Annotated in this window: 161 protein-coding genes and 3 pseudogenes (1 of these 164 only partly in view); 94 read left to right on the top strand and 70 right to left on the bottom strand. The window is 70.1% G+C overall.

Annotation, left to right across the window (positions count from 1 at the left end; translation table 11 throughout):
• A pseudogene (locus AB0B45_RS28100) lies at positions 1–241 on the top strand (hypothetical protein); the annotation flags it as partial.
• 279 nt (positions 242–520) lie between these two features.
• Here the strand turns inward: AB0B45_RS28100 and AB0B45_RS28095 are convergent.
• From AB0B45_RS28095 to hppD, 3 genes are read right to left on the bottom strand one after another with little or no spacing between them, the layout of a single operon-like run.
• On the bottom strand, positions 521–1,918 hold the full coding sequence (locus AB0B45_RS28095; RefSeq protein ID WP_358136269.1) for a M1 family metallopeptidase: 1,398 nt from the start codon (positions 1,916–1,918) through the stop codon (positions 521–523).
• A gap of 45 nt (positions 1,919–1,963) precedes the next feature.
• Complete coding sequence (locus AB0B45_RS28090) at positions 1,964–2,392, bottom strand: RDD family protein (RefSeq protein WP_358136267.1); 429 nt, start codon at positions 2,390–2,392, stop codon at positions 1,964–1,966.
• 37 nt (positions 2,393–2,429) lie between these two features.
• Positions 2,430–3,578 (bottom strand): 4-hydroxyphenylpyruvate dioxygenase, encoded by a 1,149-nt coding sequence (gene hppD / locus AB0B45_RS28085; protein WP_358136264.1) that lies wholly within the window; start codon positions 3,576–3,578, stop codon positions 2,430–2,432.
• 67 nt (positions 3,579–3,645) lie between these two features.
• Here hppD and AB0B45_RS28080 point away from each other — a divergent pair, with 67 nt between their 5' ends.
• Positions 3,646–4,131: an Lrp/AsnC family transcriptional regulator gene (locus AB0B45_RS28080; protein WP_358136262.1), complete on the top strand. Its 486-nt coding sequence runs from the start codon at positions 3,646–3,648 to the stop codon at positions 4,129–4,131.
• An 88-nt stretch (positions 4,132–4,219) separates the two neighbouring features.
• Positions 4,220–6,337 (top strand): transglycosylase domain-containing protein, encoded by a 2,118-nt coding sequence (locus AB0B45_RS28075; RefSeq protein ID WP_358136260.1) that lies wholly within the window; start codon positions 4,220–4,222, stop codon positions 6,335–6,337.
• Here the strand turns inward: AB0B45_RS28075 and AB0B45_RS28070 are convergent.
• Both AB0B45_RS28070 and AB0B45_RS28065 read right to left on the bottom strand, forming a co-directional pair.
• Positions 6,314–8,344 carry a thioredoxin domain-containing protein gene (locus tag AB0B45_RS28070; RefSeq protein ID WP_358136258.1) on the bottom strand — a complete coding sequence of 677 codons (2,031 nt, stop codon included), beginning with the start codon at positions 8,342–8,344 and terminating at the stop codon, positions 6,314–6,316. The two genes, AB0B45_RS28075 and AB0B45_RS28070, sit on opposite strands and share 24 nt — an antisense overlap.
• 196 nt (positions 8,345–8,540) lie before the next feature.
• Positions 8,541–9,227, bottom strand: a complete 687-nt coding sequence (locus AB0B45_RS28065) for a TetR/AcrR family transcriptional regulator (protein ID WP_358136256.1) — start codon at positions 9,225–9,227, stop codon at positions 8,541–8,543.
• Positions 9,228–9,306: 79 nt separating this feature from the next.
• Between AB0B45_RS28065 and AB0B45_RS28060 the strand changes: the two genes are divergently transcribed.
• Together AB0B45_RS28060 and AB0B45_RS28055 are read left to right on the top strand one after the other, a co-directional pair.
• Positions 9,307–10,707 carry an MFS transporter gene (locus tag AB0B45_RS28060; protein WP_358136254.1) on the top strand — a complete coding sequence of 467 codons (1,401 nt, stop codon included), beginning with the start codon at positions 9,307–9,309 and terminating at the stop codon, positions 10,705–10,707.
• A gap of 369 nt (positions 10,708–11,076) precedes the next feature.
• Positions 11,077–12,210, top strand: coding sequence for a hypothetical protein (locus tag AB0B45_RS28055; RefSeq protein WP_358136252.1), 1,134 nt, complete (start codon positions 11,077–11,079; stop codon positions 12,208–12,210).
• Between the two features lie 116 nt (positions 12,211–12,326).
• On the opposite strand, the gene AB0B45_RS28050 is transcribed toward AB0B45_RS28055, so the two are convergent.
• Genes AB0B45_RS28050 through mca form a run of 3 tightly spaced genes read right to left on the bottom strand, consistent with a single transcriptional unit; the run spans position 12,327 to position 13,663 of the window.
• On the bottom strand, positions 12,327–12,617 hold the full coding sequence (locus AB0B45_RS28050) for a GNAT family N-acetyltransferase (RefSeq protein ID WP_358136249.1): 291 nt from the start codon (positions 12,615–12,617) through the stop codon (positions 12,327–12,329).
• Positions 12,614–12,769, bottom strand: coding sequence for a hypothetical protein (locus tag AB0B45_RS28045; protein WP_358136247.1), 156 nt, complete (start codon positions 12,767–12,769; stop codon positions 12,614–12,616). Before AB0B45_RS28045 ends, AB0B45_RS28050 begins: the two co-directional genes overlap by 4 nt.
• 9 nt (positions 12,770–12,778) lie before the next feature.
• On the bottom strand, positions 12,779–13,663 hold the full coding sequence (gene mca, locus AB0B45_RS28040; RefSeq protein WP_358136244.1) for a mycothiol conjugate amidase Mca: 885 nt from the start codon (positions 13,661–13,663) through the stop codon (positions 12,779–12,781).
• A gap of 136 nt (positions 13,664–13,799) precedes the next feature.
• Here mca and AB0B45_RS28035 point away from each other — a divergent pair, with 136 nt between their 5' ends.
• From AB0B45_RS28035 to AB0B45_RS27980, 12 genes are all read left to right on the top strand, one after another.
• Positions 13,800–14,216 (top strand): DUF4307 domain-containing protein, encoded by a 417-nt coding sequence (locus tag AB0B45_RS28035; RefSeq protein WP_358136241.1) that lies wholly within the window; start codon positions 13,800–13,802, stop codon positions 14,214–14,216.
• 101 nt (positions 14,217–14,317) lie between these two features.
• Positions 14,318–14,818, top strand: a complete 501-nt coding sequence (gene greA, locus AB0B45_RS28030; RefSeq protein ID WP_358136238.1) for a transcription elongation factor GreA — start codon at positions 14,318–14,320, stop codon at positions 14,816–14,818.
• A gap of 11 nt (positions 14,819–14,829) precedes the next feature.
• The gene (locus AB0B45_RS28025; RefSeq protein ID WP_358136235.1) at positions 14,830–16,110 is read left to right on the top strand and encodes a C40 family peptidase; all 1,281 of its coding nucleotides are present in this window, start codon (positions 14,830–14,832) and stop codon (positions 16,108–16,110) included.
• Between the two features lie 64 nt (positions 16,111–16,174).
• Positions 16,175–16,693, top strand: coding sequence for a hypothetical protein (locus AB0B45_RS28020; protein ID WP_358136232.1), 519 nt, complete (start codon positions 16,175–16,177; stop codon positions 16,691–16,693).
• Between the two features lie 191 nt (positions 16,694–16,884).
• Positions 16,885–18,675: a phosphoenolpyruvate carboxykinase (GTP) gene (locus AB0B45_RS28015; protein ID WP_358136229.1), complete on the top strand. Its 1,791-nt coding sequence runs from the start codon at positions 16,885–16,887 to the stop codon at positions 18,673–18,675.
• A gap of 179 nt (positions 18,676–18,854) precedes the next feature.
• Positions 18,855–19,838 carry a TIGR04222 domain-containing membrane protein gene (locus tag AB0B45_RS28010; RefSeq protein WP_358136227.1) on the top strand — a complete coding sequence of 328 codons (984 nt, stop codon included), beginning with the start codon at positions 18,855–18,857 and terminating at the stop codon, positions 19,836–19,838.
• Complete coding sequence (locus tag AB0B45_RS28005; RefSeq protein ID WP_358136224.1) at positions 19,777–20,679, top strand: DUF692 domain-containing protein; 903 nt, start codon at positions 19,777–19,779, stop codon at positions 20,677–20,679. The genes AB0B45_RS28010 and AB0B45_RS28005 overlap by 62 nt, the downstream gene beginning before the upstream one ends.
• 46 nt (positions 20,680–20,725) lie before the next feature.
• Positions 20,726–21,121 (top strand): hypothetical protein, encoded by a 396-nt coding sequence (locus AB0B45_RS28000; protein WP_358136221.1) that lies wholly within the window; start codon positions 20,726–20,728, stop codon positions 21,119–21,121.
• A gap of 65 nt (positions 21,122–21,186) precedes the next feature.
• Positions 21,187–22,029 (top strand): amidohydrolase family protein, encoded by an 843-nt coding sequence (locus AB0B45_RS27995; protein WP_358136219.1) that lies wholly within the window; start codon positions 21,187–21,189, stop codon positions 22,027–22,029.
• A 10-nt stretch (positions 22,030–22,039) separates the two neighbouring features.
• On the top strand, positions 22,040–22,597 hold the full coding sequence (locus tag AB0B45_RS27990) for a hypothetical protein (RefSeq protein ID WP_358136217.1): 558 nt from the start codon (positions 22,040–22,042) through the stop codon (positions 22,595–22,597).
• A 60-nt stretch (positions 22,598–22,657) separates the two neighbouring features.
• Positions 22,658–23,425 (top strand): isoprenyl transferase, encoded by a 768-nt coding sequence (locus tag AB0B45_RS27985; RefSeq protein WP_358136215.1) that lies wholly within the window; start codon positions 22,658–22,660, stop codon positions 23,423–23,425.
• 233 nt (positions 23,426–23,658) lie between these two features.
• Positions 23,659–24,972, top strand: a complete 1,314-nt coding sequence (locus AB0B45_RS27980; protein WP_358136212.1) for a PhoH family protein — start codon at positions 23,659–23,661, stop codon at positions 24,970–24,972.
• A gap of 5 nt (positions 24,973–24,977) precedes the next feature.
• Here AB0B45_RS27980 and AB0B45_RS27975 read toward each other — a convergent pair whose 3' ends face one another.
• From AB0B45_RS27975 to AB0B45_RS27965, 3 genes are read right to left on the bottom strand one after another with little or no spacing between them, the layout of a single operon-like run.
• Positions 24,978–25,511: a hypothetical protein gene (locus tag AB0B45_RS27975; RefSeq protein WP_358136209.1), complete on the bottom strand. Its 534-nt coding sequence runs from the start codon at positions 25,509–25,511 to the stop codon at positions 24,978–24,980.
• Entirely contained in the window at positions 25,508–26,929 is a 1,422-nt protein-coding gene (locus tag AB0B45_RS27970; protein WP_358136206.1) for a HAMP domain-containing sensor histidine kinase, read from the bottom strand. Before AB0B45_RS27970 ends, AB0B45_RS27975 begins: the two co-directional genes overlap by 4 nt.
• Complete coding sequence (locus AB0B45_RS27965) at positions 26,926–27,600, bottom strand: response regulator transcription factor (RefSeq protein ID WP_358136203.1); 675 nt, start codon at positions 27,598–27,600, stop codon at positions 26,926–26,928. Before AB0B45_RS27965 ends, AB0B45_RS27970 begins: the two co-directional genes overlap by 4 nt.
• Before the next feature lie 274 nt (positions 27,601–27,874).
• Here AB0B45_RS27965 and AB0B45_RS27960 point away from each other — a divergent pair, with 274 nt between their 5' ends.
• Both AB0B45_RS27960 and AB0B45_RS27955 read left to right on the top strand, forming a co-directional pair.
• A complete protein-coding gene (locus tag AB0B45_RS27960) occupies positions 27,875–28,576 on the top strand; it encodes a lytic transglycosylase domain-containing protein (protein ID WP_358136200.1) in 702 nt (233 codons plus the stop codon).
• Between the two features lie 60 nt (positions 28,577–28,636).
• Positions 28,637–30,619 (top strand): glycosyltransferase family 2 protein, encoded by a 1,983-nt coding sequence (locus AB0B45_RS27955; protein WP_358136198.1) that lies wholly within the window; start codon positions 28,637–28,639, stop codon positions 30,617–30,619.
• Here AB0B45_RS27955 and AB0B45_RS27950 read toward each other — a convergent pair.
• From AB0B45_RS27950 to AB0B45_RS27910, 9 genes are all read right to left on the bottom strand, one after another.
• Positions 30,604–31,602: an alpha/beta hydrolase gene (locus AB0B45_RS27950; RefSeq protein WP_358136195.1), complete on the bottom strand. Its 999-nt coding sequence runs from the start codon at positions 31,600–31,602 to the stop codon at positions 30,604–30,606. The two genes, AB0B45_RS27955 and AB0B45_RS27950, sit on opposite strands and share 16 nt — an antisense overlap.
• A gap of 325 nt (positions 31,603–31,927) precedes the next feature.
• Positions 31,928–33,202, bottom strand: a complete 1,275-nt coding sequence (locus AB0B45_RS27945) for an MFS transporter (RefSeq protein WP_358136193.1) — start codon at positions 33,200–33,202, stop codon at positions 31,928–31,930.
• Between the two features lie 105 nt (positions 33,203–33,307).
• Positions 33,308–35,137 carry a helix-turn-helix domain-containing protein gene (locus AB0B45_RS27940; RefSeq protein WP_358136191.1) on the bottom strand — a complete coding sequence of 610 codons (1,830 nt, stop codon included), beginning with the start codon at positions 35,135–35,137 and terminating at the stop codon, positions 33,308–33,310.
• Positions 35,122–35,874 (bottom strand): 3-hydroxybutyrate dehydrogenase, encoded by a 753-nt coding sequence (locus AB0B45_RS27935; RefSeq protein ID WP_358136189.1) that lies wholly within the window; start codon positions 35,872–35,874, stop codon positions 35,122–35,124. Before AB0B45_RS27935 ends, AB0B45_RS27940 begins: the two co-directional genes overlap by 16 nt.
• A 66-nt stretch (positions 35,875–35,940) precedes the next feature.
• Positions 35,941–36,342, bottom strand: a complete 402-nt coding sequence (locus tag AB0B45_RS27930; RefSeq protein ID WP_358136186.1) for a hypothetical protein — start codon at positions 36,340–36,342, stop codon at positions 35,941–35,943.
• A gap of 422 nt (positions 36,343–36,764) precedes the next feature.
• Entirely contained in the window at positions 36,765–38,156 is a 1,392-nt protein-coding gene (locus AB0B45_RS27925) for a class II fumarate hydratase (RefSeq protein WP_358136183.1), read from the bottom strand.
• Positions 38,157–38,200: 44 nt separating this feature from the next.
• The gene (locus AB0B45_RS27920) at positions 38,201–39,685 is read right to left on the bottom strand and encodes a serine/threonine-protein kinase (RefSeq protein ID WP_358136180.1); all 1,485 of its coding nucleotides are present in this window, start codon (positions 39,683–39,685) and stop codon (positions 38,201–38,203) included.
• Positions 39,686–39,720: 35 nt separating this feature from the next.
• The gene (locus tag AB0B45_RS27915; RefSeq protein ID WP_358136177.1) at positions 39,721–40,815 is read right to left on the bottom strand and encodes a serine/threonine-protein kinase; all 1,095 of its coding nucleotides are present in this window, start codon (positions 40,813–40,815) and stop codon (positions 39,721–39,723) included.
• 70 nt (positions 40,816–40,885) lie between these two features.
• Positions 40,886–41,494 (bottom strand): superoxide dismutase, encoded by a 609-nt coding sequence (locus AB0B45_RS27910; protein WP_358136174.1) that lies wholly within the window; start codon positions 41,492–41,494, stop codon positions 40,886–40,888.
• Between the two features lie 450 nt (positions 41,495–41,944).
• Here AB0B45_RS27910 and AB0B45_RS27905 point away from each other — a divergent pair, with 450 nt between their 5' ends.
• Positions 41,945–42,133 (top strand): DUF5999 family protein, encoded by a 189-nt coding sequence (locus tag AB0B45_RS27905; RefSeq protein ID WP_358136171.1) that lies wholly within the window; start codon positions 41,945–41,947, stop codon positions 42,131–42,133.
• Positions 42,134–42,189: 56 nt separating this feature from the next.
• Here AB0B45_RS27905 and AB0B45_RS27900 read toward each other — a convergent pair whose 3' ends face one another.
• Positions 42,190–42,582: a hypothetical protein gene (locus tag AB0B45_RS27900; RefSeq protein WP_358136169.1), complete on the bottom strand. Its 393-nt coding sequence runs from the start codon at positions 42,580–42,582 to the stop codon at positions 42,190–42,192.
• Between the two features lie 132 nt (positions 42,583–42,714).
• Entirely contained in the window at positions 42,715–43,659 is a 945-nt protein-coding gene (gene sigJ, locus AB0B45_RS27895) for an RNA polymerase sigma factor SigJ (RefSeq protein ID WP_358136166.1), read from the bottom strand.
• A gap of 167 nt (positions 43,660–43,826) precedes the next feature.
• On the opposite strand from sigJ, the gene AB0B45_RS27890 reads away from it, so the two are divergent.
• On the top strand, positions 43,827–44,183 hold the full coding sequence (locus tag AB0B45_RS27890) for a hypothetical protein (RefSeq protein WP_358136165.1): 357 nt from the start codon (positions 43,827–43,829) through the stop codon (positions 44,181–44,183).
• A gap of 100 nt (positions 44,184–44,283) precedes the next feature.
• Here the strand turns inward: AB0B45_RS27890 and AB0B45_RS27885 are convergent, their stop codons facing one another.
• The gene (locus tag AB0B45_RS27885; RefSeq protein ID WP_358136162.1) at positions 44,284–45,957 is read right to left on the bottom strand and encodes a fumarate hydratase; all 1,674 of its coding nucleotides are present in this window, start codon (positions 45,955–45,957) and stop codon (positions 44,284–44,286) included.
• Positions 45,958–45,994: 37 nt separating this feature from the next.
• Here AB0B45_RS27885 and AB0B45_RS27880 point away from each other — a divergent pair, with 37 nt between their 5' ends.
• A complete protein-coding gene (locus tag AB0B45_RS27880; RefSeq protein WP_358136159.1) occupies positions 45,995–46,261 on the top strand; it encodes a hypothetical protein in 267 nt (88 codons plus the stop codon).
• Here AB0B45_RS27880 and AB0B45_RS27875 read toward each other — a convergent pair.
• Positions 46,200–47,084 carry a DMT family transporter gene (locus AB0B45_RS27875; RefSeq protein ID WP_358136158.1) on the bottom strand — a complete coding sequence of 295 codons (885 nt, stop codon included), beginning with the start codon at positions 47,082–47,084 and terminating at the stop codon, positions 46,200–46,202. The genes AB0B45_RS27880 and AB0B45_RS27875 overlap by 62 nt on opposite strands.
• 67 nt (positions 47,085–47,151) lie before the next feature.
• Here AB0B45_RS27875 and AB0B45_RS27870 point away from each other — a divergent pair, with 67 nt between their 5' ends.
• Genes AB0B45_RS27870 through iolD form a run of 7 tightly spaced genes read left to right on the top strand, consistent with a single transcriptional unit; the run spans position 47,152 to position 54,721 of the window.
• Positions 47,152–48,498 carry a PLP-dependent aminotransferase family protein gene (locus tag AB0B45_RS27870; protein WP_358136155.1) on the top strand — a complete coding sequence of 449 codons (1,347 nt, stop codon included), beginning with the start codon at positions 47,152–47,154 and terminating at the stop codon, positions 48,496–48,498.
• A 37-nt stretch (positions 48,499–48,535) separates the two neighbouring features.
• Complete coding sequence (locus AB0B45_RS27865; RefSeq protein WP_358136152.1) at positions 48,536–49,474, top strand: Gfo/Idh/MocA family oxidoreductase; 939 nt, start codon at positions 48,536–48,538, stop codon at positions 49,472–49,474.
• Entirely contained in the window at positions 49,471–50,322 is an 852-nt protein-coding gene (locus AB0B45_RS27860; RefSeq protein WP_358136150.1) for a TIM barrel protein, read from the top strand. The genes AB0B45_RS27865 and AB0B45_RS27860 overlap by 4 nt, the downstream gene beginning before the upstream one ends.
• Positions 50,319–51,245 carry a 5-dehydro-2-deoxygluconokinase gene (iolC, locus tag AB0B45_RS27855; protein ID WP_358136147.1) on the top strand — a complete coding sequence of 309 codons (927 nt, stop codon included), beginning with the start codon at positions 50,319–50,321 and terminating at the stop codon, positions 51,243–51,245. Before AB0B45_RS27860 ends, iolC begins: the two co-directional genes overlap by 4 nt.
• The gene (locus AB0B45_RS27850; RefSeq protein ID WP_358136145.1) at positions 51,238–52,101 is read left to right on the top strand and encodes a deoxyribose-phosphate aldolase; all 864 of its coding nucleotides are present in this window, start codon (positions 51,238–51,240) and stop codon (positions 52,099–52,101) included. The genes iolC and AB0B45_RS27850 overlap by 8 nt, the downstream gene beginning before the upstream one ends.
• Positions 52,098–52,916, top strand: coding sequence for a 5-deoxy-glucuronate isomerase (iolB, locus tag AB0B45_RS27845; protein ID WP_358136142.1), 819 nt, complete (start codon positions 52,098–52,100; stop codon positions 52,914–52,916). The genes AB0B45_RS27850 and iolB overlap by 4 nt, the downstream gene beginning before the upstream one ends.
• The gene (gene iolD / locus AB0B45_RS27840) at positions 52,913–54,721 is read left to right on the top strand and encodes a 3D-(3,5/4)-trihydroxycyclohexane-1,2-dione acylhydrolase (decyclizing) (RefSeq protein ID WP_358136139.1); all 1,809 of its coding nucleotides are present in this window, start codon (positions 52,913–52,915) and stop codon (positions 54,719–54,721) included. Before iolB ends, iolD begins: the two co-directional genes overlap by 4 nt.
• Positions 54,722–54,873: 152 nt before the next feature.
• Here the strand turns inward: iolD and AB0B45_RS27835 are convergent, their stop codons facing one another.
• Entirely contained in the window at positions 54,874–56,034 is a 1,161-nt protein-coding gene (locus AB0B45_RS27835) for an MFS transporter (protein ID WP_358136137.1), read from the bottom strand.
• A gap of 105 nt (positions 56,035–56,139) precedes the next feature.
• On the opposite strand from AB0B45_RS27835, the gene AB0B45_RS27830 reads away from it, so the two are divergent.
• The gene (locus AB0B45_RS27830) at positions 56,140–56,736 is read left to right on the top strand and encodes a TetR/AcrR family transcriptional regulator (protein WP_358136134.1); all 597 of its coding nucleotides are present in this window, start codon (positions 56,140–56,142) and stop codon (positions 56,734–56,736) included.
• 3 nt (positions 56,737–56,739) lie between these two features.
• Here the strand turns inward: AB0B45_RS27830 and AB0B45_RS27825 are convergent, their stop codons facing one another.
• Complete coding sequence (locus tag AB0B45_RS27825) at positions 56,740–57,414, bottom strand: DUF998 domain-containing protein (protein ID WP_358136131.1); 675 nt, start codon at positions 57,412–57,414, stop codon at positions 56,740–56,742.
• 123 nt (positions 57,415–57,537) lie between these two features.
• Here AB0B45_RS27825 and AB0B45_RS27820 point away from each other — a divergent pair.
• Both AB0B45_RS27820 and AB0B45_RS27815 read left to right on the top strand, forming a co-directional pair.
• Positions 57,538–57,891: pseudogene (locus AB0B45_RS27820) on the top strand (aldo/keto reductase); the annotation flags it as partial.
• A gap of 131 nt (positions 57,892–58,022) precedes the next feature.
• Positions 58,023–58,661, top strand: a complete 639-nt coding sequence (locus AB0B45_RS27815) for a DUF1707 domain-containing protein (RefSeq protein ID WP_358136129.1) — start codon at positions 58,023–58,025, stop codon at positions 58,659–58,661.
• A 59-nt stretch (positions 58,662–58,720) separates the two neighbouring features.
• Here the strand turns inward: AB0B45_RS27815 and glpX are convergent, their stop codons facing one another.
• Positions 58,721–59,752 carry a class II fructose-bisphosphatase gene (gene glpX / locus AB0B45_RS27810; protein WP_358136126.1) on the bottom strand — a complete coding sequence of 344 codons (1,032 nt, stop codon included), beginning with the start codon at positions 59,750–59,752 and terminating at the stop codon, positions 58,721–58,723.
• An 82-nt stretch (positions 59,753–59,834) separates the two neighbouring features.
• On the opposite strand from glpX, the gene AB0B45_RS27805 reads away from it, so the two are divergent.
• The 4 genes from AB0B45_RS27805 to AB0B45_RS27790 are packed head-to-tail and all read left to right on the top strand — an operon-like array spanning position 59,835 to position 61,874.
• A complete protein-coding gene (locus AB0B45_RS27805; RefSeq protein ID WP_358136124.1) occupies positions 59,835–60,446 on the top strand; it encodes a TetR/AcrR family transcriptional regulator in 612 nt (203 codons plus the stop codon).
• An 11-nt stretch (positions 60,447–60,457) separates the two neighbouring features.
• A complete protein-coding gene (locus AB0B45_RS27800; protein WP_358136121.1) occupies positions 60,458–61,012 on the top strand; it encodes a DUF4245 domain-containing protein in 555 nt (184 codons plus the stop codon).
• A complete protein-coding gene (locus AB0B45_RS27795) occupies positions 60,952–61,290 on the top strand; it encodes a VOC family protein (RefSeq protein WP_358136280.1) in 339 nt (112 codons plus the stop codon). Before AB0B45_RS27800 ends, AB0B45_RS27795 begins: the two co-directional genes overlap by 61 nt.
• Positions 61,287–61,874: an MBL fold metallo-hydrolase gene (locus AB0B45_RS27790; protein ID WP_358136118.1), complete on the top strand. Its 588-nt coding sequence runs from the start codon at positions 61,287–61,289 to the stop codon at positions 61,872–61,874. The genes AB0B45_RS27795 and AB0B45_RS27790 overlap by 4 nt, the downstream gene beginning before the upstream one ends.
• Before the next feature lie 197 nt (positions 61,875–62,071).
• On the opposite strand, the gene AB0B45_RS27785 is transcribed toward AB0B45_RS27790, so the two are convergent.
• A complete protein-coding gene (locus AB0B45_RS27785) occupies positions 62,072–62,659 on the bottom strand; it encodes a helix-turn-helix domain-containing protein (protein ID WP_358136115.1) in 588 nt (195 codons plus the stop codon).
• A gap of 85 nt (positions 62,660–62,744) precedes the next feature.
• On the opposite strand from AB0B45_RS27785, the gene AB0B45_RS27780 reads away from it, so the two are divergent.
• Positions 62,745–63,155 (top strand): nitroreductase family deazaflavin-dependent oxidoreductase, encoded by a 411-nt coding sequence (locus AB0B45_RS27780; protein WP_358136113.1) that lies wholly within the window; start codon positions 62,745–62,747, stop codon positions 63,153–63,155.
• 104 nt (positions 63,156–63,259) lie between these two features.
• Here the strand turns inward: AB0B45_RS27780 and AB0B45_RS27775 are convergent, their stop codons facing one another.
• The 3 genes from AB0B45_RS27775 to AB0B45_RS27765 all read right to left on the bottom strand — a co-directional run bounded on the left by AB0B45_RS27775 (position 63,260) and on the right by AB0B45_RS27765 (position 66,017).
• Positions 63,260–63,493, bottom strand: coding sequence for an exodeoxyribonuclease VII small subunit (locus tag AB0B45_RS27775; protein ID WP_358136111.1), 234 nt, complete (start codon positions 63,491–63,493; stop codon positions 63,260–63,262).
• Positions 63,494–63,697: 204 nt separating this feature from the next.
• Positions 63,698–64,975 (bottom strand): exodeoxyribonuclease VII large subunit, encoded by a 1,278-nt coding sequence (gene xseA, locus AB0B45_RS27770; RefSeq protein ID WP_358136108.1) that lies wholly within the window; start codon positions 64,973–64,975, stop codon positions 63,698–63,700.
• 28 nt (positions 64,976–65,003) lie between these two features.
• The gene (locus AB0B45_RS27765; protein ID WP_358136107.1) at positions 65,004–66,017 is read right to left on the bottom strand and encodes a hypothetical protein; all 1,014 of its coding nucleotides are present in this window, start codon (positions 66,015–66,017) and stop codon (positions 65,004–65,006) included.
• A gap of 101 nt (positions 66,018–66,118) precedes the next feature.
• On the opposite strand from AB0B45_RS27765, the gene AB0B45_RS27760 reads away from it, so the two are divergent.
• Complete coding sequence (locus tag AB0B45_RS27760) at positions 66,119–67,078, top strand: 4-hydroxy-3-methylbut-2-enyl diphosphate reductase (protein ID WP_358136104.1); 960 nt, start codon at positions 66,119–66,121, stop codon at positions 67,076–67,078.
• 315 nt (positions 67,079–67,393) lie between these two features.
• Here the strand turns inward: AB0B45_RS27760 and AB0B45_RS27755 are convergent, their stop codons facing one another.
• Both AB0B45_RS27755 and AB0B45_RS27750 read right to left on the bottom strand, forming a co-directional pair.
• Complete coding sequence (locus AB0B45_RS27755) at positions 67,394–67,918, bottom strand: DUF6542 domain-containing protein (RefSeq protein WP_358136102.1); 525 nt, start codon at positions 67,916–67,918, stop codon at positions 67,394–67,396.
• A gap of 40 nt (positions 67,919–67,958) precedes the next feature.
• Positions 67,959–69,215, bottom strand: coding sequence for a DNA recombination protein RmuC (locus AB0B45_RS27750; protein ID WP_358136277.1), 1,257 nt, complete (start codon positions 69,213–69,215; stop codon positions 67,959–67,961).
• A gap of 96 nt (positions 69,216–69,311) precedes the next feature.
• On the opposite strand from AB0B45_RS27750, the gene AB0B45_RS27745 reads away from it, so the two are divergent.
• From AB0B45_RS27745 to AB0B45_RS27685, 13 genes are all read left to right on the top strand, one after another.
• The gene (locus AB0B45_RS27745; RefSeq protein WP_358136099.1) at positions 69,312–70,037 is read left to right on the top strand and encodes a hypothetical protein; all 726 of its coding nucleotides are present in this window, start codon (positions 69,312–69,314) and stop codon (positions 70,035–70,037) included.
• Between the two features lie 11 nt (positions 70,038–70,048).
• Positions 70,049–71,125 carry a redox-regulated ATPase YchF gene (gene ychF, locus AB0B45_RS27740; protein WP_358136097.1) on the top strand — a complete coding sequence of 359 codons (1,077 nt, stop codon included), beginning with the start codon at positions 70,049–70,051 and terminating at the stop codon, positions 71,123–71,125.
• 259 nt (positions 71,126–71,384) lie between these two features.
• Positions 71,385–71,687, top strand: a complete 303-nt coding sequence (locus AB0B45_RS27735) for a hypothetical protein (protein WP_358136094.1) — start codon at positions 71,385–71,387, stop codon at positions 71,685–71,687.
• A gap of 334 nt (positions 71,688–72,021) precedes the next feature.
• Complete coding sequence (locus tag AB0B45_RS27730; protein WP_358136091.1) at positions 72,022–73,026, top strand: conjugal transfer protein; 1,005 nt, start codon at positions 72,022–72,024, stop codon at positions 73,024–73,026.
• A 45-nt stretch (positions 73,027–73,071) separates the two neighbouring features.
• Positions 73,072–73,350, top strand: coding sequence for a hypothetical protein (locus AB0B45_RS27725; RefSeq protein ID WP_358136088.1), 279 nt, complete (start codon positions 73,072–73,074; stop codon positions 73,348–73,350).
• Positions 73,351–73,451: 101 nt separating this feature from the next.
• A complete protein-coding gene (locus AB0B45_RS27720) occupies positions 73,452–75,944 on the top strand; it encodes a TcpE family conjugal transfer membrane protein (RefSeq protein ID WP_358136085.1) in 2,493 nt (830 codons plus the stop codon).
• A 106-nt stretch (positions 75,945–76,050) separates the two neighbouring features.
• Complete coding sequence (locus tag AB0B45_RS27715; protein ID WP_358136082.1) at positions 76,051–78,525, top strand: ATP-binding protein; 2,475 nt, start codon at positions 76,051–76,053, stop codon at positions 78,523–78,525.
• Positions 78,522–80,789 (top strand): type IV secretion system protein, encoded by a 2,268-nt coding sequence (locus AB0B45_RS27710; RefSeq protein ID WP_358136080.1) that lies wholly within the window; start codon positions 78,522–78,524, stop codon positions 80,787–80,789. The genes AB0B45_RS27715 and AB0B45_RS27710 overlap by 4 nt, the downstream gene beginning before the upstream one ends.
• Before the next feature lie 2 nt (positions 80,790–80,791).
• Positions 80,792–81,433, top strand: a complete 642-nt coding sequence (locus tag AB0B45_RS27705; protein ID WP_358136077.1) for a hypothetical protein — start codon at positions 80,792–80,794, stop codon at positions 81,431–81,433.
• Positions 81,430–82,521, top strand: coding sequence for a bifunctional lytic transglycosylase/C40 family peptidase (locus AB0B45_RS27700; protein WP_358136074.1), 1,092 nt, complete (start codon positions 81,430–81,432; stop codon positions 82,519–82,521). The genes AB0B45_RS27705 and AB0B45_RS27700 overlap by 4 nt, the downstream gene beginning before the upstream one ends.
• Before the next feature lie 183 nt (positions 82,522–82,704).
• A complete protein-coding gene (locus AB0B45_RS27695; protein ID WP_358136072.1) occupies positions 82,705–83,094 on the top strand; it encodes a (deoxy)nucleoside triphosphate pyrophosphohydrolase in 390 nt (129 codons plus the stop codon).
• Positions 83,095–84,496: 1,402 nt separating this feature from the next.
• Positions 84,497–84,814: a hypothetical protein gene (locus AB0B45_RS27690; protein ID WP_358136069.1), complete on the top strand. Its 318-nt coding sequence runs from the start codon at positions 84,497–84,499 to the stop codon at positions 84,812–84,814.
• Positions 84,815–84,912: 98 nt separating this feature from the next.
• Positions 84,913–86,298 carry a hypothetical protein gene (locus AB0B45_RS27685; protein WP_358136067.1) on the top strand — a complete coding sequence of 462 codons (1,386 nt, stop codon included), beginning with the start codon at positions 84,913–84,915 and terminating at the stop codon, positions 86,296–86,298.
• A 258-nt stretch (positions 86,299–86,556) separates the two neighbouring features.
• Here AB0B45_RS27685 and AB0B45_RS27680 read toward each other — a convergent pair whose 3' ends face one another.
• The 7 genes from AB0B45_RS27680 to AB0B45_RS27650 all read right to left on the bottom strand — a co-directional run bounded on the left by AB0B45_RS27680 (position 86,557) and on the right by AB0B45_RS27650 (position 94,173).
• Positions 86,557–87,309: a succinate dehydrogenase/fumarate reductase iron-sulfur subunit gene (locus tag AB0B45_RS27680; RefSeq protein WP_358136065.1), complete on the bottom strand. Its 753-nt coding sequence runs from the start codon at positions 87,307–87,309 to the stop codon at positions 86,557–86,559.
• Positions 87,306–89,183 (bottom strand): fumarate reductase/succinate dehydrogenase flavoprotein subunit, encoded by a 1,878-nt coding sequence (locus tag AB0B45_RS27675; protein ID WP_358136063.1) that lies wholly within the window; start codon positions 89,181–89,183, stop codon positions 87,306–87,308. Before AB0B45_RS27675 ends, AB0B45_RS27680 begins: the two co-directional genes overlap by 4 nt.
• Before the next feature lie 26 nt (positions 89,184–89,209).
• Entirely contained in the window at positions 89,210–89,995 is a 786-nt protein-coding gene (locus tag AB0B45_RS27670; RefSeq protein WP_358136061.1) for a hypothetical protein, read from the bottom strand.
• 150 nt (positions 89,996–90,145) lie between these two features.
• A complete protein-coding gene (locus tag AB0B45_RS27665; protein ID WP_358136059.1) occupies positions 90,146–90,574 on the bottom strand; it encodes a response regulator in 429 nt (142 codons plus the stop codon).
• Positions 90,571–92,085, bottom strand: a complete 1,515-nt coding sequence (locus tag AB0B45_RS27660) for an ATP-binding protein (protein ID WP_358136056.1) — start codon at positions 92,083–92,085, stop codon at positions 90,571–90,573. Before AB0B45_RS27660 ends, AB0B45_RS27665 begins: the two co-directional genes overlap by 4 nt.
• A 5-nt stretch (positions 92,086–92,090) precedes the next feature.
• Complete coding sequence (locus AB0B45_RS27655; protein ID WP_358136053.1) at positions 92,091–93,242, bottom strand: SpoIIE family protein phosphatase; 1,152 nt, start codon at positions 93,240–93,242, stop codon at positions 92,091–92,093.
• Positions 93,220–94,173 carry a LysR family transcriptional regulator gene (locus AB0B45_RS27650; protein ID WP_358136052.1) on the bottom strand — a complete coding sequence of 318 codons (954 nt, stop codon included), beginning with the start codon at positions 94,171–94,173 and terminating at the stop codon, positions 93,220–93,222. Before AB0B45_RS27650 ends, AB0B45_RS27655 begins: the two co-directional genes overlap by 23 nt.
• Before the next feature lie 143 nt (positions 94,174–94,316).
• Between AB0B45_RS27650 and AB0B45_RS27645 the strand changes: the two genes are divergently transcribed.
• The 4 genes from AB0B45_RS27645 (at position 94,317) to AB0B45_RS27630 (ending at position 98,475) form a co-directional block, all read left to right on the top strand.
• Positions 94,317–95,087 (top strand): succinate dehydrogenase cytochrome b subunit, encoded by a 771-nt coding sequence (locus AB0B45_RS27645; RefSeq protein ID WP_358136049.1) that lies wholly within the window; start codon positions 94,317–94,319, stop codon positions 95,085–95,087.
• The gene (locus AB0B45_RS27640) at positions 95,084–97,006 is read left to right on the top strand and encodes a fumarate reductase/succinate dehydrogenase flavoprotein subunit (protein WP_358136047.1); all 1,923 of its coding nucleotides are present in this window, start codon (positions 95,084–95,086) and stop codon (positions 97,004–97,006) included. The genes AB0B45_RS27645 and AB0B45_RS27640 overlap by 4 nt, the downstream gene beginning before the upstream one ends.
• Positions 97,003–97,743, top strand: coding sequence for a succinate dehydrogenase/fumarate reductase iron-sulfur subunit (locus AB0B45_RS27635; protein ID WP_358136045.1), 741 nt, complete (start codon positions 97,003–97,005; stop codon positions 97,741–97,743). Before AB0B45_RS27640 ends, AB0B45_RS27635 begins: the two co-directional genes overlap by 4 nt.
• A 126-nt stretch (positions 97,744–97,869) precedes the next feature.
• A complete protein-coding gene (locus AB0B45_RS27630; protein ID WP_358136042.1) occupies positions 97,870–98,475 on the top strand; it encodes a response regulator transcription factor in 606 nt (201 codons plus the stop codon).
• 2 nt (positions 98,476–98,477) lie between these two features.
• On the opposite strand, the gene AB0B45_RS27625 is transcribed toward AB0B45_RS27630, so the two are convergent.
• Positions 98,478–100,196 carry a histidine kinase gene (locus tag AB0B45_RS27625; RefSeq protein WP_358136041.1) on the bottom strand — a complete coding sequence of 573 codons (1,719 nt, stop codon included), beginning with the start codon at positions 100,194–100,196 and terminating at the stop codon, positions 98,478–98,480.
• Positions 100,197–100,314: 118 nt separating this feature from the next.
• On the opposite strand from AB0B45_RS27625, the gene AB0B45_RS27620 reads away from it, so the two are divergent.
• The 7 genes and pseudogenes from AB0B45_RS27620 (at position 100,315) to AB0B45_RS27590 (ending at position 107,274) form a co-directional block, all read left to right on the top strand.
• The gene (locus tag AB0B45_RS27620; protein WP_358136038.1) at positions 100,315–100,683 is read left to right on the top strand and encodes a nuclear transport factor 2 family protein; all 369 of its coding nucleotides are present in this window, start codon (positions 100,315–100,317) and stop codon (positions 100,681–100,683) included.
• 93 nt (positions 100,684–100,776) lie between these two features.
• Positions 100,777–101,847, top strand: a complete 1,071-nt coding sequence (locus AB0B45_RS27615) for an amidohydrolase family protein (RefSeq protein ID WP_358136036.1) — start codon at positions 100,777–100,779, stop codon at positions 101,845–101,847.
• A gap of 120 nt (positions 101,848–101,967) precedes the next feature.
• Positions 101,968–103,605 carry an ABC transporter ATP-binding protein gene (locus AB0B45_RS27610; protein ID WP_358136033.1) on the top strand — a complete coding sequence of 546 codons (1,638 nt, stop codon included), beginning with the start codon at positions 101,968–101,970 and terminating at the stop codon, positions 103,603–103,605.
• A gap of 1 nt (position 103,606) precedes the next feature.
• On the top strand, positions 103,607–105,364 hold the full coding sequence (locus tag AB0B45_RS27605) for an ABC transporter ATP-binding protein (RefSeq protein ID WP_358136030.1): 1,758 nt from the start codon (positions 103,607–103,609) through the stop codon (positions 105,362–105,364).
• Between the two features lie 226 nt (positions 105,365–105,590).
• Positions 105,591–105,710, top strand: a pseudogene (locus tag AB0B45_RS27600) (LuxR C-terminal-related transcriptional regulator); the annotation flags it as partial.
• A 34-nt stretch (positions 105,711–105,744) separates the two neighbouring features.
• Entirely contained in the window at positions 105,745–106,674 is a 930-nt protein-coding gene (locus AB0B45_RS27595; protein ID WP_358136027.1) for a hypothetical protein, read from the top strand.
• A gap of 57 nt (positions 106,675–106,731) precedes the next feature.
• Complete coding sequence (locus tag AB0B45_RS27590) at positions 106,732–107,274, top strand: DUF6461 domain-containing protein (RefSeq protein WP_358136024.1); 543 nt, start codon at positions 106,732–106,734, stop codon at positions 107,272–107,274.
• Positions 107,275–107,353: 79 nt separating this feature from the next.
• On the opposite strand, the gene AB0B45_RS27585 is transcribed toward AB0B45_RS27590, so the two are convergent.
• Positions 107,354–109,423, bottom strand: coding sequence for a prolyl oligopeptidase family serine peptidase (locus tag AB0B45_RS27585; protein ID WP_358136022.1), 2,070 nt, complete (start codon positions 109,421–109,423; stop codon positions 107,354–107,356).
• Between the two features lie 118 nt (positions 109,424–109,541).
• Here AB0B45_RS27585 and mshB point away from each other — a divergent pair, with 118 nt between their 5' ends.
• Together mshB and AB0B45_RS27575 are read left to right on the top strand one after the other, a co-directional pair.
• A complete protein-coding gene (gene mshB, locus AB0B45_RS27580; protein WP_358136019.1) occupies positions 109,542–110,507 on the top strand; it encodes an N-acetyl-1-D-myo-inositol-2-amino-2-deoxy-alpha-D-glucopyranoside deacetylase in 966 nt (321 codons plus the stop codon).
• Positions 110,508–110,518: 11 nt separating this feature from the next.
• On the top strand, positions 110,519–110,968 hold the full coding sequence (locus AB0B45_RS27575) for a DUF6113 family protein (protein ID WP_358136017.1): 450 nt from the start codon (positions 110,519–110,521) through the stop codon (positions 110,966–110,968).
• 11 nt (positions 110,969–110,979) lie between these two features.
• On the opposite strand, the gene AB0B45_RS27570 is transcribed toward AB0B45_RS27575, so the two are convergent.
• Positions 110,980–111,948: a hypothetical protein gene (locus AB0B45_RS27570; protein WP_358136014.1), complete on the bottom strand. Its 969-nt coding sequence runs from the start codon at positions 111,946–111,948 to the stop codon at positions 110,980–110,982.
• A 75-nt stretch (positions 111,949–112,023) separates the two neighbouring features.
• Between AB0B45_RS27570 and AB0B45_RS27565 the strand changes: the two genes are divergently transcribed.
• The gene (locus AB0B45_RS27565; RefSeq protein ID WP_358136011.1) at positions 112,024–112,476 is read left to right on the top strand and encodes a hypothetical protein; all 453 of its coding nucleotides are present in this window, start codon (positions 112,024–112,026) and stop codon (positions 112,474–112,476) included.
• Between the two features lie 22 nt (positions 112,477–112,498).
• Positions 112,499–113,434: an MBL fold metallo-hydrolase gene (locus AB0B45_RS27560; protein ID WP_358136008.1), complete on the top strand. Its 936-nt coding sequence runs from the start codon at positions 112,499–112,501 to the stop codon at positions 113,432–113,434.
• Here the strand turns inward: AB0B45_RS27560 and AB0B45_RS27555 are convergent.
• The 7 genes from AB0B45_RS27555 to AB0B45_RS27525 all read right to left on the bottom strand — a co-directional run bounded on the left by AB0B45_RS27555 (position 113,424) and on the right by AB0B45_RS27525 (position 122,835).
• Entirely contained in the window at positions 113,424–115,934 is a 2,511-nt protein-coding gene (locus tag AB0B45_RS27555; protein ID WP_358136005.1) for a penicillin acylase family protein, read from the bottom strand. The two genes, AB0B45_RS27560 and AB0B45_RS27555, sit on opposite strands and share 11 nt — an antisense overlap.
• A gap of 181 nt (positions 115,935–116,115) precedes the next feature.
• Positions 116,116–117,483 (bottom strand): cysteine--tRNA ligase, encoded by a 1,368-nt coding sequence (gene cysS / locus AB0B45_RS27550; protein WP_358136002.1) that lies wholly within the window; start codon positions 117,481–117,483, stop codon positions 116,116–116,118.
• A gap of 78 nt (positions 117,484–117,561) precedes the next feature.
• Positions 117,562–118,473 carry a polysaccharide deacetylase family protein gene (locus AB0B45_RS27545; RefSeq protein ID WP_358135999.1) on the bottom strand — a complete coding sequence of 304 codons (912 nt, stop codon included), beginning with the start codon at positions 118,471–118,473 and terminating at the stop codon, positions 117,562–117,564.
• Complete coding sequence (locus AB0B45_RS27540; protein ID WP_358135997.1) at positions 118,460–119,173, bottom strand: fumarylacetoacetate hydrolase family protein; 714 nt, start codon at positions 119,171–119,173, stop codon at positions 118,460–118,462. Before AB0B45_RS27540 ends, AB0B45_RS27545 begins: the two co-directional genes overlap by 14 nt.
• Positions 119,174–119,178: 5 nt before the next feature.
• Positions 119,179–120,423, bottom strand: coding sequence for an MFS transporter (locus tag AB0B45_RS27535; RefSeq protein ID WP_358135994.1), 1,245 nt, complete (start codon positions 120,421–120,423; stop codon positions 119,179–119,181).
• A gap of 259 nt (positions 120,424–120,682) precedes the next feature.
• Positions 120,683–122,083: an amidohydrolase family protein gene (locus AB0B45_RS27530; protein WP_358135992.1), complete on the bottom strand. Its 1,401-nt coding sequence runs from the start codon at positions 122,081–122,083 to the stop codon at positions 120,683–120,685.
• 2 nt (positions 122,084–122,085) lie between these two features.
• A complete protein-coding gene (locus tag AB0B45_RS27525; RefSeq protein ID WP_358135990.1) occupies positions 122,086–122,835 on the bottom strand; it encodes a sulfite exporter TauE/SafE family protein in 750 nt (249 codons plus the stop codon).
• A gap of 101 nt (positions 122,836–122,936) precedes the next feature.
• Between AB0B45_RS27525 and AB0B45_RS27520 the strand changes: the two genes are divergently transcribed.
• Positions 122,937–123,599: a GntR family transcriptional regulator gene (locus tag AB0B45_RS27520; protein WP_358135988.1), complete on the top strand. Its 663-nt coding sequence runs from the start codon at positions 122,937–122,939 to the stop codon at positions 123,597–123,599.
• A 46-nt stretch (positions 123,600–123,645) separates the two neighbouring features.
• On the opposite strand, the gene AB0B45_RS27515 is transcribed toward AB0B45_RS27520, so the two are convergent.
• The 5 genes from AB0B45_RS27515 to AB0B45_RS27495 all read right to left on the bottom strand — a co-directional run bounded on the left by AB0B45_RS27515 (position 123,646) and on the right by AB0B45_RS27495 (position 132,253).
• Positions 123,646–125,460, bottom strand: coding sequence for a sigma factor-like helix-turn-helix DNA-binding protein (locus tag AB0B45_RS27515; protein WP_358135985.1), 1,815 nt, complete (start codon positions 125,458–125,460; stop codon positions 123,646–123,648).
• Between the two features lie 50 nt (positions 125,461–125,510).
• Positions 125,511–127,316 (bottom strand): UvrD-helicase domain-containing protein, encoded by a 1,806-nt coding sequence (locus tag AB0B45_RS27510; protein WP_358135983.1) that lies wholly within the window; start codon positions 127,314–127,316, stop codon positions 125,511–125,513.
• 4 nt (positions 127,317–127,320) lie between these two features.
• Positions 127,321–130,119, bottom strand: a complete 2,799-nt coding sequence (locus AB0B45_RS27505) for a hypothetical protein (protein ID WP_358135981.1) — start codon at positions 130,117–130,119, stop codon at positions 127,321–127,323.
• A 225-nt stretch (positions 130,120–130,344) separates the two neighbouring features.
• Positions 130,345–131,100, bottom strand: coding sequence for a class I SAM-dependent methyltransferase (locus AB0B45_RS27500; protein WP_358135980.1), 756 nt, complete (start codon positions 131,098–131,100; stop codon positions 130,345–130,347).
• A gap of 106 nt (positions 131,101–131,206) precedes the next feature.
• Positions 131,207–132,253 carry an ABC transporter substrate-binding protein gene (locus AB0B45_RS27495; RefSeq protein ID WP_358135977.1) on the bottom strand — a complete coding sequence of 349 codons (1,047 nt, stop codon included), beginning with the start codon at positions 132,251–132,253 and terminating at the stop codon, positions 131,207–131,209.
• 323 nt (positions 132,254–132,576) lie between these two features.
• Between AB0B45_RS27495 and fdxA the strand changes: the two genes are divergently transcribed.
• Genes fdxA through AB0B45_RS27480 form a run of 3 tightly spaced genes read left to right on the top strand, consistent with a single transcriptional unit; the run spans position 132,577 to position 134,618 of the window.
• Positions 132,577–132,903, top strand: a complete 327-nt coding sequence (gene fdxA, locus AB0B45_RS27490; protein ID WP_354905819.1) for a ferredoxin — start codon at positions 132,577–132,579, stop codon at positions 132,901–132,903.
• A gap of 3 nt (positions 132,904–132,906) precedes the next feature.
• Positions 132,907–133,977, top strand: coding sequence for a succinyldiaminopimelate transaminase (dapC, locus tag AB0B45_RS27485; RefSeq protein ID WP_358135973.1), 1,071 nt, complete (start codon positions 132,907–132,909; stop codon positions 133,975–133,977).
• An 11-nt stretch (positions 133,978–133,988) separates the two neighbouring features.
• Positions 133,989–134,618: a DUF4178 domain-containing protein gene (locus AB0B45_RS27480; RefSeq protein ID WP_358135971.1), complete on the top strand. Its 630-nt coding sequence runs from the start codon at positions 133,989–133,991 to the stop codon at positions 134,616–134,618.
• Between the two features lies 1 nt (position 134,619).
• Here AB0B45_RS27480 and AB0B45_RS27475 read toward each other — a convergent pair whose 3' ends face one another.
• Positions 134,620–135,420, bottom strand: coding sequence for a hypothetical protein (locus AB0B45_RS27475; RefSeq protein WP_358135968.1), 801 nt, complete (start codon positions 135,418–135,420; stop codon positions 134,620–134,622).
• Between the two features lie 37 nt (positions 135,421–135,457).
• Here AB0B45_RS27475 and AB0B45_RS27470 point away from each other — a divergent pair, with 37 nt between their 5' ends.
• The 4 genes from AB0B45_RS27470 (at position 135,458) to AB0B45_RS27455 (ending at position 138,963) form a co-directional block, all read left to right on the top strand.
• Positions 135,458–136,291: a 2,3,4,5-tetrahydropyridine-2,6-dicarboxylate N-succinyltransferase gene (locus tag AB0B45_RS27470; RefSeq protein WP_358135965.1), complete on the top strand. Its 834-nt coding sequence runs from the start codon at positions 135,458–135,460 to the stop codon at positions 136,289–136,291.
• Positions 136,292–136,347: 56 nt separating this feature from the next.
• Positions 136,348–137,409: a succinyl-diaminopimelate desuccinylase gene (dapE, locus tag AB0B45_RS27465; protein ID WP_358135962.1), complete on the top strand. Its 1,062-nt coding sequence runs from the start codon at positions 136,348–136,350 to the stop codon at positions 137,407–137,409.
• A 160-nt stretch (positions 137,410–137,569) separates the two neighbouring features.
• Complete coding sequence (locus AB0B45_RS27460) at positions 137,570–138,364, top strand: TIGR00730 family Rossman fold protein (protein ID WP_358135960.1); 795 nt, start codon at positions 137,570–137,572, stop codon at positions 138,362–138,364.
• An 11-nt stretch (positions 138,365–138,375) separates the two neighbouring features.
• The gene (locus AB0B45_RS27455; RefSeq protein ID WP_358135957.1) at positions 138,376–138,963 is read left to right on the top strand and encodes a TIGR00730 family Rossman fold protein; all 588 of its coding nucleotides are present in this window, start codon (positions 138,376–138,378) and stop codon (positions 138,961–138,963) included.
• A gap of 318 nt (positions 138,964–139,281) precedes the next feature.
• Here AB0B45_RS27455 and AB0B45_RS27450 read toward each other — a convergent pair whose 3' ends face one another.
• Positions 139,282–139,563 carry a hypothetical protein gene (locus tag AB0B45_RS27450; RefSeq protein ID WP_358135954.1) on the bottom strand — a complete coding sequence of 94 codons (282 nt, stop codon included), beginning with the start codon at positions 139,561–139,563 and terminating at the stop codon, positions 139,282–139,284.
• Between the two features lie 28 nt (positions 139,564–139,591).
• Here AB0B45_RS27450 and AB0B45_RS27445 point away from each other — a divergent pair, with 28 nt between their 5' ends.
• On the top strand, positions 139,592–141,007 hold the full coding sequence (locus AB0B45_RS27445) for a hypothetical protein (protein WP_358135951.1): 1,416 nt from the start codon (positions 139,592–139,594) through the stop codon (positions 141,005–141,007).
• Positions 141,004–141,561, top strand: a complete 558-nt coding sequence (locus AB0B45_RS27440; RefSeq protein WP_358135948.1) for a DNA-3-methyladenine glycosylase I — start codon at positions 141,004–141,006, stop codon at positions 141,559–141,561. Before AB0B45_RS27445 ends, AB0B45_RS27440 begins: the two co-directional genes overlap by 4 nt.
• A gap of 272 nt (positions 141,562–141,833) precedes the next feature.
• Here the strand turns inward: AB0B45_RS27440 and AB0B45_RS27435 are convergent, their stop codons facing one another.
• Positions 141,834–142,547, bottom strand: coding sequence for a hypothetical protein (locus AB0B45_RS27435; RefSeq protein ID WP_358135946.1), 714 nt, complete (start codon positions 142,545–142,547; stop codon positions 141,834–141,836).
• Between the two features lie 520 nt (positions 142,548–143,067).
• Positions 143,068–143,373, bottom strand: a complete 306-nt coding sequence (locus AB0B45_RS27430; RefSeq protein ID WP_358135944.1) for a hypothetical protein — start codon at positions 143,371–143,373, stop codon at positions 143,068–143,070.
• Positions 143,374–143,554: 181 nt separating this feature from the next.
• Here AB0B45_RS27430 and AB0B45_RS27425 point away from each other — a divergent pair, with 181 nt between their 5' ends.
• Together AB0B45_RS27425 and AB0B45_RS27420 are read left to right on the top strand one after the other, a co-directional pair.
• A complete protein-coding gene (locus AB0B45_RS27425) occupies positions 143,555–144,754 on the top strand; it encodes a hypothetical protein (RefSeq protein WP_358135942.1) in 1,200 nt (399 codons plus the stop codon).
• A 345-nt stretch (positions 144,755–145,099) separates the two neighbouring features.
• Positions 145,100–146,365, top strand: coding sequence for an alpha-L-fucosidase (locus tag AB0B45_RS27420; RefSeq protein ID WP_358135939.1), 1,266 nt, complete (start codon positions 145,100–145,102; stop codon positions 146,363–146,365).
• Here AB0B45_RS27420 and AB0B45_RS27415 read toward each other — a convergent pair.
• A complete protein-coding gene (locus AB0B45_RS27415; protein ID WP_358135936.1) occupies positions 146,362–147,138 on the bottom strand; it encodes an enoyl-CoA hydratase-related protein in 777 nt (258 codons plus the stop codon). The genes AB0B45_RS27420 and AB0B45_RS27415 overlap by 4 nt on opposite strands.
• Positions 147,135–147,911, bottom strand: a complete 777-nt coding sequence (locus AB0B45_RS27410; protein ID WP_358135933.1) for a PaaX family transcriptional regulator C-terminal domain-containing protein — start codon at positions 147,909–147,911, stop codon at positions 147,135–147,137. The genes AB0B45_RS27415 and AB0B45_RS27410 overlap by 4 nt, the downstream gene beginning before the upstream one ends.
• A 178-nt stretch (positions 147,912–148,089) precedes the next feature.
• On the opposite strand from AB0B45_RS27410, the gene AB0B45_RS27405 reads away from it, so the two are divergent.
• Both AB0B45_RS27405 and AB0B45_RS27400 read left to right on the top strand, forming a co-directional pair.
• Positions 148,090–148,257, top strand: coding sequence for a DUF3117 domain-containing protein (locus AB0B45_RS27405; RefSeq protein ID WP_020545024.1), 168 nt, complete (start codon positions 148,090–148,092; stop codon positions 148,255–148,257).
• 74 nt (positions 148,258–148,331) lie between these two features.
• Positions 148,332–149,732 carry a leucyl aminopeptidase gene (locus AB0B45_RS27400; protein WP_358135931.1) on the top strand — a complete coding sequence of 467 codons (1,401 nt, stop codon included), beginning with the start codon at positions 148,332–148,334 and terminating at the stop codon, positions 149,730–149,732.
• 58 nt (positions 149,733–149,790) lie between these two features.
• Here the strand turns inward: AB0B45_RS27400 and AB0B45_RS27395 are convergent, their stop codons facing one another.
• The gene (locus AB0B45_RS27395; RefSeq protein ID WP_358135929.1) at positions 149,791–150,429 is read right to left on the bottom strand and encodes an O-methyltransferase; all 639 of its coding nucleotides are present in this window, start codon (positions 150,427–150,429) and stop codon (positions 149,791–149,793) included.
• Positions 150,430–150,590: 161 nt separating this feature from the next.
• On the opposite strand from AB0B45_RS27395, the gene sigE reads away from it, so the two are divergent.
• The 5 genes from sigE (at position 150,591) to AB0B45_RS27370 (ending at position 154,692) form a co-directional block, all read left to right on the top strand.
• Positions 150,591–151,232: an RNA polymerase sigma factor SigE gene (gene sigE / locus AB0B45_RS27390; protein ID WP_358135927.1), complete on the top strand. Its 642-nt coding sequence runs from the start codon at positions 150,591–150,593 to the stop codon at positions 151,230–151,232.
• Between the two features lies 1 nt (position 151,233).
• Complete coding sequence (locus AB0B45_RS27385) at positions 151,234–151,755, top strand: zf-HC2 domain-containing protein (protein WP_358135925.1); 522 nt, start codon at positions 151,234–151,236, stop codon at positions 151,753–151,755.
• Positions 151,752–152,717, top strand: coding sequence for a sigma-E factor regulatory protein RseB domain-containing protein (locus tag AB0B45_RS27380; protein ID WP_358135923.1), 966 nt, complete (start codon positions 151,752–151,754; stop codon positions 152,715–152,717). Before AB0B45_RS27385 ends, AB0B45_RS27380 begins: the two co-directional genes overlap by 4 nt.
• A 72-nt stretch (positions 152,718–152,789) precedes the next feature.
• Positions 152,790–154,229 (top strand): trypsin-like peptidase domain-containing protein, encoded by a 1,440-nt coding sequence (locus tag AB0B45_RS27375; RefSeq protein WP_358135921.1) that lies wholly within the window; start codon positions 152,790–152,792, stop codon positions 154,227–154,229.
• 106 nt (positions 154,230–154,335) lie between these two features.
• A complete protein-coding gene (locus AB0B45_RS27370) occupies positions 154,336–154,692 on the top strand; it encodes a sec-independent translocase (protein ID WP_358135919.1) in 357 nt (118 codons plus the stop codon).
• A 127-nt stretch (positions 154,693–154,819) separates the two neighbouring features.
• Here the strand turns inward: AB0B45_RS27370 and AB0B45_RS27365 are convergent, their stop codons facing one another.
• The gene (locus AB0B45_RS27365; RefSeq protein WP_358135916.1) at positions 154,820–155,959 is read right to left on the bottom strand and encodes a P-loop NTPase; all 1,140 of its coding nucleotides are present in this window, start codon (positions 155,957–155,959) and stop codon (positions 154,820–154,822) included.
• A 92-nt stretch (positions 155,960–156,051) separates the two neighbouring features.
• Here AB0B45_RS27365 and AB0B45_RS27360 point away from each other — a divergent pair, with 92 nt between their 5' ends.
• Positions 156,052–156,495: a MarR family transcriptional regulator gene (locus AB0B45_RS27360; protein WP_358135913.1), complete on the top strand. Its 444-nt coding sequence runs from the start codon at positions 156,052–156,054 to the stop codon at positions 156,493–156,495.
• Here AB0B45_RS27360 and AB0B45_RS27355 read toward each other — a convergent pair.
• Both AB0B45_RS27355 and AB0B45_RS27350 read right to left on the bottom strand, forming a co-directional pair.
• On the bottom strand, positions 156,467–156,934 hold the full coding sequence (locus AB0B45_RS27355; RefSeq protein ID WP_358135911.1) for a DUF1003 domain-containing protein: 468 nt from the start codon (positions 156,932–156,934) through the stop codon (positions 156,467–156,469). The genes AB0B45_RS27360 and AB0B45_RS27355 overlap by 29 nt on opposite strands.
• The gene (locus AB0B45_RS27350) at positions 156,924–158,138 is read right to left on the bottom strand and encodes a CBS domain-containing protein (protein WP_358135908.1); all 1,215 of its coding nucleotides are present in this window, start codon (positions 158,136–158,138) and stop codon (positions 156,924–156,926) included. The genes AB0B45_RS27355 and AB0B45_RS27350 overlap by 11 nt, the downstream gene beginning before the upstream one ends.
• 82 nt (positions 158,139–158,220) lie before the next feature.
• Between AB0B45_RS27350 and AB0B45_RS27345 the strand changes: the two genes are divergently transcribed.
• A complete protein-coding gene (locus AB0B45_RS27345; RefSeq protein WP_358135905.1) occupies positions 158,221–159,153 on the top strand; it encodes an EamA family transporter in 933 nt (310 codons plus the stop codon).
• A 13-nt stretch (positions 159,154–159,166) separates the two neighbouring features.
• On the opposite strand, the gene AB0B45_RS27340 is transcribed toward AB0B45_RS27345, so the two are convergent.
• Together AB0B45_RS27340 and AB0B45_RS27335 are read right to left on the bottom strand one after the other, a co-directional pair.
• Positions 159,167–161,167 carry a protein kinase gene (locus AB0B45_RS27340; RefSeq protein ID WP_358135902.1) on the bottom strand — a complete coding sequence of 667 codons (2,001 nt, stop codon included), beginning with the start codon at positions 161,165–161,167 and terminating at the stop codon, positions 159,167–159,169.
• 10 nt (positions 161,168–161,177) lie between these two features.
• A complete protein-coding gene (locus tag AB0B45_RS27335) occupies positions 161,178–161,528 on the bottom strand; it encodes a hypothetical protein (protein ID WP_358135900.1) in 351 nt (116 codons plus the stop codon).
• A 148-nt stretch (positions 161,529–161,676) separates the two neighbouring features.
• On the opposite strand from AB0B45_RS27335, the gene uppS reads away from it, so the two are divergent.
• Together uppS and AB0B45_RS27325 are read left to right on the top strand one after the other, a co-directional pair.
• A complete protein-coding gene (gene uppS, locus AB0B45_RS27330; protein WP_358135898.1) occupies positions 161,677–162,438 on the top strand; it encodes a polyprenyl diphosphate synthase in 762 nt (253 codons plus the stop codon).
• Positions 162,439–162,501: 63 nt separating this feature from the next.
• Complete coding sequence (locus tag AB0B45_RS27325; protein ID WP_358135897.1) at positions 162,502–163,440, top strand: CoA ester lyase; 939 nt, start codon at positions 162,502–162,504, stop codon at positions 163,438–163,440.
• Between the two features lie 90 nt (positions 163,441–163,530).
• Here AB0B45_RS27325 and AB0B45_RS27320 read toward each other — a convergent pair whose 3' ends face one another.
• Positions 163,531–164,070: a DUF6529 family protein gene (locus AB0B45_RS27320; protein ID WP_358135895.1), complete on the bottom strand. Its 540-nt coding sequence runs from the start codon at positions 164,068–164,070 to the stop codon at positions 163,531–163,533.
• On the bottom strand, positions 164,067–164,747 hold the full coding sequence (locus AB0B45_RS27315) for a hypothetical protein (RefSeq protein WP_358135892.1): 681 nt from the start codon (positions 164,745–164,747) through the stop codon (positions 164,067–164,069). Before AB0B45_RS27315 ends, AB0B45_RS27320 begins: the two co-directional genes overlap by 4 nt.
• Positions 164,748–164,843: 96 nt before the next feature.
• Here AB0B45_RS27315 and AB0B45_RS27310 point away from each other — a divergent pair, with 96 nt between their 5' ends.
• Both AB0B45_RS27310 and AB0B45_RS27305 read left to right on the top strand, forming a co-directional pair.
• Entirely contained in the window at positions 164,844–165,896 is a 1,053-nt protein-coding gene (locus tag AB0B45_RS27310; protein ID WP_358135890.1) for a type II CAAX endopeptidase family protein, read from the top strand.
• Positions 165,897–166,283: 387 nt separating this feature from the next.
• Positions 166,284–169,499: a hypothetical protein gene (locus AB0B45_RS27305; RefSeq protein ID WP_358135888.1), complete on the top strand. Its 3,216-nt coding sequence runs from the start codon at positions 166,284–166,286 to the stop codon at positions 169,497–169,499.
• A gap of 9 nt (positions 169,500–169,508) precedes the next feature.
• Here AB0B45_RS27305 and AB0B45_RS27300 read toward each other — a convergent pair whose 3' ends face one another.
• Positions 169,509–169,904 (bottom strand): NUDIX domain-containing protein, encoded by a 396-nt coding sequence (locus AB0B45_RS27300; protein WP_358135885.1) that lies wholly within the window; start codon positions 169,902–169,904, stop codon positions 169,509–169,511.
• A gap of 74 nt (positions 169,905–169,978) precedes the next feature.
• Here AB0B45_RS27300 and AB0B45_RS27295 point away from each other — a divergent pair, with 74 nt between their 5' ends.
• The 3 genes from AB0B45_RS27295 to AB0B45_RS27285 form a co-directional block, all read left to right on the top strand.
• Positions 169,979–170,608: a DUF6758 family protein gene (locus AB0B45_RS27295; protein WP_358135882.1), complete on the top strand. Its 630-nt coding sequence runs from the start codon at positions 169,979–169,981 to the stop codon at positions 170,606–170,608.
• Between the two features lie 38 nt (positions 170,609–170,646).
• On the top strand, positions 170,647–171,255 hold the full coding sequence (locus tag AB0B45_RS27290; RefSeq protein WP_358135879.1) for a MarC family protein: 609 nt from the start codon (positions 170,647–170,649) through the stop codon (positions 171,253–171,255).
• A gap of 117 nt (positions 171,256–171,372) precedes the next feature.
• Positions 171,373–171,813, top strand: the 5' portion of a protein-coding gene (locus AB0B45_RS27285) for an MBL fold metallo-hydrolase (protein ID WP_358135876.1). 267 nt of this gene lie beyond the right edge of the window; the window shows 441 of its 708 coding nt (coding positions 1–441); it begins with the start codon at positions 171,373–171,375; its stop codon lies beyond the right edge, outside the window.

Below are 171,813 nucleotides of genomic sequence, written 5' to 3'. Positions count from 1 at the left end.
CGTGTGGAACGGCGGTAATGGCACGTGGGTCGTCGCCTGGGATTGCTATCACCAGTTCAACAACCTCAACCAGCTCTGGTACGTCGGACCGAACGGCAACCCGACAGGCGCCATCTGGGCAGCCGGGGGCCGGGTGCTCGATCCGGTGTGGCAGAACATCGGCAGCAACGGCACCCCGATGCAGCTGTGGGACAACTACAACAGCGCCAGCCAGCAGTGGCGGCTGGTCTACTACTACTAGCGGATCCGCTTGCACAGTGAGGAGCGGCTCTTCCGGGTCCTGAAGGGAGCGGAGGAGCCGCGCCGCCACGATGAACGATCAGGCGTCGACGGCCACCGCGTGCACGTTCACCCCTTCCGCCGCGACCCCTGGGCCGAGGAGGCTGATGCCGAGCAGGGTGACCGCAGTGGTGACGATCACCTGGAAAGCGGTCGACGTCGCGCTGTTGGCGGTGATGCGGGCCGTGCGGACGTTCTCCGGAGAGGCCTCGATCGCTAGCAGATACTCCGTTAAACGGAGTCAGGACAAGACTGGTTTTCTCGGCTGGAAGAGCCAGGCGTCGAAGAGCGAGTCGAGCTGCTTGCCTGACAGCTTCTCCGCGAGTTCGATGAACTGCGGCGTTGTGACATATCCGTACTTGTAGCGAGCGGTCCATTCCTTTAGGAGTTTGAAGAAGACGGCGTCTCCGACGCTCTTGCGCAGCGCGTGCAGCGTCATACCGCCACGCGTGTAGACCGACTCGTTGAACAGGTCGTTCGGCCGGGCGCTGCCAGGCGCGTAGTCCCACATCTGGTCGGTGGCCGGCCTGGCGTAGTAGGCGTCGAACACGCTCTGCGCGCTCGCCTTGCCCTTGTGTTCCGACCAGAGCCACTCGGCGTAGGTGGCGAAGCCCTCGTTGAGCCAGAGGTCCTTCCATCGCTTGATGGACAGGCTGTCGCCGAACCACTGGTGGGCCAGCTCGTGGGCGACGATACTCTCCTGGGGCCGGAAGCCGCCGTACATCGGCTTGGTCTGGTTCTCCAATGCGTAGCCCGCGGCGAAGTCGTCGATGACGCCGCCCGTGGACGAGAACGGGTAGGGGCCGAAGACCGTGCTCCAGTAATCGGTCACCTCGCCCGAGGTGGTGTAGAGCCCGTCGAGCGCCGACGCGAACTTCGGATCGACGGCGGTCAGATTGGGGATGCCCGTCGCGGTCGTGCCCTTGCGCAGCTCGAACTTGCCCAGCGTCATCGTCGCCAGGTACGTCACCATCGGATGCTTCTCCGACCAGGTGAACGTGGTCTTGCCGCCGCTCGTGACGGGCTGCCCGGTCTGCTCGCCGTTCGCCAGCGCCGTCAGCCCCTGCGGCACGGTCAGCTCGAAGTCGAAGCGAGCCTTGTCGGCGGGGTGGTCGTTGGCGGGGAACCAGGTCTTGGCGCCGTTGGGCTGGCAGGCGACGAAGGCGCCGTCAGCGGTCGGGATGAAGCCGTAGGTGCCGAGGTTGGACGAGTCCCTGACCGGCTTGGGCGTGCCCTCGTAGGCGACGGTGACGGTGAAGAAGCGGTTCACGCGCAGCCGTTGGAGGGGGATCACCGTCAGCTCGCTGCCGCTGCGCTCGAACGTGGCCCGCATCCCGTCCACCTTGACCTCGCCCACCTCGAAGCCCGACAGGTCGAGGTTGAAGCGCGACATCGACTGCGTGGCCCTGGCGTGGATCGAGGCCAGCCCGGTCAGGTGCTTGGCGGCGGGGTCGTAATCGACTTTGAGTCGGTAGCGCGCCACGTCGTAGCCGCCGTTGCCGTCCGAGGGGAAGTCGGGGTCGCCGATGCCCTGCCCCGGCACGCGCGGCACCGCCGCCGGAGGAACGGGCGAGGCGGACGGAGCCATGGCCCCGTCGGAAGGGGCGCAGGCGACCGCCCCGAGAAGTATCAGGAGCACAGCACAGCGCATGGTCAAGCAGCCTACGCGAGGCATTGCCGCCGGTCAGGCATCTACGACCAGGGTGTTCGCGGCCTTGTCGTGCAGGGCCTGCTTGCGCGCGTCGAACAGGATCCAACCGACATCGATGATGCCCAGACAGCACAGAACATCCAGAACGGCGGCGACCAGTTGCCTGATCGCCGCCTGCCCGACGGTGATCGGCTGGCCCGTGTCGGCGACCACCCGCATCCCGAACAGCTTCTTGCCCAGGGTCTGCCCGTGCCAGTAGGCGTGCAGCAGCCAGTAGTAGAGGAAGGCGACCACCGCCGCGACGAAGCCGTGCTGCACCGGCACGCGCTCCCACACGTCCTTCGAGGAGTCCCAGACGTACTGCCAGCTGGTCCAGCTGAAGGGCGCCGAGATGACGCTGACGATGACGATGTCGACGATCCCGGCGAACAGTCGTCGCCAACGTCCTGCGAGAGGTGGCATGATCTGGTGATCACCCACCTCTGGCCAGGACAAACATCTACAGGTTGCCGCGGCGCTCCTGCTCGCGCTCGATCGCCTCGAACAGCGCCTTGAAGTTGCCCTTGCCGAAGCCGAGCGAGCCGTGCCGCTCGATCAGTTCGAAGAACACCGTCGGACGGTCCTGCACCGGCTTGGTGAAGATCTGCAGCAGGTAGCCGTCCTCGTCGCGGTCCACGAGGATCTTGCGCTTCTTCAGCTCCTCGATCGGCGCCCGCACCTCGCCGATCCTGGCGCGCAGCTCGGGGTCGTCGTAGTAGGAGTCGGGGGTGTCGAGGAACTCCACGCCCGCGGCCCGCATGTTGTCGACGGTGGTGAGGATGTCGTTGGTGGCCAGCGCGATGTGCTGCACGCCAGGGCCGCCGTAGAACTCCAGGTACTCGTCGATCTGCGACTTCTTACGGCTGATCGCGGGCTCGTTGAGCGGGAACTTGACCTTGCGCGTGCCGTCCGCGACGACCTTCGACATCAGCGCGGAGTACTCGGTGGCGATGTCGTCGCCGACGAACTCCGCCATGTTGGTGAAGCCCATCACGTTCCGGTAGAACTCGACCCACTCGTCCATCTTGCCGAGCTCGACGTTGCCCACGCAGTGGTCGACCGCCTGGAAGAACCGCTTGGCGGGCGGTGCCACCATCGGCTCGGCGGGGCGGTATCCGGGCAGGTAGGCGCCCGAGTAGTTGGACCTGTCGACCAAGGTGTGCCTGGTCTCGCCGTAGGTGGCGATGGCCGCGATCACGACCTTGCCGCTCTCGTCCTCCATCGTGTACGGCTCGGCAAGCCCGCGGGCGCCGCGCGCGACGGCGTGCTCGTAGGCCGCCTCCACGTCGGGCACCTCGATGGCCAGGTCGATCACGCCGTCACCGTGCTCGGCGACGTGGCGGGCCAGGTCGACGCGGTGTCCACGGTCGCCGGCTTCGAGCTCTCCGGCCGGGCTCGTGCGCTGAGGCCGTACCGACGAGCGGAACTCGAACCGCGCACCACCCGAGGTCAGCACATAGGCCACCTCGTCCCTGCTGCCGTTCTCGGGGCCGCGGTAGGCGACCAGCTTCATCCCGAACGCGGTGGAGTAGTAGTGAGCCGCCTGCTTGGCGTTGCCCACGGCGAACACCACGGCGTCCATGCCCTTGACCGGAAACTCATCGCTCATACCGACAACTGTCGATTTATCTGGACTGCTTGTGCAACTGTCACTTGAAACAGTGGACAATTTGTCCATGACCATCGACGATCTGGACGCCAAACTGCTCAGTCTGCTCTCCACCGAGCCACGCCTCGGAGTTCTGGAGTATTCCCGCAGGCTCGGCGTCGCCCGCGGCACCGTTCAGGCGCGACTCGACCGAATGCTCGCCAGGGGGGTCATCACCGGTTTCGGCCCCGACGTCTCGGCCGCGGCGCTCGGCTACGACGTGACCGCGTTCGTGACCATGGAGATCCGCCAGGTCAGCGGCCACGATCCGGTCGCCGACCAGCTCGCGCGCATACCCGAGGTGCTGGAGGTCCACACCATCACCGGCGGCAGCGACCTGCTGTGCAGGGTCGTGGCGCGCAGCAACGCCGACCTCCAGCGGGTCATCGACCAAATCGTCGCCGTGCAAGGGGTTCTGCGGACTTCCTCGGTGATCGTACTCGACACTCCGGTGCCATACCGGGTTATGCCGTTGGTCACGGATGTACCACGACGAGGGGGTCTAAAGCCGTAGCATCGTTACCGATCGTTTATTCTTGGCCTTCCGCCCAGCTGACGGGGGTTTGCTGAGCTTGCGATCGGGGGAGTCTGTGGCGAAGAGCATGCGGAGACGGCGGATACTCCGCTGGGCGGCGATCGCCTTCGGCGCCGGGATCCTCGCCCTCGTCGGTCTCTTCGGGGTCGCGTGGGCGATGACGCCGATTCCGGACAGCACCCAGAAGGAAGCCACCGCGCAGGGCTCGGTGATCTACTACCGCGACGGCAAGACCGTCCTCGCCAAGCAGGGCGTCAACCGTAAGAACGTCAAGCTCGGCCAGGTGCCCGCGCACGTGCGCGAGGCCGTCATCGCCGCCGAGAACCGCTCCTTCTACAGCGACAGCGGCGTGTCCTTCAAGGGCACCGCCCGCGCCGTCTGGTCCACCGTCACGGGCCAGCAGTTGCAGGGCGGCTCCACGATCACCCAGCAGATGGTCCGCAACTACTACAGCGGCCTCAGTCAGGAACGCTCCTTCACCAGGAAGTTCAAGGAGATCCTGATCTCCATCAAGGTCGACCAGTCCAAGTCGAAGGACTGGGTCCTTGAGCAGTACCTCAACACGATCTACTTCGGCAGGGGCGCCAACGGCATCCAGGCCGCCGCCCAGGCGTACTACGGCAAGAACGTCGAGGACCTGACCGTCGCCGAGGGCGCCTACCTGGCCGCGGTCATCCAGCAGCCCAGCAGGTTCGCCGACCCCAAGGCCGGCGACCTCGACGCCGCCACGGCGCGCTGGAAGGCGATCGTCGACGCCATGGTGCAGACCCGCGCCATCACCGCCCAGGACGCAGCCAAGCAGGTCTTCCCCGCGCTGAAGAAGCCCAGGGCCGCCTTCGCGCTCAAGGGCCAGGACCAGGTCATGGTCGACAGGGTCCGCGAGGAGCTCAACGCCCGCGGCTACACCGACGAGCACATCGACAACGGCGGCCTCAAGATCGTGACCACCTTCGACAAGAACCTCATGGGCGCGGCCGAGCGCGCGGTGAAGTCCGTGCTGCCCGAGTCCACGTCCAAGAAGGTGCGCACCGGGCTGGCCGCGGTCGACCCCGCGACCGGCGAGGTCGTCGCCTTCTACGGCGGGCGCAAGGACCAGTCGTGGGACAACGCCTTCTCGGCCAAGGTCCAGGCGGGCTCGACGTTCAAGCCGTACACGCTGGCGACCGCCCTCGACAACGGCTTCGACCTCTCGACCACGGTCAACGGCAACTCGCCCATTTCCGTGCGCGGCGCCTCCCAGCCCATCCCGAACGACAGCGGGCGCTCCTACGGCTACATCGACCTGGTCCGCGCCACCCAGAACTCCGTCAACACCGCCTTCGTCGACCTCGGCCAGAAGGTCGGCCTCGACAAGGTCGCCAAGACCGCCGAGGCGGCCGGGATCCCCGCGAGCCAGGTCGAGCCGCACAAGATCGCGGCCTCGTTCCCGCTCGGCGTCGCCTCGGTCAGCGCGGTCCAGAACGCCTCCGGGTTCGCCAGCTTCGCCAACGGCGGCGTCCACATGGAGACCCACGTCATCAAGTCGGTGACCGACGCCAACGGCAAGAAGTCGGTCGTCAAGCCCAAGTCGACGACCGTGGTCGGCAAGCAGGCCGCCGCCGACGCGATCTACGCCATGGAGCAGGTCGTCAACTACGGCACCGGCACCGGCGCCCGCCTCTACGATCGGCCCGTCGCGGGCAAGACCGGCACCACCGACAGCTCGGGCGCGGTCTGGTTCAACGGCTTCACCCCGCAGCTGGCCGCCGCGGTCAACATGTTCCGCGACGACAACAAGACCGTCGAGGTCCCCGGATACGGCGTGCAGTTCGGCGGCCAGCTGCCCGCGCGCATCTGGAAGGCCTTCATGACGGAGGCACTCGACGGCAAGCCCGTCGAGCAGTTCCCCGAGCCTTCGCAATACGGCTACGACAGCTGGGACCCCCAGGACCAGCGCGGCGACGACCAAGGGTTCGACAACGGCTACAACACGCGCGACAACCCCTACAACAACGAGTGGAACGGCGAGCGCCAGGACGACCCGCAGGACACGCCGCAGCCCGACCAGACGTCGCCCCCCGAGAACCCGGTCATCCCAGAGGAGACCGATCGGGGCGACGCCAACAACTCGGACGGCCCGCCCACCGACGCGCCGGCCGAGCCCGACCAGCTCGACGACACCTCAAGCGGGCCCGGACGCCGATAGCTGGGCCCGCAGGTCGGCGGGGTTGGTCACGGGAAGTTCGCAGGTGAACCCCCTGCAGACGTAGGCCGCCGGCGCCCCTCCGACCAACCCCCGCCCATCAAGCAGCGGAACCCTGCCCCAGGCTCCGGCCTCAGGCTCTCCGGCCGCGTCCCTCTCGTCCGCCGTCGCGGCCTCGTGGCCGAGGGCGATGACCATGCCGGGGACGTCGGCCAGCAGCGCCGCCCGGTGCAGCGCCCTCGTGCGCGGATCGTCGGCGGGCCCGACGATCGCCACCTCCACCGGCCCTGCCAGCGCTGCCTGCGCCGCCGCCAGACCCCACCCGGCGAATCTCGCATGCCCCGTCGCCAGCACCGACACCGTCCCCAGCGCCGACTCCGCCGCCTCCCTGTGCCGCGCCGACCCGGTCAACGCCGCATACGACAGCAACGCCCCCGCCGCCGCGAACTGTCCCGAAGGCGTCGCGTTGTCCGTCGGATCCTGCGGCCGCTGGAACAGCCGCTCGGCGTCGTCGGCCGTATCGAAGAAACCACCCGACTCATCCGCGAACCGGGACAGAATCACCTCCAGCAACCGCCCCGCCAGCGCGAACCACCGCACCTCGCCCGTCACCCCGTACAGCGCGAGCAACCCCTCGGCCAGGTCGGCGTAGTCCTCGAGCACGCCCGCGTTCCGCCCCGCGTGCCCGTCGCGCGAGGTCCTCAGCAGCCGGTCGCCGTCGACGTGCGCCTCCTCCAGCAGCACCGCGGCCTCCCGCGCCGCCTCGACCAGCTCGGGTCGCTCGAACACCGCCCCCGTCTCCGCGAGCGCCGCGATGGCCAGGCCGTTCCACGCCGCGACCACCTTGTCGTCGCGGCCGGGCCGTACCCGCTGGTCCCTGGCGGCCATCAGCCGCGCCCGCACCCGCGCGAACCTGTCGGCGTCGTCGGGGGCGTGCAGCAGCTGCAGCACCGACGTGCCGTGCTCGAACGTGCCCTTCACCTCGAACAGCTCGATCGCCCATCCCGCGTCCTCAGGCTCGAGGACCTCGTGCAGTTGAGCGGGCGTCCAGACGTAGAACCTGCCCTCCTCGCCCTCACTGTCGGCGTCGAGCGCCGAGGCGAACCCGCCCTCCGGCGTACGCATCTCCCTCAGCAGCCAGTCGGCGGTCTCCAACGCGATCCGCCTGGCCTGCGGCGCGCCCGTGGCCTTCCACCAGTGTGTGTAGACCCGCAGCAGCAGCGCGTTGTCGTAGAGCATCTTCTCGAAGTGCGGCACCACCCACTCGGCGTCCACGCTGTAACGCGCGAACCCGCCCCCGAGCTGGTCGTAGATCCCGCCCCTCGCCATCGCCTCCAGCGTCCTGCCCGCCATCTCCCGCGCCACGGCCGCGCCGTCGCCCTCGTACCTCAGCAGGAACTCCAGCGCCATCGACGGCGGGAACTTCGGCGCTCCCCCGAACCCGCCGTGCGCCTGGTCGAACGACTGCATCAGGTTCTGTACGGCCAGCGTCAGCGTCTCGCGCGTCGGCACGGAACCGCTCGGCAGCGTCGAACCGCCGGTGAGCGCCTCGACGACCTTCGACCCCTGCTCGAGCACCTGCTCCCTGTCCCCGACCCACGCGTTGTGCACTCCCACGAGCAGCCGCTGGAACTGAGGCTTCGGGAAGTAGGTGCCGCAGTAGAACGGGTGCCCCTCCGGCGTCGCGAACACCGTCATCGGCCACCCGCCACGTTGCGTCATGGCCTGCGTGGCGCTCATGTAGACGGCGTCGACGTCCGGCCGCTCCTCGCGGTCGACCTTGACGTTGACGAAGCGCTCGTTCATGAGGCGGGCGGTCTCGGCGTCCTCGAAACTCTCATGGGCCATGACATGACACCAATGACAAGCCGAGTAGCCGACCGAGATCAGCAGCGGGACGTCACGTCGGCGCGCCTCCTCGAACGCCTCCTCACCCCACTCGAACCAGTCGACCGGGTTGTCGGCGTGCTGCTGAAGATAGGGGCTGGTGGCGTGCTTCAGCCTGTTCATGAAACCAGCCTCTCACGCGCGTCCCGACCTGCCGTCGCTCCGCCCGCTCGCGCCGAACACGCGCGCACCCCAGCCATCCCCTCCGAACAACATGCTCCCTCGCACGGCCCCTACTCCGCCTCGGGTGGCCAGTCACGCACCACGCCTCGGACGGCCGCGCATGGTCCCCCCGCGGATCGGCGGGCGCGTGGGGGTGTCAGAGGCCGAGGCTGCGGACCAGGTCGTGGAGTTCGGCCAGGTAGTGCTTGGTGGGGTCGGTGACGTGCGGCCGCAGGTGACCGTAGACCTCCAGCGCGACCAGTCCGTGCAGGCGTCCCCACACGCGCAGGCACAGCGCCACCCCCGCGGGCGGCAGTTCCGGATGCCACTCCCTGATCAACCCGGCCAGCACCGAGGTGAAGTCGTCCCAGCTGAAGTCGTCCTTCGCGTACATGGCGGCGGCGCGGGGCCAGGCGGCGGCGACCATGTCGGCGACTCCCTTGCAGAGCCGCTGTTCCGCCTCGATCGCAGGGCTCTGCTCCGGTGGCTGGTAGTCGGGCAGCGGGTCGCCGTACACGAGCCTGAACTCCGCTGGATAGTCGATCGCCCACCGCCGGAACGCCAGGCCGTGGGCGATGATCCGGGCTGCGGGGTCGTCCTCTGGTTCGGCGGCGCGGGCGGCGTCGAGGGTGTCGGCGAACGCGTTGTAGAGGTCGGCGATCAGCGCGGTGATCAGGTCGTCGCGCGTGTCGAAGTAGCCGTAGATCGCTCCGGCTGTCATGCCCATCTCGCGGGCGATCGCGCGTAGAGAGATCGCGCCCGGCCCGCCTTCGTACATCAGCTTCAACGCCACCGACTTGATCTCGGCGGCCGTCTCGGCGCGGAGGCGTTCTCTGCGGGTCATGGTCGGCACGTTGACACTCTACAGGGTTCCGGTACTGTACGGCGTGTTGGTAGTGAACGCCGTGTAGAAAGTTTATGCCGTGAACTCAAGACGCCTGTCGCTGCTGGCGTTTTCGCAGCTGATCATTGCTTTGGACTACAACATCGTTTATGTCGCGCTGCCCGACATCGGACGCGAACTGGGATTCACAGCCCAGACGCTCCAATGGGTGGTGAGCGGCTACGCGGTCGGGCTCGGCGGCTTCCTGCTGCTGGGCGGCCGCATGGTCGACAAGCTCGGCGCCCGCAGGATGTTCATGCTGGGCCTGGCCCTCTACGGGCTCGCCTCGCTCGTGGGAGGGCTGGCGCCGCTGCTCGCCCCGGACGGCCCGACGGGGCAGCAGGTCCTGCTGGTCGCCGCGCGCGCCGTCCAGGGGCTCGGCGGCGCGCTGCTCAGCCCCGCCACGCTCGCCCTGATCTTCAGCGGCTTCACCGAAGGCCGTGAGCGCAACAGGGCGCTCGGTGCCTGGGGGACGGCAGGGAGCTCGGGGCTGGCCGCGGGCGCGCTGCTCGGGGGCCTGTTGACCAGCACGTGGGGGTGGGAGGCCGTGTTCTACGTCAATGTGCCGCTGGCGCTGGTCGCCATGCTCGCCGCGCCTGCCGTACTGCCCGCCGACCCGCAGCGGACCGCGGGTGGGTTCGACATTCCGGGCGCGCTGCTGGCCACGGTCGGCTCCACACTCGTGGTGCTCGGCCTGGTCAGCGGGCCGGAAAGCGGCTGGCTCACGGTCAGGGGCGTCGGCGCGGTGGCCGCCGGGTTGGCGCTCCTGGTCGTGTTCGTGCTGGTGGAGATCCGTACCAGGAACCCGCTGGCGCCGCCGAGGCTGCTCACCAACCGCAACCTCGCCCTCTCGATGCTGGTGATCCTGCTCTTCCAGAGCGGGCTCGGCGGTGGCTACTACCTGTTCACGATGTACCTGCAACCGGTTCTCGGCTACAGCGCACTCCAGGCGGGGCTCGCGTTCCTGCCGCTGACCCTGCTCTCCATGCTGGCGGCGGGCAGGCTCGCTCCCGCCCTGCTCAGCCGGTACGGCACGCGCACCACGCTGGTCGTGGGCCTCCTGGGCATCGCGATCGGGTCGGCGGTCTTCTTCGCGGGAATGTCGGTCGGCGGGTCGTTCCTCGCGCTCATGCCCGGGACGGTGATCTGGGGGTTGAGCGGCGGGTTCACGTTCGTGGCGATGTTCGCGTCGGCGGGGTCGGGGGTGGCGCCCGCCGAGCAGGGGGTCGCCTCGGGGATGGCCAGCATGGCTCAGCAGATCGGCGGCGCGATCGGTCTGGCGCCGATCATCGCGGTCGCGAACCTGGCTCCCGAAGGGGTCGCGGGGTTGCGGACGGCTGGGTGGCTCGCGGCGGCCATGGTCGGTGTGGGCGCACTCGTGGCCCTCGGACTCCGCGCCACCCAACGCGACCGGGAGGAGGCACCGGTGCCGAGCGGGTGATCGTGTGGGCGGGTGTCCGAGGGTGTCTGGCGCGCCGGGTGTGGGTGCGGACGGGCGGGGCCGACCATCGCATACAGAAGACGACAGACACATACAGAAGGAGTGGAATTTCGTGGACACCATCCCTCAGCGTGTCATCGACACGTGGACCGAGCGCGACTGCATCGGGTTCCGTGATTCTCGGGTTGCGCCAAGGTGGCCTGCCGTACAAGTCGGCCTGCGGGGCGCAGGACGCGGTCGCACAGGATGGGCCGGTGCCTGGTCGCGGGCGGGGAGGGCGCCCCATGAGCAGGGGCCGGGGTGACCTGGCAGGGCGGTGGCAGACGGGCCTGACGTACATGAGGGGGAGGGGCGGGTAGGTTACCGAGCGTGGACCTTGACTTCGTGAGCGCCCATGCCGAGCGCCCCGCGACCGCGCTGACCCGCAGGGACGTGGCCCGCGCGCTGCTGGCCGTCCCTTCGGGGGTGGCACTCGTGGCGCTGCCCGACCTGCGGCGGGAGATGATGGCCGCGGGCAATCCGCTCTCGGTGACGTTCTGGGACACCGCGAGGAGCACGCTCAGCGCGATCGAGTCCGGCACGGCCACGGTGGGCGACGTGCAGCGCTGGCTGGAGGCCAGTGGCACCGAGCCGATCCTGCTCACGCCCAGCTACTTCGTCTGGCCCGAGGAGGATGAGCGGGGCCCGATCGCCGAGGAGATGTACGCGCGTTTCGTCGCCTACCTGGAGCAGCACGTCGAGGGGGGCGAGATCGATCCCGACGAGTTGGCGAGCGGTAATCCTGCGGCCCGAGCCGCCTACGAGGAGTTGCAGGAGCGCTGGCTCAACACGACGCTGCCCGACGGCAGGGTGCCCATGCTGGTGGTGAGCGACGAGCAGGACGAGGAGCTGTTCGCCGCGTGGGACGAGGAGGAGTCCTACGCGCTGGCCGAGCTGCGGCGGATCCTCGCCGAGCTGCCCAAACAGCCGGAGGTGCCGGAACCTGAGCTGCGCCATGCGGCGGCCAGGCTCAGGGAGATGCTCGTCTTCCCCGGGTATCCGGGCAACGTGCTGAGGGCGTGCGCGGGGTTCCCCGGCGGGCTGATTCCCGAGGACGACCGGGAGCTGTGGCTCACGGTGGTCGCGGGCATCGCCGGGCCGATCTCCGATCTGGACGAGGAGGTGGCGGAGGAGCACGAGGAGCTCAGCCACGAGGAGGCGGTGCTGGCCGCGCTGTGCGCGATCCACCACGCCGACTGGCTGGCGGCGGTGGCGGCGCTGGCCAGGCTGGGCCCCGGCGTGCTGGCCTCGCCCGAACGGATCGCTCAGCTCATCGCGGAGTCCGAGGACATCACGGTCGACATGGACGATCCCGATGATCTCGATACCACGGAGACCCTGTTCACGCACGTGACGGGGTTGTGGTCGTATCTGGGGATCGTGGACGAGGACGACGTGCTGACCCCGCTGGGTTGGTGGGGTCTGCCTGCGGCGCTGGAGCGCGCCTGGTCGCCGGAGGACTGAAGGCCGTTCGTGGGCGCGTCTTCAGGAGGCGTGGATTCCCGCGGGCGCGGTGGCCCACGCCCATGGCGCAACCGCCACAGTTTCCTCACCCCCTGGACAAGGGGCGAGGTTCACCGTCACTCGGCCTCGAGCAGATCCTGGTACTCCGGGTGGCGGCTGATCCACTTGGCCACGTACGGGCACAGCGGCCGCACCTTGAGCCCGGTGTCCCTGCTCACGTCGAGAGCCCGTCGCACGAGCCTGCCCGCCAGGCCCTGCCCCTCGAAGGCGGGGTCCACCTCGGTGTGGGTGAAGACGATGGTCGTGGGCAGCAGCTGGTACTCGGCGAACCCGGCGAGCTTGTCGCCCAGGTGGAGCTCGAAGCGGCTCTCGTCCGGGTTGTCGACGACAGTGATCTCTTGGGTCACTTCTTGTCCAGGTCGGCCTCGTGGGGGACCTCGATCTTGGAAATCTGCTTGTTCATCGACTTGATGAGGAAGAACAGCGCGAATCCCATGAGGGCCACGACGGTGAAGCCCAGGATGCCCGGGCTCACGTCACCAATGGCGAAGTACGTCACGACTCCAGCTTACTTGCACGCGCCGGCGGTCTCCTCGGCGTGTATGCCCGCGAACAGGTCGTCCTCGGGAAGCTTGGTGTCGACCAGGGACCGCGCCAGGTGGTAGTCCTCGGTCGGCCAGATCTCCTGCTGGAGCTCCCTCGGGCACACGAACCAGAACCCGTCGGGGTCGACCTGCGTGGCGTGGGCCATCAGCGCCTCGTCGCGGGTCTTGAAGAAGTCGCCGCACGGCACCCGCGTGGTCACCGGCCACTTCTGCGGCCTGTCCTCCCAGCGGGCGATCCAGTCGGCGTACGGCGAGCCGATGCCGCGCTTGGTCATCGCCTCGTGCAGCGCCTCGAACCGCTCCTTGGTGAAGCCCATCTGGTAGTAGAGCTTCAGCGGCTGCCATGGGTCGCCCGTGCCCTGGTAGCGGTCGGGGTCGCCGGCCGCGTCGAACGCCTCCACCGACACCCTGTTGGTCATGATGTGGTCGGGGTGCGGGTAGCCGCCGTCGTCGTCATAGGTGAGGATCACATGCGGCCTGAACTCGCGCACCGCCGCGACCAGCGGCCTGGCGGCCTCTTCCAGCGGCTGGAGGGCGAAGCAGCCCTCGGGCAGCGCCTCCTCCTCGTTCTCGGGCAGGCCGGAGTCGACGAAACCGAGGAAACGCTGGCTCACACCCAGGATCTCGCGCGCGCGATCCATCTCCTTGCGGCGGACCTCGCCGATGTTGGCGACGATCTCCGGGCGGTCCATCTTGGGGTTGAGCACGGAACCGCGCTCACCGCCCGTGAGAGTACAGACGAGGACCTCAACGCCTTCCGCGACGTAACGCGCCATGGTCGCGGCGCCCTTGCTCGACTCGTCATCGGGATGGGCGTGGACCGCCATCAGCCTCAGCGCTGCGCTCACTGGCTCGCTGTCTCCTCACTTCGGACCGGGTCACTCACCGTAAGAGGTTTACTTCTCTTGGGCGGGTCGCGGGGGCGCACCCCCGACAGGCGACAATTGTCTCGGACAACACCAGGGAGTGCAGGGAGATTCCGTCATGGCCACCAGAGATGTCGAGAACGGTCCGGTTCTCGGCACCCCGGACGACTTCAGCGACCGCCCCGAACGGCAGGGCAGGTTCGTCGTCCACGTCGTGATCGCGGTGCTGGTGGCGATCATCGCAGGTGGCTGGGGCTACGTGATGTGGTCGGCCACCGGCAACGTCGGAGTCACCAAGCAGGTCATCGCGTTCGACGCGACCAGGTCCGAGTCCGCTGAGATCACTTTCGAGATCGCGAAGCCCGCCGACAGGGCGGCGGTGTGCCGGCTGCGCGCGACCGACGCGAACCATGTAGAAGTCGGCAGCAAAGAGGTAAAGATTCCCGCCGGTGAGGGGTATACCCGACTGAAGGAGACCCTGGACACGAGTGGCCAGGCATCTTCCGTCCACATCCAGTACTGCAATCTCGTATAGTGAGACATTTGGGGAAGCGTTCGAGCGTGTAAAGTTGTTAGTCTTTCGCGATTCGTGAACCCAAGTGAACTCAGGGCCCCCTAAGGAAGCAAGGAGAACCCGTGGCCTACTCTCGCGATGAGAACGTCACCTGGCTGACGCAGGAGGCGTACGACCGCCTGAAGGAGGAGTACGACTACCTCTCGGGCCCGGGTCGTGTTGACATCGCCAAGAAGATCGAGGCTGCTCGCGAAGAGGGCGACCTGAAAGAGAACGGCGGCTACCACGCGGCCAAGGACGAACAGGGCAAGATCGAGGCCCGTATCTACCATCTCAGGCAGCTCCTCGACAGCGCCAGGGTGGGCGAGGCGCCCAAGACCGAGGGCGTGGTGGGCCCCGGCATGACCGTCACGATCCGCTTCGAGGGCGACGACGACGAGGTGACCTTCCTGCTCGCCTCCCGCGAGGAGACCGGCGCGCCGATAGACGTCTACTCCCCCAAGTCTCCGCTTGGCGCCGCCATCAACGGCAAGAAGATCGGGGAGAAGGCGACCTACGCCATGCCCAACGGCCGTCAGAACACGGTCGAGATCCTCGAGGCCGTGCCGTACATCGGCAACTGAGTCCTGGAGAGATGATCCGCCGGGCCCCTGGCCCGGCGGATCTTCCGCGTGCCGGCGGCGGGATCAAGCAGGACCTCTCCTTCCTGGTGTACGGCGCCCGCCGCCCCACCCCGCCTCCCGGCATGTACGGCCACCGCCCGCGCAGAGCGCCGCGCGGCCACAAGCTCGTGCCCTTCATCGCGGTGACGCTGGCCATGGTGATCGCCGCCGACGTGGCCTTACTCGGTGAGTTCTCCGACCCGGAGCCGACCTCGACCGCCGTGACGGCCAAGAAGCTGGCTCCCCAGGAGAACCTGGTCGCCGAGAGCAAGACGGCGCCCCCCGTGCAGCCGCTCGGCAAGCTCCGCTCGCCCAGCCTGTTCGTGGTGACGCGCAAGCCCCTGCAGCGCGCCACGATGGAGAAGGTCGTCAAGGTCAAGGGCATCCGGGCGGTCGAGCTCGCCGACGCGGCCTCCGTCCAGATCGACGGCAAGCGGGTGCAGACGCTCGGCGTCGACCCGTCCAGTTTCAGGGCGTACACGCCCAAGGTGACCGCCTCGTCCGACGGCCTGTGGGCCAACATCGCCGGCGGCGACGTTGCGGTCTCGTTCGTGCTCGGCAACGACGGCGGGCTCACGCTCGGCCGCAGCGTGCCGGGGCCGGGAGGACAGCTCAGGATCGGCGCCTACGCGACGATGGGCATGGGCGCGGTGGACGCCGTCGTCTCCAGGGACAAGGCCCGCTCGCTCGGTTTCCCGCAGAACAACGCGATCGTGGTCAGCGCCCCGAAGGCCGACACCTCCGCCCTGCGCAGGGCGCTGCTGCGGGTGCTGCCGAAGGGCTCGCAGGTCGCCGCCATCAACCCGGTGCTGGCCGCGCCGAAGCGGGTCACGCAGTGGAGCTCGGGATCGTTCATGTCGGCTTCGCAGCTGACCACGGCGTTGCAGGCGGCGGTGGGCAAGCTGGGCAGGCCGTACGTGTGGGGGGCCGAGGGGCCCGATACCTTCGACTGCTCGGGTCTGGTGCAGTGGGCGTTCGCGCAGGCGGGGGTGCGGATGCCGCGCGTCACCCACCAGCAGTGGGTGACGGGGCCGCAGGTGCGGCTGTCGCAGGCGCAGCCGGGCGACCTCGTCTTCTGGCGGAGCGACCCGACGAACCCCGGCTACATCTCCCATGTGGCGATTTATTGGGGTAACGGCAAGGTGCTGCAGGCGCCGAGGACCGGTGACGTGGTGAAGATCTCGCCACTCAGCACGCGCAACCTGGCGGGCATCGTCCGCGTCAGCCCGATCATCGCCTCCCGCGTTCGCTGACAGCGTTTCATCGACAGGACAGCCAAGGCTGGCTCTTGCCTTGCACGTGTGTAATTCTGATTACATGGATACTGACGAAGCAGCCAGCACGCTGCGCGGGTGGTTCGCGGGACGCCTGCCCGAGACCTGGTTCACCGGTCCCGTCACCGTCGTCCTCGACCGCGAGGAGATCGCCGTGCTCGGCACCCTGTCCGAGCCCACGGCCGAGTCCGACGCCGAGAAGGCCGCCATGATCGACGGCCTCATCAGGCGCTTCCGCGAGGAGACCAGAGAGCGCCGCATCGAGATCGCCGCGGAGGCCGAGCGCAAGTTCCGTCGCAAGGTGTCGTGGGGTGTCGTCTGCGGCGCCGAGACGGTGATGTTCACCACACTGTCGGTGCCCGTCATGACGCGGCTGCGCCAGTCCGAGCGGCAGGTCCTCGACACTCTGGTCTCCGCGGGCGTGGCCCGCAGCCGCAGCGACGCGCTCGCCTGGTGTGTACGGCTGGTCGGCAAGAACACCGACACCTGGCTCACCGAGCTGCGCGACGCGCTGCAGCACGTCGACCGCATCAGGGCAGCTGGTCCATCGGGAATGGACTGAACCAATGCGCTAATTGGTTTAGACCTTTCTTCTTGGTCTGGACCAATTTCCTTTCTTTAAATCGCTTGTCGGTGGGTAGGTTCCCCCTCCATCAAGGCCACTGCCTGCACAAAGGTCTACTCCAATTAGCCTTTGTCGGCATTAGTCGTTAATGATGACGTGGCCCAGAAGAGAGTGGAGGAGCCACCGCCGTGTCCCTTTCCGTGGAAGTGCCCACCCCGACGACCAACCAGAAATTGGTCGACTGGGTGAACGAGATCGCCGCCCTGACCCAGCCCGCCAGAATCGAATGGTGCGACGGGTCCGAGGCCGAATGGACGCGCCTGACGAACCTGCTCGTGGACCAGGGAACCTTCACCCGGCTCGCCAAGCGGCCCAACAGTTTCTACGCCAAGTCCGACCCGAGCGACGTCGCCCGGGTGGAGGACCGCACGTACATCTGCTCCGAGCGCGAGGAGGACGCCGGGCCCACGAACAACTGGATCGCGCCCGCCGAGATGCGCGAGACCTTCGGTCAGCTGTTCAAGGGCTGCATGCGCGGGCGCACGATGTACGTCGTGCCGTTCTGCATGGGGCCGCTGGGCGGGGACATCTCCCAGCTCGGCGTCGAGATCACCGACTCGCCGTACGTCGCGGTGTCCATGCGCATCATGACGCGGATGGGTCAGGAGGCGCTGCGCCTGATCGAGCAGCGCGGTGAGTTCGTCAAGGCGGTCCACTCCGTCGGCGCGCCGCTCGCCGAGGGGCGGCAGGACGTGCCGTGGCCGTGCAGCACCACCAAATACATCAGCCACTTCCCCGAGACCCGCGAGATCTGGTCTTACGGCTCCGGCTACGGCGGCAACGCGCTGCTCGGCAAGAAGTGCTACGCACTGCGCATCGCCAGCGTGATGGCCCGCGACGAGGGCTGGCTGGCCGAGCACATGCTCATCCTCAAGCTGACCCCGCCCTCCGGCGAGACGCGCTACGTCGCCGCCGCCTTCCCGAGCGCCTGCGGCAAGACGAACCTCGCCATGCTCCAGCCGACCATTCCGGGGTGGAAGGTCGAGACGATCGGCGACGACATCGCGTGGATGCGTTACGGCGCGGACGGCAGACTGTATGCCATCAACCCCGAGGCCGGCTTCTTCGGCGTCGCGCCCGGCACCGGCCAGACCACCAACGCCAACGCCGTGAAGACGCTCTGGGGCAACAGCATCTTCACCAACGTCGCGCTCACCGACGACGGCGACGTGTGGTGGGAGGGCCTCACCGACGAGCCGCCCGCGCACCTCACCGACTGGAAGGGCCGCTCGTGGACGCCGGACTCCGATGAGCCCGCCGCCCACCCGAACGCCCGCTTCACCACTCCCGCCTCCCAGGCGCCGACGATCGCGCCCGAGTGGCAGGACCCCAAGGGCGTGCCCATCTCGGCGATCCTGTTCGGCGGCCGCCGCGCCACCGCGGTGCCGCTCGTGACCGAGTCGCTGAGCTGGCAGCACGGCGTCTTCCTCGGAGCCAACGTCGCCTCCGAGAAGACCGCCGCCGCCGAGGGCAAGGTCGGCGAGCTGCGCTACGACCCGTTCGCGATGCTGCCGTTCTGCGGCTACAACATGGGCGACTACTTCGGCCACTGGCTGTCGATCGGCCGCCGCGAGGGCGCGAAGCCGCCGCGCATCTACTACGTGAACTGGTTCCGCAAGGACGAGTCCGGCCGATTCATCTGGCCCGGGTTCGGCGAGAACAGCCGCGTGCTCAAGTGGATCGTCGAGCGGCTGAACGGCCAGGCCGAGGCCGTACCGACGCCGATCGGCCTGCTGCCGAAGGAGCTGGACACCGAGGGTCTCGACCTGCCGGAAGAGGACCTGCGCACGCTGCTCACGGTCGACCATGAGGTGTGGAGGGAAGAGGCGGCGCTGATCCCCGCCCACTTCGAGAAGTTCGGCGATCACCTGCCCAAGGAACTGTGGGCCGAGTACGAAGCGCTCCTCGAGCGTTTGTGATGTCGTTGCCATGCCGGGCGGGACGGCCCGGCATGGCTTGGGACGGTTCTTCCGCGCGCCATACGCCGGCCGTATGTGCTCTTCCTGCACCAGCCCGATCTGAGGGAAACTTTTGAAGGGACGCCGCGCGTCTCATAGGTAGACGGGCGTATTTCTCCTTCCCTTCAGGGAGGTAGTGCATGGAATTTGTTCTGTTCGTCCTCGCGTTGCTCCTGGTCGTCGTGGTCATCAGCGCCGCGTCCTCGCTCCAGAGGGAGCACGCGAGAGTCCGGGAGGTCGCGGCCAACGTCGGCGGCGGCGAACTCGGCCACTACGAGCTCGCCTACCTCGCGGGCGGCCCTCGACGGGTCGTCAACACCGCGATCGCCCTCATGGCCAGGGCCGGCGCGCTGCGGGTCTCCCGGGGCGGCCTGGTCCACCACGTGGCGGGAGCGAGCTCGGACGATCCCGTCGAGCAGGCGGTGCTGGCCGCCGTCGCCTCCAGGCCGGGCGGCGCGAGCGTGGGCGTGCTGCGCCACGACGTCGGCAACGGGCCCGTCATGAGCGATCTGCGGCACCACCTGATGATGGTCGGCCTCATCGTGCCCGACGGCTCGCTCGTACCGGTCCGCACCCATCTGACCCGCCTGTCGGGATGGTCGGGGCTGGCGGCCATGCTCGGGATCTTCACGCTGGTCATGATCCTCTTCGACGTGGTGCAGGCCGAGTCCCTCGCGGTGGTGACGCTGCTGATCTGCGCCGGCCTCTGGCTCGGCGGGCGCGTCGTCGTCCAACGGCAGCGTCGCGCGCTCAACGACATCCTGAGCGCCGCGGGCAGGCTCGAGCTCTCCAGGGCCCAGGAGCGGCACGTGCGCGGCGGCAGCCGCTCCCACGCCCCCGACCTGGCGTTCGCCATCGGCGTGCCGGTCGCCCTTTACGGCCTGAGCGAGCTCGATGACCCTTCACTCAGGGCGGAGCTCGAGGACGACCTCCACGCCAGGACCTCCTCCTCGTCGTCGAGCGGCTGCGCCTCGGGCTCCTGCGGCGGCGGGTCCACCTCCGACATCGGCTCCGGCGGGGGCGACTTCGGCGGGTCCTCGGACGGAGGCGGCGGGTCCAGCTGTGGCGGCGGCTCCAGCTGCGGTGGCGGTGGCGGGTGCGGCGGCGGCTGCGGCGGCGGGTGACAGGGTGCACCCGACCAACCACAGGCTCGGCGTGGGCATCGGCTGGCGGCCCGAGATCGACCTGACCGTGGAACGGCTTCCCGACGTCGACTTCGTCGAGGTCGTCGCCGAGAACATCAGGCCCGTCGCGCTCCCCGAGTCGCTGCGGGTGCTGCGGGACAGAGGCGTCCCCGTGGTCCCGCACGGGGTCGGCCTCGGCCTCGGCGACGCCACCCCTCCCGATCCTGTGCGCCTGGCCCACCTGGCGGCCTGCGCGGAGGCCCTCGGCTCGCCGCTGGTGAGCGAGCACCTGGCGTTCGTACGCGCGGGCGGGATGGAGGCGGGGCATCTGCTGCCCGTCCCGCGCACCCGCGAGACGCTCGCGGTCGTCGCCGAGAACATCCTGTGCGCCCAGGACGCGCTGCCCGTCCCGCTGGCGCTGGAGAACGTGGCGGCCATCTTCGGCTGGCCCGAGGACGAGCTGACCGAGGCCGAGTTCCTCGGCGAGCTGGTCGAGCGCACCGGGGTCGGGCTCCTCGTCGACGTCGCGAACCTCTACACCAACCAGGTCAACCTGGGCCTGTCCGCGGTGGAGGCCCTGGACGTGCTGCCGCTGGCGTCCCTCGCCTACGTGCACGTGGCCGGCGGGCACCTGCACGACGGCGTCTGGCACGACACCCACGCCCATTCGGTCCCCGAACAGGTGCTGGACGTGCTGGAAGAGCTGTGCGCCCGCGTGGCGCCGCCCGGGGTCCTGCTGGAGTGGGACGACCACTATCCGAGCGACGCCGCCCTGGCGGCCGAACTCGGCCGCGTCCGCACGGCGATGGCCGCCGGCGCCCACCGCCTGACGGGCTCCTAGGCGGCCGGGGCGTGGCGGCCGACACGAGGGCCGGGCTCAGGCAGGCGTGGCGGTCGGCACTGAGACGAAGGGGGAGACGGTGGAGGAGATCAGGGCGCGGATGGGGGCCGCGCAGGCGAGCGTGGTCGCGGCGCTGGTGGCAGGGGCCGCGCCACCCGCTGGGTTCGACGAGGTACGGCTGGCCGTCCAGGCGCGGAGCCTGCTGGCCAAGCGGCGCGGCATCGTGGCCAGGCTGCGCCCCGACGCGGCCGCCGCGGCAGGACCCGGCCTGGTCGCGGAGTTCGCCGCCTACGCCGCCGCCCGCGCCGAGCCCCCGCCCAGGTACCGCGCCGACGCCGACGACTTCGCCGACTGGTTGCGATCCAGAGGGATCCTCCACGACCAGGCGCCGGCGCCGGCGAGCCCTCGCAGGCGCTGGCCCTTCTCCCTCCGCGGCCGCTGAAACCAGCAGACCCCTCCCAGCCGGAGGCTCTTGCTCAGGCCCGTCAGAGATCCTATGTTTGCCGCGTGATAGTCGACGCGCACCAGCACTTCTGGAACCTGGAGACCGGCGCCTACTCCTGGCCCACCCCCGACCTGGCGACCCTCTACCGCACCTTCGCCCCCGAGGACCTCGCCCCCGAGCTGGCCGCCGCGGGTGTCGACAGGACGGTCGTGGTCCAGGCGGACGACTCGTTCTGGGAGACCGACGCGATGCTCGCCCACGCCGACGCGCACGACTTCATCGCGGGCGTCGTCGGCTGGGTGCCGCTCGACCGTCCTGAAGAAGCTGCCGAGGCGCTCGACCGCTACACGAGACATCCGAAGTTTGCCGGGGTCCGTCACCTCATCCACACCGAGCCCGACCCCGACTGGCTGGTCCAGGACCCCGTGCTCGAAGGGCTGGGGCTGCTGGCCGAGGCGGGCGTGCCGTTCGACGTGGTCTCGCTGCTGCCCCGCCACCTGGAGCACGTCGTCACGATCGCCGAGCGCCATCCCACGCTGAACGTCGTCATCGACCACCTCTCCAAGCCCAGGATCGCCGCCCGCGAGCTCGAACCGTGGGCCTCCCTGCTGCGCGCCGCCGCCGAGTGCCCCAACGTGTTCGCCAAGGTGTCGGGCCTGGTCACCGAGGCCGACCACGACAGCTGGACGGTGGAGGACCTGCGGCCCTACGTCGAGCACGCGGTGGGGGTCTTCGGCGCTGACCGGCTGATGTTCGGCAGCGACTGGCCCGTCGCGCTGCTGGCGGCCGACTATCAGACGGTTTTCACGGTGTACGCAGCGCTTCTTGGTGGGATCGACCAGGACAAGGTGCTTGGCGGTAATGCCGCCCGTTTCTATGGGTTTAGCGAGATTTCGGGCGGATAACTTCTGGTGCATGGGAGGACTACGCTGCGTCGACGGCTCGTATCTGAGCGTCATACCTGTCGCGTGCACGGACAGCCTCGGCGTGCCGTACGAGATCACCCTGGCGCTCCATCGCGACGGCACGCCGTACGGGATGGTGGGGGAGCGGTGCGGCTGGTTCCTCGCGCGGCTGGCGCGCGTGGTGTGGGACGCCCGCGCGGGGCGCGGGCAGGCGTGGGCGTGGCCGGATCCCGACGACAGGTTCCCCGGAGACGAGCCTGACGGCGAGCTGTTCGCCTTCAGGTACCGGGCGCGGTCGCAGGTGGTGGGCGGCGGTGAGCTGCGCTGCCAGCTGCGGACCCTGGCTGTCTGGGTGCCTGCGGGGGACGGCGGCGGCGAGTGGAGGGTGACCAGGCGGGCCTACGTGGAAGCGTGGGGGCCTGCGGGGGTCGGGATGCGGGCGGTGCTGACCTCCGGTGAACTCGCGGAGTTCGTGGAATCGCTGGTGACGGAGGCGGAAGGGGCATTGGAGCCCCAGGAGCTAGCAAGGAATCCGATTGAGGGGGCCAGCAGTCTCGAAAGGCGGTGATAATTGCCTGTTAGGTCGTGAGTCGACCACAAAGGCACAGCACCGCTGGGGAGGGACTCCGTGGGCCTGCGCGATCTGGTCTACCGGCTGTACGAGCGCCGGTTGGAGGCCAAGCTGTCAGCCGACAGCGACAACTTCCCCCGCCATGTCGGGGTCATCATCGACGGCAACCGCCGTTGGGCGCGCGCGATGGGCATGCGCGATGTCAGCAAGGGACACAGGAAGGGCGCCGACAAGATCTCCGAGCTGCTCACCTGGTGCCGTGAGGCAGGCGTGGAGGTCGTCACCGTCTGGATGCTGTCCAGCGACAACCTCAACAGGCCGAAGGAGGAGCTCGAGCAGCTCCTGAAGATCATCGAGGACGTCACGCAGGAGCTCGTGGCCGAGGGCTGGCGCATCAGCCCCGTCGGCGCGCTCGATCTCCTCCCGGCTAGGACAGCGAATGTCCTGAAAAACGCAAAAGAAGTCACATCACACCGTCCAGGGCTGATTGTGAACGTTGCGGTTGGGTATGGAGGAAGACGTGAGATTGCCGATGCGGTGCGCTCACTCCTTCAGGAGCACGCCCGCAAGGGGGCGAGCATCGAGGACCTGGTCGAGGTTCTCGATGTGGAGCACATCGCGGAGCATCTCTACACTCGCGGCCAGCCCGATCCCGACCTCCTCATCAGGACGTCGGGCGAGCAGCGACTGTCAGGCTTCATGCTCTGGCAGAGCGCCCACTCCGAGTTCTACTTCTGCGAGGCCTACTGGCCTGACTTCCGCAGGGTCGACTTCCTGCGGGCGCTACGCGACTACGCCGCGAGACACCGGCGTTACGGATCCTGAGACAAGTTCACGAACACCACGTGAACACACGCTTGGCCACTTCGGTGGCGGGTATTCAGGACGTAACGTAGGAAGTGGCCGACCACGGGCCGGTCACTCCGGAGAGGGCCCGCCTTTGCGCACAGACCTGCCGAGGGGGCCGGTACTCGGCGCCCCACGCGGGTGCGGGTCCGGTCCGAATTCCCGCCTCGTCTGCAGGGTGCCCATCTCTTGGGGCGCCCGGGGGAGAACGTGTGGCAGTGTCCTCGAGCAACAACCCCACCATCAAGCGCACCTACGTGCTGGACACGTCGGTCCTGCTCGCCGACCCGGCGGCGATGACCCGCTTCGCCGAGCATGAGATCGTCCTCCCGATCGTCGTGATCACGGAGTTGGAGGCCAAGAGGCACCATCCCGAGCTCGGCTACTTCGCACGCAAGGCACTGCGCTACCTCGATGACCTGCGGGTGAAGCACGGCAGGCTCGACGAGCCGATGCCGGCGGGCGAGGGCACGATCAGGGTCGAGCTGAACCACAGCGACCCGTCGATCCTGCCGGTCGGGTTCAGACTGGGCGACAACGACACCCGCATCCTCACTGTGGCACGCACGCTCGCGGCCGAGGGCAAGGACGTCGTGCTGGTGTCCAAAGACCTGCCGCTCAGGGTCAAGGCCGCCTCGATCGGTCTGTCGGCGGAGGAGTACCGCGCCGAACTGGTCGCGGAGTCGGGCTGGACCGGCATGTCGGAGATCCAGGTCACCACCGAGGACGTCGGGGCGCTCTTCGAGCACGGCACCGCAGACCTGGAGGAGGCGCGCGAGCTACCCGCCCACACCGGCCTGAGGCTGCTGTCCAGCAGGGGTTCGGCGCTCGGCAGGGTGCTCCCCGACAAGTCCGTACGGCTGGTCCGCGGCGACAGGGAGGCGTTCGGCCTGCACGGCCGCTCGGCCGAGCAGCGCATCGCCCTCGACCTCCTCATGGACCCCGAAGTGGGCATCGTGTCCCTGGGCGGCAGGGCGGGCACCGGCAAGTCGGCCCTGGCGCTCTGCGCCGGCCTGGAGGCCGTTCTGGAGCGCCGCCAGCACCGCAAGGTCGTGGTGTTCCGCCCGCTCTACGCGGTCGGCGGCCAGGAGCTCGGCTACCTGCCCGGCGGCGAGGGCGAGAAGATGGGCCCGTGGGCGCAGGCCGTCTACGACACGCTGGGCGCGGTGACCACGCCCGAGGTGATCGAGGAGGTCCTCGACAGGGGCATGCTGGAGGTCCTGCCGCTCACCCACATCCGCGGCCGCTCGCTCCACGACGCCTTCGTGATCGTGGACGAGGCGCAGTCGCTGGAGCGCGGGGTGCTGCTGACCGTGCTGAGCAGGATCGGCGCCAACTCCCGGGTCGTGCTCACCCACGACATCGCCCAGCGCGACAACCTCAGGGTCGGCAGGCACGACGGCGTCGTGGCGGTGGTGGAGAAGCTCAAGGGCCACCCGCTGTTCGCGCACATCACGCTGACGAGGTCCGAGCGCTCGCCGATCGCCGCGCTGGTGACGGAGATGCTGGAGGACATCACCCTGTAGTCGGCTCAGGAAGGCGCGCCCGCGGGGGCCAGGTCGTGGAACTCCCCGCAGGTGCGCCTTCCCGTCGTCGCCGACGGTGAGACGCTCCTGGTGATGTTGACCTGGACCTTGGCGATCTCGGGGCGCAGCCGCGCGGTGCACACGATCTGGGCGAGCGCGACGCGGCTCAGCTCCCTCTCGCCCCGCAGGGTGACGTAGAGGACGAGGCTCTTGTTCTCCGGGTCCATGCGCTGGGTCCGCTGGCCCAGGGGCTCGGAGTCGACGTCCTGGTAGCGCATGCCGTACAGGTCGGTGTCCTGGCCGGACTCCACGGGGTGGTTGGCGAGGTCCATGAGCGTGCGCATCAGGTCCTCGGTGGTCTTGCTCGCCACCCTGACCTCCTGCAGCGCGAGCCGCCCCTTCTTGATCAGGTAGATCTTCGCCCAGATCGGCTTCGTGCTGATCACGGGGGCCGCTGTGACCGCGGTGACCGGGCTGGGCGTGATGCCGCACCCGGTGAGCAGCAGCAGGGCGGCCAGGAGGAACGGCAGGCGTCTCATGGGTGGGGCAGCCAGACCGTGAACAGGGTGCCCGGCTTCTGCGACCGCACCGAGATCGTGCCGCCGTGCAGCTGGGCGTTGGCCCGCGCGATGGACAGGCCGAGGCCGCTGCCCTGGCTGCGGACACGGCCTGTGCCCGCCTTGAAGAACCGGTCGAAGACGTGCGGCAGCGCCTCCACGGGGATGCCGTCGCCATGGTCGCGCACCTTCACCTCCAGCCCGTTGGGCGTGCTGCGGGCGGTGACCAGGATGGGCGGGCCGCCGTGCTTGAGCGCGTTGCCGACCAGGTTGGCCACGATGACGTCGAACCTGCGGGGGTCGAGGTTGACGACGACGCCCGTAGGCGCCTGCACCCTGACGTCCTCGCCCCACCCGCGCACCTCCAGGCTGTCGCTGATGGCGTCGGCGACGTCGACGGACTCCAGCGCCAGCGTGGCCGTGCCCGCGTCGAACCTGCTGACCTCGATCAGGTGCTCCACCAGCTCCCTCAGCCGTTCCACCTCCGACAGCACCAGCCTGACCGCCTTCGCGGGCTGCTCGGGCAGGCGGTCGGCCTCCTCGGAGAGCATGTCGGCCACCGCGGTCATCGCGGTGAGCGGGGTGCGCAGCTCGTGGGAGACGTCGGCGACGAACCTGCGCGACATGGCCTCCAGCGCGCGCAGCTCGGAGACGCTCAGTTCCAGCGCGGCGGCGGCGTCGTTGAAACGGGCGGTGAGCTCGGACAGCTCGTCCTTGCCCCGTACGGGCAGCCGCGTGTCCAGCCTGCCGCGGCCGAGCGCCTGGGCGGCGGCGCTGAGCCTGCTTACGGGAAGGAGCACATGCCTGGCCGACACCAGCGCCACGGTCAGCGCGATGAGCAGGGTGATGGCGCCCGCCTGCGCGAAGGCCTCCCTGAGGTTGGACAGCGTCCGCTCCTCCTCGCTCAACGACACGTACTCGAACACCAGCAGTCCCGTCGGCCTGGGGACGTCGTCGGTGCCCGCGCGGTAGACCTGCGTGCCCAGCACGAGCCACAGCTCGCCGTCGATGATCCTGCGCTGGCTGACCAGCTTGCGGAGCGCCTGGCCGCGCAGCTCTCCCGTGACGTCGTCCGGCCCGAACGCGCCTGCCTCGTCGCGGTAGTAGAGGCCCTGGTACTCCAGGAGCGTGTGGCGGTCGGGCCCGGACAGGGAGTTGGCGAGGTTGTTCAGCTCGTCGCCGCTCGGCGGGACCTCGCCGGGGCGCAGCGCGCCGACGGCGAAGTCGATGCGCCGCAGGTCCTTGGCGAGGTTGTCGACGGCGTCCTTGGTGGTCCTGCCGATCAGCGCGCCCTTGGCCAGCTCGAAGCCGATGCCGGCGACCAGGGCGGAGGCCGTCACGGCGACCACGGTGAAGGTGATGACGAGCCGGCCGCGCAGGCCGGTGAGAAACGCGATCACGGTGGGCTGAACCGGTAGCCGAAGCCGCGCACCGTGTGGATGAACGTCGGCTCGGCGGGCCTGGGCTCGATCTTGGCGCGCACGCGCTGGACGCAGGCGTCGACCAGGCGGGAGTCGGCCACGTGGGTGTGGTCCCAGACCACGCGCAGCAGGTAGCGCCGGTTGAGCACCTGACCGGGGTGGCGGACCAGCTCCAGCAGCAGCCGCAGCTCGGTGGGGGTGAGGTGGATCTCCTTGCCTGCCAGGCTCACCTTCAGCGCGCCCCTGTCGATGACCAGGTCGCCGAAGGTGATGCGGTCGGAGGTGGCCGACTCCGCCCTGCGCAGGATCGCCCTGATGCGCGCGTCGAGCACGCGAGGCTCGACCGGCTTGACCACGTAGTCGTCGGCGCCCGCCTCCAGGCCGACGACCACGTCGAGGTCGTCGCCCCTGGCCGTGAGCAGGATGACGGGCAACTGGTCGAGCCTGCGGATGCGCCTGCACACCTCGACGCCGTCGATGCCGGGCAGCATGACATCGAGGATGGCGAGCTCGGGCCTGCGCGATCTGATGTGGTCGAGGGCCTCCTCGCCGGTCGCGTAGGAGGTGACGGAGTGACCTTGACGGGTCAGTGCCAGCTCGAGCGCGGTCCGGACTGAGGGGTCGTCTTCGACGAGGAGGATTCCTGCCACCCGCACATTATTCTTCCCAGCTGGGCACATACGTTCCGTGTCATGAAACTGTGACATGTCAGGCACAAGACCACAAAGAACACCGGGCAGCCTGAGGGGAGTCCTCCCCTCGGTGCGGGGGCGCGAGGGGTGGACCACTCCTCGGCTGTGACCAAAATCACATGATCTGAAAAGCCCAGGTTGGTCAAGGGAAGTCCAACTGAATGCCACGTTTGGGTTGCGCACCACCCCCCAAGTCAGGGCAAGCTCATAGGTCGTGAACCCAGGTCCGCAGTTGAGTGAGCGCTCCGCGCCCGAGGTGCCCCGTGGCCGGCGCCGCCCGGCACGTTCCTCCAGGCAGACAGCCAAGCGGGTTCTGATCATCGGGCTGAGCCTCGTGGCCGTCTTCGGTGGCGGCGGCTTCGTCGCCTACACCGCCTACCAGAACGCCTCGGCCCCGCCCCCGCGGCAGCTCACCCTCGCCGAGATGAACGGCCTGCTCGGCGGCGACCCCTTCGCCCCCGACCCCAGCTCCGACGTGCTGAAGTCCGCCGCGGTCGACGCGATGCGCAAGGCCCAGCTCGCCAACAGCCGCAAGGGCAAGCCCAAGCTCAACCCGATCGAGGTCGCCGAGCAGGGGCCGGGCGGCGACGGCATCCCCGCCGCCAACTTCCCTCCCGGCAGCAACCCCTCGCCCGGCAGCAACAAGGCCGTGGCCAAGGACATGCTCGCGGGCTTCGGCTTCGGTGGCGACCAGTGGGGCTGCCTGGAGAAGCTCTGGCAGAAGGAGAGCGGCTGGAACGAGCGGGCCATGAACCGCTACTCGGGCGCCTACGGCATTCCGCAGTCGCTGCCCGGCAGCAAGATGGCCAGCGCGGGCGGCGACTGGCAGACCAATGCGGCGACCCAGATCAAGTGGGGTCTTGGCTATATCAAGGGCCGCTACGGCACGCCTTGTGGTGCGTGGGGTCATTCCACGGCAACGGGCTGGTACTGACACCCCCAGTGATGGGCAAGTCCGCTCGCCGACGGTGACGTGACGGCTCACGCTGGCCGTGTGAAGGTCAGCGTGATCGTGAATGTTCACAATCCCGGCGACACCGCCGACGCGTGCATCCGCTCCGTGCTGGAGCAGACGCTACCGCCGGACGAGTACGAAGTGATCTTCGTGGACGACGGCTCCACGGACGGGATCGCCGAGCGGCTCGACACCGTCGCGTCCGTCAGGCGCAACGTACGGGTTCTGCACCTGCCGTACACGGGCACGTCCCTACGCGGTCGCAACGTGGGTATCGCCAGCGCCAGAGGCGACTACGTCTACCTGCTCGACCAGGGTGACCGGCTGGAGCGCGGGGCGCTCGCCCTGATGCACCAGCGGGCCGTCGAGACGGAGGCCGACGTGCTGGTCGGCAGGCTCGTACGCGACGCGGGTCCGCCGATGGTCGCCTTCGAGGCCAACAGGGAGCGCGCCGACATCCTGCGCGACCGGCTGCTCACCCTGCTCACGCCGCACAAGCTCTACCGGCGGGCATTCCTCGAGGAGACGCGGCTCAGCTTCGCCGTATCAGGAGGGAAGGTGGCGGAGCAGGCGTTCTCGCTCTGCGCCTACCTGCGGGCCAAGATCATCACGGTGCTCGCCGACGAGGTGTGCTGCCACCTCGGCGAGCAGCCGGAGCGGGTGGACGATCCGGCGGTCGTGGTCACCGAGCTGCGCGCGCTGCTCGACGTCGTCGACGACGGCACGGAGGAGGGGCGTCAACGCGACCGGATCTACGCGTTCTGGTACCGCTCGATGGTGCTGCGCCCGTTCCTGGCCCCCAGGTTCGCGGGATCGTCAGTGGACAGGGGCCTCAACTTCACGATCTTGCGGGAACTGGTGCTCGAGCGGTTCCCCGAGCGCCTGGACCGCTACCTGCCCGTCCACCTGCGCGCGGTCTCATCCATGGTGCGCGCGGGCCGCCTGGACCAGCTCGTCAGCTTCGCCAACGCGTCGCGGCGCGGCGAGCTGAGGGCCGAGCTGCACGACGTGCGCTGGTCGGGAGAGGTGCTGGAGCTGGACCTCGCGGTGGAGATCCACACCTCCGCCGACGAGCCCGCCAGGTTCCGCGAGGAGGAGGACAGGCTGCACTGGCGCCCGCCGGGGTCGGTCGACCAGACACTGCTGCCCGACTCGGTCACCGACGTCACCGACGCCGTCGACAAGGCCCGCATCGAGGTCTACGTCAGGCACGAGGAGACGGGCGACGTCTACTTCGTTCCCGTCACCAGCAACGTGGTGCGCGTTCACGAGCGCGGCAGGGTCAGGGTCCAGGTGCACGGGCAGACGCGGGTCGACGTCACCACCGCCGCGCTCGGCGAGGCGCTGCCGACGGGCCTCTGGGCGGTCCACGTCAGGATGTACGGCGGCGCCCACCGCGCCGCCACCAGGGTCAAGCACTCCGCGGGACCGTTCACCTGCCTGGGCGTGCTGGCCGAGCGGCCGAAGCGGCGCCTGGTGGTGCCGTGCTGGAGCGACGAGGGAGAGCTCGGCCTGTGCATCGAGCCCAGATCGTTCCCCGACTCGATCGCGCTCGTCTCGCGCGGGACCACCGTCACCAGGCAGGGGCGCCACGTCTACGTGGTGGTGCCGGTGCCGTACGTGCCGCCGAGCGGCGGGCCCGCCATCGAGCTCGTGCTGCGCCACACCCGCCACCAGCGGGAGATCAGCGCGCCCGCCCTGGTCGAGCCAGGGCTGCCGGGCAGGGCAGCGGGGCAGCTGGTCGCCAAGGTACCCGTCGCCCGGCTGCTGCCGGGCAGGGACCAGCTCGGACCGGGCTCGTGGGTGTCCTCGCTGCGCACCAATGAGCAGGAGACGGGGTTGCGCTTCGCGCTCGAGATGCGCGGCGGCAGGATCGAGGTCATGCCGATCACGGCGGTCGATCCTGAGCGCGACCCGATGGGCCGCGACACGCTGCTGCGCAGGCTGGCCCGTCGCGTGCCGGCCGCACGGTTCGCCGTACGGCTGGCACGGGCGGGCAGGCACCGCTACCTGCGCGGCTGAAGATGCTCCACCAGCAGCCTGCGGAACTCCTCGGGGCGTTCGAGGTGCGGGCTGTGGCCGCACTCGGCCAGCACGACCTCGCGGTAGTCGCCGTAGCGCTCCAGCGCCGCCCTGGTCTGGGCGACCATGGGCTGCGCGGAGGTGCCGGGCGAGCCTGGCACCACGCCGAGCCTGCCGAGGTGGGCCAGGTCGAACAGCGACGTGTCGGAGACGATGACGTCGTCCGCGCCTCTGATCCACAGGATCGGCGGCTTGGGGTCGATCGTGTGCAGGTCGTCGACGCGGAAGTGGTTCGGCGCCATGGCGTTGAGGACGCCGCGGATGCCGGGTCGCACGCCGGGCCAGGCCTCGGACGTGGCGGCGTCGCCGGGGTAGTTGTCCTCCCCGACCCTGGTGGTCAGCATCGCGGCGACGTAGAAGTCCTCGTCGTCGACGGGCTTGGCGACGTAGGAGGAGCGGAAGACGCTGCGAGGGGACGTGGGCGACTCCTCCGACATGTCGCCCTTGGCGAGCCTGTCGAGGAAGTCGGGGTTCACCGCGCCCGCGCCCGACCCTGTGCCGTCGGCGTGGCTGAGGGCGCCGTCGGCGCTCTCCGTGCCGCCGAAGCCGTACGGGGAGACGGGGTTGACGAGGGTGAGCGAGCGGACCAAGGCGGGCCGGTCGCGCAGGAGCTGCGTGATGACGCCGCCGCCCATGCTCCAGCCGACCAGGTGGACCTGGCCCAGCTGCATGGCCTCGACCAGCTCGATCAGGTCGTCGGAGAAGTCGCGCAGGCCGCGCGTGGCGTCCACAGGGGCGGGGTCGCTGTCGCCGAAGCCGCGCAGGTCCACCGCGAGCGGCCGGTACGGCTCGGGCAGCGCGGCCAGGCTGTCGCGCCAGAACGCGGCCGACGAGACGTTGCCGTGGACGAACAGCACGGGCTCGCCCTCGTCGCGAGGTCCGCTCAGGACGTTGTGGGTAAGCCTGCCGGTGGTGACCTTCATCGGTGACTCCCCAGGAGACCGCGGGCTTCAGCCTTGGGGAGGAATCGGGAGCTGGGGAGGGCCGTCAAGGCCCGAGCGGTGCAGTGACCTTGCCTGATCCGCATCGCAGCGACCTCTCTCTTGGTATGGTTCAGGTGTTCGGACGGGCTGGCGATAACCAAGTCGGCAGGTCCGGGCCTACCGCCGGGCTGGCGGGATGTGAAGCCTGTGGAGGCCACGTAAGACCGGTCGCCCACCTTCGGGTGTGCGTGGGCAGTCGCCTGTGAAGCGGGAAGGTCCGACCCGTGAGGGCTGGAATCCCCCGGATTCATCCGTGGGGAGGATGTCAAGCGCTGACCTTCCCTTCCGCGAGATCGCTGCCCTGCGTCTCGCGGGCAGCGTAGACCGCGATGAGCGTGAGCGCCGCCGCCACGGCCAGGTAGATGGAGATCGGCACCCAGGTGCCGAAGTCCTGCAGGAGCTTGACCGCGATGATCGGAGCCAGCGCGCCCGCCACGATGGCCGACAGCTGGGCGCCGATCGACACGCCCGTGTAGCGCATCCTGGTGCCGAACAGCTCGGAGAAGAAGGCGGCCTGCGGGCCGTACATCATGCCGTGGAAGAGCAGGCCCACGGTCACGGCCAGCGTGATGGGCAGGAAGCCGCCGGTGTTGATGAGCGGGAAGAAGGCGAAGATCCACACGCCGATCCCTGCCGCGCCCGCCAGGTAGATCGGGCGGCGGCCCACGCGGTCGGACAGCGCGCCCCACACGGGGATGGTGATGAAGTGGATCGCCGAGGCGATGAGCACGGCGTTCAGGATGGTCTGCTTGTCCAGCTTCACGACGGTCGTGCCGTAGGTGATGACGAAGACGGTGAGCAGGTAGAAGGAGATGTTCTCGGCCATGCGGGCGCCGATGGCGATCAGCACGTCGCGCCAGTGGTGCCGGAGCACGCCCGCGATCGGCGTCTTGTCCTCCAGCGGAGGCGCCTGCTGGAAGACCGGCGACTCGCTGATGGACAGCCGGATCCACAGCCCGATCAGGACCAGCACACCCGACAGCAGGAACGGCACCCGCCAGCCCCACGACAGGAACGCCTCGTCGGACTGGAAGGCGGCCAGCAGCGCGAGGACGCCCGTGGCGAGCAGGTTGCCGCCCGGGGCCCCGGCCTGCGGCCACGAGGCCCAGAAGCCACGCCTGCCCGCCTCGCCGTGCTCGGAGACGATGAGGACGGCGCCGCCCCACTCCCCGCCGAGCGCGAAGCCCTGCACCAGTCGCAGAGCGGTCAGCAGCAGCGGCGCGCCCGCGCCGATCGCGGCGTGGGTGGGCAGGCAGCCGATGAGGAAGGTCGCGATGCCCATCATGAGCAGGCTGATGACGAGCAGCGTCTTGCGGCCGAGCCGGTCGCCGAAGTGGCCGAAGATGAGGCCGCCGAGCGGGCGGGCGATGAAGCCGACGGCGTAGGTGAGGAAGGCCAGCAGGGTGCCGGTCAGCGGGTCGGCCTCGGGGAAGAACAGCTTGTTGAACACGAGTGCCGCGGCCGAGCCGTACAGGAAGAAGTCGTACCACTCGATGGTTGTGCCGATCAGGCTCGCGGCCACGATCCTTTTGATGCTCATGAGCTTCGCCTGTCTGAGGGAGTGGGGGGTTTCGCCCACGTTAAGGAGTGACCGGCGTCACTGATATGGGCGCGCACCCCACACTCTCAGGCGGGGATATGTGGGTCAGCCGCTGAGCCTGTGCAGCCGGAGCGCCAGCTGGATCTCCAGGGCTCGCTCAGGGTCCTGCCAGCCGTCGCCGAGCAACTGGGCGACCCGGTCGAGCCGTTGGGTGACGGTGTTGACGTGGATGTGCATGGTCTCGGCGGTGCGCGACGGCGAGCCGCCCGAGCCGAAGTAGGCGGCGAGCGTCTTGAGCAGCGCGGTGCCCCTGCGTTCGTCGTAGTCGATGACGGGGCCGAGCGTGCCGGTGACGAAGGCGCCCACGTCGCGGCCCTCGCCGATCAGCAGCCCGACGAAACCGAGCTCGGCCGCGCTCGCGCCGTCGCCCGCGCGGCCCAGGGCCAGCAGCGACTCGGCGCAGTGCAGCGCCTCCCTGTGGGCTCGCGGGACGTGCGTGGGGTCGGTGATCGGGCCCGTCGCCCCCGCCGTGGCGGGGGAGCCGAGCGAGATGGTCAGCTCGGTGGCGACGCGCTGGGCGGCCGCGCCGGGGTCGGTGCCGGGCAGCAGCAGCACCGCCTCCTGGCCGCGGGCGGCGGCCAGGCCGCCGGAGAGCGTGGCCTGTGAGGAGGCCCAGAAGGCGGCCCGCTCGCGCTGGCCCTCGTGCCTGGCCACTACGACCACGTGCGGGGCCGTCAGGTCGACGCCGAGCCTGCGGGCGCGGTCGGTGAGGCCCTGCGGGTCCTCGGCCGCGCGGGAGATGAGGTCGTCGAGCAGCTCGCCGCGCACCCTGCCCTCGGCCTCCGCCACGCTCCTGCGGAACAGCAGCAGCAGCGCGCAGACCAGCGCCGCCCGTTCCAGGATGCGCTCGTCGGCGGCGTCCCTTCTGTGCGGATCGCTCTTCAGCACCAGCGTGCACAGCGGCGCGCTCGCGGTGATCATGAGGTCGCCCCTGCGGACGGTCCTGCCCGGCACCGCCGCGTCGAGGACGCCCTGCTCCACCTCGCCGACCAGCGGCCTTCCCGTCTCGTCGAGGACGGCCAGCGTGCCGCCGAGCACCTCCGTCACCACGGCGGCCACGTCCTCGATGCCGCCGCCGCGCAGCACCAGCGAGGTCATCCTGTCGTGGGCGAGCGCCGCGCGCTCCACGGCGTCGCTGTGCTCCCTGGCGATCCTGTGCGCGTGGGAGAGCTCCTCCAGGGCGTTGCGCGTCTCCTGCAGCAGCCTGGCGTTGTCGATCGCGACCGCCGCGTGCGCCGCCAGGCTCGCCAGCAGCGCCACCTCCTCCTGGGCGAACGGCCGCGCGCTGCGGTTGGCCGCCATCAGCACGCCGATCACCCGCTGCCCCAGGCGCAGCGGCACGCCGAGGATGGCGACCAGGCCCTCCTCCTTGACCGCCTCGTCGATGTCGGTGGTGTGGCGGAAGCGCGCGTCGGCGAAGTAGTCGGCGGTGGAGTACGGCGTCGCCGTCTGCGCCACCAGGCCGCCGAGCCCCGCGCCCATCGCCAGCCTGAGCGCACGGAAGGCGGCCGAGATCGAGCCGTCGGTGACCCGCATGTAGGTGTCGCCGCGCTCGGGGTCGTGCAGGGTCATGTAGGCGGTGTCGGTGCCGAGCAGCTGCCTCGCCCTGTGCACGATCGCCTCGAGCACCGCGTCGAGGTCGCGCAGTCCCGCCAGGTCGCCCGCGGTGTCGTAGAGGGCGCTCAGCTCGGCCTCGCGCCGCGCCCTCCGCCTGAGCAGCGCGCGGACCTTGAGCGCGGCCAGCTTGGCCTCTTCGAGCTCCTCGATCGTCCGCGCGCTCGCGCCCTCGGCCCTGGCCTTGAGCGTCGGGCCCTCGAACTCGACCGCCGACGCCTCGCGCGCCAGCAGGTCGAGGAACGCTAGCGAGCCGTCCATCCACCGTCCACGGGAAGGGAGACGCCGGTGATGAACGAGCCCGCGGGCCCGCACAGGTAGGCGACCAGCTCGGCGACCTCCTCGGGCTCGATCAGCCGCTTGATCGCGGCGGGGGCGAGCATGATCTGCTCCACCACCTCGGACTCGGGGATGCCGTGGGAGGCGGCCTGCGCGGTGATCTGCCTCTCGACCAGTTCGGTGCGCACGTAGCCTGGGTTGACGCAGGTGGACGTCACGCCCTTGCCCGCGCCTTCGAGCGCGATCACCTTCGACAGCCCTTCGAGCCCGTGCTTGGCCGACACGTACGCCGCCTTGTACGGCGAGGCCCTGAGCCCGTGGACGGAGGAGATGTTGACGATCCTGCCCCAGCCCTTGGCGTACATGCCCGGCAACACCCGCCTGGCCAGCAGGAACGGCGCTTCCAGCATGACCTTGACGATCTTGGCGAAGACCTCGGGAGGGAACTCCTCGATCGGCGCGACGTGCTGGAAGCCCGCGTTGTTCACCAGGATGTCGACGGGCTCGTCGGGCAGCTCGTCCAGGAAACGGGGCTCGGACAGGTCGGCGACGACGGGGACGCCGCCGACCTCCTTCGCCACCCGCTCCGCGGACGCGGCCGACATGTCCACGACCAGCACCCTGGCGCCGGCGGCGGCCAGCCTGACGGCGCAGGCCCTGCCGATCCCGCTACCCGCCCCCGTCACCAGGGCCGTTCGCCCGGTCAACTCGTCGGTCATGCCTCGGACCCTAGACCCTTCCCCTCCCGAGGCACATGGAGCCCGGCCACATACCTCTCTGGATCATTATGTGGACATCTTGATGAGCCCGCCCGCGAACGCCTTCTGGCTCAACGCGCCCAGCTTCACCACCGAGCTCGGGTAGACACTGCCGCAGCTGGTGTCCTTGGCCACCAGGTCGGGCCTGATCACGGCGGAGTCGATGACGCCCTGGCCGTAGCCCATGAGGAAGGAGCGCAGCTCGACGGGGGTGGGATCCACGCCCTCCTCCTCCAGCGACCTGTCGATCTCGGCGACCTCCCTGGCTATGGCGTCGGACAGCGTGCGGTCCTGTGCGGCCTGGGCGAGGATGTCGCGTCCGAAGCGGGCGTAGATGTGCTCCAGCGGAGTGGCGGACAGGTGCCTGGTCAGGTCCTTGGTCCTGGCGTTGCGCATGGCCTGCATGAGGCGGAGAAACAGGATCTTCATCTGGTCGGTGACGCCGGCATCGGCGCCACCCCTCCTCTCGCTCCTTCAGGGGACGTTGTCGAGAACCCGCAACCTCGTGGAGCGACGGTGGACCGCGCTGCGCCGACCTGTGCTGTCCTGGGATGCCCACACCGCCTCCCTCGGCTCCCCGCGGGCGCGGGGCGGCCACACCCGGATCGATACCCCGGACGCCTGGGCCGCCGACCATCGAGCGCAAAACGCAATCCGGTTGTTGCACGGGGCCGTCCTGCCTTTCGCCAGAGGGTTGACGACTTCCTCTGACGACGTGATGGGGCTATCGGATGGCGGCGTTGGCGAATCGTTATCGCAGGCCGGGCAGAACGTCGGCATATGCCGGGAATACCTTTACCGGCCCCGCCGTGGCGAGGCCGGTTCCCGGGCCCCCTCGACCGTAGGGAGGCTCAGGGCGAGGGCTTCGTCATGGACAGCACGTCCAGGATCGCGTCCAGCTCCGCCTCCGTGATGGTGCCGTTGGCGACGTGCCCGCGCTCGATGACCACCTCCCTGATGGTCTTGCGCTCGGCCAGCGCCTGCTTGGCGATCTTCGCGGCCTCCTCGTAGCCGACGTGCCGGTTCAGCGGCGTGACGATCGAGGGCGAGGACTCGGCGTACTCGCGCAGCCGCTCGGTGTTGGCGGTGATGCCGGCGACGCAGCGGTCGGCCAGCAGGCGGGAGACGTTGGCGAGCAGGCTGATCGACTCCAGGATGTTCCTGGCGATGACGGGGAGCATGACGTTCAGCTCGAAGTTGCCGGAGGCGCCCGCGAAGGTGATGGTGGCGTCGTTGCCGATGACCTGGGCGGCGACCATGGCCGTGGCCTCGGGGATCACCGGGTTGACCTTCCCCGGCATGATCGAGGAGCCCGGCTGGAGGTCGGGGAGGTTGATCTCGCCGAGCCCCGCGCGGGGGCCGGAGCCCATCCACCGCAGGTCGTTGGCGATCTTGTTAAGGGAGACGGCGACGACCTTCAGCTGGCCGGACAGCTCGACGAGCGCGTCCTGGCTGCTCTGGGCCTCGAAGTGGTCCTCGGCCTCGACGAACCTGATGCCGGTCGCCTCGCTGAGCTTCTCGATCGCCTTCGCCGCGAAACCCGGCGGGGTGTTGATGCCGGTGCCGACGGCCGTACCGCCGAGGGGGAGCTCGACCACGTGGGCCAGGGCCGACTTGACGCGGTTGACGCCGTGCTCGATCTGGGAGGCGTAGCCGCCGAACTCCTGGCCGAGCGTCACCGGAGTGGCGTCCATGAGGTGGGTCCTGCCGGACTTCACGGTCTGGGCGAACTCCGCCTCCTTCACGCGCAGCGCGATGGCCAGGTGCTGCAGCGAGGGGACAAGGTGGAAGACGACCTCGGTGGCGGCGGCGACGCGGATCGAGGTGGGGAACACGTCGTTGGACGACTGCGAGGCGTTGACGTGGTCGTTCGGGTGCACGGGCCGGCCGAGGCGTTCCTGGGCCAGCGTGGCGACGACCTCGTTGGCGTTCATGTTCGAGGAGGTGCCGGAGCCGGTCTGGAACACGTCGATGGGGAAGTGCGCGTCGTACTCGTTCTCCGCCACGTCGGCGGCGGCCTGGGCGACGGCCTCGGCCACGTCCTTGTCGAGGACTCCCAGCTCGGCGTTCACCTCGGCGGCCACCGCCTTGATCAGGCCGAGCGCGGCGATGTGAGAGGGCTCCAGGCGGCGTCCCGAGATGGGGAAGTTCTCCACGGCCCGCTGAGTCTGGGCGCGCCAGCGGGCGTCGGCGGGGACGCGGACCTCACCCATGGAGTCGTGCTCGATCCGGAATTCACTCATGTGTCCAAGTCTGTGCGATCCGGATCGAGCACGGCGTGCCGGGGTCAGGAGATGGCGGCGATGACGAGGATCGCGATCACGGCGAGCGCGACGATGGCGACGCCGATGAGGATGAGGACGCCCGCCCTGTTGCCTTCCTTCTCGGGCGTCCCCGCGCCCGCGATCGCGAACAGGTCGGTGCCCAGTCCCGGCTGCCGGTCGGGGTGGTCGCTCCCGTATCCGCCGGGCTGAGCCGGTACGGCGGGGCCGCCCTGTCCGGGCGGCATGCCGTTGTACTGGTTGGGGGGCGGCGGGCCGCCGTACCCGGGGAACCCCTGGCCGCCGGGCCCCGGCTGCGCGCCCGGTCCCGGTCGCGGTCGCGTGGCGGGACCCGCGGGCGCGCCTGGAGGCGGCCCTGGCGGGCCCCCGAACGCGCCTCTGCCGTCCTGACCCATGGGGCCTGAGAAAGCGCCGGGCCCCTGCCCTGCGGCGGGTCCTGAGAACGCTCCAGGGCCGCCTGGCTCTGCGTACGGGCCAGGGCCCCGGGGGGCGCCGGGCGGCGGGAAGACCGGCTTGTCGGCACGAGTGTTGGGGAGGGTCAGCCGCGAGGTCGTGATGGCGCCCTCGTCCACCGGCTCGACCGGCTTGGGCGGCGCGGGCTTGGGTCGCTGCACGGCCATCGTCCTGTCGGGGTCGAATTCCTCCATCACCTTCGGGATGTCGCTGGTCGGCGTGTCGGCCACCATCCGCAGCAGGGTCTCCGCCTTGGCCGCGGTCAGCCGCTGGCGGTGGTCCTTGTGCAGCATCCCTTCGAGCACGGGGCGCAGCGCCCCCGCCTGCGTGGGCGGGTCGGCGCTCTCCGTCATGAGCGCGGCCAGCGTCTCGGCCACCGTCGCGCGCTCGTAGGCGGGCCTGCCCTCCACGGCGAAGTAGAGGGTCGCGCCGAGCGACCAGATGTCGGACTCCGCGCCGGTGTACTCGCCGCGGGCCCGTTCGGGCGCGGTGTAGCCGGGGGATCCGATCACCATGCCGGTCTTGGTCAGGCGGGTGTCACCCTCGGCCTTGGCGATGCCGAAGTCGGTGAGGACGATCCTGCCGTTCTCGGTGATGAGCACGTTGCCCGGTTTGACGTCGCGGTGCGTGATGCCCTGGGCGTGGGCGGCGCGCAGCGCGCCCAGCAGGTCGACACCGATCTCGGCCACCAGCCGGGGCGGCAGCGGGCCCTCCTCCTCGATGACCTGCTCCATCGAGCGGGCCTCGACGAGCTCCATGATGATCCACGGGCTGTTGTCCTGGATGAGCACGTCGTGGATCGAGGCCACGGACGGATGACTGATCCGCGCGGCGGTACGGCCCTCGCGGACCATGCGCTCGCGCAGTTCGACGCGCTGCTCCTCGGTGAGCCCCGGATCCTGGCGGATCTCCTTGATCGCCACCTCGCGGCCGAGGGCACGGTCGTGGGCCCGCCACACGGTTCCCATCGTCCCTCTGCCGATCGGTGTGATCAGCTCATAGCGTTCCGCGAGCAGGCGCTTCTGCTGTTCCGGCATGAGAAGAAGATATCTATTCTCGCTTGGGGAACGCTTTACCCTCGCTTGCGAAGTTCGCGGGGCCAAAAGCGTCGTGGAAGGAACAACTTTATCACTTTCGCCATAAATCGGGCATAGGCGGAGGGGTTCGGGCGCTGCTCGACGACCTTCCTGTGCACGCCCTCGCCCGGCCTGCGGTGCGTCCTGGGAAGCGGGACGACGGGCGTCGGCGCGGTCGTCTCCGCCCTGTGCAGACCCCGATGCGTGGGCCTGCGCGCGGGGCCGGGACGCGGAATCCTGCCGCCCCTGACGGCCAGCGGGTCCTCCGCCTCTCCTCCGGCCGCGACGCGGGCCAGCATGAGCGAGGCGCGCACCGAGTCGAGCCTGGTGGCCGGGTCGATCCTGAGCAGGGCGTCGAGCACGGGGGCCAGCGGCCCCGCCTTGACCATGGGGATGGGCTCGCCGCTGGTGAGCGCGGCCAGCGCCGCGGCGGCCGTACGCCTGCCGTGCAGGCCCCTGCCCTCGACGGCGGTGTAGAGGGTCGCGCCGAGCGACCACAGGTCGGCCGCGGGACTCGCCTTCGAGCCGAGCACCCGCTCGGGCGCGATGTAGCCGGCCGAACCGAGCACGATGCCCGCCTGCGTGATCGAGGCGTCACCCTCCATCGCGGCCAGGCCGAAGTCGGTGAGCACCGCCCTGTCGTCGGTGACCAGCACGTTGCTGGGCTTGACGTCGCGGTGGAGGATGCCCTTGGCGTGAACGGCCCGCAGCGCGCCGAGCACCTGCCTGCCGATCTCGGCGGCCCTGCGCGGCGGCAGCGGCCCCTCCTCCATGATGAGCTGCTCCAGGGACCTGGCCTGGAGCAGCTCCATCACGATCCACGGCCGCTCGTCCTCGGTGACGACGTCGAAGACGGTGATCACCGAGGGGTGCGCGACCATCGCCGTGGCCCTGCCCTCGCGCTCGGTGCGCGCGCAGAGCTCGGCCCTCAGCTCCTCGTCGAGAACCGTGGGCAGGCGCACTTCCTTGACCGCTACGTGACGGTCCAGCAACTCATCGTGCGCTCGCCAAACCGTGCCCATACCGCCGCGGCCGACCGGCTCCATAAGCCGATAGCGCGCGGCAAGGAGGTAACCGGACGGCGCACGCATGGCAGGCAGCTTACCTATTTGCGGAAACCGACCAGTAGAGGCCGGGCCGATAAAAAGTTGCGAACTTCTGTCAACCCGCCTGACTCGTCACGTCAGCAAACCTCTTGGCGACATCATTCCAGTTCACCAGGCCCCAGAGCTTCTCCACGTAGTCGGGGCGCACGTTGCGGTACTGCAGGTAGTAGGCGTGCTCCCAGGCGTCGAACACCAGCAGCGGCGTGGTGTTCATGCCGACGTTGCCGTGGTGGTCGTAGACCTGCTCCACCACCAGGCGCTTGCCGAGCGGCTCGTAGGCCAGCACGCCCCAGCCCGAGCCCTGCACGCCGCTGGTGGCGGCGGTCAGCTGCTTCTGGAAGGCCTCGAAGGTGCCGAAGTGCTCGTCGATCGCGTCGCGCAGCGCGCCGTCGGGGCGGTCGCCGCCGTCGGGGGAGAGGTTCTCCCAGAAGATCGAGTGGAGCACGTGGCCGGACAGATGGAAGGCGAAGGTCTTCTCCAGGCCGACCAGGCCGCCGAACTGTCCCTTGTCGCGGGCCTCGGCCAGCTGCTCGAGGGTGTCGTTCGCGCCCTTGACGTAGGCGGCGTGGTGCTTGGCGTGGTGCAGCTCGAGGATCTCGCCCGTGATCGCCGGCTCGAGCGCCGCGTAGTCGTAGGGCATGTCAGGAAGGGTGTAGCCACCCATGGTCCACCTCCAAGTGATCAATGCCCTTCGACACTATTGCAAGGAGTTCGCATCTGCATCAGACCATGGGCTTAGGACTCCACCTTGTTGCAATCAGCTCGCAACTGCATGATGATGGCAGAGTCAGTTTGGTCCTGTGTGCGGCGGGCGGGTCTTCCCGCCCGCCCACGCGCACGGGCTTGACGCCTCCGGGCCTTCACCGCGTCAGTGGATTGCAAGCTGGCTGTCAGCGCCCCGACGCATTCTGAATCCATGAACCTATCTGCCACAAAATGCATCGAAACTGTCGGTGCGGATCGTCATCATGAAGGTAGAGAGGTTCGCAGGAACCAGAAAGGCACCCGGCTGCGTTGGGGTGGGAAAGGAACCGTTTCCAGCGCGCAGGGGGCCCGCCAGGGCGACGACGCCCACCAAGTGAACAACCCAGGAGAGTCATCTGAGAGGTGCATGATGTGCTGTCACCGACCCGCTTGTCCCGCGGCCAACGCTGCCGACCGTGAGGCTTCGCACGTGATCGCGGCCCACCCCGACCAGGGCTGGAGCCTGCTGTGCAACGGTGTGGTCCTGTTCGAGGACACCGGTCTGCTGCTGCCCGACGGCTCCGTCGTCGCCCCCCACCGCGGCCTGGTCGCCGCCTGACTCACCGACAGAGGTGCGGTCGTCCGAGACCGACCACACCTCGGTGAGCCGGCGCGTCACCCGTAGAAGGTGCGCGCCCCCGACACCGACCACACCTCGGTGATCAATCCCTCCGACACGGCCAGGACGTCGACCCCGCTCTTGGACACCTCGCCGAACGTCGCCTTGTAGGGACGGGCGACCAGCCCGGTCACCGCCCCCTCGACCATCCTGAGGTCCACGACCGCTTCACCTTCGGCGAAGAAGCGCAGACCCGGATGGGACTCGTGCCACCCCGCCACGATCGTGGCCAGGCCGTCGGCGTGCCGTACGTCATCGAAGGCCTCCGTGCCCGCCTGCGCGTAACGCAGCACGAACTCCGGCGCCATGATCTCCTTGGGGTGCAGCTCCAGGTTCCACATTGCGGTCCACCTGTCGAACAGTTGGACGCCGAACTCTCGAACGTTCATGCGAACACCGTAGAGAACCGCACCGACAATTCAGCGCCGTCCGATGGACGGCACGAGGCGACGCGCCGACCTCACAGTCGCGCACATGTTGTAACGGCTGGGTTGCCTCGACGGCGGCGTCTGGGTTGGTCCTCAGTGCTGTGGCCCCACCGTCCACGGCCGGAGCTTGTCGGGGTTGCGTACTGCCCAGATGCGCGTGATCCGGTCGCTTACGACGTCGAACGCCATCACCGTGACGATGACGCCGTTTTGCTGAGCCACCAGACCGGGCTGGCCGTTGACCGTACGCTCCAGGATCGTCATGTCGGGTACCATGCCGGCGATCTCGATGGCGTAGCGTGCGATCCGCTCGCTGCCTTCGACCGGGCGGAGCACGGCGTTGACCAGGCCGCCGCCGTCGGTGATCGCCGTGGCGCCGGGGTCGAGGAGGCCGATGAGGGCGTGGATGTCCTTGGCTTCCCACGCCTGCTTGAAGTCCCTGACGATTCCGGCCTGCCGGGCTGTCGGAGTCGCGGGAGCCTGCGACGCGCGGATGCGACGGCGGGCCGAGGTGGCCAGCTGGCGACATGCCGCCGGGGTACGGCCGACGATCTCGGCCACTTCGGCGAAGGGGTAGCGGAAGACATCGTGAAGGATGAACGCGACGCGCTCGGCCGGGGTCATCGATTCGAGCACGACGAGGAAGGCCATGTTGATCGACTCATCCAGGGTGACACGGTCGGCCGGGTCGGCCGTGGTGCCGCCCGACCGCCCGTTGACCCACTCCACGCGATCGGGCAGCGGCTCCGGGATCCATTCGCCCACGTAGCGCTCCCGCCTGGCCCGTGCCGAGCCGAGCAGGTCGAGGCAGACGCGGCTGGCGACCTTCGTCAGCCAGGCGCCGGGCGATTCGATGGCCTCCTGCTGTTGCCGGGACATGGCGTACCAGCGGGCGTAGGTCTCTTGGACGACATCCTCGGCCTCGGCCAGGGAGCCGAGGAGCCGGTACGCGAGATTGATCAGCTGACGCCGCTCGCTCATGATCGCGCTCAGGCTCGGGTCGGTCCGTGCGTGTCCTGGCTCGGATGGGGTGGTCACGGTGTCGTCGGCTCCTTGGTCGCAGCTGCCCTCACCCGTTCGACGAGACAGCGCGCCGAACTGTGAGGTCGGCGCGTCACCTCACATTCCCAGCGCTTGTGTCGTCGGACTGCTGAGACACCATCCAGCACGTCCTCGCCCGTCCCGCAGCCGTCAAGGAGTCACCCATGTTCTTGCGTGTCGCGATCACCCTGCAAACCTTGGCCCTCTTCGCCGCGCCGATCACCGCCGGACTGTTGTTGTCCTCGCCCGCCGGACGAACATTGCACAGTGTTTCGGCGTACGGGGTGTTCGCCGCGGCGGTGTTGCACCTGGTCACCGCGATCTTGGTGTGGCGTCCGGGCGGCGGCTCGCCCAGGCCCATCCTGTACGCGGCCGGGTTCTTGGCGCTCACGCTGGCGCAGATAGCGCTGGGCATCGCGCAGGTGAAGACCCTGCACGTCCCATTGGGTGTGCTGTTGTTCGGCATGAGCGTCCTTCACCTCAGCCGGGTCTCGGTCGGCCGCCGCGCTCAGGGACTTTGAACTCGAGTCCCTTGACCCGCGGTCACATGCGCAACCAAGCGTCGTGGCACAGGGGCAAGCCCCCGGCCAACAGCCGGAGGCTTGACCTCAGTGGTGCTGTCTAGCTGCGATTTCGGGTAGGGATGCCCATGAAGGTTCCCCCGCCGTCCATCTGTCGTTGATCAAAGAAGTCGCTGCCCTTGTCGTCGACGACGATGAAGGCGGGGAAGTCCTCCACCTCGATCTTCCAGACCGCCTCCATGCCCAGCTCCGGGTACTCCAGGACCTCGACCTTCTTGATGCAGTCCTGGGCCAGGCGCGCGGCGGGCCCGCCGATGGAGCCGAGGTAGAAGCCGCCGTACTTCTGGCACGCCTCGGTGACCTGCTTGGACCTGTTGCCCTTGGCCAGCATCACCATGGATCCGCCCTCGGCCTGGAAGCGCTCGACGTAGGAGTCCATGCGGCCGGCGGTCGTGGGCCCGAAGGAGCCCGATGCGTAGCCCGTGGGGGTCTTGGCGGGGCCCGCGTAGTAGACGGCGTGGTCCTTCAGGTAGGCGGGCATCTCGCCGCCGCCGTCGAGCAGCTCGGCGATCTTGGCGTGGGCGATGTCGCGGGCCACCACCAGCGGCCCGCTGAGCGACAGGCGCGTCTTGACCGGGTACTTGGTCAGCTCGGCGAGGATGTCGCGCATCGGGCGGTTGAGGTCGACCTTCACCACGTCGTCGGACAGGTGCTCGTCGGTCGTCTCCGGCAGGAAGCGGGCGGGGTCGGTCTCCAGCTTCTCCAGGAAGACGCCCTCGGGCGTGATCTTGGCGAGCGCCTGCCTGTCGGCCGAGCAGGAGACGGCGATGGCCACGGGGCAGGAGGCGCCGTGCCTCGGCAGGCGGATCACGCGGACGTCGTGGCAGAAGTACTTGCCGCCGAACTGGGCGCCGATGCCGAGCTTCTGCGTCAGCTCGAAGACCTTCTGCTCCATCTCCACGTCACGGAAGCCGTGGCCGGAGGCCGAGCCCTCGGTCGGGATCGAGTCGAGGTAGCGGGCGCTGGCGTACTTGGCGGTCTTCAGCGCGTACTCGGCGCTGGTGCCGCCGATGACCACCGCCAGGTGGTACGGCGGGCACGCCGCGGTGCCGAGCGAGCGGATCTTCTCCTCGAGGAAGGCCAGCATGCGCTTCTCGTTCAGGACGGCCTTGGTCTCCTGGTAGAGGAACGACTTGTTGGCCGAGCCGCCGCCCTTGGCCATGAACAGCAGCTTGTACTCGTCGGGGTGCCCGTGGGGGTCCTCGGCGTACAGCTCGATCTGGGCGGGCAGGTTGTTGCCCGTGTTCTTCTCCTCCCACATGGTGAGCGGAGCCATCTGCGAGTAGCGCAGGTTGAGCTTGGTATAGGCGTCGTAGACCCCGCGCGAGATCGCCTCGGCGTCGGCGCCGTCGGTCAGCACGTGGCGGCCCCGCTTGCCCATGACGATCGCCGTGCCGGTGTCCTGGCACATGGGCAGCACGCCACCGGCGGAGATGGAGGCGTTCTTGAGCAGGTCGAGCGCGACGAACCTGTCGTTGCCGCTCGACTCGGGGTCGTCGACGATCTTCCGCAGCTGGGCCAGGTGGCCGGCGCGCAGGAAGTGGGAGATGTCGTGCACGGCGGTCTCCGTGAGCAGCCGCAACGCCTCCGGGTCGACCTCCAGGAAGCTGCGTCCAGCAGCCTCGACCTTCCCCACCCCCTCGCTGGTGATCAGCCGGTATTCGGTGTCGTCGGCGCCAAGCGGGAGCAGGTCGGTGTAGTCGAACTCGGGCATGTCCCTCGATCCTTTCGGTCCTCCTAGAGGGTACGGCTTGACGAACGCGAGGAAGAACCGCCGGTCGAACCGGGCGATTTTTCCGATTCATGGGGTTATGGAGGTGTCCCTGTGGGGGCGTTCGGTCGAAGTCTTAGGAGAGGAGGAAGCCATGGACCTACCCATCTATTTCGTGCTCGGATTCGCGCTCCTCGTCGTCGGACTTCTCGGGCTGGCCGTCGTCGCCATCGTGCTGACGGGCATCAAGAACGGCCAGTGGCCGGTGCAGGAACACCACCCACATCGGCATATCTGGGACCGCTGAGCCCGACGACGATACCGGCGATGACCAACGCCGCCCCCAGCAGGTCGGGCGCGCTCGGCACCGCGACGCCGAGCGCGAGCCCCGTGACGATCGCGCCTACCGGGATCAGTCCCGCGAACAGGCCCGCCGTACCGGGGCCCAGCTTGGGCAGCGAGGAGTACCACAGGAAGAAGGCGATCGTCGTCACGACCACCGCGAGGTAGGCGAAGCCGAGCCCCTCGGCCAGGGTGGGGACGCGCAGCATGGCCGAGCCCTCCACCGACAGCCCGATCACGGCCAACAGAGGCACCGCGAGCGCCGTCGAATAGGCCGAGACCCGCATCGCGCCGAGCTTCGGCAGAAGGGGGATGGCCAGCATGGAGAAGCTGACCTCCCCCACGAGCGCGCCCAGAGACCACAGCAGGCTCGGCAGGTCGCCGCTGCCGAGACCTGCGACCAGGGTGGCGCCCGCCACGACGACCCCCGCCCCGACCAGCAGTCTCGGCGCGGGCCGCCCGTCGATCAGGGCCAGCACGAGCGGTACGGTGCCCAGCACCGTGCCTGGGAGGGCGGGACCCGCGTGCCTGGTGGCCTCGATGACGCACACGTTGAAGATGACCAGGCCCAGCACCGAGAGCCCGATGAGCAGCAGCGTCTCCCGCGCGGTCAGCCGGACGAAGCGCTGGCCCGCCATTCGCGTGGCGAGGAGCAGGATAATCGCGGCGGCCAGGTAGCGGACGGCCTGCCCGCCGTACACGGGATAGTTCTGGATCACTCCTGACACTCCCGCGAGGGTGCCGACGAGGAACATGGCGGAGGCCGCCCCAAGGACGCCGTTTCTCATGTACGGCATGCTAGGAATCAAATGGTTCGCCCAGACAGTCCAATGATGTGGCGAAAGAGGAGACCAATTGGCCGACCTCCATATCCCGATAAATCGTGATCTCGGGGCGATCGCGGGGCAGATCGCGGGGCACCTGCGCGAGTCGATCAGGCAGGGCAGGCTCGAGCCGGGCACCAGGTTGCCCGCCAGTAGGGACCTCGCAGGCGATCTCGGCCTCTCCAGAGGCGTGGTGGTCGAGGCCTACGAGCAGCTCGTCGCCGAGGGCTTCCTGCTGGCCAGGGTCGGCGCGGGCACCGTGGTCGCGCCGATGGCCCGCAGGGAGTCCGAGCCGGTCGCCGCCCGCGAGTGCGCTCCCTACTACGGGCACCGCCCCACCTCGCCCGACCTGAGCGGCTTCCCCCGCGAACGCTGGCTGGCCGCGCTCAAGCACGTGCTGACCACGGTGCCGAGCGACGCCTTCGACTACTGCGACCCCGGCGGCGTCATCGAGCTGCGCGAGGAGCTGGCGAGCTATCTCAAGCGGGTCCGCGCCGCCGACGTCAGCCCCGACAACCTGGTGATCGTCGGCGGCGTCGCCCAGGGACTGAGCCTGATCCTGCACGTGCTGAACGGCCCCAGGCTCGGCGTCGAGGACCCGACGAGCCACCGCCAGGTCCCGCTGCTCAGGAGGACGGGCGCGGAGCTGGTGCCGATCCCCGTCGACGAGGAGGGTCTCGACGTCGCCGCGCTGGACGGGGTCGAGGCCGTGCTCGTCACCCCCGCGCACCAGTACCCGACCGGCGTCGTGCTGTCGCCCGCGCGCAGGGCCGCGCTCATGGAGTGGGGCGGCCTGGTGCTGGAGGACGACTACGACGCCGAGATCAGGTTCGACCGCGACCCCGTCGGCTGCCTGCAAGGACTCGCGCCCGACCGGGTGGTCCTGTCGGGCAGCGTCAGCAAGTCGCTGGCTCCGGGGCTCAGGCTGGGCTGGCTCGCGGCCCCTCCCGACCTGGCCGAGGCCGTACGGCGGGCCAGGGGCGAGTTCGACCTCGGCTCTCCCGTCATCGAGCAGTACGCCCTGGCCCACTTCCTGCGCTCGGGCGGCTACGACCGCAACCTGCGCAGGATGCGCAGGGAGTACAGGAAGCGCCGCGACGCCATGGTCAGGGCGCTGGCCGAGCACCTGCCCGAGGTGAGCGTCCGCGGCATCGAGGCCGGCCTGCACGCCTACGTCGACCTGCCCGAGTCGTGGGACGAGCGGGAGGTGGCCGCGGCGGCCGAGGCCGAGGGGCTGTCCGCCGAGCCCGTCGGGCCGATGCGCTTCGCCGAGGGGCCGCCCGCGATCGTCATCGGGTTCGCCCGCCTGCCCGCCCACCACGCCCCCGACGTGGTCAGACGACTAAAGGTAAGAATGTCTGGACAAAGAATGGGATAGAAGGTTAGAAAGGGATCCCCGACTCCTTGGAGGCGTCATGCGTGTCGGTCTGCTGGGTTTAGGCAGGATTGGAGCTTTTCATGCCGAAACCCTGACCGCGCATCCGCTGGTGGACGACCTGATCGTGTGGGATCCGGTGCGCAGCTCCCCCTACGGGAGGGAGGGCGACCCGTTCGAGGCCGACGCGCTGGTCATCGCCACGCCCACCAGCACCCACGCCGACCTGTTGATCAAGGCGTGCCGCCTCGGGATCCCGGTCTTCTGCGAGAAACCGGTGGCTCCCACGGTCGAGGAGACGCTGAAGGTGCTGGAGGCGAGCGCGGGCAACAGGGTGCAGATCGGCTTCCAGCGCCGCTTCGACCCCGGCTACGTCGCAGCGGCGAAAGCGCTGCGCGCGGGAGAGCTCGGCGACCTGCACAGGGTCCACATGCTGACCGCCGACCCCGCGCCCCCGCCCGCTGAATACATTCCGATGTCAGGGGGCATCTACAGGGACTGCCACATCCACGACTTCGACATCCTGCGCTGGGTGACGGGCCGGGAGGTGGCAACCGTCTACGCCACGGGCGCCAACAGGGGCGCCGACTTCTTCAAGGAGGCGGGAGACGTGGACACGAGCGCGGCCCTGCTCACGCTCGACGACGGCACCCTGGTCACCGTCCAGGGTTCCAGGTACAACGGCGCGGGCTACGACGTACGCATGGAGCTGGCCGGCACCCGCCGTACCCAGGTCGTCGGCCTGGACCCGCGGGCCCCGCTGACCAGCGCCGAGGGCTTGCAGCCGCCTGGCGAGCCATGGCCCGACTTCGTCACCCGGTTCCGCGCGGCCTACGTGGCGGAGATCGACGGCTTCCTCACCGGCGACACGAGCCCGTGCACCATCGAGGACGCGCTCGCCGCTCTCTACATCGCGGAAGCCGCGGAGAAGTCGCGCGGGGAGGGCCGCGTCGTCGCCGTCGAGGAGGTCAGCCGATGAGGATCGCCGGAGCGCCGATCTCGTGGGGCGTGTGCGAGGTGCCGGACTGGGGCCACCAGCTGGAGCGTGAGCGGGTGCTCGCCGAGATGCGCTCGCTCGGGCTCACCGCCACCGAGCTCGGCCCCGATGGCTTCCTTCCGCCCTCACCCACGCACAGGAAGGCGCTGCTGGAGGAGTACGGCCTGCATGCCGTCGGCGGGTTCCTGCCGTGCGTGCTGCACGACCCAGGACACGACCCGCTGCCGGGGATGCGGGCGCGCATGCGTGACTTCGCCGAGGGCGACGTCGAGGTCATGGTGCTGGCGGCCGACAGCGGAGGCGAGGGCTACGACCAGCGACCCGACCTCAACGCCACCGGGTGGAAGACGCTGCTGGAGAACCTGGACAGGATCAGCGCCGAGGCGCGCGGCTTCGGCCGTAGGGTCGCCCTCCACCCGCACGTCGGGACCATGGTCGAGACGAGGGAGGAGGTCGAGAGGGTGGTGCAGGGCTCGGCCGTACCGCTGTGCCTGGACACCGGGCACCTGCTGATCGGCGGCACCGACCCGCTGGAGCTGACCAGGAGGGATCCGGGCAGGATCGCGCACGTCCACCTCAAGGACGTCGACAGAACGCTGGCCGAGCAGGTCAGGGACGGAAGCCTTACCTACACCCAGGCGGTGAAGGCCGGGGTCTACCGGCCTCTCGGGCAGGGTGACGTCGACATCGCCGGGATCGTGGCGGCGCTGGACAAGAGCGGCTACGAAGGCTGGTACGTCATGGAGCAGGACGTGGTGCTGTTCGACGACGGCGACGACCCGCTGGACGGCGTCCGGCAGAGCATCGCCTATCTGGAAGGCCTCGCATGATCGACGTCCTGACGATGGGACGGGTAGGGGTCGATGTCTACCCCCTTCAGGTCGGGGTGTCGCTGCGCGAGGTCGAGACGTTCGGCAAGTACCTGGGCGGCTCGCCCACGAACGTCGCGGTGGCCGCCTCGAGGCTCGGCGAGCGCGCGGCGGTGATCACCAGGACGGGCGCCGATCCGTTCGGCGCCTTCATCCACGACGCGCTGCGCTCCTACGGGGTGGACGACTCGTTCGTGACGGAGGTGGAAGGTCTGCCGACACCCGTGACGTTCTGCGAGATCCGGCCGCCCGAGGACTTCCCGCTGTACTTCTACCGCTATCCCAAGGCTCCTGACCTGGTGATACGCCCAGAGGAGCTGCCGCTCGACGCGCTCGCGACCGCCAGGTTGTTCTGGTCGACGGTCACGGGGCTGTCGGAGGAGCCTTCACGGTCCGCCCACTTCGCCGCGTGGCAGGCGCGAGGGCGGAAGACCCACACCGTGCTCGACCTGGACTACCGGCCGATGTTCTGGGACTCGGCCCAGGACGCGACGCACCAGGTGCGCAGGGCGCTCGGGCACGTCACCGTGGCCGTCGGCAACGTGGACGAGGTCGAGGTGGCCACGGGGACGCGGGAGCCGTACAAGGCGGGCAGGATCCTGCTCGAGGCGGGTGTCGAGCTCGCGGTGATCAAGCGGGGGAGCGCCGGCGTGGTCGGCATGACCGCCACGGAGAGCGTCGAGGTCCCGCCCGTCGAAGTCGAGGTCGTCAACGGGCTCGGCGCGGGCGACGCCTTCGGCGGCGCCCTCTGCCACGGCCTGCTGGCGGACTGGCCGCTGGAGCGGACGCTTCGCTTCGCCAACACCGCGGGCGCGATCGTGGCGGGACGGCTGGCCTGCGCCCCCGCGATGCCCACCGTCGAGGAGGTGCTCGCGCATGGGTGACTACCGGCAGATCCAGGAGATCAGGGCCCGCCATCCCGAGCGGATCGCGCAGGCCGCGGCGGTCCGCAGGCGCAGACCGCTGCTCGGCGAGCGCGACCAGCTGATGATCATCGCCGCCGACCATCCCGCGCGCGGCGCGCTCGGCGTCGGCGGCAGGCCGCTGGCCATGGGCAGCCGCGTCGAGCTGCTCGACCGGCTGCGCACCGCGCTGGCCAGGCCGGGCGTGGACGGCCTGCTCGCCACCCCCGACATCGTCGAGGACCTGCTCCTGCTCGGAGAGCTCGACGACAAGGTGGTCATCGGCTCGATGAACCGCGGCGGCATCCAGGGCGCGGTCTTCGAGTTCGACGACAGATTCACCGCCTATGACACGGCCTCGATCGTGCGCATGCGGCTCGACGGCGGCAAGATGCTGTGCAGGATCGCCATCGACGAGGCGGACACCGCGGCCACGCTGTCCGCCTGCTCCCAGGCGGTCAGCGAGCTGGCAGGGGAGGGACTCGTCGCCATGGTCGAGCCGTTCTGGTCGCGGCGCTCGGGTCACGACCTGACTCCCGAGGGCGTCATCAGGGCGATCAACATCGGCCAGGCGCTCGGCACCACCTCGGCCCGCACCTGGCTGAAGATCCCCGTCGTCGAGGACATGGAGCGCGTCATGCGGGCGACCACGCTGCCGACGCTGCTGCTCGGCGGCGACCCGGGCGACACGCCCGACCTGGCGTACGCCGCCTGGCGCAAGGCCCTCCGCCTGCCGGGTGTGCGTGGACTCGTGGTCGGTCGCGCGCTGCTCTACCCGCCCGACGACGACGTGGCCGCCGCCGTCGACACCGCCGTCGCGATGCTGGAGGTCCCATGACGTTCATCCCGGCAGGCAGCACCGCTCGCTCGCCGTGGGCGCTGGAGATCACCCCGGACGGCGCCGGGTGGACCTACGCGGGGCTGCGCACGCTGAACCTGTCGGGGGAGACGGTCTCCTTCGCGACGGGTTCGGAGGAGATGCTGGTCCTGCCGCTGTCCGGTTCGTGCATGGTGGAGGCCGACGGCGTACGGCTGGCGCTCGAGGGACGCCGCTCCGTCTTCGCCGCCGTCACCGACTTCGCCTACCTGCCCATCAACGCCGAGGTCAGGATCATCGGCGAAGGCAGGTTCGCGCTGCCGTCCGCGGTCGCCACCCGGCGCTTCCCCGTCCGGTACGGCCCGGCCGAGAAGGTGCCCGTCGAGATCCGCGGCGCGGGACAGGCCTCCCGCCAGGTCAACAACTTCTGCGCGCCCGACGCCTTCGAGTGCGACAAGCTCGTCTCCGTCGAGGTGCTCACGCCCGAGGGCAACTGGTCGTCCTATCCGCCGCACAAGCACGACACCGCCTCGGAGCACGAGGCGGTGCTGGAGGAGATCTACTACTTCGAGGGCGGCCCCGGCTACCAGCGCGTCTACGGGGGCCACGAGGTGATGGCCGAGGTGGCCTCGGGCGACGTGGTGCTGGTGCCGCGCGGCTACCACGGCCCCTCGATGGCGCCGCCCGGCTACGACCTCTACTACCTCAACGTGCTGGCGGGCCCCGCGCAGGAGCGGTCGATGGCCTTCTGCGACGATCCCCGTCACACGTGGATCCGCGGCACGTGGGAGCAGCAGCAGGTCGACCCCAGGCTCCCGTTCGGGAGGAACCGATGAGACTCACGGTCGCACAGGCGCTGGTGCGCTTCCTCGCCCAGCAGTACTCCGAGCGCGACGGCGTCGAACACCGGCTCATCGAGGGCTGCTTCGGGATCTTCGGTCATGGCAACGTGGCGGGGATCGGCCAGGCGCTGGCAACACAGGACGTCGCGCTGCCGTACTACCTGGCCCGCAACGAGCAGGCGATGGTCCACACGGCCGTCGGGTTCGCCAGGATGCGGGATCGGATGTCCACCTTCGCCTGCACCTCCTCCATCGGCCCCGGCGCGACGAACATGGTCACGGGGGCGGCGCTGGCGACCATCAACAGGATCCCCGTGCTGCTGTTGCCCGGCGACATCTTCGCCACCAGGGTCGCCAACCCGGTGCTCCAGGAGCTGGAGGACCCGCGCTCCCTCGACGTCAGCGTGAACGACGCGTTCAAGCCGGTCTCGCGCTATTTCGACCGGATCAACCGGCCCGAACAGCTTCCCTCCGCGCTCATGCAGGCCATGCGGGTGCTCACCGACCCCGCCGAGACCGGCGCGGTCACCCTCGCGCTGCCCCAGGACGTGCAGGCCGAGGCCTACGACTGGCCCGCCGCGCTCTTCGAGCGGCGGGTCTGGCACGTGGCTCGCCCCGCGCCCGAACCGGCGGCGCTGGCCCGCGCGGTCGCGCTCCTGCGCTCCTCCTCGCGGCCGCTTGTCGTCGCCGGCGGTGGCGTGATCTACAGCGGCGCGACCGACGCGCTGCGCGCCTTCTCCGCCGACCACGCCGTTCCCGTGGCCGAGACCCAGGCGGGCAAGGGCGCGATGCCGTGGGACTCGCCGCTGGCCGTCGGAGCCATCGGTCACACCGGTACGGCCGCCGCCAACGAGCTGGCCCGCACGGCCGACCTCGTCATCGGCGTCGGGACCAGGTACACCGACTTCACCACGGCCTCACGGACGCTGTTCGGCGGGGCGCGCTTCCTCAACGTCAACGTGACGGCGTTCGACGCGGCCAAGAACGGCGCGGTCATGCTCGTCGCCGACGCCCGCTCCGCCCTCGAGTCGCTGAGCGTGCCCGGGTGGCGGGCCGACCCCGAGTGGACCACTCTGGCGGGCTCGCTGGCCGAGTCCTGGTGGTCCTCGATCAGCGCGGACGCCTCGCTCACCCAGGAGGCGGTGCTGGAGGAGCTGTGGGAGGCCATGCACCCGACCGACGTCGTGGTGAACGCGGCGGGCTCGATGCCAGGCGACCTCCACAGGCTGTGGAGGCCGCGCGACGTGAAGGGCTACCACGTCGAGTACGGCTACTCCTGCATGGGTTACGAGATCGCGGGCGGGCTCGGCGTGAAGCTCGCGGCGCCTTCGCGTGAGGTGTTCGTCCTGGTCGGTGACGGGTCGTACCTGATGATGGCGCAGGAGATCGCCACGGCGGTCCAGGAGGAGGTGAAGCTGGTCGTCGTCCTGGTGGACAACCACGGCTTCGCCTCCATCGGCAACCTGTCGGAGTCCGTCGGGGCGCGGCGGCTCGGCACCGCCTACCGGATGCGGGGGCCTTCGGGGCAGCTCGACGGGGCCTACCTGCCGGTGGACCTGGCGGCCAACGCGGCCAGCCTGGGCGCGGACGTGCTCAGGGCCGACGACCGGGAGTCGCTGCGGGCGGCGCTGGTGAAGGCCAGGGAGGCGGCCCGGACGACGGTCGTGTACGTGGAGACGCTACCCGGAGGGTCGGCGCCCTCGTCGGGGGCGTGGTGGGACGTGCCGGTCGCCGAGGAGCCCGGCGAGATCCACGACCGCTACCGGGAGGCCAAACGTCACCAACACCCCTACCTATGACCCCCGAAGGGACCTCGCACCCACCGCCCGGCGCGCCGGTCCCTTCCCCATTTCCCACGCTCTCGCTCTCGCGTCCTGTCCGGCCCGCGGTTCCCCGGTCTCCTGAGCCGGGGTTCTCCCAAGGACCCCAGCCGTCGACGGACCCGCGGGGTTCAGGCCGTGGGCTGGGGTTGGGGGCGCGGCTCGAACCCGCGAGCCAGCACCACGATCACCGCCGCCAGCACCAGCGGCGCCCCGAACGCCATCCGCATGTCCGAGAAGTCGGCGATCCCGCCCACCAGCGCCGCCCCCACGATGAACCCGACGTAGTTGAACAGGTTGACCCGCGCGATCGCCACCCCCGTCCCCACGGGATCCAGGCGCCCCGCCGCGGAGAACGACTGCGGCGCGACCACCGCGAGGCCCATCCCCGTCAGCCCGAACGCCACGATCGCCAGCGGCTGGGAAGGCGCGAACACCACTCCGGCGAATCCGACCGTCGCGATCGCGCCACCGATGCGCACGATCGCCGCCGGGCCGTACCGCCGCACGGTGAGGTCGCCGCCGAGCCGTACGAGAAGCGTCGCCGCCTGGTAGGCCCCGTACGCCAGCGGCACCACGCTCGCGCTCGCGGACAGCATGTTCTCCATGAAGACGCCGTGGAAGTTGGAGACGGCGGCGTCCCCGACGTACAGGAAGCCCATGGCGAGGCAGAGCGGGATGATCGGTCCCCACGGGACGCGGCCTGACGCGGCGGCGACCGCGTCCTCGACCTTCTCCTCCGCGATCGTGCACAGGTGGGGCGCGGCCAGAAGCGATCCCGCGACGGCGAGCGCCATCGGGATGGCCATCATCACGGGCATCGTGAGGCCGAGCCCGTTGGCCAGCGACACCCAGAGCGCGCCGGCCAGGCTCGTCGCGCTCCACGCCGCGTGGAAGCCGTTGAGTACCGCTCTGCCGTACAGGCGCTCGACGGCCACGCCCTGCATGTTCATGCCCGCGTCGACCGCGCCGACCGCCAGCCCGAACAGGACCAGCGCGGCCACCAGCTGCGGGACGTCGGCGGCGAGGCCCGCGGCGACCACGGACACGGCGACCGCGGGCTGCGACAGCCGCAGCAGCCACTTGCTGCCCTTGCGCGCGGCGAGGGTGCCCGCCGTGACGCTGCCCGCCCCTGCCAGCACGGGCACCACGAGCAGGAGTAGGGTGAGATCGCCTTCGCTGAGGCCGTGCTTGTTCTGCAGGGCGGCGACCTGGGTCAGGAGCGTCGCGAAGCTGAGACCCTGCACGGCGAAGACCGCGAACGTGGCCATTCTGGCCTGGCGGTAACGCACGGATACCTCCCTGCTCGGGGGGAAACATGAGGCTGCGTCAGGTTATTCCTCGCTCCGTCCTTTCCGCTAGATCCCTGCGATCCGAGCAGTTGTTAGGGTGACCGGGTGCGTCGACGGGGATATGCGTCAGGCGAGGCCAGGCGCGAGCGGATCCTCGCGCTGGCTCTCCAGGAGTTCGCGGAGTACGGCTATCGCGGGGCCTCGCTCGCCAGGATCGCCGAGCGGGCCGAGCTCACACAGGCGGGGCTGCTCCACCACTTCAGGAGCAAGGAGCTGCTGCTCGTCGCCGTCCTGGAGTACCGCGACGAGATCGACGCGCGCAGGTTCGACCTGGAGCAGGCGGGCGGGGTGGCGGCGCTGCGGGCGCTGGCCGACGTGGTCGACTACAACTCCAGGGTCCCCGGGCTGGTCCAGCTCTTCTCGGTGATCAGCGGGGAGGCCGTCACGGCCGACCATCCGGGGCACGCCTGGGCACGGGCCCGCTATCGGCGGCTACGGCAGGCGCTCGCCGACGCGTTGCGGCGAGCGGCCGGCAGCGGGGAGCTTCGCGCGGACCTCGACGCGGAGGCGCACGCGGACCGGGTGATCGCCATGATGGACGGCCTGCAGACGCAGTGGCTGATCGACCCCGAACGGGTGGACATGGCGGCGCTCTTCAGGGGTTACGTCGACGACCTGATCGAGAGCCTGAAACCGTCCTGACCCCTACCGGCCGGCCTCGGTCGCGGGCCTCGTGCCGTCGACAGGTCGCAGGGGCGCGGGGCCGTTCGTCACCGCTCTGGAGGCCGCCCACACGCCCAGCGCGATCAGCGCGCCCACCTCGGTGACCGCCAGCCCCCGCTCGACCAGCCCGAGCGGCATGACTCGCCACCACGCCATGCCGTTGCTGTTCCCGATCGCGATCATCGTCGCGATGCCGGCCACCCACAACAGCGACGCGCCGCCCAGGACGAAGGCCGCCAGCGCCGCCCGAGGATGCTTCCGCCACGTCCGCGCGATCAGCATCGCCGCCACGGGCAGGCACAGGAACGCGACGAAGCTGCCCACGCGATGGATGCTGCCGCTCACGCTGGGCCCTACCGACCAGTCGTGCTTGGGGAACCACGCCACCACCAGCAGGCCGAGGCTCCAGCCCAGGAGCGCGACCAGTCCCAGCGCTCCCGCCAGCCGTCTGCGCAGCAGCGACACCCCGATCGCCAGGGATCCCATGGCCAGCAGCGCCACCCCGAGCCCGAAGACCCAGGCCTCGTCGCCGAGCCCGTGCTCGCTGATCGTCCGTCGGAGCGGGTTGATCTCGCCGAGGTAGGCGATGTCCAGCCCGGCGATGACGACAGCGCCCGCCGCCACGGCGGCCAGTCCTGCTCGTGCGGGTCCGTGCACGACCGCTCCTTTCGCCGTTCGTGCCGGTTCCAACGGCAGGGAATCGTGATCGATTCCCTCTTCTTGAACTCTCAAGAAAGTCTGCTACGTTTCCATGAGAGTTCAAGTAATTGGGGAGAGACCATGAACATCGGTGGCGACCTTGACGTGACCCGCGTCGGCTTCGGCGCGATGCGTCTGGCGGACTCCGCCATCTGGCAAGGACCGGCTGACCGTCAGGGCGCCTTGTCGGTGCTGAGGCGTGCGGTGGAGCTGGGGGTGAACTTCTTCGACACCTCCGACGCCTACCCCCTGGGCGCCAACGAAGAGCTGATCGCCGAGGCCCTGCACCCCTATGCCGACGACCTGGTGATCGCCACGAAGGCCGGTGTGACCAGGCCGACCCCTGAGGCCTGGGTGCCGCTCGGCAGGCCCGAGTACCTCAAGCAGCAGGCCGAGCTGAGCCTGCGCCGGTTGCGCCTCGACCGGATCGATCTGAAGGCGATGCCGACCAGCATGGGCGCGCAGCCGTACACGCCGGCCTTGGCGGCCAGCCACGACGCCGCGCGCCGCGGATCGGGAGCGCTGTGTGTCGGCGTCTGGGGGCGGGCGCGGTTATCGTCGGTAGTGTGAACGAGCGTTGGCTTCCCCGCCTGCAGGAGGTCGGTGAGCGGCTGGCCGAGGAAATCGTCTCGGCGCGGCGGCCGAAAACGACCGAAGGACCGCAACCACACGAGCTCCGCGCATCCGACGCCGATCGCGACAGAGTGGCGCAGGTGCTGAACGAGGCGGCCGCCGACGGGCGGCTCGGCATGGACGAGTTCGACGAACGGCTGACCGCGCTCTACAACGCGCGCACGCTGGGCGAGCTGGCGGGGCTGACCGCCGACCTGCTGCCCGCCGACGAGCAGCCCTTCAGGCTGGACGGGCGGCCCGTGTCGGCGATCTTCAAGCAGGAGCAGCGCGAGGGGCGGTGGGTGGTGCCCGCCGAGCTGCCCGTGACGGCGATGTTCGGGACGACCAAGCTCGACCTGCGGGACGCGATCATGCAGAACCGGCGGGTGGTGATCAACGCGACGCTGATGTTCGGCGGGCTGGAGATCCACGTGCCGGAAGGGGTCGAGGTCATCCGGGTGTCGAAGGACAAGACGGTGCGGCTGACGCGGGAGCAGGCCGATCCCGACTGCCCGGTGATCGAGGTGCGGACGTCGAACTTCCTCGGAGAGGTCAAGGTCAAGGAGCCTCCCAAGCGCAAGCGCCGCCGCTGACCCGCGGGACGCCGGCCCCCTGGAACGGAGGCCGGCGGCGCGCGCGGAGAACGTACGGCTCAGCCGGCCGTGTCGAAGTTGATCGCGCTGTAGGCGCGCAGCTTCCACAGCTGGTGCTCGCTCTCCACCTTGCGGATCGTTCCAGACCGCCCCCGCATGACCAGCGAGCTCGTCACCGCCGCCCCGCCGCGGAACCGGACCCCGTGCATCAGCTCGCCCTGCGTGATCCCGGTCGCCGCGAAGAACACGTCGTCCGAGGTGACCAGGTCGTTCGTGGTCAGCACCCTGTTCAGGTCGTGCCCGGCGTCGAGGGCCCGCTGCCGCTCGGCCTCGTCCTGCGGCCAGAGCTTGCCCTGGATGACCCCGCCCAGGCACTTGATCGCGCAGGCGGCGATGACGCCCTCCGGCGTACCGCCGATGCCGAGCATGAGGTCGACGCCGGTGCCCGCGCGGGCGGCCATGATCGCGCCCGCCACGTCCCCGTCGGTGATGAACTTGATCCGCGCCCCGGTCTCCCTGATCTCCTTGACGATCTGCTCGTGGCGGGGCCGGTCGAGGATGACGACCGTGACGTCGGCGGCGGAGCACCCCTTCGCCCTGGCCACGGCCCTGACGTTGTTGGCGACGGGCGCGTTGATGTCCACCGCGTCGGCCGCCTCCGGCCCGGTGACCAGCTTCTCCATGTAGAAAACGGCGGACGGGTCGTACATCGAGCCGCGCGAGCTCACCGCGATCACCGAGATCGCGTCGGGCATGCCGAGCGCCGTCAGCCTGGTCCCGTCGATCGGGTCGACGGCCACGTCGCACTCGGCGCCGCTGCCGTCGCCGACCTGCTCGCCGTTGAACAACATCGGCGCGTGGTCCTTCTCGCCCTCGCCGATCACGACGACACCGTTCATCGACACCGTGCTGATCAGCTGGCGCATCGCGTTGACAGCGGCTCCGTCGGCGCCGTTCTTGTCGCCACGGCCGACCCACCGGGCCGCGGCCATCGCCGCCGCCTCGGTGACCCTGACCAGTTCCAGCGCCAAGTTACGATCGGGTGCGTGCTCGCCCGTGGCAAGGGCTGGAGGAACGGACGTCTCGGACATGGTGATGAGCCTCCTCGTGGGACAACTGACTCGATCGTAGTTGCCCCTCCATGCCCGGTCAGCGGAGGATAATGTGCCTGCCATGAGCAGCGATGTGGAACGCCTGGCGACAGGACGCGGTGCCGCCACCCGCGCGGCCCTTCTCGACGCGGCTCGCGAGGTGTTCGTCGAGAAGGGGTTCGCCGAGGCGGGCGTCACCGACGTGGTCGCCAAGGCGAAGGCCAGCGTCGGCAGCCTCTACCACCACTTCTCCGGCAAGGCCGACCTCTACCTGACGCTGTTCGAGGAGTTCCAGACCCGGCAGACCCAGCGCACCAAGCAGGCGGCGCGCGAGGTGCGCGCGGCGGGCGAGGCCGACCCGATGCGGGTGTTCCTCGCCGCCGCCCACGCCTACCTCGCGGGCTCGCTGGAGGAGCGCGAACTGGCGGCGCTGTTCCTGCGCGGTGACGGGCCTCCCGGGTTCGAGGTCATCATGCGCGACAGGCTGCGCACCTGGGCAAAGCGCAACGCGGTGCTGTTCGAGGACGACGAAGGCGCCCTGGTCGTGGTCGTGACGGGGGCCCTGGCCGCGGCCGTGTCCGAGGTCGTGCTGTCGGAGGACGAGTCCGCGGCGCGCCGCCTGGCCGACGACGTGCTGGCCATCATCGGGCAGATCAGGCCGGTCACTTCGGCGGGCGGCGCCTCCACCGGGTAACCTCGCCATTCGTGCGACGGTTCACTCAAGGTTTCTACGGCTACGCGTTCGCCCTGCTCGTCTGCCTGGCGCTCGCCGTGATCATTGTGGTGTCCGCGCCCACGGGCAGGCAGGGGCAGCACGTCCCCCGCCTCGACTACGCGATCACGGTGGCCAACTACAACAGGTCGGTGCCGTACGAGGTGTGGGCGCCCGCCAAGGACCCCACCGACTGGATCCCCAACAGCAACAGGATCACCAAGGGCGCCGACGGCTCGTCCGTGCTGTCGATCGGCTACGCCACGGCACCCGACGCCGAGGACGAACGCCACCACGCGATGATCGTCCAGGGCGCGGAGAAGCCCGCCGCCGCGTTCGCCAGCCGTATCGCCAACTCCGACAAGTCCATCGGAACCGTGCAGATCGCGGGCGGCAACTGGGAGAAGCGGTTCCGTGAGGACAAGAACCAGCGCACGCTGGTCCGCTTCCTGCCCGACGCCACACTGATGGTCACGGGCACCGCCGACTGGCCCGAGCTCACCACGCTCGCCTCCACGCTCAAGTCCCAACCCAAACCCACCAACTGACGCCCCCGGCCTCCGCCTTCTCTCACCCGAGGTCGCGACATCCGCTTCCTCTCGCTGAGGGTGCGGGCGGCCGCTTTCGACCCGTTTCCGCCCGCCTCTACCTCGCCACGGACGACATCCGCGCCGACGTTGAGCGGTTGAGGGAGCGGGGCGTGGAGATCGTCGACGAGCCGCAGCTGATCTACACCGACGACGGCACCTTCGGCTCGGCGGGGTCGGAGGTGTGGCTGGCGGGGTTCAAGGACTCCGAGGGAAATGTGCTCTGCTTGATCACATGAGGATCACCAAATACACCCATGCGTGCGTCCGGCTCGAACAGGACGGCCGGGTGCTGGTCATCGACCCCGGCGTCTGGAGCGAGCCGTCGGCGTTGGACGGGGCCGACGCCGTCCTGGTCACGCACGAGCACGGCGACCACATCGACGTGTTGCGGCTGCTCGGGGCGGGCGTGCCGGTGTTCGGGCCAGGGTCGCTGCGCGGCCTGCCGTACACGCCGGTGGGGGTGGACGAGGAGTTCACCGCGGCGGGCTTCAGGGTGCGGGCCGTCGGCGGGCGGCACGCGCCCATCTACGGCGGCCAACCGGACTGCCCCAACCTCGGTTACGTCGTCGACGACGCCGTCTACCATCCTGGCGACTCCGTCCACGTGCCCGAGGAGCCGGTGGAGACGCTGCTGGTGCCGCTGCAGGCCTCGTGGCTCAAGGCGGTGGAGGCGATCGACTTCGTCAAGGCGGTAGGGCCCGAGCGGGCGTTCGGCATCCACGACGGGCAGGTCAACGAGCGCGGGCTCGGCAGCCTGAACGCGTGGCTGGAGGGCGAGACCGGCTGCTATCGCTGGCTCGCTCCCCGCGAGACCGCCTGACCCCGCCGCCCGAGCCGCTGTCCGACTGAGCGCCTGCCTGCGGCATCACGGCCGTGCCGGCGCCCGCCCAAGCGCCTGACCCTCTGCCCTGGCGGCCCTTCGGTTGAGCGTCTGCCTGTGGCAGCACGGGCGGCCCTCGTCAGAGCGCTTGGGCCCGCTGCCATCGGCGAGCCGGTTCGGTTGAGGGCGCGGGAGCGTCACAGTAGGCGCAGCAGGTCGTCCATGCCGGTCTTGATCGCCTCGGCCGTCATCCCGCGCTCGGACTGCTGGTGGCTGATCAGGGAGGCGTTGATCGGGGCGAGCAGCGCGTCGGCGAGGAACCGGGCGTCCGCTCCGGGCCGGGCCTGGGCGAGCAGCGTGGCCAGGTGCGTGTGGTGGACCCTGTAGGGGCCGCCGAACCTGGCGCTGGGCGGCCCCGACTCCAGCTGCAGGAACAGCTCGCGCTGCGACACCTTCCTGTCGACCAGCGCGTGCAGGAACGCGCGGACCCGCTCGGCGGGCGGCGCGCCGGGGCCGACGGGCGGCGGGCCCGTCATGAACGCGGCCTGGAACTCCCGCTCCTGCGCGTCGATGAGCGCGTAGATCAGCCCCGTGCGGTCGCCGAAGCGGCGGTAGACGGTCCCGACTCCGACGTTCGCCTCGCGGGCCACCTCGTCGAGGGAGAGGTTGTCCGCGCCGTGTGTTGCGATCATCCGGGCCGCCACCTCGATGATCTTCTGTCGATTGCGCGCGGCGTCCGCCCGTTCGGCCGGGGGCTGCCCTGCGATCGGCAGTTCACGGGTCATCGCCGCATCATAGTCCCTTGTAAGTGGAGAGTTCTCCGGTTAGTCTACGAGACCGGAGAGATTTCCGCTTATGGGGAGGCTTCGCATGTCGTCCGAGTTCAACCAGAAGATCATCGAGGAGTTCCGTGCGAACGGTGGCCAGGTCGGCGGCCACTTCCAAGGGTCCTCGCTGGTGCTGCTGTCCACCACCGGTGCGAAGAGCGGCAAGCGCGTCACGACGCCGGTGATGTACGTGCGCGACGGCGACAGGATCGTGATCATCGCTTCCAACGCGGGTGGGGACAACCACCCAGCCTGGTACCACAACCTGCTCGCCAACCCGGACGTGACGGTGGAGCTCGGGGCCGAGACCTTCGAGGCCAAGTCCGAGCTGATCGAGGGCGACGAGCGGGACCGCCTCTACGCGGAGATGGTCGCCATCGCGCCCACCTTCGCCGACTACGAGGCCAAGACCAGCCGCCGGATCCCCGTTGTGGCCCTCAACCGCGCCGCCTAGGAGAGGCGCCCGGATCCCCGTGGTGGCGGACAACCGCGCCGCCTGGAGGACGCGCCGGATCCCCGTGGTGGTCCCTAGCCTGTAGTCGGCCCCTTGACCGCCCCCTAGAAGGGGCGGTCGTCGTCCTGCTGGCTGGGCTCGGCCCTGCGCGCCATGGCGGCGGCCAGCTTCACCCTCGCGCCCTGAAGCCATTCCTCACAGATCGCGGCCAGCTTCTCGCCGCGCTCCCACAGCTCGATCGACTGCTCCAGGGTGAGGCCGCCTGTCTCGAGGCGGCGCACCACCTCGGTCAGCTCCTCGCGTGCCTGTTCGTACGACGGCGTCTCGTTCTTAGCCACCGCACCACCCTAGGGCGCGTACCCGACAGAATCGCCCCACGACCGCACGCCGCGTCGAAGGACGGCGAGGACGCAGTCTGCTTGCTCCGCCGCGTGGAGGGGCGACACCGACCTCGCGTGCCGCCTCAGATCGGTCGGCCGGGCCGGGTCGGGTCGGTGGCGGCGGCCCGGCCCGGTCGATGTCGCCTTCGGTGCGTGAACGCGTCAGGTCTCGTCGTCAGGGTGGGCCGGGTCGGGGAGAGACGCGGGGGCGGCCGAGTCGGTGGCGGAGGTCGGGTCGGCTGGGTCGGCGGTTACCGCGATCCTGCCGTCCGTGAGGCGGATCGTCAGCTGGTCGCCCGGCGAAACGTCCCGCGCCAGCCGTACGACGTCTCCCGACGGATGTTGCACGATCGCGTAGCCGCGCTCCAACGTCGCCGCGGGGGACAGCGCCACGAGCCTGGCGCGCAGGTGGGTGAGGTCGTCGGCGGCACGATCGAGGGAGCCGCCCATCACGCGCCTGGCTCGTTCGCGCAGCGCGTCGACCTGCTCGGCGCGCCGTTCGAGCTCCCTGACGGGGTCGGCGAGGGACGGACGGGAGCGCACCGACGTGAGCCACGCCATCTCCCTGTCGAGCCACCCGCCCATCACGCGCCGCCCACGGTCGCGCAACTGCCTGATGAGCGTGAGCTGCTCGCCGACATCGGGCACGACCTTCTTCGCCGCATCAGTGGGCGTGGACGCGCGCACGTCGGAGACCAGGTCCAGCAGCGGGCTGTCCTGCTCGTGGCCGATGGCGCTGACCACGGGGGTACGGCAGGCCGACACCGCGCGCACCAGCGACTCGTCGGAGAACGGCAGCAGGTCCTCGAGCGACCCCCCGCCACGGGCGATGACGATGACGTCGACCTCGGAGTCGGCGTCGAGCTTGCGCAACGACTCGGTGACCTCGCCGACCGCGTACGGCCCCTGCACCGCCACCTGCTCCACCTTGAACCGCACGGCGGGCCACCGGCGGCGGGAGTTCTCCAGCACGTCGCGCTCGGCGGCCGAGTCGCGACCGCAGATCAGGCCGATCGTCCCGGGCAGGAACGGCAGGCGGCGCTTGCGGTCGGCGCTGAACAGCCCCTCGGCGGCCAGTACCTGGCGCAGCCGTTCGAGCCTGGCCAGCAGCTCGCCCACGCCGACCGGGCGGATCTCCAGGGCGGTGAAGGCGAACGAGCCGCGGTTGACCCAGAAATCGGGCTTGACGTTGACCACGACCCGAGCCCCGTCGGCTGGACGGGGCATCGTGGCCTCGTAGACCCCGCGGGGGCAGGTCACCCTGGCGGAGACGTTGGCGACGGGGTCGCGCAGCGTCATGAACACCGTGCCGCCCCTCGCGGTCAGCTCGGTGATCTGGCCCTCCACCCACACCGTGCCCAGCTTGCCGATCCATCCCGCGACCATCTGCAGGACCGTGCGGACCGGCAGCGGTTGCTCCGGTGTGGTTTTCGCGCTCATGACAACGAAGGGTATGGGGCGCGACCGACTATTCGGCGGCTCCCAGCTTGGCGAGGCGGTTCTCGTACATGCGGATGACGTCCGCGCGGGCCGTGGTGGCCTTCTCGTAGGCGAGCAGCTCCTCCATCTGGGCGACGGACTTGCCGCGCATCCTGGCCCGCAGGGAGGCGACGCTGAGGTCGGCGTACCCGGCGAGCGGCTCGACCAGCTCGACCGTCTCCGCGGCGGCGGAGGTGGTGGCCTGTACGGCCTTCGCCAGCTCGCCGTCCTCGGCCTCCGCCTTGGCGGCCTCGACCACAGACTCGACCGCCGGCTCGGCGACGGCCTGGGGCGCGGCGGCCTTCCGGGCCTTCGCGGGCTTGGCCGCGGTCTTCGGCTTGGCGGGCTTCGCGGCGGCCTCAACCTCGGGCTCGACGACGCTCTCAGCCTTGGGCTTGGCGACGGACTCAGCCTTGGGCTTGGTGGCAGTCTCAGCCTTGGGCTTGGCGGCGGGCTCCGCCTTGACGGGCTCGGTCACGACGACCTTCGAGGCGGTCTCGGGCTCGGTCTCGGGCTCGGCGACCTTCGCCGCGGGCTTGGCGGGCTCGGTTTTCTGCTCGGCGAGGTTCGCGGCGGGGGCGGCCGTGGCCTCGGCGGCCTTGGGGGTCGGCTCGGCGACAGGTTCGGCGGTCTTGGCGGCGGAGCCGTTCGCCGACCCCTCCTTCGACGGCGTGAAGATGACCGGCTCGGGGCGCTCGGCCTCGGTCTTCTCCTTGCGCGGCGCGAAGATGACCGGCTCCCTGCGCGCCGGCTTCTCCTCCTCCGCCGTGTCCGTCGCGGACACCTGCTGTGCCGCCACCGAAGGACGCTCGCTCTCGTCGTCCTCCCTGCTTCCCAGCCCCTTGACGGCGTTCTTCATGCGGTCGGCGAACAGCATCGCCTGGCCAGCGGCGCTCAGCGTGGTCTGGATGACGAAGAGCGGGAGGTCCTTCGCCTTCTCCTTGAGCTCTTCACGGTTGGTGACAGTTTTAGCGATGTTGCGGACAACGTCACTGAGAGACATGCCGGCTCCCTGGGAGGTCTATTGTGGGCGGCCAGTCTGGCAAACTTCCGCGCATGCGTGCACGGGCGGGCCGGGTGGCCTCTTCCACGTAGCATAGGAACATGGAGCCAAAGACCCCCGCCCGACGTGTACTCGTAGCCAAACCGCGCGGTTACTGTGCTGGAGTGGACCGTGCAGTCGAGGCGGTCGAAAAGGCCCTCGAACAGTACGGAGCGCCCGTTTACGTGCGCAAACAGATCGTGCACAACACCCACGTCGTCAAAACGCTCGAAGAACGCGGCGCGATCTTCGTCGAGGAGACGGCGGAGGTCCCCGAGGGCGAGATCGTGGTCTTCTCCGCGCACGGCGTCTCCCCGATGGTCCACGCCGAGGCCGAGCAGCGGCAGCTGCGCACGATCGACGCGACCTGCCCGCTCGTCACCAAGGTCCACAACGAGGCCAAGCGGTTCGCGAGCCAGGACTACGACATCCTGCTCATCGGGCACGAAGGCCACGAAGAGGTCGAGGGCACCGCGGGTGAGGCGCCCGACCACATCCAGCTCGTCGACGGCCTCGACTCCGTCGACCGGATCGAGGTGAAGGACCCGAGCAAGCTGGTGTGGCTGTCCCAGACGACGCTCTCGGTCGACGAGACCATCGAGACGGTCACCAAGCTCAAGGAGCGCTTCCCCACGCTGATCGACCCGCCGAGCGACGACATCTGCTACGCCACCCAGAACCGCCAGGTCGCGGTGAAGGAGATCGCGGCGCAGGCCCAGCTCGTCATCGTGGTCGGCTCGGACAACTCGTCCAACTCCAAGCGCCTGGTCGAGGTCGCTAAGGGGTTCGGCGCGGCGTCCTACCTGGTGGACAACGCCTCCCTCATCCAGGACGAGTGGCTGGACGGAGTCACCACGGTCGGCGTGACCAGCGGTGCGTCGGTGCCCGAGGAACTGGTCGACGAGGTGCTGTCGTACCTGGCCGGGCACGGGTTCGGCGACGTCGAGGAGGTCGAGTCGGTGAAGGAGAGCATGCGTTTCGCCTTGCCGCACGAGCTCCGCAAGGACCTCAGGGTCGGCTGACGTCCTCTCGCGTGCGGGGTAGCGCTCCACGGGGAGCGCCTCCCCGCGTGGACGGCGCGGGTCTTCGGACCCGCCATGCTTCCCACTAGCACAAGCCCTCCGGGCCTGCCGACTTTCCAAGCGCGAGCCCTCCAGCCTGCCGACTGCCCGTGCACAAGCCGCGATCGGCGTTGTGCGACGGTGGCGTCTTCCCACGGGCCGGTGGGTGCCGCACATCGGGGCTGTGGGCGTTCCCGCGGGGCGGTGGGTGCCGGAGCGTGGGGGCTGTGGCGGGTCCGGTCCTGCGCGTACGGCGGGCCGTACCGGATCGGGTGGCTATTCGTCGAGGGTGCGGGGCGAGCCGTACACCTTGGGCTCGAAGTATCCCTCGGGCTCCGGCGCGAAGGTCTGGTCCTTGGGCGCTCGGGGGCGGGGGACGTCCACGCCGGCCCGCAGCTCGTCGCGCAGCTCCCTGACGTTGCCCGTCAGCCCGCGCTTCCACGCGACGGCCAGCACCAGCGCCGACCCAGCGAACAGCCACGGCGCCCCGGCCGACAGGGACGTGAACAGCCCCAGCGCGAGCGCCTGCGCCACCGAGCCCTTGCCGAGCGCCCGCCCCAGCTCGACGATCAGCGTGGCGCCGAAGAACACCAGCGGTGGCGTGACGACCAGCGACAGCAGTTCGCGCGGGTTGACGAGGGTGACGCCGACCAGGCACGAGCCGATGAACGAGAGGCCGACCAGGATCGGCATGTCGAGCAGCGTGGCGAGGACGTATCCGGCCAACGTGCCGATGAGGACGAGCGCGATGGCGCCGCGGGCGGTCAGCCTGACAGCCGAACGCCTGCCTTTGTCACCCATGAGCGCGCCCCCCTTCCCGACAACCTGCCCTCATCGTGCGTCAGGACAGGTCGCCAGCCAACTTACCGTTCACGTGAGTTATCAGAGGCGAGGTTTCGAGCAGTTCGGGAGAGGCCAGCGGCCTCGGAAGGCCTTCGAGCATCTCGGGCGAGTCGAGGTCGCCGTCCACGACGCCCAGATCGTGCAGTTTGCGGGCGGTCACCAGCACCCGCGTCTCCAGCGAGCCGACCGTCTTGTTGTAGCCCTCGACGGCCCTGCTGAGGGCCTTGCCGAGCGATTCGACGTTGCGGCCGAGCGATGACAGCCGCTCGTACAGCTCCTTGCCGAGTTCGAAGACCGCGCGGGCGTTCTCGCTGAGCGCCGCCTGCTGCCACGCGTAGTGGGCGGTGCGGAGCATGGTGATCAGGGTGGTGGGGGTCGCGATGTGGACGCGCTTGGTCATTGCGTACTCGAGCAGCCCCGGGTCGCGTTCCAGCGCGGGGGCGAGGAACGCCTCGCCGGGGATGAACAGCACCACGAACTCGGGGGAGGGGTTGAACGACTGCCAGTAGGCCTTGGCGGCGAGGCGGTCGATGTGCTCGCGGACGTGCCTGGCGTGGGCGTCGAGGCGGACCGTGGCCAGGGACTCGTCGCCCGCCTCGGCGGCCTCCAGGTAGGCGGCCAGGGAGACTTTGGAGTCGACGATGATGTTCTTGCCGCCGGCCAGCCGTACGATCATGTCGGGGCGGTGGGGACCTTCGACGACCTGCTCGTCGAAGTCGCAGAAGCGCTGCATCCCCGCGATCTCGGCGACCCTGCGCAGCTGCAGCTCGCCCCAACGGCCTCTGGCCTCGGGTCGCTGCAGCGCCCTGACCAGGGCGGTCGTCTGGGAGCGGAGCTGCTCGTGGCTCTGCCGTACGAACTCCATCTGCTGCGTGAGCTCGGCCCTGGCGGCGCGCTGGCCCGACTCGGTGTCGCGCAGCTGGGCCTCCACCCGGGCCAGCAGGTCCTTCAGCGGGTCGACCAGGTGCTCGACCGCCTGCCTCCGCTGGTCGAGGTCGCCCGTCGCCTCGGCGCGGCTCGCGGCCATGCGCGTCTCGGCCAGCTCCAGGAAGCGGATGTTGTTGACGTCGAGCGCCCGCGTCGACAGGGCCTGGAAGCGCTCGGTCAGCTGCCCCTCGACGTAGACGAGCTTGTCGGCGGCGGCCTTGGCGCGGGCGTCGGCCTCCGCCACGCGTACGGCGGCGCGGGTCCTCGCCAGCAAGAAGCCGATCGCCAGTCCGATTGCGAGTCCGATGAGCAGCGAGACGACATCCATTGTTCGCATCTTTCCAGGGGGCGGCTGCGGGGGCCGTATCGACACGCCTGCCGCATTCCGCTTGTGCCGACCGCCCGCGTCACTCACAGTACCCATATGGTTACGGGTTCGAGGTTGATGGTCGCACTCGCCGCCACGGCCGTCGTCGCGGCGCTCGTGGTCGCGGCGGCCGGGGCGGTCATCGCCGCCCGCGGCCGCGACGAGGCGCGGACCGCGACGCCGACGAGCCCGTCCGCGCGGAGCGCGCTGCTCTGGACGCCCGGGGCGTGCGTCAGCAAGGCGGGGGCCAGGTTCGACCTCATCGCCTGCAACGGCGGCCACGCCGAGGTGCTGGCCATGGAGAGCGAGCCGCGCGGCTGCCCCGCCGACACCGACGAGATCGCCCGCGTCGGCCAGGCCAGGATCGCCTGCCTGCAGTACTTCGTCGAACCCCATCCCGGCGCGCGCGGCGCGGGAGGCGGCCTGCTCCGCGCGGGTGACTGCCTCGACCGCGAGGGTCGCGAGCTGCCGTGCTCCACCTCCGGCTGGTACGGCAAGGCGGTGGCCGTGGTCCCGCGCATGGGCGACTGCCCGCGCGGAACGGTCGACGCCCTCGCGATGGAAGGCCAGGCGGCGTGCCTGGGCTCCGGCGGCGGGGTGCTGGCGAAGGGAGCGTGCGTCGACGAGAAGGTGCACAGGGTCGCCTGCGGGTCGCGCCTCGCGTGGGCGCGCGTGACCGCCTTCGGCAGGTCGGGCGGCGACTGTCCTTCGGGCTCGGATCATTACGTCACGGCGCGGGGGGCGTATCGGCCCGTGACCTGCTTGCACCTCGTGGCCAGGTAAACTCGGGCCACGTGAGCCTCAGTATCGGCATCGTCGGCCTGCCAAACGTCGGCAAGTCCACCCTCTTCAACGCGCTGACCAAGAGCGCCAACGCTCTCGCGGCCAACTATCCGTTCGCCACGATCGAGCCGAACGTGGGCATCGTGGGCGTGCCCGACGACCGCCTGGCCAAGCTGGCCGAGATCTTCAGCTCCGCCAAGATCCTTCCCGCCAAGGTCGAGTTCGTCGACATCGCGGGCCTGGTGCGCGGCGCGTCCGAGGGGCAGGGCAGGGGCAACCAGTTCCTCGCCAACATCCGCGACACCGACGCGATCTGCCAGGTCATCCGCGTCTTCAACGACCCCGACGTCACGCACGTCGACGGTGAGATCTCGCCCAGGCGCGACATCGAGACGATCAACACCGAGCTGATCATGGCCGACCTGCAGACGGTCGAGAAGGCCATCCCGCGCCTGCAGAAGGAGGCGCGGGTCAACAAGGACAAGAAGGCCGCGCTCGACGCCGCCGAGGCGGCGCTGAAGGCGCTGGAGACCGGCAAGACGATCTTCGAGAGCGGGCTCGACCGTGGCGAGCTGCGCGATCTCCACCTGCTGACGGCCAAGCCGTTCCTGTACGTCTTCAACCTCGACGCCGACGAGCTCGTCGACTCCGCGCTCAGGGAGCAGCTGTCGGAGCTGGTGGCGCCCGCCGAGGCGGTGTTCCTCGACGCCAAGATCGAGTCGGAGCTGGTGGAGCTCTCCGACGAGGAGGCGCTGGAGCTGCTGCAGTCGGTGGGGCAGGAGGAGTCGGGGCTGTCGCAGCTGGCTCGGGTCGGGTTCGAGACGCTGGGGCTGCAGACGTACCTCACCGCCGGGCCCAAGGAGACGCGGGCCTGGACGATCCGCAAGGGGGCCACGGCGCCCGAGGCCGCGGGGGTCATCCACACGGACTTCCAGCGCGGGTTCATCAAGGCGGAGGTCGTGTCCTTCGACGACCTGGTCGGGGCGGGGTCCATCGCCAACGCCCGGTCGGCGGGCAAGGCCCGTATCGAGGGCAAGGACTACGTGATGCGGGACGGCGACGTGGTGGAGTTCCGCTTCAACGTGTGACGAGGCTTCCCCCGGGGTTCTCGGGCGCCGCCCGCTCATCGGAAGGCGCCCAGGCCCCGTCGAGGGTCCTGGGCCCGGGGGTTCTGGCCGGAGGGCGAAGGCAACGGGCCTCGACCCGCGAGAAAAGCCCCAGGAGAGACGACAATCCACGGGTCCGGCGAAACCGGGACAGCATGGGGCGTCAACCCCTTCCAACCCTGGCGCGTCGAATCGTCACGGCGATGACGCTGACTCGGGAGGACAGATCATGATCCGTCGCATGCTCCGGAACCGACGGCCCACCACACCCACGCTGGCGAGCATCAGCCTGGAGGAGGAGCTCGCCCTGCTCAGGGTCGAGCTCATGTACGGCCTTCGCGTCAACAGGGAGGCCTACCTGCGCAGGAAGATGGAGGAGCGGGAAGAGGTCAGGCGCCGGATGCACCACCGTGACGCGCAGGCCATGCTCGCCGACCTGCGCGGCCGCCTCGACAGGGTCAAGCCGCAGAACGACGCGCCGAGAGTGATCGATCTGCGAACTCGCCGTCACCTGCGCACCGTGGACGGGCCCGAGACCGCCTGAGCACCCCCGCTGACCAGGCCCCATGCCCCCGCGAGCCCGCCGCATATCCCAAATGTGTGGTTCGAGACAGTGCCTATGCCCTTTGGACAGCAATCTCTGGCTGTCGGGTAATGCGCCCTGCCTGTCTGGCCTGGTCAAATACCAAATTCACAGGAAAGGGACAGGAACCGGCACTCCAGCCTGTCATGCTCACTCGGTTTGCCCACACGCGGCGATGCCTGCAGCATGGGCGTGGCTTTCCTGGAACAATTGGCGGGACTCGATAGGGTGACTGCTTCGCCACGGATGATGCGACATCGCGCCAACCGGGGGGATCGGCGCGAGCGGAGGCGTGATGGCTCGTAGGTCAACCGTCCAGCACGGTCCTCGGATCGCTGGCGACCCCGAGCTTTCGGCGTACCCCGAGTTCGACCAGGCCCCTCCCAGTGGCAGGCGCACGGCCAAGCGCGGCGGTTGGTCGGGCGGCGGCGGACGTTGGCTCGTCTGGACCGGCCGCGCCATTCTCTGGGCGCTTATCGTAGTTATCGTGGTCAATGGGGTTCGTGCACCATTTGAGCGATTCACCCAGTCGAGTGCTCCTCCGGCGAATGTCCCCTCGCCGACAGGTCAGGCATTTCCCTCCGAGCGCGCCTCCGCGTTCGCGACCCAGTTCGCCAGCATCTACCTGAACATGAAGTCCGAGGAGCTCGACCAGCGCAGCAGGCAGCTCGCGCCGTACCTGCCCAGCACCGAGGACCCGCAGTGGGGCTGGGACGGCTACGGCCGCATGTTCGCCGCCAACCTGCAGCCCTTCGGGGTGGAGGCCGTCGACGCCCACAACGCGATCGTCACGCTGGCCTTCCAGTCGGGCGCCCGCAGGTTCCTGCTGTCGGTGCCCGTCTTCTACTCGGGAGGCCGGTTCGTGGTCTCGGGCCATCCCGCGCTGCTGCCCGCCCCCGCGGCCGCCGAGCTGCCCCAGGTGGCCCAGCCCGAGGGCGACGAGGCGGCGGAGGCCGAGCTGCGACCGCAGCTCCAGGGCTTCTTCAAGTCGTACGCCGACGGCAGCTCCGACCTGTCGCGCTACCTGGTCGCAGGCAAGAGTCTGCCGAGCTTCGGAGGGGCCTTCACCTTCATCGAGCTCAAGAGTGTCGTGGTGCCTGTGGGGGGTGCCAGCAGAGAGATCCAGGCAGTCGTGGTGTGGGGCGTGCCGACCGGCGCGACTCCCTCGGCCACGCCCGGCGCCACCGACTCCGGTGCGGTCGGCGGCCGCCTCGAGCAGGCCTATCGCCTCACTGTCGAGAAGCAGGGCGACAAATGGTACGTCGAAGACATCCGCGGTGCCGGTCGGGCCGTTGGATAGACGCACGACCACGCTGCTGATCGATACCCCCCCGGGAGGACCAAGATGAAGACCCTCATCCTTAACTTGATAGAACTGGCGACGCCATCGCCCGCCCCGACCGGTCTCGACACCGGCGGGCTCGCCAACTTCCTGCGCGGGTTCTTCGCCCCGCTCTTCCTCGTCGTCGTCTCGGTCGTCGCGCTGTTCTTCCTCTTCACACGCGAGATCACGAGATTCGTACAGTTCCTGATTCTCGCTGTGGCGATCGGCGTGATCTTCTACGTTCCCAACATCATCGAAGTGACTGCTCGGGCGATCGCGGGGGCTCTCGGCATCAAGTGAGCACCGCTCCCTGTCGGTATCGGGAGGGTTGAGACCGCTCTGGCGCGGTCATTGAACGAAGGGCAGCGGCGGCTGCGAGCGAGGGCGGAGAGGAGGACCGTATGGACCTGCCTACTTATACGAACATCTGGCGCATCGAGAAGCGGCTCTACAAGCTGTACGACCTACGGCTGCCCATGCCGCTCCCCATCGTCTGGATCGGCGTGTTCGTCGGCGTGCTCGCTCCATGGTCCCTGCTGCTCTGGCTGGTCGGCATCGGCTTCGAGGCGCCGTGGCACGTGCTCTACCTCGTACCGCCCGGCATCGTGACGTGGCTGTCCACCCGCCCCGTCATCGAGAACAAGCGGCTGACCGAGCTCATGCAGTCGCAGCTGCGCTACATGGGCGAGCCCCGATCGTGGTGCCGCCTCACCCCCGCGGGCGAGCCCGAGACCGTCACCTTCTCCGGCAGGGTCTGGCGTGCGGCCCCCGCCCCCGCTCGGGCGAAGGCCCGCGTGGGCGCCCGCAAGCGCCACGCCGTCCCCGCCGTCGGCAAGGCCCGGGAGGTGCGTCCCGCCGTCGCCGCGGCCGCCGCGGCCGCCACGCACGCGCCCGTCGCCGAGCCCGCTCCCGCGCGTCCCGCCTGGGGCGGCGCCACGGGCCGCCGCCACGGCGTCGCCCCCGCCCTGCTCCAGGTCGAGCTCGAAACGTCGCTCTCCCCTGTACGGCAAGCGGACCCGGCCGCACCCTCCCACCTGTGGGTGGAGGTCACCCCCGATGCCGCCCCTGACGACAGCCTGATCGTCGAGGCCGCGGCGACCGCCTTCCCGATCGACGCCGAGGCCCCTGAGCACGTGGCCGAGTCCGAAACAACCGCGGACGGCGATACCGGCGAGCCCGAGTCCTCGACCCCCTCGGCCGCGGACGAGACGGCTCGCGAGGATGTGAGCGGGGCAGACGCGCCGCCCGCTCGCTGGGGCTCCAGGACCGAGCCTCAGCCCACGAGGACGCCCACCCCGGCCGCACCGACACCCACACCCGCCGCAGCGGCGTCGACGCCTCCTGTGCCGGCGTCCGTGCCTGCCAAGCCCATCGGCACCGAGGCCCTCCGCAGGCTGCGCAGGCTGGCCGCCACGGCCGACGCCCCCGAGGAAGCGCCCACAGAGACCTCCGTAGCCGCTCCAGGCACGGCCCAGGCCGGGCAATCCATGGCCCCGGCCGACCAGCCCACGGCCCAGGCCGAGCAGCCGACGCCGCCGGCCATCCGAAAGCCCGAAGATAAGGACCGCGCAGGGGCCACGCTGCCCGAGCTTCCTTCGACCCCCGAGCCCGTCCCCGCCAAGACCGACGCGTCGGAGCGCGACCCGAGGCTCGCCGACGATGCCAGGAAGGTCGAGGACCAGGCCAGGGACCAGCACCGCAAGGGGCAGCCCCCGCTGACCCCCGCGATCGTGTTCCAGGGCCAGGGCAAGCCGGCCATCCCGTCGATCGTCCCAGGAAAGCGCCCACTCCAGTCCCCGCCCGAGCGCTCGGCGCAGCCGCCGCCCATGGCGCCCGACGAGCGCGACCCCGCTCCGCAACCGGCGGCGCCGCCCGCGCAGAGCGCCCCGCCGCTCAACATCAGGGCCGTCCAGGCCCCGACCACCCCGGGAGCGGCCGTCTCCGGGCCGCGCAACGAACCGCGCGTGCGCAGGGTCGAGTCCGTCGTCGGGCGTGACTCCTCCGGCGGCTGGCGCAGGCTCGCCCAGGTGGTCGTGGGCGGTGGCGGGAGCCGTACGGACGGATCGGAGATCGACGAGGCGCGGACGCGAGCGGTGTTCGGCGGCAGCAGGCGGGTCGTGGTGCTCGGCTGCACCGGCGGCGCGGGCCAGAGCACGACCGCGCTGATGCTCGGCCACACCTTCGCCCACTACCGCGACGACCGGGTGCTCGCCGTCGACGCCAGCACCGGCGGCAGCACGCTGACCAGCCGCATCAAGGCCGATTCTCCAGAGACGCTGACCAGCCTGCTGTCCGGGATCGACCAGATCAGCGGCTACCTCAGCATGCGCGCGTTCACGACCCGCACGAGCAGCGGCCTGGAGGTCGTGGCGGCCGACACCGACATCGGCGCCGAGCAGCGGCTCGCCGACCGCACGCTCTACTCCGACCACCGGCTCGGCCAGGCGATGCGCCTGCTCGACCGCCACTACAAGCTGGCCGTCGTCGACCCCGCGCCCGCGCTGGCCGCGCGCGTCCTGCCGTACGCGGACCAGCTGGTGCTGGTGGTCCCCGCGAGCGAGGACGCGGCGGAGGCGGTGGCGATGACGTACGAGTGGCTGGACGGTCACGGCTGCGCCGACCTGCGGAGGCGCGCGGTCATGGTGGTCAACGGCGTGAGCCGCCGCAGCATGACCGACGTGGAGCAGGCCGAGGCGGTGGCCCGCGGCAGGTGCAGGGCGATCGTCAGGGTGCCGTGGGAGGACGACCTGGCGCAGGGCGGCACCGAGCCCGTGGAGCCAGGACAGCTGCGACCGGCGGGGCGGCGGGCCTATCTCGCCCTGGCCGGGGTCGTGATCGCGGGTTTCGCATCAGCACAGAGCACACGTCCCAGCGAGGAGGAAGTGGCGCAGTGACCCCCCGGGCACCCAGTCGCACCGAGCAACCGGCACGACGGAGGTATGGCGGTCCGATGAGCACGCTTCTCGCCGGCCGGCGAGGCTCATGCGCCGAGGGGGCGGCATGAGCAGGTCGACGCGGGCGCATCAACGTCTGGCGGTCCGCTACTTCGACGACCGCATCCTGCTCACCGACGGCTCCGCGTGGGCCTACTTCAGGCTGCCGACGGTCAGCTACGAGTTCGTCACGCCGGAGGAGCGCGAGGCGCTCGCCACCAACATCACGATCGCGCTGGCGGCGATCCGCATGCCGGACGCCGAGGTGCACCTCAGGGTCGCGCACCGCACCTATCCCGCGGCCGAGTGGGCGATGGCGCTGAACGCCACCTCCGACGAGGGGCCCGGCTGGCGCGACTACCTGGAGGAGATGTACCGGCACGTCTGGGCGAAGGACTTCTGGTCCAAGGAGGTCTACCTCGGCGTACGGCTGGGCCCGCGCGGCCGCCAGCTCGGCGCCGGCGTGCTGTCGCAGATGTTCGGGTTCTACCAGCGCAGCGAGAAAGCGCTCGGGCTCGACGACGACCACGTGCCCGAAGGGGAGATCGCCAGGTGGACCGAGCACGCCGAACGGCTCGGCAGGGCGCTGGCCTCCAGCGCGCTCTACGCCCGTCACGCCACGTCCGGCGAGGTGGCGTGGCTGTTCAGGCACGCGGCGACGGCCTCGCTCGGTGACCCGCCGGCTAGCGCCAGCCCGAAGCGGCGCTGGGGCAGGGGCGAGATCGAGTCGCTGGTCGAGGGGCAGATCCACAACGGCAGGTCGTTCCTGCGCATCGTGCAGCCGCAGGGCGACTCCTACGTGGCGCACCTGTCGTTCGCCCGCTTCCCCGACCTGATGCCCTTCCCCGACGGCGAGCCGTGGATGCACTTCGCCGACCAGCTGCCCTTCCCCGTGGAGATCTCCAGCAGGATGCGGCTGATCCCGCCGGTCAAGGCGTCCAAGGACGTCGCCCGCAAGCTCGCCCACGCCCGCGACATGGACATCCACATCCGCGAGGCCGGCGCGGAGGCGCCGCTGGCGCTGGCCGAGCAGATCGACGCGGCCCGCATGCTGGAGCACGGCATCACGAAGGAACGGCTTCCCTTCGTGTACGGCTGGCACCGCCTGATCGTGAGCGCCCCGACCGAGGAGATCTGCCTGCAGCGGGTCGAGGCGGTCGTCGAGCACTACCGCGACATGGGCATCGACATCGTCAACTCGACCGGCGACCAGTTCTCGCTGTTCTGCGAGGCGCTGCCGGGCGAGAAGGTGACGGTCAACGCCTACGCCCAGCGCCAGCCGCTGCGCACGATCGCGGGCGGCATGGCGACGGCGACGGTGGATCTCGGCGACAGGATCGAGACCGACGCGGGCTGGCACGGTCCCTACATCGGTGAGACCGTGGGCCGCGCCCGCAGCATCGTGCACTTCGACCCGCTGGTGGCGGCCGCCCGCAACAGGCCGACGGCCATCGCGGTCACGGGCGAGCCGGGCGGCGGCAAGACGACGCTGGCGCTGCTGATGATCTACCAGATGGCGCTGCGCGGGGTCACGGTCGCGGTGATCGACCCCAAGGGCGACGCCGAGTCGCTGGTACGGCTGTTGCAGAAGCGTGAGCGCAAGGCGCGGATCATCCCGCTGGGGTCGGCCGCGCCCGGGTTGCTCGACCCGTTCTCCTTCGGCGACGACATCGCGGCCAAGAAGACCATGGCCACCGAGACGCTGCGGCTGCTGCTGCCGCGCATGTCGGAGGAGCGTGAGTCGGCGATGATCCAGGCGGTGGCCGCCGTGTCCAACGCGCCCGATCCGTCGCTCGGGAAGGTCGTCGACTTCCTTGAGCAGGCAGAGGACGCCGCGTCGAAGAACCTCGGCGCGGTGCTGCGCTCGATGTCGGAGATGCATCTGGCCAGGCTGTGCTTCGACGCCTCGGGCGGGGACCAGATCGACTCCGAGGGCTGGACGACCGTCTTCACGCTCGGCGGCCTCACCCTGCCCGACGCCACGACGACGCGTGACGACTACTCCTACGAGCAGCGGCTGTCGGTCGCGCTGCTCTACCTCGTCTCGCAGTTCGCCCGCAGGCTGATGAACGGCCTCGACAGGCGCGCGCCCAAGGCCATCTTCCTCGACGAGGCGTGGGCGATCACCTCCACGCCCGAGGGCGCCAAGCTGGTGCCTGAGGTCAGCCGGATGGGCCGCTCCCGTAACACCGCGCTCGTCCTGGTCTCGCAGAACGCGGGCGACCTCCTCAACGAGCAGGTGACCAACTGTCTCTCCTCGGTCTTCGCCTTCCGCTCCACCGAACGGGTGGAGGTCGACCACGTCATGGCTCTGCTCGGCGTGGAGGCCTCGGAGGAGCACAAGGCCGTTCTGCGATCACTGGGCAACGGCGAATGCATTTTCCGTGACCTCGATGGCAGAGCGGGCCGCATAGGCGTAGATCTGATCTCCGAAGAGCTGCTGCGGTGGCTCGACACGAACCCGACGCACGACAAACCCGGGGAGAACGGGCATGATCATATTCGCGGGGGAGTGACAGGAGCGCAGGAGGTACGTTCATGAAGGGCCGACTACGTCGGCGGCTGACGTTGGCGCTGGTGCTGCTGCTCGGCATCCTCGCGCTGCCGCTCGCCCTGCCCTCGGGCACGGCGGCCGCCGCCGCCCCGTTCTGTGACCTTTCACCCGACCTCGCCCCGCAGCTCGTCGGCAGCGGTGTCGACGGCCTGCTGCAAGCCCCGCCACCAGAGGCGGGTACGGCGGCGCCGCAGGCGACCACCAACTACGCCCGCTACGGCATGGCCGGCCAGTTCTGGCACACCGACGATCTCGGGTGCAGCGACGTGGCCGCCATGCTCGGCAACTCGTGGGCGAACATGATCTTCGACTGGGCCAAGGCCGTCGACCGGTTGACGATCACCACCTACCAGGCCGCCGCCACCGAGGGGCCGCTGCAGTCCATCAAGGACGTCGTCGACGACATCGTCGAGAACCTCGCGAACGCCATGTACTGGCCGTTCCTCCAGCCGATCATCATCCTGGCCGCCATCTGGCTGGCCTGGTATGGCCTGTTCAGGCGCAGGGCGTCGGTCACCACGGAGGCCGTGGTCTGGATGGTCCTCGCGGTCACCGTCGCCGTGTGGTTCTTCAGCCGCCCCGGCGACTTCACCGGGCTCGGCAAGATCGTCACGGACAAGACCACGGAGGTCGTCAACCAGGCGTTCTCCGGGCTGCCGGGCGCGGGCGGCGCCTCCTGCCTTCCCCCCAAGGGGTCGACGGGCGAGAAGCCGGCCGAGGGCGGCTACGCCACGACCGGTGTGCCAGGCGTCGACCAGAACGCCGACCTGCTGTGGTCCACGCTGGTCTGCAAGCCCTGGCTGGTCGGCCAGTTCGGCACCGCGGACCCCAACGCGCCCGTCATCCGCGACTTCGGCGCCAAGCTCCTCGACGACCAGGCGATCGACAAGGAGGAACAGGCGGCCCAGACGCCCAACAGCAACTCCCACCAGGCCGCCTACGCCGAGATCGCCGAGAAGCTGCGCACGACGCCCATCTACTTCCTGTTCCAGGGCAAGGACTGGAGCGGCAGGCTCGGCATCGCCATCGGCGCGTTGCTGGCCGCGCTCATCGCCGGGCTGCTGATCTTCCTGGTCGCGGTCTCGCTGCTGGTGCTCAAGGTCGGCTTCCTGCTGTTGCTGATCATGGGGCCGGTCTTCCTGCTCATCGGCGTCCATCCGGGCAGCGGCCGGATCATCGCGATGCGGTGGGTGGAGATGCTGGTCGGCATGCTGCTCAGGCAGGCCGTGCTCGCTCTGGTGCTCGGCGTCCTCGTGTACGGCTATGCCCTGATCATCTCCACCGCGCTGCCATGGGGCATGCAGATCCTGTTCATGGCGCTGCTGACGATCGCCGTGTTCTTCTACCGGCGACCGTTCCAGCATCTGTTCGCCTCGATGAACGGCCACACGCTCACCACCAGGATGCTCGGCGAGGCCGCGTCCTCGCCCATCCTGGAGCGCGCGGCCAACACACTGCCGCCCGTCGCCGTCACCAAGGCGGGGCGCTGGGGCCTGCGCAAGGCCGAGCCCATGATCCAGGCGGCCGCCGCCGGCGGCACCGCGGGGGCCGCGGCCGCCGCGGGCACAGCCGTCGCGCAGGGCAGGGTCAGGGGCGAGGAGGGCGCCGCGGCGAACACGTCGTCCGGCACCAGGGTGCCCGCGCCGCTCGCCACCGACGCCGAAGGCAAGCCGGGCGCCAGGCCCGCTCCCGCGCAGCGCACCGGCGCCGCGCCTCCGCTCAACCTCAGCACGGGCGGACGTCCTACGCCGCCGACGCGCTCCGGCACGGGCGTCGGCTCGTCGGGCGCCGCCACCGGCGCAGATCCTGGCGTGTCCGGCTCGGGCGGGTCGAGGATCGGCGGCTCGGGCTCGGGCTCGGGCGGCTCGGGCTCCGGCGGGTCCCGCGGCTCCGGCTGGTTCGGCGGCAGGTCGGGCGGCGGCTGGGCCTCCAGGGGCGGCGGCGGATCCAGTGGTACGGCAGGCGGCTCGCGTTCGGGTCGCGGCACCCGCTCGTCGGGTGGCCTGTTCGGCGGATCGGGCTCGTCCTCCTCGCGTGGCTCTTCGGGCTCGGGCGGCTCACGCGGGTCCTCTGGCTCGTCGGGTTCGCGTGGTTCGGGCGGCTCGTCCGGTGGCGGGCGTCCGGCCGACGTGCCGCAGGCGCGTTCGGCGGAGCCGCCGCCGCTGTGGCTGCCCAGCCGTAAGAGCGAGGGCAGGAGTGACGAGCCGCCGGTGCCGTTCTGGTTGCGGCCCAGTAGCACCGACAAGGACTGACCATGGCACAGCCGGGTGACAAGAGAGGGCTGGCCTTCGCCGCGATCGTGCTGGTGCTGGCGGCGGTCGGGATCTTCGTGACGATGTGGCCGGAATCGGGTGCTCCCGCGCCCGCCGCCGGTCAGGAGGCGGCGGGCCGTACGACATCAGGGTCGTCGGCCGCGCCCGCCGTCGTCACCCCGCTGGCCACGGCGAGCAACGCGCCCTTCGACATCTACGCCTACCTGCCGATGACCAAGCAGGAACTGGCCGCGGCGGCGGACCTGGCGATGCGCTTCGCCGCCGCCTACGGCACCTTCCGCTACGACGAGGAGCCCGCCGCCTACGCCGACAGGCTGAAGGTGTTCACCACGGCCGACCTGGCCGAGGTGCTGACGCGCACCGTCACCTCGCCCGGCACGGTCGAGGCGAACAGGACTGACCAGGTGATCTCGCAGGCGACCGCGAAGGTCAAGGAGATCAGGCAGGTCGACAGGACCTCGATCGTCTTCGTCGTCACCGGCACCAGGGAGGTGTCCGCCAAGAGCGGGCCGACCAGACGTGACGAGGACTACGCGGTCACCGTGCAGCAGATGGGCTCCGACTGGCGTGTCTTCGACCTGCAGCCCGCCGACCAGGGGCAGGACGGAGACAGCTCCGGGTGAAGCTCTCCTCCCGCGCGAAGATCGTCGGGGCGCTCGGCCTCGCCGGGCTCGTACTGGTGACGCTGATCATGTCCCCGATGCTGATGACCGGCTTCCCCTCCTTCCTCAGCGGCGGCGACCTGCCCGACTGCGAGGAGGTCACCCAGAAGGCCGAACAGGCCTCGGAGGGGGCGACCGCCGACATTCCCGCGGAGTACCTGGCGCTCTACCAGAAGTTCGGCAAGAAGATCGGCGTCCAGTGGACCATCCTGGCCGCCGTGGGCAAGCGCGAGACGGACCACGGACGCTCGACGCTGCCAGGCGTGCAGAGCGGGACGAACTACGCGGGCGCGGCGGGGCCGATGCAGTTCCTGGTGAGCACGTGGGGCGGGGCCAAGCGCATCCCGATCCCGTCGAAGTTCGACGGGTACGCCTCGGACGGCGACGACGACGGATGGGCCGACATCTACAACCCGGCCGACGCCATCCTGGGCGCGGCGAAGATGCTCAAGCGCAACGGGGCGCCGGAGAACGTACGGCGGTCGCTGTTCGTCTACAACAGGGCGTGGTGGTACGTCGACCAGGTCGAGGAGATCGCGCGCAAGTACGCGGCCGACGGCCAGGTCAGGGTGCCGCCGCAGGCGGACGCCTCGTGCGACGACCCGGTCATCGAGGCGGCGCCGAGCGACGTGGTGGGGCGGATCCTCGCCTACGCGCTCGACCAGCGGGGTAAGCCGTACCTGTGGGGCGGGACCGGGCCTGACGCGTTCGACTGCTCGGGCATTATCTACATGGCCTACCGGAGCGTGGGGCTGACGATTCCGCGCACGACGTTCGGGCAGTGGCCGTTCGGGGTGGAGGTGCCCGACGGGCAGGAGCAGCCCGGCGACCTGGTCTTCTTCAACGCTGGGCCCGGCACTGGGCCCGACAATCCCGGACATGTCGGGATGGTGGTGTCGAAGGGGAAGATGGTCGAGGCGCGCTGCCGGTTGTGCGGTCCGATCAAGGTGACCAGCTATCGGGGCAGGGACACCATCGTCGGATTCACCCGGCCGCTGGAGAACGCCACGGTCAAGGACCAACTGGCCAAGCTCAAGTCGGCACTGTAGGCCTGGGGTCTCCCCGGATTCCGAGGCCCTGGATGCGAAGATCGCGGGCTCCCGGACCTTCCCGTGCCGAGGTGGTTTTCTCCGGGGTGTGGTGGATCCTTCCCGAACCGTTGGTTCGCCGTCTCCTGGGACGCCGGGCGGATGGATGCGTAAGGTTGTGAGGCTCGAAGGCGAGGAGATGCCATGGCGGTTCTGGTGGTGGGGGCGGCGATCATCGCCGACGGCAGGTTGCTGGCGGCGCAGCGGGCCGAACCCCCCGAGCTGGCGGGCGGGTGGGAGTTCCCCGGAGGCAAGGTCGACGAAGGGGAGAGCGACATCGACGCGCTGGTCAGGGAGTGCCACGAGGAGCTCGGCGTGATCGTCGAGGTCGGCGAGCGCGTAGGGGGCGACTGGCCGCTCGGTGACGGCTACGTGATGCGGGTGTGGCTGGCCTCGCTGGTCTCCGGGACGCCCGAGACCAAGGAGCATCTGGCGCTGCGCTGGCTGGCGTTGGAGGAGTTCTACGACGTGCCTTGGCTAACAGCGGATCTTCCTGTGGTCAAGGCAGTGGAGAATCTGCTGCGAGAGGATTAATCCTCACCACTGAGTGACATAACCACTACGCAGTGTGTTGTTGGCGCATCCCGTATCGGGGGAGCGGAGAAGCGCAGTGGGTTGGTGGCATCGCGCCCAGATCGCGGCTGTCGGATCAGGGGTGCTGATCTTGGCAACCACGGCCACGATGGCAGCGGTTGAGGCCTCGGAATCCGAGGTCCCTCCTGTGGGGGTATCTCGCGGGTTGACGATCGCGCTCAGCGTGGAACGAGTCGGCGATCCCGACTTCGGCCAGTGGTTGCGAACAGGGGACGTCCTGCGGTTCAGGGTGGCCTTGGAGGGGAGTGCGCGCGACGCCAGCCTGGCGGTCGCGGCCAGTCCTTCGCATGCGCTGTCGGAGGTGGAGTGCACCGGACAGGCCCCTGCCGAGGGCGGCGCCGTACCGGCGGCGGGTTCTGGCGTGGGCGTTGACGCACCGGCCGCGGAAGTCAGCGGGACCGACAGAGCACCGGCCGCGGTCGTTGGCGGGACCCACAGCACGGCAACCGCAGGTCCTGCCGGGGCCGATGGAGCACCGGTTGCGGGTGCTGCCGGGGGTGCCGCTCCCGTGGACGGCGCTGGGTCTGGCGCGAAGGTGTGCGCGCTCGGCGACATCCAGGGAGAGCGGGCGGTCGACGTCAGGCTCACCGTGCCGGACGGGACGAAGGAAGTCGTGCTGGCGGCGGTGGCTCGGGCGCGGGCAGGCGAGAGCGACGACCCGGTGTTGTTCAGCCAGACGGCCAGGACGCCGGTCGGCATCCATCCTTCGCCCTGGTTCGCTCAGCCGCGCCCGGTGAACCTTCCTCTGAACGGGTTCGCTGACCCACGCCCAATGAACCTTCCTCTGGCCAAATCCGTTGAGCCGCGCCCGATGTCGCAGCCCTCGTCTGCACCATCCGGTGGTGCGGGTCAAGGGAGCACACCCGCCGCGCCCGCTCGGGTGGCGTCGCCGAGCGGGGCTGATGCTCAAGGGATCGCGGAGAGCAACGCCAAGGGGGCGGCTCAGCCGGCGCCTGCGGTGTCCAACGGGCAGCCTGCCGCGACCACGGGGCAGCCCGCCGCACCTGGTGTGCGGCCTCCTGCCACCGGGCTCCAAGCGCCTGCCACGGCTGCCCAGCCAGGCGCGCAACGTCCGGCGACGGGCGCGCAGGCTCCCGCGACCCGCGCCCAAGTTCCGGCGACGAAAACCGGTACCCGTGCGAAGGCTCGCGCGACCCGTGCGAGGGCTCGCGCGACCCGTGCGAAGGCTCCGGCGACCGGGAGAGCGGCTCAGGCCCCGGCGGCCGGGACCGGGACCGGGGTTCAGGTTCCCATGACCGGGGTTCAGGTTCCCATGACCGGGGTTCAGGCTCCCGCTACTGGGGGTCAGGCTCCTGCCTCGAGTTCTCGGGGTGCGCAGTCGGTGCCGATGACCGATGCTGCGTTGACCGGGGCGGGGCAGGCCCAGGGGGCGTGGGTTGATCCGAAGCCGCAGCTGCCGCAGGTCGCGCCCGAACGTCCTGACACGAGTACCTACCCGCTCGTTCTCAGCGCCCCGCTGCCGCGCGAGCTCGCGGTCTCTCCCGAGAAAGTGCAGGCCGCGAGCAGGACAGACCTCACACAGGGCCTGAACGGCCTGCCATGCGTGGGCGGCGGCCTGCTCATTCTGCTCGCCGGGCTGTGGGGCGTGACGAAAGCTCAGCGATTCCGCAACGCCCGGAAATCACAACTGATGTCGTAATCGGACTTTGCACTTACATTTACAGCCCTAGTATTCTCGTTGACCAAGGTTTCGGGAATACGCGGAGGGCAGCGTTGGCACCCAGGCGACTGACGGCCGTGTCCGCTCTTCTGCTCTCCCTAGGCATCAGCGGCGGCGTGGTCCTGACGGCGGTCCCGTTCATCGGCCAGGTGGCCAGCGCGTCCGTCATGGCGAGAGATCCCGGCGACGTGATCCCGCCGTGCGACGCGGGTGAGAGCTGTGAGCCGACCGAGGTCGTCACCACGGTCACGATTACGACGACGCTCCCCACACCGACGCCGACGCCGACCGACCCCGTCACGACGGTGACGACCACGGTGACGCCGAAGTCCACGAAGACCACCAAGGCGCCCGAGCCGGACCCGACGACGAGCAAGCCGACGACGCAGGCGCCGGTGCAGCCGCCGCCTGCGGTCCCGTCGGCCAACGTCAGCGTGCCGCAGACCACGGCGGAGCCTTCTGAGTCCGCGCCGACATTCTCCTTCCCCGCTGTGCAGGAGACGCCGTCGCAGGTGTCCACCGAGCCCTCGACCGAGCCCTCCACCGCCGTCTCCGACTCGGAGGAGCTGGTGGTGCGCAACGCCGCTCCGGAGTACGACCAGGCCCAGCTCAGCCGCAAGCTCGGCATCCCCGCGCTGGTGCTGGTGCTCCTCGCCCTGTTCGCGGTGCTCATCTTCGAGGGACGGCTGCGCAGGCTGGCCCACGCCGCCGCCGTTCGCAGGGCGGGGCCGCAGGGCCCAGGACGTCACCGCGGCGAGCCCTCTCCCGAGCCGTACGGTTACCCGGCAGGGCCTGGCTTCGCGGGCCCCGTCCCGGCCTACGCGCCGATCATCAGCTTCGTGCCGGTGCAGACCTACCCTGGGGGCCCCGCGCAGTACGCACCGGTCTACCAGCAGCCCTTCCCCCAGGACCCCTCGATGTACGGCCAGCCCGGCGCCCCGGCCGACTACCCCGCCTACGCGCAGCCCGGCTACCCGCAGCCCGAGCACACGTACCCGGAGTACGCCCAGCCGGACTACGTTCAGCCCGAGTATGTCCAGCCCGAGTACGTGGAGACCCAGGACCAGCCGCCCGGCGAGTTCAACGCCTTCCAGCCGCGCGAGTTCCAGGTGGCGGGCGACGACCCGCTGCCCCCCGACCTGCTGTCGGGGCAGGGCCCGCTGCCCTCTGACGGGATGTCGGGGCAGGACCCGCTGTCCCCTGGCGAGGTGTCGGGGCAGGCGCAGTACCGTGACCTGTTCGAGCCGCTGGTCCCGCCGGACCAGCCGCCGCTCGGCGACATCCCGCCGGGTGGCGACGCCCCCTACGACGACCCGCACCAGACCGGTCACGGTGTTGGTAGCGCGCCGTCGGCACCGGAGGCGGGCGACGCCGAGCCGTGGAAGTTCGACGACGCGGCCCCGGCGGAGGACGGCACGATGATCCTCCCGCTGAGGGAGGACCGCGACCACCGCGAGTTCTGATCGCGGGGGAGGATCGAGGCGACCGCGAGTTCTGATCGTGGGGAAGGACCGCAGACCACCGCGAGCTGATCCCTGGGGGAGAACCGGGGCGACCGCCTCGGGGGCCGCGCTCAGCGGGGGTGCCCCGAACCCGCTGGGCGTCTGACGGGTCGCCGTGGCGGCGGGGAGCGAAGTCCTGCTGGAGAAGCGCACGACGGGCGCGGGTCGGGAGGGGGCTCGCCGGGCCGCCCTGGTGATGGCGAGCGGCCCGGCGGAGGGTCAGCTCTGGCGCTTGAAGATCTTGTTGCCGAGCCAGACCAGCGGGTCGTACTTGCGGTCGACGACGCGCTCCTTCATCGGGATCAGCGCGTTGTCGGTGATCTTGATGTGCTCCGGGCAGACCTCGGTGCAGCACTTGGTGATGTTGCAGTAGCCGAGCCCGTGCTCCTTCTGCGCGGACTCCTTGCGGTCGGCCACGTCATACGGGTGCATGTCCAGCTCGGCGATCCGCATGAGGAACCTCGGCCCCGAGAAGGCCGGCTTGTTCTCCTCGTGGTCGCGGATCACGTGGCAGACGTTGTTGCACATGAAGCACTCGATGCACTTGCGGAACTCCTGCGAGCGCTCGACGTCGACCTGCTTCATCCGGTACTCGCCGGGGCGCACGTCGGCCGGCGGGGTGAAGGACTGCACCTCCCTGGCCTTCTGGTAGTTGAACGACACGTCGCACACCAGGTCCTTGATGACGGGGAAGGTGCGCATCGGCGTGACCGTGATCGTCTCGTCCTCCGCGAAGGTGGACATGCGGGTCATGCAGCCGAGCTTCGGCTTGCCGTTGATCTCCATGGAGCAGGAGCCGCACTTGCCGGCCTTGCAGTTCCACCGCACGGCCAGGTCGGGCGCCTGCGTCGCCTGGAGGCGGTGGATGATGTCGAGGACGACCTCGCCCTCGTTGACCTCGACGGTGAAGTCCTCGAGCTTGCCCTCGCCGCCCTCACCGCGCCAAACGCGAAACTTCGCCTTGTAACTCATTCGATCCCGTCCAACTCTTCGTCGGTGAGGTACTTCTTCAGCTCGGCCGCCTCGAACAGGGCCAGCAGGTCGTCACGCATCGGGAGCTGTTGCTTCTCCTCGACGGTGACGGCCGAGCCGTCGGGAGCGGCGGAGCAGACCAGCAGCTTGCGTCGCCACTCGGGGTTCATGCCCGGGAAGTCGTCGCGGGTGTGGCCGCCCCTGCTCTCCTGGCGTAGCAGCGCGGCCTTGGCCACGCACTCGGAGACCAGCAGCATGTTGCGCAGGTCGAGCGCGAGGTGCCAGCCGGGGTTGTAGATCCGGCCGCCTGCCGCGCCGACGAGGTGCACGCGCTCCTTCAGCTTCTCCACGACCTCCAGCGCCTCGGAGACCTCGCTGGCCTTGCGGATGATGCCGACCAGGTCGTTCATGGTCCGCTGGAGCTCGTGGTGCACTTCGTAGGGGTTCTCGCCCGAGCGCTCGAGCGGGGCGAGCGCCTCGGCCCGCGCGCTGTCGACGCTGTCCTGCGACACGGCGGGCCGCGCGGGGAGGGAGTCGACGTAGGCGGACGCTCCCGCGCCGGCGCGCCTGCCGAACACCAGCAGGTCCGACAGGGAGTTGCCGCCGAGCCTGTTGGAGCCGTGCATGCCGCCCGATACCTCGCCCGCGGCGAACAGCCCCGGTACGGCCGCGGCGCCGGTGTCCGCGTCGACCTCGACGCCGCCCATGATGTAGTGGCAGGTCGGGCCCACCTGCATCGGCTCGGCGGTGATGTCGACGTCGGCCAGTTCCTTGAACTGGTGGTGCATCGACGGCAGCCGCTTGATGATCTCGGCGGCGGGCAGTCGGGTGGAGACGTCGAGGAACACGCCGCCCTGGGGCGATCCGCGTCCGGCCTTCACCTCGGAGTTGATCGCGCGGGCCACCTCGTCACGCGGCAGCAGCTCGGGTGGGCGGCGGTTGTTGGCCTGGTCGGTGTACCAGCGGTCGCCCTCCTCCTCGGTGGTGGCGTACTTGTCCTTGAACACCTCGGGGATGTAGTTGAACATGAACCGCTCGCCGAGCGAGTTGCGCAGCACGCCGCCGTCGCCGCGGACCGACTCGGTGACCAGGATGCCGCGCACGGACGGCGGCCACACCATGCCGGTCGGGTGGAACTGGATGAACTCCATGTTGATGAGCTTCGCGCCGGCCAGCAGGGCCAGGGCGTGGCCGTCGCCGGTGTACTCCCAGGAGTTGGAGGTCACCACGTACGACTTGCCGATGCCGCCGGTGGCCAGCACGACCGCGGGGGCGTCGAAGAGCACGAAGTTGCCGGTCTCGCGCCAGTACCCGAACGCGCCCGCGATGGAGTCGCCGTCCTTCAGCAGGCGGGTGACCGTGCACTCGGCGAACACCTTGATGTAGGCCTCGTAGTCGCCGTGGTTCTCGTAGTCCTCCTGCTGCAGGGCGACGACGCGCTGCTGCAGGGTGCGGATCAGCTCCAGCCCGGTACGGTCGCCCACGTGCGCGAGACGCGGGTACTCGTGGCCGCCGAAGTTGCGCTGGCTGATCTTCCCGTCCTTCGTACGGTCGAACAGCGCGCCCCACGCCTCCAGCTCCCACACCCGGTCGGGGGCCTCCTTGGCGTGCAGCTCGGCCATGCGCCAGTTGTTCAGGAACTTGCCGCCGCGCATGGTGTCGCGGAAGTGCACCATCCAGTTGTCGTCAGGGTTGACGTTGCCCATGGCCGCCGCCGCGCCGCCCTCGGCCATGACCGTGTGGGCCTTGCCGAACAGCGACTTGCACACGATCGCGGTGCGCTTGCCCTGCTGACGGGCCTCGATGGCGGCCCGAAGTCCCGCGCCTCCGGCGCCGATGACGACGACGTCGTATTCGTGACGCTCGATTTCCACTTGAGATCCCACGTGATTCCGGGTCCTTATGCGTACGGGAAGTTGATGATGCCCTTGGCCACGAGGCGGACGTAGAGGTCCGCGCCCATCACCGAGAACATCGATGCCCACGCCAGCGGCTGGTGCTTGGCGTTGAGCTTGGAGACGAACGTCCAGGCCTTGTAGCGCAGCGGGTGGCGCGAGAAGTGGTTGAGCCGTCCCGCGGTTATGTGCCTGCAGGAGTGGCACGACAGCGTGTACAGGTTGATCAGGACCGCGTTGGCGATCAGGATCCAGGTGCCGATGCCGAGCGGCTTGTGGATCAGCGCGAGCACCGCGTCGTAGGCGAGGATGAGGCCGATCACGATCGCCGCGTAGAAGAAGTAGCGGTGGACGTTCTGCAGGATCAGCGGGAAGCGCGCCTCGCCCGTGTACTTACCGTGCGGCTCCTGGACGGCGCAGGCGGGCGGCGAGAGCCAGAACGAGCGGTAGTAGGACTTGCGGTAGTAGTAGCAGGTGAACCTGAAACCACCGGGCAGGCCGAGGATCAGCAGGCCTGGTGGCAGGGTGTACCAGTCACCGAACGGCGCGAGCCCGAGGAATCGGGCTCCCTCGGGACACGAGGTCGCCAGGCACGGGGACGAGAACGGTGCGATGTAGGGGTCGACGAAATAGCTGCCGTCGATGATCGCCCACACACCGTAGACAAGAAAGGACATCAGCCCCAAAAAGGTCAATAGTGGGGCGATCCACCATCGATCACTGCGCAACGTGCGCACCGTGATCCTGGCGCGCTCTCTTCTGACCTGGGGTTCAGAGGTCGTCTGGGTCATCGCGGATCTCTCCACCTCCCGCGGAATGGGTGCTACGAGGGTGGTGGAATCACTCGCCTCTCGCGCATTGGTGGGGGATACGTTACGACGATGGCATCACGTTGTGTGAGAAGCATCACTCACTTTTTGGATGCCTGGCTGTGATTCCCGTCACCCTTGCCCGCTGCGGGGAAGTTTAACCACGCTGACGAAGAATTCGTCGATCTGCCTGACGACCCTGATGAACTGGTGAAGATCCACCGGTTTGGTCACGTAGGCGTTGGCATGGAGGCGGTAGCTGCGCAGGATGTCCTCCTCCGCCTCGGAGGTGGTGAGGACCACGATGGGGATACTGCGCAGGTCGGGGTCGCCCTTGACGTCGGAGAGCACCTCTCTGCCGTCCTTGCGGGGCAGGTTGAGGTCGAGCAGCATCATGTCGGGCCTGGGCATGGCGGTGTATTCGCCCTGCCTACGCAGGAAGGCCATGGCCTGCTCGCCGTCATTGACCACGTAGAGGCTGTTGCGCACCTGGTTGAGCTCGAACGCCTCCCTGGTCAGAAGGACGTCGCCAGGGTCGTCCTCGACCAGCAGCACGTTCATTCATCACTCCTGCCTTGAAGAGTCCACCGCACGGTCGTGCCGTGATCCTCCCCTTCGGGGTTGTCCAGCCAGATCCGGCCCCCGTGATACTCCACGATCTTCTTGCACAGCGCCAGCCCGATGCCGGTCCCCGGGTAGCGGTCGCGGGTGTGGAGTCTCTGGAAGATCAGGAAGATCCGGTCGGCGTACTTCTCCTCGATGCCGATCCCGTTGTCGGAGCAGGAGAACTCCCACATGCCCTCGGCGTCCCTGCGGGCCTCGACGCGGACGACGGGCGGCTCGTCGCCCCTGAACTTGATCGCGTTGCCGATGAGGTTCTGGAAGAGCTGGGCGAGCTGGCTCCTGTTGCCCGTCACCTCGGGCAGCGCGCCGTAGGCCACCTCGGCGCCCGTCTCCTCGATCTGGGTGGCGAGGTTGGCGACGGCGTCCTCCAGCGGAAGGCTCGCGTCGAGCGGCACCTTCTCGCCGCCGATCCTGCCGACTCTGGAGAAGTCCAGCAGGTCGTTGATGAGCAGCTGCATGCGTTTGGCGCCGTCGACGGCGAAGGCGATGTACTGCTTGGCCCTGTCGTCGAGCTGGTCGCCGTACCGCTGCTCCAGCATCTGGGTGAAGCTGGCCACCTTGCGCAGCGGCTCCTGCAGGTCGTGGCTGGCGACGTAGGCGAACTGCTCCAGCTCGCCGTTGGAGCGCCTGAGCTCCTCGGCCTGCTCGTCCGACTGCCGCCACTGGGCCAGGATCCTGCGGCGCATCGCGTCGATGTGGCCCGACAGCTCCGACAGCTCGGCGGGCCTGTCGACGCGGAGCCGGTGGTCGAAGTCGCCGTGGGCGACCGCGCGTACCTGCGCGGTGAGCTCGGCCACGGGGCGCAGCACCACGTGCCTGACGATGAAGCCGATCAGCACGAGCAGGGCGACGAGGACTGTGGCCAGCACGCCGAACGCGAAGGTCGAGCTCCTCGCCCTGTCGTTCAGCCGCGCGGTGCTGGTGGCGTGGAGCGTCTCCAGGTAGGTGCGCTGGGCGCTGATCGCGGCGCGCACCTCGCCGAACCTGGCGCTGTTGATCTTGGCGTCCTCCTTGGTGTACGGCGTGCCCTTGATGAGGGGCTCGCCGTACTGCGTGCGCCACGCGGTGGCCGCCTTCGTGATGGCGTCCAGTCTGGGCCCCTGCACGAGGCGGCCGATACGGCGGACGGCACGGTCCTCGTCGGCGCGGGACTGCTGGTAGACGGCGATGTACTGGGGGTCGGCGGTCAGGGCGAAGCTTCTGGCCGCCCCCTCCTGAGCCGACAGGGCGACCGAGAGGTCGAGCGTGGCCAGCGTGGCGGGGTCGACGACCTCGGTCACGTGGCGGCGCGCGTCCGACAGCTGGCCCAGCGCGCTCATCGTCACCGTCGCGCCCGCCAGGAGGACGAGCAGGCCGACCACTCCCGCGAACAGGAACCAGCGTCCTATCGGCAGCTTGCCGTACCCCGTGGGCGGGTTGGGGGCGGGCAGCGGGCGGAGGACGGACACGCGGCTCATCCCTTCCTCGTGACCAGCACGGCGGCGAGATCGTCGCCGAGCGCCTCACTGTTGAGCTCCGTGACGCGCTCGATGAGCCGGTCGAGGTCGATGCCGCCCTGCTCGTCGATGATCGACAGCAGCCCTTCGGTGCCGAGCAGGTCGGGCCCGCCGCCGACCGTGGCCTCGATCAGCCCGTCGGTGTAGAGGAGCAGCGACCACTCGTCGCCGAGCGGCACGTCGATGGCCTTCCACTCCATCTCGGGGAAGATGCCGAGCGGCGGCCCCGAGGGACCGCCCCTGACGACGTCGAGCTCACCCCCTCTGATGAGGACGGGCGGCGGATGGCCGACGAGGTGCATCCTCGCGTGGCGCAGGCCCGGCTCGATGGTGGCGGTGCAGAGCGTGGTGAAGATCTCGGGTGACTTGCGCTCGTGCCTGAGCACGGTGTCGAGCGTCTGGAGCGCTTCGTCGCCGTGCCGTCCCGCGAGAGTCAGCGTGCGCCAGGCGATGCGGAGCGCGACGCCGAGCGCGGCCTCGTCGGGGCCGTGCCCGCACACGTCTCCGACCACGATGTGGATCGCGCCGTCGGGGCCCTGCACGGTGTCGTAGAAGTCGCCGGCGAGCAGCGAGCGCTGCCGTCCGGGCAGGTAGCGGGTCTGATGCTCCACCAGGCCTGGCGTGAGCAGCGCCACCGGCAGCAGGCCGTGTTCCAGGCGGGTGTTCTCCCTGTGGATCAGCTCCGACTGGATGAGCCGCTGGTGGGCCAGGTCGGCGCGCTTGCGCTCGAGGGCGTAGCGGATGGCCCTGGCCAGCAGGCGGGCGTCGACGTCCTGTTTGACCAGGTAGTCCTCGGCGCCCTCGGCCACGGCCGCGATGCCGACGTGCGCGTCGTTGAGCCCGGTCAGCACGAGCACGGCCACGTCGGGAGCCATGGCCAGCACGTGGCGCAGCGCCTCCATGCCACTGGCGTCGGGCAGCGAGAGGTCGACGAGAACGCACTGGATCTCGCTGCTGAAGCGCTCCCTCGCCTCGGCGATGCTGCGCGCCCAGGTGATCGCCGGTGGCTTCTCCACCTCCTGGAGCAGCTCCTCGACCAGGAAAGCGTCCCCTGCGTCATCCTCGATGAGCAGCAGGGGCGGCATCTCAGGCAGGCCGTGTGCTGTCACGTACACCTCTGATGAGCTCGACGCCTTGGGGGAGGTCGCCCCCATGTTCCGCTTCCGCGAGGAAGAAGAGCAAGGTGGCGCGGAAGGCCTGTGCGGCCCTGGTCTGTTCCACATCCTTGCGGTGCGCCAGGGCGATCGTACGGCGCAGCCCGGGCGGCGCGAGCGGGATCCCCGTCAGGCCTGGCCTGCCGTCCAGCACCATCGACGGAACCACCGCCACCCCGAGGCCCGCCTCCACGAAGCGCAGCACCGCGTCCATCTCGCCGCCCTCGACCGCGAACCTGGGCTCGAACCCCGCCTGCCTACAGGCGGTCAGCGTCGCCTCCCGCAGGTCGTAGCCGCGCCTGAACATCACCATGGGCCGCCCACGCAGGTCCTCTATCCGCAGGTACGGCCTGCGCACGCGCTCGTGCGAAGGGGAGGCGACCACGAGGTTCTCGCGCAGGATCTCCTCGGTCACCAGGGCGGGGTCGTCGCTCTGCAGCGGCATGATGATCACTGAGAGGTCGAGCTGCCCCCTGGCGAGCGCCCTGACCAGGTCCCGCGAGCCGCCCTCTTCCACGAGCAGCTCGATGCCCGGATATTCGCGATGGAAACGGGCGAGCGCGTCGGCCAGCAGCCCGGCGCAGAGGGACGGGGTGGCGCCGAGCCGTACCCGCCCTCTCCTGAGGCCCACCAGCTCGGCGACCTCCTGGCGGGCGGTGTCGGCGTCGGCCAGCATCCTGCGCGCCAGCGGCAGCAGCGCCTCGCCCGCGGGGGTCAGCGTGACGTTGCCTCTCGCGCGGGAGAGCAGCGGAGCGCCCAGCTCCGACTCCAGCGCCTTGATCTGCTTGCTCAGCGAAGGCTGCGCCACGCGCATGCGCTCGGCGGCCTGGGTGAAGTGCCTGGTCTCCGCTACCGCGACGAAGTAGGCGAGCTGCTGGAGCTGCACTTTCCACAGCGTAGGGGGTGTGAGATTTGTCGCATGGCAGCGGGTGCCAAGCCGCGCTCTGCCGGAGATATAGCCATTGGCTATCGAAACCAGACCTGTGATGACTTGGACGGATAATGCCAGCGTAATTAGCGTCGGAAGACGTGACAGCCACGATTGAGCGCGGATCCGCCACCGCGCCGGTTACCTCTCCAGCGAAGGCGCCCAAGCCCTCCGCCAAGCCTTCAACGCCCAAGAAGTCCGGCGGGTTCCTGGGCTCCTCGAACGGCAAGAAGGCCGTGATGGCCGTCACCGGCGCCATCCTCGTGCTGTTCCTGCTGCTTCACATGACGGGCAACCTCAAGATCTTCCTGAGCAAGGCCTCGTTCGACGAGTACGCGCACTTCCTGCGGGTCATGGGCGAGCCGCTCGTGCCGTACCGCACGGTGCTGACGCTCACCGAGGTCGTCCTGTTCGCCAGCGTCGTCCTGCACATGTGGGCGGCCATCTCGCTGGCCAGGCGCGCGGCCAAGGCCCGCCCGGTGAAGTACGCGGTCAAGAAGTCGCAGGCCAAGGGCTACACCACGCACATCATGCGGTTCGGCGGCATCACGATCGCGCTGTTCGTCATCTGGCACCTGCTCGACCTGACCTTCGGCGTCGTCAACCCCGCGGGCTTCGACTCCAATCCCTCCCAGCGGCTGATCGACGGCTTCCAGCCCGGACGCTGGTGGGTGACCGTCTTCTATGTCGTGGCCGTCGTGATGGTGGGTCTCCACCTGCGCCACGGCCTGTGGAGCATGTTCCAGACGCTCGGCTGGTCGAACGGCAGCCGCTACAGGACGCTGAACGCCGTGGCCACCCTGATCTCGGCCGTGCTGGTCATCGGGTTCCTCGCGGTGCCGTTCGCCGTCATGACTGGAGTGGTGAAGTGAATTACACCGAGGGTCCCGAGATCAGGGACACCAAGGCTCCCTCCGGGCCGATCGAGGAGCGGTGGGAGAAGCGGAAGTTCAGCGCCAAGCTGGTCAACCCGGCCAACAAGCGCAAGCTGAACGTCATCGTGGTCGGCACCGGACTGGCGGGCGGCTCGGCCGCGGCGACGCTCGGCGAGCTCGGCTACAACGTCAAGTCCTTCTGCTACCAGGACTCGCCCAGGCGCGCGCACTCCATCGCCGCCCAGGGCGGCATCAACGCCGCGAAGAACTACCGCGGCGACGGCGACTCGATCTACCGGCTGTTCTACGACACGGTCAAGGGCGGCGACTTCCGCGCCCGCGAGTCGAACGTCTACCGGCTCTCCCAGGTGTCGGTGAACATCATCGACCAGGCCGTCGCGCAGGGCGTGCCGTTCGCCCGTGAGTACGGCGGGCTGCTCGACACCCGCTCCTTCGGCGGCGCGCAGGTCTCCCGCACCTTCTACGCGCGCGGTCAGACGGGCCAGCAGCTCCTGCTCGGCGCCTACCAGGCGCTGGAGCGGCAGGTCGCGGCGGGCACCGTGGAGATGTTCACCAGGCACGAGATGCTCGAGCTGATCGTCTCCGACGGCAGGGCGCGCGGCATCATCGTCCGCGACATGGTCACCGGCGAGATCGAGCGGCACATGGCCGATGCGGTCGTGCTGGCCACCGGCGGCTATGGCAACGTCTTCTACCTGTCGACGAACGCCAAGGGCTGCAACACCACGGCGATCTGGCGGGCGCACGAGAAGGGCGCCTACTTCGCCAACCCCTGCTACACGCAGATCCACCCCACCTGCATCCCGGTCTCCGGCGAGTACCAGTCGAAGCTGACGCTCATGTCGGAGTCGCTGCGCAACGACGGCCGCGTGTGGGTGCCGCTGTCCAAGGGCGACTCGCGGGCTCCAGGGGACATCCCCGAGGGGGAGCGCGACTACTACCTGGAGCGGATCTACCCCGCCTTCGGCAACCTGGTGCCGCGTGACATCGCCTCCCGCGCCGCCAAGAACGTCTGCGACGAGGGTCGCGGCGTCGGTCCCGGCGGGCTCGGCGTCTACCTGGACTTCCGCGACGCGATCAACCGCCTCGGGCGCGACGCCGTCGAGAAGAAGTACGGCAACCTCTTCGAGATGTACGAGCGCATCACCGGCGAGAACCCCTACGACACGCCGATGCGCATCTACCCCGCCGTCCACTACACGATGGGCGGCCTGTGGGTGGACTACGACCTGCAGTCGACGATCCCCGGCCTGTTCGTGATCGGTGAGGCGAACTTCTCCGACCACGGCGCCAACAGGCTGGGCGCCTCCGCGCTGATGCAGGGCCTGGCCGACGGCTACTTCGTCCTGCCGACCACCATCGGCGACTACCTGGCGAACGGTCCCTACGGCGAGGTCGACGAGGAGGCCGTCGCCGAGGCCGAGATCAAGGTCCGCGCGAAGATCGACAAGCTGCTGTCGATCAACGGCACCCGCACCCCCGACTCCTTTCACCGCGAGCTCGGCAAGATCATGTGGGACTACTGCGGCATGGAGCGCACCGAGGAGTCGCTGCGCAAGGCCCTGGAGCTGATCCCCTCGTTGCGCGAGGAGTTCTGGCGCAACGTCAAGGTCTCCGGCACCGCCGAGGAGCTCAACCAGGTGCTGGAGAAGGCCGGGCGCGTCGCCGACTTCTTCGACCTGGCCGAGCTCATGTGCCTCGACGCCCTGGTCCGCACCGAGTCGTGCGGCGGCCACTTCCGCGCCGAGTCGCAGGACGCCGACGGTGAGGCGCTGCGCGACGACGAGAACTTCGCGCACGTGTCGGCGTGGGAGTCCGGCCCCGATGGGCCGGTGCTGCACAAGGAACCGCTCGAGTACGAGTACGTCAAGATGAGCCAGCGGAGTTACAAGTGAACCTGACCCTCAAGGTCTGGCGCCAGAGCGGTCGCGACGACGCTGGGCGGATGGTGACCTACCAGGCCAAGGACGTGTCGCCGGACATGTCCTTCCTGGAGATGCTCGACGTCGTCAACGAGCAGCTGATCCTCTCGGGCGACGACCCGATCGCCTTCGACCACGACTGCCGCGAGGGCATCTGCGGCATGTGCGGCATGGTGATCAACGGTGTGGCGCACGGCGAGCAGCGCGCCACCACCACGTGCCAGCTGCACATGCGCCACTTCGAGGACGGCGCCACCATCACCATCGAGCCGTGGCGCGCCGCGCCGTTCCCCGTGGTGAAGGACCTGGTCGTCGACAGGTCGGCGTTCGACCGCATCATCCAGGCGGGCGGTTTCATCTCCGTCCCTGCCGGTTCGGCCCCCGACGCGCACAGCCTGCCCGTGCGCAAGGAGGACGCCGACGACGCCTTCGACGCGGCCACCTGCATCGGCTGCGGCGCGTGCGTGGCGGCCTGCCCGAACGGCTCGGCCTCCCTGTTCACCGCTGCGAAGATCACCCACCTGTCGCTGCTGCCGCAGGGCCAGCCCGAGCGCATCACCCGCGCCAAGGCGATGGTGGACCAGATGGACGCCGAGGGCTTCGGCGGATGCACCAACACCGGCGAGTGCACGGCGGTCTGCCCGAAGGGGATCCCGCTCGACACCATCGCGAGGATGAACGGCGACTTCCTGAAGGCCAACTCCAAGTAGGTCCGCGCGCGCTGTGAGCCGTACCCCTTCGGGGGTGCGGCTCGCCGCGTTTTCGGGCCCTCCGCCGGATAGGGCATGCTGTGCACGCGACGCCATGGGGGCGGCAGACGTGGGGGTTGGCGGCGAATGATCCGGGTGCTGTTGGCCGAGGACCAGCGGATCCTCCTCGAGGCGCTGGCGACGTTGCTCACGTTCGAAGCGGACATGGAGGTCGTGGCCACCGTCGAGACAGGTGACGCGATCGTCCCCGCCGCGCTGGAGCACCTGCCGGACGTGGCCGTGATCGACATCGATCTCCCCGGAATCGACGGGATCACCGCGGCGGCGATGCTGCGCGAGCGGCATCCCATGTGCGCGATCGTGATCCTCACCGCCCTCGCCAGGCCTGCCCAGCTGAAGCGCGCGCTGGCGGCGGGAGTCGGCGGGTTCCTGCCCAAGGAGACCACGCCCGAGCAGCTCGCCGAGGCGATTCGCAAGGTGCGGGCGGGTGAGCGCGTGGTGGACCAGCGGCTGGCGCTGGCCGCGCTCGAAGCGCCCGAGAGCCCGCTGACGCCGCGGGAGGCGGAGATCCTCGCCTTGCTACGGTCGGGCGCCGACGCGGCGAGGATCGCCGCCGACCTGTACCTGTCCGAGGGGACGGTCCGCAACTACCTGGCGTCGGCGGTGACCAAGCTGAACGCGCGCAACAGGCTCGACGCGGTCCGCATCGCCGCCGACGCAGGCTGGCTCTGACGTCACGCGAGCTCGGCGGAGATCGTGAAGCGGCCGCCCGCCAGCTCGGTGGCGAGGCGGCCGCCGGCCGAGGTGACGCGCTCGCGCAGGTTGGCCAGGCCGAGGCCGCCGCTCTCCGCCGAGGGACCGACGCCGTCGTTGACCACGGTCAGCCGTGAGGGCGTGCAGGTGATCGTGACGTGCATGGCGACGCTGTGCCGCAGCAGGTTGGTGACCGACTCCCTGAGCACGGGCGCCAGCGCGGCCGGAGGGTGGCCGCTCACCTGGAGGTCCACCTCGATGCCCGCGGCCTCCAGCACCGCTCGCGCCGCCTCCAGCTCCTCGGGAAAGGACAGGTCGCTGGAGCTCCGGGCCATGGCGTTGGACTCGTCGCGGACGCGCCTCGTCAGCTCGATGAGGCCGTCGAGGTCGGCGCGGGTGTGGCCGGTCCGTAGCAGGACGTCGCACTTGAGGGCGATCGCCGACAGGCCGAAGCCCATGAGGTCGTGCACGTCGCGAGAGAGCCGCAGCCTTTCAGTCAGCACGGTCATCCGGACCAGCCGCTCCCTGCTCTCGTACAGCTCGGCAACGAGGTCGGCCAGCTTCGCCGCCCCGTAGAGACTGATGGTCATGCCCAGGTTGGCCGCGATCCAGTAGATCCTCACGACGGGGATGTCGTACCCGCCCGCTACTTCGATGGGGATGCGCATCGTGCCGACGACCACCGTGACCAGCCCCGCGAGCAGGAACGACCACGGCGGCCTGACCCTGAGCAGGAAGGAGACACCGACGAAACCCGCTATCGCGCCCCACTCCCAGCCCAGAACGTACATCGGCGCCAGAGACAGCACGGCCTGCAGCGGCAGCATCCATCTGACGTGTCGGCCCCACGCCACGATGCCGAACTGCAGGACGGCGACGGCCAGCAGGAGGGGCAGGAAGCCGAGCCGGTGGAGGCCGAGGTTGGCCTGCGTCTGCCAGATGTGGAGGGTGAGCGTGACCACCAGCGCGCCGTACATCAGGATGGGCCGCGCCGGCTCACGGGAGGGCACGGGCGTGTCGCGGTGGCCGACGGCCACCTCGCGCACCTTGCCGAGCGTGGCACGGGCGAGGTCGGCGGCGCCCCTGATCTGGTGGGCGGCGTCCTCGCCGTGATCCCTGGCGCGTTCCAGCGCGGCGGTGATCGCGGAGAGGTGGTCCCCGAGCGCGCCGCGCAGCCGTACGGCGGCGCGCAGCCGTTCCTGGGCGAGGGTCTCCCGGGAGAGCTCGTGGCGGGTGGCGCGCAGTTCGTCCGTCAGCCTGGACAGGTGCACGAGCGTGAAGCCGGCGAGGCCCGTGTTGATGGCCACGACGAACGGGAACACCACGTCCGCCACGGTGAGGCCCGGCCACAACGACGCGTGGACGGCGGCGGCGAGCACGCCCGCGGCGATCGCCAGCGGCCAGCGGACCCAGTGGCGGACGGCGAGCAGGAGCGTGGCGACGATGAAGCCGTTTCCCACGTGCCACATGCCGGACAAGAAGGCCAGCGGTCCGTAGGTGAGCCCCACCTGCGCGGCCACGTACCACCAGCCCCGGCGTGCCGCCCTGGCCGTCATCTCGAAGATCACGATCTGAAGGGCCAGAAGCGGACCCACCACCAGGGCATGGGCCACGGTCGGGGCGATGGCCAGGTTCCGCGACATCAGGACGACCCAGTAGACGATCAGCCAGGCGACCACGATCAGGCGCGACATGTGCATTCCGCATGTCCTTTCCCCGCGAATCGCAGCCCGACCCCGCGCGCCGCGCACTACAACCGTCCCGGGCGTCCCGGAATGCTTGAGCCGTACCAAAAACTAGCCCAAAGGGGGATATTTCATGACTGATTACACCGGGGTCGTCGAGCGGTATCTGGCGGCCTGGAACGAGACCGACGCCGACGCGCGTGCCAAGCTGGTCGCGGACCTCTGGACCGAGGGCGGCGGCTACACCGACCCGCTGGCCGCGGTCACGGGACACGAGGCGATCAGTGCGGTGATCGGCGCGGCGCAGGGCATGTTCCCCGGCTTCGTGTTCACCTCGGGCGGGCCCGTGGACGGGCACCACAACCTCGTCAGGTTCACCTGGAACGCGGGTCCCGCAGGCACGGGCGAGCCCGTGGTGGTCGGGTTCGACGTGGCGGTTCTGGATGAGGACGGGCGCATCACCCAGGTCCACGGCTTCCTCGACAAGGTCCCCGCCTCCTGACGGATCTGCCCGTGGGGATCGGGAAGCGGTGCTCGGTCCCCTCGGGCAGGATGGCCGGACGGCTGCCGAATCATGACATCGGAGGAAACAGGCATGCACCTGCACTTCAGAGGGACGATCCTGCCCGAAGGCGACGTGCGTGACCTGTGGGTGGTCGGCGACCGCCTGACCTTCGACCGGCCCTCGGGCGAGTCGGTGACGGTGACCGATCGCGGCTTCATGCTGCCGGGGCTGGTCGACGTCCACACCCATCCCGGTGGCTCGGCCGACGGCGGGTTCGACCCCGGCGTCTTCGCCCGGGAGTGCGCCGACCATGTGGCGGCGGGCGTCACGGCCGTGCGCTTCCCCGGGCTGGCGGGCGCGGTGCCGGAGGAGTCACGTGCCGACCCTGCCTTGCCGCGCATGGTGCGGGCGGGGGCGTGGCTCGCCTGGTCGGGCCTGTCCAGCCACGCCGGCTTCCACACGGTCGTCGACGACCTGCCCGCCGCGGCCGTCGAGCAGGCGCGCGCCAACGACGGCTGGTGCAAGTTCATGGGCGACTGGGACTTCGAGGCCGATCCCGTGCCGCTCGACCTCATGAAGGCCGTGGCGCACGCGGTGCACGAGGCGGGCGGCAGGGTCGCGGTCCACTGCCAGTCCGCGGCGGGCTCGCTCAACGCCGCCCTCGCGGGGGTCGACTCGATCGAGCACGGGATGGGCATGCCGGAGGAGGCCGTCGCCGCGCTCGCTACCGGCGGCGGGGCCTACGTGCCGACGCTCACCGCCTTCGCGCAGTCGGCGCCGCGAGCCCGCGCCCGGGGCACCGAGCGCTCCAAGCTCTGGCTGCGCGGCTACGAGGCGATGGTCCTGCGGGCGCGTGACGCCCACGAGGCGGGGGTGACGGTGCTGGCGGGCACCGACTCCGCCCCGTTCGGCAACGTCGCGGAGGAGGTGGCGTGCCTGATCCGCGCGGGACTGCCCGCCGGGGCCGCGATCGGCGCCGCGAGCTGGACGGCCAGGCGGTGGCTCGGCCTTCCTGGCCTGGCCGAGGGCGGGCTCGCCGATCTGGTCGTCTACGCGGCCGATCCCCGCGCCGAGCCGGAGGTCCTGCGGCACCCCCTCCACGTCGTGCTGCGAGGACGCAGGACCGTCACCCGGGTGCCTGCGGCCGGCACGGAGGAGTGACCCCTGAGGCTGGTGGGGAGGGAAAACCGTTTGCCTGATCAGCTGGAACTTTGTCAATCTTGACGGGCTATGCGCTCCCTACCCCATGCCGATCCCGGCACCCCTGACTTTCGCACGCCCATGCGCTACCTCCTCTGGACGGCGCGCAACCAGGCGGGCGCCCTTGCCGTGGGCATCGGGTTCGCCACGCTGTGGTGGTTCGCCCAGGCGCTCATGCCGAACGTGCTCGGCAGGGGCATCGACGCGGTCCAGGGCAAGGACTCCAGCGCGCTGGTGACCTGGTCGGCCGTGCTGTTCGGGCTGGGGCTCGTGCAGGCCTACGCGGGCATCATGCGTCACAGGCTCGCCGTCTACAACTGGCTGGCCGCCGCCTACCGCACCGTCCAGGTGACGACCAGGCAGGCGACCAGGCTGGGCGCGACGCTGCCCAAGCGCCTGTCGACCGGCGAGGTGGTGAGCGTCGGCAACTCCGACATCGCCCACATCGGCAACTCGATGGACATCCTGCTGCGCGGCACGGGCTCGGTCGTGGCGATCGTCACGGTGACCGTGATCATGATCTCCACGTCGCTGGAGCTCGGGCTGCTGGTGCTCATCGGTGTGCCGCTGATGGCGATCGCCGTCGGACCGCTGCTCAAACCGCTGCACAAGCGGCAGCAGGCGCACAGGGAGCTCCAGGGCGAGCTGTCCACCAGGGCCGCCGACATCGTCGCGGGCCTGCGCGTGCTGCGCGGCATCGGCGGCGAGCAGGTCTTCGCCGAGCGCTACCGCGAGGAGTCGCAGCGGGTACGGCACGCGGGCGTGCGCGTGGCGCGTGTCGAGTCGATGCTGGAGGGCGCGCAGATCCTGCTGCCGGGACTGCTGATCGCGGTCGTCACCGGGATCGGCGCCTCCTTCGCCATCGGCGGGCAGATCAGGACGGGCCAGCTGGTCGAGTTCTACGTCTACGCGGTCTTCCTGATCGGCCCGATGCGCACGCTCACCGAGGCCGCCGACAAGCTCACCAAGGGCCACGTCGCCGCCCGCAGGGTCGTCAGGATCCTGGCGATCGAGCCGGAGGTGTCCGGCGGCGCCGAGTCCTCGCAGGGCGGCCTGCTGCACGACGTCAAGAGCGGCGTCTCGGTCCGGCCGGGCGTGCTGACCGCCATCGCGGCCGGCACACCGGAGGACGCCATCGAGATCGCCGACCGCCTCGGCCGCTACACCGACGGCGAGGTGTCCTTCGGCGGCACCGACCTCGGCTCGCTCCCGCTGCGCGAGGTCCGCGCCAGGGTGGTGGTCGCCGACAACAACGCCAGGCTGTTCGCGGGCAGGCTCCGCGACGAGCTCGACGTCCGCGGCGACGCCTCACCGGAGGCCGTACGGCGGGCGCTGCACACCGCGTGCGCCGAGGACATCGTGGAGGCGCTCCCTGAGGGCCTCGACGCCGACGTCGCGGAGGCCGGGCGGGAGTTCTCCGGCGGTCAGCAGCAGCGCCTGCGCCTGGCGAGGGCGCTGGTCGCCGACCCCGAGGTGCTCATCCTGGTCGAGCCGACCAGCGCGGTCGACGCGCACAGCGAGGCCCGCATCGCCGACCGGCTGGCCAAGGCGCGCGCGGGAAGGACGACGCTGGTCTGCACGACCAGCCCGTTGGTGCTGGACCGCACCGAGCACGTGATCTACGTGGAGGGCGGCAGGGTGCGCGCCGAGGGCACGCACCGCGAGCTGCTCGCCACCGAGCCCGCCTACACGGCGACCGTGACGAGAGAGGAGGACTGAAATGGCTCGGGAGATTCTGCCCGTCGCCGACCAGGCGCAGGTGCGCGCCTACGCCAGGCGGCTGACGTTGAAGTACCCGCGTGAGCTCACCTTCGCCCTCGCGCTGCACGCCTTGGCCGCGGTTGCGGGGCTCGCCGTACCGTGGCAGCTCGGCCGGCTGGTGCAGGACGTGCAGGAGGGCGGGGACGTCAACGGCGTCCTGGTGGCCGTCGGCATCGGAACGTTCCTGGTGCTCCAGTCGGTGCTGATCCGCTTCGCCGTACTGGCCTCCTCCAGGCTGGGTGAGAAGGTGCTCGCCGAGCTCAGGGAGGAGTTCGTCGAGCGGGTGCTGGCGCTGCCGCTGTCCACGGTCGAGCGGGCCGGTTCCGGCGACCTGATCACGCGGACCTCGCGCGACGTCGACTCGCTGTCGAGGACCGTGCGCCACGCGGTGCCGGAGACGCTGATCGCGCTCGTCACGGGGGCGATCACCGTCGGGGCGATGCTGCTGGTCAGCCCGCTGCTCATGCTGCCGATGCTGCTGGCCGTACCCATCATCTGGATCTCCACCCGGTGGTATCTCAACCGGGCGCGCGACGGCTACCTGCGGGAGAACGCCGCCTACGCGGACATGACGGAGGGCCTGGCCGAGACGGTCGAGGGCGCGCGCACGGTCGAGGCGCTCGGCCTGCAGGACAGGCGGCACGCCCGCACCGACGGCGACATCTCGCGCTCGTGGGCGGCCGAGCGCTACACGCTGGGCCTGCGCACGGTGTGGTTCCCCGCCGTCGAGCTGGGCTACGTGATCCCCGTGGTAGCCGCGCTGCTGGTCGGCGGGATGTTCTACATCAACGACTGGGTGACGATCGCCCAGGTCACCTCGGCCGTCCTGTACGCGCAGCAGCTCATCGACCCGCTCGACAGGTTCCTGATGTGGATCGACGAGCTGCAGGTCGGCGGGGCCGCGATGGCACGCCTGCTCGGCGTGGCCAACGTGCCCGACGACCGTACGGCGGGCGCCGAAGCCCCGCGCGGCGAGCACCTGGTGGCCACCGACGTCAGGTACTCCTACCGCGAGGGGCACGACGTCCTGCACGGCGTCTCGCTGTCGCTGCGGCCCGGCGAGCGGCTGGCCATGGTCGGTCCCTCGGGAGCGGGCAAGTCGACACTCGGCAGGCTGCTGGCAGGCATCCACGGCCCGCGCACGGGCGAGGTCACGGTCGGCGGCGTGCCGCTGGTCGACCTGCCGCTCGACGACCTGCGGGGGCACGTCGCGCTGGTGACCCAGGAGCACCACGTCTTCCGCGGCACGCTGCGCGACAACCTGCTGATCGCCAGGCCCACGGCGTCCGCCGACGAGGTGCTGGGCGCGCTGGTGGCGGTCGACGCGATGGAGTGGGTCGAGTCGCTGCCCGAGGGGCTCGACACGATGGTCGGCTCCGGTGGCACGGCGATCTCGCCCGCGCACGCCCAGCAGCTCGCGCTGGCGAGGCTGGTGCTGGCCGACCCGCACACGCTGGTGCTGGACGAGGCGACGTCGCTGATCGACCCGCGCGCCGCGCGGAACCTGGAGCGGTCGCTCGCGGCCGTCCTCGACGGGCGCACGGTGATCGCGATCGCGCACCGGCTCTACACGGCGCACGACGCCGACCGGGTGGCCGTCGTGGAGGACGGGCGCATCAGCGAGCTGGGCTCACACGACGAGCTGGTCGCGGAGGGCGGCTCCTACGCCGCCCTCTGGGCCAGCTGGCACGGCGCGCCCGCGCCGACCGCCCGCTGATCACTTCCAGAACAGCACCTCGGGGTAGGCCTTGGACGGGCCGTCGAACAGCGGCCCGTCCTCGCCTCTGAGGTGCTCGTCGAGAAAGGCCGCGACGTAGGCGCGGGACCTTGACGGCGCTGCCCGGCGTTGCCGACCATCAGCACCGGCTTGTCCAGCTCCGCCACCACGGGGGCGAACGTGCCGTCCAGGTTCACCGCCGCCTTCACCCTGGTGTCGGACATGCGAACTCCACCTGACGGAGGCGACGGTGAAGGCCCACGTCAGCAGGGTGCTCGCCAAGCTCGGCCTCGCCAACAGGGTCCAGGCCGCCATCCTCGTCCACGACACCGACCTCGGGCTTTGAATGATAGCTGTATCTATAAACCCTCGACTACCGGATGGCCAGGCGTTTCTGGGAGATCGCCGACCCCGCACTTGCTCTGCTCGTCCACGCCGTGGTCGGCGGAACGCCCGCCTACCGGCGCGAGTTCACGCTCGGAGACGCGCCGCGGAACCGAGAGGACTTCGGCCCATGGGTGATCCGCAATGTGCTCAACCCCGGGCGACCGCTGTTCCGCGAAGGCAGGTTCCTGCTGGCCGAGGAGCCCGAACTCCGCGACACCGCGCTCTACCACGGCGTCCTGTCGGCGATCGCCGCCGGCAATCACACGCGGGGCGGGATAGCCAACTATCTCGGGAGGAAGTCGACGGATCTCGGACACGCGCTCGTCGTGCTCGAAGACATCGGCATGATCTGCAGAGAGCCCGACGCCTTCCACGGCAAACGGTCGGCTTATCGCATCACCGAACCGATCCTGAACTTCTACCACGCGATCATGAGGCCGGAATGGACCGATCTGGAACGGCCGGGGCTGGCCGCGCAGGTCTGGGGCCGGTCACAGGCGGCCTTCCGCAGCAAGGTGCTGGGGCCGCAGGTCGAGCACCTCGCCCGCCTCTGGACTCGCTGGCATGCGGCCCCTGAGACGGTCGGCGGAAGGGTCGCTCGGGTGGCGTCGGGAGTGCTGCCCGACCCCGCCAACAGGACGGGGCACGAGCTCGACGTGGTGGCGTTCGCTCGCGCCGACGACGGGAGGGAGATGATCACCTCGATCGGTGAGGCGAAGAGCGGGGACGTGGTCGGGCGAGCACACCTCGAGCGTCTGGAGCGCGCTCGAGGACTGCTGCTGGCCAGGGATGAGCGAGCCACGCCCGAGACGAGACTTCTGCTGTTCAGTGCGGCGGGGTTCACGCCACAACTGGAGGAGATCGCTCGGGGGCGCGCTGACGTGCGGTTGGTCGGCCTGGACGGGCTTTATGAAGGTTCCTGATGTTGTCGGTGGGTTCTGGCAGGATTCGATCACCTTTCCCCCGGCTGAGGAGATCCGGTGCACGACTGGTTTGACGGTGCGCATGACAGTTTCTGCTTCACCTTCGTCCGTGACCTCGCGCCCGAGGAGGCGTTGAGGAGGACGGGCGCGCAGCCGTACGACGAGGAGGAGTGGGACGAGGACGACTTCGTCGAGGGCCTCATCACCGCCGAGCCCGTCGAAGGCGGGACGCTGCTGGTGGAGGACAACGGGTTCGCGGGCACGCTCGACACGGTGCAGCGACCCCTGTCGGCGGGCACGGTGACGGCGGCGGTGTTCCGCAACGTCAACCACGACCAGGTGTTCGTGTACTGGGAGGACGGGGTGGAGATCCTCTCGTTCGACCCCCAGTTCCCCGCCGAGTCGCGGGCGGGCGCCGACCCCGGGCGGTTCCTGCCGCTGATGACGGAGCTCGGGCTGATCGACGCGGACGGCGAGGACGGGGCGGACGCGGGCGTCCATCGGGCGCTGGCGCTGGCGCAGCGGCTCACGGGGCTCAGTGTCGGGGAGGAGATCCCGGAGGGCGAGCAGAGCGTCAGGGGCGTGCTGGAGCACTACTGACGGCGCGTCCGCTCCGCGGCGGGCGGGCCGGACCCCCACGCGCGGGAGTGCCGAAGGCTTCAGCGCGTGGGGGTGACGGTCAGGCCGTGCCCAGGGACTTCTTGAGGAAGTCGACCTGGAGCAGCAGCAGGTTCTCCGCGACGACCTCCTGCGGCGTCATGTGGGTGACGCCCGACAGAGGCAGCACCGTGTGCGGGCGTCCCGCCGACAGCAGCGCCGAGGACAGGCGGAGGGTGTGGGCGGCCACCACGTTGTCGTCGGCCAGGCCGTGGATCAGCAGGAGCGGGCGGTCCAGCTTGGCGGCGTCGGCGAACAGCGACGACTGGTCGTACACCTCCGGCTGGGCGGCGGGGTCGCCGAGGTAGCGCTCGGTGTAGCACGTGTCGTACAGCCGCCAGTCGGTCACCGGCGCGCCCGCGATGGCCGCGTGGAAGACGTCGGGGCGGCGCAGGACGGCCAGCGCCGACAGGTAGCCGCCGAACGACCAGCCGCGGATGGCGACCTTCGACAGGTCGAGGTCGTCGGGGTACTGCTGGGCGACGCCCTGGAGCGCGTCGATCTGGTCGTCGAGCACGGGCGTGGCCAGGTCGTTGACGACCGCGCGCTCGAAGGCGGGGCCGCGCCCGGGCGTGCCGCGGCCGTCGATGACGACGACGGCGAAGCCCTGTTCGGCGAACCACTGGCTGGTGAGGTACATGCCCTGGGCGGCGAGGACGCGCTGGGCGTGCGGCCCGCCGTACGGGTCGAGGAGAACGGGCAGCTTGCGCGAGCCTGGCTCGTGCCATGAGGGGAAGACGACCGCGGTCGACAGCTCGCGGGCGCCCGCGCGGCCCAGGTGGACGCGCAGGTCGAGGCCGGGACGCTCGGCCAGCGAGGGGATCGGGACGGTCATGCCGCTGGGCAGGACGACGGTGGTGGAGACGCCCTCGTTCTCGAGCGACTGCTCCGTCAGGACGCCGACGCCGCCGGACAGACGGCCCGAGTAGACGCCGGAGGCGGTCGAGACGGGCATGAGGGAGTGGCCGTCGTAGGTCCAGAGCTGGATCTCGGTCGGGTCACCGCTGGCCCTGAACAGGACGGTGTCGCGGTCGATGTCGAGCACGTCGCGCACCTGCAGGGTGGGCGGCGTGACCGCGCGGTCGCCGACGAACAGCCGCCTGCCGCCCTCGTCGTCGGCGACCCAGACCAGCGAGCCGTCGTCGAGATGTCCTGGCACGCCGGTCACGATCTCGACCCAGGCCTCGTCGGTGTCCTCGCGCAGCAGGGTCGACGCGCCGCTCGCGGGGTCCACGGAGAACAGGCGCAGCGCCTTCTGGTCGCGGGACATGGTCACGATCGACAGCGCGTGGGCGTCCCACGAGGCGGTGGTGAGGTACTCGTGCTCGAACGGCACCGCGACCCGCGAGCCGTCCAGTCCGATGACGTAGAGCTCGGTGCTCGCGTTGGCCGTGCCCGCCGCGGGATACCTCTGCGGTACGGCGGGGCGGTCGGGGTTGGCCGGGTCGGCGATGTACCAGGTCTGGACGGGCGCCTCGTCGACCCGCTCGACCAGCAGCGCGTCGCTGTCGGGCGACCACCAGTAGCCGCGGAGGCGGTCCATCTCCTCGGCGGCGATGAACTCGGCCATGCCGTAGGTGACGGTGTCGGCCTCGGGCTCGGCCAGGGCGCGGTCGTCGCCGGTGGCGAGGTCGTGGACGCGGAGGCCGCCCCTGGTCACGTAGGCGACATGCCGCCCGTCGGGGGACAGGCGGGGGTCGATGACCGGGCCCGCAGTCTCCAGCCGGCGGGTGGCGCCCGTGGCCAGGTCGGCGACGTACAGGCCGCCGGACAGGGCGAACACGGCCGTCGTGACGGCGGAGTCGGTGGCGTAGGCGACGACGCCGCCCGCCTGCTCCCTGGTGCGCTCGCGGCGGGCGCGCTCCTCGGGCGGGAGGTTCTCGTCGTCGGCGTCGATGGCGCGCGGGTCGACGAGGAGGCGTTCGACGTGGGTGGCGGTGTCGAGCTCCCACAGGCAGGTCACCGGGTCGGTGCCGGACTGCGTGCGCAGGAAGAGGACGCGGGCGCCGTCGGGGGAGATCGTGAAGCCTCTGGGCACTCCGAGGGTGAACCGGCGGGTCCTTGCGTGCAGGCGCGGGAAGCTCTCACTCATAAGCCCCCATCTTGCCAGGTGAGACGCCCGGCCTGCGCGGCCGTACGGCCTCCGCCTGATCCCGGCGAAGGCGCCCTGTGCGAGGGATCGGGGTGAGCCCGTGGAATACGCTCGGGGCATGAGTGATCGACGCCTGATGCTCGTCCATGCCCACCCCGACGACGAGTCGATCGGGACCGGCGCCACCATGGCCAAGTACGCCGCAGAAGGGGCGCACGTCACGCTCGTCACCTGCACGCTGGGCGAGGAGGGCGAGGTCATCCCGCCGGAGCTGGCTCACCTGGCCTCCGACAGGGACGACGCGCTGGGCCCCTGCCGCATCGGCGAGCTCGACGCCGCGTGCAAGGCCATGGGCGTCGACGACCACCGCTTCCTCGGCGGTCCAGGCAGGTGGCGCGACAGCGGCATGATGGGCGTCGACGACCACCGCTTCCTCGGCGGTCCAGGCAGGTGGCGCGACAGCGGCATGATGGGCGTCGCCGCCAACGACCGTCCTCAGGCGTTCTGGCAGGCCGACCCCGACGAGGCCGCGGCGGAGCTCGTGAAGATCATCCGTGAGGTGCGGCCGCAGGTCATGGTCACCTACGACGAGAACGGCTTCTACGGGCACCCCGACCACATCCAGGCCCACAGGGTCGCGTGGCGGGCCTTCGCGCTGGCCGCCGACCCGGGCTTCGGCGAGGGCGAGCCGTGGCGGGTGGCCAAGTTCTACTACACGGCCACCGCGAGGTCCGTCATGCTCAGGACGGCCGAGGAGATCGGCGAGGCGGAGATCGCCTTCGCCGCCGAGAACGTCGAGGACGTGCCGTTCGGGGCGCAGGACGACGAGATCACGACCGAGGTGGACGCCAGGCCGTACCTGGTCAACAAGCTGGACGCGTTGCGCGCGCACGCCACCCAGATCATGGTGGACGCGCCCTGGTTCGCGCTGTCCAACAACATCGGGCAGGAGGCGTTCGGGGTGGAGCATTTCATCCTGCGCAGCGGGGTCATGGGCGCGACCTCGCCGAGCGCGCCGATCGAGGCGGGAGGGCTCGGTGAGCCTCACACCCTCGAGAAGGACCTGTTCGCGGGCATCTACTAACCTCCTCCGTTATGGAGCAACGGAGCCACGCCGAGTCCGCGCTGGCGGGGGCCGCGTACGGCATGCTGGGCGTGCTGGGAGTCGTCCTCGGCGTGGTGGGCGGGTTCACGCACGCGTATTACGTGGGCGGCACGTGGCCGCTGGCGGCGATCGCCTGGGTGCCCGCGATGTTCGGGGTGTGCTTCTGGGCGGGCCGGATGATGCGCTCCAAGTTCGGCGCTTCGGCGGCGGCCGTCGGGTGGCTGCTGGTGTCGATGGTGTTCTCGCTGAAGCGGGCGGCGGGGGACCTGGTGATCGCCGGTGACTCGGCCGGGTTCATCTACCTCTACGGGGCGATGGTGGCCGTGGTGGTCGCCGTCCTGCTCTCGCCGTCGTCGGGCGGCTCGTGGCTGCTCAAGGGCATCGACCAGCAGGCCCCTGTGACGTCGCGGCCCCCGCCGACGCTCGACGGGGGCCGCTGACAGCCGCCGGTCTACGGAGTCGTCTCCGGGGCGGGCGTCGGGGTCGGGGTCGGGGTCGGGGTCGGGGGCGCGATGTCCTGCGACCCGTCGTCCTGGCCGTCGCCGTCCTGGTCACCGTCGTCGGGCGGTGTCGTGGTCGGACAGGTGGTGATGGCCGGGGTCGCCGCCAACGGTGTCGCCGCAGGCGGTGTCGCCGCGGACGGGGCCGTGGCGGGAGTCGTGACCGGGGCCGTGGCCGGAGTCGTGACCGTCTCCGGCTGTACCGCGGTCGGCGTGGTGCCGCCCGTGGTGCCGTTCGTGGGGGCGACCTGGGCCGTGGGGGCGGGGGTGCACGTGACGTAGACCGTGGCGGTCGGCGCGGGCGTGATAGTGACTGTAGAGCCCGTCGTCACCGTGGTGGTCGCCATGGCGGTGACGGTCGCGGCCACCGTCGTGGTGGCGTTCACCGTGGTCGTGGCGTTCACCGTGGTCGTCGCGCCGACCGTCACCGTGGCCGAGGGGGCCGCCGACGCCGTCACCGTCGCCGTCGACGAGGGGGTCGCGGTGGCGGTGACCGTCCGCGTAGGCCAGGGCAGCACCTTGAGCGAGACCGCGGCCTTGCCGTCCTTCTTGTACGTCCCCTTGCCCAGCTTCGTGGAGGTCTTGCCCGCTCCGGTGGTCACCGGCAGGGAGGTGCTGGCGGTCCTGCAGGACTTGCCCTTGCACACCTTCTGCTTCACAGTGAAGCGAGCCGCTCCGCCGTACGTGACGGAGACATCCAGGTACGCGACGCCCTTCTTGCTCACGACCTTGGTGGTCGCCGTGTACTTGGCGGCGGTCGACGTCGGAGTGGGCGTGGGGGAGGGGCTGGTGGAAACGGGTAACTCCAGCCGGTCAGCCGTGGGGGTGTCGGTTGCCGAGGAGGTCTGGGTGACGGCGATGCCGCCGACTGTGGCCAGCGCCATGGTGCACACCAGGGCGGCCAGAATGATGAATCTCATGATCCTGCTCTTGGGGGAGATTTCAGGACGGGGATCATTATTCCGATTTGTCAAGTTCGGTCAAGGGTGAGACGCATGGAGAGGCGGCACCGGATCCGTAGGATCGCGAACTTCGTCAACCTTTCCACCCCTCTAGGCCTGCTGATCTCCGGTATCGGAGGGGCGGCCAGGAAAAGCGGCCCCAACGGACTCATTCTCGCGTACGGCTACCGCTACGGCTTCCCCGTCGCGGGCGCCTTCACCATCGGGAACGTCGTCGTGACCAAGCACCCCGAGTCCTACCTCACCGGCAGGCTCCTCGACCACGAGGGCAGGCACGCCACCCAGTGGGCCTGGTGCGTCGGCCTGCCCATGCTCCCGCTCTACTTCCTCTCCCTCGGCGTATCCATGCTGATCTGCGGTAATCAGGCCGCCTACAACCCCTTCGAGCGCCTTGCGGGGCTCGAGGACGGTGGATACCCCCGCAAATCACCATGGTGGCGAAGGAATAGATCGCTCCCTGAGGGGATCAAGAAGGGGAGTGATTGACCCGTCACCCAGGGGAGCGCGCATGACGCAGACCACCCAGCGAACAGTCCCCGCCCGGCCCGCCACCTTCGTCGACCGCCTGACCGCGCCGCTCCCGGCCTTCCGCGAGCTGCTGAGCGTCACCTGGCACGGCGGGTTGCGGACGAACATCGGCGACATCGACCAGATCCCGGTGCTCAGGGGCGGCCCGCCGCAGACGACGGGCACGGTGGTCACCTGGGTGGGTCACGCCACCTTCCTGCTGCGGGTCAACGGACTGACGATCCTCACCGACCCCGTGTGGTCCCGCAAGATCCCTGGGGTACGGCAGCGCCTCACCCCGCCCGGCGTGGCGTGGAGCGATCTGCCCAGGATCGACGCGGTGGTGATCAGCCACAACCACTACGACCACCTCGACGCCCCCACGATCAGGCGGCTGCCGAGGAGCACGCCGATGTTCGTGCCCGCCAACCTCGGCAGGTGGTTCACCAGGCGGGGGTTTCGCGACGTCACCGAGCTCGACTGGTGGGAGAGCGCCACGCTGGACGGGGTGAGCTTCGACTTCGTCCCCGCCCACCACTGGAGCCGCCGCACGCCCTGGGACACCTGCAGGTCGCTGTGGGGCGGCTGGGTGATCGACAAGTCGATCTATTTCGCCGGTGACACCGCCTACGGGCCCCGCCTGGCCGAGATCGGCGAGCACTTCCCCTACCTCGATCTGGCGCTGATGCCCGTCGGCGCGTACGAGCCGCGCTGGTTCACCAAGGACAACCACGTGAACCCGGCGGAAGCCGTCCAGGCGTGCGTCGATGTGGGCGCGCGGCGGATGGCGACCATGCACTGGGGCACGTTCGTGCTGTCCGGCGAGCCACTCCTGGAGCCCGTACGGCTGGCCCGCGCGGAGTGGGAGGCGCGCGGCCTGCCTCCCGCCGACCTCTGGGACCTGGCGGTGGGGGAGTCGCGCCTCCTCACGGCGTGAGCGTCAGCGTGTGCCTGGCGGCCTTCCTGATCGAGTCGAGCTTGGAGTTCATGGGCGTGGTCCGCCCGTCGGCCCACAGCGGCGCCTGGTCCCAGTAATTGTCGTGGAAGGCGTGGCCCGAGGCGCCGGTCAGGTTGATCCAGCGGGACCTGTCCATGTCCGCCAGGTCGACGATCATGCGCATCGAGGGGACGGCCGTGACGGCGTAGTCGTCCTGGATGTTCCAGCCCGTGGCGTTGACGGCGTCCTTGTTGCCCGGCGAGCCGAACGGGCCGCGGTTGAACAGCGACTCGATCGGGCCGATGCCCGAGGTGCCGAAGGTCTGGTTGGTCAGCGTGAGCGCGTGCAGGTCTCCCCACCGCCACGCCTTGACGTCGGCGCCGAGCCGTACGGCCAGCTCCTGGTGGGCGTCGGCCATCGCGGCGCGCAGGATGTCGTCGCGGGTCTCGGTGAAGTTCTTGGTCGTCACGTCGTCCCAGAACGGGTCGTCGGGGCGCTCCAGCAGGTTCCGCACGACCTCGTACCAGCGGTCGCCGCCCGTGGGCCTGGCCGCCTCCGGCAGCTCGTCGTTGAACGTCGCCATGAGCAGGTGCCGCCAGACCGCGTTGAAGTAGGCGGCGGGGGCCGAGTCGAGGCCCTGCGAGCCGTCCCAGCCGCGCAGCAGCGCCTGGGCGTCGGCGCTGGGTCCCGCGAGGCCGACCTTCAGCAGTTCGGGGACGAGGACGTCGGCGAGGCCGTTGTGGGTGTCCTGCTGGATGCGGCTCATGGTCTCGGCGTCGATTTTGCCGGACTTGGTCGCGTCCTCGACGCGGTCGAGGATGCGCTTGGCGCGGTAGCCGTACGACCAGTCCTTGGTGAGGAGCGGCTGGTAGCGGTCCGGGCTGATGACGGCGTTGTTGGCGGTGACCACGAAGCCGTCGGCGGGGTCGGAGACGCTGGGCAGCCGGTCGTAGGGGATGGCGGACTTCCACTCGTACTGGCCGGTCCAGCCGGGGACCGGCCAGGTGCCGTCGCCCTTGGCGCGCACCGGGATGCGTCCTGGCGCCTGGTAGCCGATGTGGCCCTCGGTGTCGGCGTACACGAGGTTCTGCGCGGGCACGTCGAACTGCGAGGCGGCGGCCCGGAACTCGTCCCAGTCGCGCGCCTCGTTCAGATCGAAGATCGCCTCTGCGGCGGTGCCAGGGGTGAGCGCGGTCCACTGCAGGGCGACGGCGTTGGCCTCGCCCGACGGCTTGACGCTGCCCATCACCTCGTTCATCAGCGGCCCGTGCCTGGTCCTGCGGACCTTGATGGTCACGGGGTCTCCGCCCGCGACCTTGATCTGCACGTCCTTGGTCTCCAGCGGGAGCCACTGGCCCTCGTAGAGGTAGGTGTTGTCCTTGACCTGCTCCAGGAAGAGGTCGGCGACGTCGGGGCCCAGGTTGGTGAACCCCCACGCGATCGTGTCGTTGTGCCCGATGATGACGCCGGGCACGCCGGAGAAGGTAAACCCGGTCACGTCATACGCGCATTTTTCCGACTTTGTACGGCAATGCAGCCCCGCCTGATACCACACCGACGGCATCTGCGCCGACAGGTGCGGATCGTTGGCGAGCAGCGGCTTGCCCGTCGTCGTGTGCTCGCCCGAGACCACCCAGGAATTCGACCCGATCCCGTCGTGCTCCTCGGTCCCCATCAGGTCGGGCACCCTGCTGAGCGCCTCCGCCGCGCTGGTGAGGACCGCCGAGCCCTCGCCGAGCCGCGGCTCGCTCCGCTGGTCGAACCGGCCCTTGGCGATGGTGCCCTGCGTCACGATCGCCGGGTTCCTGTCGAACGGGTAGCCGGGGAAGAGCTGGTTGACCCGCTCTCTCGGCAGCTTGGTGGAGGCGAGCGCGCGGTCGATCTCGTCGTCGAGGTTGGAGCGAAGGTCCCACGCCATCGCCTTCAGCCACGACACCGAGTCGAGCGGGGTCCACGGCTCGGGGGTGTAGCGGGAGTTCTGCAGCTTCAGGATGGAGTATTCGAGGCTCCGGTCCGAGGCGTTCGGACGCTCCTTGAGGTAGGCGTTGACGCCCTTGGCGTACGCCTCGAGGTAGCGTTTGGTGCGGTCGGTGAGGTTGGCCAGCTCCTGCTCGGCCACCTCCCGCCACCCCATGGTGCGGATGACCTTGTCCTCGGTCAGCGTCGCCTTCCCGAACAGCTCCGACAGACGGCCCGCGGTGACGTGGCGGCGGAAGTCCATCTCCCAGAAGCGGTCCTGGGCGTGGACGTAGCCCTGCGCCATGAAGAGGTCTTCGGAGGTGTCGGCGTAGATCTGCGGGATGCCCCACGCGTCGCGGTATACCTCCACCTTGCCGGTCAGGCCGGGGAGCTTGATCGTGCCCTCCACCTGCGGGAACGACTGCCGCGTGATCCACACGCCGACGGCCGCGAGGACCAGGACGAGCGCCAGGAGTGCGGTCAGCACCCTCGCGAGCCAACGCAGCGGCCATGGCAACCACGCATACGGCCTGAACCTCACGAAGACCTCCCTCTGGCCTGTTTCGCACCAAGTGTCGCAGCCCTTTCAGGGTGCGACGACTCCGATCACGCCGGGTGACGACAAGATCGCGATCATGCCGCTTGCGGGGCACCCGCACCCGTGTCCGGCGTCACCCCCGAGGCGCCGGAGAGCCGCGCGCAACCCCGGGCCCGGCCGGGGCTCAGGTCCAGGTCTGGCCGTCCGGGGTGTCGGCCACCTTCACACCCAGCTCGGCGAGCTCGCCGCGCAACCGGTCGGCCGCCTCCCAGTCCTGCGCGTCCCGTGCCCGCGCCCGCTGGTCGAGCAGCTCGGCCGCTCCGGGAGGCAGCACCCGCACCTTCCCGATCTCCGTCGGCAGGTCCAGCCCGAGCACCTGGTCCAGGTGCAGGAACGACTCGAACTTCGCCCCGGGCGCCACCGACTCGTCCTTCTCCAGCTCCCGCAGCACCCGCAGCGCCGACGGGGTGTCGAGGTCGTCGTCGAAGGCGGCCTCCGCGCGCCGTACCCACTGCTCGGCCATGGGCGCGCTGGGCGACTCGGCCCACTCCGCGACCCTGGCCCGCCACCGGCGCAGGGTGCGGTCGGCCGCGCGCAGGGTGTCCCACGTGAGGTTCATCTGGTGGCGGTAGCGGTGCTCCATGAACGCCAGCCGTACGGCCAGCGGGTCGAGCCCCTCGGCGGCCACGTCCTGAAGCAGCACCACGTTGCCCGTCGACTTGGCCATCTTGCGCCCGTCGAACAGCAGGTGCTCGCCGTGCACCCACCGCCGCACCACCTCGTGCCCCGCGGCGGCGTTGGACTGGGCGCGCTCGTCCTCGTGGTGGGGGAAGCGCAGGTCGATGCCGCCGGTGTGGATGTCGATGTGCTCGCCGAGGAAGCGCAGCGACATGGCCGAGCACTCGACGTGCCAGCCGGGGAACCCTCGCCCGCCCCACGGGGTGTCCCAGGCCAGCTCGCGGCGCGAGTGCTTCCACAGGGCCCAGTCGGCGTGGAACCGCTTGCGGTGGTCGACGCCTTCCACCCGGTGCCCTGGCTTGAGCGCGTCGAGCCGGTTCCCCGAAATTTCCCCATACGACGGGAAGCTCTCCGCGGCGAAGAACACCGAGCCGTCCGGTACGGCGTAGGCGTGACCCTTCTCCATGAGCTTGGCGATCAGCTCGATCATGAGGTCGACGCACTCGGTGGCGCGCGGGGTGTGCTCCGGCGGACGCAGGTTGAGCGCGGCCGCGTCGCGGCGGAAGGCGTCCTCGTAGAAGCGGGCGAGGTCGAGAGTGGAGCGTCCCTCGGTACGCGCCTGCATGACGATCTTGTCCTCGCCGACCTCGGCGTCATCGACGAGATGTCCGACGTCCGTGATGTTCTGGCAGACGAGCATGCGGACCCGCTGGCGTTCCATGACCCTGCGGATGAGGTCGGACAGGAGGTAGGAGCGCAGGTTCCCGACGTGCGCGAACCGGTAGACGGTCGGGCCGCAGGTGTACATCCTCAGAGCCCTGGCCTGAGGGATGTCTTCGAGCCGCCTGGTGCGCGTGTCGTAGATCCGCAACATGCAACGAGCCTAGTCCGGCACGGCGGCCGCCCAAAGGCCCCGGTCGTGACGACCGGGGCCTTCTGGCAGGAGACGGGGCTAACCCGCGATCAGGGAGTCGCGCTCGTGGGCCGGCCGTGATGCCGGGCGTGCCTGCCGGTACCAGTCGAGGATCTGCTCACCGGTCCTGAACTCGACGTCCTGGTGGGCGCCGATGTGCTGGAGCGCCTGCTCGAAGTACTTCAGGCGGTGCGGCGCGCCCATGATGTAAGGGTGCACGACCAGCGCCATGACCCTGGCCGACCTCGCGGAGTCCTTGTGGAGCTGGTCGAACTGGTCGACCGCTCGCTGGAAGTACTCCCGGGCCGGATGATGCTGGATCAGCATCATGGCGACGTCGTTGCACTCCTGGGTGTAGGGGATGTTCACGATGGGCGAGGTTCGGGTGGCCAGTTCGACCGGCTGGTCGTCGAGGACCCAGTCGCACACGTACTCGTATCCCTCTTCGACGAGGATGTCCGGCGTCTCCCAGGTCTCGGTCAGCCCCGGTCCCAGCCAGCCACGGGGGCGGACACCGGTCGCGGACTCGATCGCCCGCGTGGTGGCCCTGATGTCCGCGCGCTCGTCCTCGACCTTCTGCATGTTCTTCTGGGTGAACCCGTGGCCGATGAACTCCCACCCGCGATCCCGCGCGGCTCCGGCGATCTGCGGATAGTGCTCGATGGCCTGGCCGTTGATGGCGAGCGAGGCCGGCACGCCCTGGCGGTCCAGCGATTCGAGCATGCGCCAGAAGCCGACGCGGTTGCCGTACTCGTGCCAGGCCCAGTTGGGGATGTCGGGGGCGGGGATGCCTCCCGCCGGGGGAGTGAGGACGGTTCTGGGCATGGGCTCGGTGTCGGACCAGGTCTCCACGTTGACGATGACCCAGACCGCCATGCGCTTACCGCCGGGCAGGCGGAGCGCGGGCCTGCCCTCGATGGGGTCGTACTCGAGCCTTTCACTGGGACGCATGGGTCTCTCCTTCGCCGATGGTCACGGTCAGGGCGGGCAGGCCGGTGATCTCGACATGAATGCGGTCGCCGGGGACCACGGCGGCGACACCGGCCGGGGTCCCGGTGTAGATCAGGTCGCCGGGCATCAGCCGGTAGGAGCGGGACAGGTGGCTGATGATCTCCGGGACGTCCCAGATCATCAGTTCCAGGCTCGTGTGCTGCCGCTGCCGGCCGTTGACGCTCAGCCGCAGTTCCCCGGACAGGGTGGAGGCGGCCTGCTCTGCGGGGAGGATCGGGCCGCAGGGCGCCGAGCGGTCGAAGGACTTGCCGGCCTCCCAGGGGTGCGCCAGGTCACGGCAGTCGCGCTGCCGGTCTCGCCGCGTCAGGTCGATGCCGGCGGCGAACCCGAAGACGTGTGCCCGCGCCTCTTCCACGCTGACGTCGGATCCGGCCGTGCCGATGGCGACGACCAGTTCGCCTTCGAACTGAAGGTCGCCGGTGTGGGGTGGATAGGGGATCGTGGAGCCATCGGGGACGACGGCGTCCGCGGGCTTCTGGAAGAAGAACGGGTCGTCGCGCTCGTTGCCCTCCCGCATCTCACGGATGTGGTCCAGGTAGTTGCGCCCGACACAGTAGACGCGGCGGACAGGAAAGGCTTCGGATCGTCCGCTGACCGGGACGGCCGTGGGCGCGAGTTGCCAGAGTGTGGATATCGTCATGATCATCAGTCCTGGGATGACGTGGTCGTGCTGAACAGGTGGGGGCGCAGGGCGAGGGCCAGGGCGGCGCCGAGCACCGAGAAGCCGACGATCTGCACCATGCCCGCGGTGATCCAGCCGGTGGCCGAGATCAGGCTGCTGAAGAGGAGACCGGCGAGGCCGGCCGCGACGTAGACGCAGGTGACGAACAAGCCTGCCGCGCGGCCCACCAGCTCGCCGTTGACGGATTTGACGAGATAGCTCGCCGCGGCCACGTACACGCCGCTGCTCGCGAAGAGTCCGAACAGGAACGAGAAGGTCGCCTGCCAGGCTGTCGAGGCGGGTCCGACGAAGAGGGCGCATCCGCACGCGGCGACCCCGACGTTGAGCGCCGGCAGCACGATCCGAGGGCTCAGCCTGTCGGCCAGATAGCCGCCGAGCGGCGAGGCGAACGCCGCCAGTCCTGACAGCCCGATGACGAACCCGGCTCCACCCGGGGTGTAGCCGAGCTGTCCGCGCAGGTAGCTGGCGTACAGGCCGATGAAGGCGAAGTCGGCGAGGCCGAAGAGGGCGATGATGGCGGCCAGTACGAGGGGGTTGCGGGACAGGAGCGTGCGCGCGCCGCCGAGGTGCCGCGCCGAGCTCGCCGCCGCGCTGGCCTCGGTGAGCCGTGGCGACACCAGCATCACGATGGCCAGCGCGAGGGCGATGCCGATGGCGCCGTACGCGAGCATCGGGGCCCGCCAGGTGCCGAAGTGTTCCAGCAGGCCGCTGCCGAGCGCGGGGCCGATGACCGACCCTGCGGCGAAGGCCATGTTGACGCTGCCGATCGCCACTCCACGGCGGGCGGGGAACGCGCTCGAAGCGACAGCGATGATCATCGCGAGTTGGAGCGCCTCGCCGACTCCGGACAGCACGCGCCACAGCAACATGTCGACGAAACCGGCGGAGGCCGCGGTCATGGCGGTCGCGAGCGAGAACACCAGGGTGCCGACGACGATCGTCCGCTTGCGCCCGAGCATGCGCTGGAGGTGCGCGGCGGGCAGGCCCGCCAGGCCCATCCCGATCGCGAACACGGTGGCCTGCAGTCCGGCCGCCTCGAGACTGAAGCCGTACTCGTGACGTACCTCGACGAGCAGGATCGGGAAGACCATGCGGTCCATGGCGTTGACGGTGTAAGCCAGCAGCAGCAGGCCGAACATCGCGACCGCGACTCCGGACGCCAGGGTTTCCCTCGACGGTGGCGAGATAGGGGCTGAGGGGGCTTTCATCGGTGACTCCCGAGGAGACCGCGGGCCCTGATCCGCATCGCAGCGACCTCTCTCTTGGTATGGTTCAGGTGTTCGGACGGGCTGGCGATAACCAAGCCGGCCTGTCCGGGCCTACCGCCGGGCTGGCGGGATGTGAAGCCTGTGGAGGCTACGTAAGACCGGTCGCCCACCTTCGGGTGTGCGGGGGCTGTCGCCTGTGAAGCAGGAAGATCCGACCCGTGAGGGCTGGAATCCCCCGGATTCATCCGTGGGGAGGATGTCAACGCAGACTCCCTTTCTCTGCGGTCGTTGCCGAATCCGAGCAGGACCGGAACGGGTCGGCAGGCCGGCACCAGTCGCCGGCCGCCGCGGCCCTGCGCAGCAGCGCGTCGCGGCGGGCCGCGGCCATGACGACGGGGTCGGACTCGCCGTCGGCCGGGACGAGCCGCCCGTGTCGCTTGAGAACACGGCCGTCGGCGATGACCGTGTCGATGTTGTCGATGTGGCCGGTGTAGACCAGCGCCTCCACCGGATCTCCCGAAGGGACCAGGTTGATGTCCGACGAGCGGAGGATCACGAGGTCGGCACGCTTGCCCGGGGTGACGGAACCGATGGTGTCCTGGAGTCCGAGGTCCTTGGCGCCGTCGATCGTCGCCAGCTGGAGCAGCCTGCGCGGAGTGATCAGGGGGGAGCCGGTGCGAGCGGCCTCCACCGAGATGATCGCGCGGAGGTGCCCGAGGATGTCCGCGCTGGTGGGCATGGCGAGCGTGTCCAGGGAGAGCGACACCTGCACCCCGGCTTCGAGGAGTTCCGTGAGCAGCGGGAAGCCCATCGTCCTCATCTCGGTGAGCGGGCTCAGGGACACCCGGGTCCGCGTGCGGGCCAGCGCCCCGATGTCGTTCTCGTCGGCGTGCACCGCATGGATGACCTGCACGTCCTCGCCCAGCAGGCCGAGCTGTTCGAGCCGGACCAGTCCGCAGCTCCTACAGCCCTCCTCTCGCAGGCATCGATCGCAGTGCATGGTGATCGGCAGACCGAGCGAGCGCGCCGTCTCCCATTCGCGCTCGTACACCTCGGGAGGGGTCCGGTACGGCCCGCGCAGGGCGACGCCGAAGCCCAGCCGGCCGTCGAGGTGGTCGTGAGTCCAGCGCGCCCGTAGCCTCGCCAGGTCGTCGAGGTCGTTGGTGCGGTCGGCAGGCGCGGAGTCGGGGGGACCGTAGGAGAAGCGCCCGCGCAGCCCGGAGTCCAGGTGCGCCTGGATGTTGGCGTCGGCGTCCCTGGGCCCGCGAACGTTGTGGTCGAAGTTGTGCACGGTGGTGATGCCGCCGTTGACGGCCTCGGCCAGGCCGAGACGGGCCGCCCAGTAGAAGTCGTCCAGCTCGAAGTGCGGCGCGAGCGCGCGTTTGACGGTGAAGTAGTCGGTTCCCGGCCGGTCGCCGACCGTGCCGCGCAGCAGCGAGTTCCACAGATGCCAGTGCGTGTCCACGAAGCCGGGCAGCGTGATCGTGCCGGCGGCCTCGATGACCTGCACGTCGTCGAGCTCACGGTCACCCGTGTGCGGGCTGACCTCGATGATCTCGCCGTCGCGGACGAGGATGTCGGCGCGTGGAACGTCCCCGATGGCGGGATCCATCGAGATCACGTGAGTGCCCGCAATGAGCAGGTCGTGTCGTTGGTGCATGGTTACCTCATGAAGAGTGCGATGGACAGCACGAGACCGAAGCCGACGATGAGCCGGCGAAGGTAGTGGGGCGGCACGCGCCGGGCGAGCACCACCCCGCTTCGACCACCGGCGAGCCCGGTGAGTGACATGACGGCGACGGGGATCCACTCCACGGGGCCGAACGCGGTGAAGCAGAGCGCGGAGACCAGGCCGACGACAAGTGACAGGGCGCTCTTGAGCGCGTTGAGCCTGTGCAGGTCCTCGCTCAGGAAGGTTCCCAGGACGGCGAGCATCATCACGCCGAGCCCGGCGGCGAAGTAGCCGCCGTACAGGGAGACCACGAACTGGCCGGCCAGGAGTCCGAGCCCCCCGGTGGCCGCCCTCGTCCCGCTGAGACGTCGCGCCACCATGCCCTGCATGGCCAGGGCGAGGACCGACGCCAGGACCAGGAAGGGGACGACGGCCGTGAACCGCTCCGCCGGAGCGCCGAGCAGGAGCACCGATCCGCATGCCGCGCCGGCGACGCTCACCGGGGCCAGCCGCCGGGCTCTCGGCGCCACCGCCGGCAGCTCGTCCCGGTAGCCGGCGAGGCCGCCCAGGTAGCCGGGCAAGGCGGCCAGTGCGCTCGTGACGTTGGCCGTCACGGGTGAGTAGCCCATGGCCATGAGGGCGGGGAACGAGATCAACGATCCTCCGCCTGCGACGCCGTTCACGGCGCCGGCCAGGAACCCCGCGGCGGCGAGGACGGTCACTTGCGCGATGTCCAGCATGTTTCCCCTCCCTTCTCTGAGGTGGTAGCCAAAGTATGCATTGCATGCAATGCATGTCAACAGTGATCGGGCCGCATTGCATGCAACGTATACTGACTGTTATGGCGATCTCCTACGATTCCCAGCCCGGCAGCGCCCACGCGGTGTACGTGGCGCTGCGACAGCGGTTCTCAGACGGCCAGTACGCCCCAGGCCAGCGGCTGACCGAGACGGCTCTGGCCGCGGACCTGGGAGTCAGCAGGACGCCTGTGCGTGAGGCGATCGGCCGCCTGCTGGCCGAAGGGCTGGTCATCCCCGCCGCCCGCGGAGTCGCCGTCGCGGCGCTGAGCCCGAGCGAAGCCGCGCACCTGTTCGTGCTGCGCGCCGACCTCGAAGCGCTGGCCGCGGAGCTGGCCGCCCATCGGCAGGCGCTCGGCCGGCTCGCCCCCGCCGAGGTCGACGCGCTCGACCGGGCCGTGGACGAGGTCGAGGTCGCGGTGGAGGCGCGGGACGCCCGCACGTCCGCACGGGCGAACCTGGCCCTGCACCGCGCCATCGCGGCGGCGGCGGGCAACCCGTTCCTCGAGGACGCCCTGCACCGGGTATGGGACCGGATCGCCGTCACGACCGTGGCGAACCTGGACGACCCGCACTGGGCCGGTGAGATCACCGACCAGCACCGCGCCATCGTGGCCGGTATCCGAGCCGGAGACCCGCAGGCCGCCCGGCACTCCGCCAAGGCGCACATCGAGGCGGCAAGCCGCGCCTACAAGCCGGCCACCTGAGTCAGCGCGGCCCGAACCTCCGCCGGCCGACCCGGCCCGCGGGCGGCTACTCGCCCAGGAAGGCCAGGATGTCCCGGTCGCCGCGCTCACGGAGCCGCGCCAGGACCTCCTCGCGGGTCGCCGTCTCCGGCAGCCCCACCCGGGCCCCGATCAACCGCAGCCCCTCCGCCTCCGAGTCCACCGGAGCCGTGTACCCGATCAGGTGCAACGCCCTGTTCAACGGCCGCAGCGCCGGCTGGGCCGCGGGCAGGAACCGCGTCAGCAGCTCCCCGCCGTCCGACACCGTCAGGAACACGTGGTCCCCCTCGGACGCGTTGAACTCCGCCAGCACGTTCCGGATGGACCCCATCGTCGGCTGGTTGTGCCACGAGATCACCACGTCCCCCGAAGGCGCGGACGCGGTCAGCGACCCGCCTGGAGCCATCCCCAGGTGCGCGGCGAACCCGGTCGGCAGCGGCGAACCCGACCCGCGCAGGTGCTCGGCGTTGACGTCCACCCTGTGCCACCAGCGCCCGTCGCGTGACCTGAAGCACCGCCGCGTCTCGGAGACGTCCTTGCGCGGTTGGTAGCCCGGCTGGTCGGGCGCGGCGACCCTGATCCACCCGCGCTGCGACCGCTCGAACCCGGGACCGCCCGAGTAGGCGCGCACCGAGCTCTCGCTCACGTCGTACCTGGACGTCAGGTTGGCCACGATGGTGTTGACCGAGGCCTCGCCACCGGCACGCTCGATCTCCCTGGCGATCATCTCCCTGATCCCCAGGTACTCCTCGCCGCCCCACCGCGCCAGGCCGTACTTGTTGCGATCGACCCTGTGGAAGCGCGCGTCGGCCGTGAGCTGGTTGCGGATGCCGACCAGGCTGTAGTCCTCGCCGATCCGCTCCTGGATCTCCTCGGGCGTGAGCGCCTTCCCCGAGACGGCCAGCACCGCCTCCGCCTTCTCGTTCACGCTGCGCGGCCAGAGCATGACATGTCCGTCGAAGACCCGCAGCTGGGGCACCGAGGCCAGCCATCGCTCGGCGACGTCCTCGCGGATACCGAGCTGCGCGGTCATACCGACCGCCTCGGTCATCACCCTGGGCCCCTCGGTGAACAGCTGCCTGGTCTTCTCCCGCAGCTCGTCGACGCCGCCCGCGATCAGCCAGCCGTCGACCTGGTCGTAGCCGGTCAGCAGCGTCCTGACGAACCGCCACACCGGGATGCCGAGCGTGATCAGCTCCGTGCGGTGCCACGGCGCCGCGTCCGCCAGATCGTCGGCGGGTACGGCGGCGCCGAGCTGCCCCCGCAGCCGCGTGACGTGCGCGAGCAGCGGCGCCGCGTTGGGAGAGGCCAGCCACGCTTCCACATGGTCGCGCAGGTCGCGCTCGATCTGCCTGATCCGCTCACGCGTCACGGAGAAGCGCTGCGCCAGGTCGTCGAGCGTCGCCCGCTGCTCGGCGTAGACGCGGTCGCGCGCGATCGTGCGCTGCCGCTCGTCGACCGAGACGAACAGCTCGTCGACCAGCTGGGGCAGCGCGACGGGCCTGACCTCGGCGACGGGTTCGAGCAGCCGCTCGAAGACGCCGCTGAACAGCTTGTGGACCACGTCGCGGCCGAGCCCCTCCGGCGTGCGCTCGCTCTCGGCGGGGTCGGAGAACCTCAGCAGCGGCAGGATGTCGCCCACCTGCAGATGCCCCCAAAGGGCCACGGCCACGTCGGCGAGGCGGCCCGCGACGGCCTGCTCGCCGATGACGGCGCACGCCCGGTCCAGCGGGATCGACTGCCACCATGCTTCGGGCAGCTGAGGATCATCCGCGAGCGGTGCGATCTGGACGGGAGAGGTCCAGCGCAGGGGTGGCGCGAGGTCACTCAGGCTGAGATTCATTGGGGTCCAACCGGCAAAGGGAAGATATCCGCAGTTCAGAGACTATGTGATTAGGACGACAAAAAAGGGCTACCTCTTCCCGCATGGGAAACGTAGAGCATGGACCTCGCCCGCGTACAGGCGACGTAGAGCAGTCCGCGCTCCCGCTGGAGCACGCGTGCCCTGTCGGCGGGGTCGTTCGGTAGCGGCTCCGGCACCACGCCTTCGGCGATTCCGATCAGCGCGACCCGCTCGAACTCCAGGCCCTTCAGCCCGTGCAGCGTCGTCACCCTGACGTCGTGACCCGCGCCCGCCAGCGCGTCCTTGGCGGTCTTGACCAGGCGCGTGGTTCGCGCCGCGACGGCGATCTCCGTGGCGGGCACGCCGTCGTCCAGCCACGAGCCGATCGTGGTGACGAGCCCGGCCAGCTCGTTCTCGGGCGAGTCGTAGGCCCTGATCGTCGGCCGTTCGCCGTGGTGCGTGCTCCTGAAGCCGCGCAGTTCCTGAACGTTCTTGACCAGCCCGAGCGCGGGACCGCCGCCGCGCAGCCGTACCCCGAAAGAGAGCACCTCGTGCGCCAGCCGGTAGGAGATCGCCAGCTCGTGCTGCACCGCGTGGATGCCGACCGCCTCCAGCGCGATGCGGTGGTCGGTGATGCGCTGGTGCGGGTCGCCGACCACGAACAGGTCGTCGGGCGCGCGCGGCACCGCCGCGCGCAGCAGCCGCCACTGCGCGGGGCTGACGTCCTGCGCCTCGTCCACCACGATGTGCCTGTACGGCTTGCGCCCGGGCTCACCGAAGCTCAGCACGTCGTCGAGCAGGTCACCCGCCGCCCTGGTGAGCAGCCGCAGTGCCTCCTCCGTCAGCTCGGCGAGCGACCGCGCCCCATGCCCGACGAGAACGGGCTGCCGGCCTTCGACGTCGGCCACGATCCTGACCGCCAGCCTGTCGACGTTGTCCACGTCGATGCGCTTGCGGATCGACTCGTCCTCGATCAGCGTGTCGAGGCGCCCCGACAGGTCGGCGGCGAGCCCCTGCGTGAGCGTCACCAGCAGCACGGGACCGTTGCCGTGCTCGGCCAGGTGCGCGGCCCTGTGCAGGGCGATGAGCGTCTTGCCGGTGCCCGCCCCGCCGGTGACGAGCACGGGATGGTCGTAGTGGCCGGCGCGGGCGAGCCGATGCTGCGGCGGATGCAGGAACACGCACCAGTCGGGCGCGGTGACGATCCTGTCGAGCTCGTCGACCCCGGAGGCGAACACCGCCAGATCAGGGCTGCGCACCAGCGCCCCGAGCAGGTCGGAGGTGTCGATCGGCTCAGGCGAGTCCCACGAGGTGCGGCGCGAGTCGAGCGCCTTCCACGCCTCCGGCAGCGAGCCGCCCCTGGCCATGACCGCCAGCGGCAGGTGCTGCGTGGGAGGCAGCAGCGGCTCGAGCGCGTCCACGTCGGCCTCGCTGGTGATCAGCCTGATCAGCGGCAGCAGGGCCAGGTCGATCCCGAGGCTCAACAGCTCGGCGTCGTCCACCCGCGCGAACAGCCGCGACTCGCCGGCCGATCGGCGCAGCGCGTGCTCGACCCTGCCCAGCGCCTCGGCGTCCCACTGCTCGATCACCCCGATCAGCGGGTTGACGCTGAAGGCGTGCCGCCCCGCGTAGGCCTCCGCCTCGGCGTCGGGCAGCAGGGTGAGCAGCCACGAGACCTCGCCCTGCCGTACCACGACGCCCATGAGCCCGTCGGACATCCGCACCGTCCCCACCCCCTCGGGGGCGGGGACGTCCAGCAGGAATCCGTGCAGCGCGGCCATGACCCGCCCGCGCTCCGGCAGGGCCAGAGCGCTGAGCTCCCTCGAGAAGTCGGGGGCGATCGCGAGCCGCGCCACGGGCTCAGTCCAGCAGGTCGAGCAGGTCACGGTCTCCGCGTTCGCGGAGCCTGGTCTTCAGGTCGTCCAGACTGACGTTGCCCGACATGCCAATCCTTATGGCGATGATTCTGGCGGCGTGCTCGATGGCGCTGCTCAGGCCCGTGTAGTCGGCCAGGCGCAGCGCCTTGGAGATCTTACTCGCGCCGGGCGTGGCGACCGGCAGATGCTTGGCCCGCAGCACGCCCTCCTTGGAGAGCGTGATGAACAGGTGCCCGCCCTCCCTCGCGCCCACATCCGCGAGCAGCCTGCCCATCTGGCTGATGGACGGCCTGCCGTGCCAGCTCATCCACAGCTCGCCTGCCGCGCTCCTGACCGTCCAGCTCGCGCCGGGAGTCAGCCCGAGATAGGCGGCGAACCCACTGGGCAGCGCGCACTCGCCGGTGCTCAGCTGCTCGGCGGTCATGTCGATCCGCAGCCACCAGCGTCCGTCGGGCTGACGGAAGCAGCGCTTGGTGAGCGAGACGTCCTTGAAGCCCTGGTACGGCTTGCCGTTGCCGTCGGACGGCGCGGCCGGCTCCTCGAACCGGGCCGGCGCCTGAACGGCGGCGCCCTGCGGCTCGAGCCCCGGCGGCGTCTGGAACCGCGGCTCCTGCGCGGCCGCCTGCGGAGCCTCCCTGGGGAACGGGTCGTTGGGGAACGGGTCGCTCGCGAACGGGTCCTTGGGGAAGGGCTCGCTGGTGAACGGGTCCTTGGGGAACGGCTCGCTCGCGAACGGATCCCGCGGGACGGGCTCCTTGGGGGGATCCTGCGCGAACGGCGCTGGTGGCGCTGGCGGCGTGGACGGCGCGGGCGGCTCTGAGACCGGCCCACGGAGGTTGGGCTCAGGGAAGGGCGCCGAGCCCGGCACATCGGGCACGTGCCCGGGCGCGGCCAACGTCGCCTGCACGAACTGCCAGGCGGGCACGTCGAGGGCGCGGATCTCCCTGCTGTGCCAGTCGGCCGCCCCGATCAGCAGCTCCTTCGGCGGGTCCACACCGAGCCTGGCGCGCAGATCGTCCAGGTGCGCCCGGTACGCCGCGGTCTCCTCGACGGCCAGCCACCGCAGCAGGCGCTGACGCAGCTCGGCCTCGACGGCGACGATCTCCTCCTTGGCGACGGCGAACAGCTTGGCCAGCTGCTCGACGGCCGAAGGAGTGTCGGTGAACACCCGGTTCTGCGCGACAGCCCACGTCTTGTCGTCCAGCCCCGCGAAGGAGGACTCGATCAGCGCATGCAGATCGACCGCTCCCCCCGGTGCCGCGGGCGACTCACCACCCGGTACGGCGCCGACCTCCGCGAACGGCGGTGCACCGACCGGCCCCACCGGCCCCACCGACTGAAGGTCGGAACGAGCATCCTGGAAGTCGGAGCCGGCGTCCTGGAGGACGGAACGAGCATCCTGCGAGCCAGAGCCGACGTCCTGGAGGACGGAACGAGCGTCGTCCTCATCCCGGACGGCGTCGTCCTCGGCGTGAACGTCTTCGTGCCTCGAGGCCTCGCGATCCTGGAGGATCTCCTCGCCGGGACGGCCGCCTTCACTCAGGACATCCTGCTCCACGGCACGGACGGCCTCACTTTCGGCGGACTCCCCCTCGGATGCGGAATCCTGGCTGCCTTCGACGGGCTGAGCGACCGCGGGAGCCTGGAAAGGGTCCCATCGCACGGCGGCCGGGTCGGCCTGGCGCTCGGCATCGGGGGAGACGGCATCCTGCGCGGCCGCCGAAGTCCCGGTCCCGAAGGCATCGAACGGGGTCCCGTAGGACTGCTTGGTCGCGCGAGGCTTGCGCGACGGAAGGGGAGGAGCCTCGGCGTGGGACTCGACGACCGGCTCGTCCGCCCACGACCTGCCCGGTGCCACCTCAGGCGACACGACCGGTTCGGCGAACGACTGGACGACCGGTTCGGCATCACCCGGCACGATCGGCCGGTCCGCCTCCGCAGCCACCGGCTCGTCCGGGTCCGAAGCGTCCAGCACGTCTGAACCGGCGGCACCCGAGGCGATCGGTGCGTCCGGCTCGTCCGCGTCTGAAGCGTCCAGCACATCAGAACCGGCGGCACCCGAGGCGATCGGTGCGACTGGCTCGTCCGGGTCCGATGCGTCCAGCACATCAGAACCGGCAGAAGGGGCCGAGGCGATCGGCGCGACCGACTCGTCAGCGAGCGGTGCGACGGCTTCCACGTCGGCCGATGCGTCCAGCTCCGGCGCGATCGGCACCGAATCGGCCGCCTCCTGGGCCGAAGCGACGCTGTGAGGCCAGGCCGACTCTGAAGCGATCGCTCCCGACGCGATCGACTCCGAGGCAACCGGCTCAGAGGCGGCGCGATCCGAGTCGGCGCGATCCGTGACGGGCGACTCCGAGGCCGCCGAGTCCGGGACGGGGCGATCCGGAGCGGTCGGCTGCGGGGCGGTCCGGGAGGCGGTCGGCGTTTCCGCGGACTGCGGGCGCGGCGCGAGCGACTCCTCGGACTGCGGGCGCGGCGCGACCGACTCGCTCGGCGTCAGCCGTACGAAGACAGCGGCGAACAGCGAGTTGAGCACCGGCCGCGCCTTCACGAAGGGCTGGTCCATCAGCTCGCGGCTGGTCAGCGCCAGCAGCCCCGCCCAGGATCCCGCCCTGTCGACGGCGATCGCCACGTGCGGCTCGTCGGCCTCGTCGGGGTCCAGGACGTGCAGCGCGGGCAGCACGTCCCCGATGGCCGCGGCGGGCCACTGGTCGAGCGCGATCTCTGTCAGCAGCTCGCCGAGTGACTCGGGTCCGATGATGGCCAGCACCCGTGGCATGGGCAGGCTCCGCCACCACGCTTCAGGCAGGTGTGGTTGCCCGTGGAGCAGTGTGATCGCGGCCGCGTCGCTCCACCGCAAGGGTGGTACGAGGTCGCTCAGGCAGAAGTTCATCCTGTTCCGTTCACCAGCCCCTCACGCCGCTGACGCGACGCAGCCATACTCTTGCCGCCACGGAACAGACCATAGCCGCGCAAAACAGCCCTGTGCATCATGGAGTACGTATCAGCGCCTGACGGCGGCGAAGCGCAGCCGCACGTAGTCGGCCATCCACCCGCTCTCCCTGCGGAGCGCGGGAGCGGCCAGTTCGTTGACCCGCCTGAGCAGCGGCTCGACCATATCGGCAGGCAGCCCTTCGAGGAGCGTGCCGGCGAACATCCGGACCCAGTCGGCTGCTCCCGCCGGGCACTCGTCGAGCGGGGTGGGCCGGTCGAAGTACTCGAGCAGCCTGACGACGAAGCCCTCCTTCTCCAGGAGCCTGGAGTGCTCGGCGGGCGTGGGGAAGTACCAGGGCAACTCGGGTTCGCGCAGGCCGTACTCACGCCATGCGGTGGAGACGGCGGCGGTCAGTTCCGCGCAGTTGCCTGCGCCGCCCATCTCGGCCACGAAGCGGCCGCCTGGCCGCAGCGCCTCGCGCACGTTGGCGACGACGGTGCGCGGGTCGCGGCTCATCCAGTGGAGGGCCGCGTTGGAGAAGACGGCGTCGTAGGCCTGTACGACGGTGAAGTCGTGGCCGTCGCCCACGATGAAGTCGATGCCCGGGTACTGGGCCAGAGCCTTTTCGATCATCGCGGGCGAGCCGTCGATGCCGAGCACGCTCGCCCCCCTGGCGGCGATCTCGGCGGTCAGCACGCCCGTGCCGCAGCCCAGGTCGAGCACGCGCTCGCCAGGCTGCGGATCGAGCAGGTCGACCAGTGGCGCTCCTTGCGGCGAGACATAGCCGAAGCTGCTGTCATAGGCGCGAGCGGTCAACCGTGTCATGCTCGGTGTGTCGTATCGCAAGACCGATCAGCTCCCCCGTAGTGGGACAACAACTTTAGGGGCTGAATGTCTCTACGACATATCAGTCACACCGGGCACACTTGTCTCACCCGGCCCAGGTCTTGTTGATGTAGGTCTTCGCGGCGTCGGTCTGCGGGATCGTGAGCAGCACGGGCGGCCCAGGAGGCGCGGGCAGCTGGGCGGCGGTCTCGGCGTTGAGCGTGCCCTTCATGAGCATCGCCTCGCCACGCGCCGGACGGGCGTACCCCTTGAGGAACAGGTTCTGGCCCTCGTCGGAGAAGAGGAATTCCTGCCACAGCCTGGCCGCCGCCGGGTGCGGGGCGTCCTTGTTGATCGCCTGCACGTAGTAGGCGCCGAGCGGCGCGTCCTTCGGGATCGTGACCTTCCAGCCCTCGCCGTGCTGGGCGGCGCGGCCGGCGTTGAGGTAGTCCCAGTCGACGAAGACGTTGGCGGTGTTCTGCTGGATGAGCTGGCCCGCCTTCTTGAGCTTGGTGAACAGGTCGACGCCGCGCTGCACCTGCGGCACGCCGTTCACCATCGAGGCGGCCATGACGCCGTTGAAGGCGGCGGCGCTCTGCCGCGGGTCGCCGGCGAGCGCCACGGTGTAGCCGGGCTTGAGCAGGTCGGCGAAGGAGGCCGGGACGGGGACCTTGCGCGAGTCGTAGCCGAGCGACATGTAGCCGCCGTAACCGGCGTACCAGGCGCCGTCCCTGTCCTTCACGTGGTCGGCCAGGTCCTGCCAGCCGGAGACCTTGTACGGCGCGAAGCGCGCGGCGTTGGCGACCGCGACCTCGAGGCTGAGGTCGAAGACGTCAGGCTTGAGCAGTCCCGCGGCCTCGATGGCGCGCTGGCTGCTGGCGGTGGGTTCGAGCTGATTGACCTTGATGTCGTATTTGTCGGCGAAGGTGTCGATGATCTCGCCATAGTTGACCCAGTCGCGGGGCAGGGCGATGACGTTGAGCTCGCCCTCCGTCTTGGCGGCCTCAGCCAGTCGCTCCACGGTCGTGAACCCGGCCTCCATGGAGGCGGCCTTCACGTTGACCGGCGGGAGCGGCTTCTCTTCCGTGGTCGCAGCACCACATCCGGCGCTGATGAGAACGGCGGCTATGGCGGCACAGGTACGTACAGTCACGGAATAGATACTTGCTGTTACATCCGTTCAGGTCGAGGAGGCACGACCTTGGCGGCCACCAAATGCTCCTCCTGGATTTCCACGAGGGTGCCGTCGCGCTTGCGGACCCTGAGGACGCCGCCGTCCCACGATTCGAGAACGCCTACCGCGTCGCTGAACCCGCCTGGCACCCTTCTCCGAGTGGTGACCCTGGCCCCAATGTCCGAGCTTGTCACGGCGATGACGAGGCGAGCGGCCACAAGTTTGCCACCCTCCGTTCCCGACACTTGGCTGACCCGGCAATACTAGGGCGTAGCAAACCGCGGTCTAAGAAGGAGCTCGACGTGACGTACGTCATCGCGCAGCCTTGCGTGGACGTCCTTGACAAGGCGTGCATCGAGGAGTGCCCCGTCGATTGCATCTACGAGGGCGAGCGCATGCTTTACATCCACCCTGACGAGTGCGTGGACTGCGGCGCATGTGAGCCCGTGTGCCCCGTAGAGGCGATTTTCTACGAAGACGACCTTCCCGAGCAGTGGAAGGACTTCTACAAGGCCAACGTGGACTTCTTCGAGGACCTGGGCTCGCCCGGTGGCGCCTCGAAGGTCGGCAAGATCGACAAGGACCACCCCGTCGTCGCCGCCCTGCCGCCGCAGGCCGAGGAGCACTGACCGGTGCACAACCTGCCGGACTTTCCCTGGGACCGGCTGGCGCCGTACAAGGAGCGCGCTCAGGCGCACCCCGACGGCATCGTCGACCTGTCGGTCGGCACGCCGGTCGATCCCGTGCCGCAGATCGTGCAGGAAGCGCTGGCCGGGGCCGCTGACAGTCCCGGCTATCCGCTGACGTACGGCACGCGGGAGCTGCGTGCCGCGGCGGCGGGCTGGTTGCGCCGCAGGCACGGTGTCACCATCGAGGAGCGGGCCGTGCTGCCGCTCATCGGGTCGAAGGAGTTCGTGGCGTGGCTGCCGACGCTGCTCGGCGCCAAGCGGGTCGTCATCCCCGAGCTGGCCTACCCCACCTACGACGTGGGGGCCAGGATCGCCGGAGCCGAGCCGATCGCCGCCGACGGGCTGCTCTCCCTCGGCCCGGCCGACGTCGACCTGGTCTGGGTCAACTCGCCGTCCAACCCCACGGGCAAGGTGCTGCCCGCCGAGCACCTGCGCAAGGTGGTCTCTTGGGCGCGCGAGCGCGGCGCGATCGTCGCCTCCGACGAGTGCTACATCGAGCTCGGCTGGGAAGCCGAGCCGATCTCGATCCTGCATCCCGACGTGTGTGGCGGCTCCCACGAGGGGCTGCTCGCCGTTCACTCGCTGTCCAAGCGCTCCAACCTGGCCGGATACCGCGCCGGGTTCGTCGCAGGCGACCCCACCCTGGTCGCCAGGCTCCTGGAGATCCGCAAACACGCAGGCATGATCATGCCGGAGCCCGTTCAGGCGGCGATGACGGTCGCGCTCGGCGACGACGCCCACGCCGACGAACAGCGTGAGCGCTACGCCGCCAGGCGGCAGCAGCTGCGTCCCGCGCTGGAGAAGGCGGGCTGGCGCGTCGACCACTCCACCGCCGGCCTCTACCTGTGGGCCTCGGACGGCGGCGACTGCTGGGATCAGGTACGCCGCCTTTCCGAAACCGGAATTTTGGTCGCCCCCGGCGATTTCTACGGAACCGCAGGCGGCAGCCACATTCGGATCGCCATGACGGCCACCGACGAACGCATCAGTGCGGCGGTGCGTCGCCTCCAGTAGGATCCCGCGGCATGACCTCCATGGTCGTAATCGGACTGAGCGTCGTCACGATCGTCCTTCTGCTGGGCGCCTTGCTCGCCACCATGCGCAAAGGCCGCCCAGCCGCGGGCTCGGTGTCGCCCCTTCCCTCGAGCACCCAGGGTGCGATCGGCTCCGACTACGACGACCCCCGCACGATCAAGGTGGGGGACAGGATCGAGACCCACGGCACGGGCGCCAAGGTGCGCGGCGCCGTCCACGTGTCATGCCAGGGGCAGCAGTGGACCGAGTACCTGCTCGATGACGGCTCCCGCCGACCGGTGTGGCTCTCCGTCCAGGTACGGCACGGCCTCGTCTCCACCGACCCGCCCCACCTGGAGGTCCTGCTCTGGACCATCGTGCCCACGCAGGGCATGATCCCTGCCAAGACCATGCTGATCATGGAAGGCGTGGAGTTCCACCCCATCGACAGAGGCACCGCGGCCTTCAGGTCGGAGGGCGAGACGGGGCGGCCGGAGCGCGGGCTGCTCGACTTCGCCGACTACCGGGCCGCCGACGGGCGATTGCTGTCGTTCGAGCGGGTGCAGGGCGAGGGATGGACCGCCAGCTACGCCCAGCCGCTGCCGCCCGGCTCGATCACCATCGTGAGCCGCGCCGCCTGAGTCAGGTCAGCTCGACGTCGCGGTCGCCCGCCTTGCCGCCGTTCTTCCAGCCGTCCGACGACCAGGTGAGCCCGTCGTAGCCGACGCTGCGCAGGCCGTACTGCTGGGCGTGGGCGACCGACCACGCGGCGATCAGCCACCCGCGCCTGGCGCTCGGCACGCTGACGGCGCCGAGCGCCCTGGTCAGCTCCCGCCGCGCGTCCCCTGGACGGGAGGGAGCGGGCGTCGCCTTCCTGGGGTAGGTGCAGTGGACGGCCCGCGGCGCCCTGCCTGTGAACGCCGCCGACAGGATCCGCGCGTTGCCCTCGTGCGGGGCGTAGGCGTAGCCCGCCGCGGATCGCTGTACGGCCTGCGCCGCCTCCGCGACCGGAAGCTTCCGGTACCCCTTCACCTTCACCAGCGCGGCGAAGAAGCGGTTGGTCGCATAGACCGGGTCCATGAGCTGCTTCTTCTTGCCCCAGCCCTGCGAGGGCCGCTGCTGGAAGACCCCCACCGAGTCGCGGTCGCCGTACGCGACGTTGTAGAGCTTCGACTCCTGGATCGCCGTGGCGTACGCGATCACGACGGCCTGCTCCGGCAGCCGCCTCCGCTCGGCCACCGCCGCGATCGTGGCCGCGACGCGCGCCTGCTCGATGTCGAGCTCCAGCTCGCCCTGCTGCGTCTTCACCACGCAGGCCTCGACGTCCTGCACGAGCGGGTCGGCCTTCCTGAGCAGGACGTAGACGCCCACGGCGATGGCCACCGCGAGCGCGACAACGATGATCCCGATAGTCAGGACCGCTCGGGAGAAGCTACGCCGCACCCTGAAAAACCTACCCGGACAGATAAACTCCGGGGCCATGAGCAAGAGGCATTCGAGCCCGTTGCCGGCGGCCATCGACGAGCTGTGGGCCAACCGCGCGGAGCTTTCACCTTCCGACACGGCCGCCAGGGGCGTCGTGGTCGGCGCGATCGACCAGCTCGACACCGGCAAGGCGCGCGTGGCCACCGTCTCCTCCGACGGCGAGGTGGTGGTCGACGAGCGGGCGAAGCGGGCCATCCTGCTCAGCTTCAAGGTGCTCGGCATGGCCAGGTCACAGGTGGGCGATTTCCAGCACCACGACCGGCTGCCGTTGAAGACCACGTTCGACGGGGTCAGGGTGGTGCCGGGCGCGATCGCCCGATGGGGTTCCTACCTGGCGCCCGGCGTGGTGCTCATGCCCTCTTTCACCAACATCGGCGCGTTCGTCGGCAGCGGCACCATGGTGGACACCTGGGTCACCGTCGGGTCGTGCGCGCAGATCGGTGAGAACGTTCACCTGTCCGGCGGGGTGGGCATCGGCGGCGTCCTCGAGCCGCCGAACGCGGTGCCCGTCGTCGTGGAGGACGACGCGCTGATCGGCAGCAGGGCGATGCTGGTCGAGGGCGCACGGGTGGGGCGCGGGGCGGTGGTAGGGGCGGGGACGATCCTGTCCGCCTCCATGCCGGTGATCGACGTGGAGACAGGGGAGGAGCTCGGGCGCGGGCGGATCCCCGACTGGTGCGTGGCGGTGAGCGGCACGAGGCCGAAGGAGTTCGCCGGGGGGACGTTCGGGCTGCCGTGCGTGTTGGTGCTGAAGCGGCTGGAGCCGGGCCAGCGGCACGACAAGGCGGCGCTGAACGACGTGCTCAGAGAACACGGCGTCAACGCCTGACCCGTCCCAGGCTGGTGGCGCGGCCTGCCGTACCCCCAGGGTTAGGGTTGGTTCCCATGCTGGACTTGACGCAGGACGTAGGCGCGCTGACCGCCGCCGTCGTGGACATCGAATCGGTCAGCGGCAACGAGAAGGTGCTCGCCGACGCGGTCGAAGAGGCGCTCGCAAGGCTTCCGCACCTGACCGTCGACAGGTCCGGCGAGACCGTCGTCGCCCGCACGAACCTCGGCCGCCCCGAGCGCGTGCTCATCGCCGGCCACCTGGACACGGTCCCCCTCGCGGGCAACCTTCCCAGCCGGGTCGAGGGCGACCTCCTCCACGGCTGCGGCACCTCCGACATGAAGGCGGGCGTCGCCGTCGCCCTCAAGCTCGCCGCCCTCCTTCCCGCCCCGAACCGCGACGTCACCTACGTCTTCTACGACTGCGAGGAGGTCGAGGCCGAGCGCAACGGGCTGACCAGGGTCGGCCGCGACCACGCCGACTGGCTGGCCGCCGACTTCGCCGTGCTCATGGAGCCGACCGACGGGGTGATCGAGGGCGGCTGCCAGGGCACACTCCGCGTGGACATCGCCACACGGGGCAAGCGCGCCCACAGTGCCAGGTCGTGGCTCGGCGTCAACGCCATCCACGCCCTCGAGCCGATCCTGGCCACGCTCAACGCCTACGAGGCCAGGCGGCCCGTGGTCGACGGCCTGGAGTACCACGAGGGCCTCAACGCGGTGGCGATCCGCGGCGGTGTGGCCGGCAACGTCATCCCCGACCAGGCCGTGGTCACCGTCAACTACCGCTTCGCTCCCGACCTGACGCTGGCGCGGGCGGAGGAGCACGTGCGCGAGGTGTTCGACGGGTTCGAGGTGGCCTTCACCGACGGCGCCTCCGCCGCCCGCCCAGGGCTGACGCATCCGGTGGCCGCCGCGTTCGTCGCCGCCGTCGGCGGTACGCCACGGGCCAAGCTGGGCTGGACCGACGTCGCGCGTTTCTCCGAGCTGGGAATCCCCGCCGTCAACTACGGTCCAGGGGACCCGAACCTCGCCCATCAGCAGGGCGAATACGTGTCGCTAACCAAGATCGCGGAGAGCGAGACCGGGATGTTGAACTGGCTCTCGGCGGGAGCGTAGGACCCCCACAACGTGAAAGTGGCTTTCCTCGCCGGCCATTTGGCGGGGAAAGCCACTTTCAGTCCCGAGCAGCACCCTCGGCAGTTAGACGCAGGACCTTCGAAATCTGGTTCCCTCCTTTTTTCAAGATTTTTTAGTCGGGCACGCTAGCGTGATCCGCATGAAACGGACACGTCCCGAACGTCGTCAGGGCTCTGCGGTCGTCCGCGGCCAGCTGGTTCCCGACTCCACCCATGACCAGCGCCTTCTCGACCGCCAGGGTCCTGCGGACTGGGTCCACATGGATCCGTGGCGGGTGCTGCGCATCCAGGCCGAGTTCGTCGAGGGTTTCGGCCAGCTGGCCGAGCTTCCCACCGCGGTCACCGTGTTCGGTTCGGCGCGCACCCCCGTCGACTCCCCGGAATACCAGACGGGCGTCCAGCTGGGGTACAAGCTGGCCAAGGCCGGATACGCCGTCATCACCGGCGGCGGGCCCGGAGCCATGGAGGCGGCCAACAAGGGCGCATCGGCCGCGGACGGCGTCTCCGTCGGGCTCGGCATCGAACTCCCCTTCGAGCAGAGCATGAACGACTACGTCGACCTCGGCATCGAGTTCCGCTACTTCTTCGTGCGCAAGACGATGTTCGTGAAGTACTCGTGCGGGTTCATCACGCTGCCGGGCGGGTTCGGCACGCTGGACGAGCTCTTCGAGGCGCTCACGCTGGTGCAGACGCACAAGGTCACCTCGTTCCCCGTGGTGCTCATGGGCACGGAGTACTGGGGCGGGCTCATCGACTGGATCAAGGGGACGCTGGTGGCCACCGGGAAGATCTCGGAGCACGACCTCCACCTGATCCATGTGACCGACGACGTCGAGGAGGCGGTGAACATCATCGTCGAGTCGGAGCGCAACCGTAACAACCAGAGGAAGGAGGAGCTGGAGGCGGTCGCGAGCCAGACGGCCGAGCCTCAATAGACTGGTATTTCGTGAACATCTGCGTTTTCTGTGCATCCAGTCAGAAGATCGACCCCAAGTACGTGGACCTCGCCACCGAGGTGGGCACCGAACTCGCCCTCCGGGGCCACACCCTGGTGAGCGGCGGCGCCACGGTCTCCTGCATGGGCGCGGTGACCAGCGCCGCCCGAGCCGCCGGCGGGCGCACCGTCGGCGTCATTCCCCAGGTGCTGGTCGACATCGAGGTCGCCGACAACGAGTCGGACGAACTGATCATCACCGCGGACATGCGCGAACGCAAGGGCGTCATGGACGCCCGCTCCGACGCGTTCCTGGTGCTCCCCGGGGGCATCGGGACGCTGGAGGAGCTGTTCGAGATCTGGACGGCGCGGGTGCTCGGCGTCCACACCAAGCCGCTGGTGATCCTCGACCCCTGGGGGCTGTACGAGCCGCTGCGGTCGCTGGTGGAGCACATGTACGACGAGGGGTTCACACGGGCGAACGTCTTCGACGCCATCTCGTGGGCGAAATCGGTCCAGGAGGCGCTCACCCTCCTGGAGTCGCCGGCCCAGCCGATGGAGCCGAGCGTCGAAGAACTCGGCGAGTCAACAGGCTCCTGACCAGCACCCTCTCCTGGTGGAGCGCCCGTCTGGCGAGCGTCCCTTCGGCGCGCCGACATCCCCGCGCCCGCCAGGTGAGGTCGGTTTGTGACGACACTCCCGCTCGTGTCGGCTCTTCCTCACGCCGACATCTCCGGGTTGAGCGCCTGCCTGCCCGCTCGGCGGCGGGGCCGGCGTGTGACGACACGCCCGGGATCGAGCGGGTCTTCCGGACGACAGCCGCCGGATCGAGTCGGCCCGCCCACGCGTTGACGCGATCCCGGGGACCGACACGCCCGGCTGGAGGACGTTCGTCGGGCAGTCGGTGAGACAGGAGGATCAGGCCAGGCCGCGACGGGTGACGGCGGGGGCGCGGGTGCCGGCGAGGGAGTCGGTCATGTCCAGCGCGAGCCGTACCTGATCAGCATGTTCGGTCACGAACACGCCCGCGCCCGCCCACCGAAACACGGCCGCGGCGGCGAGGGCGGCGTCGAGCTGCCCGGGCAGCCTGACCAGCGCCGTACCCCCGCTCCGCACGAGCTCCCGAACCTCGTCAGGGGTGCGGGCGAGCGTCCAGTCGGGTTGTTCAGGCGCGCCTGGCGTCAGTACTACAGGCCTCATGTCACGATCGTACGAGTACGATTCCAATGTGCTGGTCGTACTCGCCATCGCCGCGCTGGCGATCCTCGCCTGCGTCGTGGTGGTCTCCCTTGGCAGGGGCGGTGAGCTGACCGCGTTCCCGCCTGACGTTCCGCCGCTCGACCTCCCCGAGGCCGGGCAGCTCACGGCGGTCGATTTCATGGCCCTGCAACTGCCGGTGAACCTGGTCGGCTATCACACGCAGAGCGTCGACGAGACCCTGCGCCGAGCCGCGAACGCGATCAGCGCCCGCGACACCCGGATCGCCGTGCTGGAGCAGCGCGTGTCGGAACTGCTGGCCAGTCGGCTGCAGGCGCGTCAGGAGGCGTACGCAGGCCCAGGCGCCGCACCCCGCACCGACCACCGGCCCGAGGCGCCGACCATCGCGCTCCCCGAGGACGGCGAAGACGGCTCCCCGTTCACCGAGCACGAGAACGCGTCTCCCGCCACCGCGCACCAGGGTGGCCGGAGCGCATCTCCGCTGGCCGCCCGCGAGGACGACGAGAACGCCTCTGAGGATGGCATCTCGGTCATCCGTTTCGATGACTACGAGGAGGGCGACGACGCGTTTCCGCTCGCCCACCACGAGGCCGACGCCTCGGCTGCCCGTTCCGATGGGCTCGCCTCGGACGTCTCACACAGCCGACTCCCCTCCACCGACCCGATCGCCGCAGCGTCCGCCGCAGGTGCCAGGCAGGACCGGCTCGTCACGGCTCCCGACCCGAACGCCAAGCCGGAGCGGATGGCCGCGGCGGCCGACCCGAGCCCCACAGAAGCCGAGCCGCACTCGATCATCGCGCCGGCCGAGCCGAACGGCACAGCAGCCGAACGGGATCTGAACGCCGCGGCAGCCGCCGCCCCGCATGGCACTGGAGCCGGACCCAACCGGCACACCACTGGAGCCGACCCGAACGCCGCGGCATCGGGCTCTGCTCGCGTGGGTCACCAGCCCACCACGGACGCCGCCGAGGCCAACCAGCTCCGGGTCGAGAAGTCCACTTCCGAGGGGTTCGACGAGCCTCAGGATGAAACCGCCGCTCCCGGGTCGATCGACCAGTCTTGGGGCGGAGCCGTCGCCCCGGATGGGATGGGCCGGAGCTGGGACGAAACCACCCCCGAAGAGAACGAACTCGGGCACGCAGACTCCACCGCCGAAGAGGTCGACCAGGTTCGGGATAGAAAGGCCGAATCCGAGGAGATCGACGGCTCTCGGGATGAAGCCGAATCCGGGCGGATCCGCCGCTCTTGGGGTGACGTCGAACCTGATGAGATCGGCCGCTCCTGGGGCCACATCGGGTCTCCTGCGGGAAGCCGCCCCCGTCAGGGTGGAGCCGCCGATTCCGAGCAGGACCGGACGCCTGGGAACCACGGTGCCGCAGGCGGGCTGCCTGCCTCGATCGGCCAGGACAGGGAAGGGCGTTCGTGAGCGAGGCCATCCGTTGCGAGTGGACCGGCATGACCACCCCGCTCTACATCGCCTACCACGACGACGAGTGGGGTCGCCCTGTTCAGGGGGACGACCGGGTGTTCGAGCGGGTGAGCTTGGAGGCGTTCCAGTCCGGGCTGTCGTGGCTGACGATCCTGCGCAAGCGGGAGAACTTCCGCAAGGCGTTCGACGGCTTCTCCATCCCGAAGGTCGCGGCCTACACCGACGAGGACGTCGACCGGCTTCTCGCCGACGAGGGCATCATCCGCAACCGGGCCAAGATCCAAGCCACCATCGCCAACGCTCGGGCCGCTCTCGAGGTGCCCGAAGGGCTGTCCGCAGCGGTCTGGCGGCACGCTGATCCTGACTCTCCGGTGCCCAAGTCGATGGCTGACGTGCCGGCCATCACGCCGGGGTCGAAGGCGCTCGCCAAGGAGCTGAAGGGGTACGGCTTCCGCTTCGTGGGACCGACCACCGCCTATGCGCTCATGCAGGCCATCGGGCTGGTGAACGACCACATCGCCGACTGCGTCGTTCGCAACTCCGCACGCTGATCGGCTCGATTCGTCTGGTCCTGTGCCGGACGCTTGCTCGCGAGCATTCGCCCCTCACCGCCGACCGGAGGCTGAAGATGTGGTCGCGGCTACGCGGGTCGTCCGGGCCGCGCGGGTTGTCCGGGCTGAGGGGCAGGTAGTCGCGGCTACGCGGGTCGTCTGGCTACGCGGGTTGTCCTGGATGAAGGGGTGGTCCGGGCTGGGCGGGGGTCGCGAGGGTGGTCAGCTGATGGGTCTGGTGGTCGCCGTCGGGGAACGCGATCGTGACCGCGTCAGGTGACACGCTGACCGCGATCGCGTCGCGGAGGGCGGACGGGTGGACGGCGTCTCCCGACAGCACGACGAGCGAGACGTGGATGCCAGGCCTGTCCGCGTGCAAGCAGGGCACCGCCGAGTGTGGTCCGAAGGCGTTCGACTCCACGTCGCGGGACACGCTGGCGTGTTGCCAGCCGTACAGGCCGATGATCGCTGAGGTGAGTCCGTCCGTACGGCGGGTCAGCGTCGGGGTTGGGACAGAAGCGGTCGATCCCACGGATCCATGCCGCACGCTGCTCAGGGGCGATGACGTCGTACATCAGGAGGCAGGTGTCGATCAGGGCTCTGGGGGCGCCGATCTCGCAGTGCCACCAGTTGCCCACTTCCTTCTTGGTCTCGTTGTAGGCGCGGGCGTAGAGGAAGTCGAGGGCGCTGAGGAGGTCTGTCGCGAGCCTGGTGTCGTCGTGGAGCTTCGAGCCCGGGGTGGCCCAGGCGGTGGCGAGGGTGCGGAGGCGCTGGTGGCTGCTGGAGATGTCGCCTGACGCGCCGTTGAGGGGGAGGTCGGGCCAGAGGGAGGTGCGGCTTGGCGAGAGGTCGATGGTGTCGCGGAGCGTGGTGGCCGAGGCGTCGAGCCTGGCGAGAGGGGCCGCGAAGGCGGGGTCGGCGGGGTCGAAGGGTGCGCCGGTGAGCATCGCGGTGGCCTTGGCGCGGAGGGTGGCGAACTCGGTCACGCCGGAAGTCTGGCTGATCAGGGTGGGGGTGGTGGATGCCGAGCGCGGTTCTGTGGAAAGCGTGGGGCTGGTGCCTGGGGCTGTGGACGATAGGCCTTGGGGGAGGAAGAACGCGGTCAGGCCGCCGGCGAGCCCGAGGAACCCCCGCCGGCTGGGGGTGGCCGTCGTGGCGGCAGCAAGGAATTGAGGAGAGGAGGGGGAGGGGTGCATCGGCGGTCGGCTCCTACTCGGCCAGGGTGCTCGGGTCGACGTCGGGTGCGGGCAGGTTCAGGGCCGCCACCTGGGCCAAGTACTCCGCCGTCCGGCGCTCCCCAACGCGTCCAGAACCCGCTCAGGTCCCGTCCGGCCGTCCGAGACGTATAGAGCGCCAGGTACCCCCACCTCTTGTCCGTCTCCGTCCACTCCGACGCGGGCCGCTCGGCGCGGACCAGCCGGTGCAGGCGGGGCCAGAAGACTGGCGGTTCGAGGAGCGCGAGCCGATGCCGCCCGAGCTGCTCGGCCTGGCCGTGGTCAAGGGCTCCTACCTGTACGGCACCGGCCCCCACGGACTGCCGTTGCGCCACGTCGTCCCGGAGGGGGTGACCGAGTCGCCGAACCACTGGTGGACCAGCTCGTGGACCATCGTGTTGGAGTACGTCGGCCTGGTGAACCAGCCGGTGCCGAACAGGGAGAGGGTCTGGTTCTCCAGCGCGTGGCTCGTGGCGTCGGGGGCGGCGTAGTAGACCTTGGGGCCTGGCGCCGCCTCGGTTTCCGTTGCGGTCTCCGCTCCGGCTACGCCGGTCAGGCAGAGCGAGAGCAGAGCGGTCAGAGCGAGCAGGCGTCTCACAGGATCTCCAGCGTGGGGTTCTTCTCGCCGAAGAGCCAGGCGCGACCGGCTCGCCGAGGTGACCGATCTCTACGACGACGTGCTGACCTGACGGCCGGCACCGCAGTGGGGGCGCTCGCCGAGGCGGAGGTGCTGGTCACGGGGTGGGGATGTCCGCCGTGGAGAGAAGCTCGCCGACAAGATGCGGACGGTCTACGGCAGGCTCGACGACGTCCGCGCCAAGGACGGCCCGCCCGGCAGGCCCAAGGGCCTCGGCGGCTACAACATCTACGACGGCGGCGCGCTGGTCCTCTACGCCCTCCAGAAGGAGATCGGTGAGCGCGACTTCGACCGCGTCATGCGCCGCTGGGTCCAGCGCAACGAGGACGGCAACGCCTCCACCGAGGACTTCATCGCCCACGCCGTGAAGAAACAGCGGCTACGACGTCCGCCACTACGACGTCTCCTCCGGGAGTGCGCGAGGAGGTCTTCGCCAAGGGCGCACTCTGCCTGCAACGACGCCAACCCGTGCTCCCTGGAGACCGCGAGGGACAAGGTCCGCGCGGCCATCGCGGGCGGCATGGACCGCGACATCGAGGTGCGCCTGACCGGCGGCGTCTACCGCATGGCCGAGCCGCTCGTCCTCGACGGCCGTGACTCGGGTCCCCGCGGCCACACCGTCACCTGGACTGCCGCCCCCGGCGCCGAGCCCGTGCTGTCGGGTGGTGTGCCGATCACCGGTTGGCGGCAGGAGGGCGGTTTCTGGGTGGCGAAGGTTCCCGAGGGCGTGATTCCCCGGCAACTGTTCGTCGACGGGGTCAGGGCGGTCCGCGCCCGCGGCGACGCCTGCCCTGCCAGCGTCTGCGACGCCACCAGGACCGGCATGACCGGGGCCGTCAGGAGCGGCGTCGCCGCCTGGAGGGAGCCCGCGAACGCCGAGGCCGTGATCAGGATCCGCTGGCGCAACTACCACCGCCGGATCGACAGGGTCGACGGTGATCTGCTCACCTTCGTCCAGCCGTGCTGGACCAACTCCGCCGGCGGCACGAACCGCACGGGGCCCGCCTGGGACAGCACCACCGTCGACTCCAGCCGCTACACCAAGGTCTCCCATTTCGAGAACGCCATCGAGCTGCTCGACCGGCCCGGCGAGTTCGTCTACGACCGCGGCGGCCGTACCGTCACCTATCTGCCCAGGCAGGGCGAGGACCTCAGCGAGGTGATCACGCCCGCCCGGGAGACGCTGCTGCGGATCGAGGGCGCGAGCAGGGTGAGGATCTCGGGTCTGGGCTTCGAGCACGCCGCCTACCCACAGCAGGACACCGACGAGGGCTACGCGGGCATGCAGGCGGGCCTCACGCTGACCGGCGCCACCGGGCCCGTCGACCACGCGGGCCGCTAGTGGGTCTCCAACTGGGCCGGATACGGCATCGAGAACCTCGCCACGGGCAACTGGACGGACACCACCGCCCCCGCCCTGTCGGGGCGCGGCTCGCAGATGACGGACAACTTCACCTCCCTCGAACTGCTGCCCGAGGCCGCGCTCCAGGTGGCGGCCGCCGCGGGTGAGCCTGCAGGGCAAGGCGCTTCGCCCCTCGCTGGTGGAGATCGCGGCCGATGCCCGCTATGTGCGCGTCCAACGCACGGGCACTGGCAGGATCGGGCTCGCCGGAGTATCGGTCCACCCGTAAGCAACGCACCCCGAAGGGGTACGGCCGGGCCGTACCCCTTCCCGCTTGGAGAGCAGATGAGCTGGTTCACCGACGCGCGGTTCGGCCTCTTCGTCCACTGGGGCATCTACGCCGCCGCGGCTCGCCACGAGTGGGTGAAGTCCTACGAGAAGCTGGACGACGCGCACTACCGCCGCTACTTCGACCACTTCGACCCCGACCTGTACGACCCCGAGGTCTGGGTGGACGAGGCGTGGAACGCCGGCATGCGGTACCTGGTCATCACGACCAAGCACCACGACGGGTTCTGCCTGTGGGACTCCGCGCTCACCGACTACAAGGCCACGGCCACGCCGTACGGCAAGGACCTGCTGCGGCCGATGCTCGACGCCTTCAGGGCCAGGGGGATGCGGATCGGGCTCTACCACTCGCTGATCGACTGGCATCACCCCGAGTTCCCCATCGACCTGTACCACCCGCGGCGCGACCTGGGCGAGGACGGCACCAGGGACGTCAGGAAGTACGCCGACTACCTGCACGGGCAGGTCCGCGAGCTGCTCACCGGCTACGGGCCGATCGACACGATGTGGTTCGACTTCAGCTACCCGGGGCGCGGCATGGGCGCCAAGGGCAAGGACGAGTGGCGGTCCGCGGAGCTGGAGGCGATGGTCCGCGAACTCCAGCCCGGCATCATGATCAACAACAGGCTCGATCTGGGCAGCGGCGACTTCACCACGCCCGAGCAGGTCATGCCGCCGGGCGGGGTGCCAGGGCACGTGCCGTGGGAGGCGTGCCAGACGCTCAACGGCAGCTGGGGCTACGACCGCGACAACCTGGACTGGAAGTCGCCTGAGCTGCTGTTGAGCATGCTGGTCGACACCGTCTCCAAGGGCGGCAACATGCTGCTGAACGTGGGGCCGAACGCGCGCGGCGAGTTCGAGCCGCGCGCGGTCGAGCGGCTGCGCGAGATCGGCAGGTGGACGAGGCTGCACGGCAGGGCCGTCTACGGCGCGGGCGCGTCGGAGTTCACCCCGCCGCAGGACTGCCGCTACACGCAGCGCGGCGACCGGCTCTACCTGCACCTGCTCAACTGGCCGATGAAGCACGTCCATCTCCAGGGCCTGGCGGGCAGGGTCGAGTACGCCCAGTTCCTGCACGACGCCTCGGAGGTGCGCGTGCTCCACGTCGACCCGCACGAGCCCGGCCACACCTACCTGCGCGGCGTGCCCGAGGACACCCTCACCCTGCAACTGCCCGTGACCAGGCCTGAGGTGGCGATCCCCGTGATCGAGCTCTTCCTCCGACCCGCCGCGTCAAACGACCCTGCCGGTCAGTACAGCTAGCGGCCGGTGAACGTCGGGCGCTGCTTGGCCAGGAAGGCCCTGGTCGCGTCCCTGTGGTCCGCGGTCGCTGCGAGCGCGTCCTGCAGGTCGGCCTCCAGCTCCAGCGATTCGGCGAGCGAGTGCGTGGCCGCGAACGCCAGCGCGCGCTTGGTCGCCGCGAACGCCTTCGTCGGGCCGGCGGCCAGCCGTACGGCCAGCTCGTGGGTCGCCTTCAGCAGCTCGCCCTCCGGCACCACCCGCGAGACCAGACCGAGCTCCAGCGCGCGGGCGGCGTCCAGCGGCTCGCCGAGCAGCAGCAGCTCGGCGGCGCGGCCGGCCCCGATGAGGCGCTGGAGCGTCCAGGAGGCGCCCGAGTCGGGTGCGAGCCCGATGCCGGTGAAGGCCATCGCGAACTTCGCCCGCTCCGAGGCGACGCGCAGGTCGCAGGCGTAGGCGAGCGAGGCGCCCGCGCCCGCCGCCACGCCGTTCACCGCGGCGACGACTGGCTTGTCCATGCCGACGATCAGCTCGACCAGCGGGTTGTAGTGCTCGCGGACCGTGTTGGCCAGCCCTCTGCCCGCCTCGAGGTTCTCGGCGTGCTCGCGCAGGTCCTGCCCCGCGCAGAAGGCCCTGCCCGCTCCGGTGATCAGTACGGCCCGCACGGCGTCCGACGCCGCCGCCTCGCGCAGCGCGTCGAGCAGGGCGGTCTTGAGGGCCACGGTCAGCGAGTTCATCGCGTCGGGACGGTCGAGTGTGACGGTGGCGACGGCGTCGGCGACGTCGTAACGGATCACAGCAGCTCCTTGTCGACGAAAGCGGCGGCGGCAGGCATCAGCCTGGCGGCCTCCTGTTCGAAGTACGCCCGCGCCTTCTCGCCCTGCCACCCGGGCGGCAGCAGCTCTGCGGGCAGCCCTGGGTCGCGGAACAGGAAGTTGCGCCAGCCGTGCACCAGTCTGCTCCTGGTGGCGAAGACCTGGGAGGCAGGCGCGCCATCACTCAGCCCCGCGATCAGCTCCTGCGCCTCGGCCAGCCACTCCTCGTAGGCGCGCCCGATCGCGGTCAGATCCCACGCCCTGGCGACCAGCTCGCGCGGGTCGCCGTCGAGCACCGCGTCGAACCTGTCGGCGCGGATGCCCTCGTTGGCCAGCAGGGGATCAAGTTCGGGGGAGTGGCGAGGGCCGACCCAGGTCGTCTCGGACAGCGGCGCGTAGCCGAGAAAGGCCAGGTCGGCGCGGAGTCGTTCCCTTTTGGCCCGGTCCCTGACCTGTTCCAGCACCACCAGGTGCCAGCGCCCCTGCCAGCTGATCGTTCCAGGTCGGTAAATTCTCAGCGCTGCCGCGTCAAGGCGTCTGACGGCCTTGGCGGTCACGGCGTAGCCAGGTCCCTGAGGCAGTCTGACCCTGTCGAGCCAGCCCTGCCTGACCATGCGCGAAACCGCCGTCCTGACGGCGGGAGCCGCGATTTCCAGGGGTGCGAGCAGCCTGACGAGAGCGGCGACCGACGCCTTCCCTCCGCGGGAACGCAGGTGGTCTCCGTACAGATCGAACAGCGCCGCGCGTGCGTTCACGAGCACCAGTTTGGACGGCTTCGCGACCCTGGACAACGGATGCTGGGAGGAGATCGTTACCCATTTGGCACTCCGATGCGGGAGAATAGGACATCACAGAAGACGTGAATGCGTCGGCCACCCACCGGGGCGGTCGTTGATCGCAACCGCGGAGTCCATGGCAGGAAGGGATACACGCATGGCGGCGATGAAGCCGCGGACCGGCGATGGTCCGCTGGAGGTCACCAAGGAAGGGCGCGGCATTGTCATGCGGGTCCCGCTCGAGGGTGGCGGCCGGCTCGTCGTGGAGATTTCGGCCGACGAGGCGAAGGCGCTGGGCGAAGCGCTGAAGAACGTGGTCGGCTGACCGCCGGCTCAACCACCTGATCGAACGGCCCTGGCGCACCTCCGCCGGGGCCGATCACGTTTGGAGATTATCCCGTGCCCATCCAGACGACGGTGTCCGTGCTCCCCGAAGCGCCCGCGGACTCCGCACTGCTGGCCGTGCCGTACGACTCGGACCTGGACCCCCAGGTCGAGCTGCCCGTGCCGGTGGCCGCGCTGCTGGCCCACTACGAGGCCAAGGGCGAGGCGGGTGAGATCGTCGAGATCCCCGTCACTCGCGGCGACGCGGTGGGCAGGGTCCTGCTGTACGGCGTCGGCGACGGCTCGCCGCGTGCCGTCCGCAAGGCCGCCGCCACCCTGACCCGCAGGGCCAAGGGCAAGCCGTCCCTGACCGTCGTGCTCCCTTCCTGCGACAGCGCGATCTTCACCGAGGCCGCGCTGCTGGCGGCCTACACCTTCAAGATCGGCGCCCAGGGCACGGCGCCCGTGGGAGCGCTCGCCCTCGTCGGCGCCGACGAGGAGGCCGTACGGCGGGGCGAGACCGTCGCCCAGGCCGTCGCGCTGGCCCGCGACCTGACCAACACCCCCTCCTCCACCAAGACCCCCGCGTGGCTGGCCGACCAGGCGGCGGGTCCTGGCCTCGACGTCAAGGTCTGGGAAGAGGAGGAGCTGCGCGCTGACGGGTTCGGCGGCATCCTGGCCGTCGGGCAGGGCTCGATCCACCCGCCCCGGCTGATCCAGCTCTCCTACGCCCCCGAAGGCGCCGACCGGCACGTCGTGCTGGTCGGCAAGGGCATCACGTTCGACTCCGGCGGCCTGTCGCTCAAGCCGACCGACAACATGAAGACCCAGAAGACCGACATGGCGGGCGGCGCGGTCGTCATCGCGGTCATGGGCGCCCTGGCCGCCCTGGGCTCCCGCGTACGGGTCACCGGCCTGATCGCCGCGGCCGAGAACATGCCGTCGGGCACCGCCCAGCGGCCCAGCGACGTCATCACGCACTACGGCGGCACGACGGTCGAGGTGACCAACACCGACGCCGAGGGCCGCCTGGTGCTCGCCGACGCGCTCGCCTACGCCGACGCGGTGCTCGACCCCGACGCGATGGTCGACATCGCCACCCTGACCGGGGCGATCAGCGTCGCGCTCGGGCGCAACATGGGCGCCGTCTACTCCTCCGACGACGAGCTGGCCGACGCGCTCATCGCGGCGGGCACCGGGACCGACGACCGGCTGTGGCGGATGCCGCTGATCGACGACTACCGTCCCGCGCTCGACTCGCCCATCGCCGACATGCAGAACGCCGACCTCGGCGGGCGCTACGGCGCGGGCTCGATCACCGCGGCGCTGTTCCTGAGGGAGTTCACGGGCAAGCGTCCATGGGCGCACCTGGACATCGCGGGCGTGGGGCGGAGCACGGTCGACGAGGGCACGACGACCAAGGGCGCGACGGGCTTCGGCGTCCGCCTCCTGCTCGACTGGCTCACCCGTCCCTGAGCCGCCCGCCGGATCCGCCCCGCGGCGCTCGCTCCACGAGCCCGCGGGGCGCCGCCGTTCAGTCGGAGATCTTGACGGCGGCCAGCAGGCCGTCGCCGAGCGGCATCATCAGCGGCCGCAACCGGTCGTCGCCCTGCACGAGCTTGCCCAGCTCCCGCACCGCGACCGTGTCGGGATCACGCTGGGAGGGGTCGGCCACCCTGTTGTGCCACAACGCGTTGTCGAAGGCGACGATCCCGCCCACGCGCAGCAGGCGCACCGCCTCGGCCAGGTAGTCGGCGTACTCCTGCTTGGCGGCGTCGGCGAACACCAGGTCGTAGCCGCCGTCGGACAGCCGGGGCAGCACGTCGAGCGCCCGCCCGATGATCAGCCTGATCCGCCCGCCGGAGAAGCCCGCTTCGGCGAAGCTCTGCCGGGCCAGGCGCTGGTGCTCGGGCTCGACGTCGACGCTCGTGAGCGTGCCGTCGGCGCGCATGCCGCGCAGCAGCCACAGCCCCGACACCCCGCACCCCGTGCCGATCTCCACCACGGAGCGCGCGTTGAGCGCGGTGGCGAGGAAACACAGCGCGGCACCGCCTCCGGGAAGGATGGGAGGCGCGCCCATCTCGTGGCCGCGCTGCCGCGCCGCGTGCAGGATCTCATCTTCCTGATGGAACTGCTCCGCATAGGCCAGAGTGGCCTCTACCGGGCTGGTCATCGGCCTCTCCTCCCCACTTCCGTGCAATTGGTCACCGATCGCAGCCTAGGGGAGACACGCCAGGACGGGAACTCTGGTCGCGCCCAACGCGTTGCAGGTTTAAACGGGCTTTGCCGGTCCTGAAGGCAGGCAGTGCGCACGAAGGGACGAAACCAGGCACTATGACGGTAGCGGCGGTGGTCCCAGAGAGAGGAGTGCTGGTGGACGGAAGCGACCACCAGGCCGATCCTCACGTGTCAGATGTGTCTGAATGGACTCCTCCCACCTGGGAGGAAGTGGTGCGGACGCACTCCGCACGCGTGTATCGGCTTGCGTACAGGTTGACCGGCAACGTGCACGATGCGGAGGACCTCACCCAGGAGGTCTTCGTCCGGGTCTTCAGGTCGCTGTCGAGCTACACACCCGGCACTTTCGAGGGCTGGCTCCACAGGATCACCACGAACCTGTTCCTCGACATGGCGCGCAGGAGGCAGCGGATCCGCTTCGAGGGTCTCGGCGACGACGCGGCCGAGCGGCTGCAGGGTCGCGAGCCCTCGCCCGCCCAGGCGTGGGACGACGCGCACATGGAGCCTGACATCCAGGCCGCACTCGACTCCCTCGCCCCCGAGTTCAGGGCGGCGGTCGTGCTGTGTGACATCGAAGGCCTGTCGTACGAGGAGATCGCGGCCACGCTCGGCGTGAAGCTCGGCACGGTCAGAAGCAGGATCCACCGTGGCCGGGCACAGCTACGGGAGGCGCTGGACCACAGGGCGCCCCGTAGTTCTGAACTCCCCCCGACCGTGACCCGTGGGGAGGAAGTCTGATATGTCGCACCTAGGAGAACGCGCATCCGCGCTTGTGGACGGCGAGCTGCGCCACGCCGAGCGTGAGCGCGCCCTTGCTCACCTGGCCTTCTGCGCCGATTGCAGGAGGGAGGTCGAGTCGATGCGGGCGCTGAAGTCGCGCCTGCGGTCGCTCGAAGGCCCCCCGATGCCGGCTGACCTGACCATGTCGTTGCTGCGGATGGGTGAGCCGGGTGACCCGATGCCGCCCAGGGAGCGGCCCTTTCCGACCTTCGGCGGCGTTCCGCTTCCAGGCCCGCGCAGCATCGCTCCGCCCGACAACAGGCCTCGAGGAACCTCAGGCTCTTCGTCGAGGCCCGGACGGTCCCGCAGGCGTCCGGCCTATGTGGCCGTAGGCGTCGTCTCCGCGGCGGTCGCCCTCGGCACGCTGTTCGTGGTGGCCGGGCAGGACCAGGGCCCCTCCGTCTCCCCTCCGGTCGAGGTGTTCAAGCAGGTCCACAAGACCACGGCGCCCTACGGCAACCCGCCTTCCGCCACGCCGTGAGGCGGCTGCCCGCCGTCCTCACGCTGGCGCTTCCGATGGCCCTCGGCCTGTCGGGCGCGGCCCACGCCGTGCCCGACGACTCCGAGAACGAGGACACGGGGCTGCCCCTGCTCAGGCAGTCGGCGCTGGCCGCGAGGGAGCGGCCGTACGCGGGCACGCTGTTCACCACCGACGGCGCGGTGCTCGCCGTACGCAACACACCTGGTTCCGGCATGACGGTCGACGCGCGGGCCACCGACCCCGGGACGCCGGCGGGCGGCCTGCTCTCCCCCTCCGACGGGATGCTGCGCACGCTTGGCGCCAACTACCGGGTGGTCGAGGCGCGCGGCGGCAGCGTCTGCGGCAGGGCGGCGCGCATGGTCGAGGCGGTACGGCACGACGGGCGCCTGGCCGCCCGCTACTGGATCGACACGGCGAGCGGGATCCCGCTGCGGCGCGAGGTGCTCGACGGCCACGGCGGCGTGGCGCAGGCCGAGGCGTTCGTCGAGGTGACGATTCCCACACCCGTTCCGCTGGCCCAGGCCATCGCGGCCGAGAGGCCGGCGCCCGGCCCGTCGACGGCCGCGCGTCTGAGAGCGCGGGGGTGGAGCTTCCCCAGCGTGCTGCCCGGCGGGTTCGAGCTGGCCAACGCCGCCGAGAGCGCGGGCTACCTGAAGCTGGGATACTCAGATGGAGTATCCGTTGTGTCAGTGTTTGTTCAGCGGGGCATTCTCGACGAGGAGCGATTGACGGGCTGGCTTAGTCAGCGTCGCGACGGGAATACGATCTGGATCCGGGACGCTGCAGAACTGGAGATGATCTGGGCGAGTGGGGGCCATGTCTACACCGTGGTCACGGACGCTCCCGCGGACGTGGCCAAGGCCGCGATCGGTGAGCTGCCGCACGAGGCGCAGCCTGGCTTCTGGCAGCGGTTCGCCCGCGGCGCCGATCGTGTGCTTTCCTGGGTCAACCCGTTCGCCTGACGCTCGCTTGACAACTCTCGTACGCCGCACCCGAGAAAGTTGCGGTGTCCGAACAAGGAGTAGTGAGACTAGATGACCGACGAGACGCGCCCAGCAGACGGACGCACGCCGTCGGACCTCGCTGAGCCGCAGGGACGGCCTGACTTCCTTCCCGCCCACGACGGGTGGGAGAGCGCGCGGACCGAGCAGCTCGGCTGGGATCGTGATGAGCAGCTCCCGCCTGCCCAGCCGTACGGCACCGGCTGGGGCGACCCGTCGGGGCGGTCGGCCGCCAACGACACCGCCATGTTCGGCGCCACGGATCAGGGCCCTCCGCCGCCCACGCAGGCGGTCGGCATGGGTCACGGATGGGGGCCGCCGCCCACGCCCGCCGACGGCGGGTTCGCTCCCGCGCGCCGCGGGCCGAGCACCGGTGTGCTGGTCGCGCTGGCCGTGGTGATCGCGCTGCTCGCCTCGCTGATGGGCAGTGTCGGCACCTACCTGCTCACCAGGCAGAGCTCGGGCACCGACCCCTCCTACTCGCTCGACCCCGCGCCGTCCGGCAACACCAGCAGGGCGCCCGACACGATCGCGGGCGTGGCCTCGCGGGTGCTGCCCAGCGTGGTCTCCCTCGAGGTCGAGGGCAGCGCCGACGCGGGCACCGGCTCCGGCTTCCTGATCAAGGGCGGCTACGTGGTGACCAACAACCACGTCGTCGCACTCGCCGCCCAGGGCGGCGCCATCAAGATCGTCTTCAACAACCGCAAGTCCACGAATGCTCGCATCGTCGGCCGCGACCCCGGCTCCGACCTGGCCGTGGTCAAGCCCGACCAGACGTTCGGCACGCCGGAGATCAAGCTCGGCAACTCCGACCAGGTCGTCGTCGGCGACCCCGTGATCGCGATCGGCTCGCCCCTCGGCCTCACCGGCACCGTCACCACCGGCATCGTCAGCTCGCTCAACAGGCCCGTCGTGGCGGGCGAGGACAACGATCCCGATCCCGCCTACATCAGCGCCATCCAGACCGACGCGGCCATCAACCCGGGCAACTCGGGCGGGCCGCTGGTCAACACCAGGGGCGAGGTCGTCGGCGTCAACTCCGCGATCGCCACGCTCAGCAGGGCGGTCTCCAGCCAGAGCGGCAGCATCGGCCTGGGCTTCGCGATCCCGATCAACCAGGCCAGGCGCGTCGCCCAGGAGATCGTCACCACCGGCTCGGCCAAGCGGGTCAAGATCGGCATCATGGTCGACTCCGGCTATCGCGGCGAGGGCGTGCGCATCGCCTCCCAGCCCGCGCAGGGCCGCCAGCCGGTCGAGGCCGACGGGCCCGCGGGCAAGGCGGGCCTGAAGGCGGGCGACATCATCCTCGAGATCGACGGCCTGCGCATCCAGGACAGCACCGAGCTCATCTCGCTGATCCGCAGCAAGGACCCCAACTCGAAGATCTCCATCAAGTACAAGCGCGGCGGCGAGGAGCGGATGGCCTCTCTCGTCGTCACCGCCGAGAAGGAGCCCACCCCCAAGCCGTCATGATCGCGGGTCTCGCCCGGATTGGGTGCTCCATCGCCCGGGCGAACCCTTAGTCTGGAACTGGCCGGGGTTGTCCCCGGAACCGGTTGCACAGTGGTAGGAGCTTGCGGTGTTCGGACTCGGTTGGATGGAGGTCGGGGCGCTCGTCGTGATCGCGCTGCTGGTCTTCGGTCCTGACAAGCTGCCGCAGGCGGCGTCTCAGGCGGGCAAGACGCTGCGCAACCTGCGACGCATGGCGACCAGCGCGCGCGACGACCTGAAGGCGGGGCTCGGCCCGGAGTTCTCCGACTTCGACCCCGCCGACCTCAACCCGAAGAACTTCGTGCGCAGGCATCTGCTGGACGACGCGGAAGAGGCGTGGAACTCCACCCCCGCGGCGCTCGAGCCCGCGCCTGTGGGCGCTGCTGAGCCCTTCTCCGAGCTCGGATACGGCGAGCTGCCCCCCTACGACTCCGAGGCCACCTGAGCGGCCTTCACGCCGCGCTGGTCCCGCCTGGACGTCACGGTGGTCACCGTCGCCGCTGGAGTCCCGTGATGGACGGGCGGCGAGCGGTGACCACGGTGGGCTTACGTGGGCGTGCCGTACTGGATGATCAGCGGCCCGCCGGTGACAGGCCCAGTTGCAGGCCCTTGATGCTGGAGCCGCGCTTGGACAGCGCAGTCGCGATGCGCCCGAGCTCGGCCGCGGCGGGCGAGTCCGGGTCGGTCAGGACGAGCGGCTTGCCCTCGTCGCCGCCCTCGCGCAGGCGCGTGTCGATCGGCACCTGACCGAGCAGCGGCACCCTGGCGCCCAGCGTCCTGGTCAGCGCGTCGGCCACGATCTGGCCGCCGCCCTCACCGAAGACGTTGATCTTCTCGTCGCAGTGGGGGCAGGGCAGCCACGCCATGTTCTCGATGACGCCGGCGATCTGCTGGTGCGTCTGGGCGGCGATGCTGCCCGCGCGCTCGGCCACCTCCGCCGCAGCCATCTGCGGCGTCGTGACGACCAGGATCTCCGCGCCCGGCAGGCGCTGCGCGACCGAGATCGCGATGTCGCCGGTGCCCGGCGGCAGGTCGAGCAGCAGGACGTCGAGGTCGCCCCAGTAGACGTCGGCGAGGAACTGGTGCAGCGCGCGGTCGAGCATCGGGCCGCGCCACACCACGGGCGAGTTGCCCTCGGGCTTGAACATCCCGACCGAGATGACCTTGATGTCATGCGCCACCGGCGGCATGATCATGTCCTCGACCTTGGTGGGACGCTCCGACGCGCCGAGCATGCGCGGGATGCTGTGGCCGTAGATGTCGGCGTCGACGATGCCCACCTTGAGGCCCTGCGAGGCCATCGACGCGGCCAGGTTGACGGTCACGGACGACTTGCCCACGCCGCCCTTGCCGCTGGCCACCGCGAACACGCGGGTCAGCGAACCCGGCTGGTTGAAGGGGATCTCCTTCTCCGGAGCCCTGTTGCCGCGCAGCTTGGTCTGCAGTGTCTTGCGCTGGTCCTGGCTCATCACGTCGAGCTCGACGCGCACGCCAGAGACGCCGTCGAGTTTGGAGACTGCGTTGGTGACGTCGCGGGTGATCGTGTCTTTCAACGGACACCCCGCCACTGTCAGGTAGATGCCTACGACGACCGCCCCCGAAGGGGAGATGTCGATGCTCTTGACCATGTCAAGGTCGGTGATCGGCCGGCGGATCTCGGGGTCGTTGACCGTGGCGAGTGCGGCTGTCACCTGTTCCGGGGAAGGTGCCATGAGTCCATGGTATGAACCCAGACCGGATATGCCGAACGTAGGGCTCGATCTGGCTACCTGATCGCGGCCGTTCTTCTCAGTAGGATGCCGCCATGGTGGTGATCTCGCCCGAGGAGTCGACCGTCTGGCGCATGATGCAGCGGGCCCAGGTGCGCATCACCCGACGCCTGGAAAGCGAGCTGCTCGCCGCCCACGACCTGGCGCTGGCCTCCTACGACGTGCTGCTCCAGCTCTCCGAGGCGACGGAGTGGCGGCTGCGGATGAACGACCTGGCCGACCGGGTCCTGCTCTCGCGCAGCGGCCTGACCAGGCTCATCGACCGCCTGCAGCGCGACGGGCTCGTCCAGCGCGAGGCGTGCGCCGACGACGCCCGCGGCCTGTTCGCGGTCCTGACCGAGACCGGCGCCGTACGGCTGGCCGAGGCCACGCCCACCTACCTGCGCGGCATCCGCGCCGAGTTCCTCGACGTGCTGGAGCCCGAGGAGCTCGCGCAGTGCACCGCGATGCTCACGAAGATTCTGGTCGCTCCTCGCTGAAGCGCTGCAGCTCCGAGCGGAGGAAGTCGCGGGTGGCCAGCTCGCCGATGGCCATGCGCAACCCCGCGACCTCGCGGGTCAGATACTCGATGTCGGCCTGGTTGCGCTCGCCGGCCAGCCGGTCCTGCTCGTACTGCACGCGGTCGCGGTCGTCCTGCCGGTTCTGGGCCAGCAGGATCAGCGGCGCCGCGTAGGAGGCCTGGAGCGAGAGCATCAGCGTCAGGAAGATGAACGGATACGGGTCGAAGGCCAGCCGATCGGGTGCGAGGGCGTTCCAGCCGATCCAGACCGCCACGAAGACGGTCATGTAGACGATGAACCGGGCGGTGCCCAGGAAGCGGGCGATCTCCTCCGACAGCTTCCCGAACGCCTCGGGGTCGTAGTGGGGGCGGAAGCTGCGCCTCAGCTCTCTCGGCTGGTCGAGCCGGTCAATCGCCATTGCGCCAGTCCTCGGCGTCGCGCCAGCCCTCTGGGAGCAGGTGGTCGAGGACGTCGTCGACGGTGACCGCGCCCACGAGCTGGCCGAGCTCGTCGACGACGGGAGCCGCCACGAGGTTGTAGGTGGCCAGGTAGGAGGTGACCTCGGTCAGCGGCAGCCCCGGCCTGATCGGGTCGAGCGAGGCGTCGATGACCGCGCCGAGCAGCGTGGACGGCGGGTCGCGCAGCAGCCGCTGGAAGTGCGTGACTCCGAGGTAGGTGCCGGTGGGCGTCTCGTTCGGCGCGCGTGTGACGAAGACCTGGGCGGCCACCGCGGGAGGCAGGTCTTTCTGCCTGATCCGCGCGAGCGCCTCGGCGATCGTGGCGCTGGGCGGCAGGATCACCGGGTCGGTGGTCATCATGCCGCCCGCGGTGTTCTCGTCGTAGGACAGCAGCCTGCGGACCGGCGCGGCGTCTCTCGGCTCCATCAGCGCCAGCAGCCGCGCCGCCTGCTGCTCAGGCAGGTCCTGAAGCAGGTCGGCGGCGTCGTCGGGGTCCATCTCCTCCAGGACGTCCGCGGCCCGCTCGGGCGCGAGGGTGCCGAGGATGCCCATCTGGTCGCGCAACGGCAACTCCTCAAGGACGTCGGCGAGCCGCTCGTCGTCGAGCGCCGCGGCGACCTCGATCCGCCGCTTGTCGGGCAGCGCGTGCAGGGCGTTGGCCAGGTCGGCCGCGCGCATCGACTCGAAGGCGGCGATCAGGCCCGCGGCGCCCTGGTCCTTCTGGAGGGTGTCGAAGCCGGAGACCTCGCGCCAGTCGACGATCCTCGGCTCGCGCCGCTTCCTTCTGACGACCGCGACCTTGGTGATCTCCCAGGTGGCCGGCCGTACCTCCTCCATGGCGAGGTCGTAGACGATCATCGGTTCGCCGCCCACCTCGACCGTCAGGTCGAGCATCTGGCCGAGGACGAGGATCTCGGTGGCGCGCTGCTCGAACCTGCGCACGTTCAGCCGCCCGGTGAAGATGACCGAACCCGCCTCGATGCCGCGGACCCTGGTGATGGGCAGGAACACCCTGCGGCGGGGCTGGACCTCGACCACCATGCCGTGGACGCGTGGGTTCTGCGCGGGGCGCATGCCCACGACGACGTCCCTGATGCGGCCGATCTGGTCGCCGGCCGGATCGAAGACCGCGGTGCCCGCCAGCCGGGCAACGAAGATCCTCACTTCAGCAGCGTAACCGGGCCGGAGGCATTGCCTCCGTTGCGACGGGCATGTAAGTATCAAAACCTCTAATTGGTGGTGACATATGAAGTACGCAGGATTGGCGATCGCCTTCGTCTCGTCGTGGTGTTTCGCCTTCTCGGGACCGATGGCGAAGTTTCTCGGCGCGGCGGGGCTGGCCCCCCTCGAGGCCGTGTGGGCCCGCATGGCGGGCGCGGGATTGCTGCTGCTGGCGGTGCTGGTGGTGGTGAAGCCCCGGGCGCTGCGCATCCCGCGGTCCAGGTTGCCGTTCTTCGGCGCCTACGCGGTGATGGCGGTGGCCGGGGTTCAGGCCCTCTATTTCGTGGCCATCACGAGGTTGCCGGTGGGGATCGCGCTGCTGCTGGAGTTCATGGCGCCGGTGATGGTCGTGGTGTGGGTGCGCTTCGTCAGGAGGGTACGGCTGCCGCGCGCGGCGTTCGTGGGCGCGGTGGTCGCGGTCGCGGGGCTCGCCATTGTCGTCGAGGCGTGGCAGGGGATGCGGATCGACGCGATCGGCCTAGTGCTCGGATTGGCGGCGGGCGCGTGCTGCGCCGGATATTTCCTGATGAGCGATAGCTTCGGGGACGACGTGGATCCGCTCGGGCTCATCGCCTGGGGCATGATCGGCGCGGCCGTCGTGCTGCTGCCGTTCTCGCGGCCGTGGAACATCCCGTGGGAGGTGTTCACCAAGCAGGCCACGCTGGGCGGGCACACGCTGCCGGTGCTCGGCGCCTACGTGTGGATGGTCGTCGTGGCGACCGTCGTCGCCTACATCCTCGGCGTCAACGCGGTGCGCCGGCTGTCGGCCGCTGTGGGCGCCACCGTCGCCTCGCTCGAGGTGATCGGCGGCGCGGTGGTGGCGTGGGCGCTGATCGGGGAGTCGCTCGGCCTGTTCCAGATCATCGGCGGCCTCATCGTGATCAGCGGCGCGCTGGTGGCGCAGACCGCGACCGCCAAACCCGTCGTCGAGCCCGTGCGCGAGCTCAGCCCCGTCTGACCGGCACGGGACCTCAGCCGCCCTTGAGCTCGGTCAGTTCGGGCTCGGGGGTGGGGGTCTCCTCGGCGGACGTGGACGGCGGCGTCGGCTGCTGCGGTTCCGTCGCCTCGTCCGTCGGCTCCGGCCGCTGGTCGCCAGGGTCGGCGGTGGCTTCCTGCGACGGGTCGGGGACCTGCTTCCCTTCGGGGCCCGTGGAGACGGTGACGATCACCGTGCTGCCCTTGGCCACGCGGCCCGAGGCGGGCGACGTCGAGATCACGAAGTCCATGGCCACCCCGTCGTCGGAGACGCGATCGACCTTGGCCACCAGACCGAGCTTCTCCAGCCGTGCGACGGCGTCGTCCACGTGCCAGCCGTCCAGCGAGGGAAGTGACACGCTCGCCTTCGGCTTGGCCCTGGTGGGCTGCGCGATGGGCGGGTCCTCGTCACCGCCTTGGTAGCCCGGTCCGGGTTCCACGGCCTGCTGCTGGAACGGCGGATCGGCGGCGTTCCCTCCGTTCGACATGAGCTGGGGGACGATCACCACCACCGCTGAGAACATGGCAGCCACGGCCACCGTGGCCAGCAGCAGGGCGGGCCGCAGCCGTCTGCGCTTCGTGGGACGCTGCGGCGGGTCGTCGCCCAGGTGGGGCAGGAGGGCCGTGGGGATCGGCTCGACCGGCGCCGGGTCCTGCTGGCGGCGCGTCCTGCGCCTGGCCGGCCTCGCCGGGGAGGACGGAATGCCGGGAGCGGTCGCGGCCTCGTCCACGGCCTGCAGGGCCACCGTGGCTTCCCTGGCCTTGTCTATGCGCCCTGTCGCCTTCCTCGGCCGCTCCGCTTCCTGAGGCGCCGAAGCGCCCCTCGGCGGCGCGGGGACTCTTGGTGGCGCGGCGTCCCTCGGCGGCGCGGCGTCTCTTGACGGCGCGCTGTCTCTTGACGGCGCGGCGGCGTCTCTCGCCTGTGCCGTCTCCCTTGGTGGCGCGGCGTCCGTCGGCTGTCCGGTCTCCTTCGGTGGCGTGGCGTCTCGCGGCTGTGCCGTCTCCTTCGGTGGCGCGGCGTCCTCCGGTCGCGCCGTTTCCTGGCGTGTCGGCGGCGTCCCGGTCTCGAGGCGTGTCGGCGGCATCCCGGTCTCCAGGAGCGTCGGCGGCATCCCGGCCTCCTGGAGCGTCGCCGGCGCCCCCGCCTCCTCGGGCGATGCCTGCTCGGCGGGCGCGGGCCGTACCTCGGGCTGGTGTCCGACGAGGCGCAGCAGCGCCTCCTGGGCGGTCGGGCGCGCCGACGGGTCCTTCGCCAGGCAGGCCGCGACCAGCGAGCCGAGCGGCTCGGCCAGCCCGGGCAGCTCGGGCTCCTTGGTGAGGATCCGGTGGAAGATCGCGGGCACGCTGTCGCCGCCGAACGCGGGACGTCCCGTCGCCGCGAACACCATCGTCACCGCCCACGCGAACAGGTCGGAGGGGGGTCCCACGGTCTCGCCCGAGATCTGCTCGGGCGACATGTACGCGGGGGTGCCGATCAGGCCGCTCGCGCTGGCCGTCGTCGCGTCCAGCGCCTTGGCGATGCCGAAGTCGATGACCCTGGCGCCGTCGAGGCCCAGGAGCACGTTGCTGGGTTTGAAGTCGCGGTGGACGACCCCCGCTCTGTGGATGGCGGCCAGGGCGGCCATCGTCCCCACCGCGAGCCGTTCGAGGGCGCCCGCGGCGCGCGGGCCGCTCTCCCTGACCAGCTCGTCGAGGGAGACGCCCTCCACGTACTCGCTCACGATGAACGGCCTGTCGCCGTCCGTCGAGGCGTCGAGCACCCTGGCGGTGGAGAACTCCGCGACCCTCCTGGCCGCGGCCACCTCCCTCAGGAAGCGGTCACGCGCGGCGGGGTCGCCGGAGAACCTGGCGTGCAGCATCTTGACGGCAACGAGCTCGCCCGAGGATGATCTGCCCAGGTAGACGACCCCCTGGCCGCCTTCGCCCAGCCGTCCGAGCAGCTCGTAGTCGCCCACGCGAGCGGCCTCATGCGCCAGGAGCGGCCGTAGATTCTGCACTTAATGCACCTTATGGGGTAAGTCGTACAACGGTGGAGGTATCTGCCCAACGGTCGATCAGCCCGGCCGCGTCGGGCGCGTTGAGCCGCTCCTTGGCCAGCGCGGCCACGGCCTCGGCCGCCCGCGCCTGGTCCACCACTTCGACAGCCGCGTCGAACACCACCAGCTCCGCCCCGTTGTCCTTGCTTCTCAGCGTCACCCGAACGCTGTCCTTTTGATCCAGCCCCGGCAGATTTTGTTCCCCGCCGCCGGTAACCAGATAGATCGACCCATCGTGCCAGATATGCCACGCCAGCCGCGGCCGATCCAGGTGCACCCACAACACTCCGGACTTCTTCGCGCCCTCCTCGATCGCTCCCACGCGCTCTCCTCCGCCTCTCTTGGCTCCGTACGGCAAGCCGCCCCCAGCCCACCGCGGTCACGGGGCCGGCGCCCGTCTCCCACGCCACTCCAGCAGGACGTGGCGGGCGCCCGCAACGTCGCCCGTGCATCGGACTATGGTGCTGGGTGTGCTCCATGCCCTCTATGCCCGGCACCTGCGCTCCCGGCTGCTGAAGGGACCCCTCCCCGCCCACGTCGCCCTGGTGATGGACGGCAACAGGCGATGGGCCAGGGAGATGGGCCTGGACGACCCGAGCCAAGGGCACCGCCACGGCGTCGAGCACATCGAGACCGTCCTCGGCTGGTGCGCCGACCTCGACATCAGGCACGTCACCATCTACGTCGCCTCCGTCGACAACGTCCGCAAGCGCGAATCCGGTCAGGTCGCCTTCTACATGCGGCTGATCGAGGAGATCATCGCGGGCCGGCTGGTCGGCTCGGCCACCCGCTGGCGGCTCCACGTGGCGGGACGACTCAACGAGCTGCCCGACTCCACGGCCCACGCGCTCAAGCTCGCCGTCGACCGTACGCGCGACAGGGCGGGCTTCCACCTGACCGTCGCCATCGGGTACGACGGGCGGCAGGAGGTGGTCGACGCGCTGCGGTCCCTGCTGACCGACAGGGCTGAGGCGGGGGTGCCGATCGACGAGCTCGCCCGCACGATCACCGCCGACGACATCGCCGCCCACCTCTACACCGCGGGTCGTCCCGATCCTGACCTGATCATCAGGACGAGCGGGGAGCAGCGGCTGTCGGGGTTCCTGATCTGGCAGGCCGCCGCGGCGCGGTTGCACTTCTGCGAGGTGTACTGGCCAGGGTTCCGCCACATCGACTTCCTGCGCGCCCTCCGCTCCTACGCCGCCCGCCTGGGTGCCTCTCGCGGGGCGTGACGTATGGGAGCGGTAGAAGGGCCCAGGCTGCCCTTCGGCGAGGGGCGGCGCTAGCGTTTGGGCATGCGCTCACGCCGTTCCTGCCTCGCGGTCCCGGGATCCAACCCGCGCTTCCTCGAGAAGGCCCAGACCCTCCCCGCCGACGAGGTCTTCCTCGATCTCGAAGACTCGGTCGCGCCCCTGGCCAAGGAGGAGGCGCGCAAGAACATCGTGGCCGCTCTGCGCGAGGGCGACTGGGGCGGCAAGGTGCGCGTCGTCAGGGTGAACGACCTCACCACCCAGTGGACCTACCGCGACGTGATCGAGGTCGTGGAGGGCGCGGGGGAGTTCCTCGACTGCGTGATGCTGCCGAAGGTGCAGGACCCCACCCAGGTGATGTGGCTCGACACGCTGCTCACCCAGATCGAGCGGACGATGGGCTTCGAGGTGGGGCGCATCGGCATCGAGGCCCAGATCGAGAACGCGCGCGGCCTGGTGAACGCCGACGCCATCGCGGGCTCCTCGCCGCGGCTGGAGACGCTGGTGTTCGGGCCCGCCGACTTCATGGCCTCGATCAACATGCGCACCCTGGTGGTGGGGGAGCAGCCGCCCGGCTACACCGAGGGCGACGCCTACCACTACATCCTGATGCGGCTGCTGATGGCGGCCCGCACGCACGACCTCCAGGTGATCGACGGGCCGTACCTGCAGATCAAGGATCTCAACGGGTACCGGCGGGTGGCGCGCAGGGCGGCGGCGCTGGGGTTCGACGGGAAGTGGGTGCTGCACCCGCTGCAGGTGGAGGTGGCAAACGAGGTGTTCTCGCCGGCGCAGGAGGACTACGACCACGCCGAGCTGATCCTTGAGGCGTACGAGTACTACACGACGGTCGAGCGGCGGGGCGCGGTGATGCTCGGCGACGAGATGATCGACGAGGCGTCACGCAAGATGGCGCTGGTGGTGGCCGCCAAGGGCCGCGCCGCCGGCCTCCGGCGCACCACCACCTTCACACCGAACTCCTGAGACCCGCGCCCCTGAGCTCCTGAGCTCCTGAGCCCCGTGGGTCTCCGAAGGACGCCCGGGGCCGGGAGGGTCCGGGCTCACCTCGAGGGCTCAGAACTTGACGCCGATCGTGGTGAAGAACCAGAACGACGAGGTCAGCCACAGACCGACCAGAGCCACGAACACCGCGCCTCCCAGCACCGGCAGGCTCCAGCCCGGCAGCCCCTTCCGCGGCAGCGCCAGCATCTTCGAGGCGAACACCCCGTAGAAGAAGCACCCGAGGAACGAGTGCACCAGCACCCTGGGCACGTCGTACTGGAGCCCGAGCGCGTACAGGCAGTGGAAGGCGACAGGGACGGTGAGCAGGAACGCCACCCTCCCCGACCACCTGTGCACCCACGCGGGGATGGCGACCCCGAGCTTGCCCCACATCGAAAGCGCCGAGACCACCTGCACGATCGCCAGCAGGAACGCCCCCGTCGTCAGCCAGGCCTTCATCGCCAGGGCCCCCGAGAACCCGGCGGGTCCGACCGCGAAGCCGGTGGGCGTGTGCAGGCGTCCGTACACGCCGAGCGCGACCATGACCAGGGCGCCGACCAGCAGCGGCACCAGCAGGCCCGCGGCCGTGCGCTTCTCCACCACGATGGTCATGGCATCTCCTCGATGAACGCGTCGACGTCCTTGGGGGTGACGGTGTCGCCGTCGATGGTGACGCGCGAACCCGGTGTGATCGTGGGCACGGGCACCGGCTGGCCGTTCTTGACCATGGCCCCGACCTGGATGAACCCGTTGCCGTCTCGGCGGGGCAGGACGATCCACCCGGCCCGGTAGCGCGCGCCGCGCACCTGCGCGGTCGCCCGGTAGAGGCCTGAGGGCTTCTTGACCGTGGGTGCGGTGAAGTTCCAGGTCTTACCACTGATGGCCAGCTCGCCCTTCGCCTTGCCGCCGCCCACGACGGCCGTGAGGCTGGCGTCGCCGAAGCCCTTCAGGGCGATCTGGCCGTCGGTCGCCTTTCCCGCGAACCAGGCCTCGGTCCTGCCGTCACAGAAGTAGCCGACGGCCTTGCCGTTCCGGATGGAGACGGCGACGAGCCCGCCGTTGCCCCGCACCCGGCCCGCGTAGTCGGCCTTCACGGCCGCTCGCGGCGGGGACTTCGTGGGCGAGAGGGCCGCTGACGCGGTCGGTGTGGAGGTCGCCTCGGCGACCGGTACGGAGGTGGCGGTGGCGGCGGTCTGGTCCACTGGCGCCGCGATGGTGCTGGCCACACCCAATCCCGCGGCGAGCGCGGCGCCCGCCGCCAGGGTGATGAACGGCCCCAGCCTTGACATGAGTGCTCCCCAAGTTCGGATGTCTCCCCCGAGAATCCGCCTTATCCGCCCCCTTGTCTGTGAACTTATGCGCATCCGCCCGGACAGAATGAAGGGATGCACGACAACCAGCCGCCGGTTCCTTACGGCCCGCAGCCGCCCATCGGCCCGCAGCCGTCGTACGGCCCGCAGCCGCCGTACGGCGCGCAGTACCAACCAGGGCCTTACCCGCAGGGCCAATACGGCATGCAGCCCGCCAAACAGCCGTGGTTCTTGCCCGCGCCCAGGGGCACCGGGTACGACCACCTGGCGAGGAACCCGCTGAACGCCTGGTGGCGGCAGGTCGTCGGCACGCTGGTCGTGGCGCTGGCCTTCTTCGGGATGGCCTTCTTCGTGGTGCTGGCCGGGATGATCGTGGCGGGGATCATCGGCATGCCGATGCCGTTGACGGGGCAGCAGCTGTTCGGCGACCCGGTGTTCGGACTCGCGGTGACGCTGCTGTCGATCGCCGCGGTGCTTCCGATCGTGTTCGGGGTGGCGGCGCTGTTCCAGCGCAGGCCGCCGGGCACGCTCTCGTCGGTCGTGGGACGCATCCGATGGGGATGGCTGGCGCAGTGCGCGGGCATCGGCGTGGTGGCGCTGCTGCTCGGCCAGGGGGCGCTCTGGGTGGCCTACGTCCTCACCGGCGAGGACACCTCGGAACTGCTCGGGTGGAAGGGGTGGGCGACGTTCCTGCCCGCGCTCGTGGTGATCGTGCTGCTGGTGCCGTTCCAGGCGGCGGCGGAGGAGTACGTCTTTCGCGGCTGGCTCCTGCAGGCCTTCGGCGCCTACATCCGGTCGCCGTGGCCCGGGATCGTGCTCGGTTCCGCCGGTTTCGCGGCGCTGCACGCCTACACCGACTGGGGCATCCTCGACGTGTTCAGCTTCGGGGTCCTCATGGGCTGGCTGGCGGTGAAGACCGGCGGGCTGGAGGCGGCGATCGCCATGCACGTGGTGAACAACACACTGGCCTTCGGGCTCAGCGCGGCGGCAGGTGACCTCGATGAGGCCATGCAGCAGGGGGCGGTGCCGTGGCAGTCGTTGGTGGGGACCGCGGTGCAGCTGTCGGTGTTCGCCGTCGGGGTGCTGTGGCTGGCGAGAAAGCGGGCGATCAGCACCGTTTCTCCATAAAGCGCGCAGGGGTTCCATGAATCTCGCTAGAGAGGTCTCGCCATCGCGGCGCGGGCGTGTTGGTCTGGATTCTGTGGAGGCGTGCACAGGTGATCATTTCGGTGGACGGGGTAGAAGTACCGGCGTGCGTCTCCCGAAATAGGCGTACATAACTGGAACGGTCCGGACATTTCCGACTAGGAGGTGCGTCGCGTGGCCTCGGGCCCCAGCGATCCGCGCTCACCACGGCGACCGCCGGACGACGGTCCGCGCGCTCCAGAGCCTCGCTCACCCGAGGACGCGGCGCACAAGGAGGGCGAGCCGCGTCCCCCTGGCGGATCGGGTACGCCGGAGGAGCCCAGAATCAGGCACGCGCCCCCAGGGCCGAGGGACGACCACACGCGCGGAGTGCCTGTCGCCTCGCCGTGGGGGATGCCGCCGTTCGCCTCGCCCACGCCTGAGGACGACGAGGGCGAGGGCGAGGCCGCCGCCTGGCCGAAGGGGCGCAGGCCGTACAGCTCACCGGCCGCGCCGCACGAGACCAGGCCGCAGGAGAGCGAGCCGCGCCGCCCCCGCAGGACCGTGCACCCCGACAAACTGGTCGCGTCGGGCCCACCCCGCCCCCAGCCACCCCACCCCGAACCCGCCACCCAACCCCCGAACACCTCGCCACCGAGCACTTCGCCACCGAGCACCGAACCCCCGAGCGCCCAGCCCCCGGGGACCGATCCGAGCGCCCAACGCTCGGGCGCCGCGCCAGAGACGCGCGCCGAGGAGGGCGGGGAGCCGACCGCGCGCGACCGCGACCGGGCCGAGCGGGACAGGGCGACCGCGCCGCATCCTCGCCCGCCGGGGGTCAGGACGGGCCCGCCCAAGGCCCGCGTCGAGCCGTACAGGACATCCTCGCCGCGGCACGAGCCGACGAACCCCGAGGTCCACGAGGAGCCGCAGGAGGTCCACCGCGGTCGGCGGGACGGAGACGGAGCACACACGCCGCGCATCCCCGTGCGCGCCGAGATCCCCACCGAGCCCGAACGCGTCCCCGGCGAAATCCCCACAGAGTCCGGACGCGGTGCCGCGGGGTCCGGGAGTGTCGCCGCGGATCCGGGACGCGGTACCGGGGGATTCGAGCCCGGGGAGTCCGGACACGGCGCCGGGGGGGTCGAGCGCGGCTCCGAGGAGTCCGAGCGTGTCGCCGGCGAGGATCAGGGCGCGGGAGAGCCCGTTCGCAGGGTCGGGCGGCCGCCGGGGGGTCGCCCGACCCGGCCCGACCTTCTCGTCGCCTCCGGCCCGACCCCGCCGGGCGGCGCGGCGGGCAGGCACCACCGGGGCCCCGCGCCCTCCGCGATCCGCAGGTCGAGCCCGGTCAGGCGGCGCCGCCCCATCGGCCCCTACCTGATCGTGATCACCCTCGCCCTGACCGTGGCCGCAGGCGTGATCCTCTGGCAGCTGTGGAACGTGGGCCAGCAGGGCCTCCGCCTGGCCGCGGGCTCCAGCCGTTCGGGCGACGAGCTGTTCGTGGTCCCCGCGGCGGGCGACGGCTCCAACCAGAAGCTCAACGACCTGGTCGCCGTGGGCAAGGCCGTGGTGGCGGTCGGCAGCGACACCACCAGCCCCGTCCCGCGCCCGCTGTTCCTCTTCTCCCCTGACAGCGGCGCCACCTGGCAGCTCGCCAACGTCACCGGTTCCACGACCACCACCGTCCAGCGGGTCGTCGGCGCGAACGGCGGCTGGCTCGCCTTCGGGCAGGACGGGATGGGCGACGAGCGGGGCCTGTGGACGAGCGCCGACGGATCGACGTGGACGGCCGTCGAGCAGAGCGGCCTGCGGGCGTTCAGGCAGGGCGACCTCATCCACGACATCGCCAGGACCACGTCGGGCTTCGTCGCCGTCGGCCGTACGGTCCTGCAGGACGGCACCTCGGGCCCCGTCGCGTGGCACTCGCCCGACGGCCGCGTGTGGACGCGGGTCGACAGCCGCGACATCGGCACGCCCGACAAGGTCCGCGAGTTCAAGACCGTCGTGGCCAGGGAGGACCAGGTCGTCGTCCTCGCCCAGCCCGCCCAGGGCGGCGGTTCGGTCGTCATGCGGTCGACGGACGGCGGGCGCACCTGGGTTCGCACCGCCACCCAGCTGCCCGACGTCGCGCCCAGGCAGGGCACGCTCGCCGTGCTCCCTCAGCGCTTCGTGCTGATCCCGACCAGGCAGCGCGACCCCAAGGGCGACGTGTACGTCTACTGCTCGCCCACCGGCGCGGAGTGGACCAGGTGCGGCTCGATCGGCGGGCTCGGCGCGCAGAGCACGGGCGTCAACGCGGTCGTCGCCCACACCGGGGGCCTGGCCGCCGTGAGCCAGTCGGGCCTCGACAGCTACACCGTCTACACCAGCGCCGACGCCGACAAGTGGACCAAACGGGCCGACCTCGGCAGCATGCCGGGCGCGACCGTGCGCGGGCTGACCATGGCCGACTCGGGCACGCTGGTCGTCGGCGGCGACCAGGCCGCCGCCGACGTCGACAACCAGCTCGTGCTGATGACCTCCAAGGACGGCGACCAGGCCGCGAAGGTACCGCTGGCCGAGATCAAGGGCCTGACCAGGGTCGCGCGCGAGACCGCCAGAGTGGCGGCGGCCGACGGCCGGTTCGTCGCGGTCGGCTCGGCCTCTGGCGACGCGGGCATCTGGACCAGTACGAACGCCGTCGACTGGAAGTCCGTCACGCTCGGCGCCCCCCGTCAGCAGGAGCTCACCGACCTCGCGCACGGACGCAGGGGCTGGCTGGCCGTCGGCACCACCATGCCGGACGCCTCCTCCACCGAGCCGTTACTCGTCGGCTCCGCGGACGGCCGCTCGTGGAAGAAGATCGACGGGCCCGCCCGCGCCGACGGCCAGCCGTACCTGGCGATGCAGTCGGTGGCCGCGGGCGAGGACGGCTACGTGATCGCCGGCGAGGACCGATCGACCTCCGGTACGGCAGGCGCCGCGCTCTGGTACACGACCGACCTGCGCAAGTTCAGCCGCGTGGCGAAGCTGCCGCGTGATGGCGCGGGCGTCCGCATCCACGACGTCGCCGCCGGCCAGAGCGCCTACGTCGCGGTGGGCGGTTCGGGCAGCGCCGAGCGTGAGAGCGGCGTCGTCTGGATCTCCGCCGACGGCCTCACGTGGAAGGCGCGCGAGCGCCTCCTCCCGCCCAGCGCCACCTCCGCGGGCCTGCGCCAGGTCGTCTGGTACGGCGAGCGGATCGTCGCCATGGGCACCGCGCAGGTGTCGGGCTCCCGCAAGGCGTTCGCCGCCGTGTCCGACGACGAGGGTGTGACGTGGAGCTACTCCTGGCTCCCTGCCGAGCAGGCCGCCGCGGTCCACGACCTGGCCTCCGCGCCCCAGGGGCTGGTGGCGGTGGGCTGGCACGGCGCTCCGGGCAGCGGCGACAGCGCGGCCTGGACCTCGGAGGACGGGCTGTCCTGGAACCGCCAGGACCTGACCAGGGACAAGCTGGGCGGCGAGGGCGCGCAGTGGCTCGGGGCCGTCACGGTCTCCGGCGCGAACGTGGTGGCGCTCGGCCGTTCGACGACCTACAACTCCGACCACCTCATCCTCTGGACGTCCACGCTGTCGTCGGACCGGTGACCCGCGACGTCACGGCGGCAGGACGTCCCACGCCAGGAGGGCGGCGAGCAGGCCGTCGGTCAGCGGCAGGTCGTCCAGCTCCGCGCGCGAGCACCAGCGCACGGCCGCCGCGTCGTCGCCGGGCGCGAGCGACCCCGAGACCACCGTGGCCAGGTAGTCGCGGATCACGTAGACGACCCCGCCGGGCCCAGGCCGCTCGACCGCGCCCGCCAGCGCCCCGACCGCCACCACCAGGCCCGTCTCCTCCGTGACCTCCCTGCGGACCGCGTCCTCGTCGCTCTCGCCTGCCTCGACCCTGCCCCCTGGGACCGACCACAGCCCCTCGCCGGGCGGGTGTCCGCGCCTGATCAGCAGCAGTTCGCCCGAGCCCGCGACGATGATCGCGCCCACACAATTTACGCGCACATGGCCAAGATTACGGCGGCATAACGAGCTCCGCCCTTGACGGATCGGTGCTCGGCGACGCACCGTGAGTAGCTGTGAGAGCGGCACCAACCTGTCCACGATGCTTTGGCCCGCTTCATGCCCCGAGCGCGTGGTCGAGCGCGTGGCGCTGTGGCGCGCATGGCGATGTCCTGCCCTTCCAGTCGCTGCAGCCATCCGACGCGGCCCGCGATTCCGTGCGGCAGAGCTCGGTCGTCCCTGTGTGGCTGCCGTGGCCGCTCCCGCCCGGCTGGCTGGTGACGGGGTTCGGCCTGGCGGGCGACGAGCGCACGGGTGCACGAGCAAGCCTGGTCGCGCTGACGGGCCCCTCGGTCACGCACGGGCCCGCCGACATGGTCGTCATCGCCGAGGAGCCCGGCGTGGGCCTCGGCGCGACCTTCGCAGGCCTCGACGGCCCCGATCCCGGCGGCGGTTTCGGCGAAGGCCCGCCCAACGCCAAGATCGACGTGCTCGGGCATCCGACCGCGCTGTGGTGCGTCCGCGCGCCCGACGACAGGGCCGTCTACGCGGGCGAGGCGCTCGGCAACTGGCTCTGGACCATCGTGTGGCCGGCCGACGCAGGATGCTTCATCGTCCTTGACCAGCTGACCCTGCGTGACATGCGCGAACACGACCAGGACTTCGACCTGCCCTTCGGCGCCTTCACACCGAGGCTCGAAGGTTAAGCTCGTGCCCTGTCCCCCTTCGCTGCTTTGGGGGGACAGTGTTCGACGTCAGGTTCTTCGTCGAGGCGTTCGTCACGATGTTCGTCATCATGGACCCGCCCGGCGTCATCCCGCTCTTCCTCGCCTACACCGGCGGGCGCACCCCGGCCGAACGCAGGCGCATCGCGACGCAGGCTGCGGTCACGGCGTTCTGCCTGATCGTGGTGTTCGCGGTCTTCGGCCAGGTCATCCTGCGGTACCTGCACGTCGAGGTGCCCGCCATGCAGATCGCCGGCGGGCTGCTCCTGCTGCTGGTCGCCCTCGAGCTGTTGCGTGGGACGACGGAGCCGCAGGCGGGCACGGTGAAGTCGAACGTCAACGTGGCGCTGGTGCCCCTCGGGACCCCCCTGCTGGCCGGGCCCGGAGCCATCGTGGCCACGATCGTCTTCGCGCAGCAGGCGGAGACGGTGAAGGGCGGCATCGTGGCGCTGGGGCTGGCGATCGCGACGGTGCACGTGGTGCTGTGGTTGTTCATGCGGTTCTCGGTGACCATCATCCGGGTGATCAAGGAGAACGGGGTCGAGCTGGTCACCAGGATCGCGGGCCTGCTGCTGGCGGCGCTGGCCGTCCAGCTCATCATCACCGCCATCCGTTCCCTCGTCGCCTGACCCCGCGCCAACGGCGCGGCGCACGAGAGCCCAGCCGCCACGGGAGGGACGGGACGTCCGTCCGGCCAACCGCGCACAAGACGGGATCCGAGCCCCGGTTGACGATAGGGTGGCAATGTGGGAGCGCGTATCGAGCGAGTCGTGACCGAGGGCGCCGTCGAGATCGACGGCACCGAGTACAAGGTCGAGAACAACACCTGGATCGTGGGCGACGACGAGGAGGTCATCGTCATCGACCCGGCGCGTGACGCCGAGAAGATCCTGGACCAGATCGGCGAGCGGGAGGTGCTCGCCGTCATCTGCACGCACGGCCTTCCCGACCACGTCGGCGCGGCCATCGAGGTGGCCAGCAGGGACGAGTCGGTGATCGCCCTGCACCCCAAGGACAAGCCGATCTGGCGTGAGACCTGGTCGGAGACCTGGCCCGACATCGAGATGGAGGACGAGGGCGTGTTCGGCGTCGGCGACGTCCGTCTCGAGGTGCTGGAGACCCCCGGCATCACGATGGGCGGCGTCTGCCTCTACTCCGAGGAGCTGGAGGCCGTCTTCACGGGCAAG

The organism is Nonomuraea sp. NPDC049152 (genome assembly GCF_040648355.1).
Taxonomy (GTDB): Bacteria; Actinomycetota; Actinomycetes; order Streptosporangiales; family Streptosporangiaceae; genus Nonomuraea.
This window is presented reverse-complemented; position numbering and strand designations above follow the sequence as displayed.

What these genes read in the sequence shown, in the direction of transcription:
- AB0B45_RS28090 (WP_358136267.1), bottom strand. Translation starts at nt 2,392, where the DNA reads ATGCCACCTCTCGCAGGACGTTGGCGACGACTGTTCGCCGGGATCGTC.
- hppD (WP_358136264.1), bottom strand. Translation starts at nt 3,578, where the DNA reads ATGAGCGATGAGTTTCCGGTCAAGGGCATGGACGCCGTGGTGTTCGCC.
- AB0B45_RS28080 (WP_358136262.1), top strand. Translation starts at nt 3,646, where the DNA reads ATGACCATCGACGATCTGGACGCCAAACTGCTCAGTCTGCTCTCCACC.
- AB0B45_RS28075 (WP_358136260.1), top strand. Translation starts at nt 4,220, where the DNA reads ATGCGGAGACGGCGGATACTCCGCTGGGCGGCGATCGCCTTCGGCGCC.
- AB0B45_RS28070 (WP_358136258.1), bottom strand. Translation starts at nt 8,344, where the DNA reads ATGAACAGGCTGAAGCACGCCACCAGCCCCTATCTTCAGCAGCACGCC.
- AB0B45_RS28065 (WP_358136256.1), bottom strand. Translation starts at nt 9,227, where the DNA reads ATGACCCGCAGAGAACGCCTCCGCGCCGAGACGGCCGCCGAGATCAAG.
- AB0B45_RS28035 (WP_358136241.1), top strand. Translation starts at nt 13,800, where the DNA reads ATGGCCACCAGAGATGTCGAGAACGGTCCGGTTCTCGGCACCCCGGAC.
- AB0B45_RS28025 (WP_358136235.1), top strand. Translation starts at nt 14,830, where the DNA reads ATGATCCGCCGGGCCCCTGGCCCGGCGGATCTTCCGCGTGCCGGCGGC.
- AB0B45_RS28020 (WP_358136232.1), top strand. Translation starts at nt 16,175, where the DNA reads ATGGATACTGACGAAGCAGCCAGCACGCTGCGCGGGTGGTTCGCGGGA.
- AB0B45_RS28010 (WP_358136227.1), top strand. Translation starts at nt 18,855, where the DNA reads ATGGAATTTGTTCTGTTCGTCCTCGCGTTGCTCCTGGTCGTCGTGGTC.
- AB0B45_RS27990 (WP_358136217.1), top strand. Translation starts at nt 22,040, where the DNA reads ATGGGAGGACTACGCTGCGTCGACGGCTCGTATCTGAGCGTCATACCT.
- AB0B45_RS27975 (WP_358136209.1), bottom strand. Translation starts at nt 25,511, where the DNA reads ATGAGACGCCTGCCGTTCCTCCTGGCCGCCCTGCTGCTGCTCACCGGG.
- AB0B45_RS27950 (WP_358136195.1), bottom strand. Translation starts at nt 31,602, where the DNA reads ATGAAGGTCACCACCGGCAGGCTTACCCACAACGTCCTGAGCGGACCT.
- AB0B45_RS27945 (WP_358136193.1), bottom strand. Translation starts at nt 33,202, where the DNA reads ATGAGCATCAAAAGGATCGTGGCCGCGAGCCTGATCGGCACAACCATC.
- AB0B45_RS27940 (WP_358136191.1), bottom strand. Translation starts at nt 35,137, where the DNA reads ATGGACGGCTCGCTAGCGTTCCTCGACCTGCTGGCGCGCGAGGCGTCG.
- AB0B45_RS27935 (WP_358136189.1), bottom strand. Translation starts at nt 35,874, where the DNA reads ATGACCGACGAGTTGACCGGGCGAACGGCCCTGGTGACGGGGGCGGGT.
- AB0B45_RS27930 (WP_358136186.1), bottom strand. Translation starts at nt 36,342, where the DNA reads ATGAAGATCCTGTTTCTCCGCCTCATGCAGGCCATGCGCAACGCCAGG.
- AB0B45_RS27925 (WP_358136183.1), bottom strand. Translation starts at nt 38,156, where the DNA reads ATGAGTGAATTCCGGATCGAGCACGACTCCATGGGTGAGGTCCGCGTC.
- AB0B45_RS27920 (WP_358136180.1), bottom strand. Translation starts at nt 39,685, where the DNA reads ATGCCGGAACAGCAGAAGCGCCTGCTCGCGGAACGCTATGAGCTGATC.
- AB0B45_RS27915 (WP_358136177.1), bottom strand. Translation starts at nt 40,815, where the DNA reads ATGCGTGCGCCGTCCGGTTACCTCCTTGCCGCGCGCTATCGGCTTATG.
- AB0B45_RS27910 (WP_358136174.1), bottom strand. Translation starts at nt 41,494, where the DNA reads ATGGGTGGCTACACCCTTCCTGACATGCCCTACGACTACGCGGCGCTC.
- AB0B45_RS27905 (WP_358136171.1), top strand. Translation starts at nt 41,945, where the DNA reads ATGTGCTGTCACCGACCCGCTTGTCCCGCGGCCAACGCTGCCGACCGT.
- AB0B45_RS27900 (WP_358136169.1), bottom strand. Translation starts at nt 42,582, where the DNA reads ATGAACGTTCGAGAGTTCGGCGTCCAACTGTTCGACAGGTGGACCGCA.
- AB0B45_RS27890 (WP_358136165.1), top strand. Translation starts at nt 43,827, where the DNA reads ATGTTCTTGCGTGTCGCGATCACCCTGCAAACCTTGGCCCTCTTCGCC.
- AB0B45_RS27885 (WP_358136162.1), bottom strand. Translation starts at nt 45,957, where the DNA reads ATGCCCGAGTTCGACTACACCGACCTGCTCCCGCTTGGCGCCGACGAC.
- AB0B45_RS27875 (WP_358136158.1), bottom strand. Translation starts at nt 47,084, where the DNA reads ATGAGAAACGGCGTCCTTGGGGCGGCCTCCGCCATGTTCCTCGTCGGC.
- AB0B45_RS27865 (WP_358136152.1), top strand. Translation starts at nt 48,536, where the DNA reads ATGCGTGTCGGTCTGCTGGGTTTAGGCAGGATTGGAGCTTTTCATGCC.
- AB0B45_RS27860 (WP_358136150.1), top strand. Translation starts at nt 49,471, where the DNA reads ATGAGGATCGCCGGAGCGCCGATCTCGTGGGGCGTGTGCGAGGTGCCG.
- iolC (WP_358136147.1), top strand. Translation starts at nt 50,319, where the DNA reads ATGATCGACGTCCTGACGATGGGACGGGTAGGGGTCGATGTCTACCCC.
- AB0B45_RS27850 (WP_358136145.1), top strand. Translation starts at nt 51,238, where the DNA reads ATGGGTGACTACCGGCAGATCCAGGAGATCAGGGCCCGCCATCCCGAG.
- iolB (WP_358136142.1), top strand. Translation starts at nt 52,098, where the DNA reads ATGACGTTCATCCCGGCAGGCAGCACCGCTCGCTCGCCGTGGGCGCTG.
- iolD (WP_358136139.1), top strand. Translation starts at nt 52,913, where the DNA reads ATGAGACTCACGGTCGCACAGGCGCTGGTGCGCTTCCTCGCCCAGCAG.
- glpX (WP_358136126.1), bottom strand. Translation starts at nt 59,752, where the DNA reads ATGTCCGAGACGTCCGTTCCTCCAGCCCTTGCCACGGGCGAGCACGCA.
- AB0B45_RS27805 (WP_358136124.1), top strand. Translation starts at nt 59,835, where the DNA reads ATGAGCAGCGATGTGGAACGCCTGGCGACAGGACGCGGTGCCGCCACC.
- AB0B45_RS27790 (WP_358136118.1), top strand. Translation starts at nt 61,287, where the DNA reads ATGAGGATCACCAAATACACCCATGCGTGCGTCCGGCTCGAACAGGAC.
- AB0B45_RS27785 (WP_358136115.1), bottom strand. Translation starts at nt 62,659, where the DNA reads ATGACCCGTGAACTGCCGATCGCAGGGCAGCCCCCGGCCGAACGGGCG.
- AB0B45_RS27780 (WP_358136113.1), top strand. Translation starts at nt 62,745, where the DNA reads ATGTCGTCCGAGTTCAACCAGAAGATCATCGAGGAGTTCCGTGCGAAC.
- xseA (WP_358136108.1), bottom strand. Translation starts at nt 64,975, where the DNA reads ATGAGCGCGAAAACCACACCGGAGCAACCGCTGCCGGTCCGCACGGTC.
- AB0B45_RS27765 (WP_358136107.1), bottom strand. Translation starts at nt 66,017, where the DNA reads ATGTCTCTCAGTGACGTTGTCCGCAACATCGCTAAAACTGTCACCAAC.
- AB0B45_RS27760 (WP_358136104.1), top strand. Translation starts at nt 66,119, where the DNA reads ATGGAGCCAAAGACCCCCGCCCGACGTGTACTCGTAGCCAAACCGCGC.
- AB0B45_RS27755 (WP_358136102.1), bottom strand. Translation starts at nt 67,918, where the DNA reads ATGGGTGACAAAGGCAGGCGTTCGGCTGTCAGGCTGACCGCCCGCGGC.
- AB0B45_RS27750 (WP_358136277.1), bottom strand. Translation starts at nt 69,215, where the DNA reads ATGGATGTCGTCTCGCTGCTCATCGGACTCGCAATCGGACTGGCGATC.
- AB0B45_RS27745 (WP_358136099.1), top strand. Translation starts at nt 69,312, where the DNA reads ATGGTTACGGGTTCGAGGTTGATGGTCGCACTCGCCGCCACGGCCGTC.
- AB0B45_RS27735 (WP_358136094.1), top strand. Translation starts at nt 71,385, where the DNA reads ATGCTCCGGAACCGACGGCCCACCACACCCACGCTGGCGAGCATCAGC.
- AB0B45_RS27730 (WP_358136091.1), top strand. Translation starts at nt 72,022, where the DNA reads ATGGCTCGTAGGTCAACCGTCCAGCACGGTCCTCGGATCGCTGGCGAC.
- AB0B45_RS27725 (WP_358136088.1), top strand. Translation starts at nt 73,072, where the DNA reads ATGAAGACCCTCATCCTTAACTTGATAGAACTGGCGACGCCATCGCCC.
- AB0B45_RS27720 (WP_358136085.1), top strand. Translation starts at nt 73,452, where the DNA reads ATGGACCTGCCTACTTATACGAACATCTGGCGCATCGAGAAGCGGCTC.
- AB0B45_RS27715 (WP_358136082.1), top strand. Translation starts at nt 76,051, where the DNA reads ATGAGCAGGTCGACGCGGGCGCATCAACGTCTGGCGGTCCGCTACTTC.
- AB0B45_RS27710 (WP_358136080.1), top strand. Translation starts at nt 78,522, where the DNA reads ATGAAGGGCCGACTACGTCGGCGGCTGACGTTGGCGCTGGTGCTGCTG.
- AB0B45_RS27705 (WP_358136077.1), top strand. Translation starts at nt 80,792, where the DNA reads ATGGCACAGCCGGGTGACAAGAGAGGGCTGGCCTTCGCCGCGATCGTG.
- AB0B45_RS27695 (WP_358136072.1), top strand. Translation starts at nt 82,705, where the DNA reads ATGGCGGTTCTGGTGGTGGGGGCGGCGATCATCGCCGACGGCAGGTTG.
- AB0B45_RS27680 (WP_358136065.1), bottom strand. Translation starts at nt 87,309, where the DNA reads ATGAGTTACAAGGCGAAGTTTCGCGTTTGGCGCGGTGAGGGCGGCGAG.
- AB0B45_RS27670 (WP_358136061.1), bottom strand. Translation starts at nt 89,995, where the DNA reads ATGACCCAGACGACCTCTGAACCCCAGGTCAGAAGAGAGCGCGCCAGG.
- AB0B45_RS27665 (WP_358136059.1), bottom strand. Translation starts at nt 90,574, where the DNA reads ATGAACGTGCTGCTGGTCGAGGACGACCCTGGCGACGTCCTTCTGACC.
- AB0B45_RS27630 (WP_358136042.1), top strand. Translation starts at nt 97,870, where the DNA reads ATGATCCGGGTGCTGTTGGCCGAGGACCAGCGGATCCTCCTCGAGGCG.
- AB0B45_RS27625 (WP_358136041.1), bottom strand. Translation starts at nt 100,196, where the DNA reads ATGCACATGTCGCGCCTGATCGTGGTCGCCTGGCTGATCGTCTACTGG.
- AB0B45_RS27620 (WP_358136038.1), top strand. Translation starts at nt 100,315, where the DNA reads ATGACTGATTACACCGGGGTCGTCGAGCGGTATCTGGCGGCCTGGAAC.
- AB0B45_RS27615 (WP_358136036.1), top strand. Translation starts at nt 100,777, where the DNA reads ATGCACCTGCACTTCAGAGGGACGATCCTGCCCGAAGGCGACGTGCGT.
- AB0B45_RS27610 (WP_358136033.1), top strand. Translation starts at nt 101,968, where the DNA reads ATGCGCTACCTCCTCTGGACGGCGCGCAACCAGGCGGGCGCCCTTGCC.
- AB0B45_RS27605 (WP_358136030.1), top strand. Translation starts at nt 103,607, where the DNA reads ATGGCTCGGGAGATTCTGCCCGTCGCCGACCAGGCGCAGGTGCGCGCC.
- AB0B45_RS27595 (WP_358136027.1), top strand. Translation starts at nt 105,745, where the DNA reads ATGGCCAGGCGTTTCTGGGAGATCGCCGACCCCGCACTTGCTCTGCTC.
- AB0B45_RS27585 (WP_358136022.1), bottom strand. Translation starts at nt 109,423, where the DNA reads ATGAGTGAGAGCTTCCCGCGCCTGCACGCAAGGACCCGCCGGTTCACC.
- mshB (WP_358136019.1), top strand. Translation starts at nt 109,542, where the DNA reads ATGAGTGATCGACGCCTGATGCTCGTCCATGCCCACCCCGACGACGAG.
- AB0B45_RS27575 (WP_358136017.1), top strand. Translation starts at nt 110,519, where the DNA reads ATGGAGCAACGGAGCCACGCCGAGTCCGCGCTGGCGGGGGCCGCGTAC.
- AB0B45_RS27570 (WP_358136014.1), bottom strand. Translation starts at nt 111,948, where the DNA reads ATGAGATTCATCATTCTGGCCGCCCTGGTGTGCACCATGGCGCTGGCC.
- AB0B45_RS27565 (WP_358136011.1), top strand. Translation starts at nt 112,024, where the DNA reads ATGGAGAGGCGGCACCGGATCCGTAGGATCGCGAACTTCGTCAACCTT.
- AB0B45_RS27560 (WP_358136008.1), top strand. Translation starts at nt 112,499, where the DNA reads ATGACGCAGACCACCCAGCGAACAGTCCCCGCCCGGCCCGCCACCTTC.
- cysS (WP_358136002.1), bottom strand. Translation starts at nt 117,483, where the DNA reads ATGTTGCGGATCTACGACACGCGCACCAGGCGGCTCGAAGACATCCCT.
- AB0B45_RS27545 (WP_358135999.1), bottom strand. Translation starts at nt 118,473, where the DNA reads ATGCGTCCCAGTGAAAGGCTCGAGTACGACCCCATCGAGGGCAGGCCC.
- AB0B45_RS27540 (WP_358135997.1), bottom strand. Translation starts at nt 119,173, where the DNA reads ATGACGATATCCACACTCTGGCAACTCGCGCCCACGGCCGTCCCGGTC.
- AB0B45_RS27535 (WP_358135994.1), bottom strand. Translation starts at nt 120,423, where the DNA reads ATGAAAGCCCCCTCAGCCCCTATCTCGCCACCGTCGAGGGAAACCCTG.
- AB0B45_RS27530 (WP_358135992.1), bottom strand. Translation starts at nt 122,083, where the DNA reads ATGCACCAACGACACGACCTGCTCATTGCGGGCACTCACGTGATCTCG.
- AB0B45_RS27525 (WP_358135990.1), bottom strand. Translation starts at nt 122,835, where the DNA reads ATGCTGGACATCGCGCAAGTGACCGTCCTCGCCGCCGCGGGGTTCCTG.
- AB0B45_RS27520 (WP_358135988.1), top strand. Translation starts at nt 122,937, where the DNA reads ATGGCGATCTCCTACGATTCCCAGCCCGGCAGCGCCCACGCGGTGTAC.
- AB0B45_RS27515 (WP_358135985.1), bottom strand. Translation starts at nt 125,460, where the DNA reads ATGAATCTCAGCCTGAGTGACCTCGCGCCACCCCTGCGCTGGACCTCT.
- AB0B45_RS27505 (WP_358135981.1), bottom strand. Translation starts at nt 130,119, where the DNA reads ATGCCACGGGTGCTGGCCATCATCGGACCCGAGTCACTCGGCGAGCTG.
- AB0B45_RS27500 (WP_358135980.1), bottom strand. Translation starts at nt 131,100, where the DNA reads ATGACACGGTTGACCGCTCGCGCCTATGACAGCAGCTTCGGCTATGTC.
- AB0B45_RS27480 (WP_358135971.1), top strand. Translation starts at nt 133,989, where the DNA reads ATGACCTCCATGGTCGTAATCGGACTGAGCGTCGTCACGATCGTCCTT.
- AB0B45_RS27470 (WP_358135965.1), top strand. Translation starts at nt 135,458, where the DNA reads ATGAGCAAGAGGCATTCGAGCCCGTTGCCGGCGGCCATCGACGAGCTG.
- dapE (WP_358135962.1), top strand. Translation starts at nt 136,348, where the DNA reads ATGCTGGACTTGACGCAGGACGTAGGCGCGCTGACCGCCGCCGTCGTG.
- AB0B45_RS27460 (WP_358135960.1), top strand. Translation starts at nt 137,570, where the DNA reads ATGAAACGGACACGTCCCGAACGTCGTCAGGGCTCTGCGGTCGTCCGC.
- AB0B45_RS27450 (WP_358135954.1), bottom strand. Translation starts at nt 139,563, where the DNA reads ATGAGGCCTGTAGTACTGACGCCAGGCGCGCCTGAACAACCCGACTGG.
- AB0B45_RS27425 (WP_358135942.1), top strand. Translation starts at nt 143,555, where the DNA reads ATGCGGACGGTCTACGGCAGGCTCGACGACGTCCGCGCCAAGGACGGC.
- AB0B45_RS27420 (WP_358135939.1), top strand. Translation starts at nt 145,100, where the DNA reads ATGAGCTGGTTCACCGACGCGCGGTTCGGCCTCTTCGTCCACTGGGGC.
- AB0B45_RS27405 (WP_020545024.1), top strand. Translation starts at nt 148,090, where the DNA reads ATGGCGGCGATGAAGCCGCGGACCGGCGATGGTCCGCTGGAGGTCACC.
- AB0B45_RS27395 (WP_358135929.1), bottom strand. Translation starts at nt 150,429, where the DNA reads ATGACCAGCCCGGTAGAGGCCACTCTGGCCTATGCGGAGCAGTTCCAT.
- sigE (WP_358135927.1), top strand. Translation starts at nt 150,591, where the DNA reads ATGACGGTAGCGGCGGTGGTCCCAGAGAGAGGAGTGCTGGTGGACGGA.
- AB0B45_RS27385 (WP_358135925.1), top strand. Translation starts at nt 151,234, where the DNA reads ATGTCGCACCTAGGAGAACGCGCATCCGCGCTTGTGGACGGCGAGCTG.
- AB0B45_RS27375 (WP_358135921.1), top strand. Translation starts at nt 152,790, where the DNA reads ATGACCGACGAGACGCGCCCAGCAGACGGACGCACGCCGTCGGACCTC.
- AB0B45_RS27365 (WP_358135916.1), bottom strand. Translation starts at nt 155,959, where the DNA reads ATGGCACCTTCCCCGGAACAGGTGACAGCCGCACTCGCCACGGTCAAC.
- AB0B45_RS27360 (WP_358135913.1), top strand. Translation starts at nt 156,052, where the DNA reads ATGGTGGTGATCTCGCCCGAGGAGTCGACCGTCTGGCGCATGATGCAG.
- AB0B45_RS27355 (WP_358135911.1), bottom strand. Translation starts at nt 156,934, where the DNA reads ATGGCGATTGACCGGCTCGACCAGCCGAGAGAGCTGAGGCGCAGCTTC.
- AB0B45_RS27345 (WP_358135905.1), top strand. Translation starts at nt 158,221, where the DNA reads ATGAAGTACGCAGGATTGGCGATCGCCTTCGTCTCGTCGTGGTGTTTC.
- AB0B45_RS27325 (WP_358135897.1), top strand. Translation starts at nt 162,502, where the DNA reads ATGCGCTCACGCCGTTCCTGCCTCGCGGTCCCGGGATCCAACCCGCGC.
- AB0B45_RS27320 (WP_358135895.1), bottom strand. Translation starts at nt 164,070, where the DNA reads ATGACCATCGTGGTGGAGAAGCGCACGGCCGCGGGCCTGCTGGTGCCG.
- AB0B45_RS27315 (WP_358135892.1), bottom strand. Translation starts at nt 164,747, where the DNA reads ATGTCAAGGCTGGGGCCGTTCATCACCCTGGCGGCGGGCGCCGCGCTC.
- AB0B45_RS27310 (WP_358135890.1), top strand. Translation starts at nt 164,844, where the DNA reads ATGCACGACAACCAGCCGCCGGTTCCTTACGGCCCGCAGCCGCCCATC.